This window comes from Rhodococcus sp. DN22 (genome assembly GCF_036669995.1).
In the GTDB taxonomy this organism is placed as follows: Bacteria; Actinomycetota; Actinomycetes; order Mycobacteriales; family Mycobacteriaceae; genus Rhodococcus_F; species Rhodococcus_F erythropolis.
Genome location: NZ_CP133326.1, coordinates 1526285 through 1756970, shown reverse-complemented (window position 1 = coordinate 1756970; position 230686 = coordinate 1526285). Strand labels below are relative to the sequence as shown.

Genomic DNA, 230686 nt, shown 5'->3' with positions numbered 1-230686 from the left:
ACGGCACGTTGATCAGCGGGTACTCGGCCAGCGTTGTGTACCGAGACCGCCTGCGACGCTTGGATATCAGCGTCGGCGAATTGTTGCGCACCACCGGCGCCGCGATCGACACCCAGTTCCGTGGCGCTGATGTCGGAGCGCTGATGGACATCGGCGTTCGCGCCCTGGGAGGCCGTACCGTCGAGGAACTCAACGACTGGGGGCGGCGGCTGTTCAAGCAGGAGATCGCCGCGATGATCTACCCGGAAGCCCGTGGGCTACTGGCGGCGCACCGGCGAGCAGGCCACACGATCGTGATGGCCACGTCGGCGACTCCGTTCCAGGCCAAGTACGTCGCCGAAGATCTCGACATCGAAGACGTGCTGTGCACCGAGCCCGAAGTCGTCGACGGCATGCTCACCGGCGAACTGTCCTCGCCCGCTCTGTGGGGGCCGGCCAAGGCCAATGCCCTTGCGGGCTATGCCGAGAAGATGGGCGCCGACTTGAAGAACGCGTTTGCGTACTCCAACGGTGTCGAAGACGTCTTCATGCTCGAGGCCGTCGGGCGACCTGTCGCGTTGAATCCCGATCGTGGTCTGGCCAAGATCGCGTTGCGCAATCACTGGCCTTCGGTCAGCCTGCGTAAACCGCAACGCGGCGCAACGCCGATCTCGACGATCCGAACGGCAACCGCCATGGGCGCGCTTGCTGCCACCGCCGCCCTCGGCGCGTCGGCGGGCATCGTCACCGGCAACCGTCAACTGGGTGCGAACCTGGTCGGCACCTACGGCCCCGACATCTCGCTCTCACTGCTCGGCATCGACGTCGAGATCGACGGCGAGCACAACGTGTGGGACCACCGCCCGGCGGTGTTCATGTTCAACCATCAGAGTTCCCTGGACATGTTGGTCCTGGGAACTGTGATCAAGCGTGACGTGACCGGCGTCGCAAAGAAGGAAGCGGCAAGCGATCCGCGGTTCATGCCCGTCGGTGCACTGCTCGACGTCGCCTACATCGACCGCACCGACACCACAAAAGCGAAGGCTGCGCTACAACCGGCAGTCGACAAGCTGAAGAATGGTGTCTCGATAGTCATAGCTCCGGAGGGCACCCGTTCTCCGACGCCACGCCTGGGCCCTTTCAAGAAGGGCGGATTCCACTTGGCGATCCAAGCCGGTGTGCCGATCGTGCCCGTGGTGATTCACAACGCGGGTGAACGGATGTGGCGCAATTCGCTTGTCGCCCATCCAGGCCCGGTCTATGTCTCGGTGCTCGATCCCATCTCGACCGAAGGCTGGGAGACCAAAGACCTCGACGCACACGTCGAGAAGGTTCGCGCGCAGTTCGAAGCTGCGCTACTTGCCGGCCACCGCTGAGCGTGCCAGGTGCTCGCGTGCAAACGCGAGCGCCTGCGCCAGCATCGACGACCGCTCCCGCCGGGTGCGCGCGTTCTGCGTGTTGATCTCGATGACAGCCTGGCCGCTGAATTCGCTCGCAGCCAATTGCTGACACAACTCCGCGCACGGCTGTGAGCCATGCCCCGGAATCAGGTGCTCGTCCATCGACGCCCCGCGACCGTCGGCCAGGTGCAGGTGCTCGAGCCCCTTGCCCATACGGGAGGCCAACTCCAAGGCATCCATGCCCGCCGTCGCGGTGTGCGACAGGTCGAGTGTGTAGTGAGCGTGATCGGAATCGGTCGGGTCGTACGACGGACTGAACGCGGACAACGCTGCCCCCGGACCGCCACGTTTACGCAGACGCTCCGCAGACTTGTCCTTGCCGCCGAAGAAGCTGTCGGCGCGCATGGGGAACATGTTCTCCACCGCCACCACGACGCTGCTCTTCGATTCGAGATCGACAACCTGTTCCGCGAAGCCTTCGGCGTACTTGCGCTGCCACCGGAACGGCGGGTGGACGACCACCGTCGTCGCTCCCAAGGTTTCGGCAGTGCGTACCGAACGCTCGAGCTTCTCGACCGGATCGGAACCCCACACGCGCTGCGAAATCAGCAGACACGGCGCATGCACGGCCTGCACCGGAATCGCATACTTGCGAACGAGGGCAGCCACAGCACCGATGTCCTGACTCACGGATTCGGCCCACACCATCAGTTCGACACCGTCGTATCCGAGATCAGCGGCGTAGCGAAATGCTGCTTCCGTGTTCTCCGGATATACCGAGGCCGTCGACAAGCCGACGGCTATCGGCCGACGAACCATGCGCTGCGATCCCCCGATCATCGTCCGATCAACCCGAGGTCAACAAGAACGCCAGTGGACCGAGCGTCACGATCATGCCGACGACCACCGCGATCACGAAACTCGTGATGTCGTCCGTCTTGCGCAGAACCCGCACGACGGCCACCAAGCCGACGATCACGATCAACGCGAGCACCAACGCCACCCACGGCAGCATGTCCCACAGCTTCTCGAAGCCCTTGAACATCGCGCCGCCGACGATCAGTGCAACAACCACCTGACCGGCAAGCACTGCCCATTCACGGATCGAGTTACGCTCGCCTGCCTCTTCCGCTGCCGGTTCGGCTTCGACATCGGACTCCGCGGCGGCACTGGACTTTTTTGCACTGTCATCGACAGCCGGCGCCTTGACCAGATCGACAACGGCGGTCGATTCGGCCTCGCCGGCATCCGCGTCTGCGATCTTGTCGATCAGTTCGGTGCTCTCTTCCGGCGCAGCCGGAGCAGGAGCAGTCGGGGCAGGTGCCTTCACGACAGGAGTGGGGACACGCGGCGGCAGGATCGGCGGACGCAACGACGGCGACTGCGTTGCAGCGCGCTCCTGACGCATCAGGTCGCCCGCCAGGGTCTGACCCGACAGCAGTGCTGGTTCCTGCGTTACCTGCGTCGGTGACGAGGAGTTGAGCGGTGCCCGGCTCACCCACTGTCCGGGCGAGGACTTCGAGGTCTGTCCCGGCGATGGCGTGGAAGTCGGCTTCGGAGTGGTGACCGGCGGTGTGGCAACCGGCTTCGACTCGACCTTGGGTGCCTGCGGCTCGTCATCGTCGTCGTCGTCGAACGAGACGGCGAAGGCTGCGGTGCGGTCGGCGGGAACCTTCGGTGCCGGTTCGGCTGACTTGGCGGTTTCCGCGACAGCCTCGGCCGGCGCAGAAGGTGCAGCGTTTTCTGGCGCAGCTGCTTCAGGCTGGGCTGCTGGTTCGGCCGACTCTGGCTCGGCGGCCGCGCGCGATCCCGACTGGCGAACGATCGGGATCTCACCCGTCAGTTCGGCGACGGAGATGCCACCGGCTACGCCGCGCCGGCGTCGTCCACCTCGGGATTCGACGCTCTGACCGTTCCGCTTGAGCAGTTCCGCTACGGAAATCTGCTGACTGTCCTCGGTCATCAAGCACTCACCACCAATTCACCGCCCATTTCTGTGTCGAGCTTTCGCAGAATCAGACCCTCACGCAGTGCCCAGGGACAAATTTCCAGTTCGTCCACTCCGAGCGCCCGCATGGTTGCCTCTGCGATGAGCGCGCCGGCCACAATCTGCTGTGACCGATCCGAGCTCACTCCTTCCAATTCTGCACGGTCCGCTGCCGTCATCCTGGATATGAAGGCTATGAGTTGCCTGAGTCCGCTGGAAGTCAGGGTCCGTTTTGCCCGGGGGCCTGCGGCAGAAGGGGCCGCGCCGGTGAGCCGAGCCAACGATCGGAAGGTCTTCGAGGTCCCGACCGTGCGGTCCCAGTCGCCGGCGGCGCGCAGTTTCTTGGCTGGTCCGACCAACTCCGCGTCCAGCCAGTCGCGCAATACAGCGACCCGGCGCTTGCCCGGCGGATCGGCCTGTAGCCAGTCGCGCGTCAACCGTCCCGCACCGAGTTGCAGTGAGAAGGCGACGTCCGGATCCTCGTCACCGCCTGCGGTGAGTTCGAGCGAGCCGCCGCCGATGTCCAGGTTCAGGATGCGTCCGGCGCTCCAGCCGTACCAGCGGCGCACGGCCAGAAAGGTCAGGCGGGCTTCGTCGACCCCGGAGAGAACCTCGAGATTGACTCCGGTCTCGGCGCGGACGCGGGCGAGCACAGCTTCGGAATTGTTGGCGTCACGGACGGCGGAAGTGGCAAAAGCCATCATTTCCTCGCACCCGGACGTCTTGGCGATACCGGCGAATTCGGAGACCGTCGACACCAAGCGATCGGCCCCTGACGTGGTGATATCGCCGCGGTCGTCGGTGTTTTCTGCCAGCCTCAACGTGGACTTGGTCGAGCTCATGGGTGTTGGGTGGCCGCCCCGATGGGCGTCCACAACCAATAGATGGACGGTATTGCTTCCGACGTCGAGTACCCCTAGTCGCACATCGCCACGTTACTGGGTCTACCGTCGGCCCTTGTGACAGCAGGTAACCCAGACCGGTCCCACAAGATGACTCCGAGCCCCGAGGTCGATCTCGATTTCCCGCGCGAATGGGTCGAATTTGTCGATCCGGACAACTCCGAGCACCTCATTTCCGCTGATATGACGTGGTTGCTCTCGCATTGGACCTGCGTGTTCGGCACGCCGGCGTGTCAGGGCATCATCGGCGACCGCCCGGACGACGGCTGCTGCTCGCACGGCGCTTTCCTCTCCGATCAGGAGGATCAGGACAAGCTCGATGCGTCAGTGAAAATGCTCACAGCCGAAGACTGGCAGTTCATGGAAAAGGGTCTCGGCAAGAAGGGCTACGTCGAAGAAGACGACCTCGAGGACGAGCCCGCGCTGCGCACCCGCCGCTACAAAGGAGCGTGCATCTTCCTCAACCGGCCGGGTTTTGCCGGCGGTGAGGGCTGCGCACTGCATTCCATGGCGCTCAAGAAGGGCATCGAGCCGCTCGAGGTGAAGCCGGACGTGTGCTGGCAGCTACCCATCCGCCGCACCCAGGACTGGGTCGACCGGCCGGACGGCGTTCAGATCCTCAAGACCACGATCACCGAGTACGACCGCCGCGGCTGGGGTGAGGGCGGCGACGACCTCGCCTGGTACTGCTCCGGCTCCCCCGACGCTCATGTCGGGGAGCGGCAGGTCTGGCAGTCCTACGGGCCGGAACTGACAGAGCTTCTCGGAAAGCGTGCGTACGACGAGCTGGCTCGCCTCTGCAGGCGTCGCGCCGGCCTCGGCCTCATAGCAGTCCATCCGGCGACCACGATCGCTCAGAACAAAGCTCAGGGCTGACTCCACGTAGACAAAAAGAATTCAGCCGCTCACACGATCGTGTGGGCGGCTGAATTCGTCTCGAGGTTCGATCACGCTTCGAGCTTGTAGCCCAATCCGCGGACCGTGACCAGGTGTTCGGGCTTGGCCGGATCCGATTCGATCTTCGAACGCAACCGCTTCACGTGTACGTCAAGGGTTTTGGTGTCACCGACGTAGTCGGCGCCCCAGACGCGGTCGATCAACTGTCCACGGGTCAGCACCCGACCGGAGTTGCGGAGCAGGTACTCGAGGAGGTCGAACTCCTTGAGCGGCAACGTCACCGGGTTACCGGCGACCTGCACGACGTGACGCTCGACGTCCATCCGTACCGGTCCGGCCTCGAGCACCCCGTTGTCGGAGGCGAGATCCGCCTCGTTCTCCACCCCGCGACGCAGCACCGCACGGATGCGGGCAATCAGCTCGCGCGCCGAATACGGTTTGGTCACATAGTCGTCCGCGCCGAGTTCCAGGCCGACGACCTTGTCGATCTCACTGTCACGCGCCGTCACCATGATGACGGGAACGCCGGAGCGCGACCGCAGCGCCTTGCAGACGTCCGTGCCACTCATGCCGGGCAGCATGAGGTCGAGCAGGACGATGTCCGCTCCGGAGCGATCGAATTCCGCCAACGCCGACGGTCCGTCGTTGACGATGGTGGTCTCGAAGCCCTCCTTGCGGAGCAGGAACGCCAGCGGGTCCGCCAAGGACTCCTCGTCCTCCACGATCAGCACACTCGTCATCGTTTGGCCTCCATGCCGTTTTCTCTACTGCCTTGTTCTCGTCTGCCGATCCGCGTGGAACCGGCGGTTCCCGCGTCGTCAGAGTCGATGTCGTCGTCCGACTCCACGTGTGCCGGTATCTGCAACGTGAAGGTAGACCCTGTTCCCGGTTTGCTCCACAGTTCGATGGAGCCGTTGTGATTGGCCGCGACGTGTTTGACGATCGCCAGCCCCAGACCGGTTCCGCCGGTCTGCCGTGACCGCGCCTTGTCCACGCGGAAGAATCTCTCGAACACTCGCTCCTGGTCCGCTTTCGCGATACCTTCTCCTCGATCGGTGACTGCGATCGCGACATTGTCACCGCGTACCGACCGACTGACGGACACCGGAGAACCCTTGGGCGAGTATGCAATAGCGTTCTCGATGAGGTTGGACAATGCTGTGACGAGGAGAGTCTGATCCCCGAGCACTTCCAGCCCACTCGGATGGTCGGTGGTGACGGTGATCCCGGCGGCCTCGGCCGACAGATTCGACCTCGACAGCGCCTCGGACACCACGGTGTCGACGTCGACCACGTCGAGATCCGGCAGCTTCTCGGCGCCCTGGAGGCGCGAGAGTGCGATCAACTCGGTGACCATCTTGCCCAGACGAATCGACTCGCCCAGCACCCGTTCGCCGAAGTGCCGCACCGATTCCGGGTCGTCAGCAGATTCGAGCAGTGCCTCCGCGAGCAAACTCATCGCACCGACCGGCGTCTTCAGTTCGTGGCTGACGTTCGCGACGAAATCGCGTCGCGTCGCCTCCATGCGGACCTGCTCGGAATCGTCGTCGGCGAACAGGACCACGAAATTGCGATCGTCCTTGCTGAGCAACCGGGCCGTGCCACGTACCGCGATCTTGTCGCGGCCGCGCTGAGCGGTCTGCGCCGTCAGATCGACCTCGACGGCTTGGCCCGTCCGTAGAACTTCCTGAGCAGCACGCCAGGCTCGCTCGTCGACCAGACGATTCTTGACGAGGCCGAGTTCCTCGGCGCGAGGGTTGAAGAGCACGACGTCGTGGAAACCGTCGACGACGGCGATACCGCTTTCCGAAGCCAACACGATGAGGTCGAGAACCTGAGACATCGTCAGCCCGGTCTGTTCGTCCGAGCGCTGACTCTGGCGCGACGACAGCCTGGGCACCAGCACCCCGCCGACGAGGTAACCGACCAAGCCGGCGACCACGACCAGCAGCACTGCAATCACGACACTCACGGCGCAATCGTACGTTCGCGCGAAGTGTCGGTTACGGCGGGTTCGGACGTTCCCGCCCGCGTAATCCGCCAGGTGGACGGCGTTGGTTCGTCGTTCATCTGTTGTTGGCCGAGGCCCCCCGAAAACACTGTTCGGGGGGCCTCGACGCACATCATCGGGTTGCTACTTTCCGCCCTGATTCGCCACCGCGGCGGCGCCGGCAGCTGCGGCCTCCGGATCCAGGTAGGTGCCGCCGGGATTGAGCGGCTTCAGGTTCTCGTCGAGGTCGTAACGCAGCGGGATTCCGGTCGGGATGTTCAGGCCCGCGATGTCCTCGTCCGAGATGCCGTCGAGGTGCTTGACCAATGCACGCAGCGAGTTGCCGTGTGCGGTGACCAGCACGTTCCGGCCGGCGAGCAGCTCCTGGGAGATGGTGTCCTCCCAGTACGGGATCAGACGCTTGACGACGTCGAGCAGGCACTCGGTCAAGGGAACCTCGTCGAGGTTCGCGTACCGAGGATCGGTGTCCTGGCTGTACTCGCTGCCGGCTTCGATGGCGGGCGGCGGGGTGTCGTAGCTACGACGCCAGAGCATGAACTGCTCGTTTCCGTACTCTTCCTTGGTCTGCGCCTTGTTCTTGCCCTGCAGAGCGCCGTAGTGGCGCTCGTTGAGACGCCAGTCGCGCACTACCGGGATCCAGTGGCGATCGGCGGCGTCGAGTGCGAGGTTGGCCGTGCTGATCGCGCGGCGCAGCAGAGACGTGTAGAGAACGTCGGGCAACAGGTTGTGCTCGGCGAGCAGTTCGCCGGCGCGCTTGCCCTCGGCCATGCCCTTGTCTGTCAGGTGTACGTCCACCCAGCCGGTGAACAGATTGAGTGCATTCCATTCGCTCTCGCCGTGGCGGAGCAGGACCAGGGTTCCGATACTCATGGCGTTCATCCTGGCACGAGTACCGGAACCCTTCTTGATCAACCCTGTCCGGAAATCAGCTCGGGGCTACTTCCGCAGTTCGCAGATCCTTGCGGAGGATCTTTCCGGCCGCGGATTTCGGCACGGTACTGATGAACGAAACCTGGCGAACCTTCTTGTGCGGCGAGACGCGCTCGGCGACGAACGAGATCACGTCGGCTTCGGTCAACTCGGCGCCGTCCTGGAGCACGACGAATGCCTTCGGGACCTCTTCGCCCTCGGCGTCGAGCACGCCGATCACGGCGGCGTCGGCGATCTGCGGGTGGGTCAGCAGCAAGGCCTCGAGTTCCGCCGGGGGAACCTGGTAGCCCTTGTACTTGATCAGTTCCTTGAGGCGGTCGACGATCTTGACGACGCCGTCGCCGTCGACGGTCGCAATGTCACCGGTGTGCAGGTAACCGTCGTCGTCGAGGGTGTCCTTGGTGGCCTGGTCGTTGCCGAGGTAGCCGAGCATGATGTTCGGGCCCTTGCACCACAGTTCGCCGGGCTCGCTGACGCCGTCCGAGCCGAGAGCCGGGTACGCGACCTCTTCGCCCGTTCCGGGGTCGACGAGCTTGCATTCCATGTTGGCGATGGTCGGACCGCACGTGTCGAGGGCGATGTCGTCACGATCGAAGGGGATCGCGTGCGAGACCGGGCTCATCTCGGACATGCCGTAGCCCTGGCGGACGTGGCAGTTCAACCGGTCGGCGACGGCCTTGCCGAGCGCCGCGTCGAGCGGGGCCGCACCGGAGAAGATGGTGTGCACGCTCGAGAGGTCGTACTGATCGACGAGCGGGTGCTTTGCCAGCGCGACGGCAACGGGCGGTGCGACGAAGATGTACGTCGACTTCTGCTCGGCGACGATCCGCAGGAACTCGACGAGATCGAACTTCGGCATCGTGATGAGGCTCGCGCGGCGGTAGAGCGCAGCGTTGAGCAGGACAGTCATGCCGTAGATGTGGAAGAACGGCAGGACCGCGAGGATCTTGTCGTCGGTCTCGATGCCCATCCGCGGAATGATCTGGCAGACGTTGGCCACGAGGTTCCGATGGGTGAGCATGACCCCCTTGGGTCGGCCGGTGGTGCCAGACGAGTACGGCAGCACCGCGAGCTGGGTGGCCGGATCGAAGGAGACCTCGGGCGCCGCTGCGCCCTCGCCGAGCAGATCTCGCAGCGACAGATGGCCTTCGGCACCGTCGAGCACGAAGACGTTCTCAGCCGGGATACCGACCAGGTCAGCAGCTGCCTTTGCCTGAGGCAGGAGCGGCGAGACGGTGAAGAGGAACTTGGCCTTGGAATCGGTGAGCTGCTTGGCGATGTCCTCGGCGGTGTAGAGCGCGTTGATCGTGGTCGCGACGCCACCGGCACGAAGGATGCCGTGGAAGACGGAACCGAAGGCCGGGACGTTGGGCGAATGCAGCCCGACCACGTCGCCGACGGCGAGTCCGCGCGCTGCGAGAGCGCCTGCAACGCCGTTGATCTGTGCGATCAGCGAAGCGTATGTGGTGACTGCGCCCGAACTGCCCTCGACGAATGCCGTCTTGTCGAGGTCTGCGGGGTCGGTATTTCCGAACAGGAAGTCGTAGACGCTGAGGTTGGGGATTTCAACGTCGGGGAACGGACTCTTGAAGCTCACTGTGCTCCTCGAAAAGTTGCGCGGCGGGGTGGTGTGACCAACTTACTGTGACTCACGGGAACAGTATTATTCCGTGACGACAGTCACAAGTAAAGGCCACTTTACGTGACACATCCGCGATGTGTCTCACCCCGCTCGATCAGCTCTGCGCGGGCTCCTCCTCGATGAGGTGCTTGAACGGTTCGAGATTCGCCAGCGACTCGCCTCGCGACACCCGCCATGCCCACTCACGCTTGATGGACGAGGAGAAGCCGAGTTCGAGGATGACGTTGAAATCGCCGTCGGCGGCTTCGAGAACCTGACCGAGCACTCGGTCGAGTTCATCGCCGGTCACGGCATGCTCCGCGATCTTGCCGACCAGGTAGATGTCCCCGACCTTGTCGAGTGTGTACGCCACCCCGTACAGACGGCGGTTGCGCTTGAGCAGGAACTTGTAGACGCCTTCGAAATTCTCGTCCACCTTGCGGCACACGAAGGCCTCGACCCGCACACCGTGATTGCCGACGGTGAGCAGAGTCGACGTCTTGAGTTTGTGTTCACCGGGAAGTTCGACGATGAAATGCGCGTCGTCTTTTCTGTTGAATTCGAGTTCGCGCTCGGTGAGAGCCTGCTCGATGGTGTCCGAAATGCTGCTCATGTACGCACTCCCCCGGTCCGGCGCAGACGCCACAGACCCCGCGCACGGCGGGGCGAGAAGTCGCTTGGACCGGTTCCGTTGTTGTAGTTGACTGCGGCTTTGCGATAGCTCTCGAGCAAACCGTCCGCGGTGTGTTCCCACGAGAAATTCTCGGCGTGACGCGGTGCCTGCGCGGCGAGTTCGGCCAAGCGCGTCGGCGCTGTCACCAAAGATTCGAGGGCGCCGGCCCAGTCTTCGGTGCGGTGTCCTTGAACCAGCAGGCCTGTCTCCCCGTTGCGTACGGCTACTCCCAGTCCGCCGACGTCGGCGGCGATCACGGGAGTTCCGCAGGCTTGAGCTTCGATGGCGACCAACCCGAAGGACTCCGAATAGCTCGGCACCGCAACCAGATCCGAGGCACGGTAGACATCGGCGAGACGCTCCGGTGCCTGCGGTGGCAAGAACGTCACCTGCGCGGTGATACCGAGTGATCGTGCAAGTTCGATCAGCACGTCCGGCCGCGCGAGACCAGTTCCGGACGGGCCACCGACGACGAGGATGCGCAGCGGCAACCCGGGCCTGCGGCTGATCACTTCGGCTGCAGCACGCAGCAGAACGTCCGGCGCTTTGAGCGGTTGGATGCGGCCGACGAAAGTCACGACGATCTCGCCCGGGTCCAACCCCAACGACGCGCGGGCGGAATCGCGATCGCCCGGTCGATAGCGGGTGAGATCGGCGCCGGGAGCCACGACGTCGATACGCGTGGGATCTGCGCCGTACAACTCGTGCAGCGCCTTGGCTTCGTCGGTGGTGTTGGCGACCAGGCGATCGGACTCGGCGACTACTTGCTGCTCGCCGATCTGACGTGCTGCCGGCTCCGGGGTGTCTCCCTCGGCAAGCGAAAGATTCTTCACCGCCGCGAGGGTGTGTGCAGTGTGTACGAGGGGAACGCCCCAACGGTCGCGAGCCAGCCAGCCGACCTGCCCGGACAACCAGTAGTGCGAGTGGATCAGGCTGTAGTACCCGGGCTCGTGTCGCGCTTCCTCCCGTAGAACGCCCGCGACGAAGGCACACAGTTGAGTCGGCAGATCCGCCTTGTCCAGCCCTTCGAAGGGACCAGCTGCAATGTTCCGAACCCGCACTCCGGGAGCGGCGTCCACCACGGGTGCGTCGGCCGAGGACGTCGCGCGGGTGAATATCTCCACCTCGACGCCACGTTTGGCGAGCTGAATCGCGGATTGCAGAACGTAGACGTTCATCCCACCCGCGTCACCGGTGCCGGGTTGCGCCAATGGCGAGGTGTGGACCGAGAGAACGGCCACCCGGCGAGGGCGCGAAATGTGCATGGGCGTCACGACTCCATACTGCCCCCTCACCGGGCGCGAACTCTAACCGAGGCTCGAGATGAAGGTTCGCACTTCGGACACGAATCGTGTCGGATCCTCCACGAACGGGCCGTGATTGCAGCCTTCCCAGTACGACGCCTGGGACTTGGGAATCAGTTCCTCGGCGTGCTTACCTGCACTCACGTCGACGACGGAGTCCTCGGTTCCGTGCAGAACGAGAACGGGGATATCCAGGTTGCGAAGCAAGTCGTCGTGACCGACAGCACGGTTGAACAATGCTGCGCGCACCCGCGGACGAGTCGAGAGGCTGTACCCGAACAAGGCCTGCGACGCTGCACCCTTGCCCTCGGGTGGGCCGGTGAGAGCGTTGCCGAAAGCGCCGAGTGCCCTGATCGCCTCGCGGGGATCTTCGGACATCGCGCCGGGAACCGCGCTACGCATCGCCGAGCCGACCTTGCCGCCCTTCTCACCGCGGCCGATGCTGGTGATCGCACCGACCAGAACCGCACCCGCCACCGCACCGGTTCCGTGCGCTGCCAGATAATCGCAGATCACCAGACCGCCGTACGACCAGCCGAGCAGTATCGCGTTCTCGGTGACGCCTTCTGCCGCGAGAACAGCCGCGACGTCGCCGGCCCAGTTCGCGGAGTCGTCGTATCCGGTTTCGGGAGCATCGGAGTAACCGTGGCCGCGCAGATCGACAGCGATCAGGCGGTAGTCCGCAGCCAGGTCCGCGAGGACCTGCTCGCCCCAGCACTGCGACGACTGAGCCCAGCCGTGCAGCAGCACCAGCGGGGTCCCCGCCGAATTTCCGGTTACTCGATAGACGATGGACGTGCCGTCGACGCTGACGGCTTCACGAATAGACATGCCGTCACGATAGAGGCTGCGACTGCAGCGCCGACCGCGAGCATGTACGCCGACGGGACGCCGTAGCGGTCGATCAGTTGCCCGGCCAGCGCAGACCCGAGCGCCACGCCGACGCCGAGGCCGGTGACCGTCAGGGTCATTCCCTCCGTGAGCTTTTCCGGGGGGACGATCTGTTCGACCAGGGCTGTCGCGATGATGAGCGTCGGTGCGACGGTCGCGCCTGCCAGCACGTACGCACCCGCGAGTGCGGCCACGTTTCCGACCAGGAGTAGTGGGACGCTGAGAACGGCGACCGCGGAGGACGCGATCATCAGTTGACCGCGCAGCGATCGCGCCGGGTGCATCGACCCGAAGATCAGTCCCGCGATTCCCGAGCCGCCGGCGAACAGCGCGAGGACCAGCGTCGCCGATCCCGGCGAATTCTGTTCCTCGGTGAACGCGATGGCGCCGACGTCGATGACGCCGAAGATCGTTCCGAGCATCACCATGATCACGATGACGATCCACATCACGTGATTACCGAGAACCGACCGTCCGCGGCCGGGTCGGCGCGGATGCACCTTCGGTTCGGTTCCTCGCTGTATGACCAGCAGCAGGGTTCCGGTGACCAGCAGAATCAGTCCCGCCAGCGGTCCGGCCTCGGGAAAGAGCCCGATACTCAGGCCGACCGAAATGACGGGGCCCGCCACGAAACAGAGTTCGTCCACCACGGATTCGAAGGCAAAGGCGGTGCGCAGCTGAGGTTTTCCGACATAGATCGCCACCCACCTGGCGCGGATCATCGCGCCGATCGTCGGGGTGGCGCCGCCGGGGACGACCAGAACGAAAAGCAGCCAATCGGGAGCTTCCATCCGCACTGCGAGCAAGAGCGCCCCGATCGCCGTGACGCTCACGGCTGCGGCAATCGGCAGGACCGCACGCTGGCCGAAGCGGTCGACCGCACGAGAGACCGCGGGCGCGATGATCGCCGACGAGAGCGCAAAAACCGCGGCGAGCGCGCCGGCGAGCGCGTAGTCACCACGAAGTTGCGAGATCATCGTCACGATTCCGATGCCGATCATGGCGATCGGCAGCCTTGCGACAAATCCGGCGGCTGAGAAGGCGACCGATCCGGGGGCGGCAAAGATCTCGCGGTAGGCACTCAGCAGGCCTTTGTTGGTGGATTCGCTCATGTCAGCTTCTCGTGCACTGAACAAGGTTCACAGAGCCGAGGCCGACTCGACAAATCGTTTTCACTGTGCGCTCGGGTTGACCTGTCGGTAACTTGCCTTACGATTGCGCGAATGAGTGTCCTGGTGTGTTTCCACGCCCATCCCGATGACGAAGTTTTCACTACGGGTGGCGTGATGAGAATGGCCGCCGACGCAGGTCACCGCGTCGTAGTCGTCACCGCTACCGACGGTGCTCTCGGTGAATTCCCCGACGGCCTGTTGGACGAATACGAGACGTTGGCTCAGCGCCGCAGCCGTGAACTCGAGGCGTCCACCGACGCGTTGGGCGCCAATCGCGTCGTGTCCCTGCATTACCCGGATTCGGGGATGGTGGGTACGCCCGAGAACGAGAATCCGGAAGCGTTCTGCAACGTCGACGTCGAGAAGGCCGCCGAGCGTCTTGCCGAGGTTCTTCGTGAAGAGAACGCCGATGTCCTGACCATCTACGACCCCAACGGCGGATACGGGCACCCGGATCACATCCAGGTCCACCATGTCGGCGTCCGGGCCGCAGAACTCGCAGGCACGCCGTTCGTCTACGAGGCGTCCACCAACCGCGATCACATGAAGATGCTGATGCAGGCCAACCCCGAGTGGACCGAAGAGGCGCAGCCGCCGGACATCGAATCGTTCGGGCTTCCGGCAGACCAACTCACCACCGCCGTCGATGTCAGTTCGGTGATCTCGTCCAAGCGCGCGGCCATGTACGCACACGCGACGCAGGTCGGCGATTTCGGCCCGTTCCTCGAAATGCCGACGGAGCAGCTCGCCGCGGCATTCGGCACCGAGTGGTTCCGTCGCCGCAACGCGCCGGAAGGTCTGTCCGAAACCGCCCTTCCCCTCTGAAGTCACCGCCCTCGATAAACCGAAGTCCCGGCGGAGGTTTCGGCGGCTCGTTACCATCGGTAGGCATGGACCTCGAACAACTTGTCGCGAGCATGCCTTTTGCAGTTCACACCGGAATTCAGTTGGACAGCGCGGCACCCGAACAGGTTGTCGGCCATCTGGATTGGGACAGCCACCGCACCACCGCCGGCAACGGAATGCACGGCGGCGCCTTGATGACGCTGGCAGACAGCGTCGGCGCCGTCTGTGCATTCCTCAATCTTCCGCCCGGTGCAAGCACTTCCACCACCAGTTCGTCGACCGTGTTCACTCGCGGGGTGCGCAAGGGCACGGTCACCGCAACCGCCCGGCCACTGCATGCGGGGCGCAGCACCGTCGCGGTCGTGACCGAGATTCGCGACGACGAAGGCCGCCTCGTCGCTCAGGTCACCGCATCACAGGCAGTATTGGGACCGTGAAGCGTCCCACGTACCGCGCCTCGGGTGCCACCCTGCCGTACGGCAATCTGCTTGCCTCCCATGATGTTGCGATGGAGGGTTACTTCTGGCGATTCACGATGCCAGGCAGCGGACGGGTGGTGATCGCGCTCGCCGGAATCAACAAGTCCGACGGCGGCAACTGGTCGACGCTCGGTCTCGCGGCGCATCCAGGCGGATTCCTCCGTACCGCCGAACATCCGAGCGGATCGGCCGATCCACGGATCCTGGGGGCCTACGCCGACAACGCTTTCCGCGGCAATGCCGATCGACTGCAGGTCGATTTCGGCGACAGCCATCTCGACGTGCGGATCAGCAATCAGCGATTCTGGCCGCATCGCCGCTTCGGGGGATCGAGCTACTTCCAATCAGTTCCCGCACTCAATCAATACTGGCATCCGTGGCTGCTCGGCGGCCGGGTCGAGGGAAGCGCCGTCATCGACGGGCAGAACTGGGATCTCACCGGGGCACAGGTGTACGGCGAGAAGAACTGGGGAAAGGGAGGATTCCCGGAATCCTGGTGGTGGGGACAGGCACAGGGGTTCACCGATCCGCGAGCCTGCGTGGCGTTTGCCGGCGGCCAGGTCAGCGCCGGACCTCTGCGCACCGAAGTCACCGCCGTCGTTGCCGCGCTACCGGACGGAACGGTATTGCGGCTGGGTAATCCGCTGACGTCACAGGTGGAGACGACGGTGTCCGACGATCGCTGGACTCTTCGCGGCTACAGCCGGAAGTGGAGCGTCGACATCGACGGGACCGCGCCCATCGCCGACGCACACATTCTTCCTGTTCCGATACCTGCCGAGCGTCGAAACGTGCCAGGAGCGCTCGAGCATCTCGGTGGAACCATGTCGGTCATCGTCCGCCGGCGCGGCACCATAGTCTGGAAGGACAGGTCACGGTTGGCCGCTCTCGAGCACGGCGGATTGGATCGGGCGCAGGCCGAACTCACTCGGCGGGAACAGCTCCCGCAAGATCGATGAGAGCGGAGGCCGCCGGATTCTTGCCGCCCGACGAACGCCAGACCAATTCCAGCCGAGATCGTGCTTCCGGTTCGAGATCGATCCGATGCAACTCCCCCACTGTCGACTCCGGAAGCACGGCCATTCCCAGCCCCTGCGCTGCCAATGAAACGATGATGCCGAGGTTGCTTGCCTCGAGCGCAACCGTCGGCTTGGTGCCGGCGGCGGCGCACGCGAAGTCCAGACACGTCCTGATGCCGGTTCCCTCCGGCAGACAGATGACCGATTGCGTCGCGAGTTCGGCAAACGGCAGAGACGACACCTCGGCCAGCGGATGATCGGCCGCTACTCCGGCCACCAGTCGTTCGTCGGTGATCACCCTCGATTCGAGCCCTTCCGGCAGCTCGCCCGCCACCCCGATGACGGCTATGTCGAAGGTTCCGTCCAACACTCCGGCAAGCAAACTGCGCGAATCGTCCTCGGCCAGCGAAATGTCCAGTCCGGGGTGTTTGTTGTGCAACCGACTGAGCAGATCTGTGAGGTCGGCGGAAGCGCAGGCGGTAACCATCCCGACCGAAACGGAACCCCGAACCAGTCCGTTCAGTGCATCGACAGCGTCGCGGGTGCTCTGAACGGAAGCAAGTGCAGCGTAGGCGTGCGGGAGGACAGCTCGCCCGGCGTCGGTCAGACAAACGGTTCGACCACTACGATCGAGCAATTCCTGCCCCAACTCACGTTCCAGCCGTTTGACCTGGGCACTCACACCCGGTTGGGCTACGTGAAGCCGCTCGGCGGCGCGAGTGAAGTTGGCTTCCTCCACTACCGTGACAAAGTATTCGAGCTGCCGAAGTTCCATAACTGCTGATTCTAGCTGCGAGACAAACTAGATCTTGGACTTATCGCCGGTGCGGTAGAACGATGGAAGCATGACAACAACAGATGACGTTCAGAAGGCCGGAACCCCGGAAGACATCGCAAAGCTTTTTGTGCAGTTCGCCAACGCTGGTGACGCAGACGCCGTCGCCGCACTCTACGAGGAGGATGCGGTGATGGCCTTCCCGCCCGGATCCCTCACCGTGGGTCGCCAAGCCATCCGCGAGGTGATCTCTCAGATGCTGGCAGCTGCACCGAGATTCACCGTCGAGGAATCTCTACCGACGGTGATCAGCGGCGACCTCGCCATGACCTCGACCAAACCTTCCGACGGAACCGGCGGGCGCACGCAGGTCGCGCGCCGCCAGTCCGACGGATCATGGTTGCGAGTCTTGGATCGACCGGAACTCTGACTACCCTCTTCGCAGTCAGACGGCCGACGCGCGACGCATGGCCGCAGCGGGATCAGCAAACAGTGAACTCAGTGACACGACCGTGGAGGCGTATTCCTGGACCCGATTACCGAAACCGGTAATTCGAATGTCCTTACGCTCCAACGAGGATGCCGTCGAGAAAGCCTCGGCGACATGGGGCACTCCGGCGGGATAGTCGGTGAATGCCTGACCACCCAGAATCACACGATCCGGGTTGAACAGGTCACGCAGCATTGCCACCGTCCGGCCGAGGACGCGTGCTCGATCAACCAGAAGTTCGTGTGCCGGAATGGAACCCGACGACGCAGCCCGGTAGACGTCCGCGATCGTGACACGCTCACTGCCCTGGATCACGGCGCCCGAAGACAAAGCCTGCGCGACTACAGCGCGGTCACTGATCGTTGCTTCAAGGCAACCCACGGCGCCGCAGGTGCACCGTGCGGACGAACCCGTCGGAAGGTGCGCGATCGAACCGGGTCCGCTGGACGGCGTGTGTACTCGACCTTCGAAAGTGATTGCGATACCGGCAGTTTCACGGGCGTAGAAGTACAGCCCGGTAGTGCCCGGCGTCGGAGCCTCGGCACGGTCGGTGCTGAGCAGTAGTTCCGACGCAGCCATCGCCTCGACGTGGGCTGCGACTGAGACGGGGAGATCCAAGCCGGCTCCGATGATGGATCCGACTTTGGCGCCCTTCCACCCCAGGCGCGGGTGATCGACGACTCCGGTCGCCGAATCGACGCGACCGCCGATGGCCACGCCGACGGCGAGTGGACGACGCTTGTGCCACCGTGAGGCAAAAGATTTGGCCGAGCGCGCAATGGTGGCAAGCGCGACAGCAGAATTGGTGGCGGGAGTCGGAATCTCGACGGCGCCGAGCACCTTCCCGCGGATGTCGCTGGCGATGATGCTGGTGACGACGGCACCGATATGAATGCCCACGGTCAAGTACGGCTCGTGGTTGACCTCGAACGGAACCCGCGGACGTCCGATGGCGCCGGAGGCCGTCAAGTCTGCGCGTTCGCGCAGGATCCCGAGGTCCAGCAGGCTCGTGACCTGCCGGTTCACGGTGGCAATACTCAGTCCGGACGCTTTCGCCGCGGTATCGCGAGAGAGCGGTCCGCGGGATCGAGCAATCCGCAACACCGTCGCGGACGGTCCGTCGGCAATGCGCAGTTCGGGCACGACGATCTGGGTACGGGCCCGCGTTCCCGAGAGCGCGGTTCGCGATCGGATGTTCGGAATGGCGGAGATGGTGGGTGTCGACATGGCTGTCCCTTGCAGAAGGAGGAGAAGGCGCATATCTCTGTCGACCGCGAAATCAGCTTTTGCGCTGGTCAAGCGAAGAGAAAGACAGGAAAGGCGCAGAAATTAGCTGCAGAAAGAACGGCGGCGACAACACAGCTCTCGCGCCAAGGGCAGACGCGAACCAAGCGCAGCGGTCACATAGGTGACCCGCAAAGCGGCAGGCTGGTCGGTCGACATGGCTCCAAAAGTAGCAGCTTCACCGAGATTCACAAATCAGGTGCGGTAACGATCACACTGACCACAACCCTGTCGAGGCGGATTCTCGCGTGTTTGGGTGGGTGCACTCCCCACGAAAGGTGCACCATGTCTACAGCTTTCGCCAAGCCGACCCTCACGGACGCGGCATCAACGAACGGGGCGGCTGCCGGCGCCGCTCGCGGCACTGTCACCCCCCTCGGCGCGCATATCGGCGCCCGAATCGACGGAATCACTCTCGGCGAGCACCTCGATCCGGCGACGATCTCACTCATCCGACAGGCGCTTCTCGAACACAAGGTGATCTTCTTCCGCGGACAGAACCACCTCGACAACGATTCGCAGTACGAGTTCGCCCAGCTGTTGGGCACCCCGACCACTGCCCACCCCACGGTGAAGTCGCACGGCGCAAAAGTTCTGCCCATCGATTCGGACCTGGGCAAGGCCAACAGTTGGCACACCGACGTCACCTTCGTCGACCGCATCCCCAAGGCGTCGATCCTGCGCGCGGTGCAGCTACCCGAATACGGCGGTTCGACGACGTGGGCGTCAGGGGTAGCCGCGTACAACGGACTGCCGGATCCACTCAAGGCGCTCGCGGAGAACCTCTGGGCTCGCCACACGAACGTCTACGATTACGCGGCCACCAGCGCCGAGCGTCTCACCGAAGATCGCACGGCCGCCTACCGCGAGGAGTTCCAGTCCACGTACTTCGAGACGGAGCACCCCGTGGTGCGTGTCCACCCCGAAACCGGAGAACGCACGCTCGTCCTCGGACATTTTGTCAAGAACTTCGTCGGGTTGAGCACCGAACAGTCGAACGGTGTGTTCAAGCTCTTGCAGGATCACGCCATCAAGCTCGAGTACACGACGCGCTGGAACTGGGAAGCGGGTGACGTCGCGATCTGGGACAACCGCGCCACCCAGCATTACGCGATCGCCGACTACGACGACCAGTACCGGCGTCTGGAGCGCATCACACTTGCCGGCGACATCCCGGTCAACATTCATGGGGAACGAAGCCGCAGTATCGCCGGCAACGCTTCCGAGTATTCGGTTATCGAAGGTGCAGTTGCGGCAGAAGGTGCCTCGAACAACTCATGACTCACGCAGATTCCGCCCTTCCGCCGCACGCGCGCGGTTACGAAGGCTTCGAGGGTCGAATCGGCCGCACCGCAGCCGATTCGACCCCGGCGTGGCCCACAGCCACGACCCCGCCTCTCGGATCACCCAACATCGTCGTGGTTCTGATCGACGACATGGGATACAGCGACATCGGACCGTTCGGCTCCGAGATCGAGACTCCCACCCTCGACCGCCTTGCCTCGCAGGGCATTCGAATGACCAACTATCACACGACGCCCCTCTGCTCGCCGTCGCGCGCCGCGCTTCTCACCGGCCTCAATCCGCACCGCGCCGGGTACGGATTTGTTGCCAACGCCGATCCGGGATACCCCGGACTGCGTCTGGAATTGGCCGACGACGTCCAGACACTCCCCGAAATCCTCCGCGGCGCAGGCTATGCGACCTATGCGGTGGGCAAGTGGCATCTCGTGCGCGACGCAAACCTCGCCCCGGGACGAAGTCGTGATTCCTGGCCGACACAGCGTGGATTCGATCGCTACTACGGCTCACTCGAAGGACTCAATTCCTTCTATTACCCCAATCAATTGATCTCCGACAATTCTGTGGTCGACGTCGACGAGTATCCCGAGGGCTACTACCTCACCGACGATCTGACCGACAAGGCCGTCGGGTACATCAAGGACCTTCGCGCCCACGATCAGGACAAGCCGTTCTTTCTCTACTTCGCACACGTCGCCATGCACGGACCCTTACAGGCCAAGCCCGCCGATCAGGCGAAATACCGCGGTCGCTACGACGAGGGCTGGGATCGAATCCGCGAGTCGCGGTTCGCCTCTCAGCTACTGCAGGGACTCTTTCCGGAGGGGACACGACAGGCACCGCGTAACTCCGAACCCGGATTCGACGTGCCCGAATGGGATTCGCTCACGCCGGAGGTGCAGTCTCGGTTCGCCCGCTACATGGAGGTGTACGCGGCGATGGTCGACTCGATCGATCAGAGCGTCGGACGCATCGTCGACACCCTGGACGAATTGGGCGAACTCGACAACACGATCATCGTCTTCACCTCGGACAACGGCGGCACCGCCGAGGGCGGTTCGGACGGGACTCGAAGCTACTTCGCGCAGTTCGCACATATTCAGGATCCGGACTGGGTGGGCGATGTCCCACACGACGAATCCCTCATCGGCGGACCTGAATTGGGCGTGCACTATCCACGTGGATGGGGGCAGACGTCCAACACCCCCTTCCGGTTCTACAAAGGGCAATCCTTTGCCGGTGGGATCCGTGTTCCCTTCCTCCTGTCCTGGCCCGCGGGATTGAAACCCGAAGCGGGCGACAACGGGATCCGCGACCAGTTCGCGTATGTCACCGACCTGACGCCGACGCTTCTCGAACTGGCCGGAATCGAAACCCCCACCGTGCGAAACGGGCTGCCTGTCAAGGAGTTCGACGGCGCGTCGAGCGCGCCGGTTCTGCGTTCACCCACCGCTCCGAGTACCCACACCGAGCAGTACACCGAGGTGACCGGAATCCGCGGCTACTACAAGGACGGATGGAAACTGCTGGCGCTCGCTCCAGCTGACATCGACAAACCGCACTGGCAATTGTTCGACGTCCGAGCCGACCCGACCGAGCTCGACGACCTCGCATCACGGTTTCCCGACAAGGTTCGCGAACTCGCCGAGGCCTGGGACCACTCGGCGTGGGCGAACACCGTGTTTCCTCTACTGGGCAATACCGTCGGCGCGGTTCGCCGTCCGGAGGAGGAGGCACTCTCACGCCCGGTGCGACTACTTGCGGGAACGCCCCCACTGGAGCGCTACCGCTCATCCAAACTGATCGGGTTCCGTGACTTCGACATCACGATCGAACTCGACGGTTACCGCGAAGGCGACGCCGGCGTCCTTGTCGCCCATGGGGATCCACAAGGTGGATATCTTCTCTACGTCGAGGACGGCAACCTGCATCTCGGATACAACGCCTTCGGTTCCTACTCCGTGGTCGATGCGGGGCCATTGCCGGTCGGCACCAAGCGAATCGACGTGTCCGTGGCGGTGTTACCGCGGTTGCGTTGGGATCTCCACGTCAGCGTCGACGGCATTCACGCGGGCCAACTGCTCGGGCAAGTACAACTGGTCGGGATGGCGCCGTGGACCGGCATCTCGGTCGGGGTCGACGCCAGAGGACCTGTGTCGTGGGAAGTACGACGACGCCACGGACCATTCCGGTACAGCGGCGCGCTGCGCGCCGTCACCTACACCCCTGGCCCGGTCAAGGTACCGCGTCGTCACATCGAATCCATCGAACGGGAGGCAGAGTATGCCGCCGACTAGCCCTACGATTGCATCATGACCATTTCTTCCGATGCCCGCATCGCCGTAGTCACCGGAGCCAGCTCCGGAATCGGTGAGGCCACCGCCCGCACCCTGGCCGCTCAGGGATTCCACGTCGTGATCGGTGCTCGCCGCGTCGATCGTCTCGAGAAGATCGCCGAGGAAATCGGTGGTACAGCTCTCGAACTCGACGTCACAGACGAGGATTCCGTCGACGCGTTCGCGGCCGTGGTCCCCCGTGTCGACGTGTTGGTCAACAACGCGGGTGGTGCAAAGGGTCTGGCAACAGTCCTGGACGCCGATCTGGACGACTGGCGGTGGATGTGGGAGACCAATGTTCTGGGTACGTTGCGTGTGACGAAGGCACTGCTGCGCAAGCTGATCGATTCGGGTGACGGTCTGGTCGTGACCATCACCTCGGTGGCCGCGCTGGAGGCATACGACAACGGCTCGGGCTACACCACCGCCAAACACGCTCAAGCCGTCCTTCATCGGACATTGCGCGGTGAACTGTTGGGTAAGCCCGTTCGACTGACCGAAATCGCGCCGGGAGCCGTCGAGACGGAGTTCTCACTCGTCCGGTTCGAGGGCGATCAGGACAAGGCCGACAAGGTGTACGAGGGAATCACACCGTTGGTGGCGCAGGACATCGCCGAGATCATCGGTTTTGTCGCGTCGCGGCCGTCACATGTGAACCTCGATCAGATCATCGTCAAGCCGCGGGATCAGGCAAGCCCCGGTCGGTTCCACCGCACCACCAGCTAGTTCGAATCGCACCGAACAGCTAGAGCCTCGGGCGAATCGACTGACGGAGGACGGAGTCGAGATTGCGTGCAATCTCGGCCTCCGTCACTTCCGCGGAAGCGCCGCGGGCACTCACGGTTTCACCCGCGGTGATGATGTACCGACCGTCGCCGGCATAGTCGTACCAGTGGAATGTTATTCCGTCGTCTGTCGGCCTGCTGTCGACGGCTCCTCCCGGGTATGCGGTGACTTCACCGATCGAGGTCCGCTCTCGGCCGAAGAATCTGCTCACTTCCTCGCTCCCGCGCGCACCGGCTGCGCTGCTCAGAAAGCTCTGCCTCCCCGCAGTTTTCGGCCTTTCGATGTTCAGGCCACGCTCCGATCCAGCGGGGCAGGTCGGCAGGTGATCGACGAGCATCCGTGGAATTGCCGATGGGCGTGCGACGGTGAAAACCACGTCGGAGCCACAGTCGACAGTCCTGCCGGGCAGTTGAGTCAGGAGCACACCCAGGTCGCCGGCAACAACACCGTGCAATCGCGTCACCGTACTCATCTTCTGCCCGTGAAAACCGGAAACCTCCACACGAGCATCAGGATTCGCAAGAGCACCGAGAACGTGATGCAGCCGATCGTCGAGCACGGCAGACAGGTGCGCTCCCGCTCGACGTCGCTCCGCTGTCAGCTCGTTCATGGCGTCGGCCGCCGGACGAAACCGCAGCGGGTACGGGAGTCGGTCACGTCCGACCGCTTCCCAGAGAATCTGGAATTCGAGGCCGGTGAACTGCCACTGCATGGTGGTCATTCGCCCAGTACCGCCGGGGAGACCATGGGTAGGTCGCCGATCAGGGCGTTGCCGTTCTCGACGGTGACGAGGTAGCCGGGGGTGTCGTGAACGTTGTCTTCGTCTTGCCCTTGCCCTCGTCCCGGTGCCATGCCGCCGACGCCACCCATCGCTCCCCGACCACTCTGCGCGCCCGTCGCCGAAGTACCGCCAGTTCCGTTGACTCCCCCACGTCCGCCACCGGCGAGGCCACCGCCGCCGCCAGGGCCTCCAGGTCCGAGGGCTCCACCTGGCCCGAAGCCGCCGGTACCGATTCCACCGGCAGAACCTCCACCCGAACCGCTACCCACCAGGCCTGACGGCACGCCGGAACCGAGCTGAGCACCATTCGGAGTTGCACGGGCAAGGCCATCCGGCGCTGCACCGGCGGACAGTGGACCGGCATGTGCCGCGGTGGTCCCGGCCGGGCCGGAATCGTTTGCGGACCGGGCGGCGTCGGCACCGGAATTCCCTTGGGCGTCAACACCACTACGGTTGTCACCATTTCCGGAACTGCTGCTGGAAGGGTTCTGACCGGAACCGTCCCCGGCCGGATTTGCACCGCCGGAGTTTCCACCGTCCACTCCTCCGCCAACTCCGCCACCCGACGCCGATGGCGCTCCGAGCCCGTTCCCCGTTCCCGAGGCCATTCCTCCGCCGGAACCACCACCACCGAATGCGCCGCCACTTCCAGCCCCGCCACTGCCGGTGACCGGATTGAAAGCGGCCGGGAGGATCGGCACCTGGTCGTCCGCACGCTTCATGTACGGCAGATACACGTCCTTCATCACCTGGCGCGCTTGACGTTCGGCTTCTTCCGCTTCGTATTGGGCCTGCTTCCACGTAGCCCCGGGAACCAGGCTGAGAAACCTCTCGACCGTCGAGGCGCCGTCGGGTGCCGGAATCGAGCGTTTGGCCTCGTCGAGTGCGATCTTCGCCTCCTCGATCTTGTTCGAGATCAGATCGACCCGCACCTTCAGCTCACCCGCATCAGCCGAGTAGGCCAGCACTGCTTCCAACGCAGCCGAGCCGCCGCGCCCCTGCCAGCCTTCGGTGATTGCACCGTTCACATCGTTCTGGAACTTCCCGATGCCAGATTCCACCCGGCCGGCAATGGCCTTCCAGGCCTCACCGATTGCACTCAGGGTTGCCGGATTCATCTCGTTGACGTGGTCGAAGATTTCGGAGTACGACATCGCATCGAAAGGATCGTCGTCCACGATTGCATGTTCGCTGTACTCGAGCGATGACGTCTGGGCGGTGAGGGCATCGCGCTCACCCCACGCTCGTGCGCGCTCTGCATCGGCGTCGGCGGTCGCAACAGCCATCTCGTCGTCGAACGCGCCGCGGTCGTCGGTTACGGATTGCACCAGAGCAGATGTAGCGACTGCGCTCGCGATGGGAGCGCCGACAACTGGCAACGCCGCCACGCCGGACGGGACGGCATGCGTCGCTTCGGAGATCCTGCCAAGCACATCTTCCAGAAATGGAATGCCCACCGCTGCCCCCTGACGTCGAAATCCCCGTCGGACTCCCCCGAGCCGACAGCGCTTACCTGTATTGACGCAAGCAACGCCCGGATGGTTCCGCTCGTCGACGGATTTCTCGGTTCACAGCAGTAGAGACTTACGCCAGTGCAGACATCGACTTCCAGGTCGGCAAATCGATCGCCCAGTCGTAGATGTCGCCGTCCGCAGGCGACAGGTCGATCGACGTGCCGGTCACCTCGACGGGGTCACCGTAGAGGGCGGTTCCGAAGTATTGCTGCGCGTCGGATGTCGACAGGTTGATGCAACCGTTCGTGACGTTCGACGAGCCCTGTACCCCGGTGGTTTCGGGATTGGCGTGGATGAATTCGCCGTTGTTGGAGATGCGCACCGCCCAACGCTCACGCACGTTCTCGTAGAACGGCGGATTGGACATCATGAAGTCTTCGTACTTCTCCGTCACCATGTGAATGCCACTGCGCGTGACGTTTCGAGGTTCGTTTCCCTCGCCGTAGCTGACGGGAATGTCCATGATCGTCTGACCGTCTCGCACCACCTGCATGCGGTGGCTTGGCGCGTTCGCCTTCACGATCTGGCTACGACCGATCGTGAAGTCGAGCGTGAGATCCTGGTCGCCGTACGCGCCACCGCCGTAGTTCAAGCCGTAGAGCTTGGCGTCCAGATGGACAGTTGTGCCCGGCACCCAGTAATCGGCCGGTCGCCAATGGGCCCGTGATCCGCCGTTGTCGTCGGGCAGCCATGCCCACGATCCGGCGGTGGGTGGCACGGTGGTCACGACAAGCGCCTTCTCGACGGCCGCCTTGTCGACGACGGAGTTGTCGAACTGCAACGTGATCGGTGCCGCGATACCAACTTCCTGGCCGTCGGCGATATTGAGGGTGGCGCCGGTGGTCGACTCCGGGGCGACCGTCGTAAAGCTCCCCTGCACTGGCACAGATTTGCCGTCGGTTCCGGTAGCCGAGCCCGACCACGAATACGTGGTGCCGTAGCCGAGTGCCTCACTGACGGTGAACGTTGTCTTGTCAGGCGAGAGTTGTCCGGCGACGGCCTTACCGGCCGCGTTGCTGAGATTGACGTCGGCCAGTGTTCCCTGGGTCACCGCGACCGAGACGGGCGCGACCGGGCTGACGTCTTTGGTACCGGGTGCCGGCGTCGACACCACGGTCGCAACAGGTGCTGGTTCGGCGGCCGCCGCACCGCCTTGTCCGTCCTTGCCACCGATCGTGCAGCCGACAGCGGCCACCATCACGGCGAGCAATACAGCTACCAACGCAACAAGACGCGAACGACTTCTCCGACCACCCAGCTCATGCACTTCAACAGGCTACCTGCGGGCTCCGTCAGGAATCAGATGGTGACGCCCACAGTTACCGGTTCCGGTTCCAGGTGGACACCGAACGCGGCTTCGACGCCGTCGCGAACCGTCCGCGCGAGCGAGACCACATCCGCGCTCGTTGCCGACCCTCTGTTGGTCAACGCCAAGGTGTGTTTCGTCGACAGCCTGGCCGGTGCATCTTCACCGGGATACCCCTTGGAGAATCCGGCCCGTTCGATCAACCATCCGGCCGAGAGCTTGGTTCCACCACTGCCCGGGAACTGCGGCACGGTGACGTCTCCGAGCTGTTCGGTTATTGCTCCGAGCACAGCGGGCAGCTTGTCGTCCGGCACCACGGGGTTGGTGAAGAAGGAACCCGCGCTCCAAGTGTCGTGGTCGTACGGATCGAGCACCATCGCCTTGCCGGTCCGCAATCCCAGAACCGCCTCGCGGACCTGCGACGCAGGCAACCGCTCGCCTTCCTCGGCCCCGAGTGCGGTGAACAGTTCGCGGTACGCGAGCGGGGCGCTCAATCCGTCGGTCGACGCATCGAATTCGACGGCGAGAACCACTGCTGCATCGGAATGCTTGAGAACGCTCGACCGGTAGCCCAACTCGAGTTTCGACGGTTCGACCCACGACACTTCGCCGCTGCGTCGGTCGAGCAATTGAACCTGCCGGAGCCGCGAGCCCACCTCGACGCCGTACGCGCCGACGTTCTGCACCGGCGTCGCACCGGTCGAGCCCGGAATCCCGGACAGGCATTCGAGGCCGCCCAGTTCCGCGGCGACGGATTGGCCGACTACTTCGTCCCACACTGCGCCCGCTTCGGCAATGACGCGGTCCGTGTCGAGGCTCACGGTGGTGTTGGCCACACGAACGACAACTCCGTCGAATCCCGCGTCCGAGATCACGAGATTCGATCCGCCGGCGAGAATCAGCGTCGGGATCTGCTCGCGATCGAGCAGCGTCACGACGTCGATCAACGACTGCGTCGTCGGGCATTCGGCGAGCAGCCGCGCCGGTCCTCCGATTCGGAGCGTCGTCAATCCCGACAAGTCAACGTTCTCGGACACGAAAGCGCCTGATTCCACGACGCGTCTGCCAATGGTTACGTCCCACACATCGATAAACGGTAGCCTCCACAATCGTGAGCCGTCGCATCGAGCATTCGTCGAAGTACACAGTCCCCGCCGAGAAGGTCCATGAGGCGGTGACCTCCGAGCAGTACTGGCGCGACCGAATCGTCGCTGTCGGTGGTCCCGGCGCGGCGATCGAAGAGCTGACCGTTCGCGACGAGACCGTCGCGGTCACGATGTCGCAGATCATTGCTGCCGAGCATCTCCCGAGCATGGTGTCGAAGGTCGTCAACGGCGACATCGTCATCAAGCGCAGTGAGACGATGGCTCCTTTCAAGGACGGCAAGGCCACTGGCACCTTCTCCGCCCACGTCGACGGTGTTCCCGCCCGTATCGAGGGCACGCAGGTCCTGACTGGTGACGAGAACTCCGCCACTCTCGAAATCGAGGGTGAGGTCGAGGTCAAGATCCCGTTCCTCGGCGGGAAGATCGAAAGCGCGATCGTCGACGAGGTTGTCCGGCTCATCCAGGCCGAACAGGACTTCACCCGGGAGTGGATCGCTAAGTAAAATCCTGCGGGCGGCGATAGTTGTGGATACGGCCAATTTGGCTTGTCACAGCGCGTAACAGGTATTCTTTCCGATCATGGCTCGCCGCATCGACTACTCCGCCCGCTATCAGCACTCCCCCGAGCAGGTCTACGCGGCACTGGCGGACCGCTCGTACTGGGAGGCCCGCGTCGAGGAGATGCGCAAGCATTCCGAGAACCATGTGGAACATTTCGAGGTCACCGATTCCGGAATCGATCTCGTGCTGCACCACATTCTCCCGCGCACCGATTTGCCGGACATTGCTCAGACGGTGATGAAGAAGGATCTGGTCATCACGCGCAAGGAGTCGTACGGCGCCTTCGGCGACACCGTGACCGGAACGTACGAAGCGTCCATCCCGGCCGGGCCGGGGAATCTGTCCGGCACCATGGAGTTGTTCGCGACCGAGACCGGGTCCACGCTGCGAACCACGTCCGAGGCGAAGGTCTTCATACCGTTCATCGGCGCGAAGTTGGAACAGCTCATGCTCATCAACCTCGTCGATCTGTTCCGCACCGAAGCCCAGGTCACCGCGACCTGGCTCGCCGCACGCTGAAGCCGACGTGAAGAAGGCTCCACCCCCGAAGATCGAGGGGGTCATCACCCGTGGCACGACGGGGATCAACAGACTGCGACGAAGTGACCGGTGGATCGTCCACAACCGCACTATCGCGCACGCCCTGAACAACGCGGCCGATCCGTTGATCGTCGACCTCGGGTACGGGGCGAGGCCGGACACCACCTTCGAGATGGCAAGCCGCCTCACCGCTGTCCGGCGGGATCGACGCGTCATCGGGCTCGAGATCGACCCCGCCCGCGTGGTCGAGAGTCGTGACGGTGTCAGCTTCGCCCGTGGCGGATTCGAACTGGCCGGTCTCACACCCGTTTTCGTACGCGCCTTCAACGTCCTCCGGCAGTATCCGGAAGACGCCGTGGACTCTGCGTGGGCGCACATTCAGTCCGGCCTCGCCCCCGGCGGACTGCTACTCGACGGAACCTGCGACGAGCTCGGAAGGCGTTGCGCCTGGGTGCTTCTCGACGCCGATCGTCCATTGACCCTGACACTGGCCTGGGACCCCTTCGACATCGAGCGTCCTTCCGACATCGCGGAACGTCTCCCGAAGGCTCTCATTCACCGCAACGTTCCAGGTGAGCCGATCCACGCGCTGCTCAGCGCGGCCGATCGAGCCTGGGCCACCGCTGCGCCACACGCCTCGTTCGGACCTCGGCATCGCTGGGCTGCCGCATTGGAAATTCTTCGGGCGCAAGGAATTCCCGTGCAACCCGCGCGACGACGTCTTCGCGACTGCATCCTGACGGTGCCATGGCATGTCGTAGCGCCGAACCCCTGAACTCGCAGACGGGAAACGCCTCGCCGCAGAGGTTGTCTCCGCGGCGAGGCGTCCGTGTGCAGGCGTCGGGCTAGGACCCGAAGATGTTTTCCAGGCTTCCCAGCGAACCTGTCGAACTGCCGCCGTTGCCGGGATCGCCGCCGTCGGACTCTGCCGTGACCTTGACGGTGACTGCGGCCTGGGTCTCGGAACCGAGATAGCCGTCAGTTCCGCTGAACACCGCGGTGATTCGGCGATCACCGAGTTCGGTGAAGGTATGCGAGAGCGTGGCCTTGCCGTTCACCACCGCAACCGGTCCGCCGATCGGGGTGGTTCCGTCCATGAACTGGACCGTTCCCGCACTGAGCGTAGGAACAACTGCCGCAACAAGGTCGACCTTCGCACCCTTGACCGCTGACGTCGGAGCGCTCACGGTAATGGACGTTTCCTGATCCTCCGCAGCCGGGGCTGTGACCGAAACCGTTTGCGCGGCCGAGGTAGAGGTGAGGAATCCTGCTGCACCCGAGTACACCGCCGTGATGTCGTGAGTGCCAACGCTCGCGAACTCGTGCATGATCGACGCTTTGCCGTCGACGACCGGCACCGCCGAGCCGAGATTGCCCGAGCCGTCCTTGAACTGCACCGTGCCACCCACCGGCGACGGAGTGACCGCCACGGAGAGACCCACTGCCGTACCGGTTTTCGCATCCGCCGGAACGGTCAAGACCGTCTCGGTCTGCTGGTCGGTGGGAGCCGGCGCCTTGACGTTCACAGTCTGGGTGTTGGACGTCGAACCCAGGTAGTTGCCCGAACCCGAGAATACTGCGGTGATGCTGTACTCGCCCGCCACGGTGAAGGTCGGCATGGTTGTCGCCTTACCCGTGGCGTCCACTGGAACCGAGGGGCCCAGATCCCTGCCACCTTCCTTGAACTGCACGGTGCCACCTGCAACACCGGTCGAGACAGAGGCAGTGAACGACAATGCCTCACCGGTCGACGCCGTCGACGGGCCGACGAGGGTGGTCGTTGTGTTCTCCTCGACCACCACCGGAGCGACTGTCAGCGCATGGGGCGCCGACGTCGAAGTCTGGTAGACACCGGAACCGGAGTACACCGCCACGATCGAATGCGCGCCTTCTGCATAGGAATTCGTCAGCGACGCCTTGCCGTTGGCATCGACGGTAACGGCGCCGCCGAGGTCGGTTGCACCGTCTTTGAACTGCACCGTGCCACCCGCCGGAGTAGGCGACACCGTAGCCTCGACGGTCACGGACTCACCTGCAACTGCACTTGCGGGGCCGGTGATCGCGGTTGCAGTGCTCTTGTCCGCTTCGGACACGACGACGTCGACAGCTGACGACGTGGAGGTCGCCACCTTTGCATTTCCGAGGTACTTGGCCGTCACGCTGTGGGTTCGGACGTCAGCCGGTGTCCAGGCAAGTGTTGCAACACCATTGGCGAGCGCGCCTGCACCGATCTTGGTGGCACCGTCGAAGAACTCCACCGAATCACCGTCGGCACCACCGGTCACCGTCGCACTCAGCGGAACAGGTTGTCCCAACTTCACGCCACTGGCCGGTGACAGCGTCGTCGTCGAAATGTTCTTCGACACCGTCACCGCCGGGCCCTTGTTCTGGAAATCGGAACTCGTCACTGACGCGTTGTAATGCACCGAAGTATCCAACGGCACCTCACGCGCACAATCCGCGCCCACCGTGTACTTGAACTCGAAAGTCTTCGAGTCGTTGTTGTACAGCGGCCACTCTGTCAGTGACCCCTTCACACGAACAAAATCAGCACCCTTGGACTCGACACTCCGCGTCGAACCATTCACCTTCGCCGAACCCTCGACGTACGTCAGACATGTCGGATGAACATCCTTGATCGCATACAGGTAATCCACGACGATGTTCTTCCGCTTGAACACAGTCTTCACGGTGATCGTCTCGCCCTCGGACGGAGTCACATTGCTGATCGTCCGCGTGTATTCGTAGTTGTTCGCATTCCACGTCAACGAACCCGGTGTCTCCGGCGCAGCTCCCGCAACCCCGAGACCCGTAACCGCCGCGAAACCCGCAGCAACAGCAAACACACTCAAACCTGCAACTGCACGACGTGCAGAACCTACAGACATAGATTTTCCTTCTCGAGAAGTGAGGGATATGGGTGATGCCCCACCACCTGAAGCGGGCGGGGCATCACCGGGTATTGATTGCTAGGAGCCGAAGATGTTGCCGAGGCTGCCGAGCGAACCGGTGCCGTTGCCTGGTTCTTCACCGTCGACCGGTGCGGCGATCTGGACGGAGACCTGATCGGAGGATGCCGTCACCGTGCCGGCGCCCGAGTACTCCGCCGCGACAATTCGCTGACCCTGAGTTGCGGGCTTCCACGAAAGGCTGGCCTTCCCGGATGAATCGACCGTAGCCGTGCCGATGACGGTCTCACCGTCCTTGAAGGTGACTGTGCCACCGGCATTTGCAGGACTGATCTGAGCGGAGATCGTCTGTGCAACGCCGACCTGCCCCGCTACTACGCTGAGATCTGTTGTGGAGCTTGTTGTTCCGGCGGGCTGTTCGGCGACTGTCACATTCGCGGTGGTACTCGACCCGGTGACGCCGGATCTGCCGGCGAACACGGCCTCGACGTTCTGCGCACCGGCAACCGTCGGAACCCAGGCGTAGGTCGCTTCACCGGTTCCTGCCACCGGCACCGAAGCGAGCACCGTTCCGCCGACCTTGAACGTGACCGTTCCACCGGTGCCCGACGCGGACACAGTCGCTTTGAGAGTGGTCGACTTGCCGACCTGCGCGCCCGAGATCGGCGCCAGCGTCGTACTGGACTGAGCATCGGCCTGCGAAACGTTCACGATCAGCGCTGCCGAAGCGGAACCGACGGCACGCGCCGTGTCGGCGAACTTCGCTGTGATCGAGTGATCTCCACGGGTGGTCGGTGTCCAGGCAAGTGTTGCAACACCATTGGCGAGCGCGCCCGCACCGATCTTGGAACCTGCGTCGAAGAACTCCACCGAATCACCGTCGGCACCACCGGTCACCGTCGCACTCAACGTCACCGGCTGCCCCACCTGAGCGCCACTGACCGGTGACACGGCCGTCGTCGAGACGTTCTTCTGAACATTAATCGACGGACCACGACCATTCGTCGTGTCGTCAACGAACACCGTCCCGTCGAAATGCACCGTCGTCGACAAATTGGTACCACGAGCACAATCCGCACCGACGCGATACTGGAATTCGAACGTCTTGACGTCACCGCCCCACATCGGCCACTCCGTAGCACCCGCACTCAACCGAACAGAATCAGTAGCCACCTCGTTGACACGGAACGCACTACCGTTCACCGTCGCCGAACCATCGACATACGTCATACACGCCGGATGAAAATCGCGCACCGCATACAGATTGTGAACTCCAGCAGTTCGCTTGAACACCGTCTTCGACGTGATCACATCACCCTCGGACGGCGTGCCGTTACTGATCGTCCGAGTCACCTTGTACCCATCGGAATTGAACTCCGCCGTCACCGGAGCCGCACCAGCAACCCCGACACCCGCAACCACGGCAAAACCCGCAGAAACAGCAAACACACTCAAACCACCGACAACACGACGAACACCACTCACGGACATCCACATCCCTCTCGCACACGGGAGCAGACAGCCGTCCAGGACAAGCGTCCGTCTGCTTTTGATGCCGTGACGTTATCCCATTGACTGTAAAGTAACTACGCTTTTCACCGAATTAGTTCATCGCCGACATCACCAAGCTGCAGCGATCATGGGTCGAAAGTCCCGAAGTACTGGTCCAGATATCGCTCCACCTGCACTGAAGAGAGAATATTCGCCCCGAAGTAGCGCATTTCAAATCTCTGATATTGGTGTCATATTCGATTTCGAACGTGATGCCAGAAGGTCGCAGAAGCATAGAAATCAATCTCGATTACAGGCTTGCGGCGAGCGCCAACTCCACTCGGACGGCAACGTCGATGCTCGCGTTTTCACACGAGAGATACAACTCGTGCGCGTCGAGTCGACCTATCGCTACCGCATCGGCGACTACTTCGTTGAGCAGAACTTGAGAAATTCCACCGGATGCGAGGTCGTGCACGGTGCGCAAAGGCGTGGTGATGCGGATGGGTCCAATCTGTTCGCACTCGTCGTCCGCGAGCGGCAGTCGGTGCAGGGCGACTTGGCGGGTCGGCGCCGCGAGTGGGTGCGCTGTCGAGAGATGAATGAAGCGAGGTTGCAGGTGCCCAAGGCCATGTAGATCTGCGGCGCTGTAATGCGAGACGGTGGCGCTACCGGCGAACCACGTGCACCACTTCGCAAATTCGTCCAAGGCAGTATGTCTGACGCGTTCGAGGCGAAAGAGTCCCCGGCACTCACACGTCCATGTTCCGGATTCCGTCATCTCCTCCATCGACGCCAGACCGAAACCCAGTTCGGACGCTTGGAGAGCCGTGACAAATCCACACTGTCGCAGCGCAAGCAGCTCGAGTGATTCGTAGTCCGAAGCCATGACCACCTCCGGTGACCGTCGAAAACGCCGTTTCGAACAGACTACGGGCGACTGTGTCGCGCATCACAGGAATGAGGAAGTGCGTATTCACAGAGTTCGTTCAGACTCGTCGGGAAGAATCTGGCGAATGACTGTCGCAGCGAACAACCCTCGTCCGCGCAACCGAGTGCTCGTCATCCTTCTCGTGGTGATCGCCGTGCTCGTGGCGGCACTCGTCGGTGGAGAACTGTACGTACGCAACCAGGTGAAGACCTGCATGGCCGATCAGTTCCAGAGCGAACTGGGATCCCAGGTCGACGTCGGGTTGAGCTGGAAGCCCGTACTCCTGCAGGCAGTCGACAAGAAGGTGCCGTACATCAGCATCGACAGTGACGACTCTTCGTTCGGCCCCGCAACGGGGATGCAGGTTCACGCGAAGGTGAACGACATCAACTTGCAGCCCTCGGCGGGTAACAGCGGCACCATCGGCAGCTCCAGCGCCGACGTCACCTGGTCTACCGCAGGCATTCTCGCCACCTTGCAGGAGCAGACCTTCGGTGGCCTCGTCTCCGGCGTCACCGCCGACTCGAGCGCCGGAACACTCGCGTTCGACGTCGGACCGGTCGGGCTCGCCAAGCTCACGGTCAAGCCCACCGTCACCAACGGCGTGGTCGACGTTCAGACCGTCGGCGCCGAGATTCTCGGATTGGGTCTGCCGACAGACCTGGTCGACGGCATCGTCCAGACACTCACCGACAGCCTGCAGACGTACCCGCTGGACATGAAGCCCACCAAGCTGACCGTCACCGACGACGCAATCCAGATCTCACTGGAGGGCGGCGCTTACGCCATGCCCGTCGCCGACGCGAACAACCAGAACGCCTCGGCGGTGCCGGACAGCTGCGGCCTGCTGACCTAGTCGGTCAGACCGTCCAATACTGCTCGGGTTCCGGACAATCCGAGACGGGTGGCGCCGGCCGCAATCATGTCGAGTGCGGCCTGCGTCGTACGTATTCCGCCACTGGCTTTGACTCCCACGCCCGGGCCGACCGTCCGTGCCATCAGTTCGACGGCCTCGACTGTCGCCCCACCCGCGGGGTGGAAGCCGGTGGAGGTCTTGACGAAGTTCGCCCCGGCGCGCACGGCCGCGCGGCAGCATTCGACGATGGCCTCGTCGGACAGCGCTGCGGTTTCGAGGATCACTTTGAGGATCGCACTCTCCCCCATCGCCTCACGGACGGTGAGGATGTCCGCGAGCACAGCGCTGTAGTCGCCCGCGACCGCCGCTCCCACGTCGATGACCATGTCGATCTCGGCTGCGCCCTGATCGACGGCCAGTCGCGCCTCGGCACCCTTGACCAGTGAATGATGCTTCCCCGACGGGAATCCGACGACGGCCGCCGTCACCAGTCCGTCGGCGCGAATCGGCAACATCGACGGCGAGACGCAGACGGCCAGCACACCGAGGCTGCGTGCCTCGTCGATCAGGGCGGTCACATCGGCCGCGGTGGCTTCGGGTTTGAGGAGAGTGTGGTCCACCATCGCGGCAACCTGGGAACGAGTGAGTGCAGCTTCAGACATGATGGAAAGCTTGGCACACCACCACGCGACCGTCGCCGCAGCCGCACCTGAGAGACTAGGCCGCATGACCGCTGCACCTTCGATCGACGATCGTCGCTATGTTCTGTCCCTCGGCTGCCCCGACACCACGGGCATCGTCGCACGCATCTCGACCTTTCTCACCGACGTCGGTGGATGGATCGTGGAGGCCGCATACCACGCCGATGCCGACACCGGATGGTTCTTCACGCGTCAGGCGGTCCGTGCGTCGTCTGTGAGCATGAGCATCGACGAGCTTCGTGAACGGTTCAAAGCTGTTGCGGCCGAGATCGGTCCGGAAACCGAGTGGACTCTTCACGACTCCGGCGCACCCAAGAAGATCGTGCTGCTCGTGAGCAAGGAAGGTCACTGCTTGCATGACCTCCTGGGCCGCGCCGCGGGCGGAGAACTTCCGGCAGAGATCAGAGCCGTCATCGGAAATCACGAAGACCTGCGCAGTGTCACCGAGCGCCACGGGATCGACTTCCACCACGTTCCGTTCGCCAAGGACCCGGCCGAACGGGGACCGTCCTTCGAGAAGGTCCGCGCTCTGGTCGACGCCCACAACCCCGACGCCGTGGTTCTTGCACGCTTCATGCAGGTGCTTCCCGAATCACTGTGCGAGCACTGGGCCGGCCGCGCGATCAACATCCACCACAGCTTCTTGCCGTCGTTCATCGGTGCCCGCCCCTATCACCAGGCGTTCGCACGCGGCGTGAAGTTGATCGGCGCCACCTGCCACTACGTGACCGCCGAACTCGATGCCGGTCCGATCATCGAGCAGGACGTGATCCGTGTGGACCACGCCGACGATGTCGCCGACATGGTCCGCCAGGGTCGAGACATCGAAAAGCTCGTGCTCTCACGCGGACTGCGCTGGCACCTCGAGGATCGGGTTCTGGTCCACGGGCGCAAGACGGTCGTCTTCAGCTAGAGCTGCGTTGCGCTAGAGATTGCGCAGTCGCACGATTTCCTTGTCGAACTCGTCGATGTTCTCGATCGACGACATGTGACCGACGCCCGGCAACACGATCAACCGTTCGAGGTTGCCGGCGTCGTCGAGGACCTGCGCAAGCTTGCGCGCATGGACCGGCGGAGTGAGCCGATCGAGCGAACCGACGAGCACGGTGGTCGGCACTTCGAGATTGTCGAGTCCCTCGTGAATGTCGAGGGTGCTCAGCGCTGCTCCCCAACCGCCACGAATACGCGGCTTGCACTCACGAACGATGTTCTCGCAGAACTGAATCTCGGCCTTGGTCGCGTTCGGTGACATCGAGACGTACTGGATCGCCTTCGTCATGGCGCCCGAGGAGACAAACGGAACGGGCGAACTGAGGATGGCGCGGCCCACGGGGACCGGCACCCGAGGAAAGCGATTGGGCAGTGGGATGACCGTGGTCTCGGCGATCAACCTTTCACTCGCGGTGCTCGCGAGCATGACCGCCGACGCGTACTTCTTGACCTCGTCGGGGTGACGACCAGCCCAGGCGATGATGCTCATCCCGCCCATGCTGTGACCGACGATGACCGCCTTCTTGTCCTCGCGAACCGTGGCTGCCAGCACGGCAGAGAGGTCGTCGGCGAGGACGTCCGGGCCGAGCGGAAGATTACCGACGGTGCTGCGTCCGTGACCGCGCTGATCGTAGGTGATGACGCGATATTCACCGGCAAGCGCATTGACCTGCGGGTACCAGAATTCGGTTGAGCACGTCCAGCCGTGGCTGAGAACGATCGGATCGCCGTCGACGGGACCGTAAGCCCGGACATTGATGATCGCACCGTCGTCGGTGGTCAGTTCGCTGATATCAGCTTTGAGCGTCGGAGTCTTCAGGAGTGCGTTGGGCTCGACGTCGCTCGAAAGAGTCAACCCGCGCGTGGATCGCCGATGACGGATCCCAGCGACTGCCGCGACGAGTGCTCCCACTCCGACGGCGCCTGCCAGTACTCGAAGCTCTGTGGTTCGCGAACGACTGGACATGCATTTACCCCTGACTGCTGCTGACGACAGACGGATGCAATCTATGTGTGACTGCCGTTAACCGACACTATCACTCGAACAACGCGCGTTGTCAGCGTTGGAGCGAAGAGTGGGGCAACACACGGTGACCTGGAACCGCGTCACCGGATGAGCAGAAACCGCGGCCCACTACCAGCGGGAACCGCCATGCTGGATGTCGTCCACGCGCGGTCGAACGTCGACGAGATATACACACACTGCAACAACCGCGATGATGCCCAGGAGACCGACTGGGGATGTCGCCAGCAGGATCAACGCCGCAACGATCAGAATTCCGAGCCAGATCGGCTTGGTCAATTTGTTGACCGCGGTAAAGGCGTCCGGACGCTGCCTGACGGCATGAACGATCGCGTAGACAGCACCCACCAACGCGAGCACTTTGAGTGCGAGAAAGATCAGACCGACTAGCCCATCGACTTGAGTCACAACTACATCCTAAGTTCTCATCCGGTTCCCGACGAACACGAAGGCTCCCACACTCGGCTGAGCGCGGGAGCCTTCGTCAGGTGGAGCTGGGCAAAATCAGGCCTTCTTGGCCGGAGCAGCCTTCTTGGCCGGAGCCGGCGCGGTGGCCTTGGCCGGAGCAGCCTTGGCCGGTGCAGCCTTGGCCGGAGCAGCCTTCTTGGCGGCGGTGGTTGCGCGCTCCTGGACGTCGGAAGCAGCAGCGGTCACGCGAGCGGCAGCTTCCTTGGAAGCCTCGTCTGCCTGGTCACCGAGGTCGAGGACCTTCAGTGCAGCCTCGTCGCCTGCATCGGCGATCTTCTCGCCGGCGTCAGCGATCTTCTCGCCGACCTCTTCTGCGGTGTCGGAGATGCGTCCGGCAGCGCGGCCGGCCAGCTTGGCAGCCTGCTCGCCCACGGCGCGCGTCTGACGAGCAACGGTTCCGAGTGCGTCTTCGGTCAGCTCGACGGCGTCGCCGAGTGCCGACTCTGCAGCAGCGATGCCCTCTTCGACTGCGGGCTGCTTGCGGATGCGCTCGACTGCGTCTTCGCCACGCTCTGCGAGGGAGTTGTACAGATCGCCGGCAACCTTGAGGTATGCCTCGGCGACCTTGCGGAGTTCCTCGGGTGCGAACTTCTCTCGCAGCTCGGCGAGCTCTTCGGGCAGCTCGGACGGCAGGCCGGCGAGACGCTCGCGCAGTGCCTCGACGCTCTCGGCAACGTCACCCTGAACGGAAGCAAGCTTCTCGCGGGCACCGTCGACACGGCCGTTGACGTCACCCTGGGTGTTCTCGGCGCGCTCACGAACCTGAGCGACTACATCGGCCACGGCCTGGACAACCAGGTCGCCTGCGCCGACAGCGGCGTAGAGCGAGGTCTTGACGCTGTCGATGGCGTTCTTGTCAGTCATCTTGTTCTCCTAGTGAAGTCTCGGTGTCTGGAATTGCGGCCGATTCAGCGAAATCGGGCGCTGCGGCTGGTCTGGACGACTCGTTCTCGCGACAGAACGAGTCGTAGATTTCGAGCAGTACTTGCTTCTGCCGTTCGTTGATGGCCGTCTCGGCCAACACCGCGTCCCTGATGGGACTGTGCGGGCGTTGTTCGAGATATCCCGCTTGGACGTACAGGACTTCTGATGAGACCCTAAGACCCTTGGCAATTTGCGCCAGTACGTCTGCCGACGGTTTACGCAATCCGCGTTCGATCTGACTCAGATACGGATTGCTGACGCCGGCGAGTTGAGCAAGTTGGCGCATCGAAACTTGGGCGGCTTCCCGCTGTGCACGAATGAACCCCCCGATGTCGTGTGCCGCAGAGCTGACGACGCGAGCTGCCAAGTCGCTTGCTCCGGCTGCGGCACCGGATAATTCACGATCTCCGTCATCGGAGTTCGTCGACTTCGCTGGCATTGCGTCCTCCCTTTCCAGTGGACATTTCCCAGGATAGGAGAGGGTGCTAACTATTGCAAGCACTACTGCTAGCACTCGTGGTGGACGTCACATACCGGACAGCTCAGCCGAAGATGAGCGTCGAAATCGTGTAGATCAGCAGCCCGGCGATCGAGCCGACAACGGTGCCGTTGATACGGATGAACTGAAGATCTCGACCGACCTGCAGCTCGATCTTCTGGCTCGCTTCGTCGGCATCCCACCGCTCGACCGTGTCGCTGATGACTCCGGTGATCTCGTCGGTGTAGTTCTCCGCGATGTACTTGGTGCCCTGCACCAGCCAGCCGTCGACCTTCTCACGCATGGATTCGTCGTCTCGCAGCCTGATTCCGAAGCCGGCCACGTTCTCGGCGACCTTGGTCCGCAGGGTGCTGTTCGGATCGTCGACCGACTCCATGATGAGGCGCTTGGCGACCTGCCACGTCGAGGACGCCAGACCCGTCACTTCCTCGCGGCCCATGATCTCCGCCTTGATCCCTTCGGCCTTCTTGATGGTCTCCGGGTCGTTCTGCAGATCATCGGCGAAATCGATCAGGAAGCGGTTGGCAGCGAGGCGTACCTCGTGTTCGGGGTTGGAACGGACCTTCCAGGTGAACTCGACGAGTTCCTTGTAGATCTTCTCCCCCAGCATCGCGTCGACGAATTTCGGCGACCACGCCGGCGAATCGCGAACGATCACACGGTCGATCGTCTCCTGGCTGCCGAGTGCCCACTGATGCGCGCGCTCGGCAAGCAATTCGATGATCGGCAGTTGCTTGTTGTCCTTGAGCAACTCCCCGAGCACTCGGCCGATCGGCGGTCCCCACATGGGCTCGGCCAGCCGCTTCACGATCGTGTTGTCGATGATCTGGGCAATGTCCTCGTCGCGAAGAACCTCGACCATCCCGCGCAATACCGTCGACGTCTCGGCGGCGACGCGAGCGGCATTGGCAGGTTCAGCCATCCACGTACCGAGGCGGAGCGGAATCTGCGCCTGCTGCACCTTGGCCGACACAACCTCGGGAGCCAGGAAGTTCTGACCGACGAACGAGCTCAAACTGGCTCCGAGCTGGTCTTTCTTACGCTTGATGATGGCAGTGTGCGGGATGGGAAGCCCCATCGGATGACGGAAGAGCGCGGTGACGGCAAACCAGTCGGCAAGCGCGCCGACCATGCCCGCCTCGGACGCAGCCCGGACGTACCCGACCCACTCTCCGGCGCCGCGGGATTCCTGCCACCGGCAGAAGATGTAGACCACCGTCGCGAAGCCGAGGAGGCCAGTGGCGAAGACTTTCATCTTGCGAAGGTCCCGACGCTTGGCGGCGTCGTCGAAGGCGGAGAGGCTCAGTTGCTGCACCCTCGCCATTGTGCCGAAAGGTGTGACGCGGCGTAGCGCGAGCGACACGATGTCCGATTCGCTAGGACTTAATCCCCCGAACTGCGGATGTGAGTGCCCGAGATAAAGGCACGGACATTAAGCTGGACCAGAAAGTAGACCGATCGGACGTGGCTCGCACCACAGATATGAGATGACTCGTGGCCAAGAATGCCGTGCAGGACAACGAGCAGGTAGACGGCCCAGTCGTTGCTGATGCGAAGCCCGAGAAATCCGACGGTCGCAAGCGTCGGTGGCGCGAACACAAGATCGCTCGCCGCGAGGAACTCGTCGACGGCACCATTGCCGCTATCCGGGCACGCGGCCGTGAGATCGGCATGGACGAGATCGCGTCCGAGATCGGTGTGTCCAAGACCGTGCTCTACCGGTACTTCGCCGACAAGAGCGACCTCACCACCGCCACGATGATGCGGTACGTCGAGACCATCCTGTCGCCGCGTATCTACGAAGCGATCAGCGGTGATCTCGACGATTTCGAACTCACCCAGGCCAGCATCACCGCGTACGTCGAGACGGTGGCGTCCGACCCCGACATCTACCTCTACGTCATGGCCAACGGCGCCGGAGCCAACCGCGACGTCGTTGCCGATTCCGAGCGCATGATCGCCGAATTGCTCTCCACGGTGTTGGGCAATCGTCTTCGCGAGATGGAGATGGATTCCGGCGGTTCCCTGCCGTGGGCGTTCGGGATCGTCGGCGGAATTCAGCTCGCGACGCACTGGTGGATCTCCAACAAGTCGATGTCCGCAGAATCGCTGATCGACTACCTCACCATGATGACGTGGGGCGGCATCACCGGCATTGCTGCGGTCAACGGATCACCGGCCAAGTTCAAGTCGGTTCCGCATCCCCTCGTCAAGCCTGCCGAGGACTGACTCGCCCGAGACCGAACTTTCGAGCCACAGGGGTCGATCCTGTGGCACTCTTTCGGCATGGCACAAGACTCGCTGTGGGAAACACCGGCCGCCAAGACACTGCGGGCGGAGCCCGGGTTCGAACTCGATCAACTCGATCGCAACAGCACTCCGGGATTCACCGGAAACAAAGCTGACGGCGAACGTCTACTCGAGGAGCGCGGCGCGGTTCTGTCCGACCTGCAGGAGTTGCTCTACGCCAACGGCAGGTCCGGGGACAGCCGTTCCATCCTGCTGGTCCTGCAAGGAATGGACACCGCGGGCAAGGGTGGCATGGTCCGACACGTGATCGGTCACGTGGATCCTTCGGGAGTTCAGCACGCGGCCTTCGGCGTCCCGACCGAAGAGGAAAAGCAACATCACTACCTCTGGCGGATCAAGAAGGAACTCCCCCGCGGCGGCTATCTCGGTGTGTTCGATCGCTCCCACTACGAGGATGTCCTGGTCGTGCGTGTCCACGATCTTGTCCCTGAGGATGTCTGGAGCGCGCGCTACGACGAGATCAACCAGTTCGAGAAGGAACTCGTCGACGCCGGAAGCACCATCGTGAAGGTGGCGATGTTCGTCTCGCTCGACGAGCAGAAGAAGCGGCTCGAAGAGCGTCTCGACCGCCCGGACAAGTACTGGAAGTACAACCCGGGTGATGTGACCGAACGCGGTTTGTGGCCTGCATATCAACAGGCGTATCAGGCAATGCTCGACAAGACGTCGACCGAGCACGCGCCGTGGTACGTCGTGCCGTGTGATCGGAAGTGGTACAGCCGAATTGCGGTCACGGAGCTACTGATCGACGCTCTGGAAAAGCTCGATCTCGACTGGCCGCCTGCCAACTTCGACATCGAGGCGGAGAAAGCGCGACTGGCACAGTCCTGATCAGAAGCAGTCCTGATCAGAACAGGTGTGGGGATTCGCGGTGCACTTTGTGGTCGTGATGAACGGTGCTGGTGTACAGGGCAACCGCCAGTCCGATGGACGCGACGCCGGCGAGCCCGGCAATCAACGCCCAACCACCGTGCCCTGAACCGGCGGCCACGAGAAAGCTGCCGAGACAGACAACTGTGGCCAGCACCAGGAAATACGACGCCCACGCTGCAAAGAGATTGAGCTTCATCGTTCGCTCCTCCGGTCGGATCTCTTTCGTTTCGACCGTACGCCGGAGCATGACGGTCGACAAGACACTCCTGTCGTGAGGTTTCCCGACGTCTACGCCGGGTAGCCGAATTGCATGGACATCGGAACTCTTTACCGCGGAATCGAATCGGCGCGCGGACTGGACGGTCCGTCCACTGGCATCAGACGCAGAATCCTCGAGATCACCGAGCGATCCGACAGATCGCGTACTGTCGCCGCACTTCTGCGCGGCGCCCTCGTCGGGCATCCCATCCATCCCGCCCTCGTGACCATTCCCGCGGGCGCATGGACGGCTTCGCTGATCTTCGACGTGTCAGGCGATCCGCAGACTGCACGACGGTTGATCGGGCTCGGGCTGGTCTCGACGCCGCCGGCTTTGCTGACGGGCTGGCTGGACTGGTCCGAACGTGGCGACGTCGCACGCCGTGTGGGGCTGGTACACGCCGCGTCGAATGCTGTGGGGATCTGGTCTTTTGCCGCGTCGTACTGGCTGCGCGGCAAGGATTCACTCGCGCTGGCGCGAGTTCTGTCGGTGCTGGGCCTCACCGCGGTCGGTGTCGGTGGCGCGCTCGGCGGTCACATCGTTTTCAAACTCATGGACGATCCTGCCGTCGAGGCTACAGCGACTCCGGTTCTCGATCCCATCCTGGATGTGGTCAACTGAGCTGATCGGACCTCAATACTATTCAGGCGTAAGCACTTCCGGAGTAGCTCCGTAGTTCTCGCGCGGTCTCGTCCGAATCCGCCAGTGGCCTGTTCATGACCCAGTGCGGGCTGCGCGTGCCCAGTGTCGCGGCAAATTCGGCGACGGCGTCCGGGGTCGGCACTGCGTGTTCGCCCAGATATCCGAGAACGATGAGGTCCTCCCCTGAACGAGTCTCCACGGCCAGGGCCCAACCGCACGTCTCCTCCCACAGCAACGCCACCTCACGCCCAGGGAAACGCGGCACAGTTCGATCCAACGCGATGTAGGCCTCCAGAGGATGCTCGCGCCTGCAACACCATTGCTCTATGCCGGCCCCCACGCCGACCGCCACCCGTTGTACGTACCGCTCGAACCCGAGTCCGACGGTTGCGTCGACCAGCATTTGTTCTGTCATCGAACCTCACTCCTCGCCATCGTGTTTGGAATGTGCCCAGCGCTGACCGCGCCGAAACCCGGTTCAGATCACGGACTCCGGGTATCCCCAGACGAACCGATCAAGTGGAGAGGGGACCCGATGAAGTACTCGCCCGCTATGGCTCCCGGACGAATGCTGAAGATCTCCATGGTGTCGGTGAACGCCGATCCGCTCGCACCGGTGGGCTGCTCGGCAGCCGGTGCACAGAACCTGCACGTCGACGAACTGTCCGCGGCCCTGGTTCGCGCCGGACACGATGTCACCGTCTTCACCAGGCGGGCACACGTCGGTGGACCGGACCGCGTTCGCGCCCGCGCCGGGTACTCCGTCGACTATCTCGAAGCCGGCCCGACACACGCTCTCCCGGACGCCGAAATACTCCCCCACCTGGGCACCTTTGCCAGCATTCTGCGCGCTCAGTGGAGTACCGACCGACCCGATGTGGTGCACTCGCACTTCTGGATGTCTGGTGTGGCAACGGAACTCGCGACCCGCTCACTCGGCATCCCCGTACTTCAGACATTCCATTCCCTGGGATCTGCGGCGCACCGACACCTCGGAGCAGCCGACGACAGCCCATCGGAGCGGACTCACCTGGAACCATTGATCGCCAGGGGCGCAACCCATGTCATCGCGACAAGTTCGGACGAAATCTTCGATCTGGTTCGGCAGGGATCACCACGATCACGGACCACGATGGTGCCCTCGGGCGTCGATACCGAAGCGTTCACCCCGGAGGGACCCGCCGCGAAGAAGACCGCGCCGCATCGATTGATCTGCGTCGGAAGGCTGGTGGAGCAGAAGGGCTTCGATGTTGCCGTCGCCGCGCTGGCTTCGCTGCCGGACACGGAGTTGGTGGTGATCGGCGGGCCACCCGTCGCGCAACTGAGCACCGACGAGGTTGCGATCCGCTTGGTCAAGCTCGCCGAGCGGCTCGGCGTCGCAGATCGAGTCCAATTGTTGGGACGCGTTCCGCACCGCCAACTACCGAAACTGATGCGGTCGGCCGACGCCCTCGTATGCACCCCCAGATACGAACCTTTCGGAATCGCGGCGCTGGAAGCGATGGCGTGCGGAGTTCCTGTAGTCGCGACTCCTGTTGGCGGACTGCGGGATACGGTGATCGACGGACTCACGGGGCGTCGGGTGCCGGTGAACAGCCCCGTGGAAACCGCGCGCGCGATCCGGCATCTTCTGGACGACGAAGACGAGGGCGCGGCGTTTGCACGGCAGAGTCGGGCCCGAGCGTGCGAATCGTATTCATGGGATCACGTCGCCACCGAGGTGGTCCGAACCTACGGCCGCTGCGTCACAGCACCGCCGAGAGCCCGCCAACACAAGGGCACTCACCGAAGTGAAGTGCACTGACGCTGACGGGCTCTACGAAGCTGATTTCTCGAAACTGTAGGTGACTCGAAACTATCGGCGAAAGGGCGGTATCAAGCCGGGAAACGTCGGGTCTCTTCGAGTCCGATTGCATGATCCAGCGACTCGTAGCAGGCAAACATCGACTCCTGACCAGCTGCTTTGAGTAGCCTCTGAACCGGGCGGGCGCAGACGAGCGCGAGTGTGCCGCCCACGTCGCGTGATCGCGTCGACAGGACCGACAGCACGGACAAGCCGCACGTCCCCATGAATTCGAGTTCGGAGAGATCGACAACCAGCGTCCGGTCCGCGGCAACGTGGTACGTCAAGAAGTCACGAAAAGCATTGGCGCTCATCAGGTCGATCTCGCCACGAACGTGGATCACAGCGGTATGTGCACTGATGCGGTGCGCGTGAAACGATGCGGTCGCTGTCCCGGTCGCGGGAGGTCCGTAATCTACCGATCCCTTCGCCGCGTTCGTAAAGCCTGAAATAGATGATCCTGGAACAACAGTCATGGTTCTCCCATCCCGCAACGGTTTACACTCTGCAAAAGAGAAGGGACCTCCGAAGGAGCCGCACGATGAACGGGTCTCCAGAATTACGGATAAATCCCTCATCGGCTGTGTGCTCAACCTCGGTTTGAAACAGTACGCCAGCATGACCGGCGTCACAAGTGCGTTGCGACCATTCGTTTCGGTGTTCCGAACAAAAATGTGGTTTGGTCTGCGGTTCCGCGAGGTAATCCGATGTTGCGATCGCCAACGGTCGTGAGCAGAATCGTGTCGTTTACCCCGGCACCACCATCGACCAAATTTCGTGTTCGGGGGTCACTGTGAAGGTCGAGATGGGTATCGTTCTCGGCACCAGACTTCACCGCGACCCCTGGTACGACGATCCGGAGAACTTATGGCACACCTCAGCGCACTCGAGCCCGATCAGGATCAGACTCAGCCAGTTGTGGAGTTGAGGATTCAAGCGACTCTCGATCAGCTGTCGATTTTGCGTGCACTGGCCGCCACTGTTGCCATTCAGGAAAACTTCGACCTCGACGCCATCGCCGACATCAAATTGGCCATGGACGAAATCTGTACGCATCTGATTGTTCGTGCTGCGCCTGATTCGGTTCTGGTGTGTCGGTTCGTGTTCACTCCCCCGCAACTGCACGTATCCGTATCGACGACAACCACGGAGTACGAGGACAGCACTCAGCGATCGTTCGGGTGGCACATCCTCACCGAACTCACCGATTCGATTTCGCTCGACCAGGAAGAGAACCTGGGCGGCGTCGGCTACATCACGACCATGAAGTTCACCAAGGCCCTCAGCGGGCGCCTGTGACCGCTTCCGCAGACGGCCCGTCACGCCCGCGCCGGCGGTCCACCGACGAATATCGGGACGTCATACCCGTTTTCGAGGAAATGCGGACCCTCGAGCCCCACAGTCCGGAGTACGAACGAGTGCGCACCGCACTGATCACCAGGTGCCTACCGTTGGCCGAACACATCGCCAGACGATTCGACGGGCGCGGCGAGGCACACGACGATCTGGTTCAGGTGGCGCGCCTCGGTCTGGTCAACGCCGTCGACCGTTTCGATTCCACGCGCGGATCCGATTTCGTCTCGTTCGCGGTTCCCACCGTGATGGGCGAAGTTCGACGACACTTCCGCGACACCGGTTGGGCATTGCGGGTTCCACGCCGGATGAAGGAGTTGCACTTCCAACTCGGGCAAGCCATCAGCGAGCTGTCACAACAACTCGGGCACGCGCCGACCGTCGACGAGTTGGCCGAGACGTTGGGGATCGAACGTGAAGAAGTTGCCCAGGCGTTGATCGCCGGCAACGCGTACCAGACCGTCTCGGTCGACGGTGCCGCGTCCAATCACACCGACGATCTTCCGCTCGTGGAAACACTCGGTGACTACGACGCAGCACTCGAGAACGTCGAGAATCACGAGGCCTTACGTCCACTTCTCGACAAGCTGCCCGAACGAGAGCGGACGGTGTTGATGCTCAGATTCTTCGGAAACCTGACGCAGACACAGATCGCCGAGAAAGTCGGTGTGTCCCAGATGCACGTGTCGAGATTGCTCGCGAAGACATTGAGTAATCTTCGCGAGCAACTCGACTGAACGTGACTGAGGTGGTCAGATTGTTGCGGTGTCGATCACGAATCGGTATCGAACGTCGCTCTTGATCACGCGCTCGTAAGCGTCGTTGATGTCGCTCGCCGGAATCAGTTCGATTTCTGCGCCGATGCCGTGCTCGGCGCAGAAGTCGAGCATCTCCTGGGTCTGCGGGATGCCGCCCACCATGGAGCCGGCGAGGCTACGACGGTTTGCGGCGAGCGAGAATGCTCGAACTTCGATCGGCTTCTCCGGCAGGCCCAGTTCGACGAGCGTGCCGTTGATGGCGAGCAAGGACATGTAGGCGTCGATATCGAGATTGACCGAGACCGTGTTGAGGATCAGGTCGAACTCGCCGCGAAGAGCCTTGAACGTCTCACGGTCATTGGTCGCGTAGTAGTGATCGGCGCCGAGACGAAGGCCGTCTTCCTTCTTGCCGAGCGTCTGGCTCAGGACGGTAACTTCCGCGCCGAGCGCCTTGGCGATCTTCACACCGACGTGACCGAGGCCGCCGAACCCGATGATGGCGACCTTCTTGCCGGGGCCTGCGTTCCAGTGCCGCAGCGGTGAGTACAAGGTGATGCCGGCGCACAGGAGCGGCGCGGCAACGTCGAGTTCGATGCCCTCGGGGATCGAGAGAACAAAATGCTCGGTGACGACGATGTGCGTCGAGTAGCCACCCTGAGTGCGCTCGCCGTCGCGTCCGGTGGCGTTGTATGTACCGGTCACACCCTTGCGGCAGTACTGCTCTTCGCCGGCCAGGCAGGCGTCGCACTCTCCGCAGGAGTCGACGAAGCAGCCGACGCCCACGCGGTCGCCGACTTTGTGCTTGGTGACATCCGAACCCACCGCGGCGACGACGCCGGCGATTTCGTGTCCGGGGACGATCGGGTACTTGGCTCCGCCCCACTCGTTGCGAGCGGTGTGGATGTCGGAGTGGCAGATGCCGGCAAATTTGATGTCGATGAGAATGTCCAGTGGACCGAGCTCGCGGCGTTCGACGGTGGTCTTCTCGAGCGGACCGTCAGCGGACGTCGCGGCGTAAGCAGCAGCAGTAACCATGCACACATGCCTACCCGTGCATGGAGGGACCTGCAAATCGCAGGCCCCTCCATGACGTGTTCTTGACGTGACTTACCCGGCGTCGCGCTCCGCTTGTACGGCGCGACGACGCAGGCGCCTCGCGGCCGCAACCATGTTGCGCAGCGAAGGCTCGAGCTGCCATGGATGGCGGGTCTTGAGGCCACCGTCCGGGTTGGCCCACAAACGATCGAGAGAGATCGATTCGCTTGCCTCGGTGAGCAATTCGTCGAGCTCGTCGATGTCGGGAATCCGAGCCGAACGAGATTCGTACACACCGGGGCCGACGCCGTGCGTGAGCGCGCCTTCCTTGAGTGCTTCGAGAACCCACGTGATGGAGCGGGTCGCGACGATAGCCGTCACATCGGCGTCCAACCGTTCGATGGCGTCGACCACCGACGACCGAGCGGAGTACGTCAGATGTGTGTGGATCTGTGTTTCCGGCTTCGCTCCACCTGTTGCCAGACGGAACGCGTCGACGGCCCACTCCAGGTAGGCCTCCCGGCCGTCCTCACGCAGTGGCAGCAGTTCACGAATTGCCGGCTCGTCCACCTGGATGATGGCGATTCCGGCAGCTTCGAGATCCGCGATTTCGTCTCGAATGACAAGTGCCAGTTGCTCTGCCGTTTCGTAGAGCGGCTGATCCTGACGAACGAACGAACGGGCGATCATGGTGACCGGACCCGTCAGCATGCCCTTGACCGGCTTGTCGGTCAGCGACTGCGCGTACGCAATCCATTCGACCGTCATCGGCTTCGGACGTGCAATGTCGCCGTAGAGAATCGGCGGACGCGTACAACGAGATCCATAGGCCTGAACCCAACCGTTGTGCGTGAAGGCATAGCCCTCGAGCAGTTCGGCGAAGTACTGGACCATGTCGTTGCGCTCGTGCTCGCCGTGCACGAAGACATCGAGACCGATGTCCTCTTGCAGACGGATTGTGCGCTCGATCTCTTCTTGGATGCGCTTGTAGTAGTCGTCCCACTCCAAACGCCCCTGGCCGAGTTCGTAACGAGCCTGGCGAATCGCGTCGGTCTGCGGGAACGAACCCAATGTCTGGGCCGGAACCAAGGGCAGGTTCAACCGTTCCTGCTGAGCTTTACGACGCTCCTCGTACGGTGCACGCACACGATCTTCGGGCTTGATCGCGTTGACCCGAGCACGGACAGCGTGCTTGAGCTTGAAGTGCACCTTCGTCGGACGCTTACGCCACTTGTCCGAAGGACCTTCGGTGAGTGCCTTCGCCAGGGAGACGACCTCGCCGACCTTCTGCTTCGCAAAAGCCAGACGGTCTGCGACGTCTCCTGGAATGTCGTACTCGGAGAGCACGTCGTACGGCACGTGCAACAGCGACGACGACGTGGAGACGACGAGGTCAGGCACAACGTCCTTGAGTTCGTTCAGGTACGTCAAGGTGTTGAACCGGTCGACGCGCCAGACGTTGCGACCGTCGACGACGCCCGCGTAGATGCGCTTGCGCTTGATGTTCGGCACTGCGGCCAGTTCCTCGGCCGTGATCTTGCCGTGCACCAAGTCCAGACCGAAGGCTTCGATCTTGGTGGGCGCCAAGATGTTGAGGGCTTCGCCGAACTTGCCGTACGGACCGGTCACCAACAGGCGCGGGCGGAGCGGAGCCGTCGACAGCTTCTCGTACGCACGTCCCAGAGCGGCTAGCTCCTCGGGGGTGCGGTCCTCGGTCACCGAAGGCTCGTCCAACTGAACACAGGTGGCGCCGGCCTTGGCGAGCTGCTCGAAGAGCTTCTCGTACTCGGGCAGGAGCGCGTCCAACAAGTCGAGCGGGGTGAAGTTGGGATCGGACTTCTCGGTGGCAGGTCCGACCTTCGAGAGCAGAAGCAGCGAGACGGGCCCCATGATGACGGGGCGCAATTCTATGCCGCGCGCCTTAGCGCGTTCGAACTCGTCGAGAAGTGCCTCCGAGTTGAGCGAGAACACCGTGTTCGCGTCGATCTCGGGCTGACGGTAGTAATAGTTCGTGCCGAAGAAGCGCACCAGCTCGAGAGGCGGGAAGTCCGGGCGACCGCGGGCCATCGTGAAGTAGAAATCGAGCGGATCGAGGGCGCCCTCGAGCGGCTTGAACCGCTCCGGCACTGCGCCGAAGAGCAGCGCATTGTCGAGCACGTGATCGTAGAAGGAGAAGGTGTTGCCCGGAACCTGGCTCAGTCCCGTCGCAGCCAATTCGCTCCAGGTCGATTCCTGGAGTTCCTTGGCGACCGCGAGAAGTGCGTCCTTGTCCGAAGTGCCGTGCCAGTAGGACTCGAGGGCGCGCTTGAGCTCACGGCGCGGCCCGATGCGCGGATACCCCAGGACGCTGGAGCCGAATGCTGCAGTGCTGCTGGACATGCGGTCGACCTTTCTAACCGAGGGGCGCGAGCGCCCTGTGCGCGTTTATGGAGTCTCTACACTCCACAAACGCGCACAGGGGCTTTGGGCCTTAGCTTGCCTGCTTGGTGGAGCGACCGTTGTCGGCGTATTCGTAGAAGCCCGCGCCGGACTTCTTGCCGGTCAATCCGGCTTCGACCATACGCAGGAGCAGCGGCGGAGCGGAGTACAGCGGCTCCTTGAACTCTTCGTACATGGAGTCGGCGATGGACTTGACGGTGTCGAGTCCGACCAGGTCCGTCAGAGCCAGCGGACCCATGGGGTGCGCGAGGCCGAGAACCGTTGCCTTGTCGATGTCTTCCTTCGTAGCGAAGCCCGACTCGACCATGCGAATCGCCGAGAGCAGGTACGGCACCAGGAGTGCGTTGACGACGAAGCCGGAGCGGTCGGCACTGCGGACGACCTGCTTGCCGAGGATGTCGCTGGCAAAAGCCTCGGCGCGCTGCGAGACGGAGGCACTGGTCTTGAGCGTCGTCACCAATTCGACGAGCGGCAGGACCGGAACCGGGTTGAAGAAGTGCATACCGATGACTCGCTCGGGACGCTTGGTCGAGATGCCGAGCTTCATGATCGGGATCGACGACGTGTTGGACGCGAGAACCGCATCCGGATCCGTCACGACCGCGTCGAGCTCGGCGAAGATTTCGCTCTTGATCTTCTCGTCTTCGACGACGGCCTCCACGACGAGCTGGCGGTCCGCGAAATCTCCCAGATCGGAGGTGAAACGCAGACGCCATGCGGCCTGCTCACGCTCACGTTCTGTGATCTTTCCGCTGCTCACGCCGCGGTCGAGCGAACGCAGGATGCGTGAACGCCCGGCTGCTGCAAGCTCGCGAGTCTGCTCGAAGACCAGAACATCGACATGTGCGCGGGCGCACACCTCGGCGATTCCGGCACCCATGATTCCGGCGCCGATAACGCCGACGCGCTGAATTTTTTCGCTGGTCACGTCAGCTCCTTGTTTGTCTCGTGGAGTTTGTCTGGTGAAGGTGTTGTAAAAGAAGCACTTCGAACGGCGTCGACGCTGGTGGCCGACGCAATCGGAACTGCCTTGAAGACGAGAGAAAGTAGTGCGGTGATACAAGCAGGGGAGAGACCCGAAGCCGAGCCTCTCCCCCACCCGAAGTCAGTTCTTAGTGGAACTGGCCCTCTTCGGTGGAGCCCTTGAGAGCTGCCGTCGAGGTGTTGGGGTCAACGGTGGTGGCGATGGTGTCGAAGTAGCCGGCGCCAACCTCACGCTGGTGCTTGATGGCGGTGAAGCCACGCTCTTCGGCAGCCTTGAACTCGCGCTCCTGCAGGTCGACGAATGCCGTCATGCCTTCGCGGGCGTAGCCGTAGGCCAGGTCGAACATGCCGTAGTTGAGCGAGTGGAAGCCGGCCAGCGTGATGAACTGGAACTTGAAGCCCATCGCGCCGAGCTCCTTCTGGAACTTCGCGATGGTCGCGTCGTCCAGGTGCGCCTTCCAGTTGAAGGAAGGGGAGCAGTTGTAGGCCAGGAGCTGGTCCGGGAATTCGCTGCGAACGGACTCGGCGAACTTCTTTGCAACCTCGAGATCCGGCACGCCGGTCTCCATCCAGATGAGGTCTGCGTACGGTGCGTAAGCCTTGGCGCGAGCGATGCAGGGCTCGATGCCGTTCTTGACGCCGTAGAAGCCTTCAGCCGTGCGGGTTCCGTCGAGGAACGGGCGGTCACGCTCGTCCACGTCGGAGGTGATGAGGGTTGCAGCCTCAGCGTCGGTGCGGGCGATGATGACGGACGGAACGTCCGCAACGTCGGAAGCCAGGCGAGCCGAGGTCAGGGTGCGGATGTGCTGCTGCGTGGGGATGAGCACCTTGCCGCCGAGGTGGCCGCACTTCTTCTCCGAAGCGAGCTGATCCTCCCAGTGGACACCGGCAGCGCCGGCGCCGATCATGGCCTTCTGCAGCTCGTAAGCGTTGAGAGCGCCGCCGAAGCCGGCTTCGGCGTCGGCAACGATCGGAGCGAGCCAGTTGCTGACGGAGGTGTCACCCTCGGTCTTGGCGATCTCGTCGGCGCGCAGCAGTGCGTTGTTGATGCGACGAACGACGGTCGGAACCGAGTTGGCCGGGTAGAGGCTCTGGTCCGGGTACGTGTGGCCCGAGAGGTTAGCGTCGCCGGCAACCTGCCAACCAGAGAGGTAGATGGCTTTCAGGCCGGCGCGAACCTGCTGCACAGCCATGTTGCCGGTAAGTGCACCGAGGGAGTTGATGTAGTCCTCGTTGTTCACGAGATCCCACAGGATCTCGGATCCGCGACGAGCGAGAGTCTGCTCCTCGACGACGGTGCCCTGGAGCTTGACGACCTGATCGGCCGTGTAGTTACGAGTAACGCCCTTCCAGCGAGGGTTGGTGTCCCAATCCTGCTGGAGCTCAGCTGCGGTCTTCGGGGTGCCGGTGGTCGACATCAAGACTCCATCTCTTTGATCTGCTGGTCCGGCCTGTTGTGAGCAGTACGTGCGTACTACTTCACATACTTGCCAGGCCCTTCTTGTGTACTTACCGAGAATGGCACATCGAAAAAGTGCCGTCTACCTGTTGCTAATGCCAATCTTCGCTACCTTTTCAACACACTTTGCTAAGTCTGTGAAGATTCCTACACGGCTGGTACTACCCAATCGGACAGGTTCCGTACTGGCGAGTAGCAAAGAAACCGCAGGCTGTGAACGAAATGCACTCAACTCCGCCACTTGCAAATTCCGGCAGTTCGCGCGGCACTCGGAACAGGCCCATCCGCTACTTCGGAGCCAACTTCACAACTCGCAAGTGACCGCAATCACTTCGTGGCAACAGGCTTCGCTCGGCCAATTCCAGGGATCTACCCGTCAGAAAGCCACAGACAACCCATTCGCCGGCCATATGCTGTCGAACCATGACTTGTCGTTCGACGCCCCCGACCGGGCGATAAAGCGGTGCCGGACAACTATCAGCGGCCACCGAACAACCAGGCGTGGTCGCAATCCGGTCCACAGCCGCCGCAGTTGGGCTACCGGGCCGCGCCGCAGTCGTATCCCCCGCCCCAGGGATTCCCGCCTGCACCGCCACGTGGAAATCCGCCGCCGCGTCGGCCCGGCTGGGTGATTCCGGTATCCGTAATCGGAGTCATCACTGTGTTGGCTCTCTTCGGCGGGCTTGCCTGGGTCCTCTGGCCGAAGGACGTCCCCAACTCAGCCGCCGGTGGCGCGGCCCAGACCACCATCACCGCCGCGAACACACCCGGCACCACGACAACCGCTCCCAGCACGACATCCCCGACGACCACACGCGCCGCGAACTTCCCGGCCGGTGCGTCCGCCTGCCCCGGCGGGCAGCCGGCCGGAAGTTACAAGGAGTCCGCGACAAGTGGGGGCAAAACTTCGTGCGAGTTTGCCGAGGCAGTTCGGATCGCCTACGGAAACTCCGGTGCCACCGGTGCTTCCAGCACCGTGTCCGCACGTAGTCCGGTGACCGGCAAGGAGTACACGATGGCATGCAAGGTGACCTCCGGCATCGTCACCTGTACTGGCGGCGACAACGCGGTTGTGTACTTGCGCTGACGGGCGCAATTGCGCCATCGGCAACCCGGTGCGTGTCGTTCCAGTGTCGCACTTACGGATCCTCCGATAGCGTGACCGCATGCCTCTGTACGAGTTTCGCTGTACCGGCTGCGGCCCGCTCGAGCGGTCGTTCGCGATGGCCGAAGTGCCCCAGTCGATCCGTTGCCCCCAGTGCAGTCTCGAATCGAAGCGTGTTGTCTCGTCTCCCCGTTTGAGTCACAGCTCGTCAACCGCGATGGGTCTACTGGACAGCACTGCCCGATCAGCTCACGAGCCTGCCGTGGTCAGTGGGTCACTTCCGGGCCGTGGCAGACAATCTGCCCCGACGACGTCCAATCCGTTGCACCGCAAGCTACCTCGCCCCTGACCGTCCTCACCGCGCGTCCTCGCCGCGATTCACGATCCGACACGAAAGTCCTGCCGCCACGAGTTTTCCGTTTCTTCGAGAATGAGGAGTGCATATGCCTGAACTGCTGTTTCCACTCGATTCCGCCAAGAAATTCACCGACCAAGCGATCGTCGGCCACAATCGGTGGCACCCGGACATCCCGGCGGCGGTGACGGTGAAACCCGGTGATGCGTTTCGTGTCCATTGCCGCGAATGGTTCGACGGCGCAATCCACAACGACGACTCGGCCGACGACATTCTCAATGCACCTCTGACGACCGTCCACACGCTGTCCGGCCCCTTTTCCGTCGAAGGCGCAAAGCCCGGCGACCTCTTGATCGTCGACATCTTGGATATCGGGCCTATCCCCCAAGAGGATTCGGGTCCGTTGGCCGGCCAAGGCTGGGGGTACACGGGCATCTTCCCGCGAAACAACGGCGGCGGCTTCCTCACCGAACAGTTTCCCGACGCGTACAAGGCCGTCTGGGATTTCTCCGGCCAAACGGCGACGTCGCGTCACATTCCGCACGTCTCGTTCACGGGCATCGTCCACCCGGGGCTGATGGGTACTGCTCCGTCGGCGGCGTTGCTCGCCAAGTGGAATGCCCGCGAGGGCGCCCTCATTGCCACCGATCCCAATCGGGTTCCCCCGCTTGCACTTCCGCCCGAGCCCCGCGATGCAGTACTGGGAACCTTGACCGGTGACGAGTACACACGCGTAGCCGGCGAGGCGGCGCGCACCGCTCCCCCTCGCGAGAACGGTGGAAACCAGGACATCAAGAACCTCACCAAGGGCAGCCGAATCTTCTATCCGGTATTCGTGGACGGTGCGAATCTGTCGGTCGGCGATCTTCACTTCTCCCAGGGCGACGGTGAGATCACTTTCTGCGGTGCCATCGAGATGGGCGGCTTCATCGATCTTCGTGTGGACATCATCAAGGGCGGAATGGATACCTACGGCGTTTCCGAGAACGCCATCTTCATGCCGGGCAACACAGATCCGCAGTATTCCGAGTGGCTTGCGTTCTCGGGCACTTCCGTCACGTTGGACGGCGAACAGAAGTACCTGGATTCACATCTGTCCTACCAGCGTGCGTGCCTGCATGCGATCGAGTACCTGACCAAGTTCGGGTACGCGCCGGAGCAGGCGTACCTGCTGCTGGGTGCGGCACCGATCGAGGGCCGCCTGTCTGGCGTCGTGGATATCCCCAACTCGTGTTCGACGGTGTATCTCCCGACTGCGATCTTCGACTTCCCCCTCGCACCCTCGTCGAGCGGACCGTTCCAGATCGATCCCGGAATCGGCGCTCCGCGTTCGGAGAACAGGGTCTAGGCCTCCGGCCCCGTGAGTGGTTGAGGAGTGTGAGGACTCCTCAACCACTCACAGGGGGTACCGGTGCGAATTCTGCAAACCCACCTTTGCGAAGCCGGACTGTCACTCGTATCCTGGGAAAATGTCGAAAACCTTTGTCGGTGTCCGGCTCCGCCAACTGCGGACCGAGCGCGGGTTGAGTCAGGCTTCGCTGGCCAAGACGCTGGAGATCTCGGCAAGCTATCTCAATCAGATCGAGCACGACGTCCGGCCACTCACCGTGCCGGTCCTCCTGCGAATCAGTGAAGTCTTCGGCGTCGACACCACCTTCTTCTCCCCACAGGACGACACGCGCCTGATCGCGGAAATGCGTGAAGTTGCCCTCGATCAGGAGATGGGCATCGACGCCGACGCCCACGAAATCGCGGAGATGGTCTCCACACACCCGGGCCTGGCAAAGGCGATGGTCAACATGCATCGCCGCTTCCGCAACACGACGGCGCAGCTCGCCGCAGCGACGGAAGACCGCTTCTCGGACGGCAGCGGCAGCGGTTCGATCACCATGCCGCACGAGGAAGTGCGCGACTACTTCTATCAGCGGCAGAACTACATTCACGATCTCGACACCGCGGCCGAAGAACTGACTGCCCGGATGCGCTTTCATCGCGGCGACGTCGCCGGCGAGATCGCCAGGCGCCTGGAAACCGTCCACGGCGTGCAGATCGTTCGACGAGTCGACCTGGGCGAGAACATACTTCATCGTTACGACCCGGATACCAGGGTCCTGGAAATCTCCGCACGGCTCTCCGGCGGGCAACAGGTCTTCAAGTTCGCGACAGAACTCGCGTACCTCGAGCACGGCGATCTGCTCGACTCGTTGGTGGCCGAAGGCAACTTCACCAGCGAAGCGTCGGTCTCTTTGGCGCGACTTGGATTGGCCAACTACTTCGCGGCGGCCACCGTGCTCCCCTACAGCCAGTTCCACGACGTCGCCGAGGACTTCCGGTACGACATCGAGCGCATGTCCGCCTTCTATTCCGCGAGCTACGAGACGATCTGCCACCGCCTCTCGACTCTGCAGCGCCCCAAACTTCGCGGGGTTCCGTTCATGTTCGTCCGTGTCGACCGTGCCGGAAACATGTCGAAGCGTCAGTCCGCCACCGGATTCCACTTCTCCACCAGCGGCGGTACGTGCCCGCTGTGGAACGTCTACGAGACGTTCTCGTATCCGGGCAAGATCATGCCCCAGATCGCACAGATGCCCGACGGCCGCCGATACCTCTGGGTTGCTCGCACGGTCGAACGTCGAGCGGCTCGATACGGACAGCCCGCAAAGATCTTCGCCATCGGATTGGGATGCGAAATTCGACACGCCCACCGACTCGTCTACAGCGACGGTCTGGATCTGGACGAGTCGAATCCGGGAACGCCGATCGGCTCGGGCTGCCGTGTCTGCGAACGCCTCAACTGTCCGCAGCGTGCCTTCCCGCCGTTGGGTAAAGACCTCGACATCAGCGAGCACCGGAGTTCGATTTCGCCTTACGTGATTCGCTGACCGCGCTAACGCACGTAGTTGCGTAGGAACGCGACTGTGCGATCGAACGCGATCATCCCGTCCACGGTATCGAGGTCGAACTGATATTCGTGGTCCAGCGCAGGCTCGTGATCTTCGGGGTAGAACAGTGCGTCTACTTCGACGCCCAGATCGGCGAGCCGTTCTGCCATGGGTTTCGACTGGCTGGCGGTCAGTGGGTCGACATTTCCGCCGGTGATGAACGTCGCTGGAAAGTCCGAGGTCACATGGCCCAGTGTCGACATCTGACCCACTGCAGTCGACCCGTCGAAGTCCCTCGTTCCGAGGTATCCCCACAGCGATTGCTTGTCGACGCCCCAACCGAAGTACTTCCCCTGTGACAGCAGGGGTTTCAGATCGAAGACCCCACAGTCGAGGACAACTCCGCGTATCTGCTCGGGACGTAATGCCGGCTCCACACCCATTTCCGACGCGTAGTCAGGGCTGGTCATGACCGTCGCCAACTGACTGGACAACTGCGCGCCTGCCGAATCTCCCGCAAGAAAGAGATTGTTCGAATCGACATGCAACCTGTCCGCATTGCTCACGATAAATCGATACGCGTCGTTCAGCTGATTCACTGCGGTGGGGTAATACGCATCTGGTCCCAGTGAGTAGTCCACCGAAATCACAGTGAAGCCTTGATTTGCCAACAGTTTGTAGTAACCGTCGGCATCAGTTCTCGATCCTGATATCCAGCCACCGCCGTGCACCCAGACCACCGTGGGTAGCGCCGAAGTGGACTCCGACGGGTAGTAAACGTCCAGTTGTGCATCGTCGTCGCCGTCGCGGTACGACTGATCGAGAATCGAGACGATTCCTGACGGTGCATGCCTGTCGAGTTGTGAGTGAGTCGCTTCGGAGCCACCCGCTGACATCCACCGAACGAGGAGAACTCCTGGCCACGGACTGACGAGTGCCGCGGTTACCCCGGACAGCAGAATGACGACGAATACCGCCGCGATTCCGACAATGCGCCTTCGCCGTCTGTCGGGGGAAGACGCGCGCACAACAACTCCTGGGGTCGGATCGGATTCACCCAGGCTAGACCAAAAGGACTAGTCGAGAATTCCCCGGCAACACACCCGCGGCGCTTTGTCTGAAATGACCATTTCTTCAGCGTCTCAGCATCATCCGACAACTAGCGGGTGTGTGCGTCGAGAAACTGAACCGTGCGATCGAGGGCAGTGAGACCGTCGGCATTGTCCAGATCGAACTGATACTCGTGACCGAGCGCCGGAACGTGATCGGCCGGATAGAACAGTGTGTCGACCGCAACTCCCAACCCCGTCAATTTGTCAGCCAACGGTTTCGACTGAGAATCTGTCAAAGGATCCGCGTTGCCGCCGCTGATGTAGGCAGGCGGAAATTGAGCGCTGACGTAGTTCAAGGTCGACATCTGATCCGCTGCATCGGTACTCATGAAGTCACGCACCCCGGTATACGCCCAGAGGGACCGATCAACCCCCCAACCGATGATGCCGGGTCCGCCGACCATGTTCCCGACGTCGTAGATTCCACAGTTCAGGATTACTCCACGTAACTGATCCGGCCGCAGCGACGGGACCACGCCCACACGGTTCGCATACGCGGGATCAGTGACGAGAGTGGCGAGCTGACTCGAGAGTTGCGCTCCCGCAGAATCACCGGCGAGAACGACCGTCGTCGGATCAACATGCAGCCGTTCCGCATTCGCAACGACGTACGCGTGAGCGTCGTTGAGCTGCCGCACCGCTGTCGGATAGTGGTGCTCAGGTCCGAGTGAGTAGTCCAGGGACACAACGGTGTAGCCACGAGAGGCCAGCAACTCGTAGTACGGCGCGTAGTTGGACTTGCTTCCCGAGATCCAGGCACCGCCATGAGTCCAGATCACCGTAGGCAATGCGGTCGTCGTCGCTGCGGGAAAGTAGACATCCAGGTATGCGTCGTCGTCTTCGGCGCGGTACTGCTGGTCCTTGATCGAGTCGACGCCTTCGGGCGCGTGCTTCTCGAGCGCCTCGGTGACTTTCACGGCATCACGATCGAAGACCCATCGCACGGTGAGTGCGCCAGGTCTCGGGCTCAGAACGAAGGCCAGAACCACGGCTCCGACCAGAACGAACACAATTGCCAGAGCCCACAGCAAGCGCCTGCGCCACCGATGCGGTGAAGGGTTCGTCATCGGGTTTCCTTCACTCTCGGCAAAATGTCCGGATCAGCGTAACGCGGCGCCGGTACTGTCAGGCGCGATCAGCCGAGTTCAGCGATCCGCCGCTGCGCGAGTGCCTTGACTTCGCCCTTGGCTACTTTGCCGCCTGCCGCCATCGGCAATTCGGCGACCGTCATCACGTACTCGGGTATGTACTCGCGGGTCACTCCTCGGCTCTGCAGCCAGGCGGTCAGGTCCACCGAACTCAGATCGTCATCGGCGGACACGACGACCGCACAGACCTTCTCACCGAACAGCGGATCGTCGACTCCGACCACGGCGACCAGTTCCACCGAAGGATGCGCGCGCACGTACTCCTCGACCTCGACCGCGGAAATGTTCTTGCCGCCTCGAATGATGATGTCGGCTTTGCGCCCGACCACACGCACCCGCCCGGTCTCGTCGATCTCGACGATGTCGCCGAGAAGCATCCAACCGTCGTCGGTGTACAACTCGTCGTTTGCATCGACGTCGCCCCAATAACCCTGGCACATCAGCGGGCCGTTGACCGCAGGCTGACCGCGACGGACGGAGCCGGTCACTTCCTTTGCCGCATCGTCGAATACACGAACTTGCATGCGATCGATGACGTGGCCGCACGTCTTCAGTCGGGTATCGGAGCCGTCCGAAACCGTCGTCACCGAGACGGCGCCGGTTTCGTTTGATCCGTAGAACTGCAGGACAGCCGCTCCGGTACGTTGTTCGAAGGCCAGTGCCTCCGAATACGGCACGGCTTCACCACCGGTGAACATGAAACGAAGTGACGAGAGATCGGCCGATTCCGCGGCCTCCGAACGCAACAGCATCTTGAATTGTGTACTCACACAATTCAAAGCAGTCACCCGTTCGCGCTCGATCAACTCGATCATCACCGAAACGTCGAAGCGTTCCATGACGACATTGCGAGCACCGAGTAGCGCCGGCAGGAAATGCGAAGTCCAGAGGCCGAATCCGAAAGGTGCCGGAACCGCGCCGAGGAACACCTCATCCGGACCGATCGCCGCCGCCTCGGCGGCAATCTCGGAGAAACCAACCCAACGATCCTCGGTTTGTGTGACCAGTTTGGGTAGGCCCGTTGTGCCGGACGTCGAGTTCAGCATCGAAACGGCTGACGTGACAAAACACGGACTGGTTGCGGGGAACTGCTTTAGCTCGACCGGCAACGAGGTGAGTTCGCCGTTTGCACTCACGCGTTCGAAACTCACGTCGGCGCGTTCGTCGGCGAAGACGACGTCCAGTCCGGGATGCTCTGCCCGCAGACTCGCCACGAGTTCGGCGGTATCGACGCCGCGCAGCGTGCGAGTGGTGACGAGTACGGAGGCTTCCGAGCGGGCGATCAGATGAGAGATCTCGCGAATGCCCGAGCGCGAACCGATTCCGACCGCGACGCGGCCGGTGCGAAATGCTGCGCAGAGAGCCGCATGGAATACAGCGGTGTCGGGGAGCAACACGGCTACATGTCCGTATCCCTCACCAGCTAGATCCAGCGCCGACGCGATCGCATCGGCAGCCGCGTCGTACTGTTTCCACGACACCCTCGATTCCGGAGTGACAAAGGCGGTTTCGTCCGGGATGGTCTCAGACCAATGCCTGACCATTTCGCTGATGCTGACGCCGGCGAACCGGTCCGGATTCGTGGCGAATTCACCGACGGTGAAGTCGAGTGTCTTCGTTTCAAGCATGATCGTCGATCATCTCCCGTCGGCGCTGAGGACGCCCATCGATTGTTTGTACGCGTTGTCCAGTGTCGCTGCGGAATCGCATTCGCGGACGAGTTCGCCGCGCTGCATGACATATCCGCGGTCGACAACCGATTTCAGTGCAGTGAGTGCCGGTTCCGTCACGATGACGGTCACACCCTCGGCGGCCAGACCCCCGACCAGCGCTCGCAGCTCCGCGACGATTTTCGGTGCCAGTCCTGTCATCATCTCGTCGAGGAGCAGCACCTTCGGGGTTTCAAGAAGTGCCCGCCCCAGAACCAACATCTGCTGCTCACCACCGCTGAGGACCCCGGCATAACTCTCGGAGCGTTCACGCAGGATCGGGAACCTCTCGAAAGCTGCTTCCACGGCTTCGGCTTTCAATCCCAGCAAGTCTGCGCCGACGCGTAGGTTCTCGCGAACGGACATTCGCATGAACAGTTGCCTGCCTTGGGGTACGTAGGCAAATCCGCTGCGGACACGATCCAGTGCCGATAATTTCTGGATCTCTCGACCATCGAATTTGATTGTCCCGGTGGCGGGAACCGAGCCGTAGATGGATCCCGCCAAGCTGGTCTTGCCTGCACCGTTCGGCCCGACGATCGCTGTCACTTCACCGGCGGGGGCGACAAGGGAGACTTCCCGGACGGCGACAGCGGATCCGTATCGAACTGTGACTCTGTCGAGTTCGAGCATGTCAGGCGCCTTCCTCGTATTCGGAACCGAAATAGACTTCTCGCATCGCGTCGCTGGCCAAGCACTCCTGCGGTGGTCCGTAGAACGCCACTGATCCGAAATTGAGCAGCACGATCTTGGTGGCGAGCGCCGCAATGAGATCGACGTTGTGATCGACCAGGACTACTCCTTTGCCCTGCGCGGCAATCGATCGCACGGCACCGGAGATGGCAGCGATGCCGTCGTGATCCGCGCCGGCAAACGGTTCGTCCAACAGGAGAACATCGGGTTCGGTCGCCATCGCCCGCGCCACCTCGACCAGACGCTGCGCCCCCAAACTGAGATCCCCGCAAGCACTCTCGACGTCGGCGACCGAGTATCGCGCAGCAATCTCCCGGGCCCGCTGTGCTGTCCGGTCCCAGTTCTCGAAAGGTCCTTTGATCGCCCACCACAGCGAGTGCAGAGGTGAGGTGATCTTGTGCCCGTACAGTCCCGGGATGATGTTGTCGACGGCATCGAGTTCCGCCGCGAGCTGCGGATGTTGAAACGTGCGCGAGAGCCCTTGCCGTGCACGGCGCTCCGACGGCCCGGTCAAGGGAGCACCGGCGAGCGCGACGGTTCCGGAGTCTGCTTGCTGTGTGCCGAAGATGCAGTCCACCAGTGTGGTCTTGCCTGCCCCGTTCGGGCCGACAAGGCCGATCACCTCTCCCTGTCCGACGCTGAACGAGACATCGTCGACAGCGCGGACGCCGCCGTAGGACTTGTGGAGCCCGCTCACTTCGAGTAGCCGAGTCATCGATTGCCACGCTCCTTGTACAGACGGTTCATTCGACCCAGAACGTTCTGACTCCACCCGATCACCCCACCAGGCGCGACGATGAGGATCACCAGGACGGCTCCGGCAAGCAGGAGTTCGCCGCTTCCCTGGTAGCCGGGCATGTTCAGCGTCACGATCACCACGATCAATGCACCGAGCGGAGCACCCCACGCCGAACCGCGACCGCCGATGATCGGCATGAAGATTGCAAGGAAAACAATACTGAGAGTGAAGGTTTCAGGAGTGACAGCTTGCACCGACACGGTGAAAAGCGATCCGCCGGTCGACGCGATCGCGGCACCGATCGCCAGCGCCACGACGGTCAGGTGCGCAGGATTGACGCCGGAAGACCGTGCGACATTACGATTGTCGCGGGCAGCTTGCAACATCAGCCCCCACACCGATTTCCGGAGTCGATCGACAGCGACCGCGATCAGACACACGAACAAGATCGCGAACACGACCAATGCGTAGCGCGGTGGCTCCCAGCCGAACATCGTCACAGTCTCGACACCCGAGATCCCGGCCGATCCGCCGGTGAAACTCGGTCCGTCGATCAACCAGTGCTCGAAAGCGATACCGAACAACAAGGTCACCGCGGCAAGGTAGAAGCCGGAGAGTTTCTGCGTTGCCAAGCTGAGAAGTACTGCAACCGCTGCAGCGGCGAGGGCGCCGAGAATCCATCCCCACCACATCGACAACCCGGTCCGAACCGAGATCAGCGCAACGGCATACGCGCCGATCGCCGCATACGCGCTGTACGCCATCGACAGTGATCCCGCGAGCACGAATGGCACGTACATACCGAGTGCGATCAGCGAATACGTCGCAGCGAGGAACACCAGATCCTGCCGGTACAGACTCGGCCCCATCCACAGCAGCACGGCAGCAACCACGACCACGGTGATCAGTGCTTCTCGCGACACGGCGAGCATCCTCGTCCGGGGACCGCCGGATGTAGCGGGCGGATTTGACGTCAGCGGACTGGTAGAAAGCGAGGCCATCAGACGCGAACCTTCCTCGAGAGCAAGCCTTCCGGACGGAAAGCGAAGAACACCAGGGCAATCAACAGAATCGCGGTTTGAGCAGCACTCGCACCGAAGTAGTACGGGGCGAATACCTGGACGACGCCCAACACCATTCCGCCGATCAGCGGAGCCCAACTCCGGCCGGTACCACCGATGACGAGTGCGATGAATGCCGTCAGCGTCCATGACAGACCGCTCGTGAACTGAACACCGGCCTTGGGAGCGAACAGAAGTCCGGCGACGGCGGCAATCACACCCGCGAGGGTGAACGCGATGAGGCGTACCCGATCCACCGGCAAGCCCAGGACGCGGGCGGCATCCGGACTGTCGCCGACGGCGCGAAGCAGACGGCCCGAGGTGGACCGGTTCAGCCACAGTCCGATACCGACGAAGATCCCGGCAGTTCCGACGACGAGTACAACGGTCGAACTGTCGACGGTGGCACCGAGCACCGATATCGGATCGAAGTCGAAGATCTTCTGCCCGGGAAGTGGTGTGCGGCCGAAGACAGTGCCGGCGAGCTGCTGGATCCCGAACAGTACTGCGGTCACAGCCACCAACGCCGGTAGTTCCCCACGACCCGATCGCTTCTGAACCTGTTTGACCACAAGCTTTTCCGTCAGGATCGACAGCGCCACCGCTACCGCGATCCCTAGCGGCATGGCAATCCAGAGAGCGAGCCCGTAATTGATCGCGACCCAACTCGACGCCATGGCCGCAGCCATCGCATACGGACCCATCGCAAAATTGAAGAAATCGGCGCCGACCACCACGAGATACATTCCGAGGGCTATCAGTGAAAAGAATGCACCGATCTCGATGGCAGCGAGCCACAGTTGTGCGTCTGTCATGTCAAGGCTCCTCGGTTATCCACACGGGGGTTGGTAGGAATCCCACGGATGGGCCGGCTTGTTGTCCTCACCGAATTCGACGAGCACCAGTCCGCAGAGGCTGTCCGGAGCCAGGTGATCCTGCGAGGAGAACGACAGTGTCAATCCGTCCTGGCCGAAGCTGGCGGGAAGTGCCGAAACCTGTTGAAGAGCATCACGAACGGCCGTCCGATCTCGGTGGTCGCCGGCAATTTCGATTGCCTCGGCCAACATCATGACGGCGTCGTACGCCTGTGCGTCGTAGGCAGTCAGTTGATAATCAGGCCCCTTCACCGCCTGCACCTTGCGACGCAGTTCGGCGGTTCTCGGGTTGTTCTCACTGAGCGAGCCCATGTACACCATGCCGCTCAACGCCTTCGGGTCCGCCAAAGCCCAAGATGCGGGCTGGTTTCCGATGGAAGCGAGTGAGAAGCGTTGCGTCTGTGGGGTGATCTTCGACAAGGTGTTGTGCGCGAGGATTTCGAAGTGCCCGCCGATACTGGCGACCAGAATCGCGTCCGGTTCGGTTTCCGCGAGACGTGAGACCTGTGCGGTGATGTCCGCGGCATCGACCGGCGCCTTTTCAACGCCCGTCACTCTCGCGCACTTCTCGAGCGCCGGCCGCAGGGTCTTGATGATTCCGTCGATGGACGCACTCGCGTCACCGAGAATTCCCAGGGACTTGTACCCCATCTTCTCGAAAGCCCCGCAGTACACCTGGGCGTACTGCTTCAACGAGTTCGGAATCATGAACGAGTAGTCGTTGTCGGGCGCCGAGGCAAAGGCGTCGCTGAGAACGACCGGAGCTATCGCGGGAATCTTCGACTGCTGGAGAATCGACTTGGCCTGCAGCACCGACCCGCTGCCGGTGGCGAGGATGACCGCACTTGATCCGTGATCGACCAACTTCCGAATGATCGACGGGGTCTTGGTGGGACTGCTCTCGTCATTCTCGACAACCAATTCGACCTGCTTGCCGTTGATTCCGCCGGCCTGGTTGATCAGGTCGACAGTCATACGCACGGTCTTGCCGGCGATCGTGCTGTACGACGCACCGGGCCCGGTGGAGTCCTCGTCCAAACCGATGACGATGGTGTCTTCGGGAATGACACCGGCAGATGCGCACGCGCTCGCCCCGAGGACCACTGCCGCGCAGACGGCAATCGCCTTTCCGAGTCTCACATCAATCTCCCGTCCAAACTCTGCTTGGTAAATCAAACAAGCGCTTGATTTACGAGTGGACAGAAGTATGCACTGGGTCACACCGATAGTCAAAATTCGAACTACACGCGCAGGAACTGCGGTGTTACGGCTTCTGCAGCTGCCGGATCGAGGAGCTGAGTTCGCGAATGACGGACTTCAATTCGTCGACGTCCGAACGGAGTTCGGCCATTTGGGAGTCCGAACGGAGTTCGGCCATTTGGGAGTCCGAACGGAGTTCGGCCATTTGGGAGTCAGAGCGGAGTTCGGCAAATTCGGAGGCAGGAGATACGGTCTGCGCTTCCTTCTTCGCCGTGCGCTGCGCAATGCGTGCCACCGGCTCGCCGTCGACGGAACGTGCGGCGAAGCCGTCCAGGAATACCGAAATCAGATTGCGCTGCAGATCATCCGCCAACTCGGAAAGCTGCGGGCGATACTGCGCGACGGTGGACCAGACGGATTCACGCAGGAGACGGTGAAACTGTTCGGGATCGATGTCTTCCCGAAACTCCGCGTCGGCAATTCCGCGAGCGATAGCCGATCGCCAGTAGCTGTGTGCCTTCTGAACCAGGATGGTGATGGGCGCGTCCGCCGGTTGCGACGAAAGTATGGCTTCTCCCTGATAGACCTCCGTGGCATACGGGTGATCCACCGCCGATGCAAAAGACACCGAGACCATCGTTGCCAGGCGATCTCGGGCCGAACCTCCCGGCTCGATCGAGTCTTCGTACCTGACGTTGAGGTCTTCGAGAAACCGGACGACGATCTCGTTGGCTATCGCATCCTTGGAGTCGAAGTAGTGGTAGAGGCTGCCGGAGAGAATCCCGACTTCGTCGGCGATGTCGCGTACCGTCGTCGCGGCGATTCCCCGCTCACTGAACAGCTTGGCCGCATGAGCGAGTATTTCGTCCCGTCGGGTCGAGCGCACGAGAAGATCCTTCCGACGTTCCGATCGTCAAGCGAGTGCTTGATCAATTTCTCGTCGATGCTAACACCGCACCCTCGCTGACCTGCGGTGTGAGGTCCTGGACATCCAATCGAAACACCGGACACACACTTGTCACCGACAGTCATTCCACCGCAACAACTTCCACCTACTCTGTGCACTCGACGAATACAGCGTTGTATACGCACTCCGGATACAGATCTGTCAGAGCCATTGTCTGCCAGAGCCATCGACACGAAAGGCCCGTACATGCGAACCTTCTCGAAGCGCACCCTTGCCGCGCCGGCCGCTCTCGCCGCGCTGGGCTTGGTTCTCACCGGCTGCGGAAGCAAGGCGACAGACACCGCATCGGGAGATTCGACGGCTACGTCGTGCGTCGACACCTCGGGGGACACGATCAAGGTCGGTTCTCTGAATTCACTCTCGGGCACCATGGCCATCAGTGAAGTGACGGTCCGCGACTCCATCTCGTTGGCGGTGCAGGAGATCAACGATTCCGGCGGTGTGCTGGGCAAGAAGATCCAGATCGTGGCAGAGGACGGCGCGTCGGAGCCGACAGTGTTCGCCGAGAAGGCCGAGAAACTGATCAGCAGCGATTGCGTCGCAGCAGTTTTCGGTGGCTGGACTTCCTCGAGCCGCAAGGCCATGCTGCCGGTGTTCGAGGACAACAATTCCTTGCTCTACTACCCGGTCCAGTACGAGGGGCTGGAAGATTCGAAGAACATCTTCTACACGGGTGCAACGACCAACCAGCAGATCATCCCGGCTCTGGATTACCTGAAGGAGAAGGGCGTCAAGTCGCTGTATCTGGTCGGCAGCGACTACGTGTTCCCGCAGACCGCCAACCGCATCATCAAGGCCTACGCGGCAGCGAACGGCATCGAGATCAAGGGCGAGGATTACACGCCATTGGGCTCGACCGACTTCTCCACCATCGTGAACAAGGTCCGCACAGCCGACGCCGATGCCGTGTTCAACACACTCAACGGCGATTCCAACGTCGCGTTCTTCCGTGAATACTCGAATGTCGGCCTGAAGCCCGCCGACATGCCCGTCGTCTCCGTCTCCATTGCGGAGGAAGAGGTCGGCGGTATCGGAGTCCAGAACGTCGAAGGCCAGCTGACGGCGTGGAACTACTACCAGACCATCGACTCCCCCGAGAACAAGAAGTTCGTCGAGGCGTACAAGGCGAAGTTCGGCCAGGACAAGCCCACGTCCGATCCGATGGAAGCGGCATACACCTCCGTCTACCTCTGGAAGAACACCGTCGAGAAGGCCAACTCGTTTGCGGTCAAGGATATTCAGGACAACGCCGACGGTGTGACCTTCCAGGCACCCGAAGGACTCGTCACCATCGACGGCGACAACCACCACATCACCAAGACTGCCCGAATCGGCGAAATCCGTTCCGATGGACTGATCTACACGGTCTGGGATTCGGGACAGCCGATCGAGCCGGATCCGTACCTGAAGAACTACCCCTGGGCCGAGGGACTCGGGAGCTGATCGACGAAAGGCGGAATTGACGGAATCGACGAGTAGAGAGGTGGAGCGTCTGTCATGGATGTTGTGATCGGACAGTTGTTCACGGGTTTGAGTATCGGATCGATTCTCCTGTTGGCAGCGTTGGGATTGTCTCTCACGTTCGGGCAGATGGGTGTCATCAACATGGCACACGGCGAGTTCATCATGGCCGGCTCGTACACCGCATACGTAGTGCAGCAGGTGATCTCGAATGCAACGGGATCGTTGATCATTTCTCTGCTCGTCGGTTTTGTCGTCGGCGGACTGATGGGTGTCGTGCTCGAAGTGGTACTGGTATCGCGGATGTACCACCGACCCCTCGATACCCTGTTGGTGACATTCGGCGTCGGATTGATTCTTCAGCAGTTGGCGCGCGACATCTTCGGCGCGCCGGCAGTCAATGTTTCGGCGCCGAGCTGGCTTTCGGGCGGAGTCGATATTTTCGGCGCCGTGGTACCGAAAACCCGCATCTTCATTCTGGTGTTGGCGATCGCAGCGGTGATCGCGCTTTCGGTCGCGCTGAAGCAGTCGTCGATGGGTCGACGCATCCGGGCCGTCGTCCAAAATCGCGATCTGGCCGAGACGAGCGGAATCTCTTCTCGTCGTACGGACATCACGACCTTCTTCCTCGGTTCCGGACTCGCCGGCGTCGCGGGTGTCGCGTTGACACTCATCGGTTCCACCAGCCCGACCATCGGCCAGTCGTATCTGATCGACGCCTTCCTGGTTGTTGTCGTCGGCGGTCTCGGTCAGATGAAGGGAGCCGTGATCGCAGCCTTCGCCCTCGGCATCTTGAACTCGTTCATCGAGTACTCGACGACGGCGTCGATCGCGAAGGTGATCGTGTTCGTCATCATCGTCGTCTTCCTTCAAGTTCGGCCGCAGGGCCTGTTCGCAGTCAAGACGAGGAGCCTCGTATGAGCATCCTGAACAATTCCCGAATTCGGGTGTGGGGCGGTTTTGCACTTGCCGCGATCGTGCTGTTCGCCATCGCTCCGGCTGTGCTCTCGGACTTCAGGCTGTCACTGTTGGCCAAATTCCTGTGCTTCGCCATAGTCGCTGTCGGCATCGGCTTGGCTTGGGGCAGAGGCGGAATGCTCACGCTCGGCCAGGGCGTCTTCTTCGGAATCGGCGCATATGTGATGGCGATGCACCTCAAGATCGCCGATGCCGAACTCAAGGGCGACGCGGTACCGGACTTCATGTCCATCGCGGGCAAGACCGAACTTCCGGGATACTGGCAACCGTTCGCCTCGCCATTCGTGGCGATCTTCGCCATCCTTTTCCTGCCGGCCGCTGTTGCCTTTCTCCTCGGACTCGGTGTGTTCAAGCGGAGAGTCAAGGGCGCATACTTCGCGATCCTCTCGCAAGCACTCGCCGCGGCTTTCGCGATCCTCTTGATCGGCCAGCAGTCGATCGGTGGCAGCAACGGCCTCAACCGCTTTCGCACGTTCTTCGGTTTCAACCTCAACGATCCGGCGAACAAGCAGATGTTGTTCTTCATCGCCGCCGGAGTTCTTCTCGCATCGGTCGCTCTGATTCGCCAGCTGATGAACTCCCGATACGGCGAACTCCTCGTCGCCGTCCGCGATCAAGAGGAGCGCGTACGTTTCCTCGGATACGATCCGGCGAACATCAAACTGGTCGCCTACGTGACCGCGGCGTTCCTCGCCGGTATCGCCGGTGCGCTTTTCGTTCCGATCGTGGGCATCATCTCCCCCGCCGACGTCGGGATCGTTCCGTCAATCGCCTTCCTCATCGGGGTCGCGATCGGTGGCCGCGCAACGCTTCTGGGTCCGGTACTCGGTGCGATCGGCGTCGCTTGGGCGCAGTCGACATTCTCGGAGAAACTCCCTTCGGGATGGATCTACGCACAAGGGTTGATGTTCATCGTCGTGGTCGGGTTCTTCCCGGCAGGTGTGGCCGGATTGTTCGCCCTGATGCGCCACCGCAAGAAGCGTGAGACCCCGGCCGACCCGCCGGTCAAGGTCTCCCAACCCGAACCAGTGGAGGTGTCGTCATGACCAACACAACCGCCACCAGCGAACCCACACCGGCACTGGGCGGCAACGCCGGAATGTCGTCCGAGTACCTCGAAGTACGGAACCTTTCGGTCAGCTTCGACGGTTTCAAGGCCGTCGACGGCGTCGACTTGACCCTCATGCAGGGCGACCTCAGGTTTCTCATCGGCCCGAACGGGGCTGGAAAGACAACGCTGGTCGACGCCATCACCGGACTGGTTCCCGCGACGGGTTCGATCACGAAGTCCGGCGAGCAACTGCTCGGCAAGAAGGTTCACAAGATCGCCCGCCTCGGCGTCGGGCGAACCTTCCAGACGGCAAGCGTCTTCGAAGAACTCTCGGTGCTGCAGAATCTCGACATCGCGGCGGGAGCCGGTCGCTCGGCGTGGAACCTGCTCCGAAGGCGCAAAGGTGTGCTCCCCGAGATCGAGGAGGCTCTGGAGACAACCGGCTTGGAGCACCTCAGAGACACTCCCGCGGGCATTCTGGCGCACGGGCAGAAACAGTGGCTCGAAATCGGAATGTTGTTGGTGCAGAACTGTTCCGTGCTACTACTCGACGAGCCCGTCGCTGGGATGAGCCTGGAGGAGCGCGAGGAGACCGGAAACCTTCTGCGTCGCATCGGCGGTGCACGAACCGTCGTCGTGGTCGAGCACGACATGGACTTCATGCGATCGTTCGCCACGTCCGTCACAGTGCTCGCCGCTGGGAAAGTACTCGCCGAAGGAACTGTGGCGGAGGTTCAAGCCGACCCCAAGGTGCAAGAGGTCTATCTCGGCACAGCCGCTGCCGGAACCGATCTCGGCGCCGACACCGAACCGACCCCGGAGGACTGAATCATGCTCGAGCTCGTCGACATCCGCGCCGGCTACGGACGCACCGAAGTGATCCACGGCGTTTCCCTGCTGGTTCCCAGCGACGGGGTTGCGGCAGTCATGGGTCACAACGGAGCAGGCAAGACCACCTTGCTGCGCGCCGCCGTCGGTCTGATCAAACCCACACGCGGAAAGGTACTTCTGAACGGAGAGGACATCACCGGACTACGACCGAGCGCCCGCGTCGCTCGCGGACTTGCCTACGTACCGCAGGGTCAGCAGTCGTTCGGACAACTGACAACTGCCGAGAATCTTCGGGTGGTCGCCGACGGGCGCAAACGCGGAAAGGCACTCATCGCAGAGGCATTGGATCTGTTTCCCGCGCTCACCACACTCCTCGACCGTCGCGCAGGACTTCTCTCCGGTGGGCAGCGACAACAACTTGCCATCGCCCGCGCCTTGATCACCGAGCCCAAGATCCTCATCCTCGACGAACCAACCGAGGGCATTCAGCCCAACGTGGTCGCCGAAATCGAAAGAACCGTCATGGAACTCACCGAGCGCGGCGATCTCGGTGTCCTCCTTGTCGAGCAGCACATCGGTTTCGCGCTCCAATCTGCTCAGCATTACAGCATTCTCGCGGCCGGACACGTGACCTCGACCGGTGAGGGCGGCACCACGTCCACCGAGGCGGTTCGTCGAGCGATGGCAATCTGACATGAGTGTGCGGCCGCCGCTGCGCGAACAGGTTTACCGGTCGATCCGAAACGATCTGATGTCCGGTCAGATCGCGCCCTCGGAACGACTGGGCGAGGAACGCCTGGCCCATCTCTACGGTGTCTCGCGAACACCGGTGCGCGAAGCGCTCGCAAAGTTGGAATCCGACGGGCTGGTCGAGCGCGACGAACATGGACTCTTTCCGTACCGACCGCACCTCGACGAGTTGGGTGGACTCTACGAGCTGCGCATACTCCTCGAGGTGCACGGGCTTCGTCGGGTACTCGACGGTGAGGCCCACGCTCATGATCGAGACGCGCTCGGTTCCGAGCTCGACAAGTGGTACGCATTTCTCAAACAGATGCCGGTACCGGACGCCGGTTTCGTGACGCTCGACGAGGAGTTCCACATCGCGCTCCTCGCCTCGTCCGGAAACCACGCGTTGGTCGACGCCTTGCAGGCCGTCAACTCGAAGCTGCGCCCCGTGCGGATGTTCGACTACCTGACTCCCGACCGCATGAAGGCCACCGTGGAGGAACATATCTCCGTCGTCGAACTGGTTCTGGACGGCAAGATTCCGCAAGCCCACGAGGCGCTGGTATCGCACATCGACATCTCTCGTGCGGTTGTCCTCGACCGTGCTCGTCAGGCCCTCTCATTGGCCGCCATGGCCAATGCCGTGCGTAACTGATCAGCGTCGTGTCGCTGAGTTCAGGGTGACGACTCCGGTGACGTGGTCTCTCGTCAGGGGGATCCTGAGGTACTCCCCCGGTGCGGTTGGCTTCGGGCCGAGTTCAGAACCGGGGACCGTACCCGTTGTGCCGTCCGAGCATTCGACTGCAACTTCGCTCGTGTAGTCCGCATCAGGCGCAACGTCGCAGGTGAGTCCGTCATCCGTGGTGAAGGCGGAGATACTCGAACCGACGGGCCCCTGGATTACTGTCCCGATTGGGTCCGCCGGAGTCGAGGTGACGCGCGTTGTGGTGAGCGGTGGACTTGTCTGCAGCGTGGTGGCTGTTGCCGCGGTGGTTGTGGCGGTGGTGGTTGTGGCGGTGGCGGTGGCGGTGGTAGTTGTGGCGGTGGTGGCCGCTGTAGGTTCAGGCGTCGTCGTTCCCGTAGTCGGCGTGGCGGTCACGGGAACAGCTGTCGATGTTGTCGATGTGGGCTCGGCGACTCGCGCTGCCTGTCCGGTGACAAGGCTCAAGGGCGTCACCGGGGGTGAAGAATCGAATCCGCACTGAGCGGCCGACAGATTGACGGATATGTTCGTCGATCCGAGGATGACTGTGACCAGTCCTTCACCCAAGATCGACAATGCGACGGTCACGGCCTCAACAGTGAAGCTCACCGAAACAGCGGAGGAAGCAACAAAAGGCGCGGAACCGGAAGCCGCTCGGGTACTGGTGACCTTGATGTTCGAGAAGCGCGCTTCCACCCGCGCGAGCAATGGGACATTCGCCATCACGAAGGTCGCAGTAGTCGGCGACGTCGACGTGGCCGAACCGTTTGCACCCACTGCTGGGATGGCAACGGTGGCGCCGCCGACTTTCACGGTTCCTGTCGGCTGGTCAGTAGCCGCCGACGTACTCGCACAGCGCGCGTTTGTCTTGACGCTTGTGCTCGTGATCGCGTCCGCCGGTATCAACGTGATCCCCAGTACCGAAAGCAGATTCAATTGCAGGCCCAACGTAGAGGTAGTTTCCGCGTCCGCATCCGACCCGGCCACCCCACATGGGGGCGATGCCGACGCTCCTACGAGATACGCAGCGCACTGAACGGCGCTACCCGTGCGGCTGAGTGCAGGCAACCCCAGCAATACACCGGAGTTGTCCGCCAGCGAAACGGTCCCCGTGGTTTTGCCCGGCGACAGTTGAGTTTGCAAGGTCGGATGTTCGATCAAAGAACCGCCGAGATTTCCTCCCAGAGTTATCAATCCGCCGGTCGCCGTTCCTTTGCCCGACGTCGATCTGCCGTACCCACTCGTCGTCCATGAACCGGTGGAAATCGGACCGGTCACGTATTCGGAGTCTGTCCACGCCGCTTCGGTCTCTCCGAACAGTGGGTTACACGAGAAACCGGAGCCCAGAACAACCGCAACTGCCAATACGATGACTGAGAACAGGTGGCGACGCTTCATTGCCTCCCGCCGTCCGGCGGTAGAAGAACCTGAATGGGTTCGGTTTTCGGTTCGGCCAATTCGGCATCATCGTCGTCATCGGTATTGCGCGGCCAGAATACCGCAACCACCAAAGCGGCCATGGTCAGCGTGATCGCCCCCAGAACAATAGGATTCGAGAAGTAGACGATCACCCGCGCCAATCCCGGAACGTGCCAGAGCACCTTTCGGACCGTGGTGACCTCGTATACCGCGGGATCAGCCGAAGCGTTGGCATCACCCTTGAGATCGAGAATCGTGATGCCGTTGTCCTGGGTACGAGCGGAGACGACCCGGTGGGTCACCGGCAGTTCGGACACTCCCCGATCGACGGTGACGACGTCGCCCACCTCGACGGAATCTGCCGGTACTTCCCGCACAACTGCCAGAGATCCGGTCGGAATGGTCGGCGACATCGAACCCGTCTTGAACATGATCAGTGTGATGTCGAAGGCGACGGCACAGATCACCAAAGCGATACAAACAACCCCACCGGCAGCGAGAACTTGAAGGATGCAGTCCCCGATGATCGTCAGTGCCGAACGCTTCTTCGTCCGGGCATGTGTTGCCCGGGCATGTGTTGGCATTGCAGCTCCTTCAGGGTGTTGCACTGAACTGCCAAGTGGGAGTTGCCGTTTTGCCGGTCAGCGCCGAGTTGCTCCAATTGGCCGAGGTTCCGGGCAGCGAAATCTCGAAGCACAGCGCCACCGCGGCGCCCGGGGACGCTCCACCGGCGGGTAGCGCGATGGCCCCGACTGCGGAACCAGTTGAGAGCGACGGAAACACCGTCGCACTTCCCACCACGAATTGTGGTGTTCCCGTGGAGAAGGCTGACGCATCACAGGTCGTCGACTTGACCACCCGATACCGAAGCGCCGACGCCAGAGTGGAGTCGCCGGCAACCGTGGCCGCCTGCAGAGTGACGGATGCTGCCGGCGAGACCGGCACTGTTCGAAGAGATATCGGGCCGTACGAGAACGCACCGGGGCGAATCAGGAGCGCCGAGGGTGTGTACGTGAAAATGCCAGGGGCACTGGATGCATGCGACGACCATCCACCGCCGACGTTCGACTCGATTCCGAAGGTTCCGGTGCGAAACGATGCATCGCCCATCGTGCTGTCCACCCAACTGGCAGCCACGGTGGTTGCACCGATACCCAGGACGAGTCCCGAGGCCGCCAGTGCGTACACCTGACGCATTCGCCGTGTGACCACGCAGGCGTCAGGGGGTGGACTGGCCGGTGAACTGCCAGAGCAAGCGCCCGGTGTCCTTGCCCGACACGATCGAGGGGTCGACTCCGGCGGGCAGCGTGACCGCGAAGCACAGTTCGACCGGCACACCCGTGCCTAGCAAGGCGACATCCGAACCCGAACCTGCCGTCAAGGCCACCGGACTAGCTGTCGTGCCCACCCATGCTGTGCCTGCTCCAATTCCCGCCGCCGTGCAGGCCGTGGAGGAGACACCTCGATACACCGAGTACCGCAGGGCGGGTTTGAGATCGGCATCACCGCCCGTCGCACCGAGTAGTTGTACCGTCGCGCCGAAAGTGCTGGCCGTGGGACCGATCCGTAGCGCTACCGGCGCATATACCGTCGTTCCGGGTGCGAGTGTGTTGAATCCCGTGCTGAATTGGAAGTGGCCGGCGGAAGCGTCGACTTGATACTCACCCCAGGTCGTCAGTCCGTCGAAACTGCCCTGGAGATTCCAACTTCCCGTCTTGAACTGCGCGTCGCCGAAAACATTGTCTGTCCACGCTGCCAAGGTGACAGCGGCGCCGATACCGAGGACAAGTCCTCCGGCTAGTAATGCACGTACTTTGCGCTTGTTTACAGCCTTCCGATCAGTGGCCATGCTGGTCTCGATTCACTTGGAATGCGAAAGAACCTCCGATTCGGGAAATCTAGCCCCCACTTTCACCCGAAATATCCGAAATGACCGAAATTGAGACAAAGACTTGACGCCTTCTCCTCCTCGCCGCCATCTGTGGGCGTTGACCAGGGGGAAATAGGAAAGCCGGCCAGATGGTTGCACCTTCCAACGACGCTTGCGTTCTATTCGCTGAGAAAGGCTCCACCTCCATGGCCGTACCACTTTCCATCCTCGACCTCGCCCACATCGGGGACGACGAAACCGCCAAAGACAGCTTCGACGCCAGCGTGACCTTGGCGCAGCGTGCCGAGGAGTGGGGCTACAAGCGAATCTGGTACGCCGAGCACCACAACATGGGTTCCATCGCGTCTTCGGCAACCAGCGTTCTGATCAGCCACGTCGCCGCGAACACCAGCAAAATCCGCCTCGGCGCCGGTGGAATCATGCTGCCCAACCACGCACCGCTGACGATCGCCGAGCAGTTCGGCACCCTCGAGACTTTGCACCCCGGTCGAATCGATCTCGGTCTCGGCCGCGCGCCCGGTAGTGATCAGAAGACGATGCAGGCTTTGCGACGAGACCCGAGTTCTTCGGACAGCTTCCCGCAGGACGTACTCGAGCTTCAGGGCTACCTCGGCGACACCTCGCGCGTCCCCGGAATCAATGCCGTTCCCGGTAAGGGCACTCACGTTCCGCTCTACATTCTCGGATCGTCACTGTTCGGCGCCAAGCTCGCCGCGATGCTCGGCCTGCCGTATGCATTTGCCTCGCACTTCGCCCCCAACGCCCTGCGCGACGCAGTCGCAATCTACCGACGCGAGTTCAAGCCGTCGGAGCAGTTGGCGGAGCCGTACGTCATCGCCGGCGTCAACGTCATCGCCGCCGACACCCATGAGCAGGCTCAGCAGGACTTCCTCGCGGCCAAGCGTTCGCGCGTCAGTCTTCTTCTCGGGCGTGGACGCAAATTCACGGACGACGAAGCGGACATGCTGCTCGACTCCCCCGCCGGTCAGCAGGTTCTGCAAATGACCAAGTACAGCGCCATCGGCACGCCCGCCGAGGTGCGTGCGTACCTCGACGAGTTCACCGAGCATGCGCAGGCCGACGAGCTGATCACGGTGTCGACCGGCACCAACCGCGAGGCATGGTTGCGCACGTTCGAACTCCTCGCCGACGTGAGCGATCTGGTGCCCGCCTAAGCTGCCGGTATGGGCGATCCATCCCGTCGCGGGTTCATCTCGGTACTGGCCGTACTACTTTCGACGGGTTGGGCCGCCAACCACTTTGCTTCGCTCATCCCGGTTCTCCGGGTGGACGAGGGCCTTTCGCATACCGTGCTCGACGGTGTTTTCGGTATCTATGCGCTCGGACTCCTACCCGGCCTGTTGACCGGTGGAGCAGTGTCGGACCGCGTCGGCCGAGCTGTAGTCGTCCTTCCCGGAGCACTCATAGCCTCGCTCGGAACCTTGATTCTTCTTCTCTGGCACGACGCGCCCGGGCTCATGGTCGGGCGCCTCGTAGTCGGTATCGGTGCCGGTCTGGCAATCGGCGCGGGTACCGCGTGGGCGGCCGACCTTCGCGGCAAGTCCGGAACCGTGATGGCGGGCGTCGTACTCACCTCGGGTTTTGCACTGGGACCACTGTTTTCGGGTCTGTTGGCACAATTTGCCGCCTTCCCACTCGCTACGCCCTTTGTCGTCTCGACCGTCTTGTCGGTGGGTTCGGTTGCCGCGGCAGCTGTGTGGAGTCGTACTCCTGCTCCCACCAAAGCTGCGATGTTCACACAGATTCCCGACCGCGCAGAGCGGTCGGGAACCGGTGTGAAGGCCGCACTGCTCTGGGCACTTCCGTTGGCGCCATGGGTGTTCGCCAGCGCAACAGTGTCTTTCGTGACCATGACGGCCAGGCTCGGGGACCGCTACTCAGGTCCTCTCCTTCCGGGTTTCGCGGCGGCGCTGACTCTGGGTGCTGGAATCCTGGTTCAAACCGCTGCGCGCCATCGCAATTGGGGTCCTCAGGCCGGCACGACAGGCGCCGCACTGGCGGCACTCGGATACTGCCTGGTCGCAGTCGGCGGCGCGCACCCCGCGCTCGGGTTGTTCATCGTCTGCGCGCTCGTCCTCGGTACGGCCTACGGACTGTGTCTGCGTGAGGGACTGCTCGACCTCGAGTCGCTGGCTCCCCCGGCCTCGCGGGGCGCTTTGACCGGGATCTTCTACGTCGGCACCTATCTCGGATTCGGACTGCCGGTGCTACTGGTTGTCATCGAACCCACGATGGGCCCGTCACTGCCGTTGGTGATCCTCGCCGCTGTTGCCGCCGTCGTTGCCGTGGTCCGATTCCGTCGATTGCGGTCGCCCCAGGCTTCCACGTCACATCCGCGTCTCGAGGCCGCATCGGTCTGAACACCCGTTCGGACGGAGTTGGCGGTACTTGCAGTCGCAGCTACCCGGCGGTGTTAGCGTCGGAGGACCAGAAGGTAACTGCGTAGGGACACAGCACATGGGTAAGAGCGAGGCGGGCAAGGCCGAATCGGCCAAGAGCAGTGGCGACGATCTGACGGGTCGGCGCATCCTGATCACCGGCGCTGCCCGCAATATCGGTTCTTCGCTGGCCAGACGCCTGTACGACCGTGGCGCGTCCGTGGGACTGCTCGGCCTCGAGCCGGAACTTCTCGAGCAAGTCGCCACTTCCTGCGGCCGCGCGCCGTGGCAGTTGTGCGATGTCGCCGATCTCGAGCAGGTATCTCGCGGCGTCAGCTACATCGCTGAGCAGCTGGGAGGCATCGACGTAGTCGTGGCCAATGCCGGCGTCGAGGCGAACTCGTCGATCCTCGGCGGAGACGTCGAAGACATGCGTCGCGCAGTCGAAGTCAACCTCATGGGCACGTACTACACCCTGCGCGCAGCGGGGCCCCACATCAGTCACGAAGATGGTTACGCCCTGGTGGTCGCCTCGGCCCACGGCGCGGCGAAGCACCCATTTCGCGGACCGTTCGGTGCTTCGCGCGCCGGTGTCGAAGCGTTGGGCGACGCGTTGCGCCTGGAAATGAAACACCTTGGTACCAAGGTGGGCGTCGCGTATATCGGAGACATCGACACCGATACCACCGCACTCTCTTTCGACGGCGCTCGCGGAACCCTCGCCAGCGCCGGCACCACGACCGTCGCTGACGCCGTCGACGCGTTCGAGCGCGGTATCGTCGGCCGGAAGTCACGCGTACACGCGCCCCGCCGCAGCGCTGCGGTTCGCCACATCGCGCAACGAGCTATCGACCTCCGTCCCTCTCACATCCGTGGAGTCGCATGAACCCCCGCATCCCGCCCGGCCGATTCAAAGACCTCGGTCCGATCAACTGGGGAATCTGGCGTGTCCTGTCGAAGGCTGCCGGAGCACCCGATGCGCATCTGTTCAGCACCTTGGGGCGCACGGGTGGGCTCTTCCGCGGTTGGCTGCACTACTCCGGCTCACTCATGCCCGGCGGCAAGATCTCTCGCCACGACACCGAACTGATCATCCTGCGGGTCGCGCATCTGCGGGACTGCGGTTACGAGATGGATCACCACATCAGGCTCGGCCGCAAAGCCGGAATCGACGCAGAAGAACTGGCCCGAATCATCGAGGGCCCTGGCGCTTCCGAGTTGAGTCCGCGTCACCGTGCGATCTTGACTGCGGTCGACGAGTTGGTCACCACCAAGGACATCACCGACAACACGTGGGGAACGCTCTCGCAGCATCTCGACGATCGTCGGTTGATCGAATTCACCTTGCTGGTCACTCAGTACGACGGCCTGGCCACCACGATCGGAACCTTGCGGGTTCAGCGCGACTTCTCCTGAAGTTCCGCGGCGACCGTAACTCAGCTCTTACCCGAAGACATCTGGACGAAACACCTGATCAATAGCGTATACAGGTATGTCGACAGGGATGAATACGGCGCCGGAGCCACTGCGTGAGGTGGTCTACCGGGAACTACGCACCGAACTGGTCAACGGGACCATCGGGTTCGATCAGCGCCTGACGGAACCGAAACTCTCCACGCGTTTCGGCATTTCTCGCACACCAGTACGGGAAGCGTTGACGATGCTGTGCGCCGATGGACTCCTGCGCCGGGAAGAATACGGGTTCTCCGCCGTGCGCCCGAGCATCCCGCGGATCCGAGACCTGTACGAGCTCCGAATCACTCTGGAACTACAAGGTATTACCCGGGCGATCGCAGATCCGACGATCCGGCACGACCGAACAATCCTCGACGACGAATTGGTGCGGTGGCGTGCCCTGGCTCTCGATCCGCCCGCTCAGGAACCGGGGTTCGTCGAACTGGACGAGGAATTCCACGTCGCCGTACTGAGGGCGTCGGGAAACAATGAACTGGTCGCGTCGCTGCTGTCGGTGAATTCCCGTATCCGGCACGTTCGGATGTACGACTTCATGGTCAACGGCCGCATCGACACCTCGATCGCGGAGCACATTCGAATCCTCGAAGAACTACGTGCCGGCAATCTGCCCGAGGCCCGCACGCTTTTGCACCAGCACATCGGCGAGTCTCTCGACGTCGTCCTCGACCGGGTGACCCGCGCGATCACCGCGCTCTCACTCGCCAACATCACGGACTGATCGGAGCAGTACACACCATGACCATCGCAGCAGAAGTTTTCACCCCGACAGCCCGGGTCGAGCAGGCATTCCAGCGGATCGAGGAAGTAGATCGCCCCGAAATCTGGATCACGTTGCGCCGCAAGGAAGATGTGCTTGCCGATGCCGCCTCGGCCGAGGCCAGACTCGCCGCAGGCGAGCACCTTCCCCTGGCTGGGCGCCTGGTCGCCGTCAAGGACAACGTCGACGTCGCCGGTCTGCCGACCACAGCGGCGTGCCCCGAATTCGCGTATGCGCCGGATGAAACTGCCAGTGCCGTTGCACGGTTGATCGAGCACGGCGCTGTTGTTTTGGGGAAGACCAATCTGGACCAGTTCGCCACCGGGCTGGTCGGAACGCGTAGTCCGTACGGAGCCGTTCGCTGCGCTTGGGACGAGAAGTTGATCTCGGGCGGTAGTAGCTCCGGATCCGCCGTCGCCGTGGCACTGGGGATTGCAGATATCGGAATCGGCACCGACACTGCCGGTTCCGGCCGGGTACCGGCGGCATTTCACGGGATCTACGGACTCAAGCTCTCGCTCGGCGTCATTCCCGTCCACGGAGTAGTGCCCGCCTGCATCGACTACGACGCTCTGACGGTGTTCGCCGGCCACCTCGAATCGGCAACCGCGGCAGCGGCAATCATGGTCGGCCACGAACCTCGAGATCCCCGCAGCCGCGTCTGGCCTTCCGACGTTCGTCTCGCGGCGGCGCCGAATCCCCGCGTCGCCGTCCCCCGAATCGAGGATCTCGCTCAACTGAGCCCGTCGTATCTGGCAGCATTTCAGGACACTGTGACAGCTCTGGTAGCAGGCGGCGCCGAGACCGAGACCGTCGACATCTCCGGACTGCTCGACGCGGCCCGATTGCTCTACGACGGCGCCGTGGTGGCGCAGCGGTACGCCGCTGCCGGCGAGTTCCTCGAAACTCGTCCTGCCGGAGCAGATCCCGCGGTGTCCGACATCGTGCTCGGCGCGAAGCACCCCACCGGATACCAGCTAGTCGACGATCTCGACGCTCTCACCCGCGCCAAGGCAGCTGCCCGGGCACTCCTCGCCGGGTTCGACGCCCTACTGCTTCCCACCACCACCGAACATCCGACGATCGCCGCCGTGACCGAGGATGCGTTCGGAATCAACCGCCGGATGGGAACTTTCACCAACTTCTGCAACCTGCTCGACATGGCGGCCGTCGCGGCGCCCGGACACCGCACTGCCGAAGATCACCCGTTCGGCGTCATGTTCGTCGTACCCGCTTTCGACGACCAGATCGCCATCGACCTCGCTGCGCGACTCGGTGGTGTGCCTTCACCCGCCCTCGTCAATACCGGAATCGACCTCGCAGTATTCGGCGCTCACCTGCGCGGGCAACCGCTCAACACACAGTTGGTCGACCTCGGCGCGCGGTACGTCGAAACCGTCACGACCTCGGATGCCTACCGGCTCTTCGCTCTCGACACGACGCCCCCGAAGCCCGGCCTGGTCCGCCGTGGACCCGGCCTCGGGGCACCGGTCGTCGGCGAGATCTTCCGGATCTCACCGGCTGGCCTGGGAACGTTCCTCGCCGCCTTGCCTGCACCGATGGCGCTCACGAGCGTCGAGTTATCCGACGGCAGAACGACAGTCGGTTTCAGCTGCACTCATGACGCCGTAAACGGCGCAGCTGACATCACCGACTACGGCGGTTGGGCCGCGTACCTCTCTCGCTGACAGTCACGGCTTGCAGATTCGAGTGACGGCCTCGCGCACCACTTCACGGCGGCGCGCGATCTCGTCGGCGTCGACGTTCTGGTTGTCGGCCACACCGGGGGCCACTACCCAACCGAACACGAGGCCGAACAGCATCGTGATCAGGTCCTGGGGATCCCAGTGCTTCGAGATGAGGCCGTCTTCTTGAGCCTTGCGGATCGTGGCCATTCGCGGAACCCAGCTGGAATGTTCCTCGGCCAGCTTCTTCATCCGTGGTGCCTCACCCTGCAATTGACCCCAGATCATCATCCGTTGAATCTGTGGTTTGGCGAGCATTGCGTCGAACAGTTCGACGGCATGCGCGGGCATGTCTTCACCGGTGAACTCGACAGACTCCATCGCCTGCTCGAAGTCGACGTCGAGCACCGCGTGGAACAACGCGACCTTGTCACCGAAATAGGCGTAGAGGCGCTCCTTACTGGCGTTTCCGTTCTTCGCAATCCGATCGATGCGCGCACCGGCAAGCCCGTAGGTACCGAATTCTTCTTGCGCAGCGTCGAGGATTCGCTGTTTCGTCGCGGTCACGTCAGTGGGAGCCATAGTGATGATGGTAACCGAACGAACTATTTCGTTTGACTCACCCGAGAAGGCTGGAATACCTTTTTCCAATGACCACCACGTCCCACGTCGACGGCGGCACTCTGCCACCGATCCCGGCTGTCTCCGAGAATCCGAATCATCAACGTCGCTGGCTGGTGCTCTGCATCGTCGCGTTCGCTCAACTCATGGTGGTGCTCGACGGCACCATCGTCTCCATCGCCCTACCGGCAGCCCAGGAGGAACTGGGCATCAGCGACCTTGACCGCGCGTGGGTGGTCACGTCGTACGCCTTGGCGTTCGGTGCGCTGCTGCTCCTCGGCGGACGTATCGCCGACTACTGGGGCCGAAAGCGATCCTTCATCGTCGGCATGGCGGGCTTCGCGGTTGCCTCCGGCATCGGCGGCATCGCGCAGAGCGGTATCGAACTGTTCATCGCCCGCGCCGGCCAGGGCGTCTTCGCAGCATTGCTCGCGCCCGCTGCGCTGTCGATGCTCACCACCACCTTCATCGGAGAGAAGGAGCGCGCCAAGGCTTTTGCCGTCTACGGCGCGATCTCCGGCGGTGGCGCTGCCATCGGCCTGCTCCTCGGTGGAGTGCTGACGCAGTACGTCGACTGGCGCTGGTGCCTGCTCGTCAACATCCCGATCGCGCTGATCGCCATCGCTGCAGCCGTCCCGATCGTCAAGGAAACCAAAGCGCACGGCGACACGAGCTACGACCTTCCCGGCGCTGTCCTCATCGCCCTGGGGCTCGGCTCACTGGTCTACGGATTCACACGCGCCGAGCACGGCTGGGGTCAGGCGGACACTTTGCTGTTCATCGCACTGGGTCTGGTCTTCCTCGCGATCTTCGTGGTCGTCGAGAGCCGCAGCAAGAATCCGCTTCTACCGCTGAGCGTTCCGTGGCATCGCGATCGCGGCGCTGCTCTGATCGGCTCCATGCTGGTGGGCGCCGCCCTGCTCGGCGGCACGTTGTACCTGACGTTCTACCTGCAGATCGTGCTCGGATTCAGCCCGGTCATGGCCGGCGTCGGATCGCTGCCGATGGCATTCTTCATCGTCTTGGCGTCGACCATCGCAGCGCAGTTGTCCACCAAGATCGGCCCCAAGCCGCTCATGGTCGCCGGCCCGCTGGTGGCAGCAGTAGGACTGCTCATGCTGACCCAGATCGAGGTACACAGCTCCTACTGGACGCACGTGTTCCCCGGCCTCGCGATCTTCGGCTTCGGACTGGGCCTGCTGATGGTGCCGATGCAGAACCTCGCACTGATCGGTGTCCCCGACCACGACGCCGGCGCTGCCAGTGCCCTGGTCAACGCCACCCTGCAGATAGGCGGCGCACTCGGAACCGCACTGTTCACCACGATCTACGCTTCGGCCAAGTCGGCCTTCACCGCCGACAACGCGGCGCCGATCCCGCCGGAAGGCATTCCTGTCGACATGTCGAATGCGACCATCCCGACCGGCGATCAATTGGCACTACTCCCCCAGCCGGTGCAGGACTTCGTCGCCTCGATGACGGACTACTTCTTCGGCGCCGAGGTATCCGGATACTCGGCCGCATTCGGTTGGGCGGCAATCCTGTTGGCGATCATCGCACCGGTAGTGCTGGTTCTGGTCCGCGCCAAGAAGGGTGATCTGCCCGCCGAGGGTGCAGTCCACATGGGATAACCCCCTGTGCGCCTTTATTAACCGCCCGCGGTTAATAAAGGCGCACAGCAGGTCAGGCCTTCCTCAACACCTCAGCCACCGGAGTGCTGCTGCGGCCGATCAACTTCTGCAGGTCACCAGACTCGGTGTCCAACGCCCCCTTGGCAATTGCAGCATCGGAATCCGCGAGAATCTCTGCGACCGGGGCAGGCAGGCCGACGCTCTCGAGAATCCCCTTGTATGCGTCCTCGCTCACGAACTGGTACGCGACAGGCTTGCCGGCAAACTCGCCGATCTTCTCGGCCAATTCGGCGTAGGTGAGCCTCTCGTCACCGCCCAACTCGTACACTGCACCTTCATGACCATCGGTGGTCGCGACTACTGCTGCGGCGTCGGCGTAATCCGCACGCGCCGCAGCCGCGATCTTGCCTTCCGCTCCCGCACCGACCAGTGCGCCGCGTTCGATCACACCGGCCAGGTCGTTGGTGAAGTTCTCCCAGTACCAACCGTTGCGCAACAGCGCGAACGGAATACCGCTCCGAGTGAGCACGTCCTCGGTCGCCTTGTGCTCGGCAGCAAGCTTCATCGACGTGTCCTGAGCATTCAAGATGCTCGTGTAGGCGATGAATCCGACGCCGGCAGCCTTCGCCGCGTCGATGATGTTGGTGTGTTGCGCGAGCCGTGACCCCACTTCACTTCCCGAGATCAGCACCAGCTTGTCGACGCCCGCCAATGCGGTTTCCAACGCCGAGGCATCGGCATAGTCCGCTTGACGTACAACTACTCCGCGGGCGGCGAGGCTTTCCGCCTTCTGCGGATTGCGGACGACTGCGACGATGTCGGACGCGGCGGTTCCCCGCCCGATCAACGACTCGACTACCAGTTGTCCGAGGTTTCCGGTTGCGCCGGTGACTGCAATGCTCATGCGAACTCCCGATCCAGGTTGAAGCGTAAATGCGTTCTGCAACCATCATGCACTTATTTTTCGTAAGTGCAACACGTCGAGTTAGCGCTATGGGATCGTGCAGTAGTAGCCTGGGTTCATGACCAGCACCGACTCACCTTCACGTGCTGCCCAGACCCCTGATCCGAATGCCGACGTCGTGGACCCAACGCTCGAGGCCGACGTCTTCGCTCGCGGGTGCAACTCTCGGGCGGCATTGCAGAATGCAACCGGACGCTGGGGCGCACTCGCGCTGGCGGCATTGAACGAGGGCCCGTACCGGTTCAGTGCCCTGCGCCGACGCGTCGACGGAGTCAGCGAGCGCATGCTCTCGCAGACCCTGCAAACACTCGAGCGGGATGGCCTCGTGCACCGTGAGGTACTCGAAACCATCCCGCCCAAAGTGGAATACAGCCTGACCGAACTCGGCGCCGACGTCGCCGCAAAGATCACGGCCCTGATCGAACTACTCGAGTCGCAGGTTCCGAAAATCGTTGCGTCACAAGCGTCGTACGACGCTCGGAATCAGCTCAACTTGTCCGAAAGCTGAGCGATGAACTCGTCGAATGCGTAAGGAACGCTCAGCACCGTCGGAGCGGACGTAGCCATCGCGTAGTCCATTCCGACCAGACGAACCAGACGGCCGTTCGACACCGAGGTCATGTTCGCGAACGGACCGAAGGACATCAGCTTGTCCAGGTTGGTGCCATCGGCGTCGACGAGAATGAAGACGTCGGCGTCGAGTGTGTCGATGGATTCCATGCCCACGGACACCGAACTGTCGCCGGAAGTGCACACTGCGTCGACACCGGGCGAGGTCTTCACCCCGAGTTGGCCGAGAAGACGGATCCGCGGGTCGGTGCCGCAGAAGACGATCAGGCCCTCGTCGGTGCGCATTGCATACGTTGCGGTTTTGCCCTGGAACTGTGGGTGATCAGCGGCCTGCTTCTCGAAGTACGCCCCGGTCTCGTCGATCAGCGTCTGAGCCTGCTCCGGCTGTCCGAGCGCTGCACCGATCATGCTCATCTGCTTGTCCCACGCCGTATCCCACGGCTGGTCGGGGAACGCGACGGTCGGCGCGATGTCACTGAGACGCTTGTACTCGCCCTCGTCGATGCCGGAGTAGACGGCGAGGATCACGTCGGGATCGAGCCCGAGGATCTGCTCGAACGGGATATCGGGATTGGTCGTCATGAGAACGGGCTTGGCACCGTTCAGACGCGAAGCGTCCCAGGGCAGGATGTTGTTCTCGATGCCGTCGCCGGAGAAGCTCTCCATGGCGACCGGAACCTTGTTCAGCGCGATCACCGCATCCTGGCCACTCCATCCGATGGTCACGATGCGCATAGGCTCCGCGTCGATCGTCGTCGAACCGTAGGCGTGGTCGACGGTCACGGGGAACGCCCCCGCCTCGGCGGCACCCGAAGCTTCGGTGTCCGATCCGGAGTCACCTGAGGTTCCACAGGCGGAGAGCGTCAGCGCGACGCAAGCCGCGAGCAGTACGGAACGAGTTTTCATGAGTGGTCCTTCGAAAGCCGGATGGTCGACTCGGGACGCTAATGCGTTGCGCGCCTACACCCCGACTCGAAGGCCTCAGATGGCGGTTTCGCAACACAACTCGACACAAAAGACGAAAAACCCCGTGCGTCTTTCCGGTAGTGCGAACTACCGAAAAGGCGCACGGGGCCGAAGGCCCTGCCGTCAGAAGTTGATCATGTGGCCTGCGAGGCCGTGGATCGCTTCCTGCAGTGCCTCACTGAGTGTGGGGTGGGTGTGGACGTTGCGTGCCAACTCGTTGACCGTGAGGTCCCACTTCTGGGCCAAGGTCAGCTCGGGCAGCAGTTCCGAAACGTCCGGTCCGATGAGGTGCCCGCCGAGCAGTTCGCCGTACTTCTTGTCGGCGATCAGCTTGACGAAACCGGTCGGGTCACCGAGACCGTGTGCCTTGCCGTTGGCGGCGAACGGGAAGTTCGCGACCTTGACGTCGTAGCCCTCGGCCTTGGCCTGCTCCTCGGTCAAACCGAACGAGGCGACCTGCGGCTGGCAGAACGTCGCACGCGGCATCATCCGGTAGTCACCGAGTGTCTGCGTCTCCGCGCCGCCGATGGTCTCGGCAGCGACGACAGCCTGAGCTTCTGCGACGTGCGCGAGCTGCAGCTTGGCGGTGACGTCACCGATGGCGAAGATGTGCGGGACGTTGGTGCGCATGTAGTCGTCGATCGCGATGGCGCCGCGATCGGTCAACGCGACCCCGGTGTTCTCGAGACCGAAGCCCTCCACACGCGGTGCGAAGCCGACGGACTGCAGAACCTTGTCGACGACCACGGTCTCGATCTCGCCGGACTTGTTGTCCTTGATCGAGACGGTGACCTTGCTGCCGTCGTCGCTGATGGACTGCACAGCGGCACCGGTCTTGATGGTGACGCCGAGCTTCTTGTACTGCTTGGCGATTTCCTTCGAGACGTCGGCGTCCTCGTTGGGCAGTGCCCGATCGAGGAACTCGACGATCGTGACGTCGACGCCGTAGTTCTTGAGGACGTAACCGAACTCCATGCCGATCGCGCCGGCACCGACGATCAGGATCGAACCCGGAAGGTCACGGGTGAGGATCTGCTCTTCGTAGGTCACGACGTTCTCGCTCAGCGAGGTGCCGGGCAGCAGCTTGGTGTACGAACCCGTCGCGATGATCGCGTTGTCGAACGTGATCGTCTCGGTGCCACCCTTGCTCAGCTCCACGCTGATGGTGTTGGCGTCGACGAACGTGCCCTTGCCGTCGTACTCCGGGATCTTGTTCTTCTTCATCAAGAAGTGAATGCCCTTGACTCGCCCGTCCGCGACCTTGCGGCTGCGATCGAAAGCGGAGCCGAAATCGAAGGACACGTCTCCGGACATGCCGAACGTCTTCGCTTCTTTCGTGAAGATGTGCGCGAGTTCGGCGTTACGGAGAAGCGCCTTGGACGGAATGCAGCCGACATTCAGGCATACACCGCCCCAGTACTTCTGCTCGATGATGGCGGTGCTCAGGCCCAGTTGTGCCGCGCGGATAGCAGCGACGTACCCACCGGGGCCGGCTCCGAGGACAACGACGTCATAGTGTGAGGTCACGATTCACCAGGGTAGTCCTGCATCGTTTCGCTGTCCCCAGATGGTCGCATTACCCGTCGGTAGCCCACACTTCTCGGGCAACTCGGGCGAAATTTCCGCCGTACACGGCCTCGATCGACGGCTCGTCGAAGCCCCGGTCACGCAATACCTGATCAAGTGTCAGCACGTCCTCCGGAGGAGTCCACTGCAGTGGCCCCCACGCGGTGTACGCCTCGGAGAACGACGACGGGTTCTGCTCGATCTCTTCGCGGAAGTCGTCGGCGTCGAAGGAGAAGTCGGAGCCGATCCCGACGTGATCGATGCCGACGAGTTCCACAGCCTCTTCGATGTGGTCGGCCATCGCGGACAGCCGAGCCTGGTCGTCATCCGGTCCGTTGACGCCGAGGAATATGCCCACGCCGTTGATCCCGATGACGCCGCCGGTCTCCGCACACGCTCTGGCCTGATCGTCGGTGATGTTGCGCGGATGCTCCCACAACCTTCGGAGGTTCGAGTGGCTGTAGATCATTGCTCGCTGGGTGATAGCTGAGATGTCCAACCCCGTCTGTACCGAACAATGTGAGCCGTCGACCGTCATTCCGACGCGATTCATCTCGGCAACCAGGTCACGGCCGTATCCACTCAACCCCGTGTCCGCCAGGTCCAAGCAGCCGCAGCCCGCAGCGTTCATGTAGTTATACGTCGGCAACATCGAGCGGACTCCGAGGTCGCAGAAGTACGAGACGTTGGCCAGGTCTCCCTCCAGCGGATTCGAGTCCTCCAGGTCGAAGGCCAGGGCAATTCCGCCCGACTCCTGAATCTCGACGACGCCGTCGACGGTGAAGACAGGGGTTATCTCCGGGAACTCGACCCGCGCCTGCCACGCGAAACTCTTGGCGATTGCCGTCGAGTCCGCGCGAGTCTGCGGCGAGTAACCGACGTTCACCGAAACGTAACTCCCCGCTGGGCGCTGATATCGGAGAAGATCTTCGACAGACGCGTTCGACTGCAGAGGTAGGCAACAATGTTGTTCCCATAGTGGATATGTCCGGTTCACTCACTAATCCCGTCGATGATCAGGGAAATTCACCTGAAACTGGTCGTACGTTCAGCAAATCTCTGGTTCACTGGCGGATAACGCACCGATGCGGTAGAACTTACAAGACTCACACGCCCTGTACCTATCGACAGAGCATGTACCCAGCATGAATTCCCGCACGGGAACAGCAACAAAGGACCGTTCACTCCTGGGCGGATTCGAAGGAATTTTAGGTGGAGGTTTCTGAACGTATGCGTGCTCGCACTTTCAAGCGTGGCCGTCTGGTCGCCGCTGTAGCCGCAGTATCCGTGCTGCCGATGCTGATCAGCCCTGCAGTGTCGTCCGCAGGCGGAGATCCGTCGACCACCACGGCAACTGTTGCCAAGGCAAACACAACGGGTTCCAAGCTCTCGAGCCGCACGGACAACGGGCGCATCGCCACCATCAAGGTGTACTCACCTTCCATGGGACGCGACATTCCGCTCGAGGTCATCCTCCCAGCAGACGGCAGCGAACCCCGCCCGACGCTCTACCTGCTCAACGGTGCAGGCGGCGGCGAAGACCGGGCGACGTGGCAGCGTCAGACCGACGTCAACGAGTTCTTCGCTGACAAGAACGTCAACGTCGTCACCCCTCTCGAAGGTGCATTCAGCTACTACACCGACTGGGTGAACGACGACCCGTCCCTCGGCCGTCAGAAGTGGCAGACGTTCCTGACCCAGGAACTCCCGCCCGTCATCGACGCCGAGTTCAACACCAACGGCGTCCAGTCGATCTCCGCGATCTCGATGACCGCGACCTCGGTCCTCAACCTCGCCATCGCAGCTCCGGGCCTCTACAAGGGCGTCGGTGCATACAGCGGATGCGCCGAGACCAGCACACCGGTCGGCCAGTCCTCCATCGAACTGGTTGTGGGCATGCGCGGCGACGCTGACGTGACCAACATGTGGGGCCCCCTCGACGGCCAGGGCTGGATCGACAACGACCCCGTCGTCAACGCCGAGAAGCTCCGCGGCACCGAGCTCTTCATCTCCACCGGCTCCGGACTCCCCGGCCCGCACGACACCCTGAACAACGAGGCGATCAACGGACAGGTCGGCACACTCGCCAACCAGGTGATCGTCGGCGGCGTCATCGAGGCAGCAGTCAACTACTGCACCCACAACCTCGCCTACCGCCTCAACGATCTCAAGATTCCGGCCACCTTCGACTTCAAGCCGACCGGCACCCACTCGTGGGGCTACTGGGAAGACGATCTCCACAACTCCTGGCCGATGCTCGCTCGTTCGATGGGCATCTGACCGAAATCGTTCCGGCTCGACCCCGCTCCCTGCACTTCCGGGAGCGGGGTCGAGTGCTTGTCTGGGCCGATTCGGGGGTTAATTCGGGGGTTGATTCCGGGGCCAATTCAATTGTCAGGCAATCGAATCGCGTCACTTTCTGCGCCCGCTCTGCTTTACTGACACATAACAAAAAGTGAACCTGTTCCAGTAAGGGCTCACAGGCACTTCGATCCGTTCCGGATCCGAAGACATTCAGGTGGAGGATCCGAACGTATGCGTGCTCGAATTTTCAAGCGTGGCAGTGTGATCGCAGCTCTCGCAGTGGCCACGGTGCTGCCGATGCTGATCAGTCCGGCGACAGCTTCTGCGGGCGGTGACACGTCCGGATCGCACGTCGTGAGCAACACCAAGACCGGCGACCGCAAGGTCACCATCTCGGTCTTCTCCCCGGCGATGGATCGCAACATCCCGCTCGAGGTCATCCTCCCAGCAGATGGCAGCGAACCCCGCCCGACGCTCTACCTGCTCAACGGTGCAGGCGGCGGCGAAGACTCGGCGACCTGGCAGCGCAAGACCGACGTCATGAACTTCTTCCAGGACAAGAACGTCAACGTCGTCACTCCACTCGAAGGCGCATTCAGCTACTACACCGACTGGGTGAACGACGATCCGGTTCTCGGTCGCCAGAAGTGGCAGACGTTCCTGACCCAGGAACTCCCGCCCGTCATCGACGCCGAGTTCAATACCAACAAGGTCCAGTCGATCTCCGCGATCTCCATGACCGCGACCTCGGTCCTCAACCTCGCCATCGCGGCTCCCGGCCTCTACAAGGGCGTCGGCGCGTACAGCGGATGCGCTGAGACCAGCACCCCCGTCGGTCAGAGTGCGATCGAACTTGTCACAGGTACCCGCGGCGGAGCTGACATCACCAACATGTGGGGCCCGCTCGACGGTCAGGGCTGGAAGGACAACGATCCGGTCCTCAACGCCGAGAAGCTCCGCGGCACCGAACTCTACGTCTCCACCGGCTCCGGACTCCCCGGCCCGCACGACACCCTGAACAACGAGGCGATCAACGGACAGGTCGGCACACTCGCCAACCAGGCGATCGTCGGCGGCGTCATCGAGGCAGCAGTCAACTACTGCACCCACAACCTCGCCTACCGCCTCAACGATCTGAAGATCCCGGCCACCTTCGACTTCAAGCCGACCGGCACCCACTCGTGGGGCTACTGGCAGGACGATCTCCACAACTCCTGGCCGATGCTCGCTCACTCCCTGGGCGTCTGACCCGATTCGTTCTCACTCGACCCCGCTCCAGTGTTTCGGGAGCGGGGTCGAGTGCTGTCGGGAGCGAGCAGTAAGAATGGACGTATGACTTCCGATCAGCAGCCCACCACCGGCGACGACCCCTACCTCTGGCTCGAAGACGTGACCGGTGAGTCTGCACTCGATTGGGTCCGTCAGCACAATGCCGTGACCGAGGAGCAGCTCACCGACAACGAGCGCTTCGATCGACTGCAGAGCGACGTGCGCGAGATCCTCGATACCGACGCGCGAATCCCCTACGTCCGCCGTCGAGGTGAGTTCCTCTACAACTTCTGGCGCGACAGCACCCACGTTCGCGGATTGTGGCGACGCACGACGTTCGATCAGTACGTCACCGACGACCCGGAATGGGACGTCCTCGTCGACCTCGACGCCCTGGCCGAGGCCGAGGGCGAGAACTGGGTCTGGAAGGGCACGCAACTTCTACGGCCACACCGCAACCGTGCATTGATCAGCCTCTCCCGCGGCGGGGCAGACGCGGCGGTCGTTCGCGAGTTCGACATCGACAAGCGCGAGTTCCTCGCTCCCGAGGGCGAGAATCCCGGCTTCTACCTTCCCGAGGCCAAGACCGACATCGACTGGATCGACATCGATACCGTCTACGTCGGAACGGATATCGGACCAGGGTCACTCACCGATTCCGGATATCCCCGTCTGGCCCAGCGGTGGAAGCGCGGCACTCCCCTCTCCAGCGCCGAGACCGTCTACGAGGGCCAGGCCACGGACGTGGCCATCTCGGCTTCGCACGATCCGACGCCCGGGTTCGAACGAGACTTCGTCACTCGCTCGGTCGATTTCTACAACTCTCAGCATTTCGAAGTTCGCCCCGACGGTGAACTGGTGCTCGTGGACGTCCCCGAGGACGCCGGGATCTCGATTCACCACGAGTGGTTGTTGATCCGCACCAAGTCCGTGTGGGCCGTCGAGGACACCGAATATCCGACCGGCGCACTGCTTGCCATCCGTTACGACGATTTCCTTGACGGCTCACGAGCACTGACATCGATCTTCGAACCCGACGCACATTCCTCGCTCGAGCACTACACCTGGACACGCGATCATCTGATTCTGGTGGTCCTGACCGACGTGCGCACGACGCTGCAAATCCTGACGCCGGGCGAAAATGGCTGGGAGGATCGACCTTTCGAAGGGCTTCCAGAACTGACCAGTATCGAAATTCTCGACACCGACCCCGATGTCAGCAATGAATACTTCGTCAACTCGAGCGGATACACCTCCCCTGCAACTCTTTTGCACGGCGTGATCGGCGAAACCGAACCCACTGCCCTCAAGCAGGCTCCCGCGTTCTTCGACGCCGAGGGCATCACCACGGAGCAGTTCTTCGCCACCTCTGCCGACGGCACCCAAGTTCCGTACTTCGTGGTGCGCAGTCCGCGTAGCGAGCCCGGCCCCACCCTGCTCTACGGGTACGGCGGATTCGAGATCTCGCTGACACCGTCGTACAGCGGTTCTCTGGGCCGTGCCTGGCTGACGCAGGGCGGCACCTATGTGGTTGCGAACATTCGTGGTGGCGGCGAGTACGGACCCGGTTGGCACACAAAAGTTCTCAAGGCCGGTCGCCACAAGGTGCACGAAGACTTCGCTGCCGTCGCGAGAGACCTCGTCGATCGCGGAATCACGACCCCGGATCTTCTGGCAGCTCAGGGCGGAAGCAACGGCGGCCTGCTGATGGGCATCATGCTGACCAAGTACCCCGAACTCTTCGGCGCCATCGTCTGCCAGGTCCCGCTGCTGGACATGCGCCGATTCCATCTCCTCCTGGCCGGCGCTTCGTGGATGGCCGAATACGGTGACCCCGATGTCCCGGAGGAGTGGGCATTCATCTCGGAGTACTCGCCGTATCAGAACATCGACGCCGCCGCGTCGTACCCACCGATCCTGATCGCGACGTCCACCCGCGACGACCGCGTCCACCCCGCGCATGCCCGCAAGATGGCCGCACGGCTGGAAGAACTGGGCAAGCCGGTGCTGTATTTCGAGAACATCGAGGGTGGCCACGGCGGCGCCGCGGACAATGCTCAGCTGGCCTTCAAAACTGCGCTGACCTACGAGTTCCTCTGGCAGAAACTCAGCTGATCTTTCAGCGGTCGCGCAACCACGCGACGACGCGCTCGCTCACAGCGGTGGGATTGCGTATCCAACCGTTGTGACCGAGTGGTTCGTCGATGTGCGTCATCGTCACTTGGGCCCCGGAGAGCTTGTCCACCAGGTTCTTTGCCGACCGGCGTGGAGCGAGATCGTCCCCTTCGATCGTGATCGACAGAACCGGCAAGGTCAGGCGAGCGATCCGCTCCTCGTAGTCGATATCCGCACCGACGGGTTCCATGCGACCGGTCCTGGCGAACCGTGCCCAATCGGTGATCAGTACTTTCGACTGTCGACCGAAGCCGCCGACGTTGACCCGGTCTCCAGGCCAGAAGCCGGCGATGTTGGCTGTCACCGACATCGCGGACGAACCCAGATAGAGTCCGGGCGCACGGATTCCGGGGAATCCGCGGTGATACGGCGATCCGGAGGCAACCAGGATCAGTCCGCCGAGCCGGCCCCGAATCCTGGACGCGTACATGACCCCGATCTGGCCGCCCATGCTGTGCCCCATCAGAAATGGTGTGCTGGCCGGGAACCGCTCACGCACCACCTCGAACGTCGCCGGACAATCGATCGAGACCAGTTCCTGATATCCGAAAACACTCGACGCGCTCGGGCGCGGTTTGCTGTCACCTTGGCCACGCAGTTCACCGATGGCCGCATTGAAGCCGGCTTCGACCAGGGCCTGCGCCACCGGGTCGTAGAACCCGGCGGGAACTCCGAGCCCGGGCAACATCACCACCACAGGTGCGTCGTCGTTCGGTCCGGGAAACAGACGGATCGGGGTCACGGTGCCGTCAGGGAGTTGGATCGGTACGGTCTCCATTCAACTCACACTAACCACCCACGCCGCGGATGGGCAGAGCCCACGCGCCGACTATTCGAGGCTTCCCACGATCAGCGGATCCGGAGTACCCACGATCTCGTAATCCTTGTTGTCGTAATCGAACTGACTGAGCACGTGACGCATCGCGTTTATCCGCGCGCGTTTCTTGTCATTGCTCTTGATGACGGTCCACGGAGCGGTGTCGGTATCGGTGAACCGAATCATCTCTTCCTTCGCCGCCGTGTACGCATCCCACTTGTCCAGAGAAGCGATGTCCATCGGCGAAAGCTTCCACTGCCGAACGGGATCGACCTGTCTGATCGCGAACCGCGTGCGCTGCTCCAGCGGTGAAACCGAGAACCAGAACTTGATCAAGCTGATGCCGTCGTCGACGAGCATCTGCTCGAACAACGGCACCTGGCGCAGAAAACGCTCGTGCTCCTCGTCGGTGCAGAAGCCCATGACCCGCTCGACCCCGGCCCGGTTGTACCAAGACCGATCGAACATCACCAGTTCCCCGGCTGCGGGAAGGTGCTGCACATAGCGCTGGAAGTACCACTGCGTCGACTCGCGAGCCGACGGCTTCTCCAATGCGACGACCCGTGCGCCGCGAGGATTGAGGTGCTCCATGAATCGTTTGATCGTTCCGCCCTTGCCGGCGGCGTCGCGTCCTTCGAACACTATGGCGTGCCGTGCGCCGGTTTCTTTCGACCAGTTCTGCAGCTTGAGGAGTTCGATCTGCAGCAGACGCTTGGACATTTCGTACTCGTCCCGAGGCATCCGTGCCTCGTACGGGTAGCCCTCCCGCCAAGTGTCGACCTCGAAACCGTCCGGCGACGTCAGCAGCACCGGATCGTCGTCGTCATTGTCGTCGACGGTGAAGGCGGCGGTGTCGGCCAGATCGACGGCGGTCGAGAGATCCGCGAAGGCGCTGAGGAACGGTCGGCGTTCTGCTAAATCGGTCACCGCCGACAAGTTAGTCTCCCGCAGCAACTGTTCGGTGAAGCTGGGATGAACTACCGGGGTATGACACGGCGGCCTCAAAAGATCAGGGTGCAGATGGGGGTCGTCCCCGATGGTGCGCGGCGCCATCTCGCTTCAGAATTGAAGCATGACATTCGAAAGCAACACACCTCGCCCCTTCACCCGTTCCAACGACAAGAAAATGTTCGCCGGAGTGTGCGGCGGAATTGCAGATTACTTCGGCGCCGACGTAAATCTTGTCCGTCTACTCGCGGTTATCGCCGCTATTTGCACGGGTGGAACCGCGGCTTTGGTATATCTCGCCGCCTGGATGCTCATGCCGTTAGGTTGAGAATTCCGGCAATTGACATGGCGAGAATTACGCGCCGACAAAAAGGTATTTCGGGGCCTACGCGCCAACACGAGCAGGCCCCGAAATCGACAATCTACTTGGCGGCCTTCAACTCTCCACCACTGAGCGCAGCGAGGGCCTCGAGACCCTTGACGGCCAGGCCACTGACGCTGCCCAACCCCTGACCGATGATCGCACCGACTGAGCCGGCAGCGTCCATGACAGATCCTTCAAGCATGACGTTCTCCTTTAGATGTTCAGTGGTTCACTTGGGACGAGCAAATGACGCCGATCAGAAAACTCAGGGAACGACAGGCGGCGTAAAGCTGAGGGTGTCGAGAGATCCGAAGATTCCACCGGCGGTGTCAGCCAGTGAACCGAAGAGGTTTGCACCGACATTGTCCAATCCCAGCAGCATTGTCAGCAAAGCCTGCATCGGTGCACCGTCCCCATTCGGACCACCGAGAATATCCATCAACGAACCCATGTTCAGCTCCTCGCGTAGGTGATTCTTTTTACCGTCGGTGACGATTATCGAACCAGTCCGGCGGTAGACACTCGACGTGTCGACAGTCACATTAATCCGCGAGATAACGACTCGACACCACTACGGACAATTACCTTAATTAGGATGAATTCGACAGAAATTTCCCGAACACAAATCGTCGATTCACCACAAGTTCCGACGCAAGTTGCTCTTTATCGTTCGCCTACCTCACGATTTTGGTCAGAAACTGCCTGCAGAAGCGTCGTGAACCCCACCCGCAACAATTCGACGTAGTGCTCGATATCCGGCATCGTCTCTTGCGAGACGATGACATTGAGCGTCAGAGAACCTCCACGCGCGGCAATGAGGAAGTGGCGCAGAATGTCTCCGTCGACCGGCGCCTGCCCGCCGAGAACTGCCACCGCCGGCGCACCTTCGAAAACATTGCCGTCGACCGATACCGGGACATTGCTGATCGTCGTGTTCTGAATGACCTTGTGCGAAGGGTCCAGCTTGTTGAGCCGACGCGAGAGACCGGTGAGCCTGAGCAGAGCCGCAGGCGAGGTTTCGATGCGTGTGCCGTAACGACGGACCGCTGGGTGTGAACTCCGCCCTTTGGCCCTCAGCGCCGAATCCCTGATCAGTGTCAGCCGCTCGACCGGATCTTCGACGTCTGTGTGCAGATCGACCGTCAACAGCGCCAGTTGGTTGGCCGATTCCCATTCGGCTATCTTCCGCATCGATCGGGGAACCATCGCCGCCAACCCACTGGCCGATTTCTCGCCCTTCTCCGACAGGTATGCGTCGAGAGCACCGGCGACGACGGTCAGGAAGATGTCATTGACCGTCACGTCCGGAACGGCCGCTCGGATCGCTTTGATGTCTGCGCCGTCCAGCGTCAGGAAATCGATCGTGATGTCTCCGCCCAGCACGCCGTTGAATCGGGTCGGTAAGCGGTCGGCCGAGTACGTAGGTAGCTCTCCGGCCTCTTCCGCCTCCCGAACCGTCTCGGCCGCAACCTTTGTCACGGACAGACCCCGGCCGAAGCGGATCGCCTGGCCGGGTAAACCGACGACCGTGCGCCCGATCAAATCCAGCGACGAAAGCCCCGAACCGGCACGCTTCGTGTCCGGCTTCGGCGGACCGGAGAACAGAAGGTTGGTCAGATCGCGGATCGCCAGACCGTCACCGGCCCCGTGGTGGGTCTTGAGCATGATCAGCGTCAGATTGCCCGGCAGCTCGTCGATCCCGTGCACGCCGGTCATGACGTGCAACTCCCAGGGCGGCCGGGACAGGTCCATCGGCTCCCCGAGCGAGCGCCCGAGCAATTCACGAACCGGCGCCCACCCGGCAACAGGGGCACGATGGACGTGCACGTGATCATCGACGTCGAAATCGGCCGGGACCCAATAGGGATAGTCCAGATCCAGCGGAACTCGCTGGAGGCGACTCGTGAACAGTGGCCAGTACCCGAATCTTTCGGCGATCCACCGAACCGCGTCGTCGTGCGTCATCTCTGCGAGCGGATGGCCCGTCGTGTCGAAGAAGTAGGCGCAGACCATGTGGCTCAGATGTCCGCCGGACTCGTTGTAGACGAACTCCGCGTCTCGCGGTCCCATCTGAGATACCGCGGCTGGCAACGAGTTCCGAAAGATCATGCATGCCCCTCAATTCCGACGCTGAACGAATGTCCGAATTGTAGCGAGCTGACATGCAGATCCTCGGGGTTCTGCTCGGAATCGTTGGGTATCACCAAATCCAGCAATCGGAAAAGGTGCCTGCGATTCCGATCGATCAGGAGGCAACCTCTTGGTCAGGTGAATCCGCAGTCTGCATCGCGGCTGCCGCCGCCAAATCATCGAAACTTGCTCGCAGTAGTTCGATGTAATGGTGGAGATCGGGCATGGTCGCGGTATCCGCGATGACGTTGAGGGTCAGTCCCCCACCTGCTGCGGCGACCATGAAATGCCGTAGCCCGTCCCCGTCGATAGGCGCTTGCACTGCAAGCACAGCCGCGCCCGGGGCGCCGGCAAGCGTCAACCCTTCGACCGAGAGAGGAATGTTACTCACCATGGTGTGCTGGTAACGCGGTCGATCGAGGCTGTGATCGTTCTGCTTGCGCGCATATGCCATCAATCTCATCAACGGCGCCGGCGTGGTCTCGACTGCAGCCCCGGCACGCCTGACCGCGGGATGGGACGTGCGCGCCTTCTCCGACCGTGCCGAACTCGAAATGAGCGCCAACCTCTCCAACGGGGACTTGACCTGGGTGTGCATATCCACCAGCAGAGCCACCAACTGATTCGCCGACTCCCACGCTTCGACCTTGCGTACCGAGCGAGGAACCATCGCGATCAAGGAATCTCGTGGCCGTTCGTCCTTTTCCGTGAGGTAGCGCGTCAGAGCACCTCCGACGACGGCGAGCAGAACGTCGTTGACAGTGGCACCGGGCACCGAATCCTTGATCGCACGGACCTGCTCCCCGGACATTGTCATCGGTTCCAGAGAGGCCACTCCACTCACCTTGCCGTTGAATCGCACTGCAGGCCTCTCGTTGAGGCTCTCCACCCATTCTCCTGCCCTCTTCGCAGCGTCAGCATCTCTCTGAGCGCGTCGGTTGCCTGGTACCTGCCTTGCGAAGCGATATATTCGGCCGGGAAACCCCAGTAGCGACTTGGTGAATATCCTCGCTCGCACAAACGGCACAGGCGGTTCGGACCCAGCCTGCTGCACCTTGCCCGAAAAGATAGTTTCGCCCAACGTCCTGATGGCGATACCGTCAGCTGCGCTGTGGTGAGACTTGAGCACCACCGCCGTCAGTCGGCCCGGCAATTCTTCAAGTCCCTCCAAACCTACGAAGAAGTGCAGTTCCCACGGCGGACGACGCAGGTCCATCTTCGTCGTCAACAACGCGTTCAACGGCTTTTGCAGTGCTGCCCATCCTGTTTCATCGATCTTGTTGACATACACGTGCTTTCGCACGTCGAAGTCAGGGTCTGTCACCCAGTAGGGATGGTCGAGTCCCAACGGAGTCCGTTGGACTCGTTGAGTGAACATGCGATCACATCCGAGGCGTGCGGTCACCCAGGCCACTGCCTGTTCTGCCGTGAATTCCGCGCTTGGGTGCAACGATGTTTCGAAGAAGTACACAGCGATCAGATGGTTCAGGTGACCAGCGCCCTCGTGATAGATGAATTCGGCATCGCGTGGGTTCAGCTGCGCCATCCTTGCGCCTGACGTGTTGGACGCGCCCATTGAACTCCTTGTATCGCGACTGGTTGCCCGCACATTCGCCTGAGCGTAAAAGTGACTGTAAATCCGGTGATTGCAAAACCAATGGTCCCCGAAGCCACAGGGCTACGGGGACCATAGTTTCAAGCAAGTGCAGGTTCGCCTGACTGCTCCGCTACGATGCTGTCCTCGACAACCGAACAATATGATGCAGTCGCTGGAGTGATCACGGCTTTTGTGGAGGATCCTTGATGATCTTGCTTCCAGTGGAAGTGAGACCAAGCATGTTCGATACCCACGTGATCATTCCGGTTATATAAGTTTGCAGCATGACCGATTCCGTTCTTCTATGGCGTGGGGGAAGACGACAGCGCGTTGAAATACTTCACAAACGTGCCCACGAGATCGACCGATCCGAAATCGACGATCTTGGACAGGTAGTCCAGGAAGAGATCGAACATCTTTTCTCCTTCTCCTTTTACAGGCCGGCTACGGAGCCGAGGACCGATTGGACGCTGCCCGCCGCAGCTTCACCGAGCGCACCGCCCATGTTGAGGCTTCCGGTGATCGACACGAAGATTCCGTCAACGACCTTGACCAAGTAGAACAGTGGATCCACGAGGGATCCGACGTCAACGCTTGCGAGCGCACCTATCAAACTAGCTGTGTCCACCGTATTTCACACTCCTCGAGATTGATTTCGTTCACTGGGTAAAGCAATTCACTTCTCAGTCGACGTTCGGTAACCACCCGAAGTCAACCGAGGCGATAAACGGGGTAAACAAAGCCATCCCGAGAATGTTTTTGATCAACCCCCCGGCCTCGCCCTCGAGAACATCCGCAATCGATCCCAGATCCATCATTCACTCCTGTCATCAAGAAACATTGGAAGAAGAACTTGCAGGTGCCGTCAACTGAGGTCGATTGCCGAAACCAACGATCCGGTGACCCCGTCGATTCCCGGCATGAGCGAACCGGACCAGACGTTACCCAGCAGGTCGGTGAACAATGCCGCCGTTGTCTGCAGGAACATGACGATCATATTGAATCCCACGCTTTCGATTGGCCGCGAATACTCACGGAACATTTACATTGGAATGCTTGATGCAGCCCACAAAGAACCGGTCCAAGTAGCAATTAAAGAATCTCTGTCGAACGATGTAACCGAGATCCTCCGGGGTTGGCGCCCACTTTCCGCGGCTGTGACTGACATCAAGGTAGTGCAATAGGATCCGGTTTGGGTGCTTTTTGCCCAAGAATTTCAGATGGATCTGAAACCTGTTCCATATTCGCAGGTCTAGCGTCCAAGACGCCTGAAAATCGAGCAAAATGGAATAGCAACCGGAATGCACGTCGTCCGAAAGGCTTAGTACTTGAGGGTATTCAGAACAGAATTATCCACCAAAAGAACTAGAGGTATCCGCACTTCACAGGTTAGCGGAGGCGAACAATCGGGACGGAAAATATCAAACATCCTTCAACATTCGGATAGGTGAAGCTTCTCGTTCCCCACCTTCTCGATACACCTGTTACGCCATGAGGTTGTCCACACACACGCGGCCATCCACAAAGTGGCTTCTGAATCCGCGTCGTCAGGCCCTTGCCGCCACAGTGCATACGTGGAAGTTGTCACGAGAAACCAGTTGCTCGAGCAGGGCACCTCGAGCAGTTCGATCTCCCGATCCACGCGGTCAGGGCGACTCCATCGAATCCTGCCGTCGGTGTACTCCACCGAAGAACCTGGATACTTCGAGCGTTGCGTCGCGGTCACACTGTGGAAGCCCGAGGCCGTCCTCAGCCATACCAGTGCGGCCTGGCTGTGGGATCTCCTGCCGGAGGAACCACGCTTCGTCGAGGCCACCGTGGCTCCCAGCGTCCGAGCAGGCAGTCCGCAGTGGGTACGGCTTCACCGACGAACAGGAGTCTCGTCGGATGAGTGGATGGGTTTACCGATCGTGCCGATCGAGCAGTGCTTCATCGACGTCGCGACCACGTTGCCACGCCCGGAACTCGAGGCCTTCTTCGACGCGGCGGTATCGACCCGAGTGCCGTGGAAGTCGATAGCCCAACTGTGTGATGCGAGCCGCGGCAGGCACGGGATCCCCGCCGTACGCGAACAACTCCACACCTGTTGCCCGCTCACTCGTTCGGAACCGGAGCGAGCAGTCGCCCGTGCGCTGACTGCGCGCAACGTCCACCTGGAGATCAACGCTCGGGTCGGACCCTACTTCGGCGACCTGGTCGACACGCGAGCCCGGGTGATCGTGGAGATCGACGGGCGCGAATTCCATACCGACCCCGCAACTTTCAACAACGATCGACGGCGTCAGAACGCACTCGTTCTCGACGGATGGATGGTGTTGCGTTACTCCGCCGCCACCGCGATGGCCCATCTCGACGCTGTGGCGGACGAAATCATCACAGTGGTCCGAAGACGCCGACACAACCGGACGTAAGCGCGGGCGTAAACGCACACAGCATCGAGCGTGCAACGGGAAACCGCGATCGCGTCGCAGCAGTGGACAAAAATGCCCGCATTTGTCTCCAGACAAGCAAAAGCCCGGCCCACCGAATGGTGGGCCGGGCTCTAGGAGCTAGGTGGAGATGGACTCAGAAGTCCATGCCGCCCATGCCGCCGGTCGGATCGCCTGCAGGCGCTCCGGCCTTCTCGGGCTTGTCAGCGACAACGGCTTCGGTCGTCAGGAACAGAGCCGCGATGGACGCTGCGTTCTGCAGTGCCGAGCGGGTGACCTTGACCGGGTCGTTGATGCCTGCAGCGAGCAGGTCGCCGTACTCGTTGGTCGCAGCGTTGAGGCCGTGACCTGCGGGCAGGTTGGAGACCTTGTCCGCAACAACGCCGGGCTCGAGGCCTGCGTTGAATGCGATCTGCTTGAGCGGAGCGGACAGTGCAACGCGAACGATGTTCGCGCCGGTTGCCTCGTCACCTTCGAGCTTGAGGTCGTCCAGTGCGGGAGCTGCCTGGAGAAGTGCAACGCCACCGCCGGCGACGATGCCCTCTTCGACGGCTGCCTTTGCGTTACGCACTGCATCTTCGATGCGGTGCTTGCGCTCCTTGAGCTCGACCTCGGTAGCAGCGCCGGCCTTGATGACTGCAACGCCGCCGGCCAGCTTGGCCAGACGTTCCTGCAGCTTCTCACGGTCGTAATCCGAGTCGCTGTTCTCGATCTCGGCGCGGATCTGGCTGACACGACCGGCGATTGCGTCGGCGTCGCCGGCACCCTCGACGATGGTGGTCTCGTCCTTGGTGATGACGACCTTGCGTGCCTGGCCGAGGAGCTCGAGGCCTGCGGTCTCCAAGGAGAGTCCGACCTCTTCGCTGATGACCTCGCCACCGGTGAGGATGGCGATGTCGGCGAGCTGAGCCTTACGACGGTCACCGAAGCCGGGAGCCTTGACGGCAACAGACTTGAAGGTGCCACGGATCTTGTTGACCACGAGGGTGGAGAGAGCTTCGCCCTCGACGTCCTCGGCGATGATCAGGAGCGGCTTGCCGGACTGGATGACCTTCTCCAGCAGGGGCAGCAGGTCCTTGACCGTGGAGATCTTGGAGCTGACGAGCAGGATGTACGCGTCTTCGAGGACGGCTTCCTGACGCTCTGCATCGGTGGCGAAGTACGCCGAGATGTAGCCCTTGTCGAAGCGCATGCCCTCGGTGAGCTCGAGCTGCAGGCCGAAGGTGTTGGACTCCTCGACCGTGATGACGCCTTCCTTGCCGACCTTGTCCATAGCCTCGGCGATGAGCTCACCGATGGACGGGTCGCCGGCGGAAATACCGGCGGTAGCAGCGATCTGCTCCTTGGTGTCGATCTCCTTGGCGGTCTCGAGCAGGCGAGCTGTGACAGCCTCGACAGCCTTCTCGATGCCGCGCTTGAGGCCGAGCGGGTTCGCGCCGGCTGCGACGTTGCGCAGGCCTTCACGGACCAGAGCCTGTGCGAGAACGGTAGCGGTGGTGGTGCCGTCGCCAGCGACGTCGTCAGTCTTCTTGGCGACCTCCTTGACGAGCTCGGCGCCGATCTTCTCGTACGGGTCGTCGAGTTCGATCTCCTTGGCGATGGAAACACCATCGTTGGTGATCGTGGGGGCGCCCCACTTCTTTTCGAGAACGACGTTGCGACCCTTGGGGCCCAACGTCACCTTGACAGCGTCGGCGAGGGCGTTGAGGCCTCGCTCGAGGCCACGACGTGCCTCTTCGTCGAACGCGATGATCTTTGCCATTGCGAAGTGATCCTCCGGATAGGGGGTGACACACAAGGTGACCGCTCGTCGGGTCACCTCATCGGCACAAGGCGACCGTTTGACCAGTCACCTCATTACACGGGCGACCGATTTGCCTGGTCACCCATCTACGCCTGTGGTCTAGTCAGTGCCCGCGACGGACGACCGGGGGTGTCTATGGTTCCCGGTCTCACTGCCTCGACCTGGCACTCACGGTTCGCGAGTGCCAACTGCATTTTTAGCACTCGAGCGTGCCGAGTGCAAGGTTGAGCCTCAGCCCGCGATGCAGAACTGTCCGTTACTCAAATTGACCGCAAACGAGAGCACTCCGACGCAGTCGACGCCGTTGGCATCGGCCGTAGCGCCCGCTCCGTAACCGGCGATGGCGAAGGTGACGTTGCCGTCAGCCGCCCCGGCCCGCGCGATTCCGCCGCCGAGCGCAAATGCCTGCGCCTGACCGTTACCGCGAGAAGCCCCCAGCGCGGTTCCGAAGCCGTTTGCATATGAATTGGAGTAGCCGTTGTCGGCGGCGACGCTCACAGCGGTACCGCTCTCGGCAGCACCGGCCTGCGAACGGCCGGCTCCGACGGACTGCGCGCCGCAGCTCGCGGTCTCTGAGACCTGGATGTCATTGGCCGACGGCGGCGAGACACACGTGACGGGGGCTGCCGAAGCAGCTCCCGCACCGGTCAGCGCCAGCCCGGCGGCGAGCCCCATACCTACAGTCATCACAGCCCCTGTTCTCGCCAGGCGGCCCCCCAACCGACTACTGGAAATTCCGCTGACTCGAGAGGATGAGCGACGGAACCAGACTGACGAGATCAAGGGCATAGAAAACTCCTTCGTGGAACAGGTTCATTGGATTCGGGCGCGAGAGTACCCGCTCGAGTGAAGTCCGTCACCCCCGCCTGGTCAAGCCTCGAGGACGACCCCGAGAAGGGCCGGAAGGTCCGCGACCGAATCGATGACATGATCAGGCTTCTGAACCGACAGGTCGAGCACTGTTTGCCGAAACTTGCCTGTGCGCACCAGAACTCCGGTCAAGCCGACTCGTTGTGAGGAAAGGACGTCACCGATCAGGTCGTCGCCGACCATCACCGTCGCCTCAGGTTCGACATGCATCAGCTCCGTGGCTGTCAGGAACCCCGTGAGAGACGGTTTACCCACTGCGGCGATATTTACACCTGCCACTTCCTCGAAGCCCGGCAAGTACGTTCCGGTGTCGATCCGAAGGCCGTCTACGGTCTCCCACATCATCCCGCGGTGCATCGCGACGACGGGCACACCGGCGAGCAGAAGTTCGAGCACTCGGCTCAGCGCCTCGTGGCTGAACTCCGGGCCGGCGCCGCCGAGAATCACGACCTCCGGATCGGCGTCGTCGAATTCGATTCCCTCGAGATCGGCAGACACGTCACCGTGATTGAGGACCCACGCCCGCGCGTCCGGGTACGTCGCCCGCACGTACTCCCCTGTGAGCCTGGCGGCGGTCACTATCTGGCTCGCCTCGACCTCGATACCGGCGTCGCACAACCCCTGCGCGATGAGCGTCGAACTGCGCGAGGTTGTGTTGGTCAGAAATCCACAGGCCAATCCGCGCCGCCGAACTTCGCGTACTGCTTCCCCTGCTCCCTCGATCGGCTGCCAGGACGTGAGCAGGACTCCGTCGATATCGAACAGAACACCTTCGATGTCGGCCATTGCACCAGCCTATATTCGCCATCGAGGTCCTGCCGAGGCGTCGTAACCCGAAATCCGTCGATCGCTCAGTAGGCTCCCACCCATGGACCTGCGCGACGACGACCTCTTCTCCGTTGCCGGTTCTCTGGCCGAATTGCTCGGCGCTCCCGTCACGATCGAGGACGAGAACTCGACTGTCCTCGCGTACTCCGGCGGCGAGCAGGCCGTGGACGAAGCTCGCATCGGCACGATCCTCGGCCGGCAGGTACCCAGCCGATTCCGCCAATTACTCTCCGATGCAGGAGTATTCGATCGCCTCCACCGAGAGAGCGACCCCATCTACGTCGATCTCGAAGACCCTGCGATCACGCCGCGACTGGTCATCGCAGTTCGCGAGAACGATCACCCCGTCGGCTCGATCTGGGTCGCACTCGCCGGAACACCGACGCCCACACAGGAATCGATACTTCGATCCGCGGTATCTGTCGTGGCCGAGAGAATCGCCTCGGAGCGTGACCGGGTCGACAGCACACGCCGTCGCCAATCCCAGCGCGTCCAAGCTCTGATCGGCGGTGGCGAACCCGCATTCCGCGCCGCAGACGACTTGCGGTTGGCAGGCCCGCTCACCGTCGTCGCCGTCGGAACCGTTGCGGGACCACTGCCGGCGGGGTTGGTCGCCTCTTTGAGCTTGTACCTCGACACTCTGGCCGTCGACGCCGTTGCCGCTCAACTGTCCGAGACCATCTACCTTGTCATCGCGACCGACGAGACCAACGCTCGCCGATTGTCCGCCGACTTCCTCACGCGCGCCCGCGGTCGCGAATTCCTGGCAGTGGCCGTCGGTCGGACAGTGAAGTCTGCAAGCGAATCACATCTTTCGCGCTCGGACACCGACCATGTTCTCGGAGCGCTTCGTCATGGCCGGTCCGGCGGAACCGTCGCGGGAATGAGGGACACGTTGGCCTCCGTTCTCGCCCTGCACGTCGCCGACATCATCGACGGACTCGGCGACTCCACACCACTCGGAAGCCTCGAACGTCACGACTCTCAGCACGGCAGCGATCTGGTCGCGACGGCAAAGGCCTTTCTCGAGCACGGCGGTGACGTGGCGAATTCTTCTGCCGCACTGCATGTTCACCCCAACACGCTCCGCAACCGCCTGCGTCGAGGCAAGGAGATGTGCGGCGTCGACCTGACCGACGCCGACACCCGCTTGATTCTGATGCTGCAGTTCAAACTCGGTCGCTGAGCAGGCGCGGCGGTGCGTTGTGCGAATCCACAACGAGGTAGCTCCGACGATGGCCGAACGGCCAGTCCTTTTGCCGCCCCCGCGATTCATGCTTGAGAGAAGAGCCGGATGTGACCGGCGTCTCGGTTCGAGCAGAGTCTGTAGAAGGAGTGCGTCATGGGAACTCGTCAGAGCCCCGATCGTGTGGTCGTGGTCGGTGCGGGTGTTGTCGGATTGTCGACGGCCTGGTTCTTGCAGGAACGTGGAGTCGAGGTCACCGTCGTCGATCGCGACGGCGTCGCAGCCGACGCGAGCTGGGGCAACGCCGGTTGGCTTGCCCCCGCATTGACGCTTCCGCTGCCCGAACCCGCAGTGCTCCAATACGGCTTGCGCGCGATGCTGAGCCCGTCGTCCCCGGTGTACGTGCCACTGACCACCGATCTGAAGCTGATTCGGTTCCTGGTCGGGTTCGCGCGCCACTGCACGCCGTCGAAGTGGCAGGAAGCGATGTCGGTCTACACCGAGGTCAACCGAACAGCCTTGGGCGCGTACGACGAACTCGCCGACGGTGGCGTCAAAGAGCTGACGCGCCTGGCCGATCCTTTCCTCGCCGCGTTTGCGTCCGAGAAGGACCGACAGACCTTGGTGGACGAGTTCCACCACGTCGAAGCTGCCGGCGGAGAAGTCGACTTCGACCTCCTCGACTACGACGCGATTCACTCGCTCGAGCCTTCACTCGGCCAGGGTGTGAAAGCCGGTTTGCGCCTGCGCAATCAGCGTTTCATCGATCCCCCGTTGTTCGTGAACTCGTTGGCGGACGCGGTTCGTGAACGCGGTGGAGAAATCGTCAGCGGTTTCGACGTCACGCAGATCGACGATCGGGTCGGCGGAGTCACTGTTCGCAGTGCACACGGTGATTCACGCGACGGTGACTCCGTAGTCATCTCGAGCGGTGCCCGCTTGAACAAGCTCGCAGCACCGTTCGGTGTGCGCAAACTGGTGCAGGCCGGACGCGGATACAGCTTCAGTGTCAAGCCCGAGCAACTCCCCAAGAACCCTGTGTATTTCCCCACCCAGCGCGTCGCATGCACTCCGTTGCACGATCGCTTCCGAGTGGCCGGAATGATGGAATTCCGCAGCCCTGACGCGCCGCTGGATCCGCGCCGCGTGCAGGCGATCATCGATGCGGCCAAGCCGATGCTCAGCGGCATCGACTGGACTGCGCGGGAAGAGGAATGGGTGGGATCACGACCGTGCACTACCGACGGCTTGCCGTTGATCGGAGCCACGAAGTCGCCGCGGGTGCACGTCGCCGGTGGTCACGGGATGTGGGGAATCGCCCTGGGTCCGTTGACCGGAAAGATGGTGGCCGACTCGATGACCGGCGCTCAGACGCCGACCGTCATGCGCCACTTCGATCCGCTGCGCTGACAGCCGGTTTCACCCACTTGTAGTACGCGCCCGTCAGCAGAACCAGCCATCCGGCACCGACGAGCAAGGCAACTCGGGTATCGGCGATGACGCCGAGCAACACGATGACAAAAGCCAGGAACACGATCGCGAAGATCTGACCGTACGGCCACAGCGGCACTGGAAACTTCAGTGCCGCTGTTTCGTCTGCACTCATCTGAGCGCGGGAACGGAACTGCGAGAGCAGGATCATGATCCAGACGAAAATCGTGGCAAAGGTCGCCAGCGAGGCGATGACGAGGAACACCTGGTCCGGGATCAGGTAGTTGAGCAGTACTCCCACCAACAGGGCACCGGTCATGATGACAACGGTCATCCACGGAACACCGTTGGCGGAGACTCTCTTCATCACCTGTGGAGCCTGGCCGGCGTGCGACATCCCGAACATCATGCGACCCGCACCGAAAACGTCGCTGTTGATGGCGGACAGGGCCGCGGTGATGACAACGATGTTGAGGATCGATGCGGCCGTTCCCAATCCGAGGTTCTCGAAGATCTGGACGAACGGGCTGTTGTCGGAGTTGATGGTCTGCCACGGAATGATCGCCATGATGACGGCGAGGGTGCAGATGTAGAAGAGAATGATGCGCACCGGGACCGTGTTGACGGCTTTCCTGATGGTCTGCGCCGGATCCTCGGCTTCGCCCGCGGTGATACCGATGATCTCGGTGCCACCGAACGCGAACATGACGATCGCGAAACACGCGACGAATCCGCCGAAGCCCGTCGCGAAGAACCCGCCGTCCGACCAGAGGTGGCTGATTCCGGCATCGGTGTCGTGAACGCCGAATCCGAACACGATGATCGCGATGCCGCCGGCGATCATCGCGATGATGGCGGTGATCTTCACGAGCGTGAACCAGAATTCCAGTTCGCCGAACACCTTGACGCTCAACAGGTTTATCGCGCCGATGAAGAAGACCACAGCCAGAATCCAGATCCATCTCGGTACGTCCGGGAACCAGAACTGCATGTACAGGCCGAAGGCGGTGACGTCGGCAAGGCACACGATCACCATCTCGAACGTGTACGTCCACCCGGTCATGAAACCGGCGAGTGGTCCGAGGTGCTTGTTCGCGTACTCGCTGAACGAACCGGAAACCGGGTTACGGACCGCCATCTCGCCGAGCGCTCGCAACACCAGGTAGACCGCGATACCGCCGATCAGGTAGGCCAGGAGCACCGACGGGCCGGCTCGTTTGATGGCCTCGGCGCTGCCGTAGAACAGTCCGGTTCCGATGGCTGATCCGAGGGCGATGAAGCGGATATGACGCGCTGTCAGCCCTCGCTTGAGGCCATCCTGCGTCGCGGCGTCGCTGTTCACTTCTCGGTACTCCAGTCGGATGGATCGTCATACGTGCGCGAACCATTGTCCGCTACCACCGCGCGTGTTCCCGCACGACCCTGTTGGACGGCCGTACAGTGACCTGACACACATGGTCCATTGACGGATCGCTTACGATCGACAAAAGTGTTTGTAACTTTACGTAGCATCAACTCGACTGGAGAGACTGTGTCCAACACCCTCGAAGCAAGCATCGACATCGACGCATCACCGCAGGACGTGTGGGCAATCGTCGCCGACCTGCAGCGCATGGGCGAATGGAGCCCCCAGTGCAAGGTGATGAAGGTAATCGGCGGGACCGTGCGTGAGGGCGCCAAGACGATCAACGTCAACCGCAAGGGCCTGCTGGTCTGGCCGACGTCGTCGAAGGTCGTTCGCTTCGAGCCCAACAAGTCGGTGGCGTTCCGCATCGCGGAGAACCGCACGATCTGGTCCTACGAACTCGAGCCGACCGCTACCGGCACCAAAGTGACCGAGCGTCGCGAGGCTCCCACCGGAACGTCGAAGGTCTCGCAGTTCCTCGTCAAGACCGTCCTGGGCGGAAACGCCGACTTCGAGGTCGAGCTCGTCGAAGGCATGAATGCCACATTGAAGCGTGTGAAGAGCGAGGCCGAGGCGGCTGCACGCACCTCTGCTTGACCCTCGACCTGGTCGAGGCATCAGGATCCGTTCCATGGATCCCGTGATGACACAGATAGCGCAGGCACAAGAATTGGCGAGCTCCGGCGATCGAGCCGGGGCTCGCTCTGCGTTCGAGAAGATGTGGGAAGAGATCAGCGCCGCCCCCGATGCGCTCCACATCGTCTCCCTCGCCCACTACATGGCCGACGTTCAAGACGATCCGGCTCAGGAGCTCTGCTGGGACCTGCGCGCCCTCGACGCTGCCGATTCGTTGACCGACGCGCGAGCCCAGGAACACCACGCATCGCTGCAGGTCGCCGGTTTCTATCCATCGCTGCACCTCAACCTGGCTGCCGACTACCGCAAACTCGGACGCGACACCGAGGCCGTCGAGCATCTGACGAAGGCCGAGGCGTCGGTCGGCACACTCGCCGACGACGGTTACGGCCGGATGATCAGGGGCGCTATCGAGCGACTGCGGGCAGAATTGATCCGTGACCACTAGTTCCGCCCTCTTGACGATCGGCGAGATGTCCCGGGCGTCGGCGCTCCCGATCAGCGCTCTGCGGTTCTACGACAAGGAAGGCGTGCTCGTCCCGCATTCCGTCGATCCGCACACCGGTTACCGCTGGTACACCGACGATCAGCTCCGCGACGCCCGCATGATCGCCGGTATGCGACGCGTCGGTGTTCCGATCCGCGACATGATGGCCGTCCTGACCGGGCCGGAACCGCATTCGTGCCTGGACGCCCATCTGCGCAACCTCGAGGACGGTCTCGCCGACGCCCGCGCCGAACTGGGGCGAATTCACCGGCTGATCGATTCGCTACCTGCCTCCGGCGGCGTGGACATCGACTCGTGGGATCTACGACGCGCACTCGACGCCGTGCTGTTCGCCGTGAACGAGGAATCGGAGTTCCCGATACTTCGCGGCGTCCACCTCGACATTCACGACGGCGTCGCTGCGTTTGTCACCACTGATCAGTTCCGGCTCGCGGTCGCAGAGGTGAAAGTTCACTCTGCTCTGACGGTGTCCGCTGTCGTTCCCGTGGCCTTCGCGCGATTGTTGCGCGATGTCGCCGGCGTCGTGACGCTGACTTTCTCCGCGCGCACGGTGACTGCGTCGTATCCGGGAGGTGAGGTGTCCAGCCCGCTGATCGAGGACGGCGAGTTCCCCGATCACCGAATCCTGCGCGAGCACCACGACGCGGTCGAACTGAGCGGCGACCAACTTGCCGCCCTGCTCAACGGCACCGGACACGGAGCCGTCGTCAGCATCGGCGAAGACGGTGGTGCCCGGGTGGATCCGGGTGGAATGGATCCCCGTGAGAGGTTCCGCGTACTGGTCGACCGGCAGCGACTGCGCGACGCCGCCGCAGCCCAACCGGGGCGGCAACTGGTGATCCGAGTAAGCGGCGCGACCCTCCCGCTGGCGATACGCACGGGCGACTGTGTCGGGTACTACTCGTACTTGATGCCACTACAGCCCGTAGGAGAGAAGGCATTCACGTAATCTATGGATGCTCTACCACCCCGTACTGTCAGTGCGACCAGCAGAAGACCTACCGAGTAGTTAGAGGAGCCTGTGGCACGCCGACCCACACCCCCCGGAACCCCGCAACCCACCGGGATCGGACATATCGTCGATCTGGTTCGCCATGCGATTCCGCCACTTCATCCCGCCGGCCTGCCGTTCGTGCTGGCCCCGCTGGGAGTTGCAGCTCTGGGCCGCAACCGTAAGTGGGTGCGCCGAGCCGGTCTGACCACCGCCGCCGCATGCGCCACGTTCTTCCGTCACCCGCACCGGGTGCCGCCGAACCGCATCGGCGTCGTCGTCGCGCCCGCCGACGGCGAGGTGGCGTTGGTCGACAACGCCGTTCCGCCCGCCGAGCTCAATCTCGGAAGCGAGCCGCGCCCGCGCGTCAGCATCTTCCTCTCGGTTCTCGACGTGCATGTCCAGCGCAGCCCTGTCGGTGGAACGGTCAAAGAGGTCGTTCACCAGGCAGGCAAGTTCCTCTCCGCAGATCTCGCCGACGCCAGCGAGGTCAACGAGCGCAACAGCATGCTGATCGAAACCGCCGATGGTCACGACGTTGCGGTTGTCCAGATCGCGGGACTGCTCGCGCGCCGCATCGTCTGCTACGCCGGTGTCGGTGACGTCCTGCCGATCGGCGACACGTACGGACTGATCCGTTTCGGCTCACGCGTCGACACCTATTTCCCCGCCGGAACCACACTCCTGGTCGAGCCGGGACAACGCACGATCGGTGCTGAAACAGTTATCGCGCAACTGCCGTGAAGACGCCGAAGATGAAGTCAGCCGTGAAGAAGCCGGGAGCAGCCCAACCCGGCGCGAAGATGCCCAAACGCACCCAGGCGGTGCGGTTGCTGCCGTCCGTCATCACCATCCTGGCGCTGTGCGCCGGGCTGTCCGCCGTCAAATTCGCTCTCGACGGACAACCCGGTACCTCGCTCGCGATGATCGGCGCCGCTGCCGTCCTCGATTCACTCGACGGCCGCATCGCGCGACTGCTCGACGCCACCAGCAAGATCGGCGCCGAACTCGACTCACTGGCCGACTCCATCTCCTTCGGCGTCGCCCCGGCCCTGGTCCTGTACGTGACCTTGCTGGACGGCACCAGCATCGGCTGGATCATCGCGTTGATCTACGCGGTCAGCATCGTGTTGCGACTCGCACGTTTCAACACTCTGCTCGACGACGACGACGTCCCCGCGTATGCACGTGAGTACTTCGTCGGCGTTCCGGCTCCGGCCGGCGCACTCATCGCCCTCACTCCCCTGGCCGCGACGGCTCAGTGGGGTGACGGCTGGTGGTCTTCGCACTTCGTCGTCATCGTGTGGACGCTCTTCTCGGCTGCACTGATCGTCAGCCGCATCCCGACGCTGGCGATGAAGTCGGTATCCGTGCCGCCGCACATGGCGGCCGGCCTGCTCGTCCTGGTGACGTTGGCTGCGGCCGCACTCATCACCTACCCGTACATCCTGCTGATCGTTCTCATCGCGATCTACCTGGTGCACATCCCGTTTGCCGTGCACTCGAAGCGGTGGGTGGCAGCACGTCCCGAAACCTGGGACATCAAGCCTTCCGAACGCCGCGCGATCCGACGCCAACCCAACGTCGGTGGCCGCCGCTCGGCCGCTCGTCTCGGATTGCGGCGACCCCGCTAGTCCACGACGTACTCTCGAGAGGTGACTTCGCCGGAACTCGCCCTCACCGTTCGACTCAACACCTCTGCCGCCGACCTACGCCGCGGGGTAGTGCGCTTGCACCCCGAAGCGTTGGCGGCGTTGGGCATCCGCGAATGGGATGCCATCGCACTCATGGGAGCCCGCGGCACCGCGACCGTCGCGGGCCGTGCGCCCACCGGAACCCCGGCAGGCACGATCCTTCTCGACGACGTCACCATGTCGAACGTCGGCCTGACCGAGAACTCTTCCGTCGTGGTCGGTCCGGTGACGGTGTACGGAGCGCGATCCGTCTCCGTCACCGGCTCGTCCATGGCGACAAATTCGATCAGCTCGACGGTTCTGCGACAAGCCCTTCTGGGCAAGGTCGTCAGCGTCGGCGACACGGTCTCGCTCCTCCCCCGCGATCTCGGTCCGGGTACGAGCACTTCCGAAGCCACCCAAGCGCTTTCCCGTACCTTCGGCGTCGCGTGGACATCCGAACTGCTCACCGTCACGGCCGTCGAACCTGCCGGTGGTCCGGTCAGCGTCCAGCCGAATTCGGCGGTCAACTGGGGTTCCGGCTCGGCGGGCACACTGACACCGAGTGCGCTTGTTTCCAGTCCGGCCGCCGTCGCAATCGAGCCTGCACCGTCGGTTCCGCTGGATCACCTCGTCGGCGCGCAGGCGCAGGCAGCCAAGCTGACCGAGTGGCTCGGCCTGGCACTCGACGAACCAGAACTGCTCCGTACGCTCGGCGCCTCACCGCACCTCGGCGTCCTCATCACGGGCCCCGCCGGCGTGGGCAAAGCCACGTTGGCCCGCTCGGTCCTGTCCTCGCGCAAACTGGTCGAACTCGACGGTCCGGGAGTCGGTGCCACCGAGGCGAATACCCGCCTGCAGCGAATCGTCGACGCCGTTGCTGCCGTGCGCGGCGGTGGTGTACTGCTGATCAGTGACATCGACGCTCTGCTTCCGGCCACCGCGGAACCGGTGTCCGCACTGATCCTCGAACAACTGCGCAGCGCCGTCGCAACCCCGGGCGTGGCATTCGTCGCGACCTCCGCCCATCCGGAGACCGTCGACGCGCGCCTTCGCGGCCAGGATCTCTGCGATCGAGAACTCGCACTTACCCTGCCGGACGGCGCAACTCGCAAGGCGTTGCTCGAACTCCTGCTCCGCCGAGTGCCCACCGGAACCCTCGAACTCGACGCCATCGCCTCGCGCGCACCCGGATTCGTGGTCGCCGACCTCGCGGCGCTCTGCCGTGAAGCTGCATTGCGAGCGGCTACGCGGGCGTCCAAATCCGGTGATTCTCCGGAGATCACGCAGGAAGATCTTGTCGGTGCCCTCGAAGTGATTCGGCCACTGTCTCGTTCGAGCACCGAAGAACTGTCGATCGGCAGCGTCACCCTCGACGACGTCGGCGACATGGTCGAAACCAAACAGGCCCTCACCGAAGCGGTGTTGTGGCCGCTGCAGCACCCCGACTCCTTCGCACGCCTCGGTGTCGACCCGCCTCGCGGTGTGCTCCTCTACGGCCCTCCCGGCTGCGGTAAGACGTATCTCGTTCGTGCCCTTGCCAGCTCGGGTCACCTCAGCGTCCACGCCGTCAAAGGGGCTGAGCTGATGGACAAGTGGGTCGGCGCCTCCGAAAAGGCCGTACGCGAGTTGTTCCAGCGCGCACGCGATTCGGCGCCCTCGTTGATCTTCCTCGACGAAATCGACGCCCTTGCCCCGCGTCGTGGTCAAAGTTCCGACTCCGGGGTGTCGGATCGCGTCGTAGCCGCGTTGTTGACCGAACTCGACGGCGTCGAACCGCTACGCGACGTCGTGGTGTTGGGCGCAACCAATCGACCGGATCTGATCGACCCTGCCCTCCTGCGCCCCGGCAGACTCGAACGTCTCGTATTCGTACCGCCGCCGGATGCGGAGGCTCGCAAAGCGATTCTGCGTGCTTCCGGCAAGTCGGTACCGCTCGCCGAAGATGTCGATTTGGACATTCTGGCCGTCGATCTCGAGGGATACTCGGCAGCAGACTGCTCGGCTCTACTGCGTGAGGCTGCACTCGCCGCCATGCGTCGGAGCATGGACGCGGCCGACGTGACGGCCGCGGACGTGGCAACCGCCCGTGAGAAGGTACGTCCCTCACTCGATCCCGAGCAGGTGGCACACCTACAGGCGTACGCGGACAACCGATAAGGACTGACCATGGCTGTTGATCTGGTTCTGTACGGCGACATCGTGACCATGCACGAGGAAGCACCGCGCGCCCAGGCGCTCGCCGTGACGGGCGGCCGGATCACGGCCGTCGGCGCGCGCACGGACGTCGAGAAACTGGTGGGGCCGGATACCCGCGTCGTCGACGTCGGAGGTGCCGCTGTTCTGCCGGGGTTCATCGAACCGCACGGTCACCCCCTGGAAGAAGCCATCGTTCTCGGGCCTGACGTCGTCGACATTCGGCCTGTCACGATCGCCGAGGCGGATGCCGTAGTTGCTGCCGTCGTCGACACGGTTCGTTCGCGAGGTGCTGCCGGCGCTTCTTTGAACGGTTGGGACCCGTTGCTGCAGAAGGGCCTACCCGATCCGACCATCGACTGGCTGGACTCCGTAGCGCCGGAGTACCCCCTCGTGATCATGCACAACTCGGGACACGTCGCGTATTTCAACACGGCGGCAGCAGTGCAAGCCGGCATCACCCGCGATACCCCCGATCCGATCGGCGGATCGTACGGCCACGACGCGACGGGCGCACTCGACGGATCCGCGTACGAAATGCCCGCGGTATTCGCAGTCGCGGGCCACGCAGTCACCATCGGTGACGACTTCCCCGCACTGGTGGCGGCCGAATGCGCCCGGCTGAACGCCGCGGGAATCACCACCATCGCCGAATTGTCGTTCGACCCAAAGATGCGGCCCGCCCTGGCAGCGATAGCCGACGCCGGACTGCTCACCACCCGCCTGCGGCTCTACGAGATGTCCAACGACGCGCGCACTACCGAGGCGTCACCGGGCGACGGAAACGACCTGGTGCGCCAGATCGGCATCAAGGTCTGGTCCGACGGTTCACCGTGGGTCGGTAACATCGCCACCAGCTTCCCGTATCTCGATACCGAAGCCACCCGCGCGCTCGGGATCGCCTGCACGCACGGGCACGCCAACTATACCGGCGAACAGATCCACGACATCAGTTCCGCCTACTTCGCCAAAGGGTGGCAGATGGCGTGCCACGCCCACGGTGACGACGCAATCACCATGGTTCTCGATGCGTGGGAGCAACTTCTGAAGGAGCACCCCCGGGCCGATCACCGGTTGCGTCTCGAACACGTCGGCGCGATGCGTCCGGATCAGTTCGTCCGCGCAGCGGAACTGGGCGTCACGGTCAGCATCTTCATCGACCACCTGCACTACTGGGGTGACGTTCTGGTGGATGACCTGTTCGGCCCCGAATACGGATCGGTTTGGGCCGCAGCAGGATCTGCACTCGCGGCCGGCCAGCGGTTCACCTTCCACAACGACGGACCCGTTACCCCCGCCAATCCGCTACGGAACATGCAGGACGCCGTCACCAGGCTTTCGCCCAGCGGCCGCGTCGTCGCGCCCCAGGAGCGGATCCCCGTGGACGCCGCCGTTCGCGCCCACACGGTCAACGCCGCTTGGCAGCTATTCAGCGAAGATCACATCGGGTCCATCTTCCCCGGCGCCTACGCGGATCTTGTTGTCCTGTCGGCGAATCCCCTCGATGTCGAGCCGACCGAGTTGGCCGACATCAAGGTGCTCGCCACCACCCTGGAGGGCCGGACGGTGTACGGAGACCTGAGCGCGATCGGCTGATCGGTCGCCGAACGCCGTGGACAAAGGCCGTAAACCTTCTCTGCTCGAGTTCCAAGGATCGTTGCGAGAACGGAGACGGCGCAAGTGGTCTCAGGGTTCAGTGCGGATGTCGTCAATGACCTGGGCAATCGCATGTTTCGCCCAGTCCGTGATCTGCTCGTTCGTGTCGCGGTAGTACGGCAAGGCAACCAATGCAATCGACAGAGCCCATGCGCGGCCACGCGTCCAAGTGCCCTCGTCCACGTCAACACGAAGCCGGAATGTATGCCGAGTGCTCGGCGTCAGCAGAGTCCATGCAATGAGGCAGTCGAGATTGCCTGCCGCAAATCGAATGAAGATCCGAAAAGTCCCAAAAATCGGAATTGTCGAAAATTATTGCATAGGAACAGTTTTCGAGATACAAGTCTTGTGTTCGAAACTTTGTTCGATTAAACTTTGGGAATGGACAGTCGGGAAGCGTGGCAGCTGGATGGTGAGGGCCTCAAGGGTGAGGTTCTGGATCTGGTGCGTGTCCGGCACGAGTTGCAGTCGCGGATGGTGTTGTTGATCGTGGAGATGTTTTCCCGTGAGGTTCTCGGTGGGAAGGGTTTTCGGGCGATCGCGCAGTGGTTGCATGGTTCGACGAATCTGGAGATCGGTGAGTGCAGTCTGCTGGTCGGGTTGGCGCGGTTGTTGATGCTCGAACCTGTTGTGGGCGATGCGTTTCACCGGGGTGATGTTGATGCGTTGAAGGCGCGGCAGGTGGCGTCGTTTTGTCAGCATCCGCCCAAGAACATGACCCTGGCGGACGTGGACAAGGCCCGGGGGATTCTGCTTGGCCTGGCGTCGAAGAACATTGCCGATTGTGATGCGGTGCGGGCGGCGATCCGGCGGATCGAGAAGCAGTACGGCAAGCGTGAGGACGGTGTTCCGGTCGGGGAAGATTCGGAGCGTAATGAGTTCTACGCCTCGAAAGGCTTGTACGGCAGAGTGACTGTGAAGGGCGATTTAGATGCTGTGAACGGGGCCCGGTTGATCACGTTGCTGTCGAGCCTGTCCGCTCCGACACCGGAGAAGGACGGCGTGAAGGACACGCGCACGCCGGCATTACGACGGGCGGACGGGTTTTGCGAGTTGTTGCGCCGGTACGAGCGAGCGGGGTTGGGTCCGATCGAAGGCGGAGTGAAACCACACATCACGGTCACCGCGTCCGCGAAAGACATGACGGACCTTAAAGTTCTGAAAGACCTGTTGCCGTCCACTCAGGAGTTGGGGTTCGCGTGGACGGATTGGGTGGGCCCGATCAGCATCGACACTGCCCGGATGTTGGCGTGCGACTGCACCGTCACCCGGATCCTCCTGGATGAGAATGGTGTTCCGCTCGACTGCGGTAAGGAAGCGAGAACGGCGACCGTTCCACAGCGGCGGGCGTTGGCGGTTCGGGATGGTGGGTGTGCGTTTCCGGGGTGCGGGACGCCGTCGGGGTGGTGCGATGCCCACCATATTGTTCACTGGAACGATGGTGGCCCAACAGATCTCGACAACCTGATCTTGTTGTGCGGTCACCATCATCGGACGATGCACCACACCGAATGGCGGGTCGAGATCGGCGCCGACCGAAAAACGGTGTTCTATCCGCCGATGTCGATCGACCCGTATCAACAGCCGATCGGCGGGAACAGCCCACCCACCGCGGCGTGAACCGCGACAACTGAAGACGTGAGCACCGAGGCACCTCCATGCCTCGGTGCTCGTGCTGTGTTCTGGCGCCTTCGCGGAGACGTAAGCCTTACCAGCGGTTCCGAACCTCCTCGGCAAATCCGAGGAGATCTCGAACCACCACGGAGGTACCGTCGTCGAGGATCACTGTGCCGGAGAACTTTCCGAACACCTGATGCTGAATCGAACGCAGCACCCCGACATCGAAAGTCGCGGCACGGTCGATGATCGGCTCGAAAGTCATCCCGAAGCGACCGTCGTTGCTCGAGAAGTTCCACGGAGCGCCGTCGTACGTTCCCTGCGGGATATCGAAGTCGATCCTGTCCAGTTTGTGCGCCCGTCCTCCGACAAACACGATGTTCTCGCTGGCTGCCCTGGTATCCCCGAAGCCGTACCCGATGTTGAATCCGAACCGCTCGCCGTTCACCAGTCCGGATGCAGAACCCCAGTACCAGGTGTTGTCGTAAGTCCAGACTCCCCTGCCCCAATCGAGAACGCCGAATGAGTCTTCCGAGCGAAATGTGAAGTCGTCGCTCCCGATTCGCACGGTCCCGGCAGAGGGCAGGCAGTTGATCTTCTGGTTGTAGTAAAACGATCGGGACGCCTTCGGAAACGGTGTGGCGATCACCATCCGGTCATCGGCAGGACTCGCCAGGATCAAATCGGCATGAAGGCCTCGCCCACCGTCGAAAGCCGGGTAGTCGACAATCAGGTGGCGCCCACCGTCCACATGGCGAAACTCGAAGCGAGCTTTACCTTTCGACACCACCACATCACCGTCGTCCGCGCTTTCGGGCAGACCGAGCCTTCCCATCGGGAACGGCAGCATCACGTTTTCGGTGATCTCGTGTGGTGTTCGGAAATCGAGCCAGGAGACTCCGAGCAAGCCCATGTACCCGTTGTCGGCGACGGTCAACGCGATGCCGTAATCCGCAGTGAGAACGCAGTAGTAGTCCCACTCCTTGATCCGGAACTTGGGAGCGGTGATCGCAGAGCGTCGATACTTGCGAATCTCCGATGGGGCCCAACCCGTCTCGACCAAATGTCCGCGATCGTCGAGAAGCGGGCCGGGCGACATCAGTGTCTGCATTCTTACTTCCAGCGTCCCAAGATCTCGTTCGCACGGTTGGCCAATGCCATCTGGAAGAACGGACCGAAGCTCACACGTGCCACTCCGAGCGGACCGAAACTTGCCGGATCGTCCTGGTCCGGGATTCCGATCGCATTGATCGGAAGTGGAAGTTCGGACGTCAGGCGGCGCTGGGTCGCGTCGTCATGCCGCCCGACGGGGTAAAGAACGTCGGCGCCGGCGTCGGCCGCCAGCTTGAGGCGTGCGATGGCGCGATCGACACGATCGGACTCGTCACCGACCTGCTTCACGAACAGGTCGGTGCGCGCGTTGACGACAACGTGAACTCCGGCTGCGTCGGCGGCCTGACGAAGCCCACCCACGAAGTCGGCGTGCTCCTGCGCCTCACGTAAGCGTCCGCCTTCACTGTGAACGGTGTCCTCGATGTTGAGTCCGACAGCGCCGGCATCGATCAACCCGTCGATGAGAACTGCCGGCTCGAGCCCGTAACCACCCTCGATGTCCACCGAGATCGGGGCGTCGACCGCACCGGTGATCTGCTTGATCCGGTGCAGAAGTTCGTCGAAGGTGATGCCCTCGTTGTCCGGCTTGCCGATGGAATCGGAAACCGGGTGGCTGCCCACCGTCAGGGCTGCAAAACCTGCAGCCACCGCAAGATTCGCCGACCACGCGTCCCACACCGTCGGGAGAATGACCGGGTTACCTGGCTGGTGCAACGCCAGTAGAGCTGTTGCCTTGTCGTTGATCGAAGTCATGCGGTGGCTCCTCGAGATCGTGGGGTGTACCTCTCACCTACCGACTCTAGTGAGCGACCGGGCAGCCTGTGCTCTTGTAATCGACCTGGAACTCCTTGATGCCGTTGATCCAACCCGAGCGCAGACGGCGCGGATCACCGATCTTGGTGATGTCCGGGACGTTGTCGGCAATCGCGTTGAACATCAAGTCGATCTCCATACGAGCGAGGTTGGCACCGATGCAGAAGTGCGCGCCCGTTCCGCCGAAGCCCAAGTGCGGATTGGGGTTACGAGTGATGTCGAACGTCATCGGGTTCTCGAAGACGTCCTCGTCGAAGTTCGCGGAGCTGTACAGCATCACCACGCGCTGCCCCTTCTTGATCGACACTCCTGCCAATTCCGTGTCCTCGAGCGCGGTGCGCTGGAAGGCGGTGACGGGTGTCGCCCAACGGACGATCTCGTCGGCCGTCGTCTTGGGACGTTCCTTCTTGTACAGCTCCCACTGCTCGGGGTTGTCCAGGAACGCGATCATTCCGTGCGTGATGGCGTTGCGGGTGGTCTCGTTCCCTGCGACCGCCAGGATGAGCACGAAGAACCCGAACTCCTCCGGGCTCAAGGAGTCGCCGTCGATGTCGGCCTGGACCAGTGTGGTGACGATGTCGTCTGCCGGGCAGGTACGACGCGCGTCTGCCATTTGGTACGCGTATCCGAGGACCTCGGTGGACGCGACTGCCGGATCACCCTGGTATTCCGGGTCGTCGTAGCCCATCATCTCGTTGGACCACTTGAACAGCTTGTCTCGATCGTCCTGCGGTACACCGATCAGATCCGCGATCGCCTGGAGCGGCAGCTCGCTGGCAACCTGCTTCACGAAGTCGCCCGGGCCTTCGCTCACAGCGGTGTCGACGATGCTGCGCGCACGACGATCCAATTCGTCGCGCATGCCGTTGATCGCGCGCGGCGTGAACAGCTTCGAAATCAGCTTGCGGAGCTTGGTGTGCTCCGGCGCATCCTTGTTGAGCAGAAGATGCCGGAGCATCTCGACGGCCTCACGTGGCATGTCGTCGGCGAAACGCGCGATCGCGGTGTTCTCCCAGCTCGAGAACACATCGCTGCGCTGGCTGACCTCTTTGACGTCAGCGTGACGCGAGACCACCCAGTAGCCCTCGTCCTGGAATCCACCAACGGTCGGCGGCTGCTCACACCACCACACGGGCGCGCTTCGACGCAGTTCGGCGAATTCCTCGAAAGGGATCCGCTCCCCGAGGACAGCAGGATCGGTGACGTCGAATCCGGCCGGTAGGTCAGGCGTGCGAGTTGTGTCCGAGATGGTCATGGCGTCCTCTGATCGGTCGATTGTGCGCTACACCACAGAGTAGCTTTCACTAACGGGCTGTCAAGTGAAAGACGGAGAGTCTCGTGCAACTGACCCGTGAGAGCCCCCGCGGCACTAGGATCCCGGTAATGACAGATACCTCCGGCAGACTGACGCTGCGAGAGAAGCAGAAGCAGCGAACCCGCGCAGACCTCGTGGATGCCGCCGGCGCGCTCTTCACCGAACGCGGATACGCGGCTGTCACCGTCGAGGACATCGCCGGCCGGGTCGGTTGCAGCCGCGCCACCTTCTACCTGCACTTCCCCGGCAAGATCGACATACTCAAGGCCCTCGGCTCGAACACGGTCGTATCCAGCACGCTCGCGATATTCCAGGATCTCGACCACGTACTCGATTCCGGTTCGCGCGAAGAATTCGCCGGCTGGATCAACCGCGCTCTCGACTGGTGCCGCGATCACCACCACATGATGCGGGCGTGGGACGAGGCCATGGTCCTCGAACCCGAATTCCGAACACTGGCACGCGAAGGCATCTCCGCACTGCCCAACGCGATGCCGTCGTACCTGGCACGCTGGCCGCAGAGCCGACACGACGAGGCGAAACTCCGGGTCGAGCTCCTGCTGACACAGATCGAGCGCTTCTTCATTCGGTGGGCGGAACAGGGCGCGATCACCGCGGGTGCGGACGTCGCAGCAGACGTTCTCACCGACATCTGGTTTCCGGCACTCACGCCGCCCACGACCGATGTTGCGGCGCCGCGATAGGTTGGCCCGATGCCACTCGACCTTCGAGCGATTCTCACCACCGTCGCTGCACTCCTGTCCGGGATACTCGCGGCGCTGGCCCTGACCAATCCCGTTCTTCGCGACTGGGCCATCGTGGCCTCCCCGTCGGAAGTAGATCGCTGGATCAGCAGCGGACCGACTGCTGTCGGACTCGGCGCCGTGATCGCCGTGCTTGCCTGCGCCCTCTCACAACGTCGCGGGTCCCGTCGGGCGGCGTGGATCGCGATCGCCGCCGGCGTCGCCGTCATCGCGATCGTTCGGGCAGTCGTACCCGAAGTTGCGTCACTGGACCTGCTGATCGCCTTGATCATCGTCAAAAGTGTTGCAGCCGGCACCATTCTGGGCTGCGTGGTTGCCGTCAGTTGGGACCGCACTGCCACGAAGAACGCGACACTCCTCGGCGTGCTCGCCACCTTCCTCGCGATCCGCACGTTCGCCGGTGGGACAGCCAGGATGACGACGTCTTCGGTGGGTGAGCCGTCGTGGTGGCTGATCGGCGCCACGGCCGCAGCAGCAATCGCCTGTGCAGTGACCGCGCAAGCCGGCTTCCGGATTCGCAAGCCGGACTCGGGTGAAATCCGCATCGCTCTCGTGGTGATCACCGCGCTGGCGATCGGGCATCGAGTGCTCGGCGCCGTGATCGACCGCCAGCAATACGCGTCTGAGGCGACCGCCTGGATCGTCATGGTTTTGGCGGCAGGCGCTGCGCTCGCCTTGACGTGGATCGCCGCTTACCGCCTCGGCGACGCCTCCGGTGCTGGTGGCAAGTTCCTCTGGGCGGCAACCGCACTGGCCGCTGCGTCGGCCCCGCTCTTCGTCGACATCGCGAAGGGTTCCGGCCACTGGGGCGACCTGAAGTCCCCTTGGGTACTGGTGCTTTTCGCGGCCCTGCCGGTTGCCGTCGGATTGAGACTGCACAAGCAGGTGCCAAACTTCGTGCCCATCGCCGTTCTCGTTGCGGTTCCACTGTCAGAACTACTGCCCTTCGACTCCGCGCACGGCGTCTGGTCAATCGCGCTGAAGATCGCCGCGCTGGGCCTCGCCGCCGGTTTACTGTTCGGTTCCCTTGCTCCCGGCAGCCTGGTCGACGCCACACTCGGACTCGCCATTCCCTTTGCCGCGATGACCTTCTCGTCGATCGCCATTCTCACCGATCAGCTCACCGCGCCGCCAGAGTTGACAGCGGCAGACATTCAGCGATTGATGGAACTTCCCATCCCGGCGCACGTCAGCGCCAACGGAGGACTATTCGGACGCGGAATAGGCATCACCATCGACTACGTCACCCCTCAGACCGTCGGCACTGCAATCCTCTTCGCCCTGATCATCGGATTCTGTGGTGCGGCGATCCTTCGACGATCCCACCCGCCCGTCGAGGTATCGGAACCCACCGAGACCGCCTGATCGGGGCAGACCGATGACCATCGACCTCCGGTCATGGACCGGCGCCCTCGCGGCCTTTCTCTCGGGAATCCTTGCCGCCGTGGCGCTGACGAACCCAGCGCGAATGAGATGGCCTGTTACCGAACCGCAGTCGAAGATCGACCAATGGATCAGCAGCCAATCCACCAGCGTCGTGGTGGGTGCCATCGTCGCCGTAGGGGCCTGCGCGTATCTCCAGCACCGCGGTTCTCGCAGGCGTGCGTGGGCGTTTGTGTACTCGGGCGTCGTCGTGTTGATTCTGATCAGATTCCTCGTCACCGAAGAAGTCGGTCTTGATCTGCTGAGCGTTCTGGGTTTCGCCAAAACCATTGCAGCCGGACTCATCCTGGGCGGCGCTGTCGCCGCATCGTGGGACAGCCGCCTCGGACGCAACCTGCTGATCATTGGCGTGGTGTCGACGTGGTTGGCCGCGCAATCGTCCACCGGCGATTTGATACCCGTCAGCACGTCGTCCATCGGCGAACCTGCCTGGGCACTTCTGTTGCTGACCCTGATCTGCGCAGTGGCGTGCGCAGTGACAGACGACTCCGAATTGCGGATCAGCGAAAGCGAACCGGGCGTCGCCGCAGCCGCTCTGGCAGTTGTCACCGGCCTCGCTGTCACCCAACGGATTCTGAGTTCGGTCGTCGACCGGCAAGAGAACCCACCGACGTTTTCGGGTTGGCTGGTCATGGTCGCGTCCACCGTCGCCGTCCTCACCCTGACCTGGTTCTGTGTGAGGAGACTGGACACAACTTCAGGCAGTGGCGGATTCCTTTGGGTTGCAACCGCTGTTGGAGCCGCCGCCACGACGGTGTTCGCGGATCTGACCGACCGCTTCTTTCTCGACGGTGACCGAACCTCGCCGTTGGTGATCGCTGCCCTCGCGATCATCGCGGTCGTCTTCGGCTTGTCGCGTTCTCGACACCGGGATCGCACGATCGCAGGTCTGGCTCTGCTGGCTGCGATCCCGTTGTCGGAGTGGATCTTCGACGGCGAACACGAACTTGCTCTACTGCTCCGCATTGTCGCGCTGGGCGTCGGGTCGGGATTGCTGCTCGGATCCGTTCTGCCGTCGAATCCCGTCGCAGCGACGCTGGGGTTGACGATTCCTTTCACTGCCCTGGTCTTCATGTCGATCGGGCAGCACGAGATCGAGACAGTGTCGTCAACGTACGTTCAACACGATCCGCCCTCGACGTACGTCGAGTACAACTCTGAATTGCGAGCCTACGTCGACGCAACCGAGCCCGACGCAGCCTTCCGGGCCGACGCCGCGTTCGTTATCGTCGACGCAACTGAAGATCCGCCACGTTCCGACGCCGCGGCACTCCTGATGTCTGCAGTTGTCGTCGCCACCGGGATCGCGCTCCGCCGCCGCAGCCCCGTTGACACACCGTCACCGGACTGAGACCTCCTATTGCGGTGCAACTGGTACCGGATTGACTATTTTGGAGCAGTGCCCATCGCCCGCAGGACGCTGCTCGTCGCACTGAGTGGTGTGACGGCATTCGTCGTCACCGTCGTCGCTTTGGCACCGTTCGTGAACAGCCAGTCGACGTCGATTTCGACGGGCGACCGATTCTGGTCCATCTCGACCATCGGCGCAGGCGTCTTGGCTGTGGTCGCGGTCGGGACAGCCGCGATGATGGCCCGTTGCCGATTGCGGACCGCGGCCATGACGGTCTTCGGCGGCCTCCTACTCGAACTGCCCGGGCTCTACGATCACAACTTCGAGGCACTCTCGCCCGTCGGTGCGGGAGTCGCTGTCGGCGCGGTGACGGTTGCTGCCGCTCCCCGGGTTCGAGCTGCCTCGGTCGCGGGAACGATTGTGGCTGTGCATGTCTCGGATTCACTCCTGGACGAAGACGCAATTCCTCGGCGGTACGCGGACTACATCGCCGACAACACCAACCAGTTTCAACCACCGGTGTTGGGGGCAACACTGCTCGCGCTCGCTTTGGCCGCCGCCTGCGTCGCCGCGTTCTGGTTCCACGATTTCGACAAGGACCACCCCAAGGAACGGATGGCCGTTCGGCCGGTGACTATCGCGGCGGTGCTCACTCTCTTCGGGGTCGCGGCAAATTGGTGGTTCGAGATCACCACCGTCACGGCGGCCGTACCCCTTCTACTCGTCGCGCTCGTAATCACGGTGATCTGCGCGCGGGTGCTGGGCGACGGCGGTCGAATCCTGCTGATGTGTACCGCCGCCGTCGCAACTCTGGCGGCGGTTTCGGCGAACCGTCCTGCAACCGAAGCCATGGAATGGTCGAAAACCCCCGCCTCGACCGCCGTCGTGATCGGCGTCGTCATCGTCGCCGCGGCAGCAATCGGCGCGATCGCTCCCTCGCGGGTCGTCGGCTACGGATTGCTCCTGACGGTGACGGTCGCCGGGATCGTCAGCTACGCCACGTCGCCGTCGCCGAAGATCGGTGACGTTCTCACGATCAGCGATCTTCTTGTCGCCTTCACCTCTGCGGTCGTCACGTACGCGATCGCCAGCGCGATGTACCGAGAGCCACCGCGGACCGGAGCGTCACGAGCCCTCGTCGGACTCGGTGTCATCTTCGGCCCGACGGCGCTGGCCCTGCTCGTCTATCCGCAGTTCGACTACGGATGGACCGCGTACACGCCGCTCGACGAGAACAAGCCGTTCAACGGCATCACGACGGTCGGCCCGTTCGAAATCTCGACCGACATCCTGATACTCGACGCCGTGGCACTGATCATCGTGGCCGTCTGCGCCTATGCAAGTCTGCGCTTGGGGCGAGTCAATCGATCCGGGCCTCCGCCGATCAGTCGATCAGATCCATCGACGCCAGGCGATGGAACACTTTGAGCGATCCCGGCGCCACCTCGTCCATCGCTGCGTACTCGGCGAGCGTGAAGTAGCGGAACTCGGCGATCTCGCTGGTCGGGCGCGGGTCTCCGGCCATCTCCGCCAGATAACAACTCATGTGCAGGCCCGTGTCCGCGGAATGCCCGAAAGCGTGAGCCTCGAAGACGTCGAGGAACGTGACCGTCCCGTCGACCAGATCGACGTCGAGTTCCTCCCGAATTTCGCGGTGCAGTGCCTGCTCGGGCGTCTCACCCGGGTCGATCTTTCCGCCGGCCATGTAGAACGCGGTCTTGCCCACGGACCGGGTCTGGATCAGCTTGCGGTCACGAATGTGCGCAAGGGCGGCGGTACGGATGATCGTGGTGGGAGTCGACGAATTCACGTCGTCCAACCTACGTGTATCAGCGAGTGCCGATGATGTCCGAATCGACTCGCTGCACATCGAAACTGCCACGCCCGGTAATATGTACGCAAAGACAACCTCTCCGACTAGGTGAATTGTCTCGTTAATCCGATAGGTTCGATTTTGTTCGGACACCCCGCCGCCCGCTGACAACACGACGGAGTGCCTTTTGCTCGCTATCTTGCTTGCCCATGCCGTTGCCGCCCTCTTGGCTCCGCTTGTGGTGCGCAGGTTAGGGCGAAACGGCTTCTTCCCCCTCGCGATAGTCCCCCTCGCCAGCCTCGGCTGGGTCATCGACAAATGGGGCACCGTCGAGACGCTGCACATCACCTGGGTTCCCGGCCTGTCGATGGACATCGACTTCAGATTCGACGCGCTTTCCGCCATCATGGCCGTGCTCGTCCTGGGCGTCGGCACGCTGATCCTGATCTACTGCGCCCGCTACTTCAACGACGACGAACCTCGACTCGGCATCTTCGCCGCCGAGATGGTCGCCTTCGCGGGTGCCATGTTCGGACTCGTGACCAGCGACAACATGCTGCTTCTCTACGTGTTCTGGGAACTGACGACCGTCTTGTCGTTCCTGCTCGTGGGTCACTACGCCGAACGCGCCACCAGTCGCCGCGCCGCGACCCAGGCACTGCTGGTCACCACCGCCGGTGGTCTGGCGATGTTGGTCGGCATGATCATCCTCGGCCAGGTCGGCGGCAGCTACAACCTGTCCGAACTGGTCGCGAACCCGCCGACGGGGTGGCTCCCGTCCGTCGCGATCGTCTTGATCCTGATCGGTGCGCTCTCCAAATCGGCAATCGTGCCCCTGCACTTCTGGCTGCCAGGTGCGATGGCCGCACCCACCCCTGTCAGCGGTTATCTTCACGCGGCAGCAATGGTCAAGGCCGGTATCTACCTCGTCGCGCGTCTGGCTCCCGGGTACGCCGATTCGCCGCCGTGGCGCATCACCATCATCAGTTTGGGTCTGCTGTCGATGATCCTCGCCGGTTGGCGAGCCATGCGCGCTTACGACCTCAAACTCGTCCTCGCCTTCGGAACCGTCAGCCAACTCGGCTTCATGATGGTCCTGGTCGGCATCGGCACGCGTGACGCCGCCCTGGCCGGCATGACGATGGTCGTGGCGCACGCGATGTTCAAGGCCGCACTCTTCATGGTCGTTGGCATCATCGATCACACCACCGGCACCCGTGACCTGCGCAAACTTGCTCACCTGGGTAAAGCGGCACCCGCTCTCGCGATCATCGCGAGCCTCGCTGCCGCCAGCATGGCCGGTCTACCACCGCTACTCGGATTCGTCGGCAAGGAAGCCGCACTCGAATCGGTTCTCGAAACGAACGCGCTCGGCCACTGGTCGTCCATCGCCGTCGTCACGGTGATCGTGTTGGGCTCGATCCTGACCGTCGGCTACAGCGTCCGCTTCATCTGGGGAGCCTTCGGGCGCAAGACCTTGAGCAAGCCGAGTCCGGCCGTGAGCAAGATGCACAAGCCGGGTTGGCTGTTCCTGTTCGCGCCCGGCCTACTCGCGGTTCTCGGTCTGGCCGCCGGCATTCTCTCGCCCCAACTCGAGAAGTTGCTGACGCCGTACTCCACCACGCTGGCCCCCGGACCTCACGCCGACTACCACCTCGCGCTGTGGCACGGATTCAACACTCCGCTGCTGCTCACCTGCATCGTCATCGCCGGCGGCATCGCGCTCTACATCGCGCAGCGTCAGATCAGCCGCCTGCACTTCGAGCACCCGCCGCTCGGCAACGCCGACCGCATCTACGACGCGACCCTGCGCGGCATGGACACCATCTCGATGCGCCTGACCGGTGCCACTCAGCGTGGTTCGCTCCCCCGCACGCAGTCGACGATTCTTGCGACGCTGGTCGTGGTGCCACTGTTCCTGCTGATCATCGACACCGATGGCGGCGGAGTCGACCTTCGGATGTGGGATTCACCCATCCAGTTCACTATCGCGCTGATGATGATTTCGGCCGCCATCGCCGCGACGCTGATGCGCAACCGACTCGCCAGCGTCATCCTCGTCGGACTCACCGGCTACGGCTGTGGCGTGTTGTTCGCGCTGCACGGCGCACCCGACCTCGCGCTGACCCAGTTCCTCGTCGAAACCTTGACCCTCGTGATCTTCGTGCTGGTACTGCGGAAGTTCCCCGCAGAGGTCGACGAGAGCAAGGCAATCGGCTTCAAGTGGCCGCGTGCCGCACTCGCCGTCGCCGTCGGTATCACCGTCACCACAATCGCGGCCTTCGCCACCAATGCGAGAAACACTCGTCCGATCTACGAACTGCTTCCCGACGCGGCCTACGACCTGGGCAACGGCAAGAACGTCGTCAACGTCCTACTCGTCGACATCCGCGCATGGGACACGCTCGGTGAGATCTCGGTGCTGCTGGTCGCGGCAACCGGCGTCGCCAGCCTCGTGTTCCGCAACCGCCGCTTCGGTATCGCGCCGCGAGTCGCGGACGCCCCCTCCGTCATCGTCGACAAGGCAGCCGCCAACTCGGACACGACGTGGTTGCGCGGCGGAGACCTCATCGATCCTCGACACCGTTCGCTGGTTCTCGAGGTCACCACGAGGTTGATCTTCCCGACCATCATGGTGTTGTCGATCTACTTCTTCTTCTCCGGTCACAATGCCCCCGGCGGCGGTTTCGCCGGAGGCCTGACGGCGGGCCTCGCCCTCGTGCTGCGTTACCTCGCCGGTGGCCGCTACGAACTCGGTGAAGCCGTACCCATCGACGCGGGCAAGATTCTCGGCCTCGGTTTGGCGCTGGCCGCGGGCACCGCCCTGGTGTCGCTGTTCCTCGGCGCTCCGGCACTCTCGTCGGCTGTCTTCGAGTTCACGCTCCCGCTCATCGGCCACGTCAAACTGGTCACCGCACTGTTCTTCGACCTGGGCGTCTACCTCATCGTGGTCGGCCTGGTCCTGGACGTACTCCGAAGTCTCGGCGCCCGCCTCGACGCAGAAATCGAGGTGAAAGCACCATGAGCGCAAATATCGGAATGCTGATCCTGATCGGCGTCCTCACGTCGGCCGGTGTCTACCTGCTGATCGAACGAAGCATCACCCGGATGCTCCTCGGACTGCTCCTGTTCGGCAACGCCATCAACCTCTTGATCCTGACCGTAGGTGGATCGGACGGGAATCCGCCCATCGTCGGCCGAGATTCGGTCCACGAGGAGATAGCGGATCCGCTCGCCCAGGGCATGATCCTGACGGCCATCGTGATCACGATGGGTATCGCCGGCTTCGTTCTGGCACTGGCGTACCGGTCTTACAAGATCAACACCGCCGACGCCGTCGAGGACGATCCCGAAGACACCAAGATCCTCAAGCGTCGCCTGCCTGCCGACGCTCCCGACCACGACCGCTCCGACGACCCGGTCACCGGTGCCCCGAGCATCGGCGGCGACGCATTCGACAAGGACGGCAACCCTATTCCCCTCGAACAACTGGTCAACCTCGAGGACATCGAATGCTACGACGACCTCCACGACGGCGACTTCGAGGACGAACCGGTACCCGACTGGGCCACCGACCTCGCTCGTAAGAAGGAATCCGAGAAGCGGCGCAAAGACGCTCGCCAGACCAAGATCGAGGGAGGTGGCGGCGTATGACCATCTCGGACAACCTGATGGGAGCCCTTGCGCCCCTGCCCGTCCTGATCCCGATGCTGGCCGCAGCTGCGACGCTGGTCGTCGGCCGACGTCCGCGTTTCCAGCGTGTCATCACACTGATCGCGCTCATCGGCGTCGTCGCGGTGTCTGGATTGCTGCTCTACCTCGCCGACCGCGACGGTACGACGGCCGTTCAGGTCGGCGGCTGGGACTCCCCCATCGGCATCACACTCGTCGTCGACCGTCTCTCGGCGATGATGCTCGTGGTCTCGTCGGTGGTGTTGCTCGCCGTCATGATCTACGCGATCGGTCAGGGTATTCGCGACGGTAGCGAGGCCCAGCCGGTCTCGATCTTCCTGCCGACCTATCTCGCATTGACCGCCGGTATCTCGAACGCGTTCCTCGCCGGTGACCTCTTCAACCTGTACGTCGGATTCGAGGTTCTGCTCGCCGCGAGTTTCGTGCTCCTGACGCTCGGTGCCAGCGCCGACCGCGTTCGGGCCGGTGTCTCGTACGTGATGGTCTCGATGGTGTCTTCGCTGATCTTCCTGGCGGGCATCGCCTTCGCCTATGCGGCGACCGGCACCCTCAACATGGCCGACATGGCCCTGCGCTTCGACAACATTCCGCCGGGCACACGAACCGCCATCTTCGCTGTCCTGCTCGTGGCGTTCGGCATCAAGGCTGCGGTCTTCCCGCTGTCGGCGTGGCTACCGGACTCGTATCCGACCGCGCCCGCACCGATTACCGCCGTCTTCGCCGGGTTGCTCACCAAGGTCGGTGTGTACGCGATCATCCGCGCGCACTCACTGTTGTTCCCGCAAGGAGAACTCGACAACGTACTGATGGTGTGCGGCCTGCTCACGATGGTGGTCGGCATCATGGGTGCCATCGCGCAGAGCGACATCAAACGTCTGCTCTCGTTCACACTGGTCAGCCATATCGGTTACATGATCTTCGGTATCGCACTGTCCACGACGTCCGGGCTGTCCGGCGCGATCTACTACGTCGCCCACCACATCATCGTGCAGACGACTCTCTTCCTCGTCGTGGGTCTGATCGAACGACAAGCCGGGTCGTCGTCGCTGCGCCGTCTCGGCGGTCTGGCGGCGGCCAGCCCGATCCTCGCGATCGTCTTCCTGATACCGGCACTGAATCTCGGTGGTATCCCGCCGTTCTCGGGCTTCATCGGCAAGGTCGCGCTCCTGCAGGCCGGTGCGGCCGACGCCAGCGCGCTGGCCTGGATCCTCGTCGCCGGCGGCACGATCACCAGCTTGCTGACGCTCTACGCCGTCGCCCGCGTGTGGACCAAGGCCTTCTGGCGAGCCCGCGCCGACGCGCCCGAAGGTGACCTCGCCGACGTCAGCCCGTCAGCACTGATCGACGAGTCCGAAGAGGATATCGCGTTCGTCGACCGCGAGGACGTCGGCAAGATTCCGGTCTTCATGCTGATTCCGACGGTCGGACTCGTCATCGTCGGCCTGGCACTGACGGTGTTCGCAGGCCGGATCATCGACATCAGCGACAGAGCGGCGAAGGATCTGCAAGACCGGTCCATCTACATCGACGCGGTTCTCGGCAACCACCGACCCGTGCCGGTCGACGAAGCTCCCGTCGCTGCAGACGACCCTGCTGTAGCTCCCAGTACCGATGCCCCGAACAGCGATGTCCCGAACACCGACGCCCCGAACACCGAGGAGGCTCCGCGATGAAACGCGAACAGGTACTCCGCGTCGGGATCCTGCTGTGGCTGATGGTCGTATGGATCCTGTTGTGGGGCAACATCAGTTTCGGCAACATCTTCGGCGGACTCGCCGTCGGCCTGATCATCATGGTCCTGCTTCCCCTCCCCCGTGTACCGGTCGAGGGTCGGGTACATCTGCTGTCGATTCTGCGTCTGCTGTGGATGATCGTGTACTACGCGATCCAGTCGAGTATCCAGGTCGCGTGGCTGGCGATCCGTCCGTCGCCGCCGCCGGTCACCGGAGTTCTGCGGTACCAACTCGGGATCAAGTCCGACCTGGTTCTCACGCTGTGCATCGACGTACTGAACCTGATCCCGGGCACCATGGTTCTCGAGATCGACCAGAACCGGCGCATCGTCTACGTCCACGTGCTCGACGTCGGCTCGCAGAAAGCCGTCAGCGCGTTCTACCGCTCGGTGGAGGATCTCGAACGGTTGTTCATCGCGTCGTTCGAACGTGACTCGGACTGGCAACCCAGCCCATGGCACCAGCGCGACTACGAATTCGATGCACCCCGGCAGGAGGACCAACCATGAACGGGTTCATCACCACCATCTTGATCATTTCCGGAGTGATTCTGCTGATCGCCGCCGTACTGACCACGTTCCGATTGCTCGACGGTCCGAGCTCACTCGACCGCCTCGTCGCTCTGGACACGATCATCGCGGTCTCGATGTGTGGACTCGCCGTCTGGGCCGCGTACAGCAAAGACACCACGATCGTTCCCGCGATCGTGGCGCTGGCACTGGTCGGCTTCATCGGTTCCGTGTCCGTCGCGCGCTTCCGGGTGAGTGACCAGTGATCGGCAACATCCTCGACACGATCGGGGCCATCTCCATCTTCCTCGGCGCGCTGCTCGCGCTGACCGCCGCGGTGGGAATCGTTCGCTTCCCCGACACCCTGCGTCGTATGCACGCGGCCACGAAACCTCAGGTGGTCGGACTGATCCTGGTGCTGATGGGCGCCGTGTTCCTGCTTCGTGGGAGCGTCGACATCTGGATGTTGGTCCTGGTGGGCATCTTCACGCTGCTGACCGCGCCCGTGATCGCGCACAGTGTCGGCCGAGTCGCCTACCGCGAACAGCGCGAAGAGGACGACCTCATGAAGATCAACGAGCTGGAAGACCCGGACTCTCTCCTGTAGCGGCATCCCACTCGCCGTCGCGCTCGCCCCACACCGCAAGAGCAGTGCCGGGGCGGGCGAAGAAGGTGGCGAAGTACGCGACCGACATGAGAACCAGGACAGCCATCAGCAGCGGTCCGAAGATCGCCGGGTACTCGGCCATCTGCACCGCAGCGAACCGGTACGAGAGCAACAACCCCGCGAGTAGTGCCGAGCCACCGATCAACAGACGCACTCGGAACCACCCCCAGCCTCGCTCCGGATCCCGCAGCGCCGCATCGAGGGTCAAGCACAGGACCGCACCGGCAATGAGGTCGACGCCGTAGTGGAATCCGAAACCGAGCGTCGCGGTCAGGGTCGCAACGAGCCAGAACGATCCCAGGCTGCGAATCCACCACGGCCCGCTGCGCGAGTGGATGAACAATGCGACCGCCCACGCGGTATGCAGGCTCGGCATGCAGTTTCGCGGTGCGGCGTCGTCGAACGGCAGCGACGACGGTGATGCGAAGTCGAAGTTGGGCACGATGTTCGGCCAGTAGTCACCGATCTGGATTCCGAACCCACGCGGACCGAAGGCGAACACCGGGCCGACCACCGGGAACAGGACGTAGAAGATCGGGCCGATCAGCCCGATGAGCAGGAACGTGCGCAGCAGGTGATGCGACGGCCATCCCTTACGTACTTGATAGAGAGCAACCACGATCACCGCGACCGGCAGTTCGACATAGATCCAGTCGAGGGCTGCTGCACCGACGGGGCCCATGGCGTCGACGATCTGGCCCATAACCCACGACGGATTCCCGAGAGCCTGGTCGGCGAGGAACACGTACTCGTCCCACACGTCGGTGCCGACGAGAATGGTGATCTCCAGCCACGTCTCGGCAACCTTGGCCGCGATGATGAGCAACGCGCCGAGAGCGACGCCGTGCAGAACGCTGACTCGACGCTCGCCGGACAACTTCCACACCGCGTACACCGCGATGGCCGTCAGTACCCAGGTGCCGCCGGTGCCCATCGTCAGCGGTCCACCAGAGAACCAACGGATCGCGCCAACGACCACGTCGATGACAACGGCCGCGGATACCGCGTAGATGCGTTCTTTGTTGTTCAGTCCAACCAGCGCGAGAGCGAGACCCACCCAGGGCATGGTCGCCGAGCGAGGAACGAGGAAGTAGTCGCCGAACAGGCTTTCCACCGGACCGAGATAGCCCTTGTACGACGCGAACGCCTGCACACCCAGGACCAGCACGGTCAATGCTGCTGTGCCGATCAGAAGGAGTCGATGAGAACTCGACCACGAACGATCCGACTGTCCGGGTACGCCCCCTCGTTGGGACCAACTGTCTATCAACACCGGACAATAGTAAACGCCGTGTGAACCGAATATGGACGCAGACTGGACAATCGGTCTGTATGCCCGTATTTCGACCCTACGAAACCATCGGCAACACGGAGTGCTCTAAGTACCCAACTCCGCGACCAATGCGTCGACTACCGCAACCAGATCGCCGCCCGTCGCTTCCGCGACACGGCGTTGACGCTGGTAGGAGGCACCGCGACGGGGAATGTCCGCCACCGACGCCAACTCGTCCGCGCAGCCGAGTGAGACCGCAATCGGCGCCAAGTCGTCGAGCAGGCGATCCAGATCGTCAGTGACGAGGCACTCGTTTGCGTCGGAGTCGAGGATGATCTCGGCGTCCAGTCCGTATCTCGCTGCGCGCCACTTGTTTTCCTTGACGTGCCACGGCTGCATGTTCGGCAGAGTCTCACCGGCACTCAGTCTGCGGTCCAGATCGACGATGAGGCAGTGGACCAGAGCAACGAGGGCACCCAGTTCGGCGCGTGTCGAGACGCCGTCGAAGACCCGGACCTCGATGGTTCCCCACTTCGGCGCGGGACGGATGTCCCAGTGCATGCCGCCGATCTTGGTGATCACACCGGTCTTCATCTGGTCGTCGATGAACGACTCGTATTCGGCCCAGTTCTCGAACTGGTACGGAAGGCCCGCGGTGGGCAGTTGCTGGAACATCAACGCGCGATTGGACGCATAGCCGGTGTCCACACCGGCCCACATCGGCGAGGACGCCGACAGCGCCAACAGGTGCGGATAGCGCTGCAGCAGTGCGTTGATGATCGGGAAAACGCGATCCGCGGACGAGACACCCACGTGAACGTGCACGCCCCAGATCAGCATCTGCCGACCCCACCACTGCGTGCGTTCGATGAGTTCGTCGTAGTCGGGTGTCCGGGTGACCAGCTGCGTCGACCATTGCGCGAACGGGTGCGTGCCCGCGCTGATGAGATCGACGCCGAGCGGATTCGCAGCGCGGCGAAGCAGATCCAGTGACCTGTCGAGATCACTCATCGCCTCGCCGACCGTCGAGTGAATACCCGTGACGAGTTCGACGGTATTTCGCAGTAGTTCCTTGGTGATGTGCGGGGTTTCCGAGCCGGCAAGCTCTTCGACCGCCGAAAACACCTCGGCTGCTGTGTTGGAGAGATCTCTGGTCTTGCGATCGACCAGCGCGATCTCCCACTCCACGCCCAGCGTCGGGCGCGGCGAACCTGGAAATGGAACTACCACGCAGAGAATCCAATCACAGTGTCGGTAAAAACACCGTGCTGGCTACTGCGTGGTAGTCGCCGGAAGTGATGCAAAACTCAGGTGAGTTTGTCAGCTCTTGGTGATGACACCGCAAGCGACGCGTCCGCCGGCGTCACCGGTGTCGAGCGTCTGCTGATCCGGTGCCGGCGCGTAACGCGTCGGGATGTTGCCGAAGTTGTCCGCACCGGCATGGATCATGACGGATGTTCCACCGTTTGCGACCAGTTCGTCGACGGTGAACGCGTCGGTCGTGGTGACCAGCGTGGCGGTGCCGTCTTCGAGGACCTGAACCGAAGTGAGGTCACCGCTCGCCGGGTGGCCCGAGTGCCCCTCGGCCTGGAAGTGTCCGCCTGCCGAGAGGAAGTTACCCGGCTCTCCGCCGCTGGGAGCTACGGAATTGGTCTCGCACTTGGCGACCTGGTGAACGTGGAATCCGTGGAAGCCGGGGGTCAGGCCCTTGGCGTCGAGGGTGACCTTGACGTCGCTACCTTCCTGCGCGAACGTGACCGTTCCGACCTTGGCGCCGTCGGTGCCGTTCAGCGTTGCGGTGACAGTCTCGGCAGAAGCGCCGGCGTGAGCCGTCTCGGAACCGTGGCCGCCCGCGCTTTCGTGCGCGCTGGGATCGGCTGCACCGGTCCACACCGGAGGAGTCGTGCCGGGGACGCTGCTGGGCTCTTCGCTGTTACTGCAAGCGGTCAAGCCGAAAGCGGCAATCGCGACTACAGGGGCAACGACGCGCCAGGACATACGCCGGGTGCTGCTGGGGGCCATCGAACCGCTCCTTTGAGGTGGCGAGAAAGTGCTTCTGATCATAACGGCGCGTGTAGTAGCTGGAACCGACGGGTCAGTTCCACCTTCACGACCGGTCAGTTGGAGGTCACGATCACGATCACGCCAGGTGACGCGTTCGCGATGCCGGCGAATCGAGGTTCTGCGGTGACTCCGAGTTCAGCTGCGATCTTCTGCGCCGCTGCCTTCTCCGCCGCGGACGATCCGTAGTACACCGTCGTCGTACTGACGGTGCCCTCGCTGTAGTTACCCGTCTCCTCGACGTTCCAACCTGCAGCCGTCAATTCCTCGGCAGTGCCTGCTGCCAGACCCGAGACGGTGCTGTTGTTGAGAACTCGAACGCTGATATTCGACGTGTCGACGCCGCTCGCGGAGCTGGAAGTCGTGGTCGTCGCAGTTCCCGAGGGGCGCGACGTAGTGGTGGTATCGCCCGAAGCGGGTTGCGTCGTCGCTGCCGGCTTGGAAGTGGCAGGTGCCGGCGCGGGGGCGCTCGTCGTGGCAGACGCCGAGGATTCGGCCTGCTGTGCTGCGGTGTTCTCGTCGCCCGATCCACCGTCGCTCGATCCACCCAGTGAGGCTGCTCCGAGACCGATGAACACGATCGCCAACGCGATCAACACCATGGCGATTGCGCGAAGCGGAGGTCCGGACGGCTGCTCTTTCGGGGTACTCACGATGTCGACCTTATCGCCAGTGCGTGGACAGCCCGATCATATGTACGCGTGATTCAGGTGACCTCGAAGCCGAGGCGACGGGCGGCCCTGGCCTTCTGACGGCTGGCACGCAGACGACGCAGGCGCTTGACCAGCATGGGATCAGCCGCCAAGGATTCGGGGCGATCGACCAAGGCATTGAGAACCTGGTAGTAGCGGGTTGCCGACATGTCGAACAACTCCTTGATGGCTTCTTCCTTCGCACCGGCGTACTTCCACCACTGGCGCTCGAAGGAGAGGATGTCGTGCTCCCGGCGGGTGAGGCCGTCTTCGCCCACCTCGTGCATGCCTGCTGTATCTACTACCGAATCGTCGGCGCCAGTGCCTTCGGACTGGTTCCGACTACGCGCGGTTGCGCCGTCCATGTCACTCCTCGACTGCTGTGCTCGGCGTCAGCGAGACTCGTATGCCCGGTGTTCTTTTCCGACCGATATTCTCGCGGCCGTGAGTTTCCCGGTCCCCTGGCCCGAAGGTAACTCACAATTTCCCCCGCGGCCCACGTTCCGACCGAGCAACGAATTACATCGCTGTTCTTCAGCAACCATTGAACCATGATCGAGTGTGCGGGCCGTGATAACTGCGCGGGCGCGCCGCACTATCCTTGTCCGCATGGCTATCCTCCCCATCCGAATCGTCGGCGACCCGGTACTGCACAAGGCGACAGAGCCGGTCACTCAGTCTCCGGCCGAGATCGCCGAACTGATCGCAGACATGTACGAGACGATGGACGCCGCCAACGGCGTCGGTCTGGCGGCCAATCAGGTCGGCGTTTCACTCCGAGTCTTCGTCTACGACTGCCCCGGTGACGACCGCAGCAGCGAGCGTCGTCGCGGCGTCGTCGTGAACCCGGTACTCGAGACGTCCGAAATCCCCCAGACGATGCCCGACCCGGAAGAAGACTTCGAGGGTTGCCTTTCCGTTCCCGGCGAGCAGTTCCCGACGGGCCGCGCCGATTGGGCGAAGGTCACCGGCACCGACGCCGACGGCAACCCGATCGAGGTCGAGGGCACCGGATTCTTCGCACGGATGCTCCAGCACGAGACCGGGCATCTCGACGGTTTCCTCTACACGGACGTGCTGATCGGCCGCAACGCGCGCGCCGCCAAGAAGATCATCAAGCGTTCCGGTTGGGGCAAGCCCGGTCTGACCTGGACGCCGGGCACCGTCGACGATCCGTTCGGTCACGACGACGACGATTACGAAGACTGAGAATTCCGCTCTGAACGGCAACATTTCGATCGGTAGCCGGGTGGTTTTGCGATACAAGCTCCCACCCGGCTATTCGCATCCCATGACCGACGTCATCGGCATCCTCGAGGGTGCCGATCCCATCGCCGTCCGCAGCGGCGACGGTCGGCTGGTCCAGGTCTCCGCCGATCAGGTGATTGCACTCAAGACTCTCTCGGCCCGCCCGATTCGCATCGGCGAGATTCGAAACCTCGAAACTGCTGCTGCTGCGGCGTGGCCGGGGGTCGAGCAGGCGTGGATCGACGGTTGGTTGCTGCGCGCCGGTCACGGCTTCACCGGCCGCGCCAATTCAGCTTTGCCGCTCGGTGGTGCGGGGACGGTTGCCGGCTTCGACGCGAGCACTCTCGAACGGATACGCCAGTGGTTCGGTGACCGCGGCCTGCCGACCCTGCTGCTCCTCCCCGATCGACTCGGCACCGCTCCGGACGGGTGGACCAGCGAGAAGGAAACCATCGTGATGGCCGCCGATCTGGGCAATGTCACGCTGCCGCTCGGTCCTCCGGTCACCTCGTTCGCCGACCGCCCCGACCACAACTGGCTGTCGACGTACGACGCCCACGGAGATCCGGCGTACGTCGAGGCGGTCCTCACGGCTGTCGTGGGCAGTGCAACTTTCGGCGCGATCGGAAACACCGACACGACGCTTGCCATCGGGCGCGCTGCGCTCACCGAGGCGCCCGATGGCAAGCGCTGGGTAGGACTGACCGGCATTCACGTCGCCCCTGAACACCGTCGTCACGGAATCGGGTCGCTGATCTGCGGAGATCTACTCTCCTGGGGTCGTCAGAACGGTGCGACGCACGCGTACCTCCAGGTTTCGGCGGAGAACTCCGCGGCGATCGCGCTCTACGAGCGGCTCGGATTCGTCGAACACCACCGCTACCGATACGCCACCGATCCTGTCGGCGGCTGACGCTAGGCTTGCCCTCGTGCGCATCGCTACTTGGAACGTCAACTCCGTCCGTGCCCGTACCGACAGGATCATCGACTGGCTCGGTCGATCCGACGTCGACGTCCTGGCAATGCAGGAAACCAAGTGCAAGGACGAGCAGTTTCCGTACGAACGCTTCAAGGAAATCGGCTACGAGGTCGCCCACGTCGGGTTGAGCCAGTGGAACGGTGTCGCCATCGCTTCGCGCGTCGGCCTGGACGACGTGCAGATCGGATTCGAGGATCAGCCCGGGTTCGACAAGGATCCCGAGGCAGACCCGGTCCGTGAGGCCCGTGCGATCGGTGCCACCTGTGGTGGTGTGCGGGTGTGGAGCCTGTACGTCCCCAACGGCCGTGAGCTGGAAGACCCGCATTACGCCTACAAGCTGGATTGGCTGGCGAAGCTGCGCGACGACGCGGAGGGCTGGCTCAAGCAGGATCCCGACGCGCAGATCGCCCTGGTCGGTGACTGGAACGTCGCTCCTACGGACGACGACGTGTGGGATCCCGCTTTCTTCGAGGGCAAGACCCACACGTCGGAGCCGGAACGAGCTGCGTTCACCGCCTTCACCGAGTCCGGGTTCGCGGACGTCGTTCGCCCGTACACCCCCGGCCCCGGTGTGTACACGTACTGGGACTACACGCAGCTTCGCTTCCCGAAGAAGCAGGGCATGCGAATCGACTTCATCCTCGGCTCTCCGGCATTCGCAGCGCGCGTCGAGGCGGCCGAGATCGATCGAAACGAGCGAAAAGGCAAGGGCGCCAGCGATCACGCTCCAGTGATCGTAAAGCTCGGAGCCTGATCGTCTGCTTGCAACTTTCGGCGGCTAGTCCTCGACGAGCAGTTCCAGATACTCGGGATGCTCGCCGAGGTACCGCTGAACGTAGGTGCACACAGGCCGCACCGACCATTCACGTTCACGGGCGCAGTCCATCGCGAACTGCACGAGTACGGCTGCCAGTCCCTGCCCGCCGTACTCCTCCTTGACGACGGTATGCATGTACGCAACCACGTCGCCCGCTTCGGCTCCGCTCCCCGAAATCTCGTCCTCGTCGCGGTATCCGAGGATGCCGACCAACTCGTCGTCGGAGAGCAGTTCGAATCGTTCGTGCGACGGATTGTCCACGAGCGTGACTTCCGGTGAGGTTCCGGTTCTCGAGTTTTCGATGTCGTTCATTGCGGCGACCTCCACGGCACGATCTGCAACTGCGCGATCTGCGACTGCTGCGTTCGCACGCTCTCCATAACTGTGATCCATGCCACTCATAGAATCAGCTACCGACGATGCTGTCCCGGGTTCGACCAATTTTTGCACCGCGAACGACTCCACCGCAATCGCAGTGAAACGCTTTTTCGGGGTTGAGATAGAGTCGCCCGGTGCCGCTGTGACAGCGGGCACAAATTTCATACAACCACCACGGGGGCTCGCACCAGCGGGCTGAGAGGACGGCTAGGGCCGTCGACCGGATGAACCTGACCGGATAATGCCGGCGTAGGGAGCGCACCATGCAGGAGAAGTCTGTCCGTACGGCTGTTCACGCGACTGTCCACACCGCTGTGACAACCGGCCCGATCGAGGGCAGTAGCAAGCATTACGTCGAATCGGATTCTCTCCGGGTCCCACTTCGACGCGTCACTCTCACCAATGGTGAGCATCTGGACCTGTACGACACGTCAGGTCCTTACACCGACACGGACGCCGACATCGACCTCGATGCAGGGCTCCCGACGACCAGGGACACCTGGGAACGCCCGGAAAGCAATCGGACGCAACTGGAATGCGCCCGAGACGGTGTGATCACCCCGGAGATGCGCTATTGCGCTGCACGCGAGGGCGTTTCAGCCGAACTGGTGCGTTCCGAGGTGGCTCGCGGGCGGGCGGTAATTCCCGCGAACCATCACCACGGCGAGCTGGAGCCGATGATCATCGGCAAGAAGTTCGCCGTCAAGATCAACGCGAATATCGGGAACTCGGCCGTAACCTCCTCTGTTGCAGAGGAAGTCGAAAAGATGGTGTGGGCGATCCGCTGGGGCGCCGACACCATCATGGACCTGTCCACCGGCAAGGACATCCACCTGACCCGTGAATGGATTCTGCGCAACTCACCCGTACCGGTCGGCACGGTACCGATCTACCAGGCACTCGAGAAAGTCAACGGAGATCCCACCGCTCTGACATGGGAAATTTACCGCGACACGGTAATCGAGCAGTGCGAGCAGGGCGTCGACTACATGACCGTGCATGCCGGTGTACGAATCGGTTACATCGCTCTGACTGCTGGTCGCGTCACGGGAATCGTCTCGCGCGGCGGCGCGATCATGGCCGCGTGGTGCATGCACCACAGGCAGGAATCGTTCCTCTACACCCACTTCGACGAACTGTGCGAGATCTTGCGCCGATACGACGTCACGTTCTCCCTCGGTGACGGGCTTCGACCGGGATCGATCGCCGACGCCAACGACGCCGCCCAATTCGCGGAGCTTCGCACTCTGGGAGAACTCACGCAGATTGCGAAATCCGCAGGAGTCCAGGTCATGATCGAGGGCCCCGGACACGTTCCCATGGACAAGATCGAGGAAAACGTCCGCCTGGAAGAGGAGCTCTGCGACGAGGCACCGTTCTACACCCTCGGACCGCTCGCTACCGATATCGCGCCGGCGTACGACCACATCACCTCCGCCATCGGTGCGGCGATGATCGCACGGGCGGGAACGGCGATGCTCTGTTACGTCACACCCAAGGAACACCTCGGCCTGCCCAACCGAGACGACGTGAAAACCGGTGTGATCACCTACAAGATCGCTGCCCATGCAGCAGACCTGGCAAAAGGGCACCCGAATGCACAGGCCCGCGACGACGCACTGTCCAAGGCGCGCTTCGAATTTCGCTGGTTAGACCAGTTCGCTTTGTCACTCGACCCGGACACCGCCAGGGAGTTCCACGACGAGACACTGCCGGCCGAGCCCGCCAAGACCGCACATTTCTGCTCGATGTGCGGGCCGAAGTTCTGCTCGATGCGGATCTCGGCGGACGTACGTCAGTACGCGGAAATCCTGGAAGCGGAAATCCCGGAAACCGAGTCCATCCGGACCGAGCTGCCGTTTCCCCAGGTCCGGTCGGTAGGCTCGTCGTCGTGAAGCTGCTGCCCCTGACCCCCGCCGGACAGACCCCGATTCGGGCATTGACCATCGCCGGAACCGACTCCGGCGGCGGAGCCGGCATTCAAGCCGATTCCCGCACGATGGCGATGTGCGGAGTACACGCCTGTGTGGCCGTCGCCGCTGTGACGGTCCAGAATTCGGTGGGCGTCAGCGGATTCCACGAGATCCCGCCGGAGATCGTCGCCGACCAGGTGCGCGTCGTGGTCTCGGACATCGGCGTCGGCGCAGCGAAGACGGGAATGCTGGCCTCGACAACGATCATCGAAGCGGTAGCCGCAGTTGCCGCCGAGGTGGGGATCGGCCGCGACCGACCGATTCCGCTGGTGGTCGACCCCGTGTGCGCGTCGATGCACGGCGATCCACTGTTGCACGAAGAAGCTCTCGACGCGGTCCGCAACACCTTGATCCCGGCTGCCACGGTGGTCACTCCGAACCTCGACGAGGTTCGGTTGATCACCGGCATCGAGGTCGTCGACGACAAGAGCGCCCGCCAAGCGGCAGAAGCGTTGCATGCGCTCGGCGCTCAATGGTCCATCGTCAAGGGCGGCCACCTTCGTACTTCGGAGTTGTCCACCGATCTGTTGTTCGACGGCGACCGTTTCCTCGAATTCAGCAGTGCCCGGATCGACACCGGCAACGATCACGGCGGCGGAGACACGCTGGCCGCTGCGATCACTTGCGCTCTCGCACATGGCTATTCCGTTCCGGACGCGGTGGCGTTCGGCAAAGAGTGGGTGACCAACTGTCTCGAGGCGTCGTACGACCTCGGCGCGGGACATGGTCCGGTGTCCCCGCTCTGGCGGCTCCAGGTCTAGTGCGCTAGTTCCGGCGTACGCGCCAGATTCCCAGGTCGACGGGAACTCCGTTGGGCGTGGTCGCGAAAAACCCTCGCCGCCATGGCCGGATCGTGAGATCGAGATCCTCCAGGGTGCCGGCTTCGAGTTCCTCGAGAGTTGTCGCCGACATCATGACGTTGCCGTCGCCGCCCAAGCCCATCATCCGGGCGGCGATGGTCACGTCGACGCCGAGCCAGTCGTCGCCGATCTGGCGCGGGGTACCCGTGTGGAGGCCGACGCGCATGCGTGGGGTGTATCCGTCGAGGTCGACTTCCGCGAGTGCGTCCTGCGCGGTGAACACCGCCTTCAAAGCCGCATCCGGGCGAATGAACACGGCCATCAGACCGTCGCCCATCCGTTTGACGACGTGTCCGCCGTTGTCGGTGATCGGGGTTTCCACGGCCTGCGCCACGGCACGCAGGAGCGTCAGCGTGGCGCCGTCACCGGCTTCGAGCGACCAGGTGGAGAAGCCAACCAGATCGGTGAAGACGATGGTCAGTTCTTGATCACCGCGGCCGCGGCCCATCTTTTCCAGCGCCGCCTGCCACACCTGCAGTGCTCCGAGGCTCACTTCGCGAGTGGCTGCCGGCTTCTGATCGAGCAATCTGTCAGCGACGCGGGCCACGGCGCGGGCACCGCCAGGACCTGCCAGCGAGAGCGGATCTCCGAATCCGGGATCACCGGGTAGTGCCCGCCTCAGCCGTCGTAGCGCGTCGATGAGCTGCTGCCGACGGTTCAGTTCTGCCGCAGAGTTCAAGACGACGTCGACGACGCCTCGAACCGAGGAGGAAGGAGCACCTGTCGTGTCGGTGCCCTCCGGGGACAGATCAGCCATAACTCAAGCGTAACTCAGAGTTACAGACAGTGTGCTGCCGCCGTTCTCGCACAGTGGCCTCCTGGTCGCTCGCACAGTCGATCATTCGGTCAGTCGATCATTCGGTCAGTCGATCATTCGGTTCTGGCCTGTGTCCGGGCATCGCCGACGGGAACGCCGTTCGGCCCGCTCAAATCCTGGGCATACGTCGCAACTCCGAAGGCTACTGCAGAAGCGTTGGCAGCGAGCGCTTCGCGATCGATGTTCGCGAGGTTGTCCTGGGCACTGTGGTAGTTCGGGTCGAAGGTCTCCTCCGCTTCGCCGCCCCACTTCTCGGCCTGAGCCGGCGTCTTGCGTTCGTCCGCGCCGCTGAACACTCCGCCCGCCGGGATTCCGATCTCGATGAACGGGCCGTAGTCGGAACGCCCGTCGAAGTCCGTTCCGTCCGCCGCAATCCCCCGATCGGCGAGAAAATCGACGAAGGTGCGCTCGATGCCTGCCGAACCCTCGGGCCCTGGCCCCTCCCCGACCGCATCCGAGTTGTCACCGTCGTAAGCCAGGTATCCGGCATTGGGCGAACCGAGCATGTCGAAATTCAGATACAGGGCGATGTCGGCCCGTTCCTGATCGCTCAGACCTTCCACGTAACGGGTGGAGCCGACCAATCCCACTTCTTCCGCTCCCCAGAAAGCGAAACGCACGGCATTCTCGATGCTCGGTGAGCTTCCCATCTGCAGCGCGGTTTCCAGCACGGCTGCGGTGCCGCTTCCGTTGTCGTTGATTCCGGGACCTTCCGGCACACTGTCCAGGTGGGCGCCCACGACAACCACGTTGTCGGTTGCGCCGGTCTTGGTCTGTGCAATCACGTTGCGCGACTTCGTCGTTTCCGTCGACGTGTCGAGAATCAGCGTGAGGTCTCCGGGCGCTACGGCAAGAGCCTCGCCCGACGCCTTGCTCACCCCGCCGGTCGGGATGCGGGCGTCTTCGGGTTCACCCAAGGTTGCCCCGCCCAGCATCGCGTCCTCGTTGTTGGCAACCAACAACGCTGCCGCGCCGCGGTCAGCGGCGATTTTCTGCTTGTCGCCGAACGGGCACACTCCGCGGGTGACCAGCACGATTGCACCGTTCACGTCGCGGCCGTCGTAGTCGGTGGCCTCGCAACCTGGTGTCTCGTCGGCGGGAATCACCACCAGGCGTGCCGTGATTCCGGTCGGTCCTGTGGAGGGGGAATATGTCAACGCCCGCACCGGAACATCGGAGCCGTCAGTAGCTTTCAGGGATTCGGTGCCGGGATCGAAGGAGCTGAAGTCGAATTCCGGGGTACTGACGTCGAAGCCCTTGTCTTCGAGCAGGTTTGCCACGTAGTCGACACTGGCGTCGTAGCCGGGGGTTCCGGCCGATCGATTGCCGTCGTTGTTACCGGCGATCTTCTCGAGTTGCTCCAGATGCCCGGTCACGGCGTCGACCGTGACGGTCTCGGAGAATGCCACCGGATCTGCCGGGACGGCTGCTTCACTTCCCGACGACGAGCATCCACTGACCACGAGTGCTCCAGCCATTGCGACCACAACCACACCGAAGAGTCTCATCTTCGGAGGATATCGGCCGAAGCACAGGAAAGGGACCCAGTACGAATGGTTTTTCGTACTGGGTCCCTACTCTGCTGTCACTCCTCGTTCTCGGTAGGTCTCCCGACAACACCTACCGAGGGAGCGACAAGATCAGGCGTCGCGACGATTCACGATGACAATACTTGCTCCGAAAATCACCAGAACGAAGGCCGCGAAGTAGATCAGGCTGCCCCAGGGCCCCCAGTGGAAATCAAGGCTTCCGCCGCCAGGGCTGAGGAAGTGGTTTGCGTTCGCGAACGGAAGGAACGGGGTGATCTTCTCGCCGACACTGCCGAACAGTCCGAACAGGCTCTCGATGAGCAGCGGCCAGAGCAGGAGCAACGCAATAGCGCCCGCAGACTGCCGGATGATCGATCCGACGCCGACAGCAAGAATCACGCAGAGGAAGGCGTACACCGGGATGCCGTAAATCGCACGCCAGTCATCGCCGGTCGACAGGGTCAGGCCCGTGCTGGCCTCGGTACCGGCCATGGCTTTGGCCACCGCATAGGACCCGAAAGCGAGGACAAACGTCAGCACCGCGCCGAAGGCACCGATGAGGCCGGCTTTGGCGATGAGAACCGAGGCACGGTTCGGAACTGCCTGGAACGTGGTGCGGATGGTCCCGAAGCGGTACTCACTGGTGACCGCGAGGGCCGCCATGATCATGAGAACCATGATTCCGAAACCCGAGATGCCGGCCGTGGCAACGGCGGTGTCGAGGTCCGGTGCTCCCTGGACATCGGAGGACGTCAAAGCCGACTTGGCAACCGCGCCCATGATGGCAGCGAAGCCGAGTGCGAGCACGACGATGATGACCGAGCACCAGAGCGGCGACTTGGTCGTGGTGATCTTGATACGTTCAGCACTGAGAACAGCCATTACAGTGCACCTCCCATAGCCTGCTGTGTGTTTGCCTGCTGCGTATTTGCATGGTGTGCACCAGCACCCGGATCGATACCGGATGCGTGGTACTGGACATCGTCTCCGGTCAACTTCATGAACGCATCCTCGAGCGATCCCTGCTGAGACGCCAACTCGTACAACACGATTCCCTGCGAACCAGCCAAACCACCGATCACATCAGTCGTCGAATCCACGACCACCAACGCCGGCGCAACACCGGAACCGTCCTCACGCACCGTCAACCCCTGCGAGAGCAACACACTGCGCAACGCATCGAGCTGAGGACTGCGCACCCGCACCGTCGACTCCGACGAACGATCCACGAACTCCGCCACCGTCGAATCCGAAATCAACCGACCCCGACCGATCACCACCAACTGCTCCGCCGTCAACGCCATCTCCGAGAGAAGGTGACTCGACACCAGCACCGTGCGACCCTCGGCCGCCAACCGCTGCATGAACTTACGAATCCAGACGATGCCCTCCGGATCGAGACCGTTGACCGGCTCGTCGAACAACAACACCTTCGGATCACCCAACAACGCACCCGCCAACCCGAGACGCTGCGACATACCCAACGAGAACCCGCCGGCCTTCTTGCCCGCCACCTCGGACAACCCGACCAACCCGAGCACCTCGTCCACGCGGGACTTCGGGATCCCGTTCGAAGCAGCCATCCACTGCAGATGCGCCCGCGCACTGCGATTGGGATGCACCCACTTCGCATCCAACAACGCGCCGACAGTCCGCAATGGCGTCTTGAGCTCGCGGTACGGCTTGCCGTCGATCAACGCCGCACCCGACGTCGGCTGATCCAAACCCAGGATCATCCGCATCGTCGTCGACTTACCCGCACCGTTGGGGCCCAGAAAGCCCGTCACGATGCCCGGCTTGACCGTGAACGACAAATCGTCCACCGCTTTCGTCGGTCCGTAAACCTTGGTCAATCCCCTCAGTTCAATCATGAGGAGAACTCTGCCCTACCGGCAATGACCAGCACATCGGCCACAGGTCTAGTTCCGAGTGGTACTCAGGTAGGACATGAGTCCGGGCAATTCGGGCAGAACCCCGAGAAATCACCCGGATCTCGTCCCTCAGGACGACGCTTGAGCCCAGAATCGCTTGGGGATCCGGCCGGCGTGCCGCGCCTCGAAACCTGCCACGACAGCGTGACGCATCGCCGACGCCATCAGCGCGGGATTCTTGGCCCGCGTCACCGCTGTCGCAAGTAGGACGGCGTCGCAGCCCAACTCCATGGCAAGGGTGGCGTCGCTGGCCGTTCCGATCCCGGCGTCGAGGATGACGGGCACCCCGGCGCGCTCGACGATCATCTCGATGTTGTGCGGATTTGCGATACCCAGCCCGGTGCCGATGGGTGAACCGAGCGGCATGACCGCAGCGCAACCAACCTCTTCGAGGCGAAGCGCCAGCACCGGATCGTCCGTCGTGTACGGCAGAACGGTGAATCCGTCGTCCACCAATTGTTCTGCGGCGGAGACGAGTTCGATTGCGTCGGGCAGCAGCGTCCGCTCGTCGGCGATGACTTCTAGTTTGACCCAGTTCGTCTCGAGCGCTTCGCGTGCCAACTGCGCCGTCAGCACTGCTTCGGCGGCGCCCCGACACCCGGCGGTGTTCGGCAACGGTTCGATTCCGAGGCGACGAAGCAGGTCCAGAACACCCGTGCCACCGGCCGCGTCGACTCGCCGCATCGCGACGGTGGTCAGTTCGGTGCCGGAGGCGACAAGCGCTTCCTCGAGCACCGCAAGGTTGGCGGCGCCGCCTGTTCCGGTGATGAGCCGGGAACCGAAGGTGCGGCCAGCGATAGTGAGAAGGTCCTGCTCAGCCACCCTGCACCGCCGTGAGGATCTCGATTTCCCAACCACGTCCGACGGATTCGTCCCAACGCCCGCGAGGAAAGAGCGCACCGTCGACGGCGACGGCGATACCCTTGCTCGGCAACTCGAGGTGCGTCAGTAGCTCGGTCACCGTGACTGCTCGATCGAACTCGAGATCTTCGCCGTTGACGGTGATCCCGATCGGGACCTGCTCACTCATGAATTTTCCTTAACTACTGCGAACCGCTCGGGTTCGGTTCCTTTTACCTCGACCAAAGATGTGCCGTTCAGCAACGCGACCGTCGCATCGGCGGTGACGGGCGTCAGCAGGACACCGTTGCGTCCGTGTCCGGTGGAGACGACAACACGATCGGACACGCGCCCGATCAAGGGCAGGTTGTCCGGCGTCATGGGACGCAGGCCTGCCGCGCATTCGTACAGTTCGTATTCGCCGATCGCCGGCATCAGTGCCTCGGCGTCGTTGATCAGGTCCCGTACTCCGGCCATCGTGACCTGTGTGTCCTCACCGGACTCGTATTGTGTTGCGCCGACGACGATTCCGTCACCGCGCGGGACGAGGTAGGCGGGCCGCCCGTGGACGCTTCCGCGGATGGTGCGGCTGGGCGCCGGGGTGACTCCAGGCCTACTCCGCAGGCGAAGGATTTCGCCCTTGACCGGGCGTACCGGTAACCCGGGCCACAGCTTGGGTGACGCGATACCGGCGGTGAGCACGATCTGATCGGTATCGAGTTCGGCGAGGTCGTTGACGGCACGCGCGATCAATTCGACGCCGGATTCCGCACAGGCCTTCTGCAACGCGTCCAGCAGAAGTCTGTTGTCGACGGCGGACTCACCGACAGCCATCAGTCCCGACCGGATGCCCCGGCCGAGCATCGGTTCGAGTTCGCGGATGCGGGCGCGACCGAGAACTTCGAGTTCATGGCCCTGCGCGGTCACCCACTCGGCGATGGTCTGCAGGTCCTGCGCGTCGGCCGCATCGAGTGCAACCGTCAGCGAACTGTCCGCGGTGAAGACCGATGGCCCGAACTTTCCGAGCTCCTCACCGAACGTCGGCCACCGTTCCAGGGACGCTGCACCAACCGTCAACGCTGTCTCTTCACCCGGCCAGCCTTCGGAAAGCGGGGCGAGCATTCCGCCTGCCACCCACGAAGCACCTGATCCAATGGACGGGTCGTACAACCGAACGGACCACCCGTCGCGGGCTGCTCGCCACGCAATGGCGAGGCCGATGACACCGCCGCCGACAACCGACACCGTACGAGCGTGTGTACTCACGAAACTCCACCTCCACTTCCTGCGCCGGCATGATCCGGGTCAGGTCTGACGGTCGGGATCTGGTCGCGATCCCCTCTCAGCCCCACGAACCTCGCAGTCACGACAAAAAGTGACAACGACGTTTCAGGACTCCCGTGTCGAACCTTGCTCCCTAGAGGCTACCGTTTGCTCCGTGCACCCCACACATCCCAGTAACGTCATCGACCGGCGCGAGCGCCTGGCAGCAGCACGGCTGTACCTGTGCACCGACGCGCGCCGCGAGAAAGGCGACCTCGCGCAGTTCGCCGAGGCAGCATTGTCCGGCGGAGTCGACATCATCCAATTGCGTGACAAGGGCTCTGCCGGTGAGCGCGAGTTCGGCCCGCTCGAGGCCAAGGACGAACTGGTAGCACTGGGCATTCTCGCGGCCGCAGCGCGACGCCACGGCGCATTGTTGGCCGTGAACGATCGCGCGGATCTCGCGATGGCTTCCGGTGCCGACATCCTCCACCTCGGGCAGAACGACATTCCCGTCCCCTACGCACGAACGGTTGTCGGTGAAGACGTCGTCATCGGGCGTTCGACGAGTAGTCGCGCGCAGGCGAGTCTGGCCGCAATCGAAGAGGGCGTCGACTACTTCTGCACCGGGCCGGTCTGGGCGACACCGACCAAACCGAATCGAAGTGCGTCCGGTCTGGAACTGGTTCGATCGACCGCCGACGCCGCACCGCCGCGCCCCTGGTTCGCAATCGGCGGCATCGACGAGGAACGCCTGCCGGAGCTGCTCGATGCCGGTGCCACGCGCATCGTCGTCGTGCGTGCAATCACGCAGGCGTCGGATCCGCAGGCGGCTGCGCAGCGCCTCGCCGCGGCCGTCACTGGACGCTGAAAACCGGTAACTGGCGACCGTCAACTGTTTGCCGGGCGATTTCCACACAGTTACGGGTCAGCACGCCTGACTCGAAACATGAACGGAAGTTGTCCGATCAGACAACAAACCCCCAGTTCCTAGGTGCGATTGGATGTCCGAAAAGTCGGATTACGTGATCTTGATCACAGTTGTTTCGATTGCGTGTCACATCCCATTCGGTTTGTTGTAGTTTACCTCCAGTTACTAACTGAACCTAGGAGCACTAAATGGGATCCCTCGACACCGGCTCGCTCAGCACCGAATCGCTCGAAGACCTGAACCTCGGCAAGATCAGCGAGCTGCTCAAGCTCGGTATCACCGCGGTCAGCTTCATCACGGCGCTGAACTCGCTCAGCTGAGCCTCGTTTCGGTCGGGAGACCGAAACACAGAAGGGCCGGACTCCTGAGGAGTCCGGCCCTTCTGCTGTATATGCCCTGTTAAGACTGCGTACTCGACGCCTCGGACAGGTTCTGGTCACTGCCTGACTGCTCACTGCCTTGGTGGGAACTGCCTTGGTGCGAGCTGACCGACAACCATCCGAAGCCACCGTCTTCGAGTACGACGGTGTGTGGGTCGCCGGCCTGTAGGTCTTCAGTCTCGGCTGGTACAGGCGCAGTCCGGAGCTCGGGCCACGAGGAACCGAATCCCGGATGCAATGGCAGCGAATCGACGTCGGCTTCACGCACCCACCGCAACTCGGTGCTCTCACCGTTGGCAACCGTCGACAGTGGATGCGCCGCATCAGCCACGACGGTGGTGTAGGTCCACCCGCTCTCCGCGTGCATCGTCACTACCTCACCGCGGACGCGAACGGCGTCTTCGGCGATTCCGGCTTCTTCGTGTGCCTCCCGGACAGCGGCGTGCGTCGTGCTTTCGTGTGAGTCCCGTGCTCCACCGGGCAATGCCCAGGTACCACCTTGATGGCTCCACGCCGCACGATGCTGCAGCAAGACCAGGGGCGATCCGTCCGAATCGGGGGCGCGCAGAAGCAGTCCAGCGGCTCCGTGTTTACCCCAATGCCGAGTACCGTCCGGTCCGATCGACCAACCGTCACCGTCACCACGCATCGACTACCTCGCTCCGCCTGCTCTCGCCGTTGTCCCACACTAACCGTTTCAAACTGCTCCAGGTGTAGGTGATGCTTATATGCTCGCGAAGATGCCCTGAATCATTTCTCGGCGGCATCATTTCTCGGTAGCCCGCCTACAGCGAAGTGAGGTGCTCGATGGTCGACCGTGTCGTCCCGTCCATCGAACCCCGGTCGCTGCCGCCCTCCGAGGGCACTTCGGTATCGGCGGAGGACGAGCGAGCACTTCTGCGGCGCGAACTCCAGGCATTCATGTCCTCGACGCCTGGCCGGTTGACCGTCGTCGGAGTGATCTTGATTGCGATCACCTTGATCGCCGGACTCCTCGCCACCGCAGCGATCGAGAACCGACAGGCGAACCTCGACCTCCTCCTCGTCGAAACCGAACCTCTCGCCAACTCGGCCCAGAACCTCTACAGCGCGTTGTCTTTGGCAGACGCCGCCGCGGCCACCGCCTTCATCTCCGGCGGCCTCGAACCCGCCGAAGTACGCGACCGATACACGCAGTCGATCGGTGAGGCGTCGGCGGAGATCGTCCAGGCGTCGGCCGGTCTCGACTCGACTGATCTTGCCGGGCACAGCGCGTTGACCACCATCTCGACCGACCTCTCCGTCTACACCGGGCTGGTCGAAACTGCACGGGCGAACAATCGCGTCGGAAACCCGGTCGGGGCAGCATATTTGAGCGAGGCCTCGCAGTTGATGCAGACCTCGCTGCTGCCGATGGCTCAGCAACTGCACGCCTCGCAGGAGACCCTGGTCTCGCAGGTACAGCGCGATTTCGAGACTCCACCGTGGTGGCCGATCGTGGCATTCGTCCTCGTGTTGTGCGCGCTGGTGGCAACACAGGTGTACTTCTCCCGCAAGAGTCGCCGACGCTTCAATCTCGGGTTGATCCTTGCCTCGCTCGCCGTCGCGGCTGCGCTGCTGTGGCTGCTCACCGTCGGACTGGTGTCCGCACTTGCCACCGGACGTGCACTCGACGCGGGCGCCGAGCCACTGCACGAACTGACCGAGGCCCGGATCATGGCACAGCAGGCACGTACCGTCGAAACCCTCACGTTGGCGAGACGGGATTCAACTGCCGAGGACAACGTGACGTTCACTCGCAAGGTCGACGCCCTGCGCGACATCCTCGAGGGCCTACGCAGCGACGAACGCGCCCGAGTGAACAACGAGGTGCTGACCGCCGCACTGGATTCGCGCGAGCAATGGGTGGCTGCGCACACGCGCATGTACGACCGTCTCGGGACCGGCGACTTCACTTCCGCTGCCGCCATCACCATCGGCTCCGGAGAACAGGATTCGGCCGCGGAATACGGAAAGCTCGATCACGAACTCTGGCAAGGAATCGTGGATTCGCGCACAAATCTTCGGTCCGACGTCTCGTACGCCTCACGTGTGTTGGCTGCCTCTGCACCGGGCATGACTGTATTGGCAGTTCTCGGAGTTGCCGGAATCTTCATCGGGTTCTGGCCCCGACTGCGGGAGTATCAGTGACGGGAGTACCGGAGATGCGGAGGAAGCTCCCGGCCGTGTGCGTCGCGGTTCTGGCAGCGTCCGTGCTGGCGCTCGCCGGTTGCGGTGCAGATCGAGCCGAAGACCTGAACAACGCGGCCGCCACGTCGTACACGGAACCGCCGCTGCCGGCCGAGGCCACCATCGCGCCCAGTCCGACACCGACGACTACCGCGTCGTGCACCAACCTCACTGCGAGCCTGCGCCCCACACCCGCAGACGCATCTCCGCAGCCACCCACGCCGAGCCTCGACGCCATCCGCGCCCGCGGGCGGCTGATCGTGGGCCTGGACACCGGTTCCAACCTCATGAGCTTTCGCGATCCGGCGACCGGACGCCTCGAAGGCTTCGACGTGGACATCGCCCGCGAGATCGCCCGCGATCTGCTCGGCGACCCGGAGAAGATCGAGTACCGAATCCTGACCTCGGACGATCGGATCGCCGCACTCCAGGAATCCATGGTCGACGTGGTCGTCAAAACCATGACCATCACGTGCGAGCGGCGCGAGAAGGTCGACTTCTCGACGCAGTACTTCTCCGCCGAGCAACGAATTCAGGTCCTGCAGGGTTCACCGGTACGCGGCATCGCCGATCTCGCAGGCAAGCGAGTCTGCGCTGCCCGGGGAACGACGTCGGCCACGCGAATCCAGGAGCTCCAACCCGAAGCCACCGTCGTGACCGTCCCGATGTGGTCCGACTGCCTCGTCGTCCTCCAGCAGGGGCAGGTGGACGCGATCAGCACCGACGACACGATCCTCGCCGGACTCGCCTCGCAAGACCCGTATCTCATGATGGTCGGTGGTTCGTTGGGCGTCGAACCCTACGGAATCGGAGTGAACAAGGACAACCCCGACTTGGTCCGATTCGTCAACGGAACCCTCGAGCGGATCCGGGGTGACGGGACCTGGAACCGTATCTACGACCGTTGGCTCAGCGTCCTCGGTCCGTCACCCGGTCCCCCGCCGGCCGTCTACCGGGATTGAGGCTGACATGACCGAAGAATCCGGCCCCGAGCCCGACGCCACGCAAGCCTCCGTACGCCCCGAGCCTGACTCCACGCAGGCATCCCTACGCTCCGAACCCGAAGCCACCGGCGCCTACGAGCGCCTCGAACCGACCTCGGCCCAGATACGAGGAACCACGCCGTCCGCATCCTCCTCCCCTACCGGCCGCTCCACTCGATCCCGCCGCAGCCGGTCGGGACGAAAGCTGCGCCTCGGCGGCGGCCTGGTCGAAGTTCCCCCCGTCCCGCAGATCGACCCCGCATCTGCGGTGATGAGTGACCCGACGGTCCCCGAGCGCAAACGGTTCTGTTGGAAATGCAACGAACCGGTCGGCCGCAAGAGCGCAAGCACCAAGGCAACTCAGCACGGCACCTGCCCCAAGTGCGGTTCCACTTTCGACTTCCGCCCACTCCTCGAAGAGGGCGAATTGGTATCAGGTCAATACGAGGTTCAAGGGCCCATCGCGCACGGCGGTCTGGGATGGATCTACCTCGCGATCGATCGCAATGTCAGCGACAGGTGGGTAGTTCTCAAGGGACTCTTGCATTTCGGTGATTCCGAAGCGCAAGCCGTTGCGGTGGCCGAGCGTCAGTTCCTCGCCGAGGTCGCCAACCCCAGCATCGTCAAGATCTTCAACTTCGTCGAGCATCCGCGCCCGGACGGGACACCCATGGGGTACATCGTCATGGAGTACGTGGGCGGGCGATCATTGCGCGAGGTGCTGGCCGAATTCCCGGACGGCAAGCACATGCCGATCGAGCAGGCAATCGGCTACGTACTGGAAATCCTTCCGGCGTTGAGCTATCTGCATTCCACCGGCCTGGCGTACAACGACCTCAAACCCGAGAACGTGATGGTCACCGAGGACCAACTGAAGCTGATCGACCTCGGCGCCGTGTCCGGGATCGAAGACTACGGATACCTGTACGGCACTGCCGGCTATCAAGCGCCGGAGATCATCGAGACCGGCCCGACCATCGCCTCCGACATCTTCACCGTCGGAAGAACACTCGCGGTTCTCACCCTCGACATGCCCTCGAAGCACGGACGGTACCTCGACGGCCTTCCCGAACCCGAGGACGAGCCACTGCTGCGAGACAACGAGTTCTTCCACCGCCTGCTGCTGCGCGCCACCGACCCGGATCCGAAGAAGCGTTTCCAGTCGGCCGAGGAGATCGCGGGCCAACTCACCGGCGTTCTGCGAGAAATCCTCGCGGAGCAGACCGGGCAGGAGAATCCTGGGCTCTCGCTCGTGTTCAGCAGGCAGCGAACGTCTTTCGGCACCGACGAATTGGTCGGGCAAACCGATGTGTACGTCGACGGTGTCAGCCACGACGCTGCTCTCGATCCGCGCGAAGTTGCGCACGCACTTCCCATCCCGTTGGTCGACCCCACCGATCCCAGCGCGCCGTTGCTGGCGGCAGCGGTGCACAGCGAACCGTCTCAGACTCTCGATGCGTTGAAACACGCCCGCGAGAACGGAATCGACCGAACGTCAGGCACACCGGCGGCCGCCATCTCCGGCGAGGTCCGACTGGCCGAGGCCAAGGCTCATCTCGATCTCGGCGATCCGGAGACCGCGCTGAGTGTTCTGGACGAACTCCAGCAGAGCATCGGTGATCACTGGAAGATCGAGTGGTATCGAGGGCTTGCAGCGTTGCAACTGGACCGATTCGAGCCCGCCTTCAGTCATTTCGAGACCGTCCTGACGGCTCTGCCGGGCGAGGCTGCACCCAAACTCGCGTTGGCGGCGACAGCAGAACTGATCCTCCAGCATTGGGAGAGCGACGACCCGGACCAATGGTGCCGCTTCTCGGAGAAGTACTACCGCACCGTCTGGCGGACCGAACGGAACTACGTCAGCGCAGCATTCGGGCTCGCCAGACAACTCGCCGATCACGGCAACAAGAAGGCAGCCATCGACGCCCTCGACGAAGTTCCCACGTCTTCCCGGCACTACAACGTCGCACGGATGTCGAGCGCTCTGACGATGCTGTCCGGCGTTCCGATCGCCGAACTCGACGAATCGACTCTGAGGGAAGCCGCCCGTCGCGTTCGCGCGCTACCGGCCGAGGAGAGCCGAAGTCTGCAGATGCGAACCCTGGTGTTGGGTACGGCACTCGATTGGATTCGCTACGGAAACCGCTCGCACACCGAACTCGAACCCATCCTCGACCTGCCATTCACCGAGCAGGGTCTGCGCACCGGAGCCGAAGCCTGCCTTCGCGCCCTCGCCCGCGCCACGACCTCCCGCACGCACCGCTACGCCCTCGTGGACCGGGCGAACGCGGTGCGTCCGCGCAGCAATTTCTGACGCGCTCCCCGAGATTTACAGCGCGGCCACCAAAGCCTTCGCCGCGCGGGCGATCGCCAACTCCTCGTTGGTGGGGACCACCAGCACCTCGACGGCCGACGTGGATGCGGAGATACGACGCTCGTCGCGGCTCTTCGCCTCGTTGAGAGCCGGGTCGACCTCGATTCCGAGACGGGAGAGGCCGGCCAGGCTGTCGCGTCGTACGTCGATGTTGTTCTCGCCGACACCGCCGGTGAAGGTGATGACGTCGACGCCACCGAGTTGAACGATGAAGGCGCCGATGTACTTACGGAGCATGTGTACGTAGACGTCGTAGGCAAGTTGTGCGTCTTCGTCGCCGCCCTCGATCAGTGCGAGCAGGGCACGGAAATCGTTGACTCCCGACAGTCCCTTCAAACCGGAACGACGGTTGAGGAGGTCGTCGATCTCGTCGACCTTCATTCCCGAGTTGCGGTTGAGGTGCAAGATGATGCCTGGGTCGATGTCGCCGCTGCGGGTGCCCATGACAAGACCCTCGAGCGGGGTGAGGCCCATCGTGGTGTCGATAGCCTTGCCGCCCTTGATTGCCGAGGCCGAAGCGCCGTTTCCGAGGTGGAGAACGATCTGATTCAGCTCGGCCGGATCCTTGCCGAGGAAGTCCGCGACTCGTCCCGACACGTATTCGTGTGAGGTCCCGTGGAAGCCGTATCGACGAATCTGGTTGGCCTTGGCCACATCCCGATCGATCGCGTAGGTCGACGCTGCGGCGGGCAGCGTGTGAAAGAAGGCAGTGTCGAACACTGCTACGTGCGGAACGTCTGGCAGTTCTTCGCGCGCCACCTCGATACCGATCACGTTGGCCGGATTGTGCAGCGGCGCAAGGTTCGACAAATCCGCGATGGCTTTCACGACGCCGTCGTCGATGAGCGTCGGCGAGTAGAAGATGTCACCACCGTGCACGACTCGGTGACCGACGGCGATGATTCCTGCCTCGCTCAGCGGCCGTCCGACCTCGGCGACGATGTCGAGCACCATCTTCAGTCCCGCACGGTGATCGGCGATGGGGAGGCTGCGGTCTTCGACTCCGGTGCGGTGGTTGTAGACGATGTGGCCGTCGGGTTCGCCGATGCGCTCGATGAGGCCGTGCGCTACCGATTCCGCTGTATCCGGATGCACGAGTTGAAATTTGATCGATGACGAGCCGGAATTGATGACCAGTACGGTGCCGTCGCTCACGCTTACGCTCCCTGTGCCTGTATTGCCGTGATAGCCACGGTGTTGACGATGTCCTGGACCAACGCTCCACGCGAGAGATCGTTGACCGGCTTGTTCAGTCCCTGCAGAACCGGGCCGACGGCGATAGCGCCGGCGCTACGCTGCACTGCCTTGTAGGTGTTGTTGCCGGTGTTCAAGTCCGGGAACACGAACACCGTGGCCTTGCCCGCCACCAGAGAATCCGGCATCTTCTTGTCAGCGACACTCTGCTCGACGGCCGCGTCGTACTGAATGGGCCCTTCCACCAACAGGTCCGGTCGGCGCTCGCGCACCAAAGCGGTCGCGGTGCGAACCTTGTCGACGTCGGCTCCACTGCCCGAATCGCCGGTGGAGTACGAGAGCATCGCAATGCGCGGATCGATACCGAACTGCGACGCCGTCTGTGCGGACGAGATCGCGATGTCCGCCAACTGCTCCGACGTCGGGTCCGGAACCACGGCGCAGTCACCGTAGGAGAGAACGCGGTCGGCCAGGCACATCAGGAAGATGCTCGAAACCGTCGAAACTCCGGGGGCCGTCTTGATGATCTCGAACGAGGGCCGGATCGTGTGAGCGGTGGTGTGGGCGGCACCGGAGACCATGCCGTCGGCAATACCCAAGTGCACCATCATCGTTCCGAAGTACGAGATGTCGGCGATCACCTCGCGTGCCCGCTCGATGGTCATGCCCTTGTGCGCCCGCAGCGCGGTGTATTCCTGTGCGAAGCGCTCGGTGTACTCGGACTGCGCGGGCGCGAGGACCTGCGCGCCGCTGATGTCCACGCCGAGTTCCGCTGCGCGTCGACGCACACTGGGTTCGTCGCCGAGGATCGTCAGGTCGGCAACCTGGCGCTGCAGCAGCCGGCCGGCCGCGCGCAGGATCCGGTCGTCGTCACCCTCCGGGAGGACGATGTGCTTGCGATCGCGTCGAGCGCGGTCGATGAGCTTGTACTCGAACATCTGTGGGGTCACGACCGACGGAATCGGCAGTGCCAGTCGGTCCATCAGGACGTCGGCGTCGACGCGCTGTTCCATCAAGCTCAGCGCAGTGTCGACCTTTCGCTGCGAACCGACTGCCACGCGTCCGCGGGTTTGGGCTGCAGCGCTTGCGGTGTCGAAAGTGCCGAGGGTTGTCGTGAGGATCGGAAGACGCTGTTTGAGGCCGGCCATCAACGCCGCGATGGCCGGGTGCGGCGTGATCCCGCCATTCATGATGATGCCCGCGAGCGACGGAAATCCCTCCGCCTCATGCGCATTGAGCAACGCGAGCAGCACGTCCGAGCGGTCACCCGGTGCGATGACGACCATGCCCTCGACCAGACGCTCGAGGATGTGCTCGGCGGTCATTCCGCCCACCATCACCTTCAGTGCCTCGCGGTGCAGCAGTTCCGGGTCACCCGAGTACAACTCGCCGCCGGTGGCTTCCATCAACTCGGCCATCGTGGGTGAGACGAGCAACGGAATCTCCGGCAGGCTCCACGTCGGAACACCGATGTCGGACAGGGCTGCGGTGACCTCGTCGAGCTTGTCGGGATCGCAGCGATTGGCGACGACCGCGAGCAGGTGAGCGTGGTTGGCGGCCAACTCGGCGGCGCACAGGTGCGCGAGCTGAGCAACCTCCTCGACGCTGCGCCGAGCGCCTCGAACCGCCAACAGGACCGGCGCTCCCAGGTTCACGGCGATGCGGGCGTTGAAGCTCAGTTCGCTGGGGCTTGCGACGTCGGTGTAGTCACTTCCGATGATCACGACGGCGTCGCACTGCTCGGCCACGGTGTGGTACTTCGCCACGATGTCGGCCAGTGCAGCTTCGGGATCGGCGTGAACCTGCTCGTAGGTGACGCCGAGTGCGTCGGCGTAGGAGAGATCGGCCGTGGTGTGCTCTAGCAGCAGTTCGAGGATGTAGTCGGTTTCCTCGGTCGAGCGGGCGATCGGGCGGAAGACACCGACCCGGGCGACGGTCGCGCACAACATCTGCAGCACGCCAAGCGCGATGGTGGATTTTCCGGTGTCACCTTCAGGGGAGGCGACGTAGACACTCGACACGGCAGCGGGCGCTTCTGGCATGCCCAACAGCCTAGTGTGGGCCGCCGCCCACCTTGCCACTGATCGTGGTCACGCTCACGGTGCAGCCGACAACCGGCCGCTACGAGAAAGACGAACGGTGCCTGCCACACGTCGAGTGGCAGACACCGTTCAGTTGATCTCGAGGATCAGCCAAGAGCACGCAGGCGGGGCGCGAGGTCACGCTCGAACAGCTCGAGGAAGCGGCGCTGATCGTGGCCCGGTGCGTGGAACACCAGGTGATTGAGACCGGCGTCGACGTAGGCCTTGACCTGCTCGACGGCGTCCTCGGGATCGGAAGCGACGATCCAGCGCTTGGCCACCTGCTCGATGGGCAGAGCGTCGGCAGCTGCTTCCATTTCGATCGGATCCTCGATGCTGTGCTTCTGCTCCGGCGTCAGGGAAAGCGGCGCCCAGAAACGCGTGTTCTCGAGTGCAGCCTCCGGATCGGTGTCGTAGCTGATCTTGATCTCGATCATCTTGTCGATGTCGGCGACGTCGCGCTCGGCCTTGGCCGCGCCCTCGGCAACCGCCGGAAGCAACTTCTCGGTGTAGAGCTCCATGCCCTTGCCGGAGGTGCAGATGAAGCCGTCACCGGCACGTCCCGCGTACCGGGCGACAACGGGTCCACCGGCCGCGATGTACACGGGAATCCCACCCTCGGGGACGTCGTAGATCGACGCGCCACGAGTGGTGAAGTACTCGCCTTCGAAGTCGACACGATCGCCCAGCCACAGCTCACGCATCAGCCGCACCGACTCACGCAGGCGCGCGAAGCGTTCCTTGAACTCGGGCCACTCACCCTGGAAGCCGGTGGCGATCTCGTTGAGAGCCTCACCGCTGCCGACGCCGAGCATGATGCGCCCCGGGTAGAGACATCCCATCGTCGCGAACGCCTGAGCGATGACCGCCGGGTTGTAGCGGAACGTCGGCGTCATCACGGACGTGCCGATCTGCACGCGCTCGGTGCGCTCACCGACGGCCGTCATCCAGGCGAGCGAGAACGGCGCGTGTCCACCGTTGTGGCGCCACGGCTGGAAATGATCGCTCACCGCAACGGAATCCATGCCGTGCTGCTCTGCCAGAACTGCCAGCTCTACCAGTTCGCGAGGGCCGAATTGCTCAGCCGATGCCTTGTATCCGAGCTTGAGTTCCTGCGCCACCGTGCACTCCCTTGTCGTCTGTTTCGTTTACTTCTCTGACGTGCTTCTCGTTCTTTGCAGACTATCCAGACACCGCTCGGACTTCTCTGCGTATCTCACGAGGTATCTCAGCGAGCGAGGCTGGTAACCACCGTTGCCACGCCGGCCGCGACGGCAACCCCGGCCAATGCCAGTGCGAACAGCCACAGCGCATGCGGTTCCGGCATCGCCGCTCCGTCCTCGAGCGCCTTCTTCACCTGTAGCCAGCGTCGCATACCGACGAGGGCGGCTGCTGCCGAGAGTGCGATCAACGTCAGACCGAGCGCCGTGCGAACCCACCCTGTACTCCATTCGGGGACCAACTGGACGACGGCAATGCCGCCCGCCAGCAGGGCAAGCGAGCTACGCATCCACGCGAGGAAGGTGCGCTCGCTGGCAAGGGTGAATCGCTCGTCCGGGCGGTTCGGTTCACTCATGCGTGCTCGCCTCCGTGGGGTGCCACCAGATCCGGGTCCTGACGCCAGTCGTAGACGACCTCGGTGCGCAGAACGATGTCCTGCAACGATCGTCGCCGTCGATCGACCGCCGACCACAGCAATCCGAAGGCGAAGAGCACACAGAGCACCGCACGGATGAAGGCGAGCGGCCAACGGACCAACCGGTGACCCGACGTGATCACCCGCAACCCCATCACGAGGGAGCCGACAGTTCGGCCGGTGGTCGCCCAGCAGGCAGTCAGGTAGGCCACCGAGACGCCGAGAAATGCCGTCGTGGACAGGAAGATTCCCGGTTCCGAGAACGTGAAACTCTGCGGCGAGAAGAGCAATCGAACAAAGGCCAAGGCCACGTACACGGAACCCATCAGGATCAGCACGACGCCCAGGTCGATCAGTCCGGCGAGGCCGCGGGTGACGATTCCGGCCGGGCCGGAATTCTCCTGGGCCACTAGCGTTCACCTGCGTTCGTGTCCGGATGCGGCTCGTGTGAGGGTGGTGCGTTGTCGCGGCCGAACAATCGTCCGACGAACCCGGCGACAGCGTCGTCCGCCTGCATCCCCTGCACGCGCGCCCCGTGCACGGCTTCGGTGGAGAGTGAACCGGTCGATTCACGAATCATCTGTGGGAGGTCGACACCCTCGATGACCTGGTCGGCGATCTTGAGGAGGTCGACGCGGTCGATCTGGCGCTCGAGGTCGACGCTGTCGACGATGCCGTCGAGGTCGAGGCGATCGATCACTGCTTTGACGTCGAGTCGGCTCGCGATCGCATCGACGTCGACGCGATCGATGATCGGTTCGAGCGAGACCCGTTCGGCAATCTTGTCCACGTCGATGTTCTCGGCGATCTTGTCGATGTCCACGTGGTCCACGACGATCTTCGTGATGTCGACTTCGGCAAGAGCAGCGTCGACGACAGCTTTGATCACCGTTCTCAACGTGGAATCGGCAAATTCCGCTGTCGAGCGAATCGCTTCCGTGCCGCGGGTGGCGACCTGGGTGATCGCGTCGTCGAGTGCGTCACCGACAACGGGGATCCGCTGCACCGAATCAATGGCGAGACCAGCGGTTCTGCGCGCCGCACCAGCCGTGATCGCGGCCAGCCCGAAGGCCAGCCGAATCACGTCGGATTCGGGGTGATGCGACTGCGATCCCACGCAATTGTCTCCATCTTCTTACCGGACTGTTATCCGGACATTCGTCACTCTCCTTCGCATTGTGCCACTGTTGGTAGGCACAAATACGCTGTCCGGCTTGCGCCAGGGGGAAATAATGAAGGCACGTCGATTCACGGCCCGCTTGACGATGGCGGTGGCCATGGCTGCCGGCTTTCTCGGCCTCAGCGCGCCGACCGCGAGCGCGGATTCAGTGGTCAGCCGCATCGATGTCTACTCCCCCTCCATGGATCGCTGGATCGCCAACGACGTGATTTCCCCGGTCGGCGGTGGCCCCGCCCCGACCTTCTACCTTTTGACCGGCGTCGGCGGCGGTGAGGACGGGATCTCTTGGTTCAACAACACCGGAGTTCGTGACTTCTTCGACGACAAGCACGTCAACGTGGTCATGCCGGTCGGCGGCAAGTTCAGCATGTACACCGACTGGAACGCCGACGATCCGGTGCTCGGCCGCAACAAATGGCAGACGTACCTCACCAAGGAACTACCGGCAGCGGTCAACGCTCGATACAACACGACCGGCGTCAACGCACTCGGCGGCGTGTCGATGGCCGGTGGACCGGTTCTGGACCTCGCGATCCAGTCGCCGGGCACCTACCGCGCCGTCGGCTCGTACAGCGGCTGCCCGCGCGCCGGCGACCCGCTCGGCCAGGCTGCGGTGCGCTCGATGGTCGAGATACTCGGCGGAGGAAACGCAGCCAACATGTGGGGGCCGTGGGGTAGCCCGCAGTGGGCTGCTCACGACCCGCTGATCAATGCCGAGAAACTACGCGGCACAGCGCTGTTCATCTCCACCGGCAACGGCCTTCCCGGTCCGGTGGACGGAATCAACTCATTGGCGATGGCTGCCGGAGTCGTTCCCGGCGCTGTGCTCGAAGGCATCACCAACATGTGCACCGCTGCCCTACAGGGTCGATTCGGTCAGCTCGGCATCCCCGCGACGTTCAGCTTCCGACCCGAGGGCACCCACACCTGGGGACTCTTCGAAGCCGACATGCGTGCGTCGTGGCCGATGATCGCGGGCGCGATCGGGGCGTAAGCCTCATGGCGCTCCTTCAAGCCATGGCGTCAGGTGAGACTGCGCGCCCAGTCCCGCATCCCGGCGGGGCCGGTGCCAGTGGCGTATTCAGCGAACAGATTTCGCGATTCGTCACGGCGAATGCCGCCGAGGACTTCACGCGGCTTACGGAAAAACGGAAGTTCCTCAGGCGGCGCCCACAGCTGCACGAGTTCCCTCGCACCGTCGTTCGGGGATTCGAGAGCGAACCACACCCGGGACACACCGAGTGTGATCGCGGCACCCATGCACATCAGACATGGTTCGAGATTGACCGCCAATGTCAATTCCCCTGACGCTCGAGTGAACCCGAGAGCCTCGTCGGCCTGCAAGAGCGCTTGAAGGTCCGCATGGACTACCCGTCGGCCGAGTGCCCGTTCTTGCGTATACGCCCGCCCGAGCACACGGTCGTCGTCGAACACGACTGCCCCGATCGGCATCTCCCCGAGTTCCATGCCCTCACGCGCTACGTCAAGAGCAAGGGAAAGCGCATCTCGAGGTGAAAACATCACTCGACACTAATGGGCCAGGCGAACTCATGCCGCCAGTAGTGCGGGTAGTCCCCATTCCTTGGCCAGCAGCTCGTACGAGCGCAGGCGATCCTCGTGTCGATGGGTCACCCCGGTGATCACCAATTCGTCCGCTCCGGTCAGCTTCTGCAAACTGTCGAGCCTGTCGGCGACGGTGGTGGGTGAACCGACGAACTGCGTGATCAGCCGATCCTCCACTACTGCTTTGTCGGCATCGGAAAGTGGGAGCGCTGTGGCCGGATCGGGGTACGGGATGGCGCCGTGCCCGCTGCGAATGCTGTGTGTCCAGTGCGCGAACGTCGACGCCAACTCTCTCGCCGTCGCATCGTCCTCTGCGGCAACAACATCCGCGGAGACGACGACATACGGCTCCGACAGAACTGCCGACGGTCGGAATGCTGCACGGTATGCCTCGACGGCATCGAGCGTACTCGAGGGCGCCACATGGTAATTCGCGCCGAACGGCAATCCGAGTCGTCCGGCGAGTTCGGCACTGGGGCCTGCGCTGCTTCCGAAAACCCACAATTCGACGTCGGCGTCCTCGCCGGGACTGGCGTGCAATTCGATGCCGTCGCGGGTGCGGTGGGTGCCGTTCAGGAGCGAGAGTATGTCGTCGACCTGCTGCTCGAAATCGGGCGCCTGTGCGCCCGGAAACGCCAATGCCTCGAACGACGCCTGCAATCTCGGTGACGTGAGAAGACCGGTTGGATCGAAGGGCGCCGGGATCACGACGCCGTCGCGTACGACGGTCTCCCGCTTCGATTCTGCCGGGGCAGGCGTTCCGGCAGCGACGGCACGAAGTGCCTCCACCCGACGCTGCCCGCTGCGCCCGATACCGAGATCGATACGACCCGGATACAACGCTTCGACGGTACCGAAGGCCTCGACCACCTGAGCTGCCGTGTTGTTGCCCAGCAGCACGGCGGCCGAGCCGACGCGAATGGTGTTGGTCGCGGCCGCAATCAGTCCGACCAGAACGGCCGGTGACGAGCTGGCTACGCCGACGAAGTGGTGTTCGGCGACCCAGTACCTCTTGTATCCCCACGCTTCGGCAGAACGAGCGAGGTCCAGCGAGTTCCGCAAGGCCTGGCGGGCCGTTTCACCCTCACTGATCGGAGAGAGGTCGAGTACGGACAGGGGCGCGCTCACCTCGGTGCGCTTCCGTCGCGGGTCTTCGGTGTCTTCTCGCCGGCTTCCACCGCGAACGGCAAACGATTCTCGGCGGGGGCGACGGGGCACGTCGCGTAATCGGTGAAGGCGCAGGGCAGGTTCGACGCCCGATTGAAATCGAGGGCTACCGCACCACCGGGCTCCGGTGCGCTCACGTGCAGCGAGCGTGCGGCCGGGTAGGTGGATACACCACTGGTCGCGTCGGTGAACAGGATGTGAAAGCCGTTGTCCTTGCCCGCGAACGCAATCAGCGTATGCGTTGCACCATCGTGTTCGAAGCTGATGGTTCCGCGGGCGTCGTGATGATGCTCGAGGCGCTCGACGACCGCACCCGTCGTCACCGTGCGAGCCTCCTCGAAAGCTGTGAAGACACCCTCGATGCGCCACTGCGGGTTCGGCTCGAAGGTCGGGATACCACTGAACTGCGCCAATGCCGGGGCCGACGAATCGTGGATCCGCAGAGCCACCTCGCCGGTGCGGCGGATGACCTCGACCAACCGCGCGCCCTGCTTGACGATCAGTCCCGGCGCCCCCTCGATCGGATTCAGAGTGAGTGAACCGTCCACTGCGACGCCGTCGATCGAGAGGTCGTCGGCCGGCGTCGCGGTGACGACAACGGCATTCGCGTCGGCGCGCCACGCACCGGGCAGGTCCGTGAAGGTGGAATCGGTGTCAACCAGCCAATGCAACGCAGTCAGGCTCAGCCAGCCGAGCGGTTCGCTGAAGGTGGCGTCGCGCGAGGCATGCCAGGCATTCCACTCGCCGGTGAAGGTGCTGGTGGAAGTGTCGGTAACGGTCATGATGCGCGGACTCCTTCAGCCTGCTCGTACGGGTGGCGCAGCCCGAGATGGCTGCGCAGGGTGGTTCCTGAGTATTCGGTCCGGAAACTGCCGCGGTCCTGTAGTTCTGGTACGACGGTGTCGATGAACTCGTCGAGGCCCGCGGGGGTGATGTGGGGAACGAGAATGAATCCGTCGCTCGCGTCGCCCTGGACGTAGGTGTCGATCTCGGCAGCCACCTCCGCTGCACTACCCACGAACTGTTGGCGGGCAGTCACTTCGATGATGAGTTCACGGATGCTGAGGTTTTCGGCCTCGGCCTTGGCACGCCACTGATCTGCGACCGCTCGCGGATCCTTGACGTGGCGGACGCGTCCGCGGGTGATGTTGACGTCGTCCGACGGATCTTCCTTCGGCAACGGGCCGTCGGCGTCGTACTGGGAAAGGTCTCTGCCCCAGACTTGTTCGAGAAAAGCGATGGCAGTCTGGGGTCCGACCTGCTGCCGCCGGATGTGATACGCCTTCTCCTGTGCGTCCGCGGCGTTGTCACCGAGCACGAAGGTGGCGGCGGGGAGAATCTTGAGGTCTGCGTGCGTGCGTCCGTACTTGGCCAAGCGTCCCTTCACGTCGGCGTAGAACGCCTTGCCTGCTTCGAGCGTTCCGTGCCCGGTGAAGATGGCGTCTGCCTTGGCGGCGCCGAACTCGCGTCCTTCATCGGAGTCACCTGCCTGCAGCAGGACTGGGTGTCCTTGGGGACTCCGAGGTACTTCGAAGCGTCCGGTGATGTCGAACTGCTTACCGGAGTGTTGGAACTGACCGACCTGCTGGTCGGTGGCAAAAACGCCGCGCTCACGGTCGACGATCGGACGATCGATGCTCCAACTGTCCCACAGCGTCCGTACTGCGTCGACCAACTCGTTTGCGCGTGCGTACCGCTCGGAATGCTCCAGATACCCACCGCGGCGGAAGTTCTCACCGGTAAAGGCATCCGAAGAGGTGACCAGATTCCACGCGGCGCGGCCGTCGGAGAGATGATCGAGCGTCGAGAACTGCTTGGCCAACTCGTACGGCTCGTTGAACGTGGTGTTGATCGTCCCGGCCAGACCGAGATGCGTTGTCACACCGGCAACCGCGTTGAGAATACTGAACGTATCCGGGCGACCGACCACGTCGAGGTCGTGAATCTTGCCCTGATGCTCGCGCAGGCGCAAACCCTCTGCGAGGAAGAAGAAGTCGAACAATCCGCGTTCGGCACTGCGTGCGAGATGCTCGAACGAGCTGAACTCGATCTGGCTCTTGGACGCCGGATCGGTCCACACCGTGGTGTTGTTCACGCCGGGGAAGTGAGCGCCCAGGTGAACTTGCTTGCGAATCCTGTTCTGTGTCATCGGTGTTCCTGTTCTCTGTTCGCGCTACGCGAACTGATTGACGGGCAACTCGAAACCCAACCGCTCGCGCAGCGTCGGGCCGGTAGTCGGTCGCGGATTGAGAGTCGGCACCACGTCCGCCGCGATCTTCTCCACTGCGGCAGCCAAAGCCAAGGGACGCAGGACAACACCGTCGACCCCGGCCAGCCCACCGATCTCGCGAAGGAGGACAGTCAGGCCGGCGCTGTCACCGCGATAGAACAGCGAGTGCGGGGCGTACGGCGCTCCCGCCCATTCCTCGAGTTCGGCCAGAGCGTCGTCGGCGGCTCCGCGATCAGCGCCGAGAAGCACGTCGACGTCGAGGAGAACCCTGACGCTGCGCCCGAGGGCAGCGGCATTCGCGTGGACCAGCTTGGCCGTGGCGTTGGCCTCGCCGAGGTCGGTTGCCGAGATCCGAATCAGATCTCCGCGCGCAACAGCGAGCTCGCGTGCCTCCGGCCTGCTCGCGTCGACGGCGATCAGCGGCTGCCCCTGCGGGGAGCGCGGCGTGATGGACGGCCCCTTGACGGAAAAGTTCTTTCCCTCGAAGTCGATGTAGTGCAGCTTGTCTCGATCGATGAATCGTCCGCTCGCAGCGTCCCGTATCTCGGCGTCGTCCTCCCAGCTGTCCCACAGCCGACTGACCACCTCGACAGCCTCGGACGCTTCCTCCCACGCGGACTCGGGGCCCTGCACTGCCTTTCGGCCGAACAACGACGCCTGCTCAGCGGTGTCGGACACCGCGACCTGCCAGCCGGCCCGCCCCGCTGAGGAGTAGTCGATACTCGCGACGGCCTTGGAGATGTGGAACGGCTCGGTGTGCGTGACTGTCGCAGTGGGGATCAGGCCGATACGCGAGGTCACAGCACTCAGCCGCGCCGCAGTTGCAACCGCCTCCAATCTGCCCCGCACTGCGTGCTGGCCCTCGGATTGCAGTCCGAACGAGTCAGGGAGGAACGCCAGATCCACCCCACCCCGATCCGCGGCGGTCACCAGGTCCACCCAGTACGAGGGCGTGAACAGATCTTCGGCGCGCGAATCCTCGCGTCGCCAGGAGTACGGATGAGCTCCGGTTCCCTCGAATTCGAGGCCGACCAGGAATGCTCCGGAACTACGCTCGGACATGTTCGGCCTTTCGTGTCGAATGATCCCGCCCGGGGATCGCGTCGAGAAGTGTGCGTGTGTACTCGTTTCGGGGATTGTCGAAAATCTCGGTGGTAGTACCGATTTCGAGCAATCGCCCGGCCTGCATGACGCCGACGACGTCGCTGATCTGGCGAACAACCGCAAGATCGTGGGAGATGAAGAGATAGGTCAGGCCCAGTTCGCGCTGCAACTCGTCGAGTAGCGCCAGAATCTGCGCTTGCACCGAGACGTCGAGAGCGGACACAGGTTCGTCGAGAACGAGCAGGTCCGGCTTCAAAGCGAGCGCACGAGCGATCGCCACCCGTTGACGCTGGCCGCCCGAGAGTTCGGCCGGTTTGCGGCTCAGGAACTGCTCGGGAAGTGCAACCTGATCGAGCAACTCTGCTGCACGACTCTGCTGCTGGCTGCGTCCACCAACCTTGAAGGCCCGCAGCGGCTCCGCAACGATGTCCTGGACGGACAATTTCGGGTCGAGTGATGCATAGGGGTTCTGGTACACGAGCTGGATCTTTCGGCGCAGCTCGCGCAGATCGCTGCCCTTGACCTTCGTGATGTCGTGTCCGTCGAAGGAGATGGTGCCGGCATCCGCCTGCTCCAACCGCACGGCGATGCGCGCCGTGGTCGACTTGCCGGAGCCGGACTCCCCCACCAATGACACCGTCTGACCACGCGGAACAGTCAGCGATACCTCGTTCACCGCGGTGATCGAACTCCCGCGTCCGACGTTGAAACGCTTGGTGATTCCGGTCAACGTCAGCAGCGGGCTCGTATCCTGACGGACCGGCCGATCGACCGGTCCCGAGGACAGGCTCGGAGCCGAGTCGAGCAGCTTCTTCGTGTACGCGTGTCGCGGGTTGTCCAGAATATCTGCGGTGCGGCCGGATTCGACGATCCTGCCGCCCTGCATCACCAGGATCCGGTCCGCGCGGTCTGCGGCCACTCCCAGGTCGTGCGTGATCAGGAGCACGGCGGCACCGGATTCGGCGATTCGCTCGTCCAAGTGGTCGAGGATGCGTCGTTGAACCGTGACGTCCAGAGCACTGGTCGGCTCGTCGGCGATGATGAGGGCGGGGTTCGCGACAAGCGCGATACCGATCAGAACTCGTTGCCGCATACCGCCGGAGAGCTCGTGTGGGTACTGGCGTGCTCGGATTTCCGGCCGGTCGATACCCGCGCGCTCGAGCACCTCGACGGCGTCCAACCGGGCTTTGCGACGGTCTGCGAGGCCGTGGATCCGGAGGACTTCTGCAACCTGGTCGCCGATCCTCGTCACCGGGTTGAGCGAGGTCGTCGGATCCTGCGGTACCAAACCGATACGCGCGCCGCGGATTCGCTGCCACGCACGGTCGGAATACGAGTCGATCTGTTCACCCTCGAACTCGACGGTCCCGCCGGTGACGTGGCCACTGCCGGCGAGCAGACCCAATATCGCGTGCGCCGTGGTCGACTTACCGGAACCCGATTCCCCGACCACCGCAACTACTTCGCCCCGACCGACGGTGAAGCTCACGCCGGATACCGCGGGCTCGGCGCCGTAGGCGATCTGTAAGTCGGTGACGGAAAGCAACTGTTCCTCAGTCGTGCTCATCGCCGGTTGTTCCTTTCGATCTCGTGGCCGATACGGTGTGCCGAGATGACCACGGCGACAATCGCGAGACCGGGAAGTGTTGTCATCCACCAGGCATTGGCGAGGAAATTGCGTCCCTCGGATACCAGCGATCCCCATTCCGGGGTAGGCGGAACGGCGCCGAATCCCAAGAAGCTCAGAGCCGACACGGCCAGTACTGCCTGCCCGAACTCGACAGCGGACAGCGCGACCACCGGCGCGTAGGAGTTGGGAAGCACGTGCCGACGCAGGACACCGAGCCACTGCACACCTGAACTGAACGCAGCCTCGACGTACTGAGCTCCGCGCACCCGCATCACTTCGGCACGCATCACTCGCGCGAAATTGGCGACCATACTGACGCCGACAGCAATGGCGACGTTGATGGTGCCGAAGCCGAGTGCGGTGACAAGGGCCAACGAGAGCAGCAGTGCCGGAATGGACAGCAGCACGTCGACGATGCGCATCAGCACGGCGTCGACGACGCCACCGACAAAGCCCGCGAGCAAACCGATTATCGATCCCGCCACCAATGCGATTCCGACCGCCACCAAGGTTGCGGTCAGCGACAGCGCGGCGCCGTGCACGAACCGTGTGTACAGGTCACGTCCGAGATTGTCGGTTCCGAACCAGTGAGCCAGGCTCGGGCCCTGCAGTTTGTCCGCCGGGACACCGGACAACGGATCGCCGCTGGCGAAAAATCCGGGTGCGACGGCAAAGCCGATGGCAAGCAACACGATCAACACCGGAATCACCAAGCCGGGCTTTCGGATCCAGCCGATGGCCGTGGACTTTCGGCGCGAAACAACAGGTGCCTTCGCCTCGACGCTCGGATCGAGGAGTAGGGGTTCGATCAATGTGTCAGACATGAGCCGGCTCCAGATCGGTCGAGCTTTCGGTATTCGACTTTTCGGTGTGACTCTTCTTCGTCTGGATGATCCGTGGATCTATCAAGGGGTAGAAGAGGTCGACCGCGAGGTTGACGAGCACGAACACGAGAGAGGCGAACACAACGACTCCCTGCACCACCGGGATGTCCTGCGCCATCACCGACGTCTGTGTCAGACGGCCGACGCCCGCGCGAGAGAACACCGTTTCCACAACCACCGAGCCCGCCAGCAGCGTGCCGACCAGCACACCGGCAATGGTGAATGCCGGAATGCTCGCCAGTCGCAACGCGTGACGGGTCTGCACGCGCCAACGGCTTGCGCCCTTGGCGTACGCAGTCTCCACGTGCGGCGAACGTAGCGTCGACTGCAGGCTGGTCGTGAGCACCTGCGCGATCACCGCGCCGGTCGGGATCGCCAAGGTGATCGCCGGAAGAATCACCGTTGCGAATCCCTTGTCTCCGAATGCCGGGAAGATGTGCAGACGGAACGAGAAGAGTTGCAGAAGAATCAGGCCCACCCAGAAAGTAGGCACTGCCACACCCAGCGGCGGCAGAGAGAACAACAGGTTCGCGAGCCACCGCTTGCGGGTGTAGGTAGCGAAGAACGCGATCGCCACTCCGAACAACACGGCCAGAACCAAAGCGGTGGTTGCCAGCACCAGAGTGCTGGGCAGCGCCGAGAAGATGGCATCCGTCACCGACTGACCGGTGGAGATCGATGTACCGAAATCGCCGCGAAGAGCATTCGTCAGCGACGTCCAGTACTGCACCCACACCGACTGGTCCAAGCCGTACCGTGCACGAAGCTGATCGAGCGCAGCCTGATCCACTGCAACACCCTGACCGGACGAGTCGGCAGCCATGCTGACGGGATCACTGGGCAGGAGGAACAGAATCACGAACGAGATGGTGAAGGCGGCCCACAGAACCACTGCGGCCTGACCCAGTCGGGTGAGTACGTATCGAGTCATGATTACTTACCCGACAACCATGCGTCGTAGAACTGCAGGCGCGAGGAGGCTTCGAAGTTCAGGTCCTGCACACTCGATCCGGCGCCGATGGCCTGCGAGAGCTCGATGGTGGGGATGGAGAGTCCACGGTCGAGGATCAATTCCTGTGCGGTGGATACCAGTTCGCCGCGTTGGCCGTTGTCCGTGGCTGCAAGCTGGTCTGTGAGCACCTTGTCGAGCTCCGGATCTGCGCCGCGACGGTTCAGGTTGCGGCCTTCGGTGCTGAACGATGCCCGCAAGATGTCGGCGTCCGCGCGAGTGCTGTTGTAATACAGCGAATCGTAATCACCCGATACTCCCTTCTCGGTCCATTCACCGTTCGAGACCAGGTTGAGCTGCAGGTCGACGCCGACCTTCTTGAGCTGCTGCTGCACCAGCTCGAGGATGGCCTGGTTACCCGAGAACACCGGACTGAAGGTGACGCTGAAAGTGAGCTTCTGCCCGTCCTTCTCGCGGATACCGTCGCTGCCGGTCTTCCAACCAGCCGCGTCGAGGAGTTTCGCCGACTTGTCGGCGTCGTACGTCACGACACTGGATTCGTCGCTGTAGAGCGGAGTGGTGTGAGCCAACGGGCTCGTGGCCGGGAAGAACGACGGATCCAGAACGGTGTCGACGAGTTCTTGGCGGTTGATTGCGGGAATGATGGCCTGGCGAACAGCCTGATCGGCGAGAACGCCGCGACTGACGTTGGGCTGGAAGAAGAAGCTCACACCCGGGTTCGGCCTTGTGAGGATTCGTCCGCCTGCGCCCTCGATCTGCGGCGCATCCTGCGGAAGCGCATCGCTGACCGCATCGAGCTGGCCGGAGGCCACGCTGCCTGCCCGCACACCGGATTCGGGGACCACCGTGAAGTCGACGCCGTCGAGGTAGGCCTCGCCCTGATGCGCGACCGCGTCCGACGCCCAGTTGTATCCCGCACGCTTGGCGATCTTGACGCTCTTGTCCTGCTGCCAGTCGGTGTACACGAACGGTCCGGAGGCGATCACCGCTGCACCGGGGCAGCGCTGCTCGGATGCCAGCGCGGTGGTGGAATCGGCGAGGATTCCGAGCTGTGGCGTCGAAGTTGCCTGCAGGAACTGAACATTGGGTCCGGAGAAATTGATCTTCGCCGTGTGAGCATCTACGACGTCGGTACCGGTGTACGAGGACAGGTAACTCTTCGCCAACGACGCGTTCGGTCCGAGATTCTTGACCGAGTCGAAGGTCTTCTTCACCGAATCCGCCGTCACCGGGGTGCCGTCGCTGAAGGTGGCGTCGTCGCGAAGGACGAACGTGAAGCTAGCGGCGTCGGGGCTGATCTCCCAGCTCTTGGCGAGCCACGGGGTGATCTCTCCGGTGTCGGGATTTTGATCGGTCAGCGAATCCACCACGGTCCGAGTGACATACACGGTCTGGTTACTGCCGGCCTGGGCCGGATCGGCGCACGTCGGCGCCTGCGACAGACCGTAGCGAAGGGTTCCGCCGGACTGGGCGGGGCCTGCGTCGGCAGCACTGTCACTCCCGCTGCTGCAGCCGGCGAGGACGGTGCCGAGAACCGAGACAGCACCGATACCGGCGATTACGGTCGCGCGTTTGCGGGCACCGAATGAGGGCGAAGACACCAAGAACTCCTAAAGAGGCATGCCGAAGAGCGCACCCGTCGCCTGAGACGAGAAAGGCGATCGAGCACGAATCACTTGTGAGAGAAGAGAAAACAGACTTCTCGACGACTCGCCTGAGTGTGAATGACTGACCGAGGTCAGTTGGTACAGAAAGATCCCGCGGTGCGGCACAGGTCTACGTGACGACGCGACCAGGCGGTATCGAAACCGCCTTCGACTGCCTTCATTTCGTGTTCCTCCATCGGTCCTGGCGGTAGCACCCGCACCCGATCACTCGGGGGGTTGCTGCGACTTCAATGAGCCAGGTCTCTCGGTCGCTCTGGATGGTCGTTCGCAAGTGTACGAGGTTAAACCCGGGTGTTGTCAACCCGGTCGGTAGGAATTGCTGCTCGAGTCACATTTTCGAGGACCCGAAGTTGTTTCTCGAACGGGTGGATGCCCACCTCTTCGGGCGAGAGTGACGCGTCGTAAAGCGGTGTGTATCCACTGGACAGATACAGCGCGACGGCCTCGGGTTGCCGAGGACCCGTCGTGAGAAACACCCGGTTGTATCCACGAAGTTCGATCTCTCGTTCCAACTCGCGAACGACGGCCTTGCCGAGGCCGCGCTTCCGATAGTCGACCGATGTCCAGATTCTCTTCAGTTCGGCAGTGGTGGAATCGAATTGACGAAACGCACCACCGGCGATCGGCAGACCGTCGTGGGTGAGCACCAGAAGCGCACCCTGCGGGTAGGCAAATTCTTCTGCCGGATACGTCGTGAGATCCTCGAGCATCGCTTCGCGAGTCCCGCCGTAACGCGAACTGTATTCGAGTGCCAACTCCGCGATCAGTGGAGCTGCCAAGGGATCGTCCTGCGATACCGAATAGACCTCTCCCGCTCCGACACCCTCGAGCTGTCGAGTTCCGAGCTCCAGTGCCACAACACTTTCCTCCATGAATCTGGTCAACGCTCCCCCAGCCTGAAAACTTCCGGAGCGAGGGTGGTTCCGTCGACGAGGTCCGCCACAAGTTCACCCAAGGCCGGACCGAACTTGAACCCATGCCCCGAGAACCCCGCCGCCACTGTGACGGCGCCGACTCGGTCGATGACGAAGTTACTGTCCGGCGTGCTCGTGTACAGGCAGGTGAGCGACTCGACACGGGTGGAATCGACACCGGGCAACCACGACTCGGCGTACTCCACCAATCGCTGCTCTCCGTCGACATCAGGGGTGTAGTCACGGGTCTGCGGAGTCACCACCGGCCCGGTCGCGTGTTCGCCGATCTTGATCCCGTCCTCGGAACCGAGCCCGTAGATCCCCGCGGTCTCCAATTCTGCGCCGGTGTGGTGGACGAAACTCGGCCACTCGACTCCGGGATCGAGCGGTGCGAAGTGGGCCGGTTGTTCCTGCGTCGTGCGCAGCGTCGGCAATACGATCTCGGAGCCGAGACCGCTGTCTGCGATCAGATCCGCAGTCCACGCACCGGCCGCGATCACTACCTGACGAGCTGCGAGCGTTCCACTGTCCGTCACCACGTCCACGCCGTAGGACGCCCGCGCGAGTGCCAACACCCGAACATCGTGACGGACCTCGGCGCCGGCAAACACCGCTCCCGCCTTCAGAGCGGTCACGGCGCGGTCCGCGTGCAACCGGCCTGCATCGGGGTGATGGAGCACCGTGGTGTCGAATCGCAGCCCCGGCCAACGGGCGGACGCCTCGGCAGGGGTGAGGATCTCGCCCTTGATGCCCGCCTCGAGAAGTATCTTCGCCTTGGACTGCACTGCCTGCGGCAGGCCGTGATCAACGGCACCGGTGAGTTCCAGGAACCCGATGTCCGTCGTGGTCTCCAACTCCCGCCACAGCGGCAGCGCGTCGGCCGCCAACCCGGTGTACAGGTGATTGTCGTACGCCTGACGGTAGATGCGCGAAGTACCGTGCGACGCACCGTGCTTGTGCCCCGGCCCGAACTGTTCCAGCTGAACGACGCTACGTCCGCGCGCCGCGAGCCGCCAGGCGGCGGAGGACCCGACGAGTCCTCCGCCGATGACGATCGCATCGAAAATCTCACTCATGGACGAGAGCTCACTTGGTCTTCGGAAGGCCGGGCGGGTTGATCAGGGACGTGTCGACGGCTTCACTCGTGATGTTCCAGCGCTCGAGGATCTGCTGGTACGTGCCGTTCTCGATCGTGTGGTTGATCGCGTCGTTGATTGCCTTGATCAGGCCATTGTCCTTCTTCACCAGAACCGCGATCTGACCCTGCAGCGTGTCGCCTGCACCGGAGAACTCACCGACAACTTCGGCTTCACCCGACTGCTTGGCATGGAACTGCGACGACGGGTTCGGTCCGAAGTAGGCGTCGATCCGGCCGGACTGCAGCGGCAGGTAGTAGTCGGTGGTGTTCTGGTAGTAGGAGATGTCGGTGGGCGCCAGGCCGGCCGCGACGTTCTGCTCACTCCATTTGACCAGCAGCGCTTCCTGATTGGTGCCCGAGGAGACGGCGATCTTCTTACCCGCGACGTCCTTGGGCTCCTTGATGGAGATCCCGGCTCCCTTCTTGGCTTCGAAGGCGAGGGTGTCGAGTCGGTAGGTGGCGAAGTCGTACTTCTCCTTACGCTCTTCCGTCACAGTCACATTGGACAGGAATGCATCAGCCTCGCCGGAATCGACGCGAACGAAGTTCTGTGCCCAGTCTGCGGTCTGCAGGTCGACCTTCAAACCGAGAACGTCACCGATCAAGTAGGCGAAGTCGGTCTCGGAACCGATGAGAGTGGTGTCGTCGTCGGCGTAGAAGCGGAGCGGCGGAGCGGAACCGGCACTGCCGGTGACGCGCAGCGTGCCACGATCGCGGATGTCCTGAGGTAGCTCGGCGGCGATGGAATCCACCTTGTCGGTGGTGATGCGGTTCTGATCGGCCGTGAGGTTGTAACCCGCAGCAGCGGTGACCTGGGCGCCGTCGGACTCGGCGTCCGCACTGCTGCATGCAGCGCTGAGCAGTCCGACTGTGGCAAGAGCCGAGATCAGAAAAGTCGCGCGACGGGATGGGGAGAACATCAATTTTTCCTTCCGGGAATGAGTCTGGGTCGCGTCAGAGGACGCGGGAGAGAAAAGCTTTGGTCCGTTCGTGGACCGGATTGTCGATCACCTGCGAAGGTGGGCCCTGTTCGACGATGACGCCGCCGTCCATGAAGACCGCAGTGTCCGCCACTTCCCGAGCAAATCCGACCTCGTGTGTGACGATCACCAAGGTGGCGCCGTCACGGGCCAGCTGAGCGAGGACTTCGAGAACCTCGCCCACCAGTTCCGGGTCGAGCGCCGACGTCGGCTCGTCGAAGAGAATGACCGCCGGCCGCAGTGCCAGCGCTCGCGCTATCGCGACGCGCTGTTGCTGGCCACCGGAGAGTTGGCGGGGATACTCGTCCGCCTTGTCCCCCACTCCCACTCGCTCGAGCAGTGCGCGGGCCTCGCGGTACACCTCGTCACGATCACGCTTCTGGGCCGAGAGCGGCGCTTCCACCACGTTTTCCAGCGCGGTCAGGTGCGGAAACAGATTGAAGTTCTGGAACACGAATCCGATGTGCGAACGCTGTTTCAGGATCTCGCGGTCACGCAGTTCGTGGAGCCGATTTCCCTTGCGCCGGTACCCGATCAGTTCTCCGTCGATCCGCACGGTCCCGCGGTCGACCTTCTCGAGGTGATTGAGGGTGCGCAGCAAGGTGGACTTACCGGAACCAGACGGACCGAGAATGACGGTCACTTCGCCCTTGCGGACCAGGAGATCAACGCCTGCAAGTACTTCCAGCGTGCCGAACGACTTGTGAATTCCGCGTGCTTCGACGGCGTACACCGTCTCTTCGGTCAGTTCTGCGGTCATCGGGTCGCACCTCTCGGAATATCGAGACGCGCATCGCGAATCTCTTCGAACTTCTTGCGCGCCTTCTGTACCGGAGTCAACGGAAGCGCACGGGCGGATCCTCGTGCATAGTGGCGCTCCACGTAGTACTGACCGATCGAGAGCAACGTCGTGAGGATGATGTACCAGATCGTGGCGACCATCAGCAGGGGCACGACTCGTCCGTTGCGGCCGAAGATGACCTGCACCTGGTAGAACAGTTCGGCGATTGCCATGGTGGAGACGATCGACGTTCCCTTGAAGAGTCCGATGACCTCGTTGGCGGCATTGGGGAGGATCGCTCGCATTGCCTGCGGGAGAACGATCTTGAAGAACTGGCGACTGCGCGGAATACCGAGCGAGTGAGCAGCTTCGATCTGGCCGTGATCCACCGAAATGATTCCGGAGCGGATGATCTCGGCCGAGTATGCAGCCTGGTGCAGCGCCAAACCGATGACCGCCGCGGTGAATCCGCCGATCACACCGCTGACCTGGAAGGTGAAGAACTCGGGCCCGAAAGGTATTCCGAGAGAAAGTGTCTGGTACAGGTAGGTGATGTTGAACCAGAAGAGCAGCTGCACGATGAGTGGAATCGAGCGGAAGGCCCAGATGTAGGTCCAAGCGATCACCTGCAGGACCGGGTTTTTCGACAACCGACCGAGTGCCAGGAAAACACCGAGACCGAATCCGAGGATCGTCCCCCACAGCGTCAGTTTGATCGTCATCCACAACGCGGCGAGCACTGATTTCGCGGTGAAGTACTGCGCGAACGTCGGCCAGTCCCAGCCGGGGTTGACGACGAGACCGTGGATGAACTGAGCAAGCAGTACCAGCACGACCGCACTGATCACCCAGCGCAGCGGGTGCCAGGTGCGAGCAACGACAAGCTCCGAGTCGGGAAGTTGCGACTCGGACACCGACTTTTCGGGGCGGACATCGGTGGGCGCGCTCACGGCGCGCTACCTGACGGAGTGGACATCACGAATAGACCTTTCGGGGAAATGGGAACGCAGCTGTGTCCTCGAGTTGGTGTGCTCGAGTTGCGAAGACGACGAGAGTTCGGTCAGCGACAGTGACACGAAGCGGTGCGGCACAGATCGATGTGACGTCGCTTGTGCGCAGCGTGCGAAGTGGTACCCATGTGATGCCTTCCATCGGTCCTGGCGGTAGCACCCGCTCCCGATCACTCGGGGGGTTGCTGCGACGTCGACGAGCCAGGTCTCTCGGTCGCTCTGGATGGTGAGCAAAGACTAGACCCGAATTGTCTAGTCGTCAAATGTTGTATTTCCCTGCACTGCAAGGGAAATGAAAGATCAACCAGGTTGGAATCGCACTGATTTCAACGGTGCCAGAAGCCGCGTTCGACGTGTTCAATGGAGTGTTCGAACGAAGACCGGGACCGCCGTCTGGACCGACTTTTCCTCTGCCGTACCGTCTGCGGAGTGAGTGGACTCGACGCTTTCTTCATATTGCTGGCCGGCATCGGTGCGGGCGCGATCAACGCCGTGGTCGGCAGTGGAACGCTGATCACGTTCCCGACGCTGGTCGCCTTCGGCATGCCGCCCGTGACCGCGACCATGTCCAACGCGGTCGGGCTCGTCGCCGGCGGAGTTTCCGGCACCTGGGGCTACCGACGCGAGCTGTCCGGACAGTGGGATCGACTGAAGTGGCAGATTCCGGCGTCACTCGCCGGGGCACTACTCGGTTCCTGGTTGCTCATGCATCTACCCGAGAAACTGTTCGAAACCATCGTTCCGGTGCTGTTGGTCCTCGCTCTCGCGCTCGTCCTCCTCCAACCACGCATCCAGGCTTGGGCCAAGAAGCGTTCCACCGAAGAAACGACGCTGTCCACCAAGAGGCTGATGCTCCTGACCGCCGGCACCTTTGCGGTCGGCATCTACGGCGGCTACTTCACTGCCGCGCAGGGCATCCTTCTCATCGGTGTGATGGGTGCCATCCTCCCGGAAACCCTCCAACGCATGAACGGCGCGAAGAACCTGCTCTCACTGCTCGTCAACATCGTTGCAGCGGGGATGTACATCACTCTGGCGTTCGATCAGATCAATTGGGCAGCAGCCGGTTTGATCGCTGTCGGCTCGCTCGGCGGTGGCGTCCTCGGCGCCCGCTACGGACGGCGCCTGTCCCCCACTGCATTGCGCTACACGATTGTCGTCGTCGGCCTGATCGGGCTGTGGCGCCTTCTCGCTTGATCGCCCACATCGGGCGGCACCCGCACATACTGGAGTCATGACCAGTACAGAAGATCAGACCGGTTGGACCTACCTCATGGACATGGACGGGGTTCTCGTCCACGAGGAGCACTTGATACCTGGAGCGGACACGTTCCTGGCAGAGCTGGCGTCGAACGACATCCCGTACATGGTGCTCACCAACAACTCCATCCGAACCCCGCGTGACCTGCGAGCACGCCTGCTCAATTCGGGACTCGACATCCCGGAGAAGTCGATCTGGACGTCAGCGCTCGCTACCGCGACGTTCCTGGCCAACCAGCGGCCAGGCGGCAGCGCCTACGTGGTCGGCGAATCGGGCCTGACCACTGCCCTGCACGACATCGGTTACGTCCTGACGGACAGTGACCCCGACTACGTCGTACTCGGCGAGACGCGCACGTACTCGTTCGAGGCGATCACGACCGCCATTCGCCTGGTCGAGCGTGGTTCGCGGTTCATCGCCACCAACCCCGACGCCACTGGGCCGTCGCGTGACGGCTCGCTGCCGGCCACCGGCTCGGTCGCCGCTCTCATCACCAAGGCAACCGGACGCGATCCCTACTACGTCGGCAAGCCCAACGCCTTGATGATGCGCTCTGCCCTGCGGTCCATCGGCGCTCATTCGGCCAACACGTTGATGATCGGCGACCGGATGGACACCGACATCGTCTGTGGCCTCGAAGCCGGACTGCAGACGATTCTGGTGATGACCGGGATCTCGACCCGCGCGTCGGTGGAGCTCTTCCCGTACCGACCCACAGTCGTTCTCGAGTCGGTCGCCGATCTTGTAGGAATGACAACCGATCCATTCCGTAGCAACGCAAAGAATTGATTCAATTGCAAAACAAAACCGCAAGTCGGTAATTAGCTGGTAAAAAGCACCAGATTTGCCAGGTTCCGACTCGTCCGCTTTGTCCAACTGGACAAACCAACGGTTTTATTCGCACCAAACTTACAAACGAGTAGTTAGACGCAGGTCAAAGATCATTTCGACACCGAGTGACAGTTGGACTCCAGTCGTAAAATTGATTTTTCGAAAAGTGGTAACGAATCGTTTGCCGTGTCTGATACTCATGTCTGAATGGCCCCATTTCGGGCCCCAGACATGAAATGAGATTTTCATGAAGAAGCAGACCAAGGGTGCGATCGCTGCTGCGGCGGCCGGTGCCCTCCTCCTCGGCGGTGCCGGCTCGCTCGCAATGTGGAGTGACAGCGAAGTTGTCGGCGGCGGCGGCGCTGTCACTGCGGGCACGTTGCAGCTCGCTCCCTGCGCCCCGGTATCCGGAACTGGGTGGCAGTCCACGAACCCGACGGTGAAGCCGATTGCAGATATCACCGCATGGCGAATTGTGCCGACCGAAGTGCTCACCTTCGACTGCACAACTTCGATCACCGCAGATGGCGATCGCCTCGCCGCAACTATCGCAGCGGACACGAGCACCATCACAGCCGGCACGACGGCAGCTCCAGGAGCCACCGCGAATCAACTCAAAGACAACATCACGGCAACAACGGTGGTGACCGTAGGCGGCACCGTAGTCACGGCCGCATCCCCACTGACCGAAGCCGACAACGGCAAACCTGTGACGGTGAAGGTCACATTGACCTTCGCTGACGTTCAGCTTCTTGTGGCTCAGGGCGCGTCGGTCAACTTGTCGAACCTCGCCATCAAGCTGCAACAGCAAGCAATCCCGGCATAAACGATCCATGAAGGGGAGAGCTTGGGGAGCCCTTGCGGGCGCGTCGGTGATTGTGTTGATGTTCGCATCAGCGCAAGGCACCGGCGCGCTTTGGAAGTCCGCTGCCCCGATCAGCAACGACGTACTGACCGCCGGTGGTAGCACGTTTGCACTCAAGGTTGGTTCTACGGTTGCCAACGCCGCCAGCACCTACACCTGGAGCACGTTCGCGGGCTCAGCGATGACAGCAACGACGGCCGTTCAGATGCCGCTGACCATCGTGAATCCGGCTACGAACAACGCTGCACTGACATTTCGATTGGCCTCGGTGACTGCCACCAATGCAAATCCTGTTCTCGACCTCAAGATGTCGACCGTGACAAGTGCTTTGAACTGTCCGAACACCGTGAACACAGGCACTGCCCTCCCCGGAGCCCAGGTCTATTCGGGAGTGGCAACAAACGCCGCATACCCGTTGCCCGCGAACCCCGGAATCTCTTTGGCCAACGGGAGTTCCACGGTCTGGTGCATGCGCGCGTCGGTCAACATGACAAAAACCACCGTGGGCGGGGTGTCGACCAAGCTCGTTTTCACCTTCACGGCAAAACAGTCGTAGGACTCGATCGAGATGACAGGCGCAAGTGAATGACTACAAAACACTCCCATCGACGTGAACGGACCGGCCCGCTGTGGTGGGTCAGCTCGGTTGTGACCTGGGTTTTGCTGTTCGCTCTGTGCGCGGTAATCGTCGTCACGATCGTGATACCGATCGTCACAGGCTCACAACGATTTACGATCCTCACGGGCTCGATGCGCCCTACCTACCAACCGGGCACACTCATCATTGTCAAACCTGTGGACGAGGGCGATCTGACCGTCGGCATGCCTATCACCTACCAACTCGAATCAGGCCAGCCGACTGTTGTCACACATCGAATCATTTCGATGAGCATCAACACCAAAGGCGAACGCACGTTCATCACGCAGGGCGACGCCAACAACACCCCCGACGAGAAGCCCGTACGCCCCGTACAGATTCGAGGCAAGGTGTGGTACTCCGTTCCCTACCTTGGACACGTCAACAGTTGGTTGACCGGCGACCAACGCAAGACCATTCTTACCGTTGCAGTCGGCACGCTGGGTGTTTACGCGCTGTACATGATCGCCAGCGGGACACGTGAAAGTATGCGCTCTCGCAACAAGAACCGGAGCGAGCCACAAGGATCCGCACCAGACGATTCAGCTGACACCGCAAATCCGGAAACAACTAGATCGACGAAAGATGGTGTGCACCATGGCGGGCAATGACAGCTCGTTGCGTCAGCGCTTTTCCGGAGCCCGAAGCACTCGTATTCGGGCGCTGCTCTCACTCGGTATGGTGCTCGGAGTCGGCACTTTGAGCACCATGGCGGCCTGGGGTGCAACAGCCACATCCACGTCAGGAGACTTCTCCGCGGGAACCGTCAACCTGGTCGCATCGAGCACTGGTGTGACCGAGGCAAAGAACATCACCATCACCCTGTCGTCGAGCGCCATGTCATCCACAACCGCTGTGACACAGAGTCTAACCGTGAAGAACACCGGGTCCTTCGGTGCCTCTCTCGGCATCACAGCCCAGTCTCCCGCATCGACTCCGCCGAGTTTCGCTGCGGCGCTGAAAATCTCGGTATATCTGGACAGCACATCTTCTGGATCGGCGTGCTCCGGCACTGCGCAAAAGGCAGAGCTCGCGCTGGTCGGCGGTGGCAGTACAGCTGCGCTCCTCGCAAGCCCGATAACGCTGGCCGCTGGGGCCAGCAGGATTCTGTGCGTGAAAATGACTCTGGCCGCAGGTACTCCGGGAGGCGGAAACCTCCCCTATACGCAACTCAACATCGCGGGAACGGCGGTCTGAATCGATATGTCACATCCCAACCGCCCGGACACGATCAATCGCTTCAAGCAAGCTGCTCTGACCACAGGCGCCGTCCTCGGAGTTCTGTGCATCGTCGCCACAGCACTGTCATTGACATTCGGCATCAAACCCGTCGTCTTTCGATCCGGCTCGATGTCTCCCGCGATACCGACGGGCTCGTTGGCATTTGTGAAATCCCAACCGGTATCCGAGCTGTCGGTTGGCGACATTGTCAGTGTCACCACCAACGGCGGAGATCGACTCACTCACCGCGTGTACGGAATCGATCAGCTGGACAACAATCTGTCGTCACTGACACTCAAAGGTGACGCCAACAATGCTCCCGACAGTGAAACATACGTGGTCGCCGACGCAGACCTGGTTGTATTCAGCATGAGTCGAGTCGGCTACGTACTTGCGTGGCTGTCCGGTCCGATCGGAATCTTCGCCGGCGGATTGTTCGCCGGATCCCTGTTGATGATCGCATTTCGTCCAGCACCACGCGGCGAAGGTCCACCGAACGGCGGCATGCCTGGAGAGGGTACACCCAACGACACTCCGACTGCACCCGAACACAATTCGCCTCGTTCAGGTTCGACGCAGGTCTCGCCGCGCATCCTCACAGCACCCTGGCGGCAGAGGGAATTGATCCTCGTTACAGCTGCCGGACTGGGTGCACTGCTGGTGATGTCACCGATCGGTAATACCGCCGCCGAGATCACCGACACCGTAACCGCAAAGACCGGCCAGTTCGCCACAGTCCAGACCTTCACATGCGAGAACTATTCGCCGAGCCTTCTTGCCTCCAGTGCTCGAATCACGTGGACGGCGCCAGGGGCGGGAACCTACACCTATCGTGTTCTGGTACTCAAGCCCGACGGCACCACGTACAGCGATAACATGCAGAGCGCCAATACCGTTGACATCACGCTCCCACCCGCACTTCTCGATCTGAGCGGCACCTCTACAGTACGAATTTACTCGATTGAAAACGGACTGACGGCCCCTACATGGACGGGCTTCAGTCTGAGCAAAGGTCTTCTCTTCGGTGGAACATACTGTGGCTCGATGATTTCCGGAACCAGCGCCGCCAGCAGAATGGCTGCCAGTGCGCCCACATCGACTCAGTCGACCGTAACCACTACTCCGGCAACAACAACACCGACGGCAACCACCACCACAGGTACCACCGAACCGACTCCATCCACGTCTGCGTCGACCACAACGACAACAACCACGCCGACGACTACTGCGAGCACTACACCGGAAACCACGACCACCGCCGAGATCACAGCGACAACAACTGCCCCGCCCCCGACTGGAACACAGGTCGGATCCGACCTCGTCTCAGCCGGTCCGGATTCATACACCGCCCGCAGAATCCACAGCGACACCGGAATTTTGCTTGACGTGTACGACGCGCTCGGGACTCGGATCTATCGCACGTCCATCGAATCGACCGATGTACTGCACTGGCTATCCGGCACCAATCAGTTGTGGATCATCGGCACCGCAGGAGCGGAATTCGTCGAATTCACAACCGGAGCGGGAGTGCGACAGACAGCAACGGGCGAACTTCCGGCCGAGATCGAGGACTTGGTGCCCTGATGCAGAGACAAATAAAGGGTGCGCTTGCAGCGACCGTCGCGCTGGCGGTCATGCTCGGCGGGGGAAACTCACTCGCAAAATGGGTCGACCAGGAATCACTGTCGGGCGCGAAGGTCACGGCAGGCACGTTGTCCCTCGGGGCGTGTGTCAAAGACGGCGCGAGCGGGTGGTCCGAGAGAGTGTACGCCCCAGACCCCAACCCGAACATTTACACCGAAATTGCCGATATCGCTTCGTTCAGACTGCGGGCCGGCTACGACTACGTCTACTACTGCTATTCACCGGTTTCAGCTACTGGCCCTCGGTTGCGAGCATCGGTAACCGCGGACCCATCACTTGCCGGTGGCACCCTGCCAACTACTGTCAACGCATTCAGAACCTATGTAACAACACAGTCGAACGTCGAATTGTACAACAGCACACTGACTCCCAAGATCCGCAGTGACCTCACCTCAGCGCAGAATGCCCAAGACGTTCTGGTAACCGTGGCGTTCAGCATCCTTCCGAACGACCCACTCAGCGCAGGTGGAACCCTGAACATGGCCGGCCTCAGCCTCGTCACACAACAATTGGCGCCAATCTGAGCGGAGAGCTTCGACGGCACTACCCTCGAAACTCTCCGCGGCTTGCGACGGGACTACCCCAGAGCTCGCTTCAGATCAGCCAACAGATCAGCCGTGTCTTCAAGCCCGACGGACAGACGGACAACTCCGTCTGTAAGACCCACTGCTGCACGGCCTTCCGGCCCCATGGCCCGGTGGGTCGTGGTTGCGGGGTGGGTGATCAACGACTTGGAATCACCCAAGTTGTTGGAGATGTCGATGACGCGCAGGCCGTTGAGAACCTCGAACGCCCGCTTCTTGCCCTCGCCGTCAGGCGCATTGAGCTCGAATGTGACTACAGTTCCGCCGCCGCTCATTTGAGACTTCGCGAGTTCGTGCTGCGGGTGCGAAGTCAGGTACGGATACTTGACCCACTTGACGCCGGAGTGTCCTTCGAGGAATTCGGCGATCTCGAGTGCCGAAGCCACGGAATGCCGAATACGGACCGGCATGGTTTCGAGACCCTTGAGCAGAGTCCACGCATTGAACGGGCTGAGCGCAGGACCGGTGTGCCGCATCAGTTCTCGGACGGGACCGCTGATGTATTCCCCGGTGCCGAGGATCGCGCCGCCGAGCACGCGGCCTTGACCGTCGATGTGCTTGGTACCGGAGTACACCACGACGTCGGCGCCCAGATCGAGGCTGCGCTGCAGAAGCGGCGTCGCGAAGACGTTGTCCAGCACTACCTTTGCACCGGCAGCATGAGCAAGCTCCGACACCCGCCGAACGTCGACGAGGGACTGCATCGGGTTGGACGGCGTTTCGAAGAACACCGCAGTGGTCGGCACCGAGAGCGCCTCTTCCCACTGCGCGTTGTCTTCACCGTCGACGAAGACGACCTCGACTCCCCAGCGCGGAAGGATCTCGTTGCACACGACAAAGCAGGATCCGAACAGGCTGCGAGCAGCCACCAATCGGTCGCCGTTGCCCAACAGCGCGCCCAACGCTGTGAAGACAGCCGACATTCCGCTGGCAGTCGCAAAGCAGGCTTCCGCGCCTTCGATGAGACGCAAACGCTCTTCGAACATCTTGACCGTCGGATTGCCGTAGCGGGAGTAGACAAAATGATCCACCTCGCCGGTGAAGGCTTGTTCGGCGGCTTCTGCACTCTCGTAGACGAATCCGGAGTTGAGGAACAACGCTTCGGAAGTCTCCTCGAACCCGGTACGCATCAGTCCGCCGCGAACACCGAGAGTGCCGAGACCGACGTCGTCCGGCAGCGCTCGTTGAAATGCGCCACCCTGGGGAATTCCGCTCACTGCTGCCTCCATGGCAAGCCGATGGCCCGCCAACCTACAAGTCCGCGATGTCCGTCGGCACCCAATGCGCCTTCGAACCCGTCGAGCACGTTGTACGACGGGCCGATGCCCGCCGCAGTCGCAGCTTCCGCCGCACCGATGGAACGTTGTCCGGATCGACACAGGAAGATCACCGGACGCTCCGACCCGGAGGAATCGGCGGTGATGCCGGCTTCCTTCAACTGGTCGACGAAGTTGTCATTGCGCGCGCCGGTCGGGTGGCTCACCCATTCGATCAGTGCGGCCTGCTTGCCGAGGGAGGAAACATCGGGGACACCGACGTACTTCCACTCCGCATCGGTCCGCACGTCGACCAGCACGGCGTCGGGGTTTTCGCGGAGCAGCTCCCAGGCTTGCTCCGGCGTCAGATCGCCTGCGTAACTCACGTAGTCCATGTTTTCACAAGACTGCCGTGAGCGCCTGAGCGGGCCGTCAGTTACAGACGACCCAACGGTTGCCGTCACGGGTCAGGGCCCAGGTCGAGACCCGCTCGCCCGCTCCGCCGCCGGTGATCGTCACGTCGGCCCTGGCGCGATCGCCGTTGACCACGACCCCGTCCACACCCTTCAGTTCGACCGTCCCGTCGACTCCGGCCATCGGACCAGTGCTCGAATTGAAGCTCGCGCAGGTCAGGGTCTTGACCGTCTCCGCGTCATTTCGATTCTCGGCATCGACGTAGTCGGTGACGGAGCGGCTCACGCGGTCAGACTCGGTGACGTTCTCCTCGGCCGGCGAGATCCACGATGCGACGAAGATTCCACCCAGGATCAAGGCGACGATGGCAACAGCCAAGAGGAACGGCCCCGCAGACGCCTTCTTGCCATCGATGTTGTCGGATTCGCGAAGCTCGTCACTCATAACGCCAATACTCCCCCACAACTTGAAATTGTGGCCCGTCAAGGACCAGGCCCCTACCCCGAATACCCGAGACAACGGGAGAATGGGAAGAAAGAATAGGTTTACCCACAACCGATCGAGTGAGAGTGTGGATCCGTTCGGCCGCAACCGAGGCACTGTGCTTAGGTTCGGCTAAATTGGATACTTGTCGATATGTTGTCCGAACTTCGAAGAAGGTAGCTGTCCTCACGATGACTGACTCCAACCGCCCACTCCGGGTCGCGATCGTCGGCGCCGGCCCCGCCGGCATCTACGCCGCCGACGCCCTCATGAAATCCGACACCGCAGTCTCCGGCCGCGGCGTCAGCATCGACCTCTTCGAGCGCATGCCCGCGCCCTTCGGCCTGATTCGTTACGGCGTCGCGCCTGATCATCCGCGCATCAAGGGCATCATCACCGCCCTGCACAAGGTGCTCGACAAGCCTCAGGTACGCCTGCTCGGCAACATCGACTACGGCACCGACATCACCCTCGACGACCTGCAGTCGTTCTACGACGCGGTCATCTTCTCGACCGGCGCCAACGCCGACCGCGCGCTCGGCATCCCGGGTATCGAACTCGACGGCAGCTATGGCGCGGCCGACTTCGTCTCCTGGTACGACGGCCACCCCGACGTACCGCGTACGTGGCCGCTCGAAGCCGAGAAGGTCGCTGTCCTCGGCGTGGGCAACGTTGCGCTCGACATCGCCCGCGTCCTCGCCAAGACCGGCGACGAACTGCTGCCGACCGAGATCCCCGCCAACGTCTACGAGGGCCTCAAGAACAACAAGGCCGTCGAGGTTCACGTCTTCGGACGCCGTGGCCCGGCCCAGGCCAAGTTCACGCCTCTCGAACTGCGTGAGCTCGACCATTCCCCGACCATCGAGGTCATCGTCGACCCCGAGGACATCGACTACGACGAGGGCTCCGAGCAGGCTCGCCGCAACTCCAAGCAGGTCGACATGGTTGCGAACACGCTGCAGGACTGGGCAATCCGCGACGTCGGAGCCCGCCCCCACAAGCTGTTCCTGCACTTCTTCGAATCTCCCACGGAGATCCTCGGTGAAGACGGCAAGGTCGTCGGCCTGCGCACCGAGCGCACTCAGCTCGACGGCACCGGCAACGTCAAGGGCACCGGCACGTACAAGGACTGGGATGTCCAGGCCGTGTACCGCGCCGTCGGTTACCTCTCGCAGAACGTCACGCAGCTGCCGTTCGACGACCAGGCGGGCACCGTCCCCAACGACGCCGGACGCGTCGTCGCCGACGACAACGCCGAGGGCGCAGCCCGGTTCATGCCGGCCACCTACGTCACCGGCTGGATCAAGCGCGGCCCCGTCGGCCTCATCGGCCACACGAAGGGTGACGCCAACGAAACCGTCGCGAATCTTCTCGAGGATTCCGTCGGCTTCGCCGGCGCCGCGAACCCCGACGAGAACGCCGTCATCGAGTTCCTCGAAGGCAAGCAGGTGCCGTACACGACCTGGCAGGGCTGGTACCGCCTCGACGCGCACGAGCGCAGCCTGGGCGAGCCCGAAGGCCGTGAGCGCATCAAGGTCGTCGAGCGTCACGACATGCTGAAGGCGTCCGAGCCCGACCGCGCGAACTGAGTGCGCAGAAGTAACTGAACAGAAGCCCTCCACCGGCCCGACGCGACCCAGGTCACATCGGGCCGGTGGTGTGTGCGGGAACCCAAGGCAACAGGGCAAAATAGACCCCGTGTTTGACGCCCACGTGCATATCATCGACCCGCGCTTCCCGCTGGTCGAGAATCACGGGTACCTGCCTGAGCCCTTCACCGTGGCCGATTACCGGGCCCGGCTTGCCTCACTGAAGGGCCTGAGTGTTGACGGCGGCGCTGTGGTGACCGCGTCGTACCAGGGCAATGACCAGGAATACCTGAAAGCCGCCTTGTCCGAGCTCGGCGAAGGCTGGGTGGGCGTCACTGCTTTGCCGCTCGATGCGACGGATGAAGACATCGTTGCGCTGGACGCGCTGGGAGTGCGCGCCGTCCGATTCAATCTGCGCCGAGGCGCCACCGACCTGCGTCTACTCGCCGATCTCGCCAACCGGGCATTCGATCTGGTCGGCTGGCACGCCGAGTTCTACGTCGATGCCACGCTGTTGCTGTCGCTGGAACCCGTCTTCGCCAAATTGCCGGCGGTGAGCATCGACCACTTGGGAATGTCCACCCGCGGACTGCCGTATCTCCTGAACCTCGTCGACCGCGGGGTACGCGTCAAAGCCACCGGGTTCGGCCGCACCACCATCTCCGACGTCGGCGACGTGCTTCGCCAGATCCACGCGGTCAACCCCGCTGCGCTGATGTTCGGCACCGATCTACCCGGCACACGGGCACGTCGAGCGTTCGAGGTCCACGACCTGGACGTGATCGCCGAAGCTGTCGGCGACGACCTGTCCGCGGTCATGTGCGACAACGCCCGCTCCTGGTACCGCTGCGCTCAAGTGAACGCGACGGCTCCCAGCCACAGCCCCGCCGCGATCAGCGCTCCGAACAGTTCCACCAGCATGGACAATCCGACTGCCTTCACCGCGTGAAGCGTCGACGACCAGGCGATGTCGTAACGGCGCAGTCGCGCTAGTTCGGCGAAATACGTTCCGACGATGAATCCGAGGAACAAGCCCACGACCGGAATCACGAAGAACCCGATGATGCCGACGACGCCGCCGACCACCACCGACAGGTTGGGCACTCCCCCGGACTTCATCCGCTTGCCTGGCCAGGTGTACTTCACGATCCCGGTGACCACCAGTGCCAGCGTGGACAGCGCGAACACCGTCCACGCCGTCGCGCCACCGGTCATGATCGCCCACACCAGAATTGCACCGAAAACGAGAAGTGTCCCCGGAAGAATCGGAACGACGACACCGATCAGACCGACCAGGATGACCAGCCCGACGAGGACCTCGGCCACAGGACTCATCCGACGGGACGCACCTTCGACGCGGCCTCGCGAGCACGGGCGCGTGCAGTCGGCACATCGGCGGCCGTCGACACTGCAACACCCATGCGACGACGCGTGAAGCTCTCGGGCTTGCCGAAGAGCCGCAGGTCCGTCTCGGGAACCGAGAGTGCCTCGGCGACGCCGTCGAATCCGATCCCCTTGGCCTCCATTCCGCCGTAGATCACCGCCGATGCTCCCGGAACCGTGAGCGTCGTGTCGACCGGCAATCCCAGGATCGCGCGGGCATGCAGCTCGAACTCCGAAAGTCGCTGCGTCCGCAGAGTCACCAATCCGGTGTCGTGCGGCCGTGGGCTCACTTCGGAGAAGAAGACGTCGTCGCCCTTCACGAATAGCTCGACGCCGAAGATGCCTCGCCCGCCCAGAGCCGTGGTCACCTTCTCGGCGACGTCTCGGGCCGAGGCGAGGGCAACTGCGGACATCTGCTGCGGCTGCCACGATTCGATGTAGTCACCGGCTTCCTGCAGGTGCCCGATCGGCTCGCAGAACGACGTCTCGACCTGACCGCTCTCACCGACGGCGCGAACCGTCAATTGTGTTATCTCGTAATCGAAATCGACAAAACCCTCGACGATCACCCGGCCGTGATTCACACGACCTCCGGCCATCGCGTAATCCCATGCGGCGTCGAGATCTTCGGCGGATCGAACCGTCGACTGTCCCTTCCCCGACGAGGACATGACGGGCTTGATGACGCATGGGAAACCGATTCGGTCTGTCGCTGCCTGCACTTCGGCAAGCGAGTCCGCGAAAGCGTACGGCGAAGTGGGCAGGCCCAACTCCTCGGCCGCGAGCCGACGGATCCCCTCACGGTTCATCGTGAGCTGGGTGGCGCGGGCGGTCGGAATGACCACCGCGGCCCCGCGTTCTTCAACGAGTGCAAGCGCATCCGTCGCAATGGCCTCGATCTCGGGAACCACGAAGTGAGGCTTTTCCAACTCGATGACGGCAAGCAGCGCTTCCGGATCGGTCATGTCGACGGTATGCGCACGATGAGCCACCTGGTGGCCAGGGGCATCGGGATACCGATCCACCGCAATCACTTCGACGCCCAGACGCTGCAACGCGATGACAACTTCCTTACCCAACTCGCCTGATCCCAACATCATCACGCGGATGGAGTTCTCGGTCAGGGGAGTTCCGAATCGGAGCGGAAGCGTCGGCAGGGGCGAAGGCGTCGAATCAAGCTGCATGGGTGCGACTATATGCCAATCCCGATGCAGGTCAGCGCGGTTATCGGCCGTCCACCACACCTTCGCGGCCAAATCCTCGCCTGATCGTTCGTGGTATGTCAGGTTTGCGATAGGTGCGGGTGGCCATATCCGGCTCGGAATTCCGTTGCGGCAATGCATCGTTGCCGAGCCGGCGCACTTTCACGAGGTTGCGCCCGGCGCGCTTGGCTTCGTACAGAGCCTCGTCCGCGACGCTCATGAGGGTGGTCAACGTCGGCGTCGCATGATCGACCCACGCGACGCCGACACTGACGGTGCTCGTCACTTCTGATTCGGCCGAGTACTCGACTTGCGCGCCGCGGACCGCCTCGGCCACATCGACTGCTCGCGCGTAGCTGCAGTCCGGAAGCAGAATGGCGAACTCCTCGCCGCCGAGCCTTCCGATCAGATCGCCGTCGGACAATCGGTCAGCGGCCCGTTCGGCGAAGTTCGCGAGAACGCTGTCACCGGTCATATGTCCATGCGTGTCGTTGATGCTCTTGAAGTGGTCCAGGTCGAGCATCAGCAGGCCGACCGGGGATTGTGTGCGGGCCGCGGCGGCAAGCTCCGATTCCGCATGCCCGAGAAACGCACCACGCGAGAGGACCCCGGTCAGATGGTCGAATTCGACAGCAAGGAAGAGCTCACGCTCGGCAGCGCGACGTTCCTCGGTCGCACAGGCAACCGCGATCGGACCCAACGCGATCAGCGTGACGGCAATGGCCGTGATGACGTCCTCGTTCCACGTCGAGGCGGCTTGATCTCCGATATCGAGTCGACCGCTACCCGCCATCATGAGCGACCACACCGACCAGACCACGGAAACGAAGGCAGTGCTCGGAACCGAGATGCGAGTGGCGCACCAGAGGAGAGCCGGAATCGGAAGGACCAGCGCGATCGGCCCTTCGATGCTGAGGGCGATCGGCACGCAGGCTGCAGTGGCGAGTAGCGGAACGCTCATAGCGGCGACAGTTTTGGCGGTCAATTTGCTGCGGAACTCGGCAAGGCTCGACGGGATGGTGAGAGTGAGAATGAGAGGAAGGACCAGCAGGTACGCCATGACCTCGGTGGCGCCCCAGTGGAAAAACGTGTCGGTAAATGACTGACCGCGTAAGAGCCGGTCCAAGGCGCCGGCAGTGGCCGCGGTACCAGTCGCCGCGACGAACGAGACGAAGACCATCCACACCAGTGACTGCGAATCGACCAATCGGAACGGTGTGCGCTTCAAGTAGTACAGAACAAGAACACCGACTGTGACTCCGGCGAGGTTCGCCCCGTTCAACTGCACCGCAAGCGAGAGCGAGTTGCCGGTGATCAGGTCAGCGCAGACGTATCCGACAGCCGCAGCGATCCACGTCGGCCACTCGATCAGGACCGGCCATCTGACCATCATTCCCAGCAGAATGGCGTTGGCGCACCAGAATGTCGCGAGCAAACCTGGTGGGCGCGTGAGGATGCCGATCAACGAAGCCGCAAGTACAACGGCCAGCACTAGGAGAAGGCGCAGAAAGCGACTCGTCCCTACCATGCGTCACCTCGCGGTCGGCTACCTCTGAATTCGGGAGCACCGGACGTCGCGGTGACCGTATGCCGATGTCGTCGAACCATCGTACGCAGGTGCTGCCACTCACAGTTCTGTGTTCACATGCCAAAACGGCAACTACGAAAATCTCCGCAAACGCGGGTGCCCTCCGGCCACGACAGTGGACAGAGGGCACCTGCATGCAATCCGATTGGCAGAGCCGAATGGACCTGCCGGAAGGGATGACTACTCGGCAGATCCGCTGGACAGACCCGAGAGTGAACCGGTGGACGAGCCCTCGCCCTCGCCGGACAGCGATTCGGTGGGAACGGACTTGAGGAAAGCTCCGAGCGCGGTGAGCAGGGGTCCGAGGGTGCTGAGTGATCCGAACATAGGAGGTTCTCCTGTTTGTGAGGTGGTGTGATGTTCCAGCGCCATTCCGGCCGCAGGCGGTGGCCGAGATGGTTCGGGAACTTCTGCCGCGCGGATGGCTGAACCGCCCCCCGAACAACATCCCGAGCTGTGATGTAGCGCACTACCTTGGCGCTGCCTGCATTTATAGACCGACTGCTCACACTTGTCTAGCTACCGAATAGCTACCACCGTGAACTGTCGGTAACACCTTCTGGCATAATTGCAGTTCAGAGCCTGAATAGACAGTTCGAAATATCCAATAATGTGATTTAGCTCACAATTGAAATGCAGAAAGTGTGGCCCGCAGACAACCGCGAGCCACACTTTCGGACAAACGGGACTTACTTGTCAGCCGCCGATCCGGTACCCGGGGTGAGCGAGCCACCACCGAGTGCCGTGAACAGGTCCTTGAGTACCGGAATGAACGTCTTGACGACGCCGCTGAAGTCTTCGAACGAACCCATGTCGGGTCTCCTTATGTCGGGATGCAGTTGAAATGAAGTGGGGACCGAGAACTACTCGGCAGTGGAACCGGCCGAACCCGAGCCGTCTGCCGATCCCGCGTTCAACTTGGTCACGAACGCGAGAACGCTCTTGAGGAAGGCGTCGAGATTCTGAATCGAGGTCATGCGACTACTCCTGTGTTGTTTCGGAAGAATTGTTGTGGTCGAACGTCAGGAGTTCGAGCTCGCGGTGTCCAGCCCCTGAAGGGTCTTGAGCATGTTGACCAGGGGAAGAAGCTGGAGAATGCCCCAGCCCATGCCGTTGGCCTTGAGAAGGTTTCCGAGGGATCCCATGTGTGACTCCTTGCATGAATATCTATGACGCGGCGCACGTTTTGTTCGCTCCGCCCCTTTGTAGCCAAGCTAAATACGTACGTCCAGTTTGTTTCGATCCAAGTAAAACCGTGACATATTGGAGCAATGTGTAAACCGGCAGTTCAGGCCCTGTGACCTGAAACCAATCTCGAATTCAAGTGTGTTGGACATCACATTCGATTTGGACAAATGGTTGCAATCGTCAGAGTCGGTGCCAACCTCGACCACGATCTGTCATACCGTGTGCTTGTGATCAATCGCGAACGAGCGGCAACCGAAGCAACTCACCGGGAACCGTCGTGCTAGCAAAACTCCTCAAGGCGTACCTGCCGCCGTACCGCTGGTTGCTTGCCGGGGTCCTCGCACTTCAACTCTTCGGGGCCATCGCGTCGTTAGTCCTCCCCACGCTCAACGCTCGGATCATCGACGACGGTGTCGCCCGAGGCGACACCGGATTCATCATGTCCACCGGCGGGATCATGCTGCTGGTCTCGCTTGCGTCGATCATCGCGTCGGTCGCGTCGACCTATCTGGCGGCAAAATCGTCGATGGGCTTCGGCCACGACGTTCGAGGCGCCTTTTACAAAGCCGTCGGCAGCTTCTCTGATCGCGAATTCAACAGTTTCGGTGCGCCGACGCTGATCACACGGAACACCAACGACGTCCTGCAGATCCAGGCCCTGGTCATGCTGACGTCCTCGATGCTCGTCAGCGCCCCACTGATGTGTATCGGCGGCATCATCATGGCGCTGCGCGAGAACCTGCAGATGTCCTGGCTCCTGACGATTTCGGTACCACTGCTCGGCATCACCGTCTCGGTCGTGGTGGCCAAGCTGATCCCGCATTTCCGGACGATGCAGACGCGGATCGACAACATCAATCGATCACTGCGCGAACAGCTCACCGGTATGCGTGTCATTCGCGCCTTCGTTCGAGAACCCGACGAGACGATCCGCTTCGACAAAGCCAACAAGGAACTGACCGACACCTCGCTCCTCATCGGTCGCTACCAGGCGGTTCTGCTGCCCACCGTCATGTTGATCGCCAACCTGTCGAGCGTCGCGGTGCTGTGGTTCGGCGCGCATCTGGTCGATACCGGAGACATGCAGATCGGCCAGATCAGCGCCTTCCTCGCCTACGTCATGCAGATCCTGATGTCCGTGGTCATGGCGACCATGTTGGCCGTCGTGATCCCCCGCGCGGCCGTGTGTGCCGACCGCATCACCGAGGTACTCGACACCGAGCCGACCGTGCCCGCACCGGCCCAGCCCCTTCGCCCGACCAGCCCCTACGGCGTTGTCGAGTTCGGTGGAGCCGGATTCACGTATCCGGGAGCCGAAACGCCGGTCCTGTCGAATGTCTCGATGCGATGCATGCCAGGAACGGTCACCGCGATCGTTGGCAGTACCGGTAGTGGCAAATCGACCCTCGTCTCACTCATCCCCCGACTCTTCGACGTCACGGCCGGCGCCGTCTTGGTCGACGGCTTGGACGTGCGTGGCTGGGATCAGGACGAACTCTTCGCCAACTTCGGATACGTGCCCCAGAAGGCGTACCTGTTCGCCGGCACGATCGCGAGCAACATCCGCTACGGAAACCCGACCGCCACCGACGACGACATCTGGGCAGCCCTCACCATCGCCCAGGCAGACGACTTCGTCCGGGAACTGTCCGACGGTCTCGAGTCTCCGATCGCCCAGGGCGGCGGCAATCTCTCGGGCGGACAGAAACAACGTCTCGCCATCGCCAGAGCTGTGGTCCGCAGACCCCGGATCTTCGTCTTCGACGATTCGTTCTCCGCACTCGACATGCACACCGACGCCGCAGTCCGACGCGAACTCCGCACGGTCTCGACTCATTCGACGGTCATCATCGTCGCGCAGCGCGTCGCGTCCATCATCGATGCCGACCAGATCATGGTCCTCGAAGACGGCGCTCCGGTCGGTCTCGGCGACCATCAGTTCCTTCTGGCCAACTGTCCGACGTACCAAGAGATCGTGGCTTCCCAGATTCCCGCGGAGATGAGCGCATGACCAGCCCGCAGGACCCGACGTGGGGCAGCCCCAACAGCCAGTACTTCGACGATGCCCCGACGGTGGTGTTCGCCAAGATCCCGAGCGAACCTGAATCCGCGGACGGGGATGCGAAGTCGAGTAACCCCGAGAACCCCGACAAAGAGCCGAAGCCCGCGCTGACCGCGACGGACACCAAACCTCGCCACTTCAAGGCGACGATGAAGCGGCTTCTCTCGCTTCTGCAGCCACACAAGTTTGCGGTCGCCTGTGTCGTCGTTGCGACGATCGCCAGCATCGCGCTCTCCGTCGCGGTGCCGAAGATCCTCGGTCACGCGACAGACCTCATCTTCGCCGGGTTCATCGGCAAGAGCCTGCCCGCCGGACTGACCCGCGATCAGGCAGCAGAGGCGATCCGCGCATCAGGAAATTCGACGTTCGCCGACCTCGTCGCCAACTCGACCGACGTCGTTCCCGGTGTAGGTCTGAACTTCGACGCCATCGGCAAAGTCGTCATGCTCGCGATCGTCGTGTACTTGCTCTCGTCGCTACTTGCCTGGTTGGAAGCATTCCTCCTCAACATCATCGTCCAGAAGACCATCTACAACCTGCGTGCCTCGGTCGAGGCGAAGCTTCACCGTCTCCCCCTTCCATACTTCGACAAGACACCTCGCGGCGAGATCCTCAGCCGCGTCACCAACGACATCGACAACATCTCGTCGACGTTGTCGTCGACGTTGACCTCGCTCCTGACGTCGGTGCTCACCGTCCTCGGCGTCCTGACGATGATGTTCGTCATCTCTCCGATGCTCGCCCTGATCGCACTGATCGCGGTGCCGGTATCGGTGCTCCTCGTTGCCAGGGTCGCCAAGCGTGCACAGGTGTTGTACAAGGCTCAGTGGACCGAGACGGGCAAGATCAACGCACAGATCGAAGAGAACTACAGCGGTCGCGACCTGGTACGCGTGTACGGGCATCAGGCCGAAGCCGAGCGTGAATTCGCCGAGCAGAACAAGAAACTCCTCGACGCGTCCTTCGGCGCACAGTTCCTCTCCAGCCTGATCATGCCGGTCATGAACTTCGTCGGAAACATCACCTACGTGCTGCTCGCTGTGGTCGGCGCACTCAAGGTCGCCAGCGGCAACATGTCACTCGGTGACGTTCAGGCGTTCATCGTCTATTCGCGCCAGTTCAGCCAACCACTCACGCAGATCGCGTCCATGTCGACGAGCCTGCAGTCCGGAGCAGCGTCGGCCGAGCGGGTCTTCGAGCTTCTCGACGAACCCGAGCAGTCGCCCGACATCGACGTGCCACTAATGCCCGAGCCTGCCGGACGCCATCGCAACGTCGGACACATCGAGTTCGAGAACGTCTCGTTCCGCTACGAGCCGGACAAGCCGTTGATCGAGAACGTGTACCTGACGGCTCGGCCCGGGCAGATGGTCGCCATCGTCGGACCCACCGGTGCCGGCAAGACCACCTTGGTCAACCTGCTCATGCGCTTCTACGAAGTCGACTCGGGCCGAATCACTCTCGACGACGTCGACATCTCGCAGATGCGCCGCTCCGACTTGCGCAAGCACGTCGGCATGGTCCTGCAGGACACCTGGCTCTTCGGCGGAACGATCCGCGACAACATCGCGTACGGCCGGCTCGACGCCAGTGAATACGAGATCCACGAAGCCGCACGCGCTGCCTTCGTCGACCGCTTCATCCACACGCTCCCGGACGGGTACGACACCGTGCTGGACGAGGAGGCATCGAACATCAGCTCCGGCGAGAAGCAGCTCATCACGATTGCCCGAGCATTCCTGTCGGAGCCGTCGCTGCTGATTCTCGACGAGGCGACCAGCTCGGTCGACACACGTACGGAACAGCTTGTGCAGCAAGCAATGTCCGCGTTGCGCGTCGGGCGCACCAGCTTCATCATCGCGCACCGGCTCTCCACCATCCGTAACGCCGATCTGATCGTCGTGATGGAGGCGGGCAAGATCGTCGAGCAGGGCACACACGACGAACTCATCGCAGCGGCGGGCGCGTACTTCCGTCTCTACAACGCTCAGTTCGAGGGTGCCGCCGTCTAGTGATCGGCGCCTCCCTCGGCGGACACAGTGCCCCGGAGCACACCTGATCGATTCGACACGTTACCGTCGAGTCAGGAGTGTTGTCACCGTCTGAATTGGGAGTGCGTGTGTCTGCAGAAGCTGTGGAGAAGAAGGGCCCGCTCGCGGGCATTCGGATCGTGGAATTCGCTGGATTGGGACCGGGCCCGCACGCCGCGACGCTGTTGGCGGACATGGGCGCCGACATCGTCATCGTGCAGCGCGCAGGGCAGATTCCGCAGGACTCGAACGCAACCGACCAGATCAAGCGCGGCCGCCGCATCGTCGAGGCCAACCTGAAGGATCCGGCCGACGTCGCCAAGGTTCTCGATCTCCTGGGCCGCGCCGACGTCCTCATCGAGGGCTTCCGCCCCGGCGTCATGGAACGCATGGGACTCGGACCCGACGTGGTGTCGGAGCGCAATCCGCGCCTCGTGTACGCCCGTATGACGGGCTGGGGACAGGAAGGACCGCTTGCCAACGCCGCCGGTCACGACATCAACTACATCTCACTGACCGGTGTCCTCAACGCCATCGGACGCAAGGGTGAACGCCCCGTCCCGCCGCTCAACATGGTCGGCGATTTCGGCGGCGGTTCCATGTTCCTGATCTTCGGCATTCTGTCGGCTCTCGTCGAGCGCTCGACGTCCGGTAAGGGCCAGGTCGTCGACGCGGCGATGGTCGACGGAACCCTCGCGCTCTCGCACATGATGTGGGCATTCCGCGGTCGCGGCGTCTGGTCCGACGAGCGCGGCGTCAACCTCCTCGACACCGGCGCTCCGTTCTACGACACCTACGAGACCTCCGACGGCAAGTACATGGCCGTCGGATCCATCGAACCGCAGTTCTACGCATTGTTGCTCGAGGGCCTCGAACTCGATCCCGCGACGCTCCCTCACCAGATGGACACGTCCAAGTGGGACGACATGAAGACGCTCTTCACCGAAAAGTTCTTGTCCAAGACTCGCGACGAGTGGGCCAAGATCTTCCTCGGCACCGACGCCTGTGTCTCCCCTGTCCTGACTTTCGCCGAGGCTCCGTCCAACGAACACATCGCGGCCCGCGGTTCGCTCATCGAACTCGACGGCGTCACTCAGCATGCTCCCGCACCGCGCTTCTCGCGCACGCCCACCGCGACGCCCGCTGCGCCGGCGCGTGAGGCGACGGATATCGACACGGTCTGGACCTAGGGCCTTCGGCCCCGTGCGCGGTGAAGGAGCCTCAGGACTCTCTAACCACGCACGGGGCGTCAGCCCAACCTGTAGAACCTGAACATCTCGTGCTCGATCGGCAGCACGTCAACCCGCTCGAAACCGGCGGCCTTGGCATAGCTTTCGAGTGTCGAGTGCCTCATCACCGTCCCGGTGGCAACGCTCCCCGGATGCGACAGGCTGTCGGGCAGGCAGCACGTCAGCGAAAAGCCGTACAGCAATTGCTCGATCGGACCCGCCTCGGGATCGAACACATCTGCCGTTCGTTCGTCCATGACGATCACCGGGGCGCCCGGCTGGGCAATCGCCCGAGCCGTGGACAGAAATCCCACCGGATCCGGAACGTCGTGAAGGCATTCGAAAGCGAACACGGCATCGTAGGTCCCGGCATCGACTCGCCCGGCCTCAGGAGCCTGTCCGGCGACGTCGACCAACGAGAAATGTACTCGGTCGTCCACCCCACGATCGTGGGCGTTACGACGGGCAGCGTTCACCGATGCGGCGTCGACGTCGAAGCCGTGCACTTCGATCTTCGGGTATCCGAGGGCGAGCGCGATCGACGACCAGCCCTCCCCCATCCCGAGATCAGCGACCTGTCCGCCGCCGACAAGTATGGCGTGCAGGTCGGTGACTACCGGCAGGAACTGCTGACAGAGCTGCTGGAGATACATCGGCCGGTTCAGCAGCGCCTGGCCCTCGCGAGCATCGGGGCCCATCGATTCCCACGTGACTCCCCCGCCGTGACGATAAGCGTCGAGTAGACGCGGCATCGACGACGTCGTCGCGACGAACAGCCTCGCCAACGGCGCCAGGAAAAGCAGGTTCTCGTCGTCGACCAGAACATCGGCGTGGGCCTGCGGCAGGCTGTACCGGCGATCGGCATCCGAATTGACGTCCACATAACCGGCGACGGCCTGCTGCTCGAGCCACTCCCGCGCATACCTTTCGACGGTCCCTGTCCGGTCCGCCAGCTCCGTCGACGTGAGCGGGCCGTGATCGCTCAGCGCGCGGTACCAGCCCAGCCGGTCGCCCAGATACACAGCCTGCAGCTCCGACGCCCCGAGCGTGGCCGCGAACAATCGTTCTGCGAGCGCGTCCGCCGCACTTGTTCCCGCTGCGCCTGTACCGTCTACCGCCGTCATGCCCTACCTCCTGGTTTCACACCACTTTCAGGGTGTGTACCCAGTTCTCAGACGACGACCATTCGTTGGTCTGCCGTGTCGCGATCCGTCGCGAGGGTGTCGTACGCAGCGGCGATGGACGCGACGCCGCGAATGAGGTCCTCGGGAGAACGTGCGTACGGCACGCGGATGAATCGTTCGAACGCACCTTCGACGCCGAAACGGGGGCCGGCGGCAAGGAGTACGCCGAAGTTGGGTGCCACCGCCGCCAACGCCGTCGAGACTGGCGCGGACATTCGCATCCAGACCGACATTCCACCGGAGCCGATGGTGGGACGCCAGTCGGGCAGATGCTCTGCCACTGCACCGAGGAGTACCGCACGCTGTTCTCGCAGCACTTCGCGACGCTGTTCGAGCAACGAGCGGTCGTCGGCGAGCAAGTAAGCGGCTGCCAACTGATCCATGACGGGAGTACCGAGGTCGACCGCGGCACGCGCCCCCACCAACTGGGTGATGAGCGCGGCATCGGCGCGAATCCAACCGACACGTAGCCCGCCCCACAGCGACTTCGCGGTCGAACCGAGCGTCACCACTTCGGTTTTCGCCGCGCCTCGCCCATGTGAGGCGACCGGCGCCGGCGGCGGTGCGTCGAGCCACAGGTCCACCATCGTCTCGTCGACGACCAGAGTCATTCGCGTTTCGTGCGCAATCTTCGCAAGCTCGGCGCGGCCGGAAGAGTCCATGCAGAGGCCGGTCGGGTTGTGAAAGTCGGGAATCAGGTATGCCATTCTGGCAGCGGTTTGCCTTGCTGCACTTCGAATCCCGTCGAGATCCCAGGCTCCGGCCGCCGCGAACTCCGGTCGGACCGGAACCGGCACGGGCCGAGCGCCGTTTCGCCGAATCGCTTCCAGCGCATTGGGGTACGTCGGATGATCGACCAGCACTCGCTCGCCGGGTGAGGTGAGCACCGACAGCAACAATCGAAGCGCGTGCTGCGCACCCGAGGTCACCATGATCTGTTCGGCGGTGGTGGGTAGACCCCGCGCCGTGTAGCGCTGCGCGATCACGTCACGCAAGTCGGCGATCCCGACCGGTTCCATCCCGTGCGTGGGCAGGAAGTTCGGAAGTTCCTGCAGCGCAGACGCATACGCCAGTTCGACCTGGGCGGCGGGAGCTGCCATCGCCGCGTAACTGAGGTCGACGACGGGCCCACTCGGCCCCGGTTGATGGGAGCGGAACATCAACCCGTTCGGCCGCGCGCCGGCGGGCAAAGCTACGGTGCTTCGCGAGCCCTGCCGGCTGATCAGATACCCCTCGTCTCGTAGCACCGAGTACGACGACGTGATCGTGGTCCGACTGAGTTCGAGCACCGTCGCAAGTTCACGCTCACTCGGCAGTGCGACCCCCAGCGGAACGCGACCGTCGTGCACGAGCAGGCGGATACCGTCGGCAAGCGCACGGTACGCGGGCCTGCGCCCGGACTCTTCCTGCCAGGACCCCAGATCGCGCGCAAGCGAACGGGCACCGAGAACTCGAGTCATCATGCAGTCCAGTATCGACAACTTGGCTATGTAACTCAATACCAGTCGAGTTGATCATATGTCCATGACTACCTTCGCAACCCTGATCGGCATCGGACTCTTCGTGGCACTCGTCTACTTCTTCGCGCCCGCCGAAGGTGAAGGTACTTACATACGTTTGGAGCAGTTTCGCCTGGCAGCACCCCTCGGCGGCATCTTCCACGACAAGACTTCAGACCGCGAGATCAACTCTGTCAGACCTCCGTGCGATTGTGATCAAGGGGAAGAATTCACTGATCTCAGTCCAGTTGCGTAAAACTGGACTCTTTTCGCACTCAGAAAGTCTCCAGAGAGGGTTCCCATGCCGGCTTCCAAAAAGATTCTCTACATCGATCTCGACAACACCTTGGTCAACTTCCAGTCGGGCATCGATCGCCTGACCGACGGCGTCCGGGAGAAGTACAAGAACGAGCTCGACGAAGCGCCACACATCTTCTCTCGCATGGATCCTCTCGACGGTGCTATCGACGCCTACCACCAACTGGCGCAGCAGTTCGACACCTACATCCTCTCGACAGCGCCGTGGAAGAACGCCACAGCCTGGCACGACAAGGTTCTGTGGGTCCAAGAGCACCTCGGCATGGAGGAGGGCAGCGTCGCGTACAAACGTCTGATCCTCTCGCACCACAAGCACCTCAATCGAGGCGAGTACCTCGTCGACGACCGCGGAGCAAACGGCGCAGATCGATTCGAGGGCGAGTGGATCAAGTTCGGCAGCACCAAGTTTCCCGACTGGAAGACCGTCACCGCACACTTGTCGAAGCTGGCTTGAAACACGAATCCCCGCTCCTGCTTGCAGGAGCGGGGATTTCGAGGGAACGAACTAGCGGACGATCTCGCGCCGGACGATCGTCTCGTCGCGGCCGGGACCGACACCGATGCAGGAGATGAACGCACCCGAAAGCTCTTCGAGCCGAAGCACGTAGTTCTGCGCATTCTGCGGCAGTTCCTCGAAGGTGCGAGCCTCCGAGATGTCTTCCCACCAGCCTGGCATCTCTTCGTAGATGGGCTTGGCGTGGTGAATGTCGCTCTGCGACATCGGCATTTCGTCGTGGCGGACACCGTCCACCTCGTACGCGACACAGATCGGCACGGTGTCGAGGCTGCTCAACACGTCCAGCTTGGTGAGGAAGTAGTCGGTGATGCCGTTGACGCGCGTCGCGTAACGCGCGATGACAGCGTCGAACCATCCCGTACGACGAGCGCGTCCGGTGGTGACACCGACCTCGCCGCCCTGCTTCGCCAGGTATGCGCCGTGATCGTCGAACAGCTCCGTCGGGAACGGACCGGAACCGACACGCGTCGTGTACGCCTTCAGGATTCCGAGCACCGTGGTGATCTTGGTGGGACCGATGCCCGAACCGACCGCCGCACCACCCGAGGTGGGGTTGGACGAGGTCACGTACGGGTACGTGCCGTGGTCGACGTCCAGCAGAGTGCCCTGCGAACCTTCGAGCAAGACGGTCTCGCCGCGCTCGAGGGCGAGGTTGAGCTCCAGGCGCGTGTCCGAGATGCGGTGCTTGAAACCCTCGGCCTGCGTCAGTACCTCTTCGACGACCTGCTGCGGGTCGAGTGCCTTGCGGTTGTAGATCTTGACCAGCACCTGATTCTTGAATTCGAGTGCCGCTTCGACCTTCTGGGTCAGGATCTTCTCGTCAAGGACGTCCGCAGCACGGACACCGACACGGGCGATCTTGTCCTGGTAGCACGGGCCGATACCGCGGCCGGTCGTGCCGATCTTCTTCGCTCCCAGGAAGCGTTCGGTGACCTTGTCGATGGCCACGTGGTACGGCATGATCAGGTGCGCATCAGCAGAAAGCAGCAGGCGGGACGTGTCCACACCGCGCTCTTCCAAGCCTGCCAATTCGGTCAGCAACACACCCGGGTCGACGACGACACCGTTACCGATGACGTTGTTGACGGCGGGGGTGAGGATTCCGGACGGGATGAGGTGCAGTGCGAACTTGTCACCGTTCGGCAGAACCACGGTGTGTCCGGCGTTGTTACCGCCCTGGTATCGCACGACCCACTGAAGCTGCTCGCCCAGTAGATCTGTAGCTTTGCCCTTACCTTCGTCGCCCCACTGGGCGCCGATCAGGACGATTGCCGGCATGACGTTGTCTCCTACGGTCGACGTGCAGCAGTTGTCCCGCCGCATTGGTACTGCCTGGCTTCCGCGCACATGATGCAGCGCCGAACTGTTGCAGTGACCGAAGGAGCAGTCTAGCCCAGAGCACCAGACCAGACCTGACGGTCCAGAATTTGGCCGGTGACCATCACGATTGCGAGTCGACACAGAGACTCGCACTAAGATCGTCGGCAGTGATTCGGACGGCCATTTCGGGGAAGGGTGGCGAGGTCCCACTACCCGAGAAGAAGTCTTGATCGAGCTAGGAGTGGCTTTGACCCCTGTGGTGCTCAAATGTGGCGATTCGCCGGTTCCACTCCCCCTGGGTGAACTCACGTCGTTCACTGTCCCTGAACTTCCGGAGAAGCAGGACTTCGACGAGGCCCTGTCCCAACTGCAGGTCGTCACGGAGCCTCGCTTGATCGTCGTGGGTAACGACGGCGCGTTTGCCGCGGCATTGACACGGTTGATGCGACTGGAGCGACTGAACGTCGAACTCGCCTACGTCACCGAGAACAGGTCCGACGCAACCGACGCGTACAAACTCGCAACCGGTGCCCGGGCTGCGCGCACGGCGTTGAAAGGCACAGTCCACACCGTGCCGCTCATTCGCGACGACGCCGGAATCGCGCTGGTCGGTGCGGCAACTGTCACGGGTCCGGCCGATGCCGCCGAATTGATCGGCGAGGCGTACGTCGACGACAACAAGCTGTTCTCCGGCACAGTCCCCGGTATCCGGATTGTGCCGAGCCCCAAGCTCCCCGGGATCAAGGCATCGGTCGACCGCAAGAGCCGCTGGAGCGGGCGACGCTGGCTGGAAGGCCGAGCCATTCAGCTGGGCTCGCCGGCAGCGCATCTGGTTCGCGACGGGGTGGCCAACCCACGCGATCTCAAGCGTTCGACCTTCTACCGGCACGACAAGACTTGGTTGTTGGTCAGGTGAGAACCGGAGCAGCACGGTCGGCGGTTCGTCCGAGCCCTGTCTTCCTGGGCGTCGTTGCGATCACCGTCATCGCCGGAGTTGTCGCCTGGAACTCGACGTGGGGTTCCCTCGCGGGCCGCGCGGGTGTTTTTGTCCTCGTGGTCGCCGGCTGGGTGGTCACGCTGTGCTTGCACGAGTTCGCCCATGCATATCTGGCGTGGCGTCACGGAGACACCGACGTCGAGGCTCGTGGTTATCTGACGCTCAACCCGCTCAAGTACAGCCATCCGATGCTCTCGATCGGGCTGCCGGTGCTGTTCATCGCCTTGGGCGGCATCGGGCTTCCCGGCGGCGCCGTGTACCTGCGCACCGGGATGTTCCCGCCCAAGGTGCAGGCGCGAATATCGCTCGCCGGTCCGTTCACGAACGCCGTCGCCGCGGTAATTCTCCTCGTCGTCATACGTACGTACGGCTCATCGGCGGAGCATCTGACGTTCTGGGCCGGCCTCAGTTTCCTGGCCTTCTTGCAGGTCATGGCAACAGTTTTGAACCTGCTTCCAGTCCCCGGTCTGGACGGTTACAACGCGCTGGAGCCCTACCTCGCGCCCAACACACGACACCAACTCGACCAGTTCAAGCCGTACGGACTGCTCCTGCTGGTTGCGCTCCTGTTCGTCCCGCAGATCAATGTCGTCTTCTTCGATGCGATCTACTGGATCTTCGAACTGAGCGGTGTGTCCGACTACTACGCCATGCTCGGTAACGCCCTCATGCGTTTTTGGACGTGATCGAGTGCACTGGAGGAGACTCGTGAGAGTCTGACATTTCAGACATTCATTCTTCTTCAGGAGAGCATCGATGATTGCGACGTCATTTCAGTCCGGCGGAGTGGAGTACACCCTCACGCGGGCCGAGATTCGACACGTGGAAGCACTGATCGACTTGCTCGCCGACGACCCGATCGGGAGCACCCGGGAGACGACCAACCCCGAGGCCCGAACGATCTACGAGGACGCATTCAAGCGAATCGACGAGGATCCGGCGCAACTCCTCGTCACCGTTCTGGTCGGTGACGCGGTAATCGGCACCATGCAATTGACCTTCATTCCGGGTATGAGCCGAATGGGGGCGACACGACTGCAGATCGAAGCTGTTCGCGTCCACGAGGATTACCGGAGCAAGGGCATCGGCAGTTCGATGATCCGTTGGGCCTGCGAAGAAGGCGCCCGGCGCGGCGCGTTCCTGGCGCAGCTCACCTCGGATCAAACTCGCAAGGAAGCTCACGACTTCTACGAGCGACTCGGATTTGTCGCCTCCCACGTCGGGTTCAAGAAGTCGCTGAGCTGACACACAGCCAACCACCCAGACTCCCAAACGCGGGCTCGAGCACCGGGGCATGGCGGTGCCCCGGTGCTCGCGTCTCGAGTTGTTTCACTTCAGGCTGCTGTCGGTGGGCTGTTCCCGCCGATGGGATGCTGGTGCGGATCAACCGACATCGGCGGATAGAACACCGTCCTCCGATCCGGGCCGATCTCCACCCGCCACTCCGTGTGGTGCAGCGTCCGATGGTGATGACCGCACAACAAGATCAGATTGTCGAGATCCGTTGGGCCACCATCATTCCAATGAACAATATGATGAGCATCGCACCACCCCGACGGCGTCCCGCACCCCGGAAACGCACACCCGCCATCCCGAACCGCAAGAGCCCGGCGCTGCGGAACAGTCGCCGTTCTCGCTTCCTTGCCGCAGTCGAGCGGAACACCATTCTCATCCAACAAAATCCGCGTCACGGTGCAGTCGCACGCCAGCATCCGGGCAGTATCGATACTGATCGGGCCCACCCAATCCGTCCACGCGAACCCCAACTCCTCAGTGGACGGCAACAGGTCTTTCAGAACTTTAAGGTCCGTCATGTCTTTCGCCGACGCAGTCACCGTGATGTGCGGTTTCACCCCGCCTTCGATCGGACCCAACCCCGCCCCCTCGTAACGGCGCAACAACTCGCAAAACCCGTCCGCACGCCGTAATGCCGGAGTACGCGTGTCCTTCACACCGTCCTTCTCCGGCGTCGGAGCCGACAAACTCGACAACAACGTGATCAGACGCGCCCCGTTCACCGCATCCAAGTCACCCTTCACAGTTACTCTGCCGTACAGGCCTTTCGAGGCGTAGAACTCGTTGCGCTCCGAATCTTCCCCGACCGGGACCCCGTCCTCACGCTTGCCGTACTGCTTCTCGATCCGCCGAATCGCTGCCCGCACCGCATCACAATCCGCGATGTTCTTCGACGCCAGGCCAAGCAGAATCCCGCGAGCCTTGTCCACATCCGCCGGCGTCATGTTCTTCGGTGGATGCTGACAAAACGACGCCACCTGCCGCGCCTTCAACGCATCAACATCACCACGGTGAAACGCATCGCCCACAACGGGTTCGAGCATCAGCAACCGCGCCAACCCGACCAGCAGACTGCACTCGCCGATCTCGAGATTCGTCGAACCGTGCAACCACTGCGCGATCGCCCGAAAACCCTTCCCGCCGAGAACCTCACGGGAAAACATCTCCACGATCAACAACACCATCCGCGACTGCAACTCGTGCCGGACACGCACCAGATCCAGAACCTCACTCTTAAGGCCCTCGCCATCCAGCTGCCACGCTTCCCGACTGTCCATACCGAAATCTTAATCGAACATACTTTCGATAACCAGGGACATAACGGACAACTTCAAGAAGACCTACACTCGAGAGCTGTTGAGATGCATTGCTATTCGCGCAACCGCCGACGCGATTCGTTGACAGAGACTCGCAACTCCCCCAAAGGCACTTCACGACCCGACTCACTGCGCACCTCGACACGAACACGCTCACCAGTAGCGTCGTCAGCCACCTCCAACGGTCCGCCTTTTCCGCCGTGCAGATACTTGTCTCCCCACTGCATCAGCGCAAGAACCGCCGGCAGCAGGTCACGACCCTTCTCGGTGAGCACGTACTCGTGCCGCGTCCGCTTTCCAGGCTCCTTGTACGGCACACGCTCGAACAGTCCCGCCTCAGTGAGCTCTTTCAGCCTTGACGACGCAACCGCCTCGGTAATGCCGACTCGCGACGCGAAGTCGTCGAAACGCGTTGTGCCGTAATAGGCCTCTCGCAGAATGAGCATCGCGGACCGGGTGCCGACCACTTCCATCGCCCGCCCGATCGAACAGTGCGTGGCCCGCCAGGCGTCGCGATCTTCGAGCACTCCGGTCAGTCGTACAGCGTCCATGCAATTCACCATACCCCCTGGCTTGCCATAACCATAGCCAGAGTCTAGATTTCTGACTATGGAACTTCATAGCCAGCCAGTGCGGACTGGGCCGCTCCTCGCAATTCTGTCGGGAGCGCCGTTTGTCGCCAGCCTCGATCTTTTTGTGGTCAACGTGGCCTTCGGCGACATCGCCAAGAGCTACCCGGGCCACTCACTCGGCGAGTTCAGTTGGATCCTCAACAGCTACGCGATCGTCTACGCCGCGCTTTTGATCCCCCTCGGACGCTGGGCGGACCGGATCGGGCACAAGCGCGCCTTCATCGCCGGCCTCGCACTGTTCACCCTCGCCAGCGCCGCCTGCGCTTTCAGTCCGTCATTGTGGGCACTGGTGGCATTCCGCATCGTTCAGGCAGTCGGCGCCGCAGCACTCACCCCGGCCAGCCTCGGCCTCCTGATCAGTGCACTCCCGGCTGCGAAACGTCAATCCGGCGTACGCATCTGGGCGGCAGCCGGCGCGGCCGCTGCGGCATTCGGCCCCGTCGTGGGCGGCATTCTCGTCGAGGCGTCGTGGCGCTGGGTCTTCCTGATCAATGTTCCAGTCGGGATCGTATTGCTCTACTTCGCAGTCCGACTCGTCCCGGATACAACACACAAGGACTCCGATGCCGGGATCGACTTCGTCGGCGCCGGCCTCCTCACCGTCGGAATCGGCTCTCTCGCGCTGGCACTCGTCCAGGGACCTGATTGGGGATGGACCGACAACCGCGTTCTGATCGCCTTCGCCGTCGCCGTCGCGACCCTACTTTCGTTCTGGTGGAGCAACTCTCGCCATCGCACTCCGTTGATTGCTCCCGATCTTCTGAAGATCCGCTCCTTTGCCTGGTCCAACGTCACCGCCATCTTGTTCAGCGCGGCATTTGCCGCCGGACTGCTCTCGAATATCCTCTGGCTGCAAGAAGTTTGGGGATACTCGGCATTGCGCACCGGCTTCGCCGTCTCGCCGGGTCCGCTTCTGGTTCCGCTGTTCGCGATCGCCGGTGGATCGCTTTCGCGCAAGTACTCGGCGGGACGCGTCGCCGCACTCGGCAGCCTTCTGTGGGCAGTCGGAACCGTACTCGTTCTCGTCTCGGTTGATTCGACGCCCAACTACGCGACCGGACTCCTGCCGGGCTGGATCATCGCCGGAATCGGTGTCGGCCTTGCCCTGCCGACCATTCTGTCGCAGGCCACGGCGGATCTTGCACCGGCCCGATCGGCCACCGGTAGCGCTATCGTCAGCATGAGCCGACAGATCGGAACCGTTCTCGGCGTGAGTGTTCTGATCGCGGTTCTCGGCTCCTCCGTCGACCCCGACACCTTCCGCCAGGCCTGGTGGGTGATCTTTGCCGTCGCGCTTGTGTCTGCCCTGGCATCGCTGGGAATGACGCCTGCGACCACACCCACCCCAGTTGTCCCTGCTGAATCCGCCATCCCTGAAAGGAATTTGTCATGAGAGACGCAGTTATCGTCGAAGCCGTTCGCACTCCGATCGGCAAGGGAAAGGCGAACGGCGCCCTGCACGGCATCAACGCCGTCGACCTCCTCGCCCACAGCCTCAAAGCGGTAGTCGAGCGCACCGGGATCGATGCCGCGCTGATCGACGACGTCATCGGCGGCGCGGTCAGTCAAGTCGGTGAACAGAGCCAGAATGTCACTCGCACTGCCCTTCTCGCCGCCGGCTACCCTGAGTCGGTACCGGGAACCACCGTCGACCGACAGTGTGGAAGTAGCCAACAAGCAGTTCATTTTGCTGCTCAGGGCGTTATTGCCGGTGCGTACGACATCGTTGTCGCTGCCGGAGTCGAGTCGATGAGCCGAGTGCCGATGGGCTCGAGTAGCGTCGGGCGCGAGTCACTCGGTGTAGGTTTCGAAGAGCGCTATCCGGACGGTCTGGTACCGCAGGGCATCAGCGCCGAATTGATCGCTGCCAAGTGGGGACTGAGCCGCACCCAACTCGACGAATTCTCGGCGTCGAGTCATCGGAAAGCCGCGCTGGCAACCGAGAGTGGTTACTTCACCAAGGAACTCGCCACGCTCCCGCAACTGTCGGTCGACGAGGCCGTCCGCCCCGGCACCACGGTCGAGACCCTCGCCGGCCTACGGACCGCCTTCGAATCCGACTACTACGCCCAGCGATTCCCACAGATCGACTGGTCCATCACCGCGGGCAACAGCAGCCCGCTTTCGGACGGCAGTTCGGCGGTGATGATCACGACCAGTGAGATCGCCGCGAAACTCGGCCTCACCCCGAAGGCACGGCTGCACAGCTTCGCTGTCGCCGGCGACGATCCGCTGTACATGCTCACGGCGGTCATCCCGGCCACCGAGAAGGTCTTGGCCCGTGCGGGGTTGACGATCTCGGACATCGATCTGTTCGAGGTCAACGAGGCCTTTGCTCCCGTCGTCCTCTCGTGGGCAGCGGACACCGGCGTCGACCTGTCCAAGGTGAACGTCCACGGCGGCGCCATCGCGCTCGGCCACCCACTAGGTGGCAGCGGAACGCGGATCATGACCACCCTGGTCAACGCGATGGAGCAGCGCGGCGCGCGCTACGGACTCCAAACCATGTGTGAGGCAGGTGGGCTGGCCAACGCAACCATCCTGGAGCGCTTGGGCTGAGCGGTCACCGCTGGACGGCACTCGGACACTAGTGACCGAGTGCCGTCCATTCGGGATCCGGCTTGCGCGCAACGACCCGGAACACGATTCCACCCCGTCCACTGCGCTGCACCTCGTCGATCAGGAAGCCTGCGTTTTCGAGGTATCCGACCGGTTCGCGGGTGAGGTGATCGGCACCGAACCGTACAGAAAGCGGTTCGACGGCCTTCATCAGCGCCCGTACAACCGTGTTGGTGCTCGGCCCGTGCTCAGCGAGCACGAATCGACCACCAGGCACCAGCACTCGAAATGCTTCGCTGGCAACTCGGTCCGGATCGGGGATCGTGCAGAACGCGTAGGTGGAGACCAATGTGTCCACGCATTCGTCAGGAACATCGAGTGCTTGCACGTCTCCGAGTCGTAGGTCGACTTCGGTCTTCACTCCCTCGGAGACCTTGACCCTGGCCTGATCGAGCATCGCAGTCGAGATGTCCACGCCGATGACGTAGTCGACGTCGTCCCCGTAGAGAGGCAGGTTCAGCCCGGTGCCCACGGCAATTTCGACCACGCGCCCATGCGCCTGATCTACAGCCCATTTCCGGGCGTCACCGAGCACAAAGCGCTCGAAGCGCCCGATCTGTCGGTCGTAGTGCGCCGCCATTGCGTCGAAAGTCTTGGCGACCTGTGCAGTGTCTGGTTCACGCATAGTGCCCCGTTTCGATCGATCTTCTGTGCAGTCTTACACGCGAGCACCGGGTCGGGAAGACCTTTCGTGACGAAGAGCGACCGGCCGAGCGAGGTCGTCCCTGACGGATGCCCCCGGTATCGTTCCAGGTGACCTGACCTCACCAACGACCATCATGGATAGAGACCTCGTGCGATCAAGTAACTGCGTCACCGGATCGGTCCGGCCACCTTTTTCCACTGATTCCACTGGAGGTCTGTGATGGCCGGAGGACTCTTCGCCCTGCTCGACGACGTCGCAGCCCTGGCTCGTATGGCTGCCGCCTCGATCGACGACGTTGCCGCCGCAACCGGTAAGGCGACCGCCAAAGCTGCAGGCGTCGTCATCGACGACGCAGCCGTCACGCCGCAGTACGTCCGTGGGCTCGCGGCCGAACGCGAGTTGCCCATCATCAAGCGCATCGCCATCGGATCGCTGCGCAACAAGCTGCTGATCATTCTTCCGATCGCTCTGCTGCTGAGTCAGTTCCTCCCCTGGCTGCTGACGCCACTGTTGATGGTCGGCGGCTGTTACCTCAGCTACGAAGCGGTTCACAAGATCTGGGGTGCAATTTTCGGCCACGGTGACCACCACGAGGCCGCTGACGAGCATCCTCGCGACGAAGAAGCAGTGGTTTCGGGTGCCGTCCGCACCGACCTGATCCTGTCGGCCGAGATCATGGTGATCGCCCTCAACACCATCGCGGGCGAAGGTTTCTGGAGCCGATTGGTGATCCTTGCCGTCGTGGCGGTCGTCATCACCGTGGTCGTCTACGGCGTCGTCGGACTGATCGTGAAGATGGACGACATCGGATTGAAGATCGCCGAGACGTCGTCTGGCTTCACCCACAAGGTCGGCCGAGGCCTCGTTCGCGGCATGCCTCACGTGATGTCAGTGCTCTCGGTGGTGGGTACCGCCGCGATGCTGTGGGTCGGTGGCCACATCCTGTTGGTCGGCATCGACGAACTGGGCTTCCACCCGCTGTACGACGCCGTTCATCACGGCGAAGAAGCAGTCAGTGACATCGCCGGAGTCGGCGGGGTACTGGCGTGGATCGTCAACACCCTTGCGTCGGCGGCACTGGGTCTGGTGGTCGGCGCCATCATCGTCGCAGCTCAACTGGGTATCACCCGCCTCCTCGCAAAGCGTTCTGCAACGGCCTAGTCACTGCGAGTTGTGGCGGAGCACCATCTGCTCCGCCACGGCGCGCATTCCTTCACGCAACGACCGTGGCTCGAGCGCTTCGACGTCCGCTCCCAGACCGATCAACTGCGAGAGCGCGACAGCTTCGCTCTCGAGTTTCAGCTCCGCACTCACCCATCCGTCGTTGTCCTCTGGCCCCACTTCGACGGCAGCGGCAAGCTCGCCCACCACATCGGGGAGCCGGCGCCTGCCCTCTGGTGACAACCGCACGCGACATTCGAAGCGAAGCAGCGAACGGTCGAACTCGGCCATCGACGCCGCCCACCACGACGGCAGGTCGAAATCCACCGGCCGAGTGAACGAATCATCTTCTACCACGGCATTTTTGATGCGCCCGACTCGAAACGACAGCGTTCGACCGTTCATCCCCGCCACCAGATACCAAACACCGGCTTTGATGACCAGACCCAGCGGTTCGACCGTCCGCTCGCGATCGCGATAGGCGAAGCGCAGTCGACGCGAGTCCAGCACAGCGGATGTGACGATCGGAAGCGCAGAGATGTCGTCGACGCCGCCGAACCAACCCGGAACGTCCACGAGAATGCGGTCCTGCCACAGTCGTGCACTCTCGCGCAGGGGACCGGGCAGGGAGCGGAGCAGTTTGGCCCCCGCCGAACCGACGGCGTCGGATCGCCCGAGATCTGCAGCGATGGACGGCACGCCCAACAGCATGAGTGCGGACGTCTCGTCGTCCGTCATACCGGACAGCTTGGACTGCCAACCGTCGAGCAGACGGATGCCACCACCGGGGCCGCTCTCGGTCCAGATCGGCACGCCGGCAGCCGACAACGAGGCCACGTCGCGGTAGATCGTCCGCACCGAAACGCCGAACTCTTCGGCCAACTGATCGGCGATAACGCCGCGACTCCCCTGCAAACGCAGCATGAGTTGGAGCAACCGCGCGGATCTCATGGACCGAACATTACCGAGAATTACTGACAGAAGTTGTCAGGAATAGGAGTGCACAATGACCGTCATGGTCACTTGGAAGCAGTTCTCCGAAGAAGTACCCGCTCTTGCCGACGCGGTCCAAGCACGATTCAAAGCCCACAAGCATCACGTCCTCGCAACGCTGCGCAAGGACGGTTCACCGCGCGTGAGCGGCACCGAAGTCGAAATCCTCGACGGGCGTCTGGTCCTCGGTTCGATGTTCGGCGCACTCAAGGCGAAGGATCTCATCCGTGACGGGCGCTACGCCCTACACAGCAATCCCGGTGAGCACACCATGGAGGGCGGCGATGCGAAGATCGCCGGAATCGCACGCGAGGTGACCGGCGACGAGTTCGAAGCCGTGCTCGCAAGCTACACCTACGAGGTTCCGAAACCCCTGCACCTCTTTGTCCTCGACATCGACGAGGTGGTGCACACGACGGTCGACGACGAGCACATGTACGTCGATCTCTGGAAGCCGGGCAAGGAGATCACCCGCTTCACCAAGTGACGTTCTTCTCGCAATGCTCGCCGTTGGCACACGATTCCACCTGAACGGTGGCGTGGGAAAGACCGTGACTCTCGAGGACGGTGCGCGCGGATTCCAGAACGTTCGACGAATTCGCGTCACTGGTCAGGTGGACCGTCGCGACATCCATGCCGGTGGTGAGCGTCCAGACGTGTAGGTCGTGAACACCCATCACGCTCGGCAGCGCCGCCAGGTCGGCCTCGACCGCTTCGACGTCGACGTCGGCCGGCGACGCCTGCGTCAGAATGCGCAGCGATGCTGCGGCCAGTTTGATCGCACGCGGCACCACCCACAGCGAGATGAGAACACCGACGACGACGTCCGCCCACGTCCAGTTGAACAGCAGGACAAGGCCACCGGCAATCAGAACTCCGACGCTACCGACGGCGTCTGCAAGCACTTCGAGGTACGCGCCACGCACCGCGAGGCTGTCCTTGGAATCGCCGCGCAGCATCAGCATCACGACAATGTTCGCGGCCAGACCGGCGGCCGCAGTGATGATCAGGGCGCCGCCCGGGATCTCGGGTTCGTTACCGATGCGGCCGATTGCCTCGTAGAAGACCCAGGCGGCGACGGCCAGCAGCATCACGGCGTTGGCCATGGCGGTCAGCACTTCGGCGCGGTGCCAACCGAAGGTCCTGGCCGCGGTGGTGCTGCCCTTCTTCGCGAGCAGCAAAGCCGTCAATCCCATGGCCATGCCCACCACGTCGGTGAGCATGTGGCCGGCGTCGGCAAGCAGCGCCAGCGAGTTGATCAGAATGCCGACCGTGGCTTCGAGTACGAGAAATGCAACGAGGATCGCAAGCGCGATCGCCATTTTCTTGATGCGTTGCGGTGACGGCCCTACTCCGACCGAATCTGCTGCCGAGTGGCCGTGTGAATGGCCGTGCCCTGCTCCCATTTGTCCTGTTCCCTCCCAAGTCCTCCTCAGAGCATATGCATACATTCGCATACATACAATGAGTTGCTCAGTGAGCGGGAAAAGGCAGAGGTCAGTGATCCGGCTCGTACGCCGGGTGCGGCACAGTGGGCGGCAGAGTGGCGATCGACGAGATGCGCTTCATGCCTGCTACCTGCAAGAGGTCGACGACCAGCGATCGAATCTGGGCAAACACCACCGTCGAGGACAGGCCTGCGTTCTCGACTATCGCCGGTTTCAGTTCCTTCGCCACCGAGCGCAGGACGCGCGCTGCCTCGGCCTGATCAGGCTGCTCACCCGGCTCCGCCAGGATCATGTCCTTGAGAACTTCGACGGCTTTCGACAAGCGCTCGACCTGAGCCACCAGACGAGGATCGAGGATCTCGTCGTCCCTGACCAACGTCAACGAACGACGCGCGAGCACTCGAATGTTGCGCATCGCGTTGTCGATGGGATCGGCTGTCGCCATGAGCCTTTCGAGGCGCGGTCGACTGTTCCAGTACAGCGGGGAGATTCGGCTGATCTCACGCCCGCCGAGGAGGTTGCTGCGCAATCCGTCGATGGCACCCTGAGTTGCGCGCGCCTTCTGCAGCGCCTTCACGATCGGGTCCGGGTCGTTCGCGACGAGGCCGTCTGCCACCAATTGCAGTACCTCTGACGCTGTTCCGAGAATCGATGCAGCGTCCTTGCGTGCGCGTCGTACCGGGTGCGTGGGGATGATCGCGACCACCGCGATGCCCACCAAACCACCGACAAGGGCGTCGATCATGCGATCGGGCCCGCCACTGCCGCCCGGTGGGATCAGCGTCGCCACCAGCACGGCCGAGTTTCCGGCCTGCATGGAGAAGATCGGCCCACTGTTCAGTAGCACCGCGACGGACATCGCCAGCACGACAACCAAACTGATCTGCCAGGGTCCGCTCCCGATGCCGGAGATGATCAGGTCACCGATTCCGATACCGACCGTGACACCCGCAACCAACTCGAACGAACGTCGTAGTCGGGCGCCCAACGACAGACCGAGCGAGACCACGGCGGCAATCGGCGCGAAGAACGGCGCATGGTGCCCGATCACCGTGGTGGCAACCCACCACGCCAATCCGGCCGCCAAGGCACATTGAATGATCGGTAGCGCCGACGTCTGAAGCCGACGCACCGATTTGCGAGCCCGGTCCTTGATACCGGCCCGGCTCGGACGGAAACTGCTAACCGAGGCCAAGCGCTTCGGCGGCGTTGGGATCGCAGTCTTCGAGCAGATCTAGGCAACGCGCGTACTCGTCGGCCTCACCGATCGTCTTCGCGGCCTTGGCCAAGACAGCGACGCAACGGAGGAATCCGCGGTTCGGTTCATGGCTGTAGGGCACAGGACCGAAACCCTTCCAACCGTTACGACGCAGTTGGTCGAGTCCGCGGTGGTAGCCGGTACGCGCGTAGGCGTAGGCAGTGATGGTTTCGCCCTTGTCCAGGGCAGCCTCGGCGAGGTAGGCCCACGCGATGGAGGCAGTGGGATGGTCGGCCGCGACCTGGGCCGGGTCAGCGTGGTTGAGCAGTGCCGATTCCGCCTCGTCGTCGCCGGGAAGCAGAGTGGGCTTGGGTCCGAGCAGGTCACCGAATTGGGTCATGCGCTCATTGTGCCCGCTACGCCTTTCTGCCACAGGACCGCCTCGCCGACGGTCGGAGTTATGCCCGGTACATACCGGTCGTTACCCTGACATGGTCATTGCCGCATAAGACCGAAGGGTTACCCGTGCCGGACTCGAAAGACGACAACTCGAAAAAGAGCGCAGCCCCGAACGGTGCGCCCGAGAAGTCGGCCCCGACCGAACCTGCGACTGTGGCGATCCAGAAGGCAGACAAGAACTCGAAGGCGGACAAGAACTCGAAGGCGGACGGCGACGCCAAAGCCGCCAGCGCGCCAACCGTCGCGATCCCCAAGGCAACTCAGGCACCCACAGCAACACCAGCAGAAACACCGGCAGCAGCACCGACACCCCAGCCCAAGCCGGAGCCCGCCACCGTCGCGATTCCGAAAGCCTCGCAGCCGACACCGCCACCCCGGCAAGCTCCAACCCCGCCGCCACCGCCACAGCGCTCCGCGCCTCAACCGCCACAGCGCTCCGCGCCTCAACCGCCACAGCGCTCCGCGCCTCAACCGCAGCAGCGCGCCGCACCTCAACGTGTGGGTGTCGCAGCGACCCCACCGCCGGCCCAGCCGATGCCGACTCGCATCGAGCCTGCCGCGCCGGAAAAAACCAAGCGCAGCGGCAAGGGCTGGTACATCGCGGCAGCAGCGGCCGGCGTCGCCGTCCTCGCGGCAATCGGCATCGCAGTCTTCGTCTCGTCCAACAGCGGTAGCGGCGAAAGCTCACCTGAAGCCCAGGTTCAGACTGCCATCTCGACGTACGTCGATGCTCTTCAGACCGGTGATCTGGCGACGCTACGAACGTCGACGTGTGGGGCGCTGGGCGAGTACTACCGCACTATTCCGGACGCGGCGTTCGCTCAGGTCCACGACAATGCCGTCGCTCAGAAGACGATCCCGCAGGTCGGAGCCGTCGATGCGGTGCGCATCACCGACGACACCGCGATCGCTCAGGTCCAGGCAAGTTTGCCGAGCACCGGCGAACAGTCGTGGCGCACGTTCGACCTCGAGCGCCAGGACGGCACGTGGAAGGTCTGCGATCCCAGCAAGTAAGCACCTGAACAGAAAATGCGCGCCGACGAGAAATTCGTCGGCGCGCATTTTGTTCTGTGATGCTGAGTTGTGAAGCCGATCAGCCTGCGGACACCGAGCGTCCGGCCGACTTCAGGTCGTTGCACGCCTCGACGACGCGAGCCGTCATGCCTGCTTCGGCCTTCTTGAGGTAGCTGCGCGGGTCGTATGCCTTCTTGTTTCCGACCTCGCCGTCGATCTTGAGGACGCCGTCGTAGTTGGAGAAGAAGTGTCCGGCGATCGGACGGGAGAACGCGTACTGGGTGTCGGTGTCGACGTTCATCTTGACGACGCCGAAGTTCAGCGAATCCTCGATCTCGGACTTCAGCGATCCCGATCCACCGTGGAAGACGAAATCGAAGGGCTGCGAGCCTGCGGCCAGGCCGAGCTTGGCAGCGGCGACCTTCTGGCCCTCTTCGAGAACCTCGGGCTTGAGCTTGACGTTGCCCGGCTTGTAGACGCCGTGGACGTTGCCGAAGGTGGCTGCGAGCAGGTACTTGCCCTGTTCGCCGATGCCCAGAGCATCGACCGTCTTCTCGAAGTCTTCACTCGAGGTGTAGAGCTTGTCGTTGATCTCGGCCTCGACGCCGTCTTCTTCGCCGCCGACGACACCGATCTCGACCTCGAGGATGATGCGTGCAGCCTTGGAGAGGGCGAGCAGTTCCTTGGCGATTGCCAGGTTCTCGTCGATCGGGATAGCCGAGCCGTCCCACATGTGCGACTGGAACAGCGGGTTACGACCGGCGTCGACGCGCTCCTGCGAGATCGCGAGCAGCGGACGCACGTAGGTGTCCAGCTTGTCCTTCGGGCAGTGGTCGGTGTGCAGCGCGATGGTGACGTCGTACTTTGCCGCGATCACGTGTGCGAACTCGGCGAGCGCAACAGCGCCGGTGACCATGTCCTTGACGCCCAAACCGGAACCGAACTCGGCGCCGCCCGTCGAGAACTGGATGATGCCGTCACTGCCGGCGTCCGCGAAGCCCTTGATGGCTGCGTTGATGGATTCGGAGCCGACACAGTTGATGGCGGGGAAGGCAAAGGAATGCTCCTTGGCCCGACCAAGCATCTCGGCATAGACCTCGGGAGTTGCGATAGGCACGGCGGGAGTCCTCCATATACGTGTCGTTCGGAGCGCTCGGCGATGTGAAAGCGCTTCGTGTGGTCCTAGCAGTATGGCAAGTCCGACTCGTCACGTCTCTTTGCGGTCTCGGCCGCCGCCACCGACGCGATGACCTGCGGTGGTGGGAAACACTCAGATTCGGCCGGTACTCTGGCCCCCGTGAATGTGCAGGCAGCAACTGAATCCGTGACGAACCTGGCCTTGCTGCCCGGCTTCCTCGATCCCGTGAACCTCTTGAATTCCTTCGGAACGTGGGTTCTGGTGGGACTGCTTCTGGTGGTCTTCATCGAATCAGGGCTGCTGTTTCCGCTCTTGCCCGGCGATTCTCTGCTCTTCACCGCAGGGCTGATCGCGGCTTCCAAGTCGACGGAGATCGAACCGTTCGCGCCGCTGTGGGTGCTCCTGGTGACGATTCCGATCGCCGCGATTCTGGGTGACCAAGTCGGGTTCTACATCGGCGCCAAGGGCGGAACTGCCCTGTTCAAGACGGACGACGCGCGGTTCTTCAAGAAGAAGTACATCGACGAGTCGCATGCCTTCTTCGAAAAGCACGGCCCGATCACCATTATCCTGGCGAGGTTCGTGCCGATCGTGCGTACTTTTGCACCGGTTGTCGCGGGCGCCTCGAAGATGAAGTACTCACTGTTCCTGACCTACAACATCGTCGGCGGCATCCTGTGGGGTGCCGGTGTGACTTTGCTCGGCTACCTCCTGGGGCAGATCGAATTCATCCGCGACAATGTCGACTACATCTTCATCTTGATCGTCCTGGTGTCGGTTCTGCCGATCGTCTTCGAAATCGGAAAGCGAATTCTGGCGTCGAGACGTGGTGAATCGGCGAATACTTCCACTACGGACAATTCGACGGTGACAGTCCCCGAAGACCCCACCCCCTGATTGCAGAACGAGGCGAAGAACTGACCACGATGACGCTCGCATCCGGCAGTTTCTCCCCACTCGAGACTGCCGGGCCCCTGTTGGTCTGGATCATCGTCGTCACGTTCGTCTTCATCGAGTGCGCGATCATCCTCGGGTTGTTTCTCCCCGGTGACTCGCTGCTGATCACAGCCGGAATCGTGCTTGCCGGTCACGAATCCGGTGCAGGCCACGTGTGGGCGCTGTCGGTGGGCGCGATGATCGCTGCCATTGCCGGCAACCAGGTCGGTTACGTCATCGGCCACCGGACGGGCAACCACATCAAAGCCCGTAAGGGCGGCAAGTACTTCACCGAGAAGAATCTGCACCGCGTCAACATCCTGTTGGAGAGACACGGGTTCTGGGCCGTCCTGATCGCCCGCTGGGTTCCGTGGGTTCGCACCCTGTGCCCGATGGTCGCAGGCGCAGCCAAGATGAACCACACGCGCTACACCATCGCGAGCACCATCGGCGCGATCATCTGGGCACCGGTACTCCTGCTGCTCGGTTTCTACGGTGGCTCGTTCCTCGATCGCGTTCCGTGGTTGCTGCCCGCCGTGCTGATCGTGATGATGGTCAGCTTGGTCATCGGCACCGCGTTGGGAATTTGGCAGTACCGCAAGGAAATGGCCCGACCGGCCGAAGACGTCGAGGTCGAAGAAGTCCTCGACTAGAAGCTGTCTGCTCAGTGCAGGTGGCTCTGGTCCCACGCCGGAAGCGGGTCCTCGTAGCGAGTCCAGGCCCGCGGTCCTTCGCGTAGTTCGTCATCGGTCAGCAGAGCCGGATCGAGGATTCGCGACGGCGTCGCCGGGTCGAGTTTCACTCCGATGAACACGATCTCCTGCCCTGGCACCTCCGCGGCCGACGCCCACAGTTGCGCCGGTTCGATGACGAGGTTGGGGCCTGCCTGCGACCAGATAGCGGCGAACTCGGGCCGACTGGCGATCCAGCAGAAGCCTTTGCTTCGCAAGAGTCCCGCGAACTGACCGAGCGCAGCCTCGAGTCGCGCCGGATGAAAGGGTCGCGAGGCTCGATACGTGACGCTGCGTATTCCGTATTCCTCGGTTTCCGGGGTGTGCCCGCCGGCCAGTTCCTCGTCCCAACCGGGTACTTGCGCAGCCAGTTCCGGGTTGTAGAGACCGGTTTCGAGGACGCGATCGAGGGTGACTTTTCCGTGGTCGGTCCGAATCAGCTGAGCAGTGGGGTTGAGCCTTCGAAGCGTCGCCTCGACGGTTCCCGCCGCCCGCGGACTCACCAAGTCGGTTTTGTTCAGCAAGATGACGTCGGCGAACTCCACCTGATCAACCAGGAGATCGGAGATGCTGCGTCCGTCCCCCTCCCCGGCTTCGAGGTTGCGCTCGTCCAGTCGCTCGCCTTTTGCCAGCTCGCCGAGGAAGGTCGACGCGTCCACCACGGTCACCATCGTGTCGAGCTTCGCGAGCGAGCCGAGACTGAAGCCGTCCTCGAATTCCCAGTCGAAGGTGGCCGCCACCGGCATCGGTTCGGAGATGCCGGTGGACTCGATCACCAACTGATCGAACCGCCCCTCGCGGGCCAGCGCGCCGACGGCGTCGATCAGATCCTCGCGCAGCGTGCAGCAGATGCATCCGTTGGTCAGCTCGACCAACTTCTCCTCCGTGCGATCGAGGTGGCCCTGGCCCGCGACGAGGGCCGCGTCGATGTTGATCTCGCTCATGTCGTTGACGATGACGGCGACCCGACGGCCGTCGCGATTGGCGAGGATGTGATTGAGGAGTGTGGTCTTGCCTGCGCCCAGAAATCCGGACAGCACGGTTACCGGTAGCTGCTTCATACCTTAATGATAACCATTGTCATTATCGACAACGGGAGGCGGGCCTACTGCACTGCGGACGCACTACCCGAGAACTGGCTCTCGGGCCTCGGCAACCCGAAATGATCACGAAGCGTCGTACCCGTGTATTCGGTCCGGAACAGACCGCGATCCTGCAGGATCGGGACCACACGTTCGGTGAAGATTTCGAGTCCACCCGGGTAGTACGGCGGCATGACATTGAATCCGTCAGCAGCATCGCTGGTGAACCATTCCTCGATCGTGTCGGCCACCTGCTCGGCGGTTCCGGCAAACACCCGGTGTCCGCGCGCACCCGCCAAACGATGAAGCAGGCCCCGAACCGTCGGACGCTCACGCTCGACTATGCCGGCGATCACCTGCAATCTGCTTTGCTTGTTGTCGGTGACATCACCTGCCGCCGCGAATAATTCGACAGGAACCGGTGCATCCAGTTCCAGATTCCGAACATCGGTCCCGGTGAGTGCACCGAGTTGCGCGAGCCCGTACTCCGGCGAAGTCAACTCGTTGAATTCTCGCTCCAGCGCCTTGGCTTGTTCCTCGGTGTCACCGATGAACGGGCTGATTCCCGGCAGAATCTTGACATGATCGGGGTTGCGCCCGAACTGAGCAGCCCTCGACTTGATGTCGGTGTAGAACGCCTGCGCATCGGAAAGTCTCTGGTGCGCTGTGAAAATCGCCTCCGCATACTGACCGGCAAACGCGCGACCGTCGTTGGACGCCCCGGCCTGCACCAGCACCGGGTATCCCTGCGGCGTTCGCGGTGCGTTGAACGGTCCCCGCACCCGAAGATGCCGGCCGACGTAGTTGATCTCGTGAATCTTGTTTCTGTCCGCGTAGATTCCGTTCTCCCGGTCCAGACTGATCGCGTCGTCCTCCCAGCTGTCCCACAACCGCACCACCGCGTCGACGAATTCCCTTGCACGCGAATACCGGTCGCCGTGGTCCGGATGCTTGGCCAGCCCGAAGTTGGCGGCAGCCAGATCCGTACCCGTAGTGACGATGTTCCACCCAGCGCGTCCGTTCGAGATGTGGTCGAGTGAGGCGAACAGCCGAGCCAGGTTGTACGGCTCGTAGTACGTGGTCGACGCCGTCGCGATCAATCCGATCCGCTCGGTTGCCACTGCAATGGCCGTCAACAAGGTGATCGGCTCCAACGTCCCTGCGGGACCGTGCTCGACGTCGCTGCGCAACGCGGGACCGTCGGCGAAGAAGATTCCGTCGAACTTCGCCGCCTCAGCAGTGCGAGCGATCTCCTGGAAATACGTGACGTCGAACAGACGTTCCGGTGTTGTCCACGGATGACGCCATGCCGCTTCGTGATGGCCGGCGGGGTGGATGAACGCGTTGAGGCTCAGTTGGCGCGGAGAATCAGACATGCCTGAATGCTGGCAACTGCCGCCGCAGTCCGACAGGGTTAGGGTTCGCGTGATTCCAACTCGGGGTTGGCAGCTCGGTATCGTCACATGGGTGAGCCGCGTAGTTGTAGCCGAGTTCGTACCGTCCGGATCGACAGCATCGGTTCTTCACCAGTGGTGTGAGGTCTTCGCCGAAGGCCAGCGTCACCTGTCCGGAACTGCGCCGACAGCGACGGCGCTGATGGAAATGATCGAGGCCGAGGACAATTCGGCCGATGTATGGCGTTGGATCGCACGCGACGGCGGAACGGACGAGGTCCTCGGTATCGCCCAGGCGCGACGCAACTCGGCGGAACCTGATCTCGCAGAGTTTCGGATGTACGTGACACCCCACGCGCAGCGACGAGGGGTAGGACGAGCGCTTGCCGAACTCGCCGAAGTCGACATCGCCGGGTTCGGCGTGCGAAGAATCAGAGTGACGTCGCTCGTCGGAAGCGCAGCCGAGCATTTCCTGGGATCGTTCGACGGCCACCGTGTGTTGCTTCGGTTGGCCAACCAGGTTCAGCACCTCAGCCCTCCCACCGCACACAGCGCCCGCCCCGGCTATCGAATCGTCAGTTGGCGCAACCGAACCCCGGACGAGCTGGTCCACTCCTTCTCGGAGGCATTGAACCGACTCCTCGACGCGCCGGGCGCCGAACTGCAGATGCCCGAACGTAATTGGGGAGCCGAAGAGGTCAGATCGTGGGAACAGAAGATGACGGGTGGCTCTCAAGTACTCCTGGTGTGCTGCGCGGTCGACGACAGCGTCGGCGAAGTAGCCGCAGCGACAGTGGTGACGGTGGACGAACATGACAGCACCCACGCATCACAGCACGACACCGTGGTACTTCCCCAGCACCGCGGACACAGTCTCGCTCGGTGGGTCAAGGAGCAACAAGCGTCTGTGTTGGCAGCTGAATTTCCCTCGCTGCAAAAGATTTACACAACGGTGAACGCGGAAAACCACCCGATGCTGACCGTCAATCGGAGCCTGGGATACCAGACCGTTGCGGAGCGGATCCTGGTGGAGATCAGGAGAGTCGAGAGTGCGTCGCACAAGCCTCGGTGACGATCTTCCTCCACAGGAGCGGGTGAGACTGCCAGAAGTTGTGCGCGACACCGTCGACGACCTCGAAACTACCGTTAGGCACGAGCTCGGCCAGTTGCTGCAACGGCCACGACGGGCGAATATCGTCGGCCGCCGCGAGAAATGTCATGGGCACGGGTGAGTCGGCCAACTGCCGAAACAGCTGTGGTTCATGGATCCATTCGATGAACGATTCTTGAAGCGATTGCCAGACAACAGGTTCCCAAGGTATCTGCGGGTCCGGCTCGATTCCCGCTTCGTACTGCTTCGACCAGGTCCGGTCCTTGTGGAGGCCGTGCCCCGCGATGCCGACGACGCCGGACACCGATTCCGGACAGTCGAGTGCGTACCGCACCGCCAAGTCGGATCCCCACGAGTGCCCCAACACGACCCAGCTGTCGATCTCGAACGTGCGTCGGACGAGTTCGAGGTCCGCAACCGCCTGCGCCATCGTATGAGCGCCGCCACCGGACCGGCCGACTCCGCGTGGCTCAGGGCACCACGCGCGCATTCCTTCCGGAACCAGCTCGTCGTGAGCAAGATAGTGAACGCATCCCGGGCCGCCGGAGAGAACCAGAACGTCCGCGCCTGCCCCACCGACATCGATGTGAAGACGTACGCCGTCCGTGTCGACCACGTGCCGGGATTCCATGAGGGAAAAGCCTAACGCTTACGCGGGTATCCAGCCGCCGAGACGACAAAGGCCGCCTCCATGAGCATCCACCCACCCACCTGCACCGAGAGGTCTCGCTCGGGCACGCTCGACGAGCGCACCGTTCCGGCGGCGAAGGTGGCGATGTCGCCGGACAGACTCGGCAACTGAGCATCCTTGGTCCAGTCGTGCCCGAACAGCGGCAGACCTTCGATCTGCAGTCTGTTGTTCCAGGCCGCTTCCGCGGAGGACAGAACGATCTGCGCTGCGAGTTCGCGCGCTCGCAGGTCCTCGTGAGTCTCCCAGGACAAGTTCACCACCACGAACGCGAGGTAGCGAGCCAGGATTGCGTTGAACAGTCCGCCGTCGCCTCCGCCACCGCCCGTGATGACTCCGTACTCGGTCATTCCGTCGTACACCGCGTCGACGAGTTTGTGCACTCGCTCGCGGTGGCGCGGTTCGCCCAATCGCGTCGACAACTCGGTTTCCAACCCCAGCGTGACGCCCTGGCAGTACGAATAGATCGCGCGCTCGAGGGTGCCGTCGCGGCGGATGCCGTCGAAGATCAGTCCGGAGTCCGGATCCCGCAGCGTCTCGTCGATCCAGTCGGCCGTTGCCTGCGCGCGCCAGAGTTTTCCGGTGCGCGCCAGCATGATTCCGGCGGGTCCGTTTGCCGGTGTGTTGTAGAAATCGGAACCTTTGCACCACGGAATACCGCCGCCGTCGGCCGGGGACCACGAATCGAAGAGTTGCGATTCGAGCGCCTGGACCGCGGTCCGGTGATCGACCGAGAACATACGTTGAGCACGTTCGAGCGAGAGGCCCAGCCACGCCATGTCGTCGTAATAGTTGTTGGTCCACGCCGAGACGTTGCGGACCCGCACACTGCGGGCAACCTTCGCCACCCGGCGACGACGCTTGGGCGTCGGGTCACGTTCGAGCGCGTCGATTGCAGTGTCGAGCAGGTGTGCTTGCCACCAGTAGTGCCACGGCTTGAACATCCGCTCGCGCCGAACAGCAGGCCAGGCAACCACGCCGAGTGCTGTCCGGGGCAGTCCCCACAGGCGCCGAAGGTGACGACTGACTATCGCGCCCTCAGCCGCATCGGCTCGCTCTGCCCACACTTCCTGCATAACTACCTATCCTGTCTGGTCGAGGCGCTACGCGCTAGCCGGAATTCGCGAGCGAGATCAGCGGGAATCGGCGAGATCGGCATGCTCACGTACCCACGCGTGCATCGCAATGCCGGCCGCGACGCCGGCGTTGATGCTGCGAGTCGATCCGAATTGCGCGATCGAGACCGTCATGGACGCAACCTCTTTCGCATGATCGGTCACTCCGGGCCCTTCTTGACCGAACAGCAGGATGCACTCTCGCGGCAGGCTTGCCGTTTCCAGCGGCACCGACCCCGGGGTGTTGTCGACGGCAACGATCGTGAGTGAATTCTCACGGGCGTACTCGACGAGCTCGCTGATGTCGGCGTGGTGAACGATGTGTTGGTATCGATCGGTCACCATGGCGCCCCGCCGATTCCAGCGCCGACGCCCCACGATGTGGACCGCGGCCGCAGCAAACGCGTTTGCCGTGCGAACCACCGTGCCGATATTGGCGTCGTGCGCGAAGTTCTCGATGGCGACATGCATCGTGTGACGGCGCGAGTCGATGTCCTCGACTATCGCTTCCCGCGTCCAGTACCGGTACTCGTCCAAGACGTTTCGACGATCACCCTCGGCGAGAAGTACGGGGTCGTAGCGCTCGTCGGTCGGCGGTTCCGTGTCGTGCTCCTCGGCCCACGGCCCGACGCCGTTGGGGTTCTCGCCCCACTCGGTGGGTCCCGGTTCACCGGCCCCACCGGAGACGTCGTCGGCTGCGACTTCGGTCATCAGTACACCTCGTTGGAATCTGCAGCCACCGTGAAGCCGTGCGTGGTCTGATCGTTGACACACGAGACGTCTGTCGCGGTGGTCGTACAGGTGAAACCCAGTTTGCTCAGCGGTTGACCGGCCGCCAACACCGGATCGGCGTCGGGGCCGCCCGAGGTGTACACCTCTCCGCCCGAACACATGAAAGCACCCTCACCCTCGTCGGTGACGCGAATACCGTTGCCCCAGTTGACCATGCAGCTCTCCGGCCGCGGCGGAACCGGAGTGGTCGTTCCCTCGCACCCGGCTTCGATTCTGGTGGGCAACTTGATGATGCCGCACTGGAAGTTCCCGTCGGGAGTGGTGAAGTAGTACGACTCGTTGCGCTCGAACTGCACGTCCGTGAGCGTCGTCGTCGGTGGCAGCGTCGTGGTCGGTGGTTCGGTGGTCGTGGGGACGACGGGCGCGACGGTGGTGGTTGTCGTCGGCACTGCGGTAGTGGTGGTCGAACTTGGCTGCGCCGCTACGGTCGGCGCTGAATCCGCCTCCCCGCCGCACCCTGCGAGCACGAGCGCCGACCCGACGCCCAACAAGACGAACCCCACCCGAACACGAACCACCCGACTACCTCCACACACGTCATCTTGGCCCAGCAACAGCCGACAGTGCACTCTATCGTGTGGTCGACTAAGTGCTGGTGACGCGCTTGTTCATCAGCCGTGAGAGCCACGCGGGCGAGAACCGCGACGCACTGAGAAAGAGCTTCGCCTGCGTTCCGACCGGGTAGTGAACCTTGTGTACGCGTCCGGCGCCGCGTGT

The 230686-nt window shown here is 62.7% G+C and carries 231 protein-coding genes and 4 riboswitches (2 of these 235 cut by a window edge); of the genes, 102 read left to right on the top strand and 129 right to left on the bottom strand.

What is annotated here, in order from left to right:
• A protein-coding gene (locus RA302_RS08150) for an HAD-IB family hydrolase (RefSeq protein ID WP_003941905.1) crosses the window boundary here: on the top strand, window positions 1–1355 show its 3' portion. Its footprint begins 79 nt before the window's first position; 1355 of the gene's 1434 nt are visible here — the last part of the coding sequence; its start codon lies beyond the left edge, outside the window; its stop codon occupies window positions 1353–1355.
• On the opposite strand, the gene RA302_RS08145 is transcribed toward RA302_RS08150, so the two are convergent.
• The 3 genes from RA302_RS08145 to RA302_RS08135 are packed head-to-tail and all read right to left on the bottom strand — an operon-like array spanning window position 1335 to window position 4292.
• On the bottom strand, window positions 1335–2219 hold the full coding sequence (locus tag RA302_RS08145) for a sugar phosphate isomerase/epimerase (protein ID WP_019744388.1): 885 nt from the start codon (window positions 2217–2219) through the stop codon (window positions 1335–1337). The genes RA302_RS08150 and RA302_RS08145 overlap by 21 nt on opposite strands.
• Before the next feature lie 7 nt (window positions 2220–2226).
• On the bottom strand, window positions 2227–3342 hold the full coding sequence (locus RA302_RS08140) for a hypothetical protein (RefSeq protein ID WP_338480121.1): 1116 nt from the start codon (window positions 3340–3342) through the stop codon (window positions 2227–2229).
• Entirely contained in the window at window positions 3342–4292 is a 951-nt protein-coding gene (locus RA302_RS08135) for a Ppx/GppA phosphatase family protein (RefSeq protein WP_338480119.1), read from the bottom strand. Before RA302_RS08135 ends, RA302_RS08140 begins: the two co-directional genes overlap by 1 nt.
• 66 nt (window positions 4293–4358) lie before the next feature.
• On the opposite strand from RA302_RS08135, the gene RA302_RS08130 reads away from it, so the two are divergent.
• Complete coding sequence (locus tag RA302_RS08130; protein ID WP_003941928.1) at window positions 4359–5144, top strand: hypothetical protein; 786 nt, start codon at window positions 4359–4361, stop codon at window positions 5142–5144.
• Window positions 5145–5215: 71 nt separating this feature from the next.
• On the opposite strand, the gene RA302_RS08125 is transcribed toward RA302_RS08130, so the two are convergent.
• The 8 genes from RA302_RS08125 to RA302_RS08090 form a co-directional block, all read right to left on the bottom strand.
• Complete coding sequence (locus RA302_RS08125; RefSeq protein WP_003942020.1) at window positions 5216–5905, bottom strand: response regulator transcription factor; 690 nt, start codon at window positions 5903–5905, stop codon at window positions 5216–5218.
• On the bottom strand, window positions 5902–7137 hold the full coding sequence (locus RA302_RS08120) for an ATP-binding protein (protein WP_019744391.1): 1236 nt from the start codon (window positions 7135–7137) through the stop codon (window positions 5902–5904). The genes RA302_RS08125 and RA302_RS08120 overlap by 4 nt, the downstream gene beginning before the upstream one ends.
• A 162-nt stretch (window positions 7138–7299) precedes the next feature.
• Window positions 7300–8055 (bottom strand): phosphoglyceromutase, encoded by a 756-nt coding sequence (locus RA302_RS08115; RefSeq protein ID WP_003941992.1) that lies wholly within the window; start codon window positions 8053–8055, stop codon window positions 7300–7302.
• A 46-nt stretch (window positions 8056–8101) separates the two neighbouring features.
• The gene (locus tag RA302_RS08110) at window positions 8102–9703 is read right to left on the bottom strand and encodes an AMP-binding protein (protein ID WP_029254834.1); all 1602 of its coding nucleotides are present in this window, start codon (window positions 9701–9703) and stop codon (window positions 8102–8104) included.
• A 139-nt stretch (window positions 9704–9842) separates the two neighbouring features.
• Window positions 9843–10340 carry a YbjN domain-containing protein gene (locus RA302_RS08105; protein ID WP_060939281.1) on the bottom strand — a complete coding sequence of 166 codons (498 nt, stop codon included), beginning with the start codon at window positions 10338–10340 and terminating at the stop codon, window positions 9843–9845.
• Complete coding sequence (gene mshA, locus RA302_RS08100) at window positions 10337–11665, bottom strand: D-inositol-3-phosphate glycosyltransferase (protein ID WP_019744394.1); 1329 nt, start codon at window positions 11663–11665, stop codon at window positions 10337–10339. The genes RA302_RS08105 and mshA overlap by 4 nt, the downstream gene beginning before the upstream one ends.
• Window positions 11666–11707: 42 nt before the next feature.
• Complete coding sequence (locus RA302_RS08095; protein ID WP_020906763.1) at window positions 11708–12535, bottom strand: alpha/beta hydrolase; 828 nt, start codon at window positions 12533–12535, stop codon at window positions 11708–11710.
• The gene (locus RA302_RS08090) at window positions 12481–13707 is read right to left on the bottom strand and encodes an MFS transporter (protein ID WP_069146217.1); all 1227 of its coding nucleotides are present in this window, start codon (window positions 13705–13707) and stop codon (window positions 12481–12483) included. The genes RA302_RS08095 and RA302_RS08090 overlap by 55 nt, the downstream gene beginning before the upstream one ends.
• 111 nt (window positions 13708–13818) lie before the next feature.
• Here RA302_RS08090 and RA302_RS08085 point away from each other — a divergent pair, with 111 nt between their 5' ends.
• From RA302_RS08085 to RA302_RS08075, 3 genes are all read left to right on the top strand, one after another.
• Window positions 13819–14592, top strand: coding sequence for a PIG-L family deacetylase (locus RA302_RS08085; RefSeq protein ID WP_019744397.1), 774 nt, complete (start codon window positions 13819–13821; stop codon window positions 14590–14592).
• 65 nt (window positions 14593–14657) lie between these two features.
• The gene (locus tag RA302_RS08080; RefSeq protein WP_003942017.1) at window positions 14658–15050 is read left to right on the top strand and encodes a PaaI family thioesterase; all 393 of its coding nucleotides are present in this window, start codon (window positions 14658–14660) and stop codon (window positions 15048–15050) included.
• Window positions 15047–16051: a tocopherol cyclase family protein gene (locus RA302_RS08075; RefSeq protein ID WP_338480113.1), complete on the top strand. Its 1005-nt coding sequence runs from the start codon at window positions 15047–15049 to the stop codon at window positions 16049–16051. The genes RA302_RS08080 and RA302_RS08075 overlap by 4 nt, the downstream gene beginning before the upstream one ends.
• On the opposite strand, the gene RA302_RS08070 is transcribed toward RA302_RS08075, so the two are convergent.
• The gene (locus RA302_RS08070; protein WP_030535513.1) at window positions 16017–16886 is read right to left on the bottom strand and encodes a LysR family transcriptional regulator; all 870 of its coding nucleotides are present in this window, start codon (window positions 16884–16886) and stop codon (window positions 16017–16019) included. The two genes, RA302_RS08075 and RA302_RS08070, sit on opposite strands and share 35 nt — an antisense overlap.
• Window positions 16887–16956: 70 nt before the next feature.
• Between RA302_RS08070 and RA302_RS08065 the strand changes: the two genes are divergently transcribed.
• On the top strand, window positions 16957–17316 hold the full coding sequence (locus RA302_RS08065; RefSeq protein ID WP_019744400.1) for a nuclear transport factor 2 family protein: 360 nt from the start codon (window positions 16957–16959) through the stop codon (window positions 17314–17316).
• Window positions 17317–17331: 15 nt separating this feature from the next.
• On the opposite strand, the gene RA302_RS08060 is transcribed toward RA302_RS08065, so the two are convergent.
• Window positions 17332–18603, bottom strand: a complete 1272-nt coding sequence (locus tag RA302_RS08060) for an ROK family protein (protein WP_030535514.1) — start codon at window positions 18601–18603, stop codon at window positions 17332–17334.
• A gap of 342 nt (window positions 18604–18945) precedes the next feature.
• On the opposite strand from RA302_RS08060, the gene RA302_RS08055 reads away from it, so the two are divergent.
• Genes RA302_RS08055 through RA302_RS08045 form a run of 3 tightly spaced genes read left to right on the top strand, consistent with a single transcriptional unit; the run spans window position 18946 to window position 23024 of the window.
• Window positions 18946–19941, top strand: a complete 996-nt coding sequence (locus tag RA302_RS08055) for a TauD/TfdA family dioxygenase (protein ID WP_338480109.1) — start codon at window positions 18946–18948, stop codon at window positions 19939–19941.
• Complete coding sequence (locus RA302_RS08050; protein WP_047889772.1) at window positions 19938–22259, top strand: arylsulfatase; 2322 nt, start codon at window positions 19938–19940, stop codon at window positions 22257–22259. The genes RA302_RS08055 and RA302_RS08050 overlap by 4 nt, the downstream gene beginning before the upstream one ends.
• A gap of 15 nt (window positions 22260–22274) precedes the next feature.
• Complete coding sequence (locus RA302_RS08045; protein WP_338480105.1) at window positions 22275–23024, top strand: SDR family oxidoreductase; 750 nt, start codon at window positions 22275–22277, stop codon at window positions 23022–23024.
• Window positions 23025–23043: 19 nt separating this feature from the next.
• Here RA302_RS08045 and RA302_RS08040 read toward each other — a convergent pair whose 3' ends face one another.
• From RA302_RS08040 to RA302_RS08025, 4 genes are all read right to left on the bottom strand, one after another.
• A complete protein-coding gene (locus RA302_RS08040) occupies window positions 23044–23805 on the bottom strand; it encodes an ESX secretion-associated protein EspG (RefSeq protein WP_338480104.1) in 762 nt (253 codons plus the stop codon).
• Entirely contained in the window at window positions 23802–25322 is a 1521-nt protein-coding gene (locus RA302_RS08035; RefSeq protein ID WP_338480102.1) for a hypothetical protein, read from the bottom strand. The genes RA302_RS08040 and RA302_RS08035 overlap by 4 nt, the downstream gene beginning before the upstream one ends.
• A gap of 127 nt (window positions 25323–25449) precedes the next feature.
• The gene (locus RA302_RS08030; RefSeq protein ID WP_338480100.1) at window positions 25450–26646 is read right to left on the bottom strand and encodes an Ig-like domain-containing protein; all 1197 of its coding nucleotides are present in this window, start codon (window positions 26644–26646) and stop codon (window positions 25450–25452) included.
• 32 nt (window positions 26647–26678) lie between these two features.
• Window positions 26679–27722 (bottom strand): UDP-N-acetylmuramate dehydrogenase, encoded by a 1044-nt coding sequence (locus tag RA302_RS08025; RefSeq protein ID WP_338480098.1) that lies wholly within the window; start codon window positions 27720–27722, stop codon window positions 26679–26681.
• Between the two features lie 74 nt (window positions 27723–27796).
• Here RA302_RS08025 and RA302_RS08020 point away from each other — a divergent pair, with 74 nt between their 5' ends.
• The 3 genes from RA302_RS08020 (at window position 27797) to RA302_RS08010 (ending at window position 29667) form a co-directional block, all read left to right on the top strand.
• Complete coding sequence (locus RA302_RS08020; protein WP_019744408.1) at window positions 27797–28294, top strand: DUF2505 domain-containing protein; 498 nt, start codon at window positions 27797–27799, stop codon at window positions 28292–28294.
• 76 nt (window positions 28295–28370) lie between these two features.
• A complete protein-coding gene (locus tag RA302_RS08015) occupies window positions 28371–28871 on the top strand; it encodes a DUF2505 domain-containing protein (RefSeq protein WP_003941898.1) in 501 nt (166 codons plus the stop codon).
• A gap of 7 nt (window positions 28872–28878) precedes the next feature.
• Complete coding sequence (locus RA302_RS08010) at window positions 28879–29667, top strand: hypothetical protein (protein ID WP_020968914.1); 789 nt, start codon at window positions 28879–28881, stop codon at window positions 29665–29667.
• A 70-nt stretch (window positions 29668–29737) separates the two neighbouring features.
• Here the strand turns inward: RA302_RS08010 and RA302_RS08005 are convergent, their stop codons facing one another.
• From RA302_RS08005 to RA302_RS07995, 3 genes are all read right to left on the bottom strand, one after another.
• Window positions 29738–31780 carry an Ig-like domain-containing protein gene (locus RA302_RS08005; RefSeq protein WP_338480094.1) on the bottom strand — a complete coding sequence of 681 codons (2043 nt, stop codon included), beginning with the start codon at window positions 31778–31780 and terminating at the stop codon, window positions 29738–29740.
• Window positions 31781–31861: 81 nt separating this feature from the next.
• Window positions 31862–33292, bottom strand: coding sequence for an Ig-like domain-containing protein (locus RA302_RS08000; RefSeq protein WP_037125968.1), 1431 nt, complete (start codon window positions 33290–33292; stop codon window positions 31862–31864).
• Window positions 33293–33602: 310 nt separating this feature from the next.
• Complete coding sequence (locus RA302_RS07995; RefSeq protein ID WP_020906750.1) at window positions 33603–34181, bottom strand: hypothetical protein; 579 nt, start codon at window positions 34179–34181, stop codon at window positions 33603–33605.
• A 127-nt stretch (window positions 34182–34308) separates the two neighbouring features.
• Here RA302_RS07995 and RA302_RS07990 point away from each other — a divergent pair, with 127 nt between their 5' ends.
• The gene (locus tag RA302_RS07990) at window positions 34309–35079 is read left to right on the top strand and encodes a DUF2993 domain-containing protein (protein ID WP_029254824.1); all 771 of its coding nucleotides are present in this window, start codon (window positions 34309–34311) and stop codon (window positions 35077–35079) included.
• On the opposite strand, the gene deoC is transcribed toward RA302_RS07990, so the two are convergent.
• Window positions 35076–35741: a deoxyribose-phosphate aldolase gene (deoC, locus tag RA302_RS07985; RefSeq protein WP_024488037.1), complete on the bottom strand. Its 666-nt coding sequence runs from the start codon at window positions 35739–35741 to the stop codon at window positions 35076–35078. The genes RA302_RS07990 and deoC overlap by 4 nt on opposite strands.
• Window positions 35742–35805: 64 nt before the next feature.
• Between deoC and purU the strand changes: the two genes are divergently transcribed.
• The gene (gene purU / locus RA302_RS07980; RefSeq protein ID WP_338480091.1) at window positions 35806–36693 is read left to right on the top strand and encodes a formyltetrahydrofolate deformylase; all 888 of its coding nucleotides are present in this window, start codon (window positions 35806–35808) and stop codon (window positions 36691–36693) included.
• 12 nt (window positions 36694–36705) lie between these two features.
• Here the strand turns inward: purU and RA302_RS07975 are convergent, their stop codons facing one another.
• From RA302_RS07975 to RA302_RS07955, 5 genes are all read right to left on the bottom strand, one after another.
• Window positions 36706–37737, bottom strand: a complete 1032-nt coding sequence (locus RA302_RS07975) for an alpha/beta hydrolase (RefSeq protein ID WP_021333908.1) — start codon at window positions 37735–37737, stop codon at window positions 36706–36708.
• Between the two features lie 168 nt (window positions 37738–37905).
• On the bottom strand, window positions 37906–38202 hold the full coding sequence (locus tag RA302_RS07970) for a DUF2516 family protein (protein ID WP_003941505.1): 297 nt from the start codon (window positions 38200–38202) through the stop codon (window positions 37906–37908).
• Between the two features lie 96 nt (window positions 38203–38298).
• A complete protein-coding gene (locus RA302_RS07965; RefSeq protein ID WP_019744417.1) occupies window positions 38299–39126 on the bottom strand; it encodes a heparin-binding hemagglutinin in 828 nt (275 codons plus the stop codon).
• On the bottom strand, window positions 39119–39625 hold the full coding sequence (locus tag RA302_RS07960; RefSeq protein ID WP_019744418.1) for a helix-turn-helix transcriptional regulator: 507 nt from the start codon (window positions 39623–39625) through the stop codon (window positions 39119–39121). The genes RA302_RS07965 and RA302_RS07960 overlap by 8 nt, the downstream gene beginning before the upstream one ends.
• 103 nt (window positions 39626–39728) lie before the next feature.
• Window positions 39729–41009 carry a DUF445 domain-containing protein gene (locus RA302_RS07955; RefSeq protein WP_046378191.1) on the bottom strand — a complete coding sequence of 427 codons (1281 nt, stop codon included), beginning with the start codon at window positions 41007–41009 and terminating at the stop codon, window positions 39729–39731.
• A gap of 185 nt (window positions 41010–41194) precedes the next feature.
• Between RA302_RS07955 and RA302_RS07950 the strand changes: the two genes are divergently transcribed.
• On the top strand, window positions 41195–41914 hold the full coding sequence (locus RA302_RS07950) for a TetR/AcrR family transcriptional regulator (protein ID WP_020906745.1): 720 nt from the start codon (window positions 41195–41197) through the stop codon (window positions 41912–41914).
• A gap of 57 nt (window positions 41915–41971) precedes the next feature.
• Window positions 41972–42826 (top strand): polyphosphate kinase 2 family protein, encoded by an 855-nt coding sequence (locus RA302_RS07945; protein WP_338480087.1) that lies wholly within the window; start codon window positions 41972–41974, stop codon window positions 42824–42826.
• 16 nt (window positions 42827–42842) lie between these two features.
• Here the strand turns inward: RA302_RS07945 and RA302_RS07940 are convergent, their stop codons facing one another.
• On the bottom strand, window positions 42843–43064 hold the full coding sequence (locus tag RA302_RS07940) for a hypothetical protein (protein WP_020968904.1): 222 nt from the start codon (window positions 43062–43064) through the stop codon (window positions 42843–42845).
• 114 nt (window positions 43065–43178) lie between these two features.
• Here RA302_RS07940 and RA302_RS07935 point away from each other — a divergent pair, with 114 nt between their 5' ends.
• A complete protein-coding gene (locus tag RA302_RS07935) occupies window positions 43179–43748 on the top strand; it encodes a DUF2231 domain-containing protein (protein WP_029254819.1) in 570 nt (189 codons plus the stop codon).
• Window positions 43749–43770: 22 nt separating this feature from the next.
• On the opposite strand, the gene RA302_RS07930 is transcribed toward RA302_RS07935, so the two are convergent.
• Window positions 43771–44184: a DUF6292 family protein gene (locus tag RA302_RS07930; protein WP_283569194.1), complete on the bottom strand. Its 414-nt coding sequence runs from the start codon at window positions 44182–44184 to the stop codon at window positions 43771–43773.
• A gap of 120 nt (window positions 44185–44304) precedes the next feature.
• Here RA302_RS07930 and RA302_RS07925 point away from each other — a divergent pair, with 120 nt between their 5' ends.
• Entirely contained in the window at window positions 44305–45573 is a 1269-nt protein-coding gene (locus RA302_RS07925; protein WP_338480082.1) for a glycosyltransferase, read from the top strand.
• Window positions 45574–45644: 71 nt separating this feature from the next.
• Here the strand turns inward: RA302_RS07925 and RA302_RS07920 are convergent, their stop codons facing one another.
• Complete coding sequence (locus tag RA302_RS07920; RefSeq protein WP_020968900.1) at window positions 45645–46088, bottom strand: STAS domain-containing protein; 444 nt, start codon at window positions 46086–46088, stop codon at window positions 45645–45647.
• Window positions 46089–46479: 391 nt separating this feature from the next.
• Between RA302_RS07920 and RA302_RS07915 the strand changes: the two genes are divergently transcribed.
• Together RA302_RS07915 and RA302_RS07910 are read left to right on the top strand one after the other, a co-directional pair.
• On the top strand, window positions 46480–46911 hold the full coding sequence (locus RA302_RS07915; RefSeq protein WP_020968899.1) for an anti-sigma factor: 432 nt from the start codon (window positions 46480–46482) through the stop codon (window positions 46909–46911).
• The gene (locus tag RA302_RS07910; RefSeq protein ID WP_020906739.1) at window positions 46908–47702 is read left to right on the top strand and encodes an RNA polymerase sigma factor SigF; all 795 of its coding nucleotides are present in this window, start codon (window positions 46908–46910) and stop codon (window positions 47700–47702) included. Before RA302_RS07915 ends, RA302_RS07910 begins: the two co-directional genes overlap by 4 nt.
• A 15-nt stretch (window positions 47703–47717) precedes the next feature.
• Here the strand turns inward: RA302_RS07910 and RA302_RS07905 are convergent, their stop codons facing one another.
• The 4 genes from RA302_RS07905 to aceA form a co-directional block, all read right to left on the bottom strand.
• Window positions 47718–48758, bottom strand: a complete 1041-nt coding sequence (locus RA302_RS07905) for an NAD(P)-dependent alcohol dehydrogenase (protein WP_019744429.1) — start codon at window positions 48756–48758, stop codon at window positions 47718–47720.
• A 72-nt stretch (window positions 48759–48830) separates the two neighbouring features.
• A complete protein-coding gene (metE, locus tag RA302_RS07900; RefSeq protein WP_080909998.1) occupies window positions 48831–51137 on the bottom strand; it encodes a 5-methyltetrahydropteroyltriglutamate--homocysteine S-methyltransferase in 2307 nt (768 codons plus the stop codon).
• A 91-nt stretch (window positions 51138–51228) separates the two neighbouring features.
• A complete protein-coding gene (locus tag RA302_RS07895) occupies window positions 51229–52125 on the bottom strand; it encodes a 3-hydroxybutyryl-CoA dehydrogenase (protein ID WP_003941541.1) in 897 nt (298 codons plus the stop codon).
• Between the two features lie 184 nt (window positions 52126–52309).
• The gene (aceA, locus tag RA302_RS07890) at window positions 52310–53599 is read right to left on the bottom strand and encodes an isocitrate lyase (RefSeq protein ID WP_003941533.1); all 1290 of its coding nucleotides are present in this window, start codon (window positions 53597–53599) and stop codon (window positions 52310–52312) included.
• A 504-nt stretch (window positions 53600–54103) separates the two neighbouring features.
• Here aceA and RA302_RS07885 point away from each other — a divergent pair.
• The 4 genes from RA302_RS07885 to ramB all read left to right on the top strand — a co-directional run bounded on the left by RA302_RS07885 (window position 54104) and on the right by ramB (window position 57982).
• On the top strand, window positions 54104–54727 hold the full coding sequence (locus RA302_RS07885) for a hypothetical protein (RefSeq protein ID WP_020906738.1): 624 nt from the start codon (window positions 54104–54106) through the stop codon (window positions 54725–54727).
• A gap of 79 nt (window positions 54728–54806) precedes the next feature.
• Window positions 54807–55094, top strand: a complete 288-nt coding sequence (locus RA302_RS07880; RefSeq protein ID WP_020906737.1) for an FmdB family zinc ribbon protein — start codon at window positions 54807–54809, stop codon at window positions 55092–55094.
• Window positions 55095–55188: 94 nt separating this feature from the next.
• Entirely contained in the window at window positions 55189–56448 is a 1260-nt protein-coding gene (gene fmdA / locus RA302_RS07875; protein WP_019744435.1) for a formamidase, read from the top strand.
• 121 nt (window positions 56449–56569) lie between these two features.
• Window positions 56570–57982, top strand: a complete 1413-nt coding sequence (gene ramB / locus RA302_RS07870) for an acetate metabolism transcriptional regulator RamB (protein ID WP_019744436.1) — start codon at window positions 56570–56572, stop codon at window positions 57980–57982.
• A gap of 5 nt (window positions 57983–57987) precedes the next feature.
• Here the strand turns inward: ramB and RA302_RS07865 are convergent, their stop codons facing one another.
• From RA302_RS07865 to RA302_RS07825, 9 genes are all read right to left on the bottom strand, one after another.
• Window positions 57988–59010 carry an alpha/beta hydrolase gene (locus RA302_RS07865; protein ID WP_338480078.1) on the bottom strand — a complete coding sequence of 341 codons (1023 nt, stop codon included), beginning with the start codon at window positions 59008–59010 and terminating at the stop codon, window positions 57988–57990.
• 131 nt (window positions 59011–59141) lie between these two features.
• A complete protein-coding gene (locus tag RA302_RS07860; RefSeq protein ID WP_020968896.1) occupies window positions 59142–60161 on the bottom strand; it encodes an alpha/beta hydrolase in 1020 nt (339 codons plus the stop codon).
• 68 nt (window positions 60162–60229) lie between these two features.
• Window positions 60230–61870: a class I adenylate-forming enzyme family protein gene (locus RA302_RS07855; RefSeq protein ID WP_020906734.1), complete on the bottom strand. Its 1641-nt coding sequence runs from the start codon at window positions 61868–61870 to the stop codon at window positions 60230–60232.
• A 9-nt stretch (window positions 61871–61879) separates the two neighbouring features.
• Complete coding sequence (locus RA302_RS07850; protein WP_338480075.1) at window positions 61880–62584, bottom strand: ABC transporter ATP-binding protein; 705 nt, start codon at window positions 62582–62584, stop codon at window positions 61880–61882.
• A 1-nt stretch (window position 62585) separates the two neighbouring features.
• Window positions 62586–63359, bottom strand: a complete 774-nt coding sequence (locus tag RA302_RS07845; protein ID WP_020968895.1) for an ATP-binding cassette domain-containing protein — start codon at window positions 63357–63359, stop codon at window positions 62586–62588.
• Window positions 63356–64315, bottom strand: a complete 960-nt coding sequence (locus RA302_RS07840) for a branched-chain amino acid ABC transporter permease (protein WP_223257992.1) — start codon at window positions 64313–64315, stop codon at window positions 63356–63358. Before RA302_RS07840 ends, RA302_RS07845 begins: the two co-directional genes overlap by 4 nt.
• Window positions 64316–64383: 68 nt before the next feature.
• Window positions 64384–65259, bottom strand: a complete 876-nt coding sequence (locus RA302_RS07835; RefSeq protein WP_046378187.1) for a branched-chain amino acid ABC transporter permease — start codon at window positions 65257–65259, stop codon at window positions 64384–64386.
• Window positions 65260–65274: 15 nt separating this feature from the next.
• Window positions 65275–66459, bottom strand: a complete 1185-nt coding sequence (locus RA302_RS07830) for an ABC transporter substrate-binding protein (protein WP_021343387.1) — start codon at window positions 66457–66459, stop codon at window positions 65275–65277.
• Window positions 66460–66583: 124 nt separating this feature from the next.
• On the bottom strand, window positions 66584–67405 hold the full coding sequence (locus RA302_RS07825; RefSeq protein ID WP_338480073.1) for a helix-turn-helix domain-containing protein: 822 nt from the start codon (window positions 67403–67405) through the stop codon (window positions 66584–66586).
• Between the two features lie 267 nt (window positions 67406–67672).
• Between RA302_RS07825 and urtA the strand changes: the two genes are divergently transcribed.
• The 8 genes from urtA to RA302_RS07785 all read left to right on the top strand — a co-directional run bounded on the left by urtA (window position 67673) and on the right by RA302_RS07785 (window position 74275).
• On the top strand, window positions 67673–68929 hold the full coding sequence (gene urtA / locus RA302_RS07820) for an urea ABC transporter substrate-binding protein (RefSeq protein ID WP_019744446.1): 1257 nt from the start codon (window positions 67673–67675) through the stop codon (window positions 68927–68929).
• A 54-nt stretch (window positions 68930–68983) separates the two neighbouring features.
• Window positions 68984–69868 (top strand): urea ABC transporter permease subunit UrtB, encoded by an 885-nt coding sequence (gene urtB, locus RA302_RS07815; protein WP_003941514.1) that lies wholly within the window; start codon window positions 68984–68986, stop codon window positions 69866–69868.
• Window positions 69865–70971, top strand: a complete 1107-nt coding sequence (urtC, locus tag RA302_RS07810; RefSeq protein ID WP_021333894.1) for an urea ABC transporter permease subunit UrtC — start codon at window positions 69865–69867, stop codon at window positions 70969–70971. Before urtB ends, urtC begins: the two co-directional genes overlap by 4 nt.
• Window positions 70968–71804 (top strand): urea ABC transporter ATP-binding protein UrtD, encoded by an 837-nt coding sequence (urtD, locus tag RA302_RS07805; protein ID WP_019744448.1) that lies wholly within the window; start codon window positions 70968–70970, stop codon window positions 71802–71804. Before urtC ends, urtD begins: the two co-directional genes overlap by 4 nt.
• Before the next feature lie 3 nt (window positions 71805–71807).
• Complete coding sequence (urtE, locus tag RA302_RS07800) at window positions 71808–72500, top strand: urea ABC transporter ATP-binding subunit UrtE (protein ID WP_003941544.1); 693 nt, start codon at window positions 71808–71810, stop codon at window positions 72498–72500.
• 1 nt (window position 72501) lies between these two features.
• Window positions 72502–73191: a GntR family transcriptional regulator gene (locus RA302_RS07795; RefSeq protein WP_019744449.1), complete on the top strand. Its 690-nt coding sequence runs from the start codon at window positions 72502–72504 to the stop codon at window positions 73189–73191.
• 277 nt (window positions 73192–73468) lie between these two features.
• Window positions 73469–73741, top strand: coding sequence for a hypothetical protein (locus RA302_RS07790; protein ID WP_338480069.1), 273 nt, complete (start codon window positions 73469–73471; stop codon window positions 73739–73741).
• 45 nt (window positions 73742–73786) lie between these two features.
• Window positions 73787–74275: a hypothetical protein gene (locus RA302_RS07785; RefSeq protein WP_134771746.1), complete on the top strand. Its 489-nt coding sequence runs from the start codon at window positions 73787–73789 to the stop codon at window positions 74273–74275.
• Between the two features lie 358 nt (window positions 74276–74633).
• On the opposite strand, the gene RA302_RS07780 is transcribed toward RA302_RS07785, so the two are convergent.
• Genes RA302_RS07780 through RA302_RS07770 form a run of 3 tightly spaced genes read right to left on the bottom strand, consistent with a single transcriptional unit; the run spans window position 74634 to window position 76507 of the window.
• Window positions 74634–75242, bottom strand: coding sequence for a signal peptidase I (locus RA302_RS07780; RefSeq protein ID WP_338480067.1), 609 nt, complete (start codon window positions 75240–75242; stop codon window positions 74634–74636).
• A 10-nt stretch (window positions 75243–75252) separates the two neighbouring features.
• Complete coding sequence (locus tag RA302_RS07775; protein ID WP_230544111.1) at window positions 75253–75870, bottom strand: hypothetical protein; 618 nt, start codon at window positions 75868–75870, stop codon at window positions 75253–75255.
• Between the two features lie 7 nt (window positions 75871–75877).
• On the bottom strand, window positions 75878–76507 hold the full coding sequence (locus RA302_RS07770; RefSeq protein ID WP_019744453.1) for a SipW-dependent-type signal peptide-containing protein: 630 nt from the start codon (window positions 76505–76507) through the stop codon (window positions 75878–75880).
• A gap of 227 nt (window positions 76508–76734) precedes the next feature.
• Here RA302_RS07770 and RA302_RS07765 point away from each other — a divergent pair, with 227 nt between their 5' ends.
• The 6 genes from RA302_RS07765 to atzF all read left to right on the top strand — a co-directional run bounded on the left by RA302_RS07765 (window position 76735) and on the right by atzF (window position 82869).
• Window positions 76735–77724, top strand: coding sequence for an LLM class flavin-dependent oxidoreductase (locus RA302_RS07765; RefSeq protein WP_020906723.1), 990 nt, complete (start codon window positions 76735–76737; stop codon window positions 77722–77724).
• Window positions 77725–77733: 9 nt separating this feature from the next.
• The gene (locus RA302_RS07760; RefSeq protein ID WP_338480062.1) at window positions 77734–78930 is read left to right on the top strand and encodes an MFS transporter; all 1197 of its coding nucleotides are present in this window, start codon (window positions 77734–77736) and stop codon (window positions 78928–78930) included.
• A gap of 97 nt (window positions 78931–79027) precedes the next feature.
• The gene (locus RA302_RS07755) at window positions 79028–79834 is read left to right on the top strand and encodes an SDR family NAD(P)-dependent oxidoreductase (RefSeq protein ID WP_182261784.1); all 807 of its coding nucleotides are present in this window, start codon (window positions 79028–79030) and stop codon (window positions 79832–79834) included.
• Window positions 79831–80364 (top strand): carboxymuconolactone decarboxylase family protein, encoded by a 534-nt coding sequence (locus RA302_RS07750; RefSeq protein ID WP_019744457.1) that lies wholly within the window; start codon window positions 79831–79833, stop codon window positions 80362–80364. Before RA302_RS07755 ends, RA302_RS07750 begins: the two co-directional genes overlap by 4 nt.
• 76 nt (window positions 80365–80440) lie before the next feature.
• A complete protein-coding gene (locus RA302_RS07745; protein WP_019744458.1) occupies window positions 80441–81142 on the top strand; it encodes a GntR family transcriptional regulator in 702 nt (233 codons plus the stop codon).
• A gap of 17 nt (window positions 81143–81159) precedes the next feature.
• Complete coding sequence (atzF, locus tag RA302_RS07740; protein WP_338480059.1) at window positions 81160–82869, top strand: allophanate hydrolase; 1710 nt, start codon at window positions 81160–81162, stop codon at window positions 82867–82869.
• Window positions 82870–82872: 3 nt separating this feature from the next.
• Here the strand turns inward: atzF and RA302_RS07735 are convergent, their stop codons facing one another.
• Window positions 82873–83448, bottom strand: coding sequence for a TetR family transcriptional regulator (locus RA302_RS07735; protein ID WP_019744460.1), 576 nt, complete (start codon window positions 83446–83448; stop codon window positions 82873–82875).
• A gap of 68 nt (window positions 83449–83516) precedes the next feature.
• Here RA302_RS07735 and RA302_RS07730 point away from each other — a divergent pair, with 68 nt between their 5' ends.
• A complete protein-coding gene (locus RA302_RS07730; RefSeq protein WP_003941517.1) occupies window positions 83517–85118 on the top strand; it encodes an MFS transporter in 1602 nt (533 codons plus the stop codon).
• Between the two features lie 52 nt (window positions 85119–85170).
• Here the strand turns inward: RA302_RS07730 and RA302_RS07725 are convergent, their stop codons facing one another.
• Window positions 85171–86022 carry an SDR family oxidoreductase gene (locus tag RA302_RS07725; RefSeq protein WP_338480056.1) on the bottom strand — a complete coding sequence of 284 codons (852 nt, stop codon included), beginning with the start codon at window positions 86020–86022 and terminating at the stop codon, window positions 85171–85173.
• 118 nt (window positions 86023–86140) lie between these two features.
• On the opposite strand from RA302_RS07725, the gene RA302_RS07720 reads away from it, so the two are divergent.
• Window positions 86141–86590 (top strand): helix-turn-helix domain-containing protein, encoded by a 450-nt coding sequence (locus RA302_RS07720; protein ID WP_007735410.1) that lies wholly within the window; start codon window positions 86141–86143, stop codon window positions 86588–86590.
• Here the strand turns inward: RA302_RS07720 and RA302_RS07715 are convergent.
• The 3 genes from RA302_RS07715 to RA302_RS07705 form a co-directional block, all read right to left on the bottom strand.
• Window positions 86566–87558: an iron-siderophore ABC transporter substrate-binding protein gene (locus RA302_RS07715; protein WP_019744462.1), complete on the bottom strand. Its 993-nt coding sequence runs from the start codon at window positions 87556–87558 to the stop codon at window positions 86566–86568. The genes RA302_RS07720 and RA302_RS07715 overlap by 25 nt on opposite strands.
• Window positions 87559–87741: 183 nt before the next feature.
• The gene (gene lpdA, locus RA302_RS07710; protein WP_003941477.1) at window positions 87742–89145 is read right to left on the bottom strand and encodes a dihydrolipoyl dehydrogenase; all 1404 of its coding nucleotides are present in this window, start codon (window positions 89143–89145) and stop codon (window positions 87742–87744) included.
• Window positions 89146–89194: 49 nt separating this feature from the next.
• Window positions 89195–90181, bottom strand: a complete 987-nt coding sequence (locus tag RA302_RS07705) for a membrane dipeptidase (protein WP_338480052.1) — start codon at window positions 90179–90181, stop codon at window positions 89195–89197.
• Between the two features lie 233 nt (window positions 90182–90414).
• Here RA302_RS07705 and RA302_RS07700 point away from each other — a divergent pair, with 233 nt between their 5' ends.
• The 3 genes from RA302_RS07700 to RA302_RS07690 all read left to right on the top strand — a co-directional run bounded on the left by RA302_RS07700 (window position 90415) and on the right by RA302_RS07690 (window position 94872).
• The gene (locus tag RA302_RS07700) at window positions 90415–91464 is read left to right on the top strand and encodes an alpha/beta hydrolase family protein (protein WP_021343370.1); all 1050 of its coding nucleotides are present in this window, start codon (window positions 90415–90417) and stop codon (window positions 91462–91464) included.
• Between the two features lie 255 nt (window positions 91465–91719).
• Window positions 91720–92736, top strand: a complete 1017-nt coding sequence (locus tag RA302_RS07695; protein ID WP_338480050.1) for an alpha/beta hydrolase family protein — start codon at window positions 91720–91722, stop codon at window positions 92734–92736.
• Between the two features lie 84 nt (window positions 92737–92820).
• Window positions 92821–94872 carry a prolyl oligopeptidase family serine peptidase gene (locus RA302_RS07690; RefSeq protein ID WP_338480048.1) on the top strand — a complete coding sequence of 684 codons (2052 nt, stop codon included), beginning with the start codon at window positions 92821–92823 and terminating at the stop codon, window positions 94870–94872.
• A gap of 4 nt (window positions 94873–94876) precedes the next feature.
• Here the strand turns inward: RA302_RS07690 and RA302_RS07685 are convergent, their stop codons facing one another.
• Together RA302_RS07685 and ppk2 are read right to left on the bottom strand one after the other, a co-directional pair.
• Window positions 94877–95710: an alpha/beta fold hydrolase gene (locus RA302_RS07685; RefSeq protein WP_020906717.1), complete on the bottom strand. Its 834-nt coding sequence runs from the start codon at window positions 95708–95710 to the stop codon at window positions 94877–94879.
• Window positions 95711–95761: 51 nt separating this feature from the next.
• Complete coding sequence (ppk2, locus tag RA302_RS07680) at window positions 95762–96676, bottom strand: polyphosphate kinase 2 (RefSeq protein ID WP_037129644.1); 915 nt, start codon at window positions 96674–96676, stop codon at window positions 95762–95764.
• Window positions 96677–96821: 145 nt separating this feature from the next.
• Here ppk2 and RA302_RS07675 point away from each other — a divergent pair, with 145 nt between their 5' ends.
• Entirely contained in the window at window positions 96822–97025 is a 204-nt protein-coding gene (locus tag RA302_RS07675) for a PspC domain-containing protein (RefSeq protein ID WP_003941534.1), read from the top strand.
• A 94-nt stretch (window positions 97026–97119) separates the two neighbouring features.
• Here RA302_RS07675 and RA302_RS07670 read toward each other — a convergent pair whose 3' ends face one another.
• The 6 genes from RA302_RS07670 to RA302_RS07645 all read right to left on the bottom strand — a co-directional run bounded on the left by RA302_RS07670 (window position 97120) and on the right by RA302_RS07645 (window position 101797).
• Window positions 97120–97263 carry a hypothetical protein gene (locus RA302_RS07670; RefSeq protein ID WP_003941503.1) on the bottom strand — a complete coding sequence of 48 codons (144 nt, stop codon included), beginning with the start codon at window positions 97261–97263 and terminating at the stop codon, window positions 97120–97122.
• A 63-nt stretch (window positions 97264–97326) separates the two neighbouring features.
• Window positions 97327–97602 carry a hypothetical protein gene (locus tag RA302_RS07665; RefSeq protein WP_003941513.1) on the bottom strand — a complete coding sequence of 92 codons (276 nt, stop codon included), beginning with the start codon at window positions 97600–97602 and terminating at the stop codon, window positions 97327–97329.
• 122 nt (window positions 97603–97724) lie between these two features.
• Window positions 97725–99170, bottom strand: coding sequence for a wax ester/triacylglycerol synthase domain-containing protein (locus tag RA302_RS07660; protein ID WP_338480044.1), 1446 nt, complete (start codon window positions 99168–99170; stop codon window positions 97725–97727).
• A gap of 136 nt (window positions 99171–99306) precedes the next feature.
• On the bottom strand, window positions 99307–100767 hold the full coding sequence (locus tag RA302_RS07655) for a wax ester/triacylglycerol synthase domain-containing protein (protein WP_338480042.1): 1461 nt from the start codon (window positions 100765–100767) through the stop codon (window positions 99307–99309).
• A 454-nt stretch (window positions 100768–101221) separates the two neighbouring features.
• Window positions 101222–101416 carry a hypothetical protein gene (locus RA302_RS07650; protein WP_031331808.1) on the bottom strand — a complete coding sequence of 65 codons (195 nt, stop codon included), beginning with the start codon at window positions 101414–101416 and terminating at the stop codon, window positions 101222–101224.
• Window positions 101417–101653: 237 nt separating this feature from the next.
• A complete protein-coding gene (locus RA302_RS07645) occupies window positions 101654–101797 on the bottom strand; it encodes a hypothetical protein (RefSeq protein WP_153212751.1) in 144 nt (47 codons plus the stop codon).
• Window positions 101798–102362: 565 nt separating this feature from the next.
• Between RA302_RS07645 and RA302_RS07640 the strand changes: the two genes are divergently transcribed.
• Complete coding sequence (locus tag RA302_RS07640) at window positions 102363–103199, top strand: DUF559 domain-containing protein (RefSeq protein WP_338480040.1); 837 nt, start codon at window positions 102363–102365, stop codon at window positions 103197–103199.
• A 154-nt stretch (window positions 103200–103353) separates the two neighbouring features.
• On the opposite strand, the gene groL is transcribed toward RA302_RS07640, so the two are convergent.
• From groL to RA302_RS07625, 3 genes are all read right to left on the bottom strand, one after another.
• A complete protein-coding gene (groL, locus tag RA302_RS07635; protein ID WP_003941476.1) occupies window positions 103354–104979 on the bottom strand; it encodes a chaperonin GroEL in 1626 nt (541 codons plus the stop codon).
• Window positions 104980–105252: 273 nt separating this feature from the next.
• Entirely contained in the window at window positions 105253–105810 is a 558-nt protein-coding gene (locus RA302_RS07630) for a DUF6764 family protein (protein WP_019744475.1), read from the bottom strand.
• Window positions 105811–105891: 81 nt separating this feature from the next.
• Window positions 105892–106677: an HAD-IIA family hydrolase gene (locus RA302_RS07625; RefSeq protein ID WP_019744476.1), complete on the bottom strand. Its 786-nt coding sequence runs from the start codon at window positions 106675–106677 to the stop codon at window positions 105892–105894.
• Between the two features lie 82 nt (window positions 106678–106759).
• Between RA302_RS07625 and RA302_RS07620 the strand changes: the two genes are divergently transcribed.
• Together RA302_RS07620 and RA302_RS07615 are read left to right on the top strand one after the other, a co-directional pair.
• A complete protein-coding gene (locus tag RA302_RS07620; RefSeq protein WP_020906710.1) occupies window positions 106760–107905 on the top strand; it encodes a PucR family transcriptional regulator in 1146 nt (381 codons plus the stop codon).
• Between the two features lie 156 nt (window positions 107906–108061).
• Window positions 108062–109315 carry an FAD-dependent oxidoreductase gene (locus RA302_RS07615; RefSeq protein ID WP_338480035.1) on the top strand — a complete coding sequence of 418 codons (1254 nt, stop codon included), beginning with the start codon at window positions 108062–108064 and terminating at the stop codon, window positions 109313–109315.
• On the opposite strand, the gene RA302_RS07610 is transcribed toward RA302_RS07615, so the two are convergent.
• Window positions 109287–110678: an amino acid permease gene (locus RA302_RS07610; protein WP_113682330.1), complete on the bottom strand. Its 1392-nt coding sequence runs from the start codon at window positions 110676–110678 to the stop codon at window positions 109287–109289. The two genes, RA302_RS07615 and RA302_RS07610, sit on opposite strands and share 29 nt — an antisense overlap.
• Before the next feature lie 189 nt (window positions 110679–110867).
• On the opposite strand from RA302_RS07610, the gene RA302_RS07605 reads away from it, so the two are divergent.
• The 7 genes from RA302_RS07605 (at window position 110868) to RA302_RS07575 (ending at window position 118341) form a co-directional block, all read left to right on the top strand.
• Entirely contained in the window at window positions 110868–111338 is a 471-nt protein-coding gene (locus tag RA302_RS07605) for an SRPBCC family protein (RefSeq protein WP_003941500.1), read from the top strand.
• Between the two features lie 34 nt (window positions 111339–111372).
• Complete coding sequence (locus RA302_RS07600; RefSeq protein ID WP_019744481.1) at window positions 111373–111825, top strand: hypothetical protein; 453 nt, start codon at window positions 111373–111375, stop codon at window positions 111823–111825.
• Entirely contained in the window at window positions 111815–112834 is a 1020-nt protein-coding gene (locus RA302_RS07595) for a MerR family transcriptional regulator (RefSeq protein ID WP_097387683.1), read from the top strand. Before RA302_RS07600 ends, RA302_RS07595 begins: the two co-directional genes overlap by 11 nt.
• A gap of 72 nt (window positions 112835–112906) precedes the next feature.
• Entirely contained in the window at window positions 112907–113620 is a 714-nt protein-coding gene (locus RA302_RS07590; protein ID WP_003941540.1) for a phosphatidylserine decarboxylase, read from the top strand.
• Window positions 113621–113679: 59 nt separating this feature from the next.
• Window positions 113680–114510, top strand: coding sequence for a phosphatidylcholine/phosphatidylserine synthase (locus RA302_RS07585; RefSeq protein ID WP_029254795.1), 831 nt, complete (start codon window positions 113680–113682; stop codon window positions 114508–114510).
• 21 nt (window positions 114511–114531) lie between these two features.
• A complete protein-coding gene (locus tag RA302_RS07580) occupies window positions 114532–116709 on the top strand; it encodes an AAA family ATPase (RefSeq protein ID WP_003941536.1) in 2178 nt (725 codons plus the stop codon).
• Between the two features lie 9 nt (window positions 116710–116718).
• Window positions 116719–118341: an amidohydrolase gene (locus tag RA302_RS07575; protein ID WP_338480028.1), complete on the top strand. Its 1623-nt coding sequence runs from the start codon at window positions 116719–116721 to the stop codon at window positions 118339–118341.
• 90 nt (window positions 118342–118431) lie between these two features.
• Here RA302_RS07575 and RA302_RS07570 read toward each other — a convergent pair whose 3' ends face one another.
• Window positions 118432–118584, bottom strand: a complete 153-nt coding sequence (locus RA302_RS07570) for an aminoglycoside phosphotransferase (RefSeq protein WP_134998269.1) — start codon at window positions 118582–118584, stop codon at window positions 118432–118434.
• A gap of 198 nt (window positions 118585–118782) precedes the next feature.
• On the opposite strand from RA302_RS07570, the gene RA302_RS07565 reads away from it, so the two are divergent.
• Window positions 118783–120021, top strand: coding sequence for a DUF222 domain-containing protein (locus tag RA302_RS07565; protein WP_338480025.1), 1239 nt, complete (start codon window positions 118783–118785; stop codon window positions 120019–120021).
• 88 nt (window positions 120022–120109) lie between these two features.
• Here the strand turns inward: RA302_RS07565 and RA302_RS07560 are convergent, their stop codons facing one another.
• From RA302_RS07560 to RA302_RS07550, 3 genes are read right to left on the bottom strand one after another with little or no spacing between them, the layout of a single operon-like run.
• Window positions 120110–121129, bottom strand: coding sequence for a DUF2804 domain-containing protein (locus tag RA302_RS07560; RefSeq protein ID WP_338480023.1), 1020 nt, complete (start codon window positions 121127–121129; stop codon window positions 120110–120112).
• Window positions 121130–121131: 2 nt separating this feature from the next.
• Window positions 121132–121884, bottom strand: coding sequence for an isocitrate lyase/phosphoenolpyruvate mutase family protein (locus RA302_RS07555; protein ID WP_007730096.1), 753 nt, complete (start codon window positions 121882–121884; stop codon window positions 121132–121134).
• Window positions 121885–121930: 46 nt separating this feature from the next.
• A complete protein-coding gene (locus RA302_RS07550) occupies window positions 121931–123199 on the bottom strand; it encodes a cytochrome P450 (RefSeq protein ID WP_020906700.1) in 1269 nt (422 codons plus the stop codon).
• Between the two features lie 128 nt (window positions 123200–123327).
• On the opposite strand from RA302_RS07550, the gene RA302_RS07545 reads away from it, so the two are divergent.
• From RA302_RS07545 to RA302_RS07530, 4 genes are read left to right on the top strand one after another with little or no spacing between them, the layout of a single operon-like run.
• The gene (locus tag RA302_RS07545) at window positions 123328–123963 is read left to right on the top strand and encodes a TetR/AcrR family transcriptional regulator (RefSeq protein ID WP_020968862.1); all 636 of its coding nucleotides are present in this window, start codon (window positions 123328–123330) and stop codon (window positions 123961–123963) included.
• A 9-nt stretch (window positions 123964–123972) separates the two neighbouring features.
• A complete protein-coding gene (locus tag RA302_RS07540; RefSeq protein WP_283310032.1) occupies window positions 123973–125388 on the top strand; it encodes a hypothetical protein in 1416 nt (471 codons plus the stop codon).
• Window positions 125389–125401: 13 nt separating this feature from the next.
• Window positions 125402–126817 (top strand): hypothetical protein, encoded by a 1416-nt coding sequence (locus RA302_RS07535; RefSeq protein WP_338480014.1) that lies wholly within the window; start codon window positions 125402–125404, stop codon window positions 126815–126817.
• Between the two features lie 48 nt (window positions 126818–126865).
• Window positions 126866–128245 carry a hypothetical protein gene (locus tag RA302_RS07530; RefSeq protein WP_223257848.1) on the top strand — a complete coding sequence of 460 codons (1380 nt, stop codon included), beginning with the start codon at window positions 126866–126868 and terminating at the stop codon, window positions 128243–128245.
• Here RA302_RS07530 and RA302_RS07525 read toward each other — a convergent pair.
• Window positions 128202–128627 (bottom strand): NUDIX domain-containing protein, encoded by a 426-nt coding sequence (locus RA302_RS07525; protein ID WP_031331804.1) that lies wholly within the window; start codon window positions 128625–128627, stop codon window positions 128202–128204. The two genes, RA302_RS07530 and RA302_RS07525, sit on opposite strands and share 44 nt — an antisense overlap.
• Before the next feature lie 190 nt (window positions 128628–128817).
• Here RA302_RS07525 and RA302_RS07520 point away from each other — a divergent pair, with 190 nt between their 5' ends.
• The 6 genes from RA302_RS07520 to mnhG are packed head-to-tail and all read left to right on the top strand — an operon-like array spanning window position 128818 to window position 135172.
• A complete protein-coding gene (locus tag RA302_RS07520; protein ID WP_019744494.1) occupies window positions 128818–131655 on the top strand; it encodes a Na+/H+ antiporter subunit A in 2838 nt (945 codons plus the stop codon).
• Window positions 131652–132284 (top strand): Na(+)/H(+) antiporter subunit C, encoded by a 633-nt coding sequence (locus tag RA302_RS07515; RefSeq protein ID WP_338480010.1) that lies wholly within the window; start codon window positions 131652–131654, stop codon window positions 132282–132284. Before RA302_RS07520 ends, RA302_RS07515 begins: the two co-directional genes overlap by 4 nt.
• A complete protein-coding gene (locus tag RA302_RS07510) occupies window positions 132281–133996 on the top strand; it encodes a Na+/H+ antiporter subunit D (protein ID WP_019744496.1) in 1716 nt (571 codons plus the stop codon). The genes RA302_RS07515 and RA302_RS07510 overlap by 4 nt, the downstream gene beginning before the upstream one ends.
• Complete coding sequence (locus RA302_RS07505) at window positions 133993–134565, top strand: Na+/H+ antiporter subunit E (protein ID WP_003945063.1); 573 nt, start codon at window positions 133993–133995, stop codon at window positions 134563–134565. Before RA302_RS07510 ends, RA302_RS07505 begins: the two co-directional genes overlap by 4 nt.
• Complete coding sequence (locus tag RA302_RS07500; RefSeq protein WP_003945061.1) at window positions 134562–134831, top strand: monovalent cation/H+ antiporter complex subunit F; 270 nt, start codon at window positions 134562–134564, stop codon at window positions 134829–134831. Before RA302_RS07505 ends, RA302_RS07500 begins: the two co-directional genes overlap by 4 nt.
• The gene (gene mnhG / locus RA302_RS07495; RefSeq protein ID WP_085989592.1) at window positions 134831–135172 is read left to right on the top strand and encodes a monovalent cation/H(+) antiporter subunit G; all 342 of its coding nucleotides are present in this window, start codon (window positions 134831–134833) and stop codon (window positions 135170–135172) included. The genes RA302_RS07500 and mnhG overlap by 1 nt, the downstream gene beginning before the upstream one ends.
• Here mnhG and RA302_RS07490 read toward each other — a convergent pair.
• The 5 genes from RA302_RS07490 to RA302_RS07470 all read right to left on the bottom strand — a co-directional run bounded on the left by RA302_RS07490 (window position 135138) and on the right by RA302_RS07470 (window position 139623).
• Window positions 135138–136505, bottom strand: a complete 1368-nt coding sequence (locus RA302_RS07490; RefSeq protein WP_338480008.1) for a DUF5933 domain-containing protein — start codon at window positions 136503–136505, stop codon at window positions 135138–135140. The genes mnhG and RA302_RS07490 overlap by 35 nt on opposite strands.
• 105 nt (window positions 136506–136610) lie before the next feature.
• Entirely contained in the window at window positions 136611–137735 is a 1125-nt protein-coding gene (locus tag RA302_RS07485; protein ID WP_003945034.1) for a glutamate--cysteine ligase, read from the bottom strand.
• A 90-nt stretch (window positions 137736–137825) separates the two neighbouring features.
• Window positions 137826–138527 (bottom strand): superoxide dismutase family protein, encoded by a 702-nt coding sequence (locus RA302_RS07480; RefSeq protein ID WP_020906693.1) that lies wholly within the window; start codon window positions 138525–138527, stop codon window positions 137826–137828.
• A 95-nt stretch (window positions 138528–138622) separates the two neighbouring features.
• The gene (locus RA302_RS07475) at window positions 138623–139219 is read right to left on the bottom strand and encodes a LytR C-terminal domain-containing protein (protein WP_069146182.1); all 597 of its coding nucleotides are present in this window, start codon (window positions 139217–139219) and stop codon (window positions 138623–138625) included.
• A 53-nt stretch (window positions 139220–139272) separates the two neighbouring features.
• Window positions 139273–139623, bottom strand: coding sequence for a DUF3263 domain-containing protein (locus tag RA302_RS07470; protein WP_007730120.1), 351 nt, complete (start codon window positions 139621–139623; stop codon window positions 139273–139275).
• Window positions 139624–139867: 244 nt separating this feature from the next.
• Here RA302_RS07470 and RA302_RS07465 point away from each other — a divergent pair, with 244 nt between their 5' ends.
• From RA302_RS07465 to RA302_RS07455, 3 genes are read left to right on the top strand one after another with little or no spacing between them, the layout of a single operon-like run.
• Window positions 139868–140467 carry a peptide deformylase gene (locus tag RA302_RS07465; RefSeq protein WP_019744501.1) on the top strand — a complete coding sequence of 200 codons (600 nt, stop codon included), beginning with the start codon at window positions 139868–139870 and terminating at the stop codon, window positions 140465–140467.
• Window positions 140468–140507: 40 nt separating this feature from the next.
• On the top strand, window positions 140508–141419 hold the full coding sequence (locus RA302_RS07460; protein WP_080712835.1) for a GNAT family N-acetyltransferase: 912 nt from the start codon (window positions 140508–140510) through the stop codon (window positions 141417–141419).
• 16 nt (window positions 141420–141435) lie between these two features.
• Window positions 141436–142239, top strand: coding sequence for an exodeoxyribonuclease III (locus RA302_RS07455; RefSeq protein ID WP_338480003.1), 804 nt, complete (start codon window positions 141436–141438; stop codon window positions 142237–142239).
• Between the two features lie 24 nt (window positions 142240–142263).
• On the opposite strand, the gene RA302_RS07450 is transcribed toward RA302_RS07455, so the two are convergent.
• On the bottom strand, window positions 142264–142695 hold the full coding sequence (locus RA302_RS07450) for a GNAT family N-acetyltransferase (protein WP_223257849.1): 432 nt from the start codon (window positions 142693–142695) through the stop codon (window positions 142264–142266).
• 149 nt (window positions 142696–142844) lie between these two features.
• Window positions 142845–142953: riboswitch (TPP riboswitch) on the top strand.
• Between RA302_RS07450 and thiC the strand changes: the two genes are divergently transcribed.
• Window positions 142944–144575: a phosphomethylpyrimidine synthase ThiC gene (gene thiC, locus RA302_RS07445; RefSeq protein ID WP_269577872.1), complete on the top strand. Its 1632-nt coding sequence runs from the start codon at window positions 142944–142946 to the stop codon at window positions 144573–144575. (Overlaps the previous riboswitch by 10 nt.)
• Window positions 144572–145414: a bifunctional hydroxymethylpyrimidine kinase/phosphomethylpyrimidine kinase gene (thiD, locus tag RA302_RS07440; RefSeq protein ID WP_338479998.1), complete on the top strand. Its 843-nt coding sequence runs from the start codon at window positions 144572–144574 to the stop codon at window positions 145412–145414. The genes thiC and thiD overlap by 4 nt, the downstream gene beginning before the upstream one ends.
• A 4-nt stretch (window positions 145415–145418) precedes the next feature.
• Here the strand turns inward: thiD and RA302_RS07435 are convergent, their stop codons facing one another.
• From RA302_RS07435 to thiO, 7 genes are all read right to left on the bottom strand, one after another.
• Window positions 145419–146270 carry an adenylate/guanylate cyclase domain-containing protein gene (locus RA302_RS07435; protein ID WP_019744506.1) on the bottom strand — a complete coding sequence of 284 codons (852 nt, stop codon included), beginning with the start codon at window positions 146268–146270 and terminating at the stop codon, window positions 145419–145421.
• Between the two features lie 113 nt (window positions 146271–146383).
• A complete protein-coding gene (locus RA302_RS07430) occupies window positions 146384–147838 on the bottom strand; it encodes a M20/M25/M40 family metallo-hydrolase (protein WP_029254781.1) in 1455 nt (484 codons plus the stop codon).
• Window positions 147839–147970: 132 nt separating this feature from the next.
• Entirely contained in the window at window positions 147971–148741 is a 771-nt protein-coding gene (locus RA302_RS07425; protein ID WP_019744508.1) for an ABC transporter permease, read from the bottom strand.
• Complete coding sequence (locus RA302_RS07420) at window positions 148741–149730, bottom strand: ATP-binding cassette domain-containing protein (RefSeq protein WP_020968852.1); 990 nt, start codon at window positions 149728–149730, stop codon at window positions 148741–148743. The genes RA302_RS07425 and RA302_RS07420 overlap by 1 nt, the downstream gene beginning before the upstream one ends.
• Before the next feature lie 129 nt (window positions 149731–149859).
• Window positions 149860–150612, bottom strand: coding sequence for a thiazole synthase (locus tag RA302_RS07415; RefSeq protein ID WP_020968851.1), 753 nt, complete (start codon window positions 150610–150612; stop codon window positions 149860–149862).
• Window positions 150605–150820: a sulfur carrier protein ThiS gene (gene thiS / locus RA302_RS07410; RefSeq protein WP_003944402.1), complete on the bottom strand. Its 216-nt coding sequence runs from the start codon at window positions 150818–150820 to the stop codon at window positions 150605–150607. The genes RA302_RS07415 and thiS overlap by 8 nt, the downstream gene beginning before the upstream one ends.
• Window positions 150817–151896 (bottom strand): glycine oxidase ThiO, encoded by a 1080-nt coding sequence (thiO, locus tag RA302_RS07405; protein WP_283310046.1) that lies wholly within the window; start codon window positions 151894–151896, stop codon window positions 150817–150819. The genes thiS and thiO overlap by 4 nt, the downstream gene beginning before the upstream one ends.
• Window positions 151896–152042: riboswitch (TPP riboswitch) on the bottom strand. Its footprint overlaps the gene before it by 1 nt.
• A 26-nt stretch (window positions 152043–152068) precedes the next feature.
• Here thiO and thiE point away from each other — a divergent pair.
• Together thiE and RA302_RS07395 are read left to right on the top strand one after the other, a co-directional pair.
• On the top strand, window positions 152069–152764 hold the full coding sequence (gene thiE / locus RA302_RS07400) for a thiamine phosphate synthase (RefSeq protein ID WP_060939861.1): 696 nt from the start codon (window positions 152069–152071) through the stop codon (window positions 152762–152764).
• Between the two features lie 248 nt (window positions 152765–153012).
• Window positions 153013–153144, top strand: a complete 132-nt coding sequence (locus RA302_RS07395; RefSeq protein ID WP_003944354.1) for a hypothetical protein — start codon at window positions 153013–153015, stop codon at window positions 153142–153144.
• Between the two features lie 79 nt (window positions 153145–153223).
• On the opposite strand, the gene RA302_RS07390 is transcribed toward RA302_RS07395, so the two are convergent.
• Window positions 153224–153853: an NUDIX hydrolase gene (locus tag RA302_RS07390; RefSeq protein WP_338479989.1), complete on the bottom strand. Its 630-nt coding sequence runs from the start codon at window positions 153851–153853 to the stop codon at window positions 153224–153226.
• Between the two features lie 158 nt (window positions 153854–154011).
• On the opposite strand from RA302_RS07390, the gene RA302_RS07385 reads away from it, so the two are divergent.
• The 3 genes from RA302_RS07385 to RA302_RS07375 are packed head-to-tail and all read left to right on the top strand — an operon-like array spanning window position 154012 to window position 158709.
• Window positions 154012–155373 carry a hypothetical protein gene (locus RA302_RS07385; protein ID WP_029254777.1) on the top strand — a complete coding sequence of 454 codons (1362 nt, stop codon included), beginning with the start codon at window positions 154012–154014 and terminating at the stop codon, window positions 155371–155373.
• Between the two features lie 14 nt (window positions 155374–155387).
• Window positions 155388–156374 (top strand): glutamate ABC transporter substrate-binding protein, encoded by a 987-nt coding sequence (locus RA302_RS07380; protein WP_020968847.1) that lies wholly within the window; start codon window positions 155388–155390, stop codon window positions 156372–156374.
• Window positions 156375–156381: 7 nt separating this feature from the next.
• Window positions 156382–158709 (top strand): tetratricopeptide repeat protein, encoded by a 2328-nt coding sequence (locus RA302_RS07375; RefSeq protein WP_338479986.1) that lies wholly within the window; start codon window positions 156382–156384, stop codon window positions 158707–158709.
• Between the two features lie 15 nt (window positions 158710–158724).
• Here the strand turns inward: RA302_RS07375 and RA302_RS07370 are convergent, their stop codons facing one another.
• The 6 genes from RA302_RS07370 to RA302_RS07345 all read right to left on the bottom strand — a co-directional run bounded on the left by RA302_RS07370 (window position 158725) and on the right by RA302_RS07345 (window position 164797).
• Window positions 158725–159924 carry an acetate kinase gene (locus RA302_RS07370; protein WP_020968845.1) on the bottom strand — a complete coding sequence of 400 codons (1200 nt, stop codon included), beginning with the start codon at window positions 159922–159924 and terminating at the stop codon, window positions 158725–158727.
• A 2-nt stretch (window positions 159925–159926) separates the two neighbouring features.
• Window positions 159927–162005 carry a phosphate acetyltransferase gene (pta, locus tag RA302_RS07365; RefSeq protein ID WP_003944313.1) on the bottom strand — a complete coding sequence of 693 codons (2079 nt, stop codon included), beginning with the start codon at window positions 162003–162005 and terminating at the stop codon, window positions 159927–159929.
• Between the two features lie 146 nt (window positions 162006–162151).
• Window positions 162152–163165 carry a glucose-6-phosphate dehydrogenase (coenzyme-F420) gene (gene fgd / locus RA302_RS07360; protein ID WP_029254775.1) on the bottom strand — a complete coding sequence of 338 codons (1014 nt, stop codon included), beginning with the start codon at window positions 163163–163165 and terminating at the stop codon, window positions 162152–162154.
• Between the two features lie 107 nt (window positions 163166–163272).
• The gene (locus tag RA302_RS07355; RefSeq protein WP_019749510.1) at window positions 163273–163620 is read right to left on the bottom strand and encodes a DUF202 domain-containing protein; all 348 of its coding nucleotides are present in this window, start codon (window positions 163618–163620) and stop codon (window positions 163273–163275) included.
• Window positions 163617–164090, bottom strand: coding sequence for an RDD family protein (locus tag RA302_RS07350; RefSeq protein ID WP_019749509.1), 474 nt, complete (start codon window positions 164088–164090; stop codon window positions 163617–163619). The genes RA302_RS07355 and RA302_RS07350 overlap by 4 nt, the downstream gene beginning before the upstream one ends.
• The gene (locus tag RA302_RS07345) at window positions 164090–164797 is read right to left on the bottom strand and encodes a hypothetical protein (protein ID WP_019749508.1); all 708 of its coding nucleotides are present in this window, start codon (window positions 164795–164797) and stop codon (window positions 164090–164092) included. Before RA302_RS07345 ends, RA302_RS07350 begins: the two co-directional genes overlap by 1 nt.
• A 115-nt stretch (window positions 164798–164912) precedes the next feature.
• Here RA302_RS07345 and RA302_RS07340 point away from each other — a divergent pair, with 115 nt between their 5' ends.
• On the top strand, window positions 164913–165854 hold the full coding sequence (locus RA302_RS07340) for an alpha/beta hydrolase family protein (protein WP_338479979.1): 942 nt from the start codon (window positions 164913–164915) through the stop codon (window positions 165852–165854).
• Window positions 165855–165883: 29 nt separating this feature from the next.
• On the opposite strand, the gene RA302_RS07335 is transcribed toward RA302_RS07340, so the two are convergent.
• The 15 genes from RA302_RS07335 to RA302_RS07265 all read right to left on the bottom strand — a co-directional run bounded on the left by RA302_RS07335 (window position 165884) and on the right by RA302_RS07265 (window position 180838).
• Window positions 165884–166381 (bottom strand): deaminase, encoded by a 498-nt coding sequence (locus RA302_RS07335; protein WP_167343319.1) that lies wholly within the window; start codon window positions 166379–166381, stop codon window positions 165884–165886.
• Between the two features lie 27 nt (window positions 166382–166408).
• Window positions 166409–167551: an LLM class flavin-dependent oxidoreductase gene (locus RA302_RS07330; RefSeq protein WP_047888733.1), complete on the bottom strand. Its 1143-nt coding sequence runs from the start codon at window positions 167549–167551 to the stop codon at window positions 166409–166411.
• Window positions 167548–168372 carry a DUF1684 domain-containing protein gene (locus RA302_RS07325; RefSeq protein ID WP_046378159.1) on the bottom strand — a complete coding sequence of 275 codons (825 nt, stop codon included), beginning with the start codon at window positions 168370–168372 and terminating at the stop codon, window positions 167548–167550. Before RA302_RS07325 ends, RA302_RS07330 begins: the two co-directional genes overlap by 4 nt.
• Entirely contained in the window at window positions 168369–169739 is a 1371-nt protein-coding gene (locus tag RA302_RS07320; RefSeq protein ID WP_020906676.1) for an NtaA/DmoA family FMN-dependent monooxygenase, read from the bottom strand. The genes RA302_RS07325 and RA302_RS07320 overlap by 4 nt, the downstream gene beginning before the upstream one ends.
• Before the next feature lie 24 nt (window positions 169740–169763).
• Window positions 169764–170882 carry an LLM class flavin-dependent oxidoreductase gene (locus RA302_RS07315; protein WP_019749502.1) on the bottom strand — a complete coding sequence of 373 codons (1119 nt, stop codon included), beginning with the start codon at window positions 170880–170882 and terminating at the stop codon, window positions 169764–169766.
• The gene (locus RA302_RS07310) at window positions 170869–172491 is read right to left on the bottom strand and encodes an ABC transporter ATP-binding protein (RefSeq protein WP_259121682.1); all 1623 of its coding nucleotides are present in this window, start codon (window positions 172489–172491) and stop codon (window positions 170869–170871) included. Before RA302_RS07310 ends, RA302_RS07315 begins: the two co-directional genes overlap by 14 nt.
• Complete coding sequence (locus tag RA302_RS07305; protein ID WP_007726838.1) at window positions 172488–173378, bottom strand: ABC transporter permease; 891 nt, start codon at window positions 173376–173378, stop codon at window positions 172488–172490. Before RA302_RS07305 ends, RA302_RS07310 begins: the two co-directional genes overlap by 4 nt.
• A complete protein-coding gene (locus RA302_RS07300; RefSeq protein WP_003944382.1) occupies window positions 173371–174369 on the bottom strand; it encodes an ABC transporter permease in 999 nt (332 codons plus the stop codon). Before RA302_RS07300 ends, RA302_RS07305 begins: the two co-directional genes overlap by 8 nt.
• A gap of 2 nt (window positions 174370–174371) precedes the next feature.
• Window positions 174372–176009 (bottom strand): ABC transporter substrate-binding protein, encoded by a 1638-nt coding sequence (locus RA302_RS07295; protein ID WP_003944291.1) that lies wholly within the window; start codon window positions 176007–176009, stop codon window positions 174372–174374.
• Between the two features lie 137 nt (window positions 176010–176146).
• Window positions 176147–176236, bottom strand: a complete 90-nt coding sequence (locus RA302_RS07290) for a putative leader peptide (RefSeq protein ID WP_310504006.1) — start codon at window positions 176234–176236, stop codon at window positions 176147–176149.
• A gap of 8 nt (window positions 176237–176244) precedes the next feature.
• Window positions 176245–176339: riboswitch (SAM riboswitch) on the bottom strand.
• A 17-nt stretch (window positions 176340–176356) separates the two neighbouring features.
• Window positions 176357–176932 carry a GNAT family N-acetyltransferase gene (locus RA302_RS07285; RefSeq protein WP_338479967.1) on the bottom strand — a complete coding sequence of 192 codons (576 nt, stop codon included), beginning with the start codon at window positions 176930–176932 and terminating at the stop codon, window positions 176357–176359.
• A gap of 23 nt (window positions 176933–176955) precedes the next feature.
• Window positions 176956–178065, bottom strand: coding sequence for an FAD-dependent oxidoreductase (locus RA302_RS07280; RefSeq protein ID WP_097387703.1), 1110 nt, complete (start codon window positions 178063–178065; stop codon window positions 176956–176958).
• Window positions 178066–178075: 10 nt separating this feature from the next.
• Window positions 178076–179047: an ABC transporter substrate-binding protein gene (locus RA302_RS07275; RefSeq protein WP_338479966.1), complete on the bottom strand. Its 972-nt coding sequence runs from the start codon at window positions 179045–179047 to the stop codon at window positions 178076–178078.
• A 34-nt stretch (window positions 179048–179081) separates the two neighbouring features.
• A complete protein-coding gene (locus RA302_RS07270; protein ID WP_269456395.1) occupies window positions 179082–179840 on the bottom strand; it encodes an amino acid ABC transporter ATP-binding protein in 759 nt (252 codons plus the stop codon).
• A gap of 23 nt (window positions 179841–179863) precedes the next feature.
• A complete protein-coding gene (locus tag RA302_RS07265; protein WP_003944440.1) occupies window positions 179864–180838 on the bottom strand; it encodes an amino acid ABC transporter permease in 975 nt (324 codons plus the stop codon).
• 195 nt (window positions 180839–181033) lie between these two features.
• A riboswitch (SAM riboswitch) is annotated at window positions 181034–181128 on the bottom strand.
• A gap of 199 nt (window positions 181129–181327) precedes the next feature.
• On the opposite strand from RA302_RS07265, the gene RA302_RS07260 reads away from it, so the two are divergent.
• The 8 genes from RA302_RS07260 to RA302_RS07225 all read left to right on the top strand — a co-directional run bounded on the left by RA302_RS07260 (window position 181328) and on the right by RA302_RS07225 (window position 187881).
• Entirely contained in the window at window positions 181328–182095 is a 768-nt protein-coding gene (locus RA302_RS07260) for a sulfite exporter TauE/SafE family protein (protein WP_003944404.1), read from the top strand.
• A 37-nt stretch (window positions 182096–182132) separates the two neighbouring features.
• Window positions 182133–182948: an HAD-IIA family hydrolase gene (locus RA302_RS07255; protein ID WP_020968831.1), complete on the top strand. Its 816-nt coding sequence runs from the start codon at window positions 182133–182135 to the stop codon at window positions 182946–182948.
• Window positions 182949–183237: 289 nt separating this feature from the next.
• Entirely contained in the window at window positions 183238–183816 is a 579-nt protein-coding gene (locus tag RA302_RS07250; protein ID WP_007726829.1) for an alternate-type signal peptide domain-containing protein, read from the top strand.
• A 7-nt stretch (window positions 183817–183823) separates the two neighbouring features.
• Window positions 183824–184411, top strand: a complete 588-nt coding sequence (locus tag RA302_RS07245; RefSeq protein WP_134771751.1) for a hypothetical protein — start codon at window positions 183824–183826, stop codon at window positions 184409–184411.
• 29 nt (window positions 184412–184440) lie between these two features.
• A complete protein-coding gene (locus RA302_RS07240) occupies window positions 184441–185103 on the top strand; it encodes a signal peptidase I (RefSeq protein ID WP_019749490.1) in 663 nt (220 codons plus the stop codon).
• Window positions 185090–185689, top strand: a complete 600-nt coding sequence (locus tag RA302_RS07235; RefSeq protein WP_021333957.1) for a hypothetical protein — start codon at window positions 185090–185092, stop codon at window positions 185687–185689. The genes RA302_RS07240 and RA302_RS07235 overlap by 14 nt, the downstream gene beginning before the upstream one ends.
• A 6-nt stretch (window positions 185690–185695) precedes the next feature.
• Entirely contained in the window at window positions 185696–187297 is a 1602-nt protein-coding gene (locus RA302_RS07230; protein WP_019749488.1) for a signal peptidase I, read from the top strand.
• A complete protein-coding gene (locus RA302_RS07225) occupies window positions 187297–187881 on the top strand; it encodes an alternate-type signal peptide domain-containing protein (protein WP_019749487.1) in 585 nt (194 codons plus the stop codon). Before RA302_RS07230 ends, RA302_RS07225 begins: the two co-directional genes overlap by 1 nt.
• A 53-nt stretch (window positions 187882–187934) precedes the next feature.
• On the opposite strand, the gene RA302_RS07220 is transcribed toward RA302_RS07225, so the two are convergent.
• Genes RA302_RS07220 through RA302_RS07210 form a run of 3 tightly spaced genes read right to left on the bottom strand, consistent with a single transcriptional unit; the run spans window position 187935 to window position 190055 of the window.
• Window positions 187935–189158 carry an O-succinylhomoserine sulfhydrylase gene (locus RA302_RS07220; RefSeq protein ID WP_338479958.1) on the bottom strand — a complete coding sequence of 408 codons (1224 nt, stop codon included), beginning with the start codon at window positions 189156–189158 and terminating at the stop codon, window positions 187935–187937.
• A complete protein-coding gene (locus tag RA302_RS07215) occupies window positions 189155–189583 on the bottom strand; it encodes a rhodanese-like domain-containing protein (protein ID WP_007726822.1) in 429 nt (142 codons plus the stop codon). The genes RA302_RS07220 and RA302_RS07215 overlap by 4 nt, the downstream gene beginning before the upstream one ends.
• A gap of 46 nt (window positions 189584–189629) precedes the next feature.
• The gene (locus RA302_RS07210; protein WP_019749485.1) at window positions 189630–190055 is read right to left on the bottom strand and encodes a hypothetical protein; all 426 of its coding nucleotides are present in this window, start codon (window positions 190053–190055) and stop codon (window positions 189630–189632) included.
• Window positions 190056–190285: 230 nt separating this feature from the next.
• Here RA302_RS07210 and RA302_RS07205 point away from each other — a divergent pair, with 230 nt between their 5' ends.
• Entirely contained in the window at window positions 190286–191683 is a 1398-nt protein-coding gene (locus RA302_RS07205; protein ID WP_019749484.1) for an FAD-dependent oxidoreductase, read from the top strand.
• Window positions 191684–191792: 109 nt separating this feature from the next.
• On the top strand, window positions 191793–192632 hold the full coding sequence (locus tag RA302_RS07200; protein ID WP_024487914.1) for an amidohydrolase family protein: 840 nt from the start codon (window positions 191793–191795) through the stop codon (window positions 192630–192632).
• Here RA302_RS07200 and RA302_RS07195 read toward each other — a convergent pair.
• From RA302_RS07195 to RA302_RS07170, 6 genes are all read right to left on the bottom strand, one after another.
• Window positions 192536–193018, bottom strand: coding sequence for a DUF456 domain-containing protein (locus RA302_RS07195; protein ID WP_019749482.1), 483 nt, complete (start codon window positions 193016–193018; stop codon window positions 192536–192538). The genes RA302_RS07200 and RA302_RS07195 overlap by 97 nt on opposite strands.
• Complete coding sequence (purT, locus tag RA302_RS07190) at window positions 193015–194250, bottom strand: formate-dependent phosphoribosylglycinamide formyltransferase (RefSeq protein WP_020906658.1); 1236 nt, start codon at window positions 194248–194250, stop codon at window positions 193015–193017. The genes RA302_RS07195 and purT overlap by 4 nt, the downstream gene beginning before the upstream one ends.
• A gap of 40 nt (window positions 194251–194290) precedes the next feature.
• Window positions 194291–195796, bottom strand: coding sequence for a GGDEF domain-containing protein (locus tag RA302_RS07185; RefSeq protein ID WP_249347071.1), 1506 nt, complete (start codon window positions 195794–195796; stop codon window positions 194291–194293).
• 240 nt (window positions 195797–196036) lie between these two features.
• The gene (locus RA302_RS07180; RefSeq protein ID WP_003944356.1) at window positions 196037–196183 is read right to left on the bottom strand and encodes a hypothetical protein; all 147 of its coding nucleotides are present in this window, start codon (window positions 196181–196183) and stop codon (window positions 196037–196039) included.
• Window positions 196184–196545: 362 nt separating this feature from the next.
• Window positions 196546–196668, bottom strand: coding sequence for a hypothetical protein (locus RA302_RS07175; RefSeq protein WP_019749478.1), 123 nt, complete (start codon window positions 196666–196668; stop codon window positions 196546–196548).
• Window positions 196669–196878: 210 nt separating this feature from the next.
• Window positions 196879–197001, bottom strand: a complete 123-nt coding sequence (locus RA302_RS07170) for a hypothetical protein (protein ID WP_003944443.1) — start codon at window positions 196999–197001, stop codon at window positions 196879–196881.
• A 320-nt stretch (window positions 197002–197321) separates the two neighbouring features.
• Between RA302_RS07170 and RA302_RS07165 the strand changes: the two genes are divergently transcribed.
• The 3 genes from RA302_RS07165 (at window position 197322) to RA302_RS07155 (ending at window position 202326) form a co-directional block, all read left to right on the top strand.
• On the top strand, window positions 197322–199055 hold the full coding sequence (locus tag RA302_RS07165) for an ABC transporter ATP-binding protein (protein ID WP_019749475.1): 1734 nt from the start codon (window positions 197322–197324) through the stop codon (window positions 199053–199055).
• Window positions 199052–201118: an ABC transporter ATP-binding protein gene (locus tag RA302_RS07160; protein ID WP_338479948.1), complete on the top strand. Its 2067-nt coding sequence runs from the start codon at window positions 199052–199054 to the stop codon at window positions 201116–201118. Before RA302_RS07165 ends, RA302_RS07160 begins: the two co-directional genes overlap by 4 nt.
• A gap of 107 nt (window positions 201119–201225) precedes the next feature.
• Window positions 201226–202326 carry a CaiB/BaiF CoA-transferase family protein gene (locus RA302_RS07155; protein WP_020968820.1) on the top strand — a complete coding sequence of 367 codons (1101 nt, stop codon included), beginning with the start codon at window positions 201226–201228 and terminating at the stop codon, window positions 202324–202326.
• Window positions 202327–202385: 59 nt separating this feature from the next.
• Here the strand turns inward: RA302_RS07155 and RA302_RS07150 are convergent, their stop codons facing one another.
• Both RA302_RS07150 and RA302_RS07145 read right to left on the bottom strand, forming a co-directional pair.
• A complete protein-coding gene (locus RA302_RS07150; protein ID WP_042951098.1) occupies window positions 202386–203489 on the bottom strand; it encodes a class I SAM-dependent methyltransferase in 1104 nt (367 codons plus the stop codon).
• A 47-nt stretch (window positions 203490–203536) separates the two neighbouring features.
• On the bottom strand, window positions 203537–205012 hold the full coding sequence (locus RA302_RS07145) for a PLP-dependent aminotransferase family protein (protein WP_050655050.1): 1476 nt from the start codon (window positions 205010–205012) through the stop codon (window positions 203537–203539).
• A 61-nt stretch (window positions 205013–205073) separates the two neighbouring features.
• Here RA302_RS07145 and RA302_RS07140 point away from each other — a divergent pair, with 61 nt between their 5' ends.
• Window positions 205074–205304: a hypothetical protein gene (locus tag RA302_RS07140; RefSeq protein ID WP_021343262.1), complete on the top strand. Its 231-nt coding sequence runs from the start codon at window positions 205074–205076 to the stop codon at window positions 205302–205304.
• Window positions 205305–205349: 45 nt separating this feature from the next.
• The gene (locus RA302_RS07135) at window positions 205350–205820 is read left to right on the top strand and encodes a hypothetical protein (protein ID WP_338479943.1); all 471 of its coding nucleotides are present in this window, start codon (window positions 205350–205352) and stop codon (window positions 205818–205820) included.
• A gap of 51 nt (window positions 205821–205871) precedes the next feature.
• On the opposite strand, the gene RA302_RS07130 is transcribed toward RA302_RS07135, so the two are convergent.
• Window positions 205872–207161, bottom strand: a complete 1290-nt coding sequence (locus RA302_RS07130; protein ID WP_003944351.1) for an adenylosuccinate synthase — start codon at window positions 207159–207161, stop codon at window positions 205872–205874.
• 283 nt (window positions 207162–207444) lie between these two features.
• Here RA302_RS07130 and RA302_RS07125 point away from each other — a divergent pair, with 283 nt between their 5' ends.
• The 3 genes from RA302_RS07125 (at window position 207445) to RA302_RS07115 (ending at window position 209445) form a co-directional block, all read left to right on the top strand.
• Window positions 207445–208119, top strand: coding sequence for a hypothetical protein (locus RA302_RS07125; RefSeq protein WP_081341462.1), 675 nt, complete (start codon window positions 207445–207447; stop codon window positions 208117–208119).
• Window positions 208116–208886 carry a site-2 protease family protein gene (locus RA302_RS07120; protein ID WP_338479939.1) on the top strand — a complete coding sequence of 257 codons (771 nt, stop codon included), beginning with the start codon at window positions 208116–208118 and terminating at the stop codon, window positions 208884–208886. Before RA302_RS07125 ends, RA302_RS07120 begins: the two co-directional genes overlap by 4 nt.
• 70 nt (window positions 208887–208956) lie before the next feature.
• Entirely contained in the window at window positions 208957–209445 is a 489-nt protein-coding gene (locus RA302_RS07115; protein ID WP_007726792.1) for a GNAT family N-acetyltransferase, read from the top strand.
• An 89-nt stretch (window positions 209446–209534) separates the two neighbouring features.
• Here the strand turns inward: RA302_RS07115 and RA302_RS07110 are convergent, their stop codons facing one another.
• Window positions 209535–210773 (bottom strand): DUF222 domain-containing protein, encoded by a 1239-nt coding sequence (locus tag RA302_RS07110; RefSeq protein ID WP_338479935.1) that lies wholly within the window; start codon window positions 210771–210773, stop codon window positions 209535–209537.
• A 92-nt stretch (window positions 210774–210865) separates the two neighbouring features.
• Window positions 210866–211363 carry a helix-turn-helix domain-containing protein gene (locus RA302_RS07105; protein WP_031333093.1) on the bottom strand — a complete coding sequence of 166 codons (498 nt, stop codon included), beginning with the start codon at window positions 211361–211363 and terminating at the stop codon, window positions 210866–210868.
• Window positions 211364–211421: 58 nt separating this feature from the next.
• On the opposite strand from RA302_RS07105, the gene RA302_RS07100 reads away from it, so the two are divergent.
• Window positions 211422–212837 carry an MFS transporter gene (locus RA302_RS07100; protein ID WP_338479931.1) on the top strand — a complete coding sequence of 472 codons (1416 nt, stop codon included), beginning with the start codon at window positions 211422–211424 and terminating at the stop codon, window positions 212835–212837.
• Window positions 212834–214003 (top strand): thiolase family protein, encoded by a 1170-nt coding sequence (locus tag RA302_RS07095; protein WP_020906649.1) that lies wholly within the window; start codon window positions 212834–212836, stop codon window positions 214001–214003. The genes RA302_RS07100 and RA302_RS07095 overlap by 4 nt, the downstream gene beginning before the upstream one ends.
• A 28-nt stretch (window positions 214004–214031) precedes the next feature.
• Here the strand turns inward: RA302_RS07095 and RA302_RS07090 are convergent, their stop codons facing one another.
• Entirely contained in the window at window positions 214032–214688 is a 657-nt protein-coding gene (locus RA302_RS07090) for a methyltransferase domain-containing protein (RefSeq protein WP_003944335.1), read from the bottom strand.
• A gap of 240 nt (window positions 214689–214928) precedes the next feature.
• On the opposite strand from RA302_RS07090, the gene RA302_RS07085 reads away from it, so the two are divergent.
• Window positions 214929–215870 (top strand): DUF808 domain-containing protein, encoded by a 942-nt coding sequence (locus RA302_RS07085; protein ID WP_020968812.1) that lies wholly within the window; start codon window positions 214929–214931, stop codon window positions 215868–215870.
• Here RA302_RS07085 and RA302_RS07080 read toward each other — a convergent pair whose 3' ends face one another.
• A complete protein-coding gene (locus RA302_RS07080) occupies window positions 215871–216821 on the bottom strand; it encodes a WYL domain-containing protein (protein WP_338479924.1) in 951 nt (316 codons plus the stop codon). It abuts the gene before it with no gap.
• Between the two features lie 64 nt (window positions 216822–216885).
• Between RA302_RS07080 and RA302_RS07075 the strand changes: the two genes are divergently transcribed.
• A complete protein-coding gene (locus RA302_RS07075) occupies window positions 216886–217350 on the top strand; it encodes a pyridoxamine 5'-phosphate oxidase family protein (RefSeq protein WP_029254754.1) in 465 nt (154 codons plus the stop codon).
• Here RA302_RS07075 and RA302_RS07070 read toward each other — a convergent pair.
• From RA302_RS07070 to RA302_RS07060, 3 genes are all read right to left on the bottom strand, one after another.
• A complete protein-coding gene (locus RA302_RS07070) occupies window positions 217340–218269 on the bottom strand; it encodes a cation diffusion facilitator family transporter (protein WP_019749454.1) in 930 nt (309 codons plus the stop codon). The two genes, RA302_RS07075 and RA302_RS07070, sit on opposite strands and share 11 nt — an antisense overlap.
• Window positions 218270–218360: 91 nt before the next feature.
• On the bottom strand, window positions 218361–219506 hold the full coding sequence (locus tag RA302_RS07065) for an FUSC family protein (RefSeq protein WP_019749453.1): 1146 nt from the start codon (window positions 219504–219506) through the stop codon (window positions 218361–218363).
• The gene (locus tag RA302_RS07060) at window positions 219493–219909 is read right to left on the bottom strand and encodes a DUF3151 domain-containing protein (RefSeq protein WP_003944361.1); all 417 of its coding nucleotides are present in this window, start codon (window positions 219907–219909) and stop codon (window positions 219493–219495) included. The genes RA302_RS07065 and RA302_RS07060 overlap by 14 nt, the downstream gene beginning before the upstream one ends.
• Before the next feature lie 125 nt (window positions 219910–220034).
• On the opposite strand from RA302_RS07060, the gene RA302_RS07055 reads away from it, so the two are divergent.
• Window positions 220035–220982 carry a nuclear transport factor 2 family protein gene (locus tag RA302_RS07055; RefSeq protein WP_099697969.1) on the top strand — a complete coding sequence of 316 codons (948 nt, stop codon included), beginning with the start codon at window positions 220035–220037 and terminating at the stop codon, window positions 220980–220982.
• A gap of 79 nt (window positions 220983–221061) precedes the next feature.
• Here the strand turns inward: RA302_RS07055 and fbaA are convergent, their stop codons facing one another.
• Window positions 221062–222099: a class II fructose-bisphosphate aldolase gene (gene fbaA / locus RA302_RS07050; RefSeq protein ID WP_021343256.1), complete on the bottom strand. Its 1038-nt coding sequence runs from the start codon at window positions 222097–222099 to the stop codon at window positions 221062–221064.
• Between the two features lie 180 nt (window positions 222100–222279).
• Between fbaA and RA302_RS07045 the strand changes: the two genes are divergently transcribed.
• Window positions 222280–223017: a VTT domain-containing protein gene (locus RA302_RS07045; RefSeq protein ID WP_029254751.1), complete on the top strand. Its 738-nt coding sequence runs from the start codon at window positions 222280–222282 to the stop codon at window positions 223015–223017.
• Window positions 223018–223046: 29 nt separating this feature from the next.
• Window positions 223047–223709, top strand: a complete 663-nt coding sequence (locus tag RA302_RS07040) for a DedA family protein (RefSeq protein ID WP_019749448.1) — start codon at window positions 223047–223049, stop codon at window positions 223707–223709.
• A gap of 11 nt (window positions 223710–223720) precedes the next feature.
• On the opposite strand, the gene RA302_RS07035 is transcribed toward RA302_RS07040, so the two are convergent.
• Window positions 223721–224848 (bottom strand): GTP-binding protein, encoded by a 1128-nt coding sequence (locus tag RA302_RS07035; RefSeq protein ID WP_047888713.1) that lies wholly within the window; start codon window positions 224846–224848, stop codon window positions 223721–223723.
• A gap of 44 nt (window positions 224849–224892) precedes the next feature.
• Window positions 224893–226245, bottom strand: coding sequence for an LLM class flavin-dependent oxidoreductase (locus tag RA302_RS07030; RefSeq protein WP_097387714.1), 1353 nt, complete (start codon window positions 226243–226245; stop codon window positions 224893–224895).
• 91 nt (window positions 226246–226336) lie between these two features.
• Here RA302_RS07030 and RA302_RS07025 point away from each other — a divergent pair, with 91 nt between their 5' ends.
• Window positions 226337–227335 (top strand): GNAT family N-acetyltransferase, encoded by a 999-nt coding sequence (locus tag RA302_RS07025; protein WP_338479916.1) that lies wholly within the window; start codon window positions 226337–226339, stop codon window positions 227333–227335.
• Here the strand turns inward: RA302_RS07025 and RA302_RS07020 are convergent.
• The 5 genes from RA302_RS07020 to RA302_RS07000 form a co-directional block, all read right to left on the bottom strand.
• Entirely contained in the window at window positions 227298–228005 is a 708-nt protein-coding gene (locus RA302_RS07020; RefSeq protein ID WP_020968806.1) for an alpha/beta hydrolase, read from the bottom strand. The two genes, RA302_RS07025 and RA302_RS07020, sit on opposite strands and share 38 nt — an antisense overlap.
• Before the next feature lie 11 nt (window positions 228006–228016).
• Complete coding sequence (locus RA302_RS07015) at window positions 228017–229138, bottom strand: glycoside hydrolase family 76 protein (RefSeq protein ID WP_019749443.1); 1122 nt, start codon at window positions 229136–229138, stop codon at window positions 228017–228019.
• Window positions 229139–229195: 57 nt separating this feature from the next.
• Window positions 229196–229888 (bottom strand): TrmH family RNA methyltransferase, encoded by a 693-nt coding sequence (locus RA302_RS07010; RefSeq protein ID WP_019749442.1) that lies wholly within the window; start codon window positions 229886–229888, stop codon window positions 229196–229198.
• The gene (locus RA302_RS07005; RefSeq protein ID WP_020968805.1) at window positions 229888–230487 is read right to left on the bottom strand and encodes a DUF6636 domain-containing protein; all 600 of its coding nucleotides are present in this window, start codon (window positions 230485–230487) and stop codon (window positions 229888–229890) included. Before RA302_RS07005 ends, RA302_RS07010 begins: the two co-directional genes overlap by 1 nt.
• Window positions 230488–230554: 67 nt before the next feature.
• Window positions 230555–230686, bottom strand: partial view of an SDR family oxidoreductase gene (locus RA302_RS07000; RefSeq protein ID WP_020968804.1) — the final stretch only. The gene runs 651 nt beyond the window's last position; 132 of the gene's 783 nt are visible here — the last part of the coding sequence; its start codon lies beyond the right edge, outside the window; its stop codon occupies window positions 230555–230557.

Excerpts from the sequence above, each read along its gene's own strand:
- RA302_RS07620 (WP_020906710.1), top strand. The coding sequence starts at position 106,760 with ATGGACCTGCGCGACGACGACCTCTTCTCCGTTGCCGGTTCTCTGGCC.
- RA302_RS07480 (WP_020906693.1), bottom strand. The coding sequence starts at position 138,527 with ATGGCCCCCAGCAGCACCCGGCGTATGTCCTGGCGCGTCGTTGCCCCT.
- mshA (WP_019744394.1), bottom strand. The coding sequence starts at position 11,665 with ATGCACATTTCGCGCCCTCGCCGGGTGGCCGTTCTCTCGGTCCACACC.
- RA302_RS07965 (WP_019744417.1), bottom strand. The coding sequence starts at position 39,126 with ATGACTGACAAGAACGCCATCGACAGCGTCAAGACCTCGCTCTACGCC.
- RA302_RS07465 (WP_019744501.1), top strand. The coding sequence starts at position 139,868 with ATGGCTATCCTCCCCATCCGAATCGTCGGCGACCCGGTACTGCACAAG.
- thiS (WP_003944402.1), bottom strand. The coding sequence starts at position 150,820 with ATGAGTGAGCAGGTCCCGATCGGGATCACCGTCAACGGCGAAGATCTC.
- RA302_RS07070 (WP_019749454.1), bottom strand. The coding sequence starts at position 218,269 with ATGGGAGCAGGGCACGGCCATTCACACGGCCACTCGGCAGCAGATTCG.
- RA302_RS07185 (WP_249347071.1), bottom strand. The coding sequence starts at position 195,796 with ATGGTAGGGACGAGTCGCTTTCTGCGCCTTCTCCTAGTGCTGGCCGTT.
- RA302_RS07130 (WP_003944351.1), bottom strand. The coding sequence starts at position 207,161 with ATGCCGGCAATCGTCCTGATCGGCGCCCAGTGGGGCGACGAAGGTAAG.
- RA302_RS07235 (WP_021333957.1), top strand. The coding sequence starts at position 185,090 with ATGGCGGGCAATGACAGCTCGTTGCGTCAGCGCTTTTCCGGAGCCCGA.
- fmdA (WP_019744435.1), top strand. The coding sequence starts at position 55,189 with ATGCCTGAACTGCTGTTTCCACTCGATTCCGCCAAGAAATTCACCGAC.
- RA302_RS07140 (WP_021343262.1), top strand. The coding sequence starts at position 205,074 with ATGACTACCTTCGCAACCCTGATCGGCATCGGACTCTTCGTGGCACTC.
- RA302_RS08005 (WP_338480094.1), bottom strand. The coding sequence starts at position 31,780 with ATGTCTGTAGGTTCTGCACGTCGTGCAGTTGCAGGTTTGAGTGTGTTT.
- RA302_RS07585 (WP_029254795.1), top strand. The coding sequence starts at position 113,680 with ATGCCCAAACGCACCCAGGCGGTGCGGTTGCTGCCGTCCGTCATCACC.
- RA302_RS07430 (WP_029254781.1), bottom strand. The coding sequence starts at position 147,838 with ATGAGACTCTTCGGTGTGGTTGTGGTCGCAATGGCTGGAGCACTCGTG.
- RA302_RS07110 (WP_338479935.1), bottom strand. The coding sequence starts at position 210,773 with ATGGACAGTCGGGAAGCGTGGCAGCTGGATGGCGAGGGCCTTAAGAGT.
- RA302_RS08060 (WP_030535514.1), bottom strand. The coding sequence starts at position 18,603 with ATGTCGACACCCACCATCTCCGCCATTCCGAACATCCGATCGCGAACC.
- RA302_RS07205 (WP_019749484.1), top strand. The coding sequence starts at position 190,286 with ATGACTGACTCCAACCGCCCACTCCGGGTCGCGATCGTCGGCGCCGGC.
- RA302_RS08065 (WP_019744400.1), top strand. The coding sequence starts at position 16,957 with ATGACAACAACAGATGACGTTCAGAAGGCCGGAACCCCGGAAGACATC.
- RA302_RS07500 (WP_003945061.1), top strand. The coding sequence starts at position 134,562 with ATGAACGGGTTCATCACCACCATCTTGATCATTTCCGGAGTGATTCTG.
- RA302_RS08105 (WP_060939281.1), bottom strand. The coding sequence starts at position 10,340 with ATGAGCAGCATTTCGGACACCATCGAGCAGGCTCTCACCGAGCGCGAA.
- aceA (WP_003941533.1), bottom strand. The coding sequence starts at position 53,599 with ATGTCGACCACCGGCACCCCGAAGACCGCAGCTGAGCTCCAGCAGGAT.
- RA302_RS07625 (WP_019744476.1), bottom strand. The coding sequence starts at position 106,677 with ATGGCCGACATCGAAGGTGTTCTGTTCGATATCGACGGAGTCCTGCTC.
- RA302_RS07770 (WP_019744453.1), bottom strand. The coding sequence starts at position 76,507 with ATGGCCACTGATCGGAAGGCTGTAAACAAGCGCAAAGTACGTGCATTA.
- RA302_RS07945 (WP_338480087.1), top strand. The coding sequence starts at position 41,972 with ATGGCACAAGACTCGCTGTGGGAAACACCGGCCGCCAAGACACTGCGG.
- RA302_RS07750 (WP_019744457.1), top strand. The coding sequence starts at position 79,831 with ATGAACCCCCGCATCCCGCCCGGCCGATTCAAAGACCTCGGTCCGATC.
- RA302_RS07175 (WP_019749478.1), bottom strand. The coding sequence starts at position 196,668 with ATGGGTTCGTTCGAAGACTTCAGCGGCGTCGTCAAGACGTTCATTCCG.
- RA302_RS07375 (WP_338479986.1), top strand. The coding sequence starts at position 156,382 with ATGACCGAAGAATCCGGCCCCGAGCCCGACGCCACGCAAGCCTCCGTA.
- RA302_RS07060 (WP_003944361.1), bottom strand. The coding sequence starts at position 219,909 with ATGACCCAATTCGGTGACCTGCTCGGACCCAAGCCCACTCTGCTTCCC.
- RA302_RS07160 (WP_338479948.1), top strand. The coding sequence starts at position 199,052 with ATGACCAGCCCGCAGGACCCGACGTGGGGCAGCCCCAACAGCCAGTAC.
- RA302_RS07995 (WP_020906750.1), bottom strand. The coding sequence starts at position 34,181 with ATGGCTTCGGACTACGAATCACTCGAGCTGCTTGCGCTGCGACAGTGT.
- RA302_RS07960 (WP_019744418.1), bottom strand. The coding sequence starts at position 39,625 with ATGCCAGCGAAGTCGACGAACTCCGATGACGGAGATCGTGAATTATCC.
- RA302_RS07210 (WP_019749485.1), bottom strand. The coding sequence starts at position 190,055 with ATGAGTGACGAGCTTCGCGAATCCGACAACATCGATGGCAAGAAGGCG.
- RA302_RS07955 (WP_046378191.1), bottom strand. The coding sequence starts at position 41,009 with ATGGCGAGGGTGCAGCAACTGAGCCTCTCCGCCTTCGACGACGCCGCC.
- urtE (WP_003941544.1), top strand. The coding sequence starts at position 71,808 with ATGCTCGAGCTCGTCGACATCCGCGCCGGCTACGGACGCACCGAAGTG.
- RA302_RS07505 (WP_003945063.1), top strand. The coding sequence starts at position 133,993 with ATGAAACGCGAACAGGTACTCCGCGTCGGGATCCTGCTGTGGCTGATG.
- thiC (WP_269577872.1), top strand. The coding sequence starts at position 142,944 with ATGCAGGAGAAGTCTGTCCGTACGGCTGTTCACGCGACTGTCCACACC.
- RA302_RS07305 (WP_007726838.1), bottom strand. The coding sequence starts at position 173,378 with ATGTCTGACACATTGATCGAACCCCTACTCCTCGATCCGAGCGTCGAG.
- RA302_RS07385 (WP_029254777.1), top strand. The coding sequence starts at position 154,012 with ATGGTCGACCGTGTCGTCCCGTCCATCGAACCCCGGTCGCTGCCGCCC.
- RA302_RS07600 (WP_019744481.1), top strand. The coding sequence starts at position 111,373 with ATGGATCCCGTGATGACACAGATAGCGCAGGCACAAGAATTGGCGAGC.
- RA302_RS07145 (WP_050655050.1), bottom strand. The coding sequence starts at position 205,012 with ATGATGACTCGAGTTCTCGGTGCCCGTTCGCTTGCGCGCGATCTGGGG.
- atzF (WP_338480059.1), top strand. The coding sequence starts at position 81,160 with ATGACCATCGCAGCAGAAGTTTTCACCCCGACAGCCCGGGTCGAGCAG.
- RA302_RS07090 (WP_003944335.1), bottom strand. The coding sequence starts at position 214,688 with ATGCGTGAACCAGACACTGCACAGGTCGCCAAGACTTTCGACGCAATG.
- RA302_RS07310 (WP_259121682.1), bottom strand. The coding sequence starts at position 172,491 with ATGAGCACGACTGAGGAACAGTTGCTTTCCGTCACCGACTTACAGATC.
- RA302_RS07765 (WP_020906723.1), top strand. The coding sequence starts at position 76,735 with ATGGCCGTACCACTTTCCATCCTCGACCTCGCCCACATCGGGGACGAC.
- RA302_RS07355 (WP_019749510.1), bottom strand. The coding sequence starts at position 163,620 with ATGAGTGAACCGAACCGCCCGGACGAGCGATTCACCCTTGCCAGCGAG.
- RA302_RS07315 (WP_019749502.1), bottom strand. The coding sequence starts at position 170,882 with ATGTCCGAGCGTAGTTCCGGAGCATTCCTGGTCGGCCTCGAATTCGAG.
- RA302_RS07420 (WP_020968852.1), bottom strand. The coding sequence starts at position 149,730 with ATGATTGAACTGAGGGGATTGACCAAGGTTTACGGACCGACGAAAGCG.
- RA302_RS08015 (WP_003941898.1), top strand. The coding sequence starts at position 28,371 with ATGGCTCGCCGCATCGACTACTCCGCCCGCTATCAGCACTCCCCCGAG.
- RA302_RS07325 (WP_046378159.1), bottom strand. The coding sequence starts at position 168,372 with ATGACCGTTACCGACACTTCCACCAGCACCTTCACCGGCGAGTGGAAT.
- RA302_RS08055 (WP_338480109.1), top strand. The coding sequence starts at position 18,946 with ATGTCTACAGCTTTCGCCAAGCCGACCCTCACGGACGCGGCATCAACG.
- RA302_RS08040 (WP_338480104.1), bottom strand. The coding sequence starts at position 23,805 with ATGACCACCATGCAGTGGCAGTTCACCGGCCTCGAATTCCAGATTCTC.
- RA302_RS07920 (WP_020968900.1), bottom strand. The coding sequence starts at position 46,088 with ATGACTGTTGTTCCAGGATCATCTATTTCAGGCTTTACGAACGCGGCG.
- RA302_RS07695 (WP_338480050.1), top strand. The coding sequence starts at position 91,720 with ATGCGTGCTCGAATTTTCAAGCGTGGCAGTGTGATCGCAGCTCTCGCA.
- RA302_RS08145 (WP_019744388.1), bottom strand. The coding sequence starts at position 2,219 with ATGATCGGGGGATCGCAGCGCATGGTTCGTCGGCCGATAGCCGTCGGC.
- RA302_RS07095 (WP_020906649.1), top strand. The coding sequence starts at position 212,834 with ATGAGAGACGCAGTTATCGTCGAAGCCGTTCGCACTCCGATCGGCAAG.
- RA302_RS07020 (WP_020968806.1), bottom strand. The coding sequence starts at position 228,005 with ATGGAATCCCGGCACGTGGTCGACACGGACGGCGTACGTCTTCACATC.
- RA302_RS07225 (WP_019749487.1), top strand. The coding sequence starts at position 187,297 with ATGCAGAGACAAATAAAGGGTGCGCTTGCAGCGACCGTCGCGCTGGCG.
- RA302_RS07010 (WP_019749442.1), bottom strand. The coding sequence starts at position 229,888 with ATGACCGAAGTCGCAGCCGACGACGTCTCCGGTGGGGCCGGTGAACCG.
- RA302_RS07700 (WP_021343370.1), top strand. The coding sequence starts at position 90,415 with ATGCGTGCTCGCACTTTCAAGCGTGGCCGTCTGGTCGCCGCTGTAGCC.
- RA302_RS07275 (WP_338479966.1), bottom strand. The coding sequence starts at position 179,047 with ATGTTCTCCCCATCCCGTCGCGCGACTTTTCTGATCTCGGCTCTTGCC.
- RA302_RS08130 (WP_003941928.1), top strand. The coding sequence starts at position 4,359 with ATGACTCCGAGCCCCGAGGTCGATCTCGATTTCCCGCGCGAATGGGTC.
- RA302_RS07720 (WP_007735410.1), top strand. The coding sequence starts at position 86,141 with ATGACCAGCACCGACTCACCTTCACGTGCTGCCCAGACCCCTGATCCG.
- RA302_RS07300 (WP_003944382.1), bottom strand. The coding sequence starts at position 174,369 with ATGACTCGATACGTACTCACCCGACTGGGTCAGGCCGCAGTGGTTCTG.
- RA302_RS07565 (WP_338480025.1), top strand. The coding sequence starts at position 118,783 with ATGGACAGTCGGGAAGCGTGGCAGCTGGATGGTGAGGGCCTCAAGGGT.
- RA302_RS07675 (WP_003941534.1), top strand. The coding sequence starts at position 96,822 with ATGACATTCGAAAGCAACACACCTCGCCCCTTCACCCGTTCCAACGAC.
- RA302_RS07735 (WP_019744460.1), bottom strand. The coding sequence starts at position 83,448 with ATGGCTCCCACTGACGTGACCGCGACGAAACAGCGAATCCTCGACGCT.
- RA302_RS07290 (WP_310504006.1), bottom strand. The coding sequence starts at position 176,236 with ATGAAGGCAGTCGAAGGCGGTTTCGATACCGCCTGGTCGCGTCGTCAC.
- RA302_RS07255 (WP_020968831.1), top strand. The coding sequence starts at position 182,133 with ATGACCAGTACAGAAGATCAGACCGGTTGGACCTACCTCATGGACATG.
- RA302_RS08000 (WP_037125968.1), bottom strand. The coding sequence starts at position 33,292 with ATGTCCGTGAGTGGTGTTCGTCGTGTTGTCGGTGGTTTGAGTGTGTTT.
- RA302_RS07685 (WP_020906717.1), bottom strand. The coding sequence starts at position 95,710 with ATGGAGACCGTACCGATCCAACTCCCTGACGGCACCGTGACCCCGATC.
- RA302_RS07935 (WP_029254819.1), top strand. The coding sequence starts at position 43,179 with ATGGACATCGGAACTCTTTACCGCGGAATCGAATCGGCGCGCGGACTG.
- RA302_RS07535 (WP_338480014.1), top strand. The coding sequence starts at position 125,402 with ATGACCATCGACCTCCGGTCATGGACCGGCGCCCTCGCGGCCTTTCTC.
- RA302_RS07855 (WP_020906734.1), bottom strand. The coding sequence starts at position 61,870 with ATGCTTGAAACGAAGACACTCGACTTCACCGTCGGTGAATTCGCCACG.
- RA302_RS07990 (WP_029254824.1), top strand. The coding sequence starts at position 34,309 with ATGACTGTCGCAGCGAACAACCCTCGTCCGCGCAACCGAGTGCTCGTC.
- RA302_RS07845 (WP_020968895.1), bottom strand. The coding sequence starts at position 63,359 with ATGACTCGGCTACTCGAAGTGAGCGGGCTCCACAAGTCCTACGGCGGC.
- RA302_RS07100 (WP_338479931.1), top strand. The coding sequence starts at position 211,422 with ATGGAACTTCATAGCCAGCCAGTGCGGACTGGGCCGCTCCTCGCAATT.
- urtA (WP_019744446.1), top strand. The coding sequence starts at position 67,673 with ATGCGAACCTTCTCGAAGCGCACCCTTGCCGCGCCGGCCGCTCTCGCC.
- RA302_RS07795 (WP_019744449.1), top strand. The coding sequence starts at position 72,502 with ATGAGTGTGCGGCCGCCGCTGCGCGAACAGGTTTACCGGTCGATCCGA.
- RA302_RS07105 (WP_031333093.1), bottom strand. The coding sequence starts at position 211,363 with ATGGACGCTGTACGACTGACCGGAGTGCTCGAAGATCGCGACGCCTGG.
- RA302_RS07085 (WP_020968812.1), top strand. The coding sequence starts at position 214,929 with ATGGCCGGAGGACTCTTCGCCCTGCTCGACGACGTCGCAGCCCTGGCT.
- RA302_RS07115 (WP_007726792.1), top strand. The coding sequence starts at position 208,957 with ATGATTGCGACGTCATTTCAGTCCGGCGGAGTGGAGTACACCCTCACG.
- RA302_RS07450 (WP_223257849.1), bottom strand. The coding sequence starts at position 142,695 with ATGGATCACAGTTATGGAGAGCGTGCGAACGCAGCAGTCGCAGATCGC.
- urtD (WP_019744448.1), top strand. The coding sequence starts at position 70,968 with ATGACCAACACAACCGCCACCAGCGAACCCACACCGGCACTGGGCGGC.
- RA302_RS07550 (WP_020906700.1), bottom strand. The coding sequence starts at position 123,199 with ATGACCATCTCGGACACAACTCGCACGCCTGACCTACCGGCCGGATTC.
- RA302_RS07745 (WP_019744458.1), top strand. The coding sequence starts at position 80,441 with ATGTCGACAGGGATGAATACGGCGCCGGAGCCACTGCGTGAGGTGGTC.
- RA302_RS07080 (WP_338479924.1), bottom strand. The coding sequence starts at position 216,821 with ATGAGATCCGCGCGGTTGCTCCAACTCATGCTGCGTTTGCAGGGGAGT.
- RA302_RS07230 (WP_019749488.1), top strand. The coding sequence starts at position 185,696 with ATGTCACATCCCAACCGCCCGGACACGATCAATCGCTTCAAGCAAGCT.
- RA302_RS07390 (WP_338479989.1), bottom strand. The coding sequence starts at position 153,853 with ATGCGTGGTGACGGTGACGGTTGGTCGATCGGACCGGACGGTACTCGG.
- RA302_RS07850 (WP_338480075.1), bottom strand. The coding sequence starts at position 62,584 with ATGCTCGAACTCGACAGAGTCACAGTTCGATACGGATCCGCTGTCGCC.
- groL (WP_003941476.1), bottom strand. The coding sequence starts at position 104,979 with ATGGCAAAGATCATCGCGTTCGACGAAGAGGCACGTCGTGGCCTCGAG.
- RA302_RS07930 (WP_283569194.1), bottom strand. The coding sequence starts at position 44,184 with ATGACAGAACAAATGCTGGTCGACGCAACCGTCGGACTCGGGTTCGAG.
- RA302_RS07555 (WP_007730096.1), bottom strand. The coding sequence starts at position 121,884 with ATGACTTCGATCAACGACAAGGCAACAGCTCTACTGGCGTTGCACCAG.
- RA302_RS08050 (WP_047889772.1), top strand. The coding sequence starts at position 19,938 with ATGACTCACGCAGATTCCGCCCTTCCGCCGCACGCGCGCGGTTACGAA.
- RA302_RS08140 (WP_338480121.1), bottom strand. The coding sequence starts at position 3,342 with ATGACCGAGGACAGTCAGCAGATTTCCGTAGCGGAACTGCTCAAGCGG.
- RA302_RS07340 (WP_338479979.1), top strand. The coding sequence starts at position 164,913 with ATGAAGGCACGTCGATTCACGGCCCGCTTGACGATGGCGGTGGCCATG.
- RA302_RS07925 (WP_338480082.1), top strand. The coding sequence starts at position 44,305 with ATGAAGTACTCGCCCGCTATGGCTCCCGGACGAATGCTGAAGATCTCC.
- RA302_RS08085 (WP_019744397.1), top strand. The coding sequence starts at position 13,819 with ATGAGTGTCCTGGTGTGTTTCCACGCCCATCCCGATGACGAAGTTTTC.
- RA302_RS07040 (WP_019749448.1), top strand. The coding sequence starts at position 223,047 with ATGACGCTCGCATCCGGCAGTTTCTCCCCACTCGAGACTGCCGGGCCC.
- RA302_RS07780 (WP_338480067.1), bottom strand. The coding sequence starts at position 75,242 with ATGCCAACACATGCCCGGGCAACACATGCCCGGACGAAGAAGCGTTCG.
- RA302_RS08070 (WP_030535513.1), bottom strand. The coding sequence starts at position 16,886 with ATGGAACTTCGGCAGCTCGAATACTTTGTCACGGTAGTGGAGGAAGCC.
- RA302_RS07425 (WP_019744508.1), bottom strand. The coding sequence starts at position 148,741 with ATGGCTGTTCTCAGTGCTGAACGTATCAAGATCACCACGACCAAGTCG.
- RA302_RS08045 (WP_338480105.1), top strand. The coding sequence starts at position 22,275 with ATGACCATTTCTTCCGATGCCCGCATCGCCGTAGTCACCGGAGCCAGC.
- RA302_RS07015 (WP_019749443.1), bottom strand. The coding sequence starts at position 229,138 with ATGCAGGAAGTGTGGGCAGAGCGAGCCGATGCGGCTGAGGGCGCGATA.
- RA302_RS07280 (WP_097387703.1), bottom strand. The coding sequence starts at position 178,065 with ATGAGTGAGATTTTCGATGCGATCGTCATCGGCGGAGGACTCGTCGGG.
- RA302_RS07880 (WP_020906737.1), top strand. The coding sequence starts at position 54,807 with ATGCCTCTGTACGAGTTTCGCTGTACCGGCTGCGGCCCGCTCGAGCGG.
- RA302_RS07030 (WP_097387714.1), bottom strand. The coding sequence starts at position 226,245 with ATGTCTGATTCTCCGCGCCAACTGAGCCTCAACGCGTTCATCCACCCC.
- RA302_RS07715 (WP_019744462.1), bottom strand. The coding sequence starts at position 87,558 with ATGAAAACTCGTTCCGTACTGCTCGCGGCTTGCGTCGCGCTGACGCTC.
- RA302_RS07170 (WP_003944443.1), bottom strand. The coding sequence starts at position 197,001 with ATGGGATCCCTCGGAAACCTTCTCAAGGCCAACGGCATGGGCTGGGGC.
- RA302_RS07380 (WP_020968847.1), top strand. The coding sequence starts at position 155,388 with ATGCGGAGGAAGCTCCCGGCCGTGTGCGTCGCGGTTCTGGCAGCGTCC.
- RA302_RS07615 (WP_338480035.1), top strand. The coding sequence starts at position 108,062 with ATGGGAACTCGTCAGAGCCCCGATCGTGTGGTCGTGGTCGGTGCGGGT.
- RA302_RS07515 (WP_338480010.1), top strand. The coding sequence starts at position 131,652 with ATGAGCGCAAATATCGGAATGCTGATCCTGATCGGCGTCCTCACGTCG.
- RA302_RS07860 (WP_020968896.1), bottom strand. The coding sequence starts at position 60,161 with ATGACGAACCCTTCACCGCATCGGTGGCGCAGGCGCTTGCTGTGGGCT.
- RA302_RS07510 (WP_019744496.1), top strand. The coding sequence starts at position 132,281 with ATGACCATCTCGGACAACCTGATGGGAGCCCTTGCGCCCCTGCCCGTC.
- pta (WP_003944313.1), bottom strand. The coding sequence starts at position 162,005 with ATGCCAGAAGCGCCCGCTGCCGTGTCGAGTGTCTACGTCGCCTCCCCT.
- RA302_RS07135 (WP_338479943.1), top strand. The coding sequence starts at position 205,350 with ATGCCGGCTTCCAAAAAGATTCTCTACATCGATCTCGACAACACCTTG.
- RA302_RS07250 (WP_007726829.1), top strand. The coding sequence starts at position 183,238 with ATGAAGAAGCAGACCAAGGGTGCGATCGCTGCTGCGGCGGCCGGTGCC.
- RA302_RS07755 (WP_182261784.1), top strand. The coding sequence starts at position 79,028 with ATGGGTAAGAGCGAGGCGGGCAAGGCCGAATCGGCCAAGAGCAGTGGC.
- purU (WP_338480091.1), top strand. The coding sequence starts at position 35,806 with ATGACCGCTGCACCTTCGATCGACGATCGTCGCTATGTTCTGTCCCTC.
- RA302_RS08080 (WP_003942017.1), top strand. The coding sequence starts at position 14,658 with ATGGACCTCGAACAACTTGTCGCGAGCATGCCTTTTGCAGTTCACACC.
- RA302_RS07975 (WP_021333908.1), bottom strand. The coding sequence starts at position 37,737 with ATGTCCAGTCGTTCGCGAACCACAGAGCTTCGAGTACTGGCAGGCGCC.
- ramB (WP_019744436.1), top strand. The coding sequence starts at position 56,570 with ATGTCGAAAACCTTTGTCGGTGTCCGGCTCCGCCAACTGCGGACCGAG.
- RA302_RS07320 (WP_020906676.1), bottom strand. The coding sequence starts at position 169,739 with ATGACACAGAACAGGATTCGCAAGCAAGTTCACCTGGGCGCTCACTTC.
- RA302_RS07560 (WP_338480023.1), bottom strand. The coding sequence starts at position 121,129 with ATGCAGACACTGATGTCGCCCGGCCCGCTTCTCGACGATCGCGGACAT.
- RA302_RS07335 (WP_167343319.1), bottom strand. The coding sequence starts at position 166,381 with ATGTTTTCACCTCGAGATGCGCTTTCCCTTGCTCTTGACGTAGCGCGT.
- RA302_RS07905 (WP_019744429.1), bottom strand. The coding sequence starts at position 48,758 with ATGGTTACTGCTGCTGCTTACGCCGCGACGTCCGCTGACGGTCCGCTC.
- deoC (WP_024488037.1), bottom strand. The coding sequence starts at position 35,741 with ATGTCTGAAGCTGCACTCACTCGTTCCCAGGTTGCCGCGATGGTGGAC.
- RA302_RS08095 (WP_020906763.1), bottom strand. The coding sequence starts at position 12,535 with ATGTCTATTCGTGAAGCCGTCAGCGTCGACGGCACGTCCATCGTCTAT.
- RA302_RS07655 (WP_338480042.1), bottom strand. The coding sequence starts at position 100,767 with ATGGGCGCGTCCAACACGTCAGGCGCAAGGATGGCGCAGCTGAACCCA.
- RA302_RS07660 (WP_338480044.1), bottom strand. The coding sequence starts at position 99,170 with ATGATCTTTCGGAACTCGTTGCCAGCCGCGGTATCTCAGATGGGACCG.
- RA302_RS07240 (WP_019749490.1), top strand. The coding sequence starts at position 184,441 with ATGACTACAAAACACTCCCATCGACGTGAACGGACCGGCCCGCTGTGG.
- RA302_RS07915 (WP_020968899.1), top strand. The coding sequence starts at position 46,480 with ATGGCACACCTCAGCGCACTCGAGCCCGATCAGGATCAGACTCAGCCA.
- metE (WP_080909998.1), bottom strand. The coding sequence starts at position 51,137 with ATGTCCAGCAGCACTGCAGCATTCGGCTCCAGCGTCCTGGGGTATCCG.
- RA302_RS08115 (WP_003941992.1), bottom strand. The coding sequence starts at position 8,055 with ATGAACGCCATGAGTATCGGAACCCTGGTCCTGCTCCGCCACGGCGAG.
- RA302_RS07035 (WP_047888713.1), bottom strand. The coding sequence starts at position 224,848 with ATGAAGCAGCTACCGGTAACCGTGCTGTCCGGATTTCTGGGCGCAGGC.
- RA302_RS07690 (WP_338480048.1), top strand. The coding sequence starts at position 92,821 with ATGACTTCCGATCAGCAGCCCACCACCGGCGACGACCCCTACCTCTGG.
- RA302_RS07150 (WP_042951098.1), bottom strand. The coding sequence starts at position 203,489 with ATGACGGCGGTAGACGGTACAGGCGCAGCGGGAACAAGTGCGGCGGAC.
- RA302_RS07725 (WP_338480056.1), bottom strand. The coding sequence starts at position 86,022 with ATGAGCATTGCAGTCACCGGCGCAACCGGAAACCTCGGACAACTGGTA.
- purT (WP_020906658.1), bottom strand. The coding sequence starts at position 194,250 with ATGCAGCTTGATTCGACGCCTTCGCCCCTGCCGACGCTTCCGCTCCGA.
- RA302_RS07760 (WP_338480062.1), top strand. The coding sequence starts at position 77,734 with ATGGGCGATCCATCCCGTCGCGGGTTCATCTCGGTACTGGCCGTACTA.
- RA302_RS07545 (WP_020968862.1), top strand. The coding sequence starts at position 123,328 with ATGACAGATACCTCCGGCAGACTGACGCTGCGAGAGAAGCAGAAGCAG.
- RA302_RS07835 (WP_046378187.1), bottom strand. The coding sequence starts at position 65,259 with ATGACAGACGCACAACTGTGGCTCGCTGCCATCGAGATCGGTGCATTC.
- RA302_RS07670 (WP_003941503.1), bottom strand. The coding sequence starts at position 97,263 with ATGCTTGAAGGATCTGTCATGGACGCTGCCGGCTCAGTCGGTGCGATC.
- RA302_RS07245 (WP_134771751.1), top strand. The coding sequence starts at position 183,824 with ATGAAGGGGAGAGCTTGGGGAGCCCTTGCGGGCGCGTCGGTGATTGTG.
- RA302_RS07195 (WP_019749482.1), bottom strand. The coding sequence starts at position 193,018 with ATGAGTCCTGTGGCCGAGGTCCTCGTCGGGCTGGTCATCCTGGTCGGT.
- urtB (WP_003941514.1), top strand. The coding sequence starts at position 68,984 with ATGGATGTTGTGATCGGACAGTTGTTCACGGGTTTGAGTATCGGATCG.
- RA302_RS08125 (WP_003942020.1), bottom strand. The coding sequence starts at position 5,905 with ATGACGAGTGTGCTGATCGTGGAGGACGAGGAGTCCTTGGCGGACCCG.
- RA302_RS08090 (WP_069146217.1), bottom strand. The coding sequence starts at position 13,707 with ATGAGCGAATCCACCAACAAAGGCCTGCTGAGTGCCTACCGCGAGATC.
- RA302_RS07435 (WP_019744506.1), bottom strand. The coding sequence starts at position 146,270 with ATGGCTGATCTGTCCCCGGAGGGCACCGACACGACAGGTGCTCCTTCC.
- RA302_RS07470 (WP_007730120.1), bottom strand. The coding sequence starts at position 139,623 with ATGGACGGCGCAACCGCGCGTAGTCGGAACCAGTCCGAAGGCACTGGC.
- RA302_RS07940 (WP_020968904.1), bottom strand. The coding sequence starts at position 43,064 with ATGAAGCTCAATCTCTTTGCAGCGTGGGCGTCGTATTTCCTGGTGCTG.
- RA302_RS07075 (WP_029254754.1), top strand. The coding sequence starts at position 216,886 with ATGGTCACTTGGAAGCAGTTCTCCGAAGAAGTACCCGCTCTTGCCGAC.
- urtC (WP_021333894.1), top strand. The coding sequence starts at position 69,865 with ATGAGCATCCTGAACAATTCCCGAATTCGGGTGTGGGGCGGTTTTGCA.
- RA302_RS07540 (WP_283310032.1), top strand. The coding sequence starts at position 123,973 with ATGCCACTCGACCTTCGAGCGATTCTCACCACCGTCGCTGCACTCCTG.
- RA302_RS07395 (WP_003944354.1), top strand. The coding sequence starts at position 153,013 with ATGGGATCCCTCGACACCGGCTCGCTCAGCACCGAATCGCTCGAAGAC.
- RA302_RS07630 (WP_019744475.1), bottom strand. The coding sequence starts at position 105,810 with ATGCCCTTGATCTCGTCAGTCTGGTTCCGTCGCTCATCCTCTCGAGTC.
- RA302_RS07575 (WP_338480028.1), top strand. The coding sequence starts at position 116,719 with ATGGCTGTTGATCTGGTTCTGTACGGCGACATCGTGACCATGCACGAG.
- RA302_RS07180 (WP_003944356.1), bottom strand. The coding sequence starts at position 196,183 with ATGTTCGGATCACTCAGCACCCTCGGACCCCTGCTCACCGCGCTCGGA.
- RA302_RS07840 (WP_223257992.1), bottom strand. The coding sequence starts at position 64,315 with ATGCTCGCCGTGTCGCGAGAAGCACTGATCACCGTGGTCGTGGTTGCT.
- RA302_RS07730 (WP_003941517.1), top strand. The coding sequence starts at position 83,517 with ATGACCACCACGTCCCACGTCGACGGCGGCACTCTGCCACCGATCCCG.